151 protein-coding genes, 5 tRNA genes, 2 pseudogenes and 1 riboswitch (1 of these 159 running past the window's edge) are annotated in these 225,123 nt (G+C 72.1%); of the genes and pseudogenes, 84 read left to right on the forward strand and 74 right to left on the reverse strand.

Annotated elements, in window-relative coordinates; all coding sequences use genetic code 11:
• Window positions 1-217: the start of a MarR family transcriptional regulator gene (locus ABZ454_RS01810; RefSeq protein ID WP_356321006.1), read on the reverse strand. The gene continues 242 nt to the left of window position 1, outside the view; 217 of the gene's 459 nt are visible here — the first part of the coding sequence; its start codon is at window positions 215-217; its stop codon lies beyond the left edge, outside the window.
• 140 nt (window positions 218-357) lie between these two features.
• Here ABZ454_RS01810 and ABZ454_RS01815 point away from each other — a divergent pair, with 140 nt between their 5' ends.
• Together ABZ454_RS01815 and ABZ454_RS01820 are read left to right on the forward strand one after the other, a co-directional pair.
• Window positions 358-1,572 carry an MFS transporter gene (locus ABZ454_RS01815; protein ID WP_359535628.1) on the forward strand — a complete coding sequence of 405 codons (1,215 nt, stop codon included), beginning with the start codon at window positions 358-360 and terminating at the stop codon, window positions 1,570-1,572.
• A gap of 49 nt (window positions 1,573-1,621) precedes the next feature.
• Window positions 1,622-2,047 (forward strand): heme-binding protein, encoded by a 426-nt coding sequence (locus ABZ454_RS01820; RefSeq protein WP_356321002.1) that lies wholly within the window; start codon window positions 1,622-1,624, stop codon window positions 2,045-2,047.
• 193 nt (window positions 2,048-2,240) lie between these two features.
• Here ABZ454_RS01820 and ABZ454_RS01825 read toward each other — a convergent pair whose 3' ends face one another.
• The 6 genes from ABZ454_RS01825 to ABZ454_RS01850 all read right to left on the reverse strand — a co-directional run bounded on the left by ABZ454_RS01825 (window position 2,241) and on the right by ABZ454_RS01850 (window position 7,163).
• Window positions 2,241-3,149: a GNAT family N-acetyltransferase gene (locus tag ABZ454_RS01825; protein WP_359535629.1), complete on the reverse strand. Its 909-nt coding sequence runs from the start codon at window positions 3,147-3,149 to the stop codon at window positions 2,241-2,243.
• 5 nt (window positions 3,150-3,154) lie between these two features.
• Entirely contained in the window at window positions 3,155-3,682 is a 528-nt protein-coding gene (locus ABZ454_RS01830) for a DUF2269 domain-containing protein (protein WP_359535630.1), read from the reverse strand.
• A 263-nt stretch (window positions 3,683-3,945) separates the two neighbouring features.
• Window positions 3,946-4,425 carry an NUDIX hydrolase gene (locus ABZ454_RS01835; protein ID WP_359535631.1) on the reverse strand — a complete coding sequence of 160 codons (480 nt, stop codon included), beginning with the start codon at window positions 4,423-4,425 and terminating at the stop codon, window positions 3,946-3,948.
• 63 nt (window positions 4,426-4,488) lie between these two features.
• Window positions 4,489-5,385, reverse strand: a complete 897-nt coding sequence (locus tag ABZ454_RS01840; RefSeq protein ID WP_356320994.1) for a LysR family transcriptional regulator — start codon at window positions 5,383-5,385, stop codon at window positions 4,489-4,491.
• A gap of 201 nt (window positions 5,386-5,586) precedes the next feature.
• Window positions 5,587-6,717 carry a cystathionine gamma-lyase gene (locus ABZ454_RS01845; protein ID WP_359535632.1) on the reverse strand — a complete coding sequence of 377 codons (1,131 nt, stop codon included), beginning with the start codon at window positions 6,715-6,717 and terminating at the stop codon, window positions 5,587-5,589.
• Between the two features lie 68 nt (window positions 6,718-6,785).
• Complete coding sequence (locus ABZ454_RS01850) at window positions 6,786-7,163, reverse strand: phage holin family protein (protein ID WP_356320990.1); 378 nt, start codon at window positions 7,161-7,163, stop codon at window positions 6,786-6,788.
• A gap of 67 nt (window positions 7,164-7,230) precedes the next feature.
• Here ABZ454_RS01850 and ABZ454_RS01855 point away from each other — a divergent pair, with 67 nt between their 5' ends.
• From ABZ454_RS01855 to ABZ454_RS01870, 4 genes are all read left to right on the forward strand, one after another.
• Complete coding sequence (locus ABZ454_RS01855; RefSeq protein ID WP_359535633.1) at window positions 7,231-7,548, forward strand: cupin domain-containing protein; 318 nt, start codon at window positions 7,231-7,233, stop codon at window positions 7,546-7,548.
• A gap of 221 nt (window positions 7,549-7,769) precedes the next feature.
• A complete protein-coding gene (locus ABZ454_RS01860) occupies window positions 7,770-7,982 on the forward strand; it encodes a DUF5326 family protein (protein ID WP_356320986.1) in 213 nt (70 codons plus the stop codon).
• Between the two features lie 240 nt (window positions 7,983-8,222).
• Window positions 8,223-8,993: a helix-turn-helix domain-containing protein gene (locus ABZ454_RS01865; RefSeq protein WP_356320984.1), complete on the forward strand. Its 771-nt coding sequence runs from the start codon at window positions 8,223-8,225 to the stop codon at window positions 8,991-8,993.
• A gap of 101 nt (window positions 8,994-9,094) precedes the next feature.
• On the forward strand, window positions 9,095-9,532 hold the full coding sequence (locus ABZ454_RS01870) for an SsgA family sporulation/cell division regulator (protein WP_359535634.1): 438 nt from the start codon (window positions 9,095-9,097) through the stop codon (window positions 9,530-9,532).
• A gap of 80 nt (window positions 9,533-9,612) precedes the next feature.
• Here the strand turns inward: ABZ454_RS01870 and ABZ454_RS01875 are convergent, their stop codons facing one another.
• Window positions 9,613-10,938, reverse strand: coding sequence for a YibE/F family protein (locus ABZ454_RS01875; protein ID WP_359535635.1), 1,326 nt, complete (start codon window positions 10,936-10,938; stop codon window positions 9,613-9,615).
• Window positions 10,939-11,008: 70 nt separating this feature from the next.
• Window positions 11,009-11,142: riboswitch (TPP riboswitch) on the forward strand.
• Here ABZ454_RS01875 and thiC point away from each other — a divergent pair.
• A complete protein-coding gene (gene thiC / locus ABZ454_RS01880) occupies window positions 11,135-12,910 on the forward strand; it encodes a phosphomethylpyrimidine synthase ThiC (protein WP_356320980.1) in 1,776 nt (591 codons plus the stop codon). Its footprint overlaps the riboswitch before it by 8 nt.
• A 102-nt stretch (window positions 12,911-13,012) precedes the next feature.
• On the opposite strand, the gene ABZ454_RS01885 is transcribed toward thiC, so the two are convergent.
• The 3 genes from ABZ454_RS01885 to ABZ454_RS01895 all read right to left on the reverse strand — a co-directional run bounded on the left by ABZ454_RS01885 (window position 13,013) and on the right by ABZ454_RS01895 (window position 16,355).
• Entirely contained in the window at window positions 13,013-13,831 is an 819-nt protein-coding gene (locus ABZ454_RS01885) for a hypothetical protein (RefSeq protein ID WP_356320979.1), read from the reverse strand.
• A gap of 181 nt (window positions 13,832-14,012) precedes the next feature.
• A complete protein-coding gene (locus ABZ454_RS01890; RefSeq protein ID WP_359535636.1) occupies window positions 14,013-15,071 on the reverse strand; it encodes a metallophosphoesterase in 1,059 nt (352 codons plus the stop codon).
• Between the two features lie 174 nt (window positions 15,072-15,245).
• Window positions 15,246-16,355, reverse strand: coding sequence for a LacI family DNA-binding transcriptional regulator (locus tag ABZ454_RS01895; RefSeq protein ID WP_356320975.1), 1,110 nt, complete (start codon window positions 16,353-16,355; stop codon window positions 15,246-15,248).
• A gap of 370 nt (window positions 16,356-16,725) precedes the next feature.
• Here ABZ454_RS01895 and hisC point away from each other — a divergent pair, with 370 nt between their 5' ends.
• The 5 genes from hisC (at window position 16,726) to ABZ454_RS01920 (ending at window position 26,171) form a co-directional block, all read left to right on the forward strand.
• On the forward strand, window positions 16,726-17,805 hold the full coding sequence (gene hisC, locus ABZ454_RS01900) for a histidinol-phosphate transaminase (protein WP_356320973.1): 1,080 nt from the start codon (window positions 16,726-16,728) through the stop codon (window positions 17,803-17,805).
• A 371-nt stretch (window positions 17,806-18,176) separates the two neighbouring features.
• Window positions 18,177-19,685, forward strand: coding sequence for a cytochrome ubiquinol oxidase subunit I (locus ABZ454_RS01905; RefSeq protein WP_356320716.1), 1,509 nt, complete (start codon window positions 18,177-18,179; stop codon window positions 19,683-19,685).
• A 19-nt stretch (window positions 19,686-19,704) separates the two neighbouring features.
• Window positions 19,705-20,706, forward strand: coding sequence for a cytochrome d ubiquinol oxidase subunit II (gene cydB / locus ABZ454_RS01910; RefSeq protein ID WP_356320718.1), 1,002 nt, complete (start codon window positions 19,705-19,707; stop codon window positions 20,704-20,706).
• Window positions 20,707-20,752: 46 nt separating this feature from the next.
• Window positions 20,753-24,304 carry a thiol reductant ABC exporter subunit CydD gene (gene cydD / locus ABZ454_RS01915; RefSeq protein ID WP_359535637.1) on the forward strand — a complete coding sequence of 1,184 codons (3,552 nt, stop codon included), beginning with the start codon at window positions 20,753-20,755 and terminating at the stop codon, window positions 24,302-24,304.
• A gap of 61 nt (window positions 24,305-24,365) precedes the next feature.
• Entirely contained in the window at window positions 24,366-26,171 is a 1,806-nt protein-coding gene (locus ABZ454_RS01920) for a GAF domain-containing protein (protein WP_359535638.1), read from the forward strand.
• Window positions 26,172-26,261: 90 nt separating this feature from the next.
• Here the strand turns inward: ABZ454_RS01920 and ABZ454_RS01925 are convergent, their stop codons facing one another.
• Window positions 26,262-27,128, reverse strand: coding sequence for an HAD hydrolase family protein (locus tag ABZ454_RS01925; protein WP_359535639.1), 867 nt, complete (start codon window positions 27,126-27,128; stop codon window positions 26,262-26,264).
• 261 nt (window positions 27,129-27,389) lie between these two features.
• Here ABZ454_RS01925 and ABZ454_RS01930 point away from each other — a divergent pair, with 261 nt between their 5' ends.
• A complete protein-coding gene (locus ABZ454_RS01930) occupies window positions 27,390-28,352 on the forward strand; it encodes an LLM class flavin-dependent oxidoreductase (protein WP_359535640.1) in 963 nt (320 codons plus the stop codon).
• A gap of 55 nt (window positions 28,353-28,407) precedes the next feature.
• On the opposite strand, the gene ABZ454_RS01935 is transcribed toward ABZ454_RS01930, so the two are convergent.
• The 3 genes from ABZ454_RS01935 to ABZ454_RS01945 all read right to left on the reverse strand — a co-directional run bounded on the left by ABZ454_RS01935 (window position 28,408) and on the right by ABZ454_RS01945 (window position 31,852).
• The gene (locus ABZ454_RS01935) at window positions 28,408-28,950 is read right to left on the reverse strand and encodes an RNA 2'-phosphotransferase (protein ID WP_359535641.1); all 543 of its coding nucleotides are present in this window, start codon (window positions 28,948-28,950) and stop codon (window positions 28,408-28,410) included.
• A 170-nt stretch (window positions 28,951-29,120) separates the two neighbouring features.
• Window positions 29,121-30,083, reverse strand: coding sequence for a MerR family transcriptional regulator (locus ABZ454_RS01940; protein ID WP_359535642.1), 963 nt, complete (start codon window positions 30,081-30,083; stop codon window positions 29,121-29,123).
• Window positions 30,080-31,852, reverse strand: coding sequence for an SDR family oxidoreductase (locus tag ABZ454_RS01945; RefSeq protein WP_359535743.1), 1,773 nt, complete (start codon window positions 31,850-31,852; stop codon window positions 30,080-30,082). Before ABZ454_RS01945 ends, ABZ454_RS01940 begins: the two co-directional genes overlap by 4 nt.
• 245 nt (window positions 31,853-32,097) lie before the next feature.
• Between ABZ454_RS01945 and ABZ454_RS01950 the strand changes: the two genes are divergently transcribed.
• From ABZ454_RS01950 to ABZ454_RS01975, 6 genes are all read left to right on the forward strand, one after another.
• Window positions 32,098-33,132, forward strand: a complete 1,035-nt coding sequence (locus ABZ454_RS01950) for an ABC transporter ATP-binding protein (protein ID WP_359535643.1) — start codon at window positions 32,098-32,100, stop codon at window positions 33,130-33,132.
• Window positions 33,122-34,030 (forward strand): ABC transporter permease, encoded by a 909-nt coding sequence (locus tag ABZ454_RS01955; RefSeq protein WP_359535644.1) that lies wholly within the window; start codon window positions 33,122-33,124, stop codon window positions 34,028-34,030. Before ABZ454_RS01950 ends, ABZ454_RS01955 begins: the two co-directional genes overlap by 11 nt.
• A complete protein-coding gene (locus tag ABZ454_RS01960; protein ID WP_356320735.1) occupies window positions 34,027-34,938 on the forward strand; it encodes an ABC transporter ATP-binding protein in 912 nt (303 codons plus the stop codon). The genes ABZ454_RS01955 and ABZ454_RS01960 overlap by 4 nt, the downstream gene beginning before the upstream one ends.
• A gap of 28 nt (window positions 34,939-34,966) precedes the next feature.
• Window positions 34,967-35,686 (forward strand): ABC transporter permease, encoded by a 720-nt coding sequence (locus ABZ454_RS01965; RefSeq protein ID WP_356320737.1) that lies wholly within the window; start codon window positions 34,967-34,969, stop codon window positions 35,684-35,686.
• 285 nt (window positions 35,687-35,971) lie between these two features.
• A complete protein-coding gene (locus ABZ454_RS01970; protein ID WP_356320829.1) occupies window positions 35,972-36,667 on the forward strand; it encodes a hypothetical protein in 696 nt (231 codons plus the stop codon).
• Window positions 36,668-36,937: 270 nt separating this feature from the next.
• Window positions 36,938-37,025, forward strand: a tRNA-Ser gene (locus tag ABZ454_RS01975).
• Window positions 37,026-37,082: 57 nt separating this feature from the next.
• On the opposite strand, the gene ABZ454_RS01980 is transcribed toward ABZ454_RS01975, so the two are convergent.
• The 9 genes from ABZ454_RS01980 to ABZ454_RS02020 form a co-directional block, all read right to left on the reverse strand.
• Window positions 37,083-37,880: an HAD family hydrolase gene (locus ABZ454_RS01980; protein WP_359535645.1), complete on the reverse strand. Its 798-nt coding sequence runs from the start codon at window positions 37,878-37,880 to the stop codon at window positions 37,083-37,085.
• Window positions 37,877-39,166 (reverse strand): serine--tRNA ligase, encoded by a 1,290-nt coding sequence (gene serS / locus ABZ454_RS01985; protein WP_356320740.1) that lies wholly within the window; start codon window positions 39,164-39,166, stop codon window positions 37,877-37,879. Before serS ends, ABZ454_RS01980 begins: the two co-directional genes overlap by 4 nt.
• A 635-nt stretch (window positions 39,167-39,801) precedes the next feature.
• Window positions 39,802-40,737: a prephenate dehydratase gene (pheA, locus tag ABZ454_RS01990; protein ID WP_356320742.1), complete on the reverse strand. Its 936-nt coding sequence runs from the start codon at window positions 40,735-40,737 to the stop codon at window positions 39,802-39,804.
• 267 nt (window positions 40,738-41,004) lie between these two features.
• Complete coding sequence (gene efeB / locus ABZ454_RS01995) at window positions 41,005-42,240, reverse strand: iron uptake transporter deferrochelatase/peroxidase subunit (RefSeq protein ID WP_359535744.1); 1,236 nt, start codon at window positions 42,238-42,240, stop codon at window positions 41,005-41,007.
• Window positions 42,241-42,346: 106 nt separating this feature from the next.
• Complete coding sequence (locus ABZ454_RS02000; RefSeq protein ID WP_359535646.1) at window positions 42,347-44,290, reverse strand: copper resistance protein CopC; 1,944 nt, start codon at window positions 44,288-44,290, stop codon at window positions 42,347-42,349.
• A 14-nt stretch (window positions 44,291-44,304) separates the two neighbouring features.
• Window positions 44,305-44,754: a copper chaperone PCu(A)C gene (locus tag ABZ454_RS02005; protein ID WP_356320746.1), complete on the reverse strand. Its 450-nt coding sequence runs from the start codon at window positions 44,752-44,754 to the stop codon at window positions 44,305-44,307.
• A complete protein-coding gene (locus tag ABZ454_RS02010; RefSeq protein ID WP_359535647.1) occupies window positions 44,751-45,404 on the reverse strand; it encodes an SCO family protein in 654 nt (217 codons plus the stop codon). The genes ABZ454_RS02005 and ABZ454_RS02010 overlap by 4 nt, the downstream gene beginning before the upstream one ends.
• A 47-nt stretch (window positions 45,405-45,451) precedes the next feature.
• A complete protein-coding gene (locus tag ABZ454_RS02015; protein ID WP_359535648.1) occupies window positions 45,452-46,195 on the reverse strand; it encodes a YcnI family protein in 744 nt (247 codons plus the stop codon).
• Window positions 46,196-46,362: 167 nt separating this feature from the next.
• Complete coding sequence (locus tag ABZ454_RS02020; protein WP_359535649.1) at window positions 46,363-47,166, reverse strand: hypothetical protein; 804 nt, start codon at window positions 47,164-47,166, stop codon at window positions 46,363-46,365.
• Window positions 47,167-47,423: 257 nt separating this feature from the next.
• Here ABZ454_RS02020 and ABZ454_RS02025 point away from each other — a divergent pair, with 257 nt between their 5' ends.
• Complete coding sequence (locus ABZ454_RS02025) at window positions 47,424-48,011, forward strand: ATP-binding protein (RefSeq protein ID WP_359535745.1); 588 nt, start codon at window positions 47,424-47,426, stop codon at window positions 48,009-48,011.
• A gap of 28 nt (window positions 48,012-48,039) precedes the next feature.
• Here the strand turns inward: ABZ454_RS02025 and ABZ454_RS02030 are convergent, their stop codons facing one another.
• Together ABZ454_RS02030 and ABZ454_RS02035 are read right to left on the reverse strand one after the other, a co-directional pair.
• Entirely contained in the window at window positions 48,040-49,503 is a 1,464-nt protein-coding gene (locus ABZ454_RS02030) for an aminopeptidase P family protein (RefSeq protein ID WP_359535650.1), read from the reverse strand.
• Window positions 49,504-49,625: 122 nt separating this feature from the next.
• Window positions 49,626-51,113, reverse strand: a complete 1,488-nt coding sequence (locus ABZ454_RS02035; RefSeq protein WP_359535746.1) for a PP2C family protein-serine/threonine phosphatase — start codon at window positions 51,111-51,113, stop codon at window positions 49,626-49,628.
• A gap of 499 nt (window positions 51,114-51,612) precedes the next feature.
• Between ABZ454_RS02035 and ABZ454_RS02040 the strand changes: the two genes are divergently transcribed.
• The gene (locus tag ABZ454_RS02040) at window positions 51,613-52,335 is read left to right on the forward strand and encodes a bifunctional DNA primase/polymerase (RefSeq protein ID WP_359535651.1); all 723 of its coding nucleotides are present in this window, start codon (window positions 51,613-51,615) and stop codon (window positions 52,333-52,335) included.
• Between the two features lie 823 nt (window positions 52,336-53,158).
• On the opposite strand, the gene ABZ454_RS02045 is transcribed toward ABZ454_RS02040, so the two are convergent.
• The 3 genes from ABZ454_RS02045 to ABZ454_RS02055 form a co-directional block, all read right to left on the reverse strand.
• The gene (locus ABZ454_RS02045) at window positions 53,159-54,124 is read right to left on the reverse strand and encodes a DUF5926 family protein (protein ID WP_359535652.1); all 966 of its coding nucleotides are present in this window, start codon (window positions 54,122-54,124) and stop codon (window positions 53,159-53,161) included.
• A 459-nt stretch (window positions 54,125-54,583) separates the two neighbouring features.
• A complete protein-coding gene (locus tag ABZ454_RS02050) occupies window positions 54,584-55,237 on the reverse strand; it encodes an ATP-binding protein (RefSeq protein WP_359535747.1) in 654 nt (217 codons plus the stop codon).
• A gap of 261 nt (window positions 55,238-55,498) precedes the next feature.
• Window positions 55,499-56,350, reverse strand: coding sequence for a glycerophosphodiester phosphodiesterase (locus ABZ454_RS02055; protein WP_359535653.1), 852 nt, complete (start codon window positions 56,348-56,350; stop codon window positions 55,499-55,501).
• Between the two features lie 191 nt (window positions 56,351-56,541).
• Here ABZ454_RS02055 and ABZ454_RS02060 point away from each other — a divergent pair, with 191 nt between their 5' ends.
• The 3 genes and pseudogenes from ABZ454_RS02060 to ABZ454_RS02070 form a co-directional block, all read left to right on the forward strand.
• A complete protein-coding gene (locus tag ABZ454_RS02060; RefSeq protein WP_356320765.1) occupies window positions 56,542-58,020 on the forward strand; it encodes a trypsin-like peptidase domain-containing protein in 1,479 nt (492 codons plus the stop codon).
• Window positions 58,021-58,074: 54 nt separating this feature from the next.
• Window positions 58,075-58,161: transfer RNA gene (locus ABZ454_RS02065), tRNA-Ser, on the forward strand.
• A 220-nt stretch (window positions 58,162-58,381) separates the two neighbouring features.
• Window positions 58,382-58,845: pseudogene (locus ABZ454_RS02070) on the forward strand (tyrosine-type recombinase/integrase); the annotation flags it as partial.
• Between the two features lie 1,348 nt (window positions 58,846-60,193).
• On the opposite strand, the gene ABZ454_RS02075 reads toward ABZ454_RS02070, so the two are convergent.
• Window positions 60,194-61,072, reverse strand: coding sequence for a bifunctional DNA primase/polymerase (locus tag ABZ454_RS02075; protein WP_359535654.1), 879 nt, complete (start codon window positions 61,070-61,072; stop codon window positions 60,194-60,196).
• A gap of 311 nt (window positions 61,073-61,383) precedes the next feature.
• Between ABZ454_RS02075 and ABZ454_RS02080 the strand changes: the two genes are divergently transcribed.
• From ABZ454_RS02080 to ABZ454_RS02115, 8 genes are all read left to right on the forward strand, one after another.
• Window positions 61,384-61,695: a hypothetical protein gene (locus tag ABZ454_RS02080; protein WP_356320805.1), complete on the forward strand. Its 312-nt coding sequence runs from the start codon at window positions 61,384-61,386 to the stop codon at window positions 61,693-61,695.
• 216 nt (window positions 61,696-61,911) lie between these two features.
• Complete coding sequence (locus ABZ454_RS02085) at window positions 61,912-63,087, forward strand: acyl-CoA dehydrogenase family protein (protein ID WP_359535655.1); 1,176 nt, start codon at window positions 61,912-61,914, stop codon at window positions 63,085-63,087.
• Window positions 63,084-64,061 (forward strand): OB-fold domain-containing protein, encoded by a 978-nt coding sequence (locus tag ABZ454_RS02090; protein ID WP_359535656.1) that lies wholly within the window; start codon window positions 63,084-63,086, stop codon window positions 64,059-64,061. The genes ABZ454_RS02085 and ABZ454_RS02090 overlap by 4 nt, the downstream gene beginning before the upstream one ends.
• A 1-nt stretch (window position 64,062) precedes the next feature.
• Entirely contained in the window at window positions 64,063-65,097 is a 1,035-nt protein-coding gene (locus tag ABZ454_RS02095; protein WP_359535657.1) for an acyl-CoA dehydrogenase family protein, read from the forward strand.
• Entirely contained in the window at window positions 65,094-65,489 is a 396-nt protein-coding gene (locus ABZ454_RS02100; protein WP_359535658.1) for a MaoC family dehydratase, read from the forward strand. Before ABZ454_RS02095 ends, ABZ454_RS02100 begins: the two co-directional genes overlap by 4 nt.
• The gene (locus tag ABZ454_RS02105; protein ID WP_359535659.1) at window positions 65,486-66,652 is read left to right on the forward strand and encodes a lipid-transfer protein; all 1,167 of its coding nucleotides are present in this window, start codon (window positions 65,486-65,488) and stop codon (window positions 66,650-66,652) included. The genes ABZ454_RS02100 and ABZ454_RS02105 overlap by 4 nt, the downstream gene beginning before the upstream one ends.
• A gap of 514 nt (window positions 66,653-67,166) precedes the next feature.
• The gene (locus ABZ454_RS02110; RefSeq protein ID WP_359535748.1) at window positions 67,167-67,703 is read left to right on the forward strand and encodes a SigE family RNA polymerase sigma factor; all 537 of its coding nucleotides are present in this window, start codon (window positions 67,167-67,169) and stop codon (window positions 67,701-67,703) included.
• A gap of 174 nt (window positions 67,704-67,877) precedes the next feature.
• A complete protein-coding gene (locus ABZ454_RS02115; protein WP_359535660.1) occupies window positions 67,878-69,527 on the forward strand; it encodes a long-chain fatty acid--CoA ligase in 1,650 nt (549 codons plus the stop codon).
• A 200-nt stretch (window positions 69,528-69,727) separates the two neighbouring features.
• On the opposite strand, the gene ABZ454_RS02120 is transcribed toward ABZ454_RS02115, so the two are convergent.
• Together ABZ454_RS02120 and ABZ454_RS02125 are read right to left on the reverse strand one after the other, a co-directional pair.
• Complete coding sequence (locus ABZ454_RS02120) at window positions 69,728-74,011, reverse strand: PAS domain-containing protein (protein ID WP_359535661.1); 4,284 nt, start codon at window positions 74,009-74,011, stop codon at window positions 69,728-69,730.
• 212 nt (window positions 74,012-74,223) lie between these two features.
• Window positions 74,224-74,688, reverse strand: coding sequence for an SSI family serine proteinase inhibitor (locus tag ABZ454_RS02125; RefSeq protein ID WP_359535662.1), 465 nt, complete (start codon window positions 74,686-74,688; stop codon window positions 74,224-74,226).
• 223 nt (window positions 74,689-74,911) lie between these two features.
• Between ABZ454_RS02125 and ABZ454_RS02130 the strand changes: the two genes are divergently transcribed.
• A tRNA-Ser gene (locus ABZ454_RS02130) sits at window positions 74,912-75,002 on the forward strand.
• A gap of 229 nt (window positions 75,003-75,231) precedes the next feature.
• Window positions 75,232-75,304: transfer RNA gene (locus tag ABZ454_RS02135), tRNA-Arg, on the forward strand.
• 222 nt (window positions 75,305-75,526) lie between these two features.
• Here ABZ454_RS02135 and ABZ454_RS02140 read toward each other — a convergent pair.
• Window positions 75,527-78,043 carry a tetratricopeptide repeat protein gene (locus ABZ454_RS02140; protein ID WP_359535663.1) on the reverse strand — a complete coding sequence of 839 codons (2,517 nt, stop codon included), beginning with the start codon at window positions 78,041-78,043 and terminating at the stop codon, window positions 75,527-75,529.
• A 121-nt stretch (window positions 78,044-78,164) separates the two neighbouring features.
• Between ABZ454_RS02140 and ABZ454_RS02145 the strand changes: the two genes are divergently transcribed.
• From ABZ454_RS02145 to ABZ454_RS02165, 5 genes are all read left to right on the forward strand, one after another.
• The gene (locus ABZ454_RS02145; protein ID WP_359535664.1) at window positions 78,165-78,365 is read left to right on the forward strand and encodes a hypothetical protein; all 201 of its coding nucleotides are present in this window, start codon (window positions 78,165-78,167) and stop codon (window positions 78,363-78,365) included.
• A 218-nt stretch (window positions 78,366-78,583) separates the two neighbouring features.
• Window positions 78,584-78,904: a hypothetical protein gene (locus ABZ454_RS02150; protein ID WP_359535665.1), complete on the forward strand. Its 321-nt coding sequence runs from the start codon at window positions 78,584-78,586 to the stop codon at window positions 78,902-78,904.
• A gap of 147 nt (window positions 78,905-79,051) precedes the next feature.
• A complete protein-coding gene (locus ABZ454_RS02155; protein WP_359535666.1) occupies window positions 79,052-80,266 on the forward strand; it encodes a helix-turn-helix domain-containing protein in 1,215 nt (404 codons plus the stop codon).
• 122 nt (window positions 80,267-80,388) lie between these two features.
• Window positions 80,389-80,805: an ATP-binding protein gene (locus tag ABZ454_RS02160; RefSeq protein WP_359535667.1), complete on the forward strand. Its 417-nt coding sequence runs from the start codon at window positions 80,389-80,391 to the stop codon at window positions 80,803-80,805.
• Complete coding sequence (locus ABZ454_RS02165; RefSeq protein ID WP_359535668.1) at window positions 80,802-80,957, forward strand: hypothetical protein; 156 nt, start codon at window positions 80,802-80,804, stop codon at window positions 80,955-80,957. Before ABZ454_RS02160 ends, ABZ454_RS02165 begins: the two co-directional genes overlap by 4 nt.
• Before the next feature lie 146 nt (window positions 80,958-81,103).
• On the opposite strand, the gene ABZ454_RS02170 is transcribed toward ABZ454_RS02165, so the two are convergent.
• From ABZ454_RS02170 to ABZ454_RS02180, 3 genes are read right to left on the reverse strand one after another with little or no spacing between them, the layout of a single operon-like run.
• Window positions 81,104-81,865, reverse strand: coding sequence for an alpha/beta fold hydrolase (locus ABZ454_RS02170; RefSeq protein WP_359535669.1), 762 nt, complete (start codon window positions 81,863-81,865; stop codon window positions 81,104-81,106).
• A gap of 28 nt (window positions 81,866-81,893) precedes the next feature.
• Entirely contained in the window at window positions 81,894-82,091 is a 198-nt protein-coding gene (locus tag ABZ454_RS02175; protein ID WP_359535670.1) for an acyl-CoA carboxylase epsilon subunit, read from the reverse strand.
• Window positions 82,092-82,108: 17 nt separating this feature from the next.
• Entirely contained in the window at window positions 82,109-83,668 is a 1,560-nt protein-coding gene (locus ABZ454_RS02180; RefSeq protein WP_359535671.1) for an acyl-CoA carboxylase subunit beta, read from the reverse strand.
• 354 nt (window positions 83,669-84,022) lie between these two features.
• On the opposite strand from ABZ454_RS02180, the gene ABZ454_RS02185 reads away from it, so the two are divergent.
• The 9 genes from ABZ454_RS02185 to ABZ454_RS02225 all read left to right on the forward strand — a co-directional run bounded on the left by ABZ454_RS02185 (window position 84,023) and on the right by ABZ454_RS02225 (window position 141,977).
• Window positions 84,023-100,261 (forward strand): type I polyketide synthase, encoded by a 16,239-nt coding sequence (locus ABZ454_RS02185; RefSeq protein WP_359535672.1) that lies wholly within the window; start codon window positions 84,023-84,025, stop codon window positions 100,259-100,261.
• A 40-nt stretch (window positions 100,262-100,301) separates the two neighbouring features.
• Entirely contained in the window at window positions 100,302-110,663 is a 10,362-nt protein-coding gene (locus ABZ454_RS02190; protein ID WP_359535749.1) for an SDR family NAD(P)-dependent oxidoreductase, read from the forward strand.
• 241 nt (window positions 110,664-110,904) lie between these two features.
• Window positions 110,905-114,237, forward strand: a complete 3,333-nt coding sequence (locus ABZ454_RS02195; protein ID WP_356322760.1) for a beta-ketoacyl synthase N-terminal-like domain-containing protein — start codon at window positions 110,905-110,907, stop codon at window positions 114,235-114,237.
• 32 nt (window positions 114,238-114,269) lie between these two features.
• The gene (locus ABZ454_RS02200; RefSeq protein WP_359535673.1) at window positions 114,270-119,156 is read left to right on the forward strand and encodes a type I polyketide synthase; all 4,887 of its coding nucleotides are present in this window, start codon (window positions 114,270-114,272) and stop codon (window positions 119,154-119,156) included.
• Between the two features lie 100 nt (window positions 119,157-119,256).
• A complete protein-coding gene (locus ABZ454_RS02205; protein ID WP_359535674.1) occupies window positions 119,257-135,678 on the forward strand; it encodes a type I polyketide synthase in 16,422 nt (5,473 codons plus the stop codon).
• 44 nt (window positions 135,679-135,722) lie between these two features.
• Window positions 135,723-137,318 carry an AMP-binding protein gene (locus tag ABZ454_RS02210; RefSeq protein WP_359535675.1) on the forward strand — a complete coding sequence of 532 codons (1,596 nt, stop codon included), beginning with the start codon at window positions 135,723-135,725 and terminating at the stop codon, window positions 137,316-137,318.
• Window positions 137,319-137,493: 175 nt separating this feature from the next.
• Entirely contained in the window at window positions 137,494-139,122 is a 1,629-nt protein-coding gene (locus tag ABZ454_RS02215; RefSeq protein ID WP_356322756.1) for an MFS transporter, read from the forward strand.
• A gap of 225 nt (window positions 139,123-139,347) precedes the next feature.
• Window positions 139,348-140,730: a lysine 2,3-aminomutase gene (locus ABZ454_RS02220; RefSeq protein ID WP_359535676.1), complete on the forward strand. Its 1,383-nt coding sequence runs from the start codon at window positions 139,348-139,350 to the stop codon at window positions 140,728-140,730.
• Window positions 140,727-141,977, forward strand: a complete 1,251-nt coding sequence (locus tag ABZ454_RS02225) for an aminotransferase class I/II-fold pyridoxal phosphate-dependent enzyme (RefSeq protein WP_359535677.1) — start codon at window positions 140,727-140,729, stop codon at window positions 141,975-141,977. Before ABZ454_RS02220 ends, ABZ454_RS02225 begins: the two co-directional genes overlap by 4 nt.
• A 58-nt stretch (window positions 141,978-142,035) precedes the next feature.
• Here the strand turns inward: ABZ454_RS02225 and ABZ454_RS02230 are convergent, their stop codons facing one another.
• Window positions 142,036-142,305, reverse strand: coding sequence for a phosphopantetheine-binding protein (locus ABZ454_RS02230; protein WP_356322753.1), 270 nt, complete (start codon window positions 142,303-142,305; stop codon window positions 142,036-142,038).
• Between the two features lie 74 nt (window positions 142,306-142,379).
• On the opposite strand from ABZ454_RS02230, the gene ABZ454_RS02235 reads away from it, so the two are divergent.
• The gene (locus ABZ454_RS02235) at window positions 142,380-143,975 is read left to right on the forward strand and encodes an AMP-binding protein (RefSeq protein WP_359535678.1); all 1,596 of its coding nucleotides are present in this window, start codon (window positions 142,380-142,382) and stop codon (window positions 143,973-143,975) included.
• 119 nt (window positions 143,976-144,094) lie between these two features.
• On the forward strand, window positions 144,095-145,690 hold the full coding sequence (locus ABZ454_RS02240; RefSeq protein WP_359535679.1) for a PQQ-binding-like beta-propeller repeat protein: 1,596 nt from the start codon (window positions 144,095-144,097) through the stop codon (window positions 145,688-145,690).
• A 73-nt stretch (window positions 145,691-145,763) separates the two neighbouring features.
• Here ABZ454_RS02240 and ABZ454_RS02245 read toward each other — a convergent pair whose 3' ends face one another.
• Window positions 145,764-146,672, reverse strand: coding sequence for an ACP S-malonyltransferase (locus tag ABZ454_RS02245; RefSeq protein ID WP_359535680.1), 909 nt, complete (start codon window positions 146,670-146,672; stop codon window positions 145,764-145,766).
• Between the two features lie 211 nt (window positions 146,673-146,883).
• Here ABZ454_RS02245 and ABZ454_RS02250 point away from each other — a divergent pair, with 211 nt between their 5' ends.
• The 8 genes from ABZ454_RS02250 to ABZ454_RS02285 are packed head-to-tail and all read left to right on the forward strand — an operon-like array spanning window position 146,884 to window position 157,788.
• Window positions 146,884-148,698 (forward strand): fatty acyl-AMP ligase, encoded by a 1,815-nt coding sequence (locus ABZ454_RS02250; RefSeq protein WP_359535681.1) that lies wholly within the window; start codon window positions 146,884-146,886, stop codon window positions 148,696-148,698.
• On the forward strand, window positions 148,695-150,461 hold the full coding sequence (locus ABZ454_RS02255) for an acyl-CoA dehydrogenase (RefSeq protein WP_359535682.1): 1,767 nt from the start codon (window positions 148,695-148,697) through the stop codon (window positions 150,459-150,461). Before ABZ454_RS02250 ends, ABZ454_RS02255 begins: the two co-directional genes overlap by 4 nt.
• Before the next feature lie 16 nt (window positions 150,462-150,477).
• On the forward strand, window positions 150,478-150,798 hold the full coding sequence (locus ABZ454_RS02260) for an acyl carrier protein (RefSeq protein WP_359535683.1): 321 nt from the start codon (window positions 150,478-150,480) through the stop codon (window positions 150,796-150,798).
• Window positions 150,798-153,785 carry a beta-ketoacyl synthase N-terminal-like domain-containing protein gene (locus ABZ454_RS02265; RefSeq protein WP_359535684.1) on the forward strand — a complete coding sequence of 996 codons (2,988 nt, stop codon included), beginning with the start codon at window positions 150,798-150,800 and terminating at the stop codon, window positions 153,783-153,785. Before ABZ454_RS02260 ends, ABZ454_RS02265 begins: the two co-directional genes overlap by 1 nt.
• Entirely contained in the window at window positions 153,782-154,795 is a 1,014-nt protein-coding gene (locus ABZ454_RS02270) for a 3-oxoacyl-ACP synthase III family protein (protein ID WP_359535685.1), read from the forward strand. The genes ABZ454_RS02265 and ABZ454_RS02270 overlap by 4 nt, the downstream gene beginning before the upstream one ends.
• Window positions 154,796-154,802: 7 nt before the next feature.
• On the forward strand, window positions 154,803-156,695 hold the full coding sequence (locus ABZ454_RS02275; RefSeq protein WP_359535686.1) for an HAD-IIIC family phosphatase: 1,893 nt from the start codon (window positions 154,803-154,805) through the stop codon (window positions 156,693-156,695).
• Window positions 156,692-156,937, forward strand: coding sequence for a phosphopantetheine-binding protein (locus ABZ454_RS02280; RefSeq protein ID WP_359535687.1), 246 nt, complete (start codon window positions 156,692-156,694; stop codon window positions 156,935-156,937). Before ABZ454_RS02275 ends, ABZ454_RS02280 begins: the two co-directional genes overlap by 4 nt.
• Window positions 156,934-157,788 (forward strand): 4'-phosphopantetheinyl transferase superfamily protein, encoded by an 855-nt coding sequence (locus ABZ454_RS02285; RefSeq protein WP_359535688.1) that lies wholly within the window; start codon window positions 156,934-156,936, stop codon window positions 157,786-157,788. Before ABZ454_RS02280 ends, ABZ454_RS02285 begins: the two co-directional genes overlap by 4 nt.
• Before the next feature lie 17 nt (window positions 157,789-157,805).
• Here the strand turns inward: ABZ454_RS02285 and ABZ454_RS02290 are convergent, their stop codons facing one another.
• Entirely contained in the window at window positions 157,806-158,795 is a 990-nt protein-coding gene (locus ABZ454_RS02290) for a LuxR C-terminal-related transcriptional regulator (RefSeq protein WP_356319150.1), read from the reverse strand.
• Between the two features lie 443 nt (window positions 158,796-159,238).
• On the reverse strand, window positions 159,239-159,958 hold the full coding sequence (locus tag ABZ454_RS02295; protein WP_359535689.1) for a 4'-phosphopantetheinyl transferase superfamily protein: 720 nt from the start codon (window positions 159,956-159,958) through the stop codon (window positions 159,239-159,241).
• A gap of 309 nt (window positions 159,959-160,267) precedes the next feature.
• Between ABZ454_RS02295 and ABZ454_RS02300 the strand changes: the two genes are divergently transcribed.
• The 3 genes from ABZ454_RS02300 to ABZ454_RS02310 all read left to right on the forward strand — a co-directional run bounded on the left by ABZ454_RS02300 (window position 160,268) and on the right by ABZ454_RS02310 (window position 165,168).
• Window positions 160,268-161,095 carry a metallophosphoesterase gene (locus ABZ454_RS02300; RefSeq protein WP_359535690.1) on the forward strand — a complete coding sequence of 276 codons (828 nt, stop codon included), beginning with the start codon at window positions 160,268-160,270 and terminating at the stop codon, window positions 161,093-161,095.
• Between the two features lie 144 nt (window positions 161,096-161,239).
• A complete protein-coding gene (locus ABZ454_RS02305; protein WP_359535691.1) occupies window positions 161,240-163,957 on the forward strand; it encodes an AAA family ATPase in 2,718 nt (905 codons plus the stop codon).
• Window positions 163,958-164,190: 233 nt separating this feature from the next.
• The gene (locus tag ABZ454_RS02310) at window positions 164,191-165,168 is read left to right on the forward strand and encodes a polyprenyl synthetase family protein (protein ID WP_359535692.1); all 978 of its coding nucleotides are present in this window, start codon (window positions 164,191-164,193) and stop codon (window positions 165,166-165,168) included.
• Here ABZ454_RS02310 and ABZ454_RS02315 read toward each other — a convergent pair.
• The 4 genes from ABZ454_RS02315 to ABZ454_RS02330 are packed head-to-tail and all read right to left on the reverse strand — an operon-like array spanning window position 165,165 to window position 172,609.
• A complete protein-coding gene (locus ABZ454_RS02315) occupies window positions 165,165-166,853 on the reverse strand; it encodes an AMP-binding protein (RefSeq protein WP_359535693.1) in 1,689 nt (562 codons plus the stop codon). The genes ABZ454_RS02310 and ABZ454_RS02315 overlap by 4 nt on opposite strands.
• Complete coding sequence (locus tag ABZ454_RS02320) at window positions 166,844-169,087, reverse strand: LuxR C-terminal-related transcriptional regulator (protein ID WP_359535694.1); 2,244 nt, start codon at window positions 169,085-169,087, stop codon at window positions 166,844-166,846. The genes ABZ454_RS02315 and ABZ454_RS02320 overlap by 10 nt, the downstream gene beginning before the upstream one ends.
• A complete protein-coding gene (locus ABZ454_RS02325; RefSeq protein ID WP_359535695.1) occupies window positions 169,078-171,573 on the reverse strand; it encodes an AfsR/SARP family transcriptional regulator in 2,496 nt (831 codons plus the stop codon). The genes ABZ454_RS02320 and ABZ454_RS02325 overlap by 10 nt, the downstream gene beginning before the upstream one ends.
• 4 nt (window positions 171,574-171,577) lie before the next feature.
• Complete coding sequence (locus ABZ454_RS02330; protein ID WP_359535696.1) at window positions 171,578-172,609, reverse strand: AfsA-related hotdog domain-containing protein; 1,032 nt, start codon at window positions 172,607-172,609, stop codon at window positions 171,578-171,580.
• A 233-nt stretch (window positions 172,610-172,842) separates the two neighbouring features.
• Here ABZ454_RS02330 and ABZ454_RS02335 point away from each other — a divergent pair, with 233 nt between their 5' ends.
• A complete protein-coding gene (locus ABZ454_RS02335; protein ID WP_359535697.1) occupies window positions 172,843-174,189 on the forward strand; it encodes an MFS transporter in 1,347 nt (448 codons plus the stop codon).
• Between the two features lie 94 nt (window positions 174,190-174,283).
• Window positions 174,284-175,237, forward strand: a complete 954-nt coding sequence (locus ABZ454_RS02340; RefSeq protein WP_359535698.1) for an AIR synthase-related protein — start codon at window positions 174,284-174,286, stop codon at window positions 175,235-175,237.
• An 8-nt stretch (window positions 175,238-175,245) separates the two neighbouring features.
• Here ABZ454_RS02340 and ABZ454_RS02345 read toward each other — a convergent pair whose 3' ends face one another.
• The 3 genes from ABZ454_RS02345 to ABZ454_RS02355 all read right to left on the reverse strand — a co-directional run bounded on the left by ABZ454_RS02345 (window position 175,246) and on the right by ABZ454_RS02355 (window position 179,027).
• Window positions 175,246-176,466: an FAD-dependent oxidoreductase gene (locus ABZ454_RS02345; RefSeq protein ID WP_359535699.1), complete on the reverse strand. Its 1,221-nt coding sequence runs from the start codon at window positions 176,464-176,466 to the stop codon at window positions 175,246-175,248.
• Window positions 176,467-176,559: 93 nt separating this feature from the next.
• Window positions 176,560-177,504: an RNA polymerase sigma factor SigJ gene (sigJ, locus tag ABZ454_RS02350; protein WP_356319161.1), complete on the reverse strand. Its 945-nt coding sequence runs from the start codon at window positions 177,502-177,504 to the stop codon at window positions 176,560-176,562.
• 125 nt (window positions 177,505-177,629) lie between these two features.
• Window positions 177,630-179,027: an FAD-binding oxidoreductase gene (locus tag ABZ454_RS02355; RefSeq protein ID WP_359535700.1), complete on the reverse strand. Its 1,398-nt coding sequence runs from the start codon at window positions 179,025-179,027 to the stop codon at window positions 177,630-177,632.
• Window positions 179,028-179,170: 143 nt separating this feature from the next.
• Here ABZ454_RS02355 and ABZ454_RS02360 point away from each other — a divergent pair, with 143 nt between their 5' ends.
• From ABZ454_RS02360 to ABZ454_RS02385, 6 genes are all read left to right on the forward strand, one after another.
• A complete protein-coding gene (locus tag ABZ454_RS02360) occupies window positions 179,171-180,052 on the forward strand; it encodes a DUF2797 domain-containing protein (protein ID WP_359535701.1) in 882 nt (293 codons plus the stop codon).
• Between the two features lie 32 nt (window positions 180,053-180,084).
• Window positions 180,085-180,960, forward strand: a complete 876-nt coding sequence (locus ABZ454_RS02365) for an amidohydrolase family protein (RefSeq protein WP_359535702.1) — start codon at window positions 180,085-180,087, stop codon at window positions 180,958-180,960.
• 90 nt (window positions 180,961-181,050) lie between these two features.
• Window positions 181,051-181,791 carry a response regulator transcription factor gene (locus ABZ454_RS02370; RefSeq protein WP_356319165.1) on the forward strand — a complete coding sequence of 247 codons (741 nt, stop codon included), beginning with the start codon at window positions 181,051-181,053 and terminating at the stop codon, window positions 181,789-181,791.
• Window positions 181,784-183,379, forward strand: coding sequence for a HAMP domain-containing sensor histidine kinase (locus ABZ454_RS02375; RefSeq protein WP_359535703.1), 1,596 nt, complete (start codon window positions 181,784-181,786; stop codon window positions 183,377-183,379). Before ABZ454_RS02370 ends, ABZ454_RS02375 begins: the two co-directional genes overlap by 8 nt.
• Window positions 183,380-183,405: 26 nt before the next feature.
• Window positions 183,406-184,752 carry a bifunctional glycosyltransferase family 2/GtrA family protein gene (locus tag ABZ454_RS02380; protein ID WP_359535704.1) on the forward strand — a complete coding sequence of 449 codons (1,347 nt, stop codon included), beginning with the start codon at window positions 183,406-183,408 and terminating at the stop codon, window positions 184,750-184,752.
• Window positions 184,749-186,914, forward strand: a complete 2,166-nt coding sequence (locus ABZ454_RS02385; RefSeq protein WP_359535705.1) for a glycosyltransferase family 39 protein — start codon at window positions 184,749-184,751, stop codon at window positions 186,912-186,914. The genes ABZ454_RS02380 and ABZ454_RS02385 overlap by 4 nt, the downstream gene beginning before the upstream one ends.
• Window positions 186,915-187,089: 175 nt before the next feature.
• Here ABZ454_RS02385 and ABZ454_RS02390 read toward each other — a convergent pair whose 3' ends face one another.
• Window positions 187,090-187,953 (reverse strand): endonuclease/exonuclease/phosphatase family protein, encoded by an 864-nt coding sequence (locus ABZ454_RS02390; protein WP_359535706.1) that lies wholly within the window; start codon window positions 187,951-187,953, stop codon window positions 187,090-187,092.
• Window positions 187,954-188,118: 165 nt separating this feature from the next.
• Between ABZ454_RS02390 and ABZ454_RS02395 the strand changes: the two genes are divergently transcribed.
• Window positions 188,119-189,642, forward strand: coding sequence for an MFS transporter (locus ABZ454_RS02395; RefSeq protein WP_359535707.1), 1,524 nt, complete (start codon window positions 188,119-188,121; stop codon window positions 189,640-189,642).
• A 93-nt stretch (window positions 189,643-189,735) separates the two neighbouring features.
• Window positions 189,736-190,542 (forward strand): TetR/AcrR family transcriptional regulator, encoded by an 807-nt coding sequence (locus tag ABZ454_RS02400; protein WP_359535708.1) that lies wholly within the window; start codon window positions 189,736-189,738, stop codon window positions 190,540-190,542.
• A gap of 97 nt (window positions 190,543-190,639) precedes the next feature.
• Here ABZ454_RS02400 and ABZ454_RS02405 read toward each other — a convergent pair whose 3' ends face one another.
• From ABZ454_RS02405 to ABZ454_RS02425, 5 genes are all read right to left on the reverse strand, one after another.
• Window positions 190,640-191,560 carry an NAD(P)-dependent oxidoreductase gene (locus tag ABZ454_RS02405; protein ID WP_359535750.1) on the reverse strand — a complete coding sequence of 307 codons (921 nt, stop codon included), beginning with the start codon at window positions 191,558-191,560 and terminating at the stop codon, window positions 190,640-190,642.
• A 15-nt stretch (window positions 191,561-191,575) separates the two neighbouring features.
• Window positions 191,576-192,046 (reverse strand): PPOX class F420-dependent oxidoreductase, encoded by a 471-nt coding sequence (locus ABZ454_RS02410; protein WP_356319172.1) that lies wholly within the window; start codon window positions 192,044-192,046, stop codon window positions 191,576-191,578.
• A gap of 24 nt (window positions 192,047-192,070) precedes the next feature.
• Window positions 192,071-192,889, reverse strand: coding sequence for a YceI family protein (locus tag ABZ454_RS02415; protein WP_356319173.1), 819 nt, complete (start codon window positions 192,887-192,889; stop codon window positions 192,071-192,073).
• 201 nt (window positions 192,890-193,090) lie between these two features.
• The gene (locus ABZ454_RS02420) at window positions 193,091-195,568 is read right to left on the reverse strand and encodes an MFS transporter (RefSeq protein ID WP_359535709.1); all 2,478 of its coding nucleotides are present in this window, start codon (window positions 195,566-195,568) and stop codon (window positions 193,091-193,093) included.
• A 23-nt stretch (window positions 195,569-195,591) separates the two neighbouring features.
• The gene (locus ABZ454_RS02425; RefSeq protein WP_356319175.1) at window positions 195,592-196,113 is read right to left on the reverse strand and encodes a MarR family winged helix-turn-helix transcriptional regulator; all 522 of its coding nucleotides are present in this window, start codon (window positions 196,111-196,113) and stop codon (window positions 195,592-195,594) included.
• Window positions 196,114-196,626: 513 nt separating this feature from the next.
• Between ABZ454_RS02425 and ABZ454_RS02430 the strand changes: the two genes are divergently transcribed.
• Window positions 196,627-196,839 carry a hypothetical protein gene (locus ABZ454_RS02430; RefSeq protein ID WP_356319176.1) on the forward strand — a complete coding sequence of 71 codons (213 nt, stop codon included), beginning with the start codon at window positions 196,627-196,629 and terminating at the stop codon, window positions 196,837-196,839.
• 30 nt (window positions 196,840-196,869) lie between these two features.
• Here ABZ454_RS02430 and ABZ454_RS02435 read toward each other — a convergent pair whose 3' ends face one another.
• From ABZ454_RS02435 to ABZ454_RS02475, 9 genes are all read right to left on the reverse strand, one after another.
• Entirely contained in the window at window positions 196,870-197,748 is an 879-nt protein-coding gene (locus tag ABZ454_RS02435) for a hypothetical protein (protein ID WP_359535710.1), read from the reverse strand.
• 57 nt (window positions 197,749-197,805) lie between these two features.
• A complete protein-coding gene (locus ABZ454_RS02440) occupies window positions 197,806-198,672 on the reverse strand; it encodes an RNA polymerase sigma factor SigF (RefSeq protein ID WP_356319178.1) in 867 nt (288 codons plus the stop codon).
• Between the two features lie 234 nt (window positions 198,673-198,906).
• The gene (locus ABZ454_RS02445; RefSeq protein ID WP_359535711.1) at window positions 198,907-199,947 is read right to left on the reverse strand and encodes a SigB/SigF/SigG family RNA polymerase sigma factor; all 1,041 of its coding nucleotides are present in this window, start codon (window positions 199,945-199,947) and stop codon (window positions 198,907-198,909) included.
• A gap of 203 nt (window positions 199,948-200,150) precedes the next feature.
• Window positions 200,151-200,444, reverse strand: a complete 294-nt coding sequence (locus ABZ454_RS02450) for a Dabb family protein (protein ID WP_326737522.1) — start codon at window positions 200,442-200,444, stop codon at window positions 200,151-200,153.
• A gap of 10 nt (window positions 200,445-200,454) precedes the next feature.
• Entirely contained in the window at window positions 200,455-200,619 is a 165-nt protein-coding gene (locus ABZ454_RS02455; protein ID WP_164494166.1) for a hypothetical protein, read from the reverse strand.
• Window positions 200,620-201,167: 548 nt separating this feature from the next.
• Window positions 201,168-201,255 (reverse strand) — tRNA-Ser (locus tag ABZ454_RS02460).
• A 78-nt stretch (window positions 201,256-201,333) separates the two neighbouring features.
• Window positions 201,334-201,762, reverse strand: coding sequence for a tRNA adenosine(34) deaminase TadA (gene tadA, locus ABZ454_RS02465; RefSeq protein WP_359535751.1), 429 nt, complete (start codon window positions 201,760-201,762; stop codon window positions 201,334-201,336).
• 93 nt (window positions 201,763-201,855) lie between these two features.
• Window positions 201,856-202,407, reverse strand: a complete 552-nt coding sequence (locus ABZ454_RS02470; protein WP_359535712.1) for a hypothetical protein — start codon at window positions 202,405-202,407, stop codon at window positions 201,856-201,858.
• 247 nt (window positions 202,408-202,654) lie between these two features.
• Window positions 202,655-202,873, reverse strand: coding sequence for a hypothetical protein (locus ABZ454_RS02475; protein WP_359535713.1), 219 nt, complete (start codon window positions 202,871-202,873; stop codon window positions 202,655-202,657).
• Window positions 202,874-202,976: 103 nt separating this feature from the next.
• Here ABZ454_RS02475 and upp point away from each other — a divergent pair, with 103 nt between their 5' ends.
• Window positions 202,977-203,612, forward strand: coding sequence for a uracil phosphoribosyltransferase (upp, locus tag ABZ454_RS02480; RefSeq protein WP_356319183.1), 636 nt, complete (start codon window positions 202,977-202,979; stop codon window positions 203,610-203,612).
• Between the two features lie 85 nt (window positions 203,613-203,697).
• On the opposite strand, the gene ABZ454_RS02485 is transcribed toward upp, so the two are convergent.
• The 5 genes from ABZ454_RS02485 to ABZ454_RS02505 form a co-directional block, all read right to left on the reverse strand.
• Window positions 203,698-204,294 (reverse strand): LytR C-terminal domain-containing protein, encoded by a 597-nt coding sequence (locus tag ABZ454_RS02485; protein WP_356319224.1) that lies wholly within the window; start codon window positions 204,292-204,294, stop codon window positions 203,698-203,700.
• Between the two features lie 147 nt (window positions 204,295-204,441).
• Entirely contained in the window at window positions 204,442-204,738 is a 297-nt protein-coding gene (locus ABZ454_RS02490) for a type II toxin-antitoxin system VapB family antitoxin (protein WP_007446323.1), read from the reverse strand.
• A gap of 353 nt (window positions 204,739-205,091) precedes the next feature.
• Entirely contained in the window at window positions 205,092-205,712 is a 621-nt protein-coding gene (locus tag ABZ454_RS02495) for an HhH-GPD-type base excision DNA repair protein (protein WP_359535714.1), read from the reverse strand.
• A 179-nt stretch (window positions 205,713-205,891) separates the two neighbouring features.
• Window positions 205,892-207,139 (reverse strand): DUF6596 domain-containing protein, encoded by a 1,248-nt coding sequence (locus ABZ454_RS02500; RefSeq protein WP_359535715.1) that lies wholly within the window; start codon window positions 207,137-207,139, stop codon window positions 205,892-205,894.
• Window positions 207,136-207,549: a YciI family protein gene (locus tag ABZ454_RS02505; protein ID WP_356319186.1), complete on the reverse strand. Its 414-nt coding sequence runs from the start codon at window positions 207,547-207,549 to the stop codon at window positions 207,136-207,138. Before ABZ454_RS02505 ends, ABZ454_RS02500 begins: the two co-directional genes overlap by 4 nt.
• A 246-nt stretch (window positions 207,550-207,795) precedes the next feature.
• Between ABZ454_RS02505 and ABZ454_RS02510 the strand changes: the two are divergent.
• The 3 genes and pseudogenes from ABZ454_RS02510 to ABZ454_RS02520 all read left to right on the forward strand — a co-directional run.
• Window positions 207,796-207,933: pseudogene (locus ABZ454_RS02510) on the forward strand (response regulator); the annotation flags it as partial.
• A gap of 47 nt (window positions 207,934-207,980) precedes the next feature.
• Window positions 207,981-208,295 carry a hypothetical protein gene (locus tag ABZ454_RS02515; protein WP_359535716.1) on the forward strand — a complete coding sequence of 105 codons (315 nt, stop codon included), beginning with the start codon at window positions 207,981-207,983 and terminating at the stop codon, window positions 208,293-208,295.
• 131 nt (window positions 208,296-208,426) lie between these two features.
• On the forward strand, window positions 208,427-208,681 hold the full coding sequence (locus ABZ454_RS02520; protein ID WP_359535717.1) for a hypothetical protein: 255 nt from the start codon (window positions 208,427-208,429) through the stop codon (window positions 208,679-208,681).
• A 141-nt stretch (window positions 208,682-208,822) separates the two neighbouring features.
• On the opposite strand, the gene ABZ454_RS02525 is transcribed toward ABZ454_RS02520, so the two are convergent.
• The 5 genes from ABZ454_RS02525 to ABZ454_RS02545 all read right to left on the reverse strand — a co-directional run bounded on the left by ABZ454_RS02525 (window position 208,823) and on the right by ABZ454_RS02545 (window position 218,322).
• A complete protein-coding gene (locus ABZ454_RS02525) occupies window positions 208,823-209,248 on the reverse strand; it encodes a PIN domain-containing protein (RefSeq protein WP_359535718.1) in 426 nt (141 codons plus the stop codon).
• Window positions 209,245-209,523 carry a CopG family transcriptional regulator gene (locus ABZ454_RS02530; RefSeq protein WP_173314244.1) on the reverse strand — a complete coding sequence of 93 codons (279 nt, stop codon included), beginning with the start codon at window positions 209,521-209,523 and terminating at the stop codon, window positions 209,245-209,247. Before ABZ454_RS02530 ends, ABZ454_RS02525 begins: the two co-directional genes overlap by 4 nt.
• 67 nt (window positions 209,524-209,590) lie before the next feature.
• A complete protein-coding gene (locus ABZ454_RS02535; RefSeq protein ID WP_359535719.1) occupies window positions 209,591-210,496 on the reverse strand; it encodes a phosphorothioated DNA-binding restriction endonuclease in 906 nt (301 codons plus the stop codon).
• A gap of 94 nt (window positions 210,497-210,590) precedes the next feature.
• Window positions 210,591-212,801 carry a helicase-associated domain-containing protein gene (locus ABZ454_RS02540; protein ID WP_359535720.1) on the reverse strand — a complete coding sequence of 737 codons (2,211 nt, stop codon included), beginning with the start codon at window positions 212,799-212,801 and terminating at the stop codon, window positions 210,591-210,593.
• 700 nt (window positions 212,802-213,501) lie between these two features.
• Window positions 213,502-218,322, reverse strand: coding sequence for a hypothetical protein (locus ABZ454_RS02545; protein ID WP_359535721.1), 4,821 nt, complete (start codon window positions 218,320-218,322; stop codon window positions 213,502-213,504).
• Between the two features lie 187 nt (window positions 218,323-218,509).
• Here ABZ454_RS02545 and ABZ454_RS02550 point away from each other — a divergent pair, with 187 nt between their 5' ends.
• Window positions 218,510-219,046, forward strand: coding sequence for a hypothetical protein (locus ABZ454_RS02550; protein WP_359535722.1), 537 nt, complete (start codon window positions 218,510-218,512; stop codon window positions 219,044-219,046).
• 137 nt (window positions 219,047-219,183) lie between these two features.
• The gene (locus ABZ454_RS02555) at window positions 219,184-219,747 is read left to right on the forward strand and encodes an HD domain-containing protein (protein ID WP_359535723.1); all 564 of its coding nucleotides are present in this window, start codon (window positions 219,184-219,186) and stop codon (window positions 219,745-219,747) included.
• Here the strand turns inward: ABZ454_RS02555 and ABZ454_RS02560 are convergent.
• A complete protein-coding gene (locus ABZ454_RS02560) occupies window positions 219,735-220,202 on the reverse strand; it encodes an NUDIX domain-containing protein (RefSeq protein WP_209470000.1) in 468 nt (155 codons plus the stop codon). The two genes, ABZ454_RS02555 and ABZ454_RS02560, sit on opposite strands and share 13 nt — an antisense overlap.
• Window positions 220,189-220,962: an XRE family transcriptional regulator gene (locus ABZ454_RS02565; protein ID WP_359535724.1), complete on the reverse strand. Its 774-nt coding sequence runs from the start codon at window positions 220,960-220,962 to the stop codon at window positions 220,189-220,191. Before ABZ454_RS02565 ends, ABZ454_RS02560 begins: the two co-directional genes overlap by 14 nt.
• 97 nt (window positions 220,963-221,059) lie before the next feature.
• Between ABZ454_RS02565 and ABZ454_RS02570 the strand changes: the two genes are divergently transcribed.
• The 6 genes from ABZ454_RS02570 to ABZ454_RS02595 all read left to right on the forward strand — a co-directional run bounded on the left by ABZ454_RS02570 (window position 221,060) and on the right by ABZ454_RS02595 (window position 224,970).
• The gene (locus tag ABZ454_RS02570) at window positions 221,060-221,752 is read left to right on the forward strand and encodes a haloacid dehalogenase-like hydrolase (RefSeq protein WP_359535725.1); all 693 of its coding nucleotides are present in this window, start codon (window positions 221,060-221,062) and stop codon (window positions 221,750-221,752) included.
• A gap of 108 nt (window positions 221,753-221,860) precedes the next feature.
• Complete coding sequence (locus ABZ454_RS02575) at window positions 221,861-222,763, forward strand: radical SAM protein (protein ID WP_359535726.1); 903 nt, start codon at window positions 221,861-221,863, stop codon at window positions 222,761-222,763.
• Complete coding sequence (locus ABZ454_RS02580) at window positions 222,756-223,397, forward strand: hypothetical protein (protein ID WP_359535727.1); 642 nt, start codon at window positions 222,756-222,758, stop codon at window positions 223,395-223,397. Before ABZ454_RS02575 ends, ABZ454_RS02580 begins: the two co-directional genes overlap by 8 nt.
• Window positions 223,315-223,968 carry a class I SAM-dependent methyltransferase gene (locus tag ABZ454_RS02585; protein WP_359535728.1) on the forward strand — a complete coding sequence of 218 codons (654 nt, stop codon included), beginning with the start codon at window positions 223,315-223,317 and terminating at the stop codon, window positions 223,966-223,968. The genes ABZ454_RS02580 and ABZ454_RS02585 overlap by 83 nt, the downstream gene beginning before the upstream one ends.
• A gap of 20 nt (window positions 223,969-223,988) precedes the next feature.
• Complete coding sequence (locus ABZ454_RS02590) at window positions 223,989-224,582, forward strand: class IV adenylate cyclase (RefSeq protein WP_359535729.1); 594 nt, start codon at window positions 223,989-223,991, stop codon at window positions 224,580-224,582.
• Between the two features lie 16 nt (window positions 224,583-224,598).
• On the forward strand, window positions 224,599-224,970 hold the full coding sequence (locus ABZ454_RS02595) for a hypothetical protein (RefSeq protein WP_359535730.1): 372 nt from the start codon (window positions 224,599-224,601) through the stop codon (window positions 224,968-224,970).
• Window positions 224,971-225,123 lie beyond the last annotated feature (153 nt).

A 225,123-nucleotide genomic window follows, 5' to 3' on the forward strand; every position in this document is an offset into this window, starting at 1 on the left:
TGAGGACGACGGCGTCCGCCACCTGCTTCATCTGCAGATGGCCGCCGGTTCCGTTGTGCTGCCGGCTGAGGACGTCCAGCAGGGAGTACTCCCGGACACTGAGGCCGTGCCCGGTCTGCAGGGCTCGCTCGATATGGGCCTCGATCTTCCCGTGGAGCAGGGAGAGCGCGCACCAGCCCTGGGAAAGGGCGGTCAGTGCCGGGTCCGTCGCTGTCATGGGTCTCTCCTCCGTGCCGGAGTTGCTTGCGTCCAGGATAGGCGACGGACGCAATAGCCCGCGCTTGCAATTAACCCGCGTCTGCAATTATTGTGGACGCTCGTAAGGCGCAGACGCAATCTCCAGGGAAGGTGGAACCCATGCCGCTCGCGCTCCTCGCCCTCGCCATCGGGGCATTCGGTATCGGAACGACCGAGTTCGTGATCATGGGGTTGCTCCCCGAGGTGGCCGCGGACTTCCAGGTCTCGATCCCGACCGCAGGCTTCCTCGTCACCGGCTACGCGCTCGGCGTCGTCATCGGTGCCCCCCTGATGACCCTTCTCGGCACCAGGGTCAGCCGCAAGCGCATGCTGATGATCCTGATGGCCCTGTTCGTCATCGGTAACGTGGTCTCCGCGTCCGCCCCCGTCTTCGGAGTCATGCTCGCGGGCCGGGTGATCGCCTCCCTCGCCCACGGCGCCTTCTTCGGCATCGGGTCCGTGGTGGCCGCCGACCTGGTCGCCCCGCACAAGAAGGCCGGCGCGATCGCCATGATGTTCACCGGCCTCACCGTCGCCAACGTCGTCGGGGTGCCGCTGGGCACGTACATCGGTCAGAGCGTCGGCTGGCGGAGCACGTTCTTCGTCGTCGCCGCCCTGGGTGTCGTCGGGCTGCTCGGCGTGGCCAGGCTCGTACCCGACCAGCCCCGCCCCGAGGGTGTCCGGCTCCGTCACGAGCTCGCCGCCTTCCGCAACGTCCAGGTACTGCTCGCCATGGCGATGACCGTGCTGGGCTTCGGTGGGGTCTTCGCAGCGATCACGTACATCACGCCGATGATGACCGAGATCGCCGGCTACTCGGCCTCGTCCGTCACCTGGCTGCTGGTCCTCTTCGGCCTCGGCATGGTCGGCGGCAACCTGCTCGGCGGCAAGTTCGCCGACCGCCGTCTGATGCCCCTGCTGTACGTGTCGCTGGGCGGCCTCGCCGTGGTCCTGGCGCTGTTCACGCTCACCGCCCACGACAAGATCGCGGCAGCCGTCACCATCTTCCTGATCGGCGGCCTGGGCTTCGCGACCGTTCCCCCGCTGCAGAAGCGCGTGCTCGACCATGCGGCCGGAGCCCCGACCCTCGCCTCCGCGGTGAACATCGGCGCCTTCAACCTCGGCAACGCCCTGTCCGCGTGGCTCGGCGGCATCGTCATCGCGGCCGGCCTCGGTTACACCGCGCCCAACTGGGTCGGTGCGGTGCTCGCCGCCTCCGCCCTGGTGCTCGCCGTCGTCTCCAGCACCTTGGAACGCCGTACGGCCGCCCGGAGCCGCCTCGTGACCGCCCACACCCCGGAGCCGGCCGCCGCACCCGCGGCCGCCCGGCACTGACCACCCCGCATCCCCCACCCACGACCGCACCACAGCAAGGAGCATTCCCATGAGCACGCCCACCGCCGCCGTCGCCCCGCTGACCACCGAGGACGCGGAGGCGCTGATCGAGGCGGCCCGCACGGCCGCCGAGGCCGCAGGTGTCGCGGCCGCCGTCACCGTCCTGGACGCGGGAGGCCACCTGCTGGCGTTCCGTCGTGATGACCGGGCCGTCCTCATCGCCGGAGAGACCAGCACCCGCAAGGCGTACACAGCGCTTCAGCTCGACGCCCCCACAGCCGACCTCGTGGACGCGGTCCAGCCCGGCGGCCTGTTCCACACCCTGCCGACCGCGCTGGACCGGCCGCTTCTCTTCATCGCCGGCGGTGTCCCGGTCCACCGCGGTGGCCGGCTGATCGGAGCCCTCGGAGTCGGTGGCGGCGCCCCGGAGCAGGACCACGGGTTCGCGACCACCGCCGTGGCCGGCCTCGTCTGAGAAGACTCCCCCGACCCGACCCGACCCGACCCGACCCGACCTGACCCGACCCGACCTGACCCGACCTGACCCGACCTGACCCGACCCGGCCTGACCCGACCCGGCCTGACCCGACCCGGCGCGCGCAGGCAGCCCGTCGGGGCTCGGCTCCCATGGGCGGAGGATTCCCGTCGATGGGAGCCGAGAGGTGCCGTCAGCCCGTCGCGACACTCAGCGGGGCGAAGAGCCGAGTCCAGTCCTCCGGCTGTCGCCGACTCCCGAGGCGCATGACCGTGGTCGCTGATCCGGGCTCCAGGCCGCACGCCCCGAACCAGGCCAGCAGCTCTTCGTGACGGGCGTCGACGTCCACGCGCAGCGGCCGGTCCGTCGCCCCGGCGAGCGAGCGGACGAGCACTTTCGCCGTGGCCGTGTCCCGCGCGATCAGCGGTCCGACCACATGGCTTCCTTCGCTGGGCCACAGCGCGGCGTACCCGACGAGCGCGCCCCCGTCCTCCGCCACCCGCAGATGGTCGGCGAACGCGGGGAGACGGGCCAGGAGGTGCGTCCGGTCGACGCCGGAGGCCTCCGCGTCCAGGCGGAGCATGGCCGGCAGGTCCCCCGCCGTGGCAGGACGCACCGTCGGGCCCGCGTCGGCCGCCGAACCCGGATGACCGCCCGTTCCGTGGCCGTCCGGCTCCGCGGCCGACCGGAAACGCCCGCTCACCCGCTGGTTCCGGCCCACCGTCCGGAACCCGAGCTTCTCGTAGAGCGGGCGGCCCGCCGACGTCGCGTAGAGGCTGAGGGGAGTGCCCCCGGTCGAGTCGATCACCCGCTGCATCAGATGCCGAGCGACCCCCTGGCGGCTGTAGCGCCCGGCGACCAGGAGCATGCCGATGGCGGCCAGGTCCGCACCGTACGACGTCACCACGCAGGTCGCCATCAGGCCCTTGCCCTCGGGATCGTCTATGCCGTAGGCCGTCCCCGCGGTGAGGAGCAGTCCCCACCGGTGTTCATCACGCGGCCAGCCGCGGTCCTCGCTGAGATCGGCGCACGGGACCAGATCGTCCCGGGTGAGACGCCGTACGGGTAGGTCGGCGAGGGGGCGGGGCAATGAGCTGGGCATAGGAGTCAGGCTGTCCGACGCGGTGATCGCTCGTCCACCGCTTTAACGGATCTGGCCGAGACCCGCAGGCGTCGTTCGCGTCGGGTCGGTCCCCAGGGCTTCAGCACGGAGATCGCGGTGATGAAGACGTAGGTCGCGGTGGCCACCGACGGAGCGATGACGAGATCGATGCCGGCGGTCCCGCGTCCGGCGGCCTCGTCGATGCCGGGGCGCAACGAGAAGACCGACAGCCCCGTCGTGACCAGGGTGAGCCAGAACTTCGTCCAGACCCAGCGGTGGCGGGCCAGTCCCCACGGGGTGCGGAGTGACAGGATCAGGCCGCTGATCAGGGCGCCCAGCGCGACCGGGACGACGAGCCAGTCGCCGAAGACCTTCATGGCCCGGGTGGCGGATCGCGCGGTGACCGGATCGCCGGTCGCGTAGGCGGTGATGCCGAGCGTCAGCAGGCCGACGGTGAGACCGAGCCAGCTGACGGACACCGATACATGGGCGACGAGGAGACTTCTGCGGGCGCGGCGCTTGAGTTGTTTCACGTGAAACACGGTGCGGCGGGGCGCGCGACGGGGCATCTGCCGAGGGGAGTATCCCCGCGTACTGGCCTCGGCGTACGCGTGCCCGGGAACGGTTTCGTCGCAGAGGCCGCCCCTGCGCACCCGGCCCCGCCCCGGCGGGCAGCGAGCCGCCCCTGCGTAAACCCGGCCCCGTCCCGGCGGGCAGCGAGCCGCCCCTGCGTAAACCCGGCCCCGTCCCGGCGGGCAGCGAGCCGCGCCGTCGCGAGTCCGCACGACTCCGCGGATCAGCCCAGGTCGGGGGCGTGCATAGCCCGGACCCCCTCGATGTTGCCGTCCAGGTAGTGCCTCAGGGACAGCGGTACGAGGTGCACGGCGGCGATGCCGACCCGGCTGAAGGGCACCCGCACGACGTCGTACTCCCCACAGGGGTCGTCGATCTCGGGGCCGTGGCGCAGGGACAGGTCCATCGATTCGAGACGGCAGACGAAGAAGTGCTGGACCTTGACGCCCTTCACGCCTCCGCCCTCGATGTGTTCCACGGTGTCGACGAAACAGGGCACCACATCGGTGATCTTCGCGCCGAGCTCCTCGTCCAACTCGCGGTGCAGGGCGTCGACGACGGTCGCGTCCTCCAGCTCGACCCCGCCTCCGGGTGTGACCCAGTAGGGATCCACCCCCGGCTTGGTGCGCTTGATGAGGATCAGGTCGTCGCCGTCGAGCAGGACGGCTCGTGCGGTGCGCTTGACCACAGGACGTTCGGTCATGGCAAGAGAGTGGCCCGCGAAACCCCTTCTGAAACACCCGGCGGCTCCCGACACCTCCTGCGGTCACCAGTCGGCCGCGGCGCGCAGCAGCACCTCGTGTGCCCGTGCGAGATGCGGCAGTGCGAGCGTGCCGGTCCGCGCGGCCAGGAAGTACGTGCGCAGGGGCGGCACCGGCGGATCGAGGAGCGCCACCACCTCGCCCCGCTCCAGCGCGCCCTCGCACAGATACCGGGGCAGCACGGCGAGCCCCGCCCCCGCCGCCGTGCACTCCAGGACCGCCCGCAGATCAGGCGTGATGACGGCACCGGCGGCAGCGGGCCGGCTGTCGAAGACCGCCGCCCAGTAGCGGGAGACGAGGGGGAGGCTCTCGTGCACCTCCACCACCGGTAACTGCTCGAGGACCACCGGGCCGTTGCGCCGTAGCGTCCCCGGCCCCAGACGTCCGGCCCACCGGGGTGCCGCCACCAGGACGTGTTCCTCGTCGCAGAGCGGGACCGCGGTGAGCAGTCCGCCGCGCGGCCGGGCCGTCACGATGGCCAGGTCGTGGTGGCCGGCGGCCAGACCGTCGAGCGTCTCGTCGGTGTCGGCGGAGAACGAGCTGCGCAGTGCGAGCCCCTGGGCGATGAGCGGGGTGAGCGCGGGCAGGGCCCGCAGCGAGGTGAACTCCGGCGGTCCCGCCAGGTGCAGCGTCCGCACGCCCGACTCCTCGTCGAGCTCCGTCTCGGCGATCTCGATCAGTGCGTCGAGATGGGGAGCCGCCCGGTGCGCCAGCTCGTCGCCGATGGTGGTGGGTGTCACGCCGCGGGCCCGGCGGAGGAAGAGCGGGCGGCCCAGCTGTCGTTCCAGGGTGCGGATCTGCGAGGTGACGGCGGGCTGGGAGAGACCGAGAAGGGCTGCGGCGCGGGTGAACGAACCGGCGCGGTGCACGGTGACGAAGGTGCGCAGCAGAGCCAGGTCCATGTCCGTCCCCTCTCACCCGTACGAGTCGTCGGACCCGGACAACTATAAATATGTCGATAGGTCGCTGCCGCTACTGTGATTGGACACTGACGCAGAGTCAACTAGCCTTGTCGAGACGGTTCTTCGCACGGAGAAGGCGGAGATCCGGGACGGTCCGAGCCACGAGGGGGGAGGCTCGGACCGTCCGTACGGCGCGGACGCTCAGCTGCCGGTGACGGCCTCGGCCAGCGCGCGTTCCACGTCGGCCACCAGGTCCCTGGCGTTCTCCGCGCCGACCGAGAAGCGGATGAAGCCCTCCGGCACGGTGTCGCCACCCCAGCGGGCCCGGCGTTCGGCGGTGCTGCGCACGCCCCCGAAGCTGGTGGCGTCCTCGGCGAGACGCAGCGCGGCGAGGAAGCGCTCGGCCGTACCGCGGTCCGCCAGCACGAACGAGACGACGGAGCCGAAGCGCCGCATCTGCCGTACGGCGTTCGGATACGAGGGGTCGGTGGGCAGTCCGGGGTAACGCAGTCCGCTCACCTCCGGGTGCCCGGCGAGAGCCTCGGCGAGCGCGAGCGCGTTCGCGCACTGCCGTTCGACGCGCAGCTCAAGCGTGGCCAGGGAGCGGTGCGCGAGCCAGGCCTCCATGGGCCCGGGGATCGCGCCCACCACCTTGCGCCAGCGCCGCACCCCCGCCGCCAGCTCGGAATCCCGGCAGGTGACATGGCCGAGCAGGAGGTCACCGTGGCCGGTCATGCCCTTCGTGTCGCTGGCCACCGAGAAGTCGGCGCCGAGCTCCAGCGGACGCTGGCCGAGCGGGGTGGCGAGGGTGTTGTCGACGGCCACCAGCGTGCCGCCCGCGTGCGCCGCCTCGACGAGCCGACGCACGTCACAGACGTCGAGCCCGGGGTTGGACGGGGTCTCGATCCACAGGAGCTTGGCCCCCTCCAGGAGAGCCAGCTGGGCGTCGCCCCCGGTCGGGGCGGTGCGCACCTCGACGCCGTAGGCCTCCAGCTGCGCCCGTACCAGCGGAAGGGCCTGATAGCCGTCGTCGGGCAGCACGACGGCATCGCCGGTGCGCACCTGGGACAGCAGGACCGCCGAGACCGCCGCCATGCCGGAGGCGAAGACCGTGGTCTCGACGCTCTCGCCAGGCGCTTCGAGTTCGCCGATGGCCCGTTCCAGATGGGTCCAGGTCGGGTTGGTGTCACGGCCGTAGGTGTACGGACCGGTCGGCTCGCCGGACAGGTGGAAGTGCGCTGCGAAGACCGGGCCGGGGAGAGTGGGCTCGTACTGCTGCGGTTCCGGCAGACCCGCGCGTACTGCCCGGGTTCCGTCGCCCATGGTGCTCATTGACGTGTCCTCGCTTCTCTCCCCGGTCTGTCACCGGTCCTGCTGTCACTGTCGCAGGTGCCCGGGGCTCAGTCCTCGTCGGGCAGGACGACGTTCAGCGCCCAGGACACGATCGAAACGATCAGGCCACCGAGGACGGCGGTCCAGAAGCCGTCGACGTGGAAGCTCAGGTTCAGCACATCGGCCAGCCACGAGGTGAGCAGCAGCATCAAGGCGTTCACCACCAGGGTGATCAGCCCCAGGGTGAGGATGAAGAGCGGCAGTGTGAGCAGCTTCACCACCGGCTTGACCAGGAAGTTGACCAAGCCGAAGAGCAGCGCGACCAGTATCAGGGTCAGTGCCTTGCGGCCGGTGCTGCCGCCGGTGAGCGTGATGTCGTGGAGCAGCCAGATGGCCACGGCCAGCGCACCCGCGTTGGCGATCGTCTTGACTACGAAATTCTTCATGTGTCTGATCGTGGCAGACATGATCGGTGGCGGACACCGGCTGGACAGAGGTAAGGGACGGGCGGCCATGAAGGCATTCAGACTGGACGAACTGGAGGCGGAACGAGCCGCCAACGACGGCGCCTACCTCCAGTTCATCCGCGAACGGAACATGTCTGTCGGCCTCTACGCCCTGGACGCCGGTGAACACGACCCGCAGCAGCCGCACCGCCAGGACGAGGTCTACTTCGTCGTCAGCGGGCGCGCGTCGATCACCGTCGGCATGGAAACCACGCAGGTGGGCAGAGGAAGTGTCGTGTACGTACCTGCCGGCACCGCCCACAAGTTCCACCACATCACGGAAGACCTGCGCGTGATGGTGGTCTTCTCGCCGCCCGAGGGCTGAGCCGCGCCTCGCCGGGAGACGAACCCGCCGCGCCGACGGATGAGCCGCACCTCACCCATGGCTGAGCCGCACCTCATCGAGAGCTGAGCGGGCCGAGCCGCGCCTCGGGGATCCCTAGGGGATCGATCAGGGGAGTCCAAGGGCTGTGGAGGCCCCGCGGCCCACCCCCCGCCTCTAGCATCGAAGCAGGAACTCACAGAGACGAGGTAAGGACGATGGCCGTGCGGGAGATATTCGCGGGAATGCCCTGGTGGGTGAAGTGGATCGCGGTGCCCGTCATCGCGATCGTCGTGTTCGGCGGCCTGATCGCCAGCATCGTCGGCTTCGTGATCGGGCTGCTGTTCAAGGTCCTGCTCTGCGTGATCCTGATCGGCGGTCTCGTCTTCGTCGTACGCAAGTTCACGTCGTCCTCCTCCTCGCGAGGCGACTGGTAGGCGCGGGAACGCCTGGCCATTAGGCCAGCTGAGCTAAGCGGAAGACGAAACCACGCCCCGTCCGGATGCTCCCGATACAGTGGCAATCCGCCGCCGCCACCTGGGAAAACACCGTCAGTCGCCACCCTGACCAGTGGTTTGTACGGCATCCGGTCCTCTGGACCCCAGGCCTGCGGCAGATCTGTGGGGGCGGCCCCCACAGGCGGGCTGACCGCCCGTCACCATGCCTGGGGGTGACCGTTGACCGCGGCATCGAGTACCGCTGTTCCGACGCTGATCGGCTCGGTGCAGCGGGCACTGAGGCTGCTGGAGGCTGTGGGCACCCATCGCGACGGGGCGCCGGCCAAACAGCTGGCACGGGAGGCGGGACTTCCCCTCCCCACCGCCTACCACCTGCTGCGCACGCTCACCCATGAGGGATACCTGCGCAGGGAGAACGGTGTCTTCCTCTTCGGCGCCGCCGCGGAGCGGCTGGTGGGCGAGGGGGCGCTGCAGAATCGGCGCAGCAGAATGACCCAGTCCCTGGGGCGGTGGCGGGACATCATCGGCGCCCCGGTGTACTGCGCCGTCTATCGCGACGGTGAGATCGAACTCCTCGCGGTGGCGGACACCCCGGCGGCGCCGGCGGTGGAGGAGTGGGCGGCCTTCGGTGAGACGGGCCATGCCCACGCGATCGGCCAGTGCCTGTTGAGTCAGCTCGACGAGCAGGCCCGCGAGGACCACCTGGACCGGTATCCGGTGCGTCCGCTGACCTGCCACTCCGTGCGTGACCGGCCGGCACTCCTTGAGCGGCTGCGGTCGGTCGAGCCCTTGGAGCCTGTCGTCGAACGACAGGAGTACGCCCTCGGAACGGTCTGCGCGGCCATCCCGATCGCGGCCGGGTTCACGGCTGCCGCGATGGCCATTTCCGTTCCCCTCGACCAAGAAGAACGGTTGCTCCCCGCAGTCGAACGACTACGCGCTGAAGTGGCCAGCCTCTTGCGTTCGTTCGTGTTCTCTATCAGTATCTGAAAAATCACTCCTTGTGATCTGCTATCGCGTGCACCACGATGGCGTCAATAGGGCCATGGGGGATCATTCCTGGCCAGATTCATCTACTGCGGGGTTGAACGATGCGTGAGTCGGTTCAAGCTGAGGTCATGATGAGCTTCCTCGTCTCCGAGGAGCTCTCTTTCCGTATCCCGGTGGAGCTCCGGTACGAAGTGTGCGATCCGTACGCGATCCGGATGACCTTCCATCTGCCCGGTGACGCCCCCGTCACCTGGGCTTTCGGCCGTGAGCTGCTGCTCGACGGCCTCAACAGCCCCAGTGGTGACGGCGATGTACACATCGGGCCGACCGAACCGGAGGGGCTGTCCGACGTCCACATCCGGCTCCAGGTGGGGGCTGACCGTGCCCTGTTCAGGGCGGGCACGGCGCCTCTCGTGGCGTTCCTCGACCGGACGGACAAGCTCGTGCCGCTGGGGCAGGAGTGCACGCTCGGTGACTTCGAGGGCAATCTTGAAGATGCGCTGGGGCGGATTCTGGCCGAGGAACAGAACGCCGGCTGACGAAGCCCGTGTTCTTGGCCTGTATGCCGGTCGAACAGCACACCTGCCGAACGGGTGAATCGCTCTCCGTGACCGGGCACTCAGGACTTCGTCCGGCGACGGCGCCCCCTGCCGCTCCGTACGGGTTCCGGAGTTCCGGATTCGGCGGCGAGCCCGGCACGGTCGGCGGAGACGACCAGAGCCGCGAGCGCGGTGGTCACCGGAACCGAGGCGACCAGTCCGATCGAGCCGATCAGCGTGCGCACGATCTCCTCCGCCACCAGTTCGCTGTTGGCGACCGTCCCGATGCCGCTCTGGGCGATCGAGAACAGCAGCAGCAACGGAAGCGCGGCGCCCGCATAGGCGAGCACCAGGGTGTTGACCACCGAGGCGATGTGGTCGCGCCCGATCCTGATCCCTGCCCGGTAGAGCTTCTTCGCACTCATCGTCGGGTCCGCCTGATGCAGTTCCCAGACCGCAGAGGTCTGGGTGACCGTCACGTCGTCGAGCACCCCCAGGGAACCGATGATGACGCCGGCCAGCAGCAGCCCGCTCATGTCGATGTGCGGATACAGGCCGTGGATGAGGCCGGTGTTGTCGTCGGTGTTGCCGCTCAGACTCCCCCAGCCGATGAAGAGTGAGCCGAGCAGCCCGATCAGCAGCAGTGAGATCAGGGTGCCGATGACGGCGACCGAGGTGCGGGCCGTCAGTCCGTGGCAGATGTAGAGCGCGATCAGCATGATGGCGCCGGCCCCGACGACTGCGACGACCAGCGGGTTCGAGCCCTGCAGGATGGCCGGAAGGATGAACAGGGTCAGGACGGCGAACGACAGGGCGAGCGCCACCAGCGCCATGACCCCGCGCATTCTGCCCACGGCGACCACCACCAGCGCGAAGATCCCGGCCAGCAGCATCAGCGGGAGCTTCCGGTTCACGTCGGTCACGGAGTACTGGAGGTCATGGGGCGCGTCGGGGGCGTACGCGACGACCACTCCCTGTCCCTCCCGCAGTTGCCGGGGCGCGTCGGGCTGGACGACCTCGATGAACGTGCGGCCCTTGTCCTGTCCGCTCGTGACCTCGACCGTGGCCTTCTTGCAGAGAGGGGTGCCGCTGGTGCCGGCAGACGGTGAGGTCTCGCCGCTGACGGGCAGCTGGGAGGCGTTCACGTCCTTGCAGTCGATCGGGTCGATGTTCACCACCTCGCCCTGCTGGGTCTGCCGGTCGAAACCGACACCGGTGCGCTCGTGCGCCGGCGCACCACCGGGCCAGAGCACCACGAGCCCGACGACGACCGCGGCCGCGAACGGGATCAGCACTGCGGCGATCACCTTGCGCAGATGGCCGGAGACGGGTGCGGCGGGGCCGTGGCTGTGGGAGTGCGCGGGCTGATGGTCGTGCGGTCGGAGGTCGTTACGAGGGGACGTCACCGGCCGATCATCGCAAGAAGACGAGGGCCCTCTGTTCAGCCCGCCCACGGGGACGCTAGCGTGGTGGCACCTTTGCACACGCGGGAGCTCGGAGCACCGGGCTGAGAGGGCGCTGAACTCCGTACGTCCGTACGGGACGGGCTGCGCCGACCGCCGAACCTGTTACCGGGTAATGCCGGCGTAGGGAGTAGGTCTCATGACCACAGCGGACGCACGCACGCCTGCCTCGGACCAGAGCGACGAGGCCGGGAAGTCCATCGGCTGGCACAAGGGGTACGTCCAGGGCTCACGCCCGGACCTCCGGGTGCCGGTTCGTCAGGTGCACCTCACCAACGGCAAGGACGTGACGCTGTACGACACGTCGGGGCCGTACACCGATCCATCGGCCGAGACCGATGTCCGCCGGGGGCTGGCGCCTCTGCGGGAGAACTGGATCATCGCCCGCGGCGACACCGAGGAGTACACGGGACGGCCCGCACGCCCCGAGGACGACGGGCTCAAGCACACCTCACCGCGCGGGGGGCTGCGCAATCTGGACGCGGTGTTCCCCGGCCGGCCCCGCCAGCCGCGGCGCAGCCGGGACGGCCGACCCGTCACCCAGCTCGCGTACGCCCGCCGGGGCGAGGTCACCCCGGAGATGGAGTACGTCGCGATCCGGGAGAACGTCGGGCCGGAGGTGGTGCGCGAGGAGATCGCCGCGGGCAGGGCCGTGCTGCCGGCCAACGTCAACCACCCCGAGATCGAACCGATGATCATCGGTAAGCGGTTCCTGGTGAAGGTGAACGCCAACATCGGCAACTCCGCGGTCTCGTCCTCCATCGAGGAGGAGGTGGACAAGATGACCTGGGCGACCAAGTGGGGCGCCGACACGGTCATGGATCTGTCCACCGGCCGCAACATCCACACCACCCGTGAGTGGGTTCTTCGCAACTCCCCCGTGCCGATCGGCACCGTGCCGCTCTACCAGGCACTGGAGAAGGTCGACGGCAGGGCGGAGGAGCTGACCTGGGAGATCTACAAGGACACCGTCATCGAGCAGGCCGAACAGGGCGTCGACTACATGACGGTTCACGCCGGCGTGCGCCTGCCGTACGTACCGCTGACGGCCCGGCGCAAGACCGGCATCGTCTCCCGGGGCGGCTCGATCATGGCGGCGTGGTGCCTCGCGCACCACAAGGAGTCGTTCCTCTACGAGAACTTCGAGGAGCTCTGCGAGATCCTCGCCGCGTACGACGTGACGTACTCCCTCGGCGACGGGCTGCGGCCCGGGTCGATCGCGGACGCCAACGACGAGGCCCAGTTCGCGGAGCTGCGTACGCTCGGCGAACTGAACACGGTCGCCAAGCGGTTCGGGGTCCAGACCATGATCGAGGGCCCGGGCCACGTGCCGATGCACAAGATCAAGGAGAACATCGACCTCCAGCAGGAGATCTGCGAGGAGGCCCCGTTCTACACGCTCGGGCCGCTGACGACCGACGTGGCACCGGCGTACGACCACATCACCTCGGGCATCGGCGCCGCGATGATCGCCTGGTGGGGGACGGCGATGCTCTGCTACGTGACGCCCAAGGAGCACCTCGGCCTGCCGAACCGGGACGACGTGAAGACCGGAGTCATCACCTACAAGATCGCGGCCCACGCGGCGGACCTCGCGAAGGGGCACCCGGGGGCGCAGGAGTGGGACGACGCGCTGTCGGACGCCCGGTTCGAGTTCCGCTGGGAGGACCAGTTCAATCTGGCCCTGGACCCGGACACGGCCCGGGAGTTCCATGACGAGACGCTGCCGGCCGAGCCGGCGAAGACGGCGCACTTCTGTTCGATGTGCGGCCCGAAGTTCTGCTCGATGAAGATCTCCCAGGACATCCGGCGCGAGCACGGGGGTTCGCAGTCGGAGATCGAGGAGGGCATGGCGGAGAAGTCCAAGGAGTTCGCGGCGGCGGGCAACCGGGTCTATCTGCCGATCGCCGACTGAGCACGGCCGCAGGCGCGTCGGGGCGGAGAGCGACCTGGCCGCCTCCGGCCGTCCGGGACGCCTGGGGGGAGGCAGGCCGCCCCCCAGGCCGCCGCGGTCCGGTCAGTCCAGCTCGTGCTCCGGCCCGCCGAAGTCGGGGCTGGTGAAGTCCGGACTGGTGAACGTCGGGCGGGGTGCGGCGGCCGGACCGTCGTCCGGGCTGGAGAAGTCCGGCCGGCTGTAGCCGATCTTCGGGATGCGGTTGGCCGAACGGTGCGGCGTGCGCGCGGCCGGGGCGGCCCCGGGGTCGGCGAGCGCGTCCCGCAGGAACGGCAGGATGCCGCGTTCCAGCAGGGCGTGCCGCCAGGCCTCTCTGGCGCGGGCCACGTCCTCCGGCAGTTCCTCGCCCTGCTCCTCGGCGGCCACCGAGGTCGAGCCGTTGCGCAGAGCCGTGATGAGGAGGCCGACGGCGGCGACGAGGATGGCGGCCGCCATCGCCGCCGCGAAGAACCAGCCCACGCCGACCATGGTGCGCGCGAACGCCGGGGGCGGGTCGAGTGCCTTCAGGATGTAGCCGATGAGCAGGAAGATCACCGCGGCGGTGCCCGCCAGTACCGGCGCCAGGACGGTGATGACGACTCCGATGCCGGCGCCCGACTGCGGGGCGCCGTTCGTGCCGGTCTCCTGGTCGCCGTCCTCGTCGGCGGCCGCGGCGCGGATCTCCGCGCGGGCCTTCACGTAGTGCTCGTACTCGGTGGCGGCCGCGGCGGTGATCAGCGCGGTGGCCGCCATCGCCATGGTGCGCAGCTGCACCGGATTGAGCCGTTCACCGACAGCGGCCAGATCCGGTCGTTCATGGGCGTGACGCAGTGCGTCGTCGAGGATCCGCTCGTACTCGGGCCGGTCCTCGGTCAGCAGGTGCGGAGCGCTGTTCATGTGCATCCCCCGATGCTCCGTAGGGCCTGTGTGCCCGCGCGAACCGGGCAGTCAGGCGGAAACGGAGGAGAGCCTGCTACTGATACGCCGATGGTAGAGCGCCCACGGCACGGGGTGACAGGGGGTTTCCAGAAATAGGCCCAGTGGTCGGCGTGTACAGGTTGGGATGCGTCTTCCCCGAAGGACGTCAGTCATGCAGCGGGAGTTGGACGACCAGTAGCTTTCCGGCCATGGTCACTCCGCCGTCCATGGCGATGGCGAGCCCCTCCGCGTACACGTGCGGACCCTCCACCAGTGGCGTCGACCTCTCCTCGCCGTCCTCGGAGCCGACTTCGCCCAGAAGGTAGGGAATGGGGCTGTGACCATGGACGACGCGCCGTCCGCCGTAGGCCGCCATGAGCTCCTGGACCGCCTGGGGACCCGATTCGTCACGGAAGGCGAACCGCTTGGTCAGCTTGCGGAAGAGGTCCCAGCACTCGTCCGCGTCGTTGCGCGTGAGAATGGCGTGCACCGTGTCGTTGACGTCCTCGATTGTGGAGCCGTAATCGAGGTACGCCGTCGTGTCCGAGTGCATCAGGAGGTGCTCGTCCTCCTTGACGACGGCGTCGAGCCGGGACATCCACTGGAGGTGTACGTCCTGGAGCCGTTCCATGTCGCTCTTCTGGCCGCCGTTGAGCAGCCAGGCGGCCTGGAAGGTGGCCGTTCCCGCGCCGGAGTTGACGGGGGTGTCCCCGAACCGCTTGGCGCCGATGAGCAGCAGTTCGTGGTTGCCCATCAGGGCCTTGCAGTAACCGCCGGCGGCCGCGGCCTCGGCGGAGAGCCGCATCACGAGGTCGATGACGCCGATCCCGTCGGGCCCCCGGTCGGTGAAGTCGCCGAGGAACCAGAGTCGCGCGTTGCCCGCGGACCAGTTGCCCTCGGAGTCGATCAGGTCCTGTTCGGCGAGGGCGGCGAGAAGCTCGTCCAGGTAGCCGTGGACGTCACCGACGACGTACAGCGGTCCGAGACCCGGCTCCTGAGCGGGCCGCGCCTCGGGCACGGACCGTACCCGGACGGTGTCCTCGCGGCTGATCACGGGGAGGTCGCGCTCGGTGGGGGTGTACCCCTCCGGCGGCTCGCCCCCCGGGAAGGCGTTGCCCGGGTGCGGTGGGGCGGGCGGCGCAGGGGACTGCGCATAGGGCGGTACGCGGAAGTCGCGCAACGTCGCCGTCCGCACCACGGGTTCCTGACCGGCCCCCTGTGTCATCGACCCCTCCACCACCGTCGCGCCGCCGTACACCTGACGGGCCCTGCCTGGTCGGGGTGGTCCGCGGTGTCGTGCGCCCATCATAGGAATGAGGATCGTGCTCTGTGACGCACCAGGGGTGGTGAATCCGCGCGCACGCCAGGTTCATCGGTCGATTGGTCCCAAATGGCCTGATCAATCCCCTGCCGGGGACCGCGGCGGGCTGACCGTGGTGCGTGGCGGCCTGCGTTGCGAGGAGGTCCGGACGATGAGTTCCGTCGGTATGACCTGTTCCACCGGCCCGTCCTGGTCGACGCCTTCGATGGCGTCGATGAGGAGCTGGACGACCGCCGTACCGATGCGGCGCGGCTTGAGCGAGAGCGTGGTGATGGGCGGCTCGGTCGTCGCGTACACGGTGGACTCGCTGCAGCAGACCAGCAGCAGGTCCTCCGGGACGCGCAGACCGTACCGGCGGGCCGCCGCCAGCAGATCGGTGCCGTTGGGGTCGAAGAGGCCGTAGACGGCGTCCGGGCGGTCCGGACGGGCCAGCAGGCGGTCGGCCGCCACCGCGCCCGCACACGGGTCGTGGGCGGGGTACGACTCGTACACGGGATCCTGGCCGACGCGCTCGCACCAGTGGAGGTACGCGGTGGTGGACAGCCGGGTGTACGTGTCGGTGGTGGTGCCGGTGAGCAGTCCGATGCGGCGCGCTCCGGCGGCCGCGAGATGGTCGAGCAGGTCGAGGACGGCGGCCCGGTGGTCGTTGTCCACCCATGCGGTGACCGGGAGGGTCCCGGCCGGCCGTCCGTCGGAGACGACGGGCAGCCCCTGGCGTACGAGTTCGGTGACGACCGGGTCCTGGTCGGAGGGGTCGATCACGACGGTGCCGTCGAGCGCGACGTTCGACCAGACGTCGTGGCGTGAGGTGGCGGGGAGGATGACGAGGGCGTAGCCGCGGGCGAGCGCGGCGGAGGTGGCGGCTCTGGCCATCTCGGCGAAGTACGCGAATTCGGTGAAGGTGAAGGGTTCGTCCCCGTAGGTCGTCACGGTCAGGCCGATGAGGCCGGACTTGCCGGTACGGAGCGTGCGGGCCGCGGCGGAAGGGCGATAGCCCAGGCGCTCGGCGACCTCGCGGACATGGCGGCGGGTGGCGTCCGGGAGCCTGCCCTTGCCGTTGAGCGCGTCGGAGACGGTCGTGATGGAGACCCCGGCGGCGGCGGCCACGTCCCGGATCCCTGCTCGTCCCTGCCGGCCGCCGCGCCGGGTCTCCGTCCGGCTCACCTGGTGCTTCCCTGCTGCTGTCATGGCGAGCCGATAGTAGGGCTCGCGAGGGTACTTCGCCGGGTCGCATATGCACTCGTTGACAGGCACGTTTCTGCATGGTCAAACCATCCCAACCGCCTTGGTAAGCAAGGGGCTTGGTGGTGCAGGCCATCATGTGTCACGTATGGGATCGGATGGGCCTGCCGATAGGGGCATGTCTCGAAGAGGTCTCAACTCACCTCTTCGGGGGACGCGCGCCAGGGCGTGAGCCACCGGCGCGTGCCAGGAGGAGGAGCGCTCCCCCTCATTCCGGGCTCACCCGGCGAATCCGCGGTCCTGCCATTCGCAGCGGCGCCCAATCCTCATAAGGTGAGCAGTATTGATGTGTACAGACGGTCGAGGAGGACCTGCGGTGAGCGAGACGAGCCCCAAGCTGCGCGCCGAACTGGACGGCGTCCCCGCCTACGTGCCGGGCAAGCCCGCCGCGGCGGACGGACCGGCCGCGTTCAAGTTGTCCTCCAACGAGAATCCGTATCCGCCGCTGCCCGGCGTGATGGAGTCCGCGCTGGCCGCCGCCGCGCACTTCAACCGGTACCCGGACATGGCCTGCACCGCGCTGATGAACGAGCTGTCCGACCGCTTCGGTGTACCGCTCGCGCACCTGGCCACCGGCACCGGTTCGGTCGGCGTGGCCCAGCAGTTGCTGCAGGCCACCTCGGGCCCGGGTGACGAGGTCATCTACGCCTGGCGCTCGTTCGAGGCGTACCCGATCATCACGCAGGTCAGCGGGGCGACGTCGGTGAAGGTGCCGCTGACCGACGGTGAGGTGCACGATCTGGACGCGATGGCGGACGCGATCACCGACCGGACCCGGATGATCTTCGTCTGCAACCCGAACAACCCGACCGGCACCGTGGTGCGCCGGGCGGAGCTGGAGCGGTTCCTGGACCGGGTGCCGGGTGATGTGCTCGTGGTGCTCGACGAGGCGTACAAGGAGTTCATCCGCGACGTCGAGGTGCCCGACGGGATCGAGATCTACCGGGAGCGGCCCAACGTGGCGGTGCTGCGGACGTTCTCCAAGGCCTACGGTCTGGCCGGGCTGCGGGTCGGCTTCGCCGTCGCCCACGAGCCGGTGGCGGCCGCGCTGCGCAAGACGGCGGTGCCCTTCGGCGTCAGCCAGCTCGCCCAGGACGCGGCGGTGGCGTCGCTGCGGGCCGAGGACGAACTCCTGGGCCGGGTGGGCTCCCTGGTGTGCGAGCGCCAGCGGGTGCACGAGACGCTGGTGCGACAGGGCTGGACGGTGCCCGAGTCCCAGGCGAACTTCATCTGGCTCCGGCTGGGGGACCGCACGACCGACTTCGCGGCGGCCTGCGAGAAGGCCGGCGTGGTGGTCAGGCCGTTCGCCGGCGAGGGCGTGCGGGTCACGATCGGGGAGGACGAGGCGAACGACCTGTTCCTGAAGGTGACGGAGTCGTACCGCAAGGAGCTGTAGCGCCGGCCCGCCTCCCTCGCCCCTGCGGCGCGCGCCTCTGACCCGTAACCCTCGGCCCACGGCCCCGTATCTCGTTCGCGAGGTGCGGGGCCGTTCGCGTGGGCCTGTGGGGGCCGTCACATGGGGGGTGCGCCGGGCCCTGACGTGGGCGTTCGCGGGGGCGGGCGGGTGGCCGGGGGCGGCTGGCGCGGGGCGCGTGAGCGGTTCGCCCCTGGAGGGCACCCCCGGTCATACCTTCCGAAAGTACGTGCGCCATAATTTTGCTTGTGAATGTGAACGCGTTCACAAGCGTGTCCTGCTTTCTCCCATGATCAGTCGGATTTAAAGGACAAACGTCCGGCTCAGTGACGGCGACGTAAGGAGAAGACGACGTGGAGCTAGCTCTGGCGCCGGAGACCCTGGCGCGATGGCAGTTCGGAACGACTACCGTCTACCACTTCCTCTTCGTTCCCCTGACGATCTCTCTTGCCGCGCTCACCGCCGGCCTGCAGACCGCCTGGGTGCGGACCAACAAGGAGAAGTACCTCAGGGCCACCAAGTTCTGGGGCAAGCTCTTCCTGATCAACATCGCCATGGGCGTCGTCACGGGCATCGTCCAGGAGTTCCAGTTCGGGATGAACTGGTCCGACTACTCGCGGTTCGTCGGCGACATCTTCGGAGCCCCGCTCGCCTTCGAGGCGCTGATCGCGTTCTTCTTCGAGTCCACGTTCGTCGGCCTGTGGATCTTCGGCTGGGACAAGCTGCCGAAGAAGATCCACCTCGCCTGCATATGGATGGTCTCGATCGGCACCATCCTCTCCGCGTACTTCATCCTGGCCGCCAACTCCTGGATGCAGCACCCGGTCGGCTACCGCATCAACAAGGAACGCGGACGGGCCGAGCTCACCGACTTCTGGCACGTGCTGACGCAGAGCACCGCGCTCGCCCAGTTCTTCCACACCATCACGGCGGCCTTCCTGGTCGGCGGCGCGTTCATGGTCGGCATCGCCGCCTTCCACCTGGCGCGCAAGAAGCACATCCCGGTGATGCGCACCTCGCTGCGGCTGGGGCTGATCACCATCGTGATCTCGGGCCTCCTCACCGCCGTCAGCGGAGACCAGCTCGGCAAGGTGATGTTCAAGCAGCAGCCGATGAAGATGGCGGCGGCCGAGGCCCTGTGGGACGGAGAGAACTCCGCACCCTTCTCGATCTTCGCCTACGGGGACGTGAGCAAGGGGCACAACTCCGTCGAGATCTCGGTCCCCGGAGTGCTCTCCTTCCTCGCCGACGACGACTTCCGTTCGTACGTCCCCGGCATCAACGACATCAACAAGGCCGAGCAGGAGCGGTTCGGGCCCGGCGACTACCGGCCCAACATCCCCGTCGCCTTCTGGAGCTTCCGGTGGATGATCGGCTTCGGCATGGCGTCCTTCGGCCTCGGCATCCTCGGACTGTGGCTGACCAGGAAGAAGTTCATGCTGCCGCCGGGGATGCGCACCGGTGAGGACGAGGTGCCCCATCTGGTCCTGTTCAAGAACAAGGCGCTGAGCCCGAAGCTCGCCAGGTGCTACTGGATCGTCGCGCTGTGGACCCTGCTCTTCCCGCTGATCGCCAACTCCTGGGGCTGGATCTTCACCGAGATGGGCCGACAGCCCTGGGTCGTCTACGGAGTCCTGCAGACCCGTGACGCGGTCTCCCCCGGCGTCTCGCAGGCCGAGGTGCTCACCTCGATGATCCTGTTCACGCTGCTCTACGCGGTGCTCGCCGTCATCGAGGTCAGGCTCCTCGTGAAGTACGTCAAGGCCGGACCGCCGGAGCTCACCGACGCCGACCTCAACCCGCCCACCAGGATCGGCGGCGACCACGACGACGCCGACCGGCCCATGGCCTTCTCCTACTGAGAGCTCAGGGAGCCGAGAGATGGAACTCCACGACGTCTGGTTCGTGCTCATCGCCGTTCTCTGGACCGGCTACTTCTTCCTGGAGGGATTCGACTTCGGGATCGGTGTCCTGACCAAGCTGCTGGCGCGCGACCGTAAGGAGCGGCGGGTCCTGATCAATACGATCGGGCCCGTCTGGGACGGCAACGAGGTGTGGCTGCTCAGCGCCGGCGGAGCGACCTTCGCCGCGTTCCCCGAGTGGTACGCCACGCTGTTCTCCGGCTTCTACCTGCCGCTGCTGCTCATCCTGCTCTGCCTGATCGTCCGGGGCGTCGCCTTCGAGTACCGGGCCAAGCGGCCCGAGGCGAAGTGGCAGACCAACTGGGAGCACGCGATCTTCTGGACCTCGCTGATCCCGGCCCTGCTCTGGGGCGTGGCCTTCGGGAACATCGTCCGGGGCGTGAAGATCGACGCGGACATGGAGTACGTGGGCAACGTCTGGGACCTGCTCAATCCGTACGCGATCCTCGGCGGACTGGTCACGCTCTCCCTCTTCACCTTCCACGGCGCGGTGTTCGCCGGCCTCAAGACGGTCGGGGACATCCGGGCCCGGGCGCGCAAGCTGGCGCTGAAGCTGGGCGCGGTCACCGCGGTCCTCGCGCTGGGCTTCCTGGTCTGGACCCAGCTCGACCACGGAGACGGCTGGAGCCTGATCGCGATGCTCGTCGCCGTGGTGGCCCTGGTCGCGGCGATCGCGGCCATTGCGGCGGGGCGCGAGGGCTGGTCCTTCGCCTTCTCCGGGGTGACCATCGCGGCCGCGGTCGTCATGTTGTTCCTGACGCTCTTCCCGAACGTCATGCCGTCCTCGCTGAACGGCGCCTGGAGCCTCACGGTCACCAACGCCTCGTCCAGCCCGTACACGCTGAAGATCATGACCTGGTGTGCGGGGATCGCCACTCCCGTCGTACTCGTCTACCAGGGCTGGACGTACTGGGTGTTCCGCAAGCGGATCGGTACGCAGCACATCGCCGACGCGCACTGAACGCAGTGAGTGCCTTGACCGAGCCGAGCCCTGTGGGGTGTTTCACGTGAAACCGATCGATCCGCGTCTGCTCCGCCACGCTCGTGCCACCCGCTTCTTCCTGGTGGCGGTGGTGGTGCTCGGGCTGGCCGGAGCGGCGCTGGTCATCGCTCAGGCCATGCTGGTCGCCGAGGTGGTGGTGGGAGGCTTCGAGGACGGCCTCACCGGCACGGGCCTGCATACGCCGCTCCTCCTGCTCGCCGCGGTCGCACTCGGCCGGGCCCTGGTCTCCTGGCTCACCGAGCTGGCCGCCTACCGGGCCGGTGCGGCCGTCAAGTCCGAACTGCGCGGGCGCCTTCTCGCCCGGGCGGCGGAGCTGGGCCCGGACTGGCTGAGCGGGCAGCGCACCGGCTCCCTGGTGGCGCTCGCCACGCGGGGGATCGACGCGCTCGACGACTACTTCGCGCGCTACCTCCCGCAGCTCGGACTCGCGGTGGTGGTGCCGGTGGCCGTACTGGCCAGGGTCGTCACCGAGGACTGGATCTCGGCGGCGATCATCGTCGTCACGCTGCCGCTCATCCCGCTCTTCATGATTCTGATCGGCTGGGCCACCCAGTCGCGGATGGACCGGCAGTGGCGGCTGCTCTCCCGGCTCTCCGGGCACTTCCTCGACGTGGTCGCGGGCCTGCCGACGCTCAAGGTCTTCGGCCGGGCCAAGGCCCAGGCGGAGTCCATCCGCACCATCACCTCGCAGTACCGGCAGGCCACTCTGCGGACGCTGCGGATCGCCTTCCTGTCGTCCTTCGCCCTGGAGCTCCTGGCCACGCTGTCGGTGGCGCTCGTCGCCGTCACCATCGGCATGCGACTCGTGCACGGTGATCTCGACCTCTACACCGGTCTCGTGGTGCTGATCCTCGCGCCCGAGGCCTATCTGCCGATCCGGCAGGTAGGGGCGCAGTACCACGCGGCGGCCGAGGGACTCTCGGCCGCCGAGGAGATCTTCGCCGTCCTGGAGACCGAGCCGCGCACGGGCGGTACGCGGGAGGTTCCCGGCTCGCTGCGGCTGGAACTGGACGGAGTGACCGTCCGGCACGCCGGACGCACCGCCCCCTCGCTCGCGGCGGCCTCGCTGGTGGTGGACGAAGGGGAGACCGTCGCGCTGGTCGGCCCGAGCGGCGTCGGAAAGTCCACGCTGCTGAACGTGGTGCTGGGGTTCGTGGCACCCGACGAGGGCCGGGTACGGGTCGGCGGGACCGATCTGGCCGCCCTCTCCCCCGAGCGCTGGCGCGAGCGGATCGCCTGGGTGCCGCAGCACCCGCACCTCTTCGCGGGAACGATCGCGGAGAACGTCCGGCTGGCCAGGCCCGGGGCGGACGACAGCGCGGTGACGGCCGCGCTGCGCGAGGCCGGGGCGCACGACTTCGTGAGCGCGTTGCCGGACGGCGCCCGCACGCTCCTCGGCGAGGACGGCGCGGGGCTCTCCGCCGGACAGCGCCAGCGGCTCGCGCTCGCCCGGGCGTTCCTCGCCGACCGGCCGGTGCTGCTGCTCGACGAGCCGACCGCGAGCCTGGACGGGGAGACGGAGGCGGGCATCGTCGAGGCCGTGAGGCGACTGGCGGTCGGCCGGACCGTGCTGCTGGTCGTCCACCGCCCGGCGCTTCTGGCTGTCGCGGACCGGGTGGTGACACTGTCGCCGGCCGAGGCGGCTGCCGGGGCGGACGGGACGGCTGTCGGGGCGGACGGACAGGAGCGGGTGCCTGACGCGGTGTCGGGCGGTGCGCCCGGGGCGGAGCCGGCCGTAACGGCTGCGGCACCCCGTGAACCCGGGGTGCCGCGGGATACGGCGGCGTCGGCCGGGCACGTGCTCGCCCGGGTGAGGGAGACCGCCGGTGCGCAGCGCGGCAGGCTGCTGCTGGCTCTGCTGCTGGGAAGCCTCGCACTGGGCTCGTCCGTCGGCCTCATGGCCGTCTCCGGCTGGCTGATCTCGCGTGCTTCCGAACAGCCCCCTGTGCTCTACCTGATGGTGGCGGTGACGGCGACCCGCGCGTTCGGGCTCGGGCGGGCGGTGTTCCGCTACGCCGAGCGCCTCGTCTCGCACGACGCCGTGCTCCGGATGCTCGCGGAGCTCCGCGTCGGCGTCTACCGGAGCCTGGAGCGGATCGCGCCCGCGGGCCTGCGCAGGACCCGGCGCGGGGACCTGCTCTCACGACTCGTCGCCGATGTGGACGCCCTGCAGGACTACTGGCTGCGGTGGCTGCTGCCCGCCGCGACCGCGGTCGTCGTCGGTGCGGGAGCCGCCGGATTCACCTTCTGGCTGCTGCCGGAGGCGGGGCTCGTGCTGGCCGCCGGACTGTTGCTGGCCGGGGTCGGGGTCCCGCTCGTCAGCGGAGCCTGTGCCCGGCACGCGGAGCGCCGCCTGGCGCCCGCGCGGGCCGATCTGGCCACCCGGATCACCGACCTGCTCGGCGGGACCGCCGAACTCACCGTCGCGGGGGCGCTCCCGGCACGCCTGACCCGGACCCGGGAGGCCGACGGAGCACTGACCCGGATCGCCGCCCGGGCGGCGACCGCCACCGCGCTCGGCGGTGGTCTGAGCGCCCTGATCGCCGGCCTCACCGTGGTCGCGGCCGCCCTCGTCGCCCTTCCGGCTGTGGCCGAGGGCCGGCTGGCCGGGGTGGAACTCGCCGTCGTCGTCCTCACCCCGCTGGCCGCCTTCGAAGCCGTGACCGGTCTGCCGCTCGCCGTCCAGTACCGGCAGCGGGTCGAGCGGAGCGCGGAGCGGGTGTTCGAGGTGCTGGACGCACCGGTGCCGGTGCGGGAGCCGGCCGTCCCGGCCGAGGCTCCCGCGTCGCCCTTCCCGCTGGAGGTGCGCGGCCTGTCCGCCCGTTACGCGGGGGCCGGGCACGATGCGCTGGACTCCGTCGACCTCACGCTGGAGGCGGGCCGGCGCATCGCGGTGGTGGGCCCGTCCGGTTCCGGGAAGACCACGCTGGCCCAGGTCCTGCTCCGTTTCCTCGACGCCCGGTCGGGGACGTACCGGATCGGCGGGGTGGCAGCGTCCGCGCTGGACGGGGACACGGTCCGGCGGTTCGTCGGCCTGTGCGCCCAGGACGCCCACATCTTCGACAGTTCCATCCGGGAGAACCTGCGGCTGGCCCGTACCGGCGCGACGGAGGCGGAACTGCGCGACGCCCTCGGCAGGGCCCGGCTGCTCGACTGGGCGCAGGCGCTGCCGGACGGCCTGGACACCCTCGTCGGCGAGCACGGCGCCCGGCTCTCCGGCGGTCAGCGCCAGCGGCTCGCCCTGGCCCGGGCGCTGCTCGCGGACTTCCCGGTGCTGGTCCTGGACGAGCCGGCCGAGCACCTCGACCTGCCGACGGCCGACGCCCTGACCGGGGACCTGCTGGCGGCCACGGAGGGGCGGACGACGGTGCTGATCACCCACCGGCTCGAAGGACTGGACGCCGTCGACGAGGTGGTGGTGCTGGAGGCAGGCGCTGTCGTGCAGCGCGGCCCCTACGAGGCTCTCGCGTCGGTGGACGGCCCGCTGCGGCGGATGCTGGAGCGCGAACGGGAGACCGTGGCCGATCCGCGCGCGAGGGCGGGCACGCCCGCGTAGCGACCCGTACGGCCACCGGCCTCGACTTTCCCCTACAAAAGGGACTAACTACGCTCTGGGTATGCCAGAGCAGGATCCGAACCATCCGGAGCGTGCGAAGGACCGGCACCATCCGGAAGAACCGCTGAAGCGACAGGACTCCCTGAAGCCGACGGGCTCACCGAACCCGAGGGGGCCGACGGACTCGCTCGACGCCGCGACGGAGGCGACCCGCAGTCTGCAGGGCCTGTCCACCGAACTCACCGCACGCGTACCACGGCTGCTGGAGGCCATGCGGTCGGTGGGCACGGGCCTCGAACTCCACTCCACGCTCGACCGGATCTGCGAAACGGCGGCGCAGCTGGCCCACTCCCGCTACGCGGCCATCGGTGTCGTGGACGAGGAGGGCAAGGGCCTGTCCGACTTCGTCACGTACGGAGCCTCCGAGGCGGTGGCGCGCAGGATCGGGCGCCGGCCGGACGGGCACAGGGGCCTGCTCGGCGCACTCATCCACGACCCGCGCCCCCTGCGGCTGGCCGACCTGACCTCCGACCCGAGGTTCGCCGGCTTCCCGCCGGGCCACCCGCCCATGCGCACGTTTCTCGGGGTGCCCATCAAGGTCCAGGGCGAGATCTTCGGCAACCTCTATCTGGCGGAGAAGGCCGGCGGCGGCGAGTTCGACGACTACGACCTGCACATGGTCCGCGTGCTGGCCACCGAGGCCGGCATCGCCATCGGCAACGCGCGGCTGTACGAGGCGGCCAGGCAGCGCGAGCGGTGGATCGACGGCTCGGTGGCCGTGACCACCGCCCTGCTGTCGGGCGGGGACGCCGACGACGCGCTCTCCGTCGTCGCCGAACAGGCCCGCCGTCTCGCCGGCTCCGCGGCCGGCATCGTGCTGTTGCCCTCCGCGGACGGGGGGCTGGAGATCGTCGCCGTCTCCGCGGACGACCCGTCCGCCTCGCTCGGAGTGATCATTCCGGCGCACAGCCCGGTGATGGCCCGGCTGCTGAACGGCGAGGCGGTGTTCATCGACGACTCGGCCACCGACTCCCGCATGGTCACCAGGCTGGCGGACCGGTTCGGCCCCAGCATGATGCTCCCGCTCCACAGCGGGGGCCGGTTGCTCGGCGCGCTCGCCACACCGCGTGCCAAGGGCGGCCGGCCGTTCACGGAGACGGAGCGGACCCTCGCCGGCCAGTTCGCCTCGCAGGCGGCCCTGGCGCTCATGATGGCCGAGGCGCAGCGCGACCGGGAGCGGCTCGCGGTCTACGAGGACCGGGACCGCATCGCCCGTGACCTGCACGACCTGGTCATCCAGCGGCTGTTCGCCACCGGGATGCTGTTGGAGAGCGCGCAGCGCCGGTCGGACGTGCCGGAGGTGCAGAGCGGGGTGGGCAGGGCGGTGGACGAACTGGACGTGACCATCCAGGAGATCCGTACCGCGATCTTCGCTCTGCAACAGGAACCGGCCGAGGCGCCCTCCGGTCTGCGCACCCGTGTGCTGCGCGAGATCAACATGGCGGCCGTCCCGCTGGGCTTCAAACCGTCCCACCGCTTCCTCGGGCCGGTCGACTCCCTGGTCGGTGAGCTGACCGGCAAGAATCTGATCGCGGCTCTGCGGGAGGCGCTGTCCAACGCTTTCCGGCACGCCGGCGCGGCACGGATCGACGTGGTCGTCGACGCGACCGCCACCCTGCCCGACGGGCGGGACGCGGTGCGGCTCTCGGTCGCCGACGACGGGGTCGGCATCCCGGCCGGCGGGCGGCGCAGCGGGCTGCGGAACCTGGCCCGCCGGGCGGAAGCGCTCGGCGGAGCCAGTTGGTTCGGGCCCGGCATCGGTGAGGGAGGGGCCGGTACGACGGTGGTGTGGCAGGCGCCGCTCTGAGCGTCCGGCACCGGTGAGGGAGGGGCCGGTACGACGGTGCTGTGGCAGGCGCCGCTCTGAGCGTCCGGCACCGGGCGGGGAGCGGTGCTCTCAGTTCCCCACGCGGAGGCCGGCGCGTTCGGCGACGATCCGCTCGATGACGACCGCGACGCCGTCCTCGTTGTTGGTGACCGTCCGGCCGGAGGCGGCCGCCAGAGCGGCGGGGTGTGCGTTGCCCATCGCGTACGACGTGCCCGCCCAGCTCAGCATCTCCACGTCATTCGGCATGTCGCCGAAGGCGACGACCTCCGTGGACGAGATGCCGCGTTCGGCGCAGCAGAGCGCCAGCGTGCTGGCCTTGGAGACGCCGGGCCCGCTGACCTCCAGGAGGGCGGTGGGGCTGGACCGGGTGAACGACGCCCGGTCCCCGGCCACCTCGCGCGCCAGGGCGAGGAACGCGTCCGGGGCCAGTTCGCCGTGGTGGGCCAGGAGCTTCAGCACGGGAGCGCCGGCGCCCGGCGTCTCCTCGTGGAGCAGCTTCTCGGCGACGGCCACCGTGGCGCCCGGGTCCAGATGGAAGGGCGGGTAGGCCGGCTCGTAGTGGATGCCGGTGGCCAGTTCGACGGCGAACGACGTGCCGGGGGCGGCAGCGCGCAGCGTGTGTACGACGTCGAGGGCCGTCGACCGCTCCAGGGCCCGCACCTTCAGCAGCCTGCCGTCGGCGTGCAGGTCGGCTACGGCGGCGCCGTTGGCGCAGATCGCCAGGCCGTGGCCGTGCACGTGGTCGCTGACGACACCCATCCAGCGGGCGGGGCGGCCGGTGACGAAGAAGACCTCGATCCCGGCCTCCTCGGCAGCCGCGAGCGCCGCGACCGTGCGGTCCGAGACGGTCTTGTCGTCGCGCAGCAGGGTGCCGTCCAGGTCGGTGGCGATCAGCCGGGGAGCGGCAGGAACGGGCTGTTCGGTAGCTGAGGTCACCTGGCCATTGTCCCGTACGGGGGTGCACGGGCGTGCGCAGGGGCGCACATCTGAGTGGGCAAGCCCCTGAGCTGGGGAACATTCCTGTGGCATATGTCGGCGGTTTCCAGCCGACGCACGCCCAAGCCGACGACACCCGACGTCCGACGAAACCCGACGTCCGACGCCATCCGACGACACCCGAGGACGCACGGCGACCGCCCTGTCGGCCGGCTGGGCGGAAAAGGTGGGGCCGGCCGGACCACCCGTAAACTCTGGGCCATGAGCACCCCTCTGCGCCTCAGCACCGTCATCCTGCCCGTCCGCCGTTGGCACGAGGGTGGGCGGGCGCAGTGGGAGCGCGCCGAGGAGCTCGGCCTGCACGCCGCGTACACCTATGACCACCTGGCCTGGCGGGCTTTCCGCGACCAGCCGTGGTTCGGCGCCCTCCCCACCCTGACGGCGGCGGCCTGCGCCACCTCGCGTCTACGGCTGGGGACGCTCGTGACCTCGCCGAACTTCCGGCACCCGGTCACCCTGGCCAAGGAACTGATCTCGCTCGACGACATCTCGGGCGGCCGCGTCACGCTGGGCATCGGGGCCGGTGGCAACGGTTTCGACGCGACGACGCTCCTGCGGGGCGACGAGCAGCCGTGGACCCCGCGCGAGCGGGCGGACCGGTTCGGCGAATTCGTGCCGCTGCTGGACGGGCTGCTCCGCGAGCCGGCCGGCCTGACGTCCGAGGGTGAGTTCTACGCGGCGACCGAGGCGCGGAACGTGCCGGGCTGCGTGCAGCTGCCGCGGCTGCCGTTCGCCGTCGCCGCGACGGGGCCGCGGGGGCTCAGGCTGGCCGCACAGTACGGTCAGGCGTGGGTGACCACGGGGGATCCGAAGCTGTACGAGTCAGGCAGCGCGGCGGAATCGGTCGACGCCGTCCGTGCTCAGATGGCCGGACTGGGCAGGGCCTGTGCCGAGAGCGGCAGGGACGTGGCCGAGCTCGACAAGATCCTTCTGACCGGCTTCACGCCGGAGTTCAACCCGGACCCGACCGGGGGCCGGGGCGGTCCGTTCGCTTCCGTGGACGCGTTCGTGGACTTCGCGGGCAGCTATGCAGAGCTCGGATTCACCGAGATCGTGATCCACGCTCCGGTGCCCGACGGCAGCCCCGCGTTCCCCGCCGCGGTGCCGGACGAGAAGCGCTACGCACAGATCGTGACCGAGGGCCTGGCCCAGCTCGTGGGCTGAGCGCCGGCGGTGTGGCAGCGCCCTGCCGGGTAGGGCCGGCAGGGGGATCGCCGTGTCAGCCGGGCAGGCGCAGGAATTGCGGGGGTACGGCGGCGGTGAGCCAGACCCCGTTGGCGCTGACGTGGAAGACGTGTCCCGCCCGGTGCATGGCGCCCGCGTCCACGGAGAGGACGACGGGACGGCCGCGACGGGCCCCGACGCGGGTCGCCGTCTCACGATCGGGTGAGAGGTGGACGTGCGTCCGGTTCATCGGACGCAGCCCTTCACCGCGGATCGCGTCCAGGGACCTGCCCACGGTGCCGTGATAGAGGAAGGCGGGCGGTTCTGCCGGGGGGAGGTCCAGGTCCACGTCGACGGTGTGTCCCTGGCTCGCCCGGATGCGGTCGCCCTCGACGGCGAAGCGCTGCTTGTCGTTGGAGGCGACGACGTGGTCGAGCTCGGCGCGGGTGAGCGGAAAGTGGTGGCGGGTGAGGGCTCGCAACAACTCGTCGATCGCCACCCAGCCGTGGGCGTCCAGCGTGAGACCGATCCGTTCGGGCTGATGCCGGAGATGCTTCGAGAGGTATTTGGACACCTTGACGGTGCGTCTTTCGTCCATCCCGACAGCCTGCCCGTGGCACCCTCTCCCGCGCATCGGAATTTGGTGCGCCCGGGCTCAGCGGTCGTGTGCGTCCACATGTTTGATCCACAGCCAACTCATGTTATCCACAGGCTACTTGGCTGATCTGTGGATAAGTCGCCGCCCGTATGGACTATTTGAGCAAATGGCTAGGTAATGACGTGAGATGACGTGATGGCATTCAATGTCCGTGTCTGTACCTCGCGTTCGGCGGCAGCCGCGATGAAGGCCTCGACGTTGTCGCGCCCAACAAGGTTTTCCACAGCGCTGATCGTCCCGACCGGCAGCGTGACCGGCAGAGCGGTCGGCACCGGCACGTGCGGGGTCGGCCGGGAGGGGGGCGGCCCGTCGGCGGCCAGGTGCTGTGTCAGCTGGCGTGTGGCGAACGTCCGCATGGCCCGGGCCAGTTCGGCGTCCACCGTCTGCTGCGCCAGTGGGCGGAGCCGGCGGACCATCGACGCCGCACCGGCCGCGTCGGCGTCGGTCGGGGGGCGATGGCCGAGATAGCGGGCGAAGACATGCTCCGTCGTGAACTCCAGGAAGCGCGCGGCTATGCGCTCGACCTGTCCGCGAAGTTCCCGCAGGTGGCCGGAGATCGCGCTCAACGGGACGCCGGCCGCGTGCAACTCGGCGGCCACCGCGAGCTCTTGTGGGCTGGGAACCAGGAACTCGTCGTCCCGTCCCGGGATTCGTTCGAGTATGCCCAGCTCCACCGCCTCGGCGACCGCCTCGTCGTCGGGACGACCGCCGAACTTCGCTGCCAGCTCCGCGCGGGTGACGCGAGCGGCCCGCTCATCCGTCCACGGCCCGTGCACCTCGGCGACGAGCCCCAGCACCCCGCCGAGCCCGCGGCCGGTGTCCCAGGCCTCCAGCAACTCCTTGATGCTGGCCAGGGTGTAGCCCCGGCCGAGCAGGTCCGCTATCTGCCGAAGCCGGGCGAGATGGGCGTCCCGGTACACATTGGCCCGGCCCCGACGCTCCGGGGCCGGCAGCAGTCCGCGGTCCTGATAGGCGCGGATGGTGCGGACCGTGGCACCGCTGGCGTGCGCGAGGTCCTCGATCCGGTACTCGGCGGCCGCCCCGCCGGCCACCGGCGGTCCGGCGGCGTTCACAGCGGCGGCTTCAGCCGGGCGATCCCGCGCAGCGCTCCGGGACCCATCCGGGACAGGAACCGGGCGGCGTGGGACTCCGGCGTCACCGGAACGACGGCCTGGTTGCGCACGACCGCCCTGAGGACCGCCTGGGCGACCTTCTCCGGCGGATAGCCGCGCATCCCGTACAGCCTGCTCGTACGCGCTCTCAGCCGCTGTTCCTCCGCCGCGTCCGCCCCGGCGAAGCGCGCGGTCGAGGTGATGTTCGTGTTGACGATGCCGGGGCAGACCGCGCTGACCCCGATCGACTTCTCGGCGAGCTCGGCGCGCAGGCACTCGCTGAGCATCAGGACGGCGGCCTTCGTCGTGCTGTACGCGGGCATCGCACGGGACGGCTGATACGCCGCCGCTGAGGCCATGTTGACGATGTGGCCGCCCTGGCCGCGGTCGGCCATCTGCGAGCCGAAGAGCCGGCAGCCGTGGATGACGCCCCACAGGTTGACGTCGAGGACGCGTCTCCATTCGTCGGTGGTCGTCTCCAGGAACGAACCGGCGATGCCGATACCCGCGTTGTTCACCAGCACGTCGACGATGCCGTATGCGGCGGCGACCTTCTCGGCGAGCTTCTCCATGGCCTGCTCGTCGCTGACATCGACGGTCTCCGCCCAGGCGGACGGGGCGCCGGCCAGCCGGGCGAGTTCCGCCGTCCTGCTCGCCCCCTCCGCGTCCCGGTCCACAACCACCACGCGCGCGCCGGCCTCGGCGAACGCGAGGGCCGTGGCCCGCCCGATCCCGCCGGCCGCACCCGTCACCAGGACGAGCTGTCCGCCGAACCGGTCCGCGTAGGCCCCTTTCGGCGCGGTGTCCCGTACCGGAGCACCGCCGTGCGCCGCGGCCTCGTTGGCAGCGGCGAAGTCGCTGATCCAGGAGGCCAGTTGGTCCGGCCGGGTGCGCGGGACCCAGTGCTTGGCGGGCAACGAGCGCCGCGTCAACTGCGGGACCCAGGCCTCCAAGTCCTCGAAGAGCTGTTCCGAGAGGAAGGCGTCACCGGTCGGGGTGATCAGCTGGACCGGTACGTGCGCGAACGCGTCGGCACGCGGTCTGCGCAGCCGGGCGCGGACGTTGTCCCGGTAGAGCCAGGCGCCGTGCGCCGCGTCGTCGGGCAGGGACGGCGTCGGGTAGTCACCCGGAGGGACCTTCTCCAGCCGCTCCAGGATGCGCGGCCACCGTTTGCCGAGCGGGCCGCGCCAGGCGAGCTCCGGCAGCACCGGGGTGTGCAGCATGTACACGTACCAGGACTTGGCGCCCTGGCCGAGCAACTGGCCGACCCGGCGCGGGGTGGGCCGGGACATCCGCTGCTTGATCCAGTGCCCGAAGTGGTCCAGCGACGGGCCGGACATCGAGGTGAAGGAGGCGATCCGGCCCTCGGTGCGGCTGACCGTGGCGAACTCCCAGGCCTGCACCGAACCCCAGTCGTGCCCCACCACGTGCACCGGCCGGTCCGGGCTCACCGCGTCGGCGACGGCCAGGAAGTCGTCGGTGAGCTTCTCCAGCGTGAACCCGCCGCGCAGCGGTAGGGGCGCCGTCGACCTGCCGTGACCGCGTACGTCGTACAGCACGACGTGCCACTCCTCGGCGAGCCGCCCGGCGACCTGGGTCCAGACCTCCTTGCTGTCCGGATAGCCGTGCACCAGCACGATCGTCGGCCGCGCCGTGTCGCCCAGTTCGACGACGCACAGCTCGATGCCGCCCGTCGGCACCCGGCGCTCGCGCGCTCCCGGCAGATTCAGCAGACTCACGCCGCCACCCCCTCCGTAACCTGACACTGATGAATGTGACAATGTCCGGCGGCTCCGTCAAGAGGGGCTGCCGGGCCTGTGGACAACCTCGCGGCCGGCCGCCCGCCGGACACGCCGTGCCGTCTCGCGGTCCTCCTCCGTGGGGTCCCCCTACGGGTCCGTACATCTGGAGGTTGACGGAAATCCAGCCGTCAGGTCTGACGACCGGTGTGGTCCGCGCCACTACCGTCGATGACGTGACTGTCATTGCGACCGAAAGCCTGAGCAAGCGGTTCCCCCGGGTGACCGCGCTTGACCGGCTCTCCTTGGACATCGGCCCGGGTGTGACCGGGCTGGTGGGCGCCAACGGAGCCGGCAAGTCCACGTTGATCAAGATCCTGCTGGGTCTGTCCCCCGCGACCGAGGGCCGGGCCGCGGTGCTCGGGCTCGACGTGTCGACCAGCGGCGCCGCCATCCGGGAACGGGTGGGGTACATGCCCGAGCACGACTGCCTGCCGCCCGACGTCTCGGCCACCGAGTTCGTCGTCCACATGGCGCGGATGTCCGGACTGCCGCCGACCGCCGCCCGCGAACGCACCGCGGACACGCTGCGGCACGTCGGCCTGTACGAGGAGCGCTACCGGCCCATCGGCGGCTACTCGACCGGCATGAAGCAGCGGGTGAAGCTGGCCCAGGCGCTGGTCCACGACCCGCAGCTGGTCCTCCTCGACGAGCCGACCAACGGACTGGACCCGGTCGGCCGTGACGAGATGCTCGGTCTGATCCGGCGCATCCACACCGACTTCGGCATCTCGGTCCTCGTCACCTCGCACCTCCTGGGCGAGCTCGAACGCACCTGCGACCACGTCGTCGTCATCGACGGCGGATCGTTGCTGCGGTCCAGCTCCACCAGCGATTTCACCCAGACCACCACGACCCTCGCGGTCGAGGTCACCGACAGCGACGCCCACCCCGACGGGACCGACGCCCTGCGCAAGGCCCTCACCGCGGGGGGGATCACTCTGGTGGGGCTCGACGGGCTCGACGCCGAGGGCCTGCCCGGAGCGGGCCACATCCTGCTGATCGAGGCGACCGGCGAGGAGACGTACGACCTCGTCCGCGACAGCGTCGCCGGCCTCGGCCTCGGCCTCGTACGGATGGAACAGCGCCGCCACCACATCGCCGAGGTCTTCCGTACCGAAGAGGCACCGGCAGCGCACCCCGAGGCGCGGACCGCGCCCGTGGCCGCCGGGGCCGTACAGCAGAAGGGGAGCGGTCGCGATGAGCACTGAGACCGGCGCCGCGACCGGGAGCGAGACCTCCCGGATCCACAACATCGGCTACCGCGCCTACGACGGCCCGCGTCTCGGCCGCGCCTACGCCCGCCGCTCGCTCTACTCGCAGTCCCTGCGCGGTTCCTTCGGCCTCGGCCGCTCGGCCAAGTCCAAGGTGCTGCCCATGCTGCTGTTCGGCGTGATGTGCCTGGTCGCGGCGATCATCGTGGCGGTGGCCATCAACATCCCCAACTCTACGAAGCTGCCGATCGAGTACACCTCGTACGCGGTCTATCTCCAGGCGGTCATCGGACTGTTCCTGGCCTCCCAGGCACCGCAGTCGGTCTCCAGGGACCTCCGGTTCAAGAGCATCCCGCTCTACTTCTCCCGGCCGATCGAGCGGGGCGACTACGTCCTCGCGAAGTTCGCGGCCATGGTCTCCGCGCTCTTCATCCTCACCGGCGCGCCGCTCGTGATCCTGTACGTGGGCGCGCTGCTGGGGAAGTTCGACTTCGCCGACCAGACCAAGTGGTTCGCCCAGGGGATGGTCTCGGTGGCCCTGCTGTCCGTGCTCTTCGCCGGTCTCGGCCTCGTGATGGCCGCACTCACCCCCCGGCGCGGCTTCGGTGTCGCCGCGGTGATCGCCGTGCTGACGATCACGTACGGCGCGGTCAGCACGCTCCAGGGCATCGCCTGGTCCACCGGGTCCGGCGGCGCCGTGCCGTGGCTCGGGCTCTTCTCCCCGATCACGCTCATCGACGGTGTGCAGACCGCCTTCCTCGGAGCCACGTCCGCCTTCCCCGGAGGGGAAGGCCCTGGGGCCGGTGCCGGCGTGGTCTATCTGATCGTTGTTCTCGCGCTCGTCGCCGGCTCGTACGCCGTACTGATGCGCCGCTACCGGAGGGTCGGGCTGTGACCACCATCGAGATCGACCACACGTCCCGCTGGTTCGGAAACGTGGTCGCCGTCAACGACGTGAGCATGACCGTGGGCCCGGGGGTGACCGGTCTGCTCGGCCCCAACGGCGCCGGCAAGTCCACGCTGATCAACATGATGGCCGGATTCCTCGCCCCCTCGACGGGCACGGTCGCGCTCGACGGCAAGCCGATCTGGCGCAACGAGGCCGTGTACCGGCAGATCGGCATCGTGCCGGAGCGGGAGGGTATGTACGACTTCCTCACCGGCCGCGAGTTCGTGGTGGCCAACGCCGAACTGCACGGACTCGGCGATGCCGAGGCGGCCGCCGCGCTGAGCACGGTCCAGATGGAGTACGCCCAGGACCGCAAGATCTCCACGTACAGCAAGGGCATGCGCCAGCGCGTGAAGATGGCGTCCGCGCTGGTCCACGACCCGTCCGTGCTGCTGCTCGACGAGCCGTTCAACGGGATGGACCCGCGCCAGCGGATGCAGCTCATGGAACTGCTGCGACGGATGGGGGCGGAGGGCCGCACGGTTCTCTTCTCCTCCCACATCCTCGAAGAGGTCGAGCAGCTCGCCTCCCACATCGAGGTGATCGTGGCCGGGCGGCACGCCGCGTCCGGTGACTTCCGTAAGATCCGCCGGCTGATGACGGACCGGCCGCACCGCTATCTCGTGCGGTCCAGTGACGACCGCGCCCTCGCCGCCGCGCTCATCGCCGACCCGTCGACGGCCGGGATCGAGGTCGACCTCGGCGAGAACGCCCTGCGCATCCAGGCCGTCGACTTCGGCCGTTTCACCACGCTGCTGCCGAAGGTGGCACGTGAACAGGGCATTCGCCTTCTGACCGTTTCGCCGTCCGACGAGTCCCTCGAATCGGTCTTTTCCTATCTCGTAGCGGCCTGAGTAGTGGCCTGAAAGGAGCTGTGACGTCATGTACGACCCCACAGTCGCCCGGCTCACCTACCGGGCCCTGCTCGGCCGACGCCGGGCCGCCATCCTCTTCGTCCTGCCCGCGCTCCTGATCGTCATCGCGGTGGCGGTACGGATGTTCGCCGGGGCGGACGACCAGGTGGCCTCCGACGTGCTGGGCGGCTTCGCCATCGCCACCATGGTGCCGCTGATCGGTGTGATCGCCGGCACGGGAGCCATCGGCCCCGAGATCGACGACGGATCGATCGTCTACCTGCTGGCCAAGCCGGTGACGCGGCCGACGATCATCTTCACCAAGTTGATCGTGGCGATCGCGGTGACGATGGCCTTCTCGGCGGTGCCGACGCTGATCGCCGGTCTGATCCTCAACGGCAACGGTCAGCAGATCGCGGTGGCGTACACGATCGCGGCGCTGGTCGCCTCGATCGCGTACAGCGCGCTGTTCCTGTTGCTGGGCACGGTCAGCCGGCACGCGGTGGTCCTCGGACTCGTCTACGCGCTGGTGTGGGAGGCCCTCTTCGGCAGCCTGGTACCGGGTGCGCGCACGCTCAGCGTGCAGCAGTGGTCCTTGGCGCTGGCGGAGAAGGTCGGCGGGGGTGGTGCGATCACCTCCGATGTCGGACTGCCGCTCGCGACGGTGCTGCTGGCCGCGGTCACCGTGGTGGCGACCTGGTACGCCGGTCAGAAGCTGCGGACGCTGAAGCTCGCCGGCGAGGAGTGAGGAAGCGCTCCGCCGTCATGCGACAACCCCCGCCCACTGGACGGGGGTTGTCGCATTTCGTACGGTCACACGCGTAACTGTACGGTTATCGGTTCGTTGTCCACTCTGCGTGGAGGCAACTGGAATCTGTGGCGTCGTAGCTTTCGTGAAATACGCATAGCCGATGCGGCGGGGCATTACCCCGTCGGTCGGTCCTCGAGTGAGTGGCAACCGTGAGCGTCCTCCGCCCCTGAGGCCCGGGGAGAGGGCTGTCCGCTCCAGCTCTCACGATCGGAAGGCATGCTCATGCCCACGGAAGTCGCCTTGCTCGAATCACGCGCGTTGCGTGTCGAACAGATGGGGCGCGTCGACGCCCTGGACAAGGTGAAGAGCCTTGTCATGCTCCCGGACGGACTTCACGTCCGCACCGAGGACGTGGCGCGGTACTTCGAAGTATCCACAGGCGCTGTCAGGAGGCTGACCGACCGGCACCAGGATGAGCTCACGCAGAATGGGATGCGCGTGCTCCGAGGCTCTGACCTGCGAAGGTTCCATAGCGACATGCTGTCGCTATGGGGTGGTGAAGCCGCCGAAAGTTATCCACAGGCGGCGACTCAGCTCCGCCTCTACACCCGCCGAACCGTCCTCAACGTCGCGATGCTTCTTCGCGACAGCGACATCGCCCGCTGCGTCCGTACGTACCTCCTCGACGCCGAGCAGGACCTGCGTGCGGGATACGCCTCGCTCGAACACCGCGTCACCCGGGTCGAAAGCTGCCTCGCCGGCGTCGGCAGCGCCCTGCAGGAACTCGGGCCGGTCCTCAACCGGATGTCGCACCGCCTCGACAGCCTCGATCGCAGGATGGAGCTCACGCATCAGGTGGTCGGTGCCATGAGCGTGCGGCTGGGCGGTGTGTCCGACGACATCGTCCGGCTCGACGGGCGCATGGACGAGCTCGCGCGCAACCTGAAGGACCTGAGCCGCCGCAACAAGAACCGCTGACGAAGGCCTGGTGTCCGGTGCCGCCCGTAAATGAGTGGCACCGGACATCAGGGGCGCGGCACAGTAGCGGTACGGCACCCGCCGGGAACGGCACGAGCGGCACCACAGACCGGGAGAGGAGCGCGGCGATGACCGAGAGTCCGAGTCCGTCGAGCTCCCAGCAGGGCGTGTCCGAGCCGGCACCGGAGTAGTCAGCGACTGCTCCGCCGCGCCGCTCCGAGCACCACGCCCGGGCGGCCGTTCCCGCGCATCGCGCGCGGCCGCCCTCCCGGAGGATTGGCCGAGTGGTAAGGCAGCGGCTTGCTAAGCCGTCGTCGGGGCCGAAAACCCCGCGCGCGTTCGATCCGCGCATCCTCCGCCGCAGACCCGCAGACCCGCAGACCCGCAGACCCGCAGGCCCGCAGGCCCCTGACGTCTAGAGCAACTGCTCCAGCACCACGGCGATCCCGTCGTCCTCGTTCGACGCGGTGATCTCCTGGGCGACGGCCTTCAGATCCTCGTGCGCGTTGGCCATGGCCACGCCGTGACGTGCCCAGGCGAACATCGGGATGTCGTTCGGCATGTCACCGAAGGCGATGGTGTCGGCCGCCTTCACGCCCAGCCGACGCGCGGCCAACGAGAGGCCGGTGGCCTTGCTGAGCCCCAGCGGCAGGATCTCCACCACGCCCGGACCCGCCATGACCACGTCCACCAGATTGCCGACGGCCGCCCGCGCGGCCTTCGCCAGCTCGTCGTCGTCCAGGTCGGGGTGCTGTATGTAGACCTTGTTCAGCGGGGCGGACCACAACTCCGCCGGGTCCTGGAGGGGGATGGCCGGAAGCGGTCCCTCCTGGACGCGGTAGCCGGGGCCGACCAGCACCTCCCCGTCGAGCCCGTCGCGGCTCGCGGCCAGCGCCAGCGGTCCGACCTCGGCCTCGACCTTGGAGAGCGCGAGACCGGCCAGCTGCCGGTCCAGGGTCAGCGACGTCAGCAGCTTGTGCTCGCCCGCGTGGTAGACCTGCGCACCCTGGCCGCAGACCGCGAGGCCGTCATAGCCCAGGTCGTCCAGGATGTGCCGGGTCCACGGGACGGCGCGGCCGGTGACGATGATGTGCGCCGCACCGGCCGCGGTGACCGCGGCCAGCGCCTCGCGCGTGCGCCCGGAGACCGTGTCGTCGTCACGCAGCAGCGTGCCGTCGAGGTCGGTCGCCACGAGCTTGTACGGGAACGTCACTTGGCGACCGGCTCCAGCAGTTCGCGCCCGCCCAGGTACGGACGGAGCACCTCGGGCACCCGTACCGAACCGTCCGCGAGCTGGTGGTTCTCCAGGATGGCCACGATCGTGCGCGGTACGGCGCACAGCGTGCCGTTCAGCGTGGCCAGCGGCTGCAGGACCTTCTTGCCGTCGCGGTTGTCCCGCATCCGGACGGACAGCCGGCGTGCCTGGAAGCCGTCGCAGTTGGACGCGGAGGTCAGCTCGCGGTACTTGCCCTGGGTCGGGATCCACGCCTCGCAGTCGAACTTCCTGGAGGCCGAGGCGCCCAGGTCACCGGTGGCGACGTCGATCACCTGGAAGGGAAGCCCAAGGGCGGTGAGCCACTGCTTCTCCCAGTCCAGGAGCCGCTGGTGCTCGGCCTCGGCGTCCGCCGGGTCGACGTACGAGAACATCTCGACCTTGTCGAACTGGTGGACCCGGAAGATGCCACGGGTGTCCTTGCCGTACGTACCCGCCTCCCGGCGGAAGCACGGCGAGAAGCCCGCGTAGCGCAGGGGCAGCTTGTCCGCGTCGATGATCTCGTCCATGTGGTACGCGGCGAGGGGTACCTCGGAGGTGCCGACCAGGTAGTAGTCGTCCTTCTCCAGGTGGTAGACGTTCTCCGCGGCCTGGCCGAGGAAGCCGGTGCCCTCCATGGCGCGCGGGCGGACCAGCGCGGGGGTGAGCATCGGGATGAAGCCCGCTTCGGTGGCCTGCGCGATCGCCGCGTTGACGAGGGCGAGTTCCAGCAGCGCGCCGACGCCCGTCAGGTAGTAGAACCGCGACCCGGACACCTTGGCGCCGCGCTCCATGTCGATCGCGCCGAGCGCCTCGCCGAGCTCCAGGTGGTCCTTGGGCTCGAAGCCCTCGGCGCCGAAGTCGCGGATGGTGCCGTGCGTCTCGAGGACGACGAAGTCCTCCTCGCCGCCGACCGGCACATCCGTGTGGACGATGTTGCCGAGCCGCAGCAGCAGGCTCCTGGTTTCCTCGTCGGCCTCGTTCTGCGCCGCGTCGGCCGCCTTGACGTCGGCCTTGAGCTGCTCGGCCTTCTTCAGGAGGTCGGCGCGCTCCTCCGGGGAGGCCTTGGGGATGAGCTTGCCGAGCGACTTCTGCTCGGAACGGAGCTCGTCGAACCGGACCCCGGACGACCTGCGCCGTTCGTCGGCGGAGAGAAGAGCGTCGACGAGGGCGACGTCCTCTCCACGGGCGCGCTGGGAGGCGCGAACACGGTCGGGGTCCTCACGAAGCAGGCGAAGGTCAATCACCCCTCCAGGCTACCGGTGTCGGCTTCGGGAGTTCGAACCGATATGGCTAAGCGTGTCACTTTGCCCGAATTGCCGGTATTGGTAATGCTGGGGATGGAATCCGCGGGCGACGTGGGGTGGCGACGTCAGGAAAGATGCCCTATTCCCCTAAATGGGGCAGAAGGATGGTCCGCCTTGACGTACGGGCCTTGCGTGGAGGGGGAGTTGGTCGCCGCTTGTCCACAGGAATGTGCAGTCCGCCAAAGTTATCCACAGGCTGTGAGGAAGGTCTGTGGACGCGGAGGAGATCATTCCGAAAGCCGCATGCCGACTCGTGGATTCACTGCTCAAACCCCCTTCACACGCTCGTTCGGGTGGGAATTGCTCGCCCTAAAGAGTTGATCAATGGAATTGAGCTGACAACAGGCGACCCGACGCCCTGTGGACCGGTCTGAGCGGGGTGGGCAGATTTGTCGACCATGTCGCGTTGCGGTGTCGACTTGTCCCCAGGTCGGGGCATGTCCCTGTGGATAACTTTTCCTAGGTGGACCATCGGCTGATCACACCGGCCGTACGGGCAGGCGCCCTGCCTGAGGGCGGAGGATGACCGCCTGCCCCGGCCGGAGGCGGCCTGAGTCATGGTGCGGTCCGAGCCCTCAGGCCCGGCCGTCCTGATTCCGGGCCAGCCAGTCGGAGGCCTCGGTGAACGCCGCGTCCGACGTGCCCGCACGCAGGGGCCGCACCTCGGCCGGCGTCACACCGGCACGCGGATAGGAGCCGAGGAACCGCACCTTCGGGCAGATCCGCTTCAGCCCCATCAGCGCCTCGCCGACCCGGCGGTCGGAGATGTGCCCTTCGGCGTCCACCGCGAAGCAGTAGTTGCCGATCCCCTCACCCGTCGGCCGGGACTGGATCAGCATCAGGTTCACCCCGCGCACCATGAACTCCTGGAGCAGTTCGAGCAGTGCGCCGGGGTGGTCGTCCCCGAGCCAGATGACGACGGAGGTCTTGTCGGCCCCGGTCGGCGCCGCCGGCCGGGCCGGTCGGCCCACGAGCACGAAGCGGGTCTGGGCGTTCTCCGCGTCGTGGATCTCGGTCACCAGCGGTTCGAGCCCGTAGGTCGCCGCCGCGAACTCCCCGGCGAAGGCGGCGTCGTAGCGTCCCTCCTGCACGAGCCGGGCCCCGTCCGCGTTGGACGCCGCCGACTCCCAGACGGCCTCGGGGAGATGAGCCGCCATCCAGTTGCGCACCTGCGGCTGCGCGGCCGGGTGTGCGGTGACCGTCTTGACGTCGGACAGCGCCGTGCCGGGACGCACGAGCAGCGCGAAGGTGATGGAGAGCAGCACTTCGCGGTAGATCATCAGCGGTTCACCGCTGGTCAGCTGGTCGAGCGTGGTGGTGATGCCGCCCTCGACGGAGTTCTCGATCGGGACGAGCGCAGCGGCGGCCGTGCCGGCCCGCACCGCGTCCAGTGCCGCCGGCACCGAGACCATCGGGACGAGTTCGCGGGTGGCGGCTTCCGGGAGCGTACGGAGGGCGACCTCGGTGAAGGTGCCCTCGGGGCCGAGATAGGCGTAGCGCGTGGCGGACATACCGTCACCCTAGTGCGCCCGAGTGGTACGGCCCCCGGTCCCCGACCGCCTTCCCTCGGCGGTACAGCCCCGGTCCCGGCCGGCCTGCCCGGTCCCCGACCGCCTTCCCTCGGCGGTACAGCCCCGGTCCCGGCCGGCCTGCCCGGGCCGGTACAGCCCGCCCTCAGTCCCGACCGGCCTGCTCCGGCGGCTCAGGCCTTCGGGTCACCGACCGCCCCGGCGACGCACGCCTCCAGGAGCCGCTGAGTCGCCGACCGCCCCGGCGGCTCAGGCCTCCAGGAGCCGCTGCCCCACGTACTCCCCGTCCGCCGCCCCGCCCGGTACCGCGAACAGTCCGCTCGCCTCGTGGCGGAGGAACGGCGACAGGGCGTCGCCCCGGTCGAGCTTGCGCTGTACGGGGACGAAGCCGCGCAGCGGATCGGCCTGCCAGCAGATGAACAGCAGCCCGGCGTCCGGGGTGCCGTCCGAGGACATGCCGTCGTGGTACGAGAACGGGCGCCGCAGCATGGCGGCGCCGCCGTTGCGTTCCGGGGAGGAGATGCGGGCGTGCGCGTTGTCGGGGATCAGCAGCTTGCCGTCCGGCCCCGCCTTGTCGAGGTCCATCGCGGTCGTCTCGGTGCCGCCGCTGAGCGGGGCGCCGTCCGCCTTGCGACGGCCGATCACTCGCTCCTGCCGTTTCACCGGGAGCTTCTCCCAGTCGTCGAGCAGCATCCTGATCCGTCGGACGACCGCGTACGAGCCGCCCGCCAGCCAGTCGTACGCGGCGTCGTCGCCACGTGCCGCGACGAACACGCGCTGGTCGAAGTCGCTGTCGGCCGGCTGCGGGTTACCGGTGCCGTCGATCTGGCCCATGAGGTTGCGGGCGGTCATCGGCCTCGCGGTGGCGCCGGGGGTGCGGTTGAAGCCGTCCATCTGCCAGCGCACGGTGGCCGCCGCGGCGGCCTCCTTCTGTACGGCCCGCAGCGCGTGGAAGGCGACGAGCGCGTCGTCGGCGCCGATCTGCACCCAGAGGTCACCGTCGGACCGGCCGGCGTCGAGGTGATCGGCGGAGAAGGGTGGCAGCGGGTCGAGCCCGGGCGGACGGTGGCCGGTCAGGCCCGTCCGTTCGAAGAAGGTGGCGCCGAAGCCGAAGGTGACGGTCAGCGAGGACGGGCCGGCGTCCAGCGCGATGCCGGTGTCGTGCGCCGTGCCGCCGTTGAGGGGTTCACCGGCCATCAGCCGCTGGGCCGCGGCCGACCAGCGCCGCATCAGGGCCGCCGCCTCCTTGCGACCGGCCCCGGGAGCCAGGTCGAAAGCGACGAGGTGACCGCGGGCCTGAAGCGGAGTGGTGATCCCCGGTTGATGTTTCCCGTGAAACATCACCTCGGTGGAACCGACCGAGGTCAGCGCCGCAGGCGCGTCGTCCTGGGACGCGGCATAGCCGGTGGCGCCGCCGGCCGCCCCGAGGACGAGGCCGGTGGCGCCGGCCGCCCCCGCGGTGCCGAGCAGCCGCCGCCGGGAGATCGAGCCGGCCGCAGGTGCGCCGGCACCGCCGCCGGCCCGTTCGTTGCTGCCGCCCGGGTTGCCCGGGGCGCCTGTGCTGGTGGTGTTGTTTCCGCTCACGTCCTGCTCAGCCGATCTTCACGTTCTTGTCGACCGTGGTCTGGTCGATGTCCGAGGTCCGCACGGTGACCGCGACGTTCCAGTCGCCGGCGATCGGGATCTGGATTCCGGTGGAGGTCCAATGACCCTCGGTCAGCCGGACGGGGAGAGCGGGCAGGGGCCCGATGTCCTTGGACTTGAGAGTGAAGGCCAGCTTCACCTCGGGGACGTCCATGGCCTTCCCGTCGATGCCGTCGATCCAGAGGTGCACCACGTTGGCTCCGGTGTGCCCGGGGTCCAGGTCCATGCGGACCGTGCCCGCGCCGTTCTTGCCGCCGGTGTCGAAGGGCAGGGTGAGGGTGACGGGGCCGTCAGCCACCGGTGCGGCTGCCGGTGGCGTCGACCGCGCCGCCTCCTCCTCGGTACGGCCGGGCTCGGTCGAGGTCAGGATGGTGGTGACCGCCAGCAGCGCCACAGCGACCCCGACTTCGGCCAGCACCGAGCGGCGCAGGCCGGACCGGTCGGGGTCGGCGTCACGTATCCGCTTCCTCTCCAAGGTGGCCACGGCGGCTTGCTGGCGCGCGAGCTGGGCGGCTCGCGCGGGGTCCTCGGGGGCGGCGGCTTCCGTGTCGGCGCCCGCCGCGGCGTCGGTGCCGGGTGTGCCGCTCGCGGTGGGCGCCTGGGCGTCCCCTCCCGCCGCCAGCCGGGCCGTCCACCGGCGTGAGATCCCGGCGACCCCGACGAGGACGGCGACGAGCCCCACCTTCACGAGCAGCAGCTGTCCGTACCCGGTGCCGGTCAGCGCGGACCAGGAGCCGACCTGGCGCCAGGACTGGTAGATCCCGGTCGCGGTGAGCACGAGCACGCTGCCGAACGCGATCCGGGAGAAGCGCCGTACCGCGGCGGCGGTGATGTCAGGGGTGCGGTACAGCGCGGTCAGCAGCGCGGCGAGCCCGCCCAGCCAGGCCGCGACGGCCAGCAGGTGGAGGACGTCGACCGGCGTCGCGATGCCCGGCTGGATCCCGGTCGACGCGTGCTCGGCGAGGGCCCAGGTACCGGCGATCCCGGCGGCGACGACCGTGCCTCCGATGGCGAGCCCGAACGTGAGGTCCTTCTTCTCGCGTTCGTCCTCGCGCTTGGCGTACGCCCCGAACAGCACCGCGATGAACAGCGCACTGGCGCCGAGCAGCAGCAGCCGTGAGACGAGCGCGGCTCCGGGCTTGGTGTCCAGGACCGCCTTCAGGCCGTCGAGGTCGAAGGCGTCGCCGAGTTTCCCGGAACCGGTGTAGGGGCTGCGCAGCAACAGCATCACGAGCGTGGCGGCGGTCAGGGTCATCCAGCCGCGGACGACGAGGCGTTGGAGCGGTCGGGCGCCCGCCCCACGCTGCCAGCAGGCCAGCACGAACGCCGCGCCGCCCACGAGCACGATGAAGCCGGCGTACGCGGCGTAGCGGGCGATGCCGTAGAGCGTGCCGACCAGGCCGCCGCCCGCCTCGTCGTCAGGGAGGGCGACGGTGGTCTCGGAGGGCGCGCCGATGGAGAAGGTGAAGGCTCCGGAGACGGGATGGCTGTCGGCGGAGACGGCTTGCCAGGCGACGGTGTACGTACCGTCCGGCAGCCCGGTGTGCAGGGAGACGCCGTACTTCACGGTGGATCCGCTGTGCAGGTCGCGCGGGGCTTCCTCGGTGTCCGCGCGCTTCCCGGCGGGGTCCAGGACCCGGATGGATCCCTCGCCCATGGCGACCTGCTCGGAGAAGGTGAGCGTGACTGCCTGGGGCGCGGCGGCGACCACCGCCCCGTCCTGCGGATCGCTCCCGGTGAGCGCCGCGTGCGCCGACGCGGGGCCCGCGACGGCCAGCAGCAGACCGAACACCAGGCCGGTCAGAGCGGCGAGGAGTCCGGCGGCGGCGAGCGGCCGGCGCGGGGCGGATGCGGACCGGGAGGGCCCGGAGGGCGGGGCGGTGGCTGTCATGGCGGGTCAGTCCCTCACTGCTTCTTCGGGTTGTGGGTGGTCTCCTTCACGGGAAGGTCGACCTTGAGGGGGCCGGCCTTCTCGAAGTGCAGTTCCACGGACACGGTCTCGCCCTGCTTGGGCTGCTGCTTGAGCTTCATGAACATGATGTGGTTGCCACCGCGTTCCAGATCCAGCTCACCGCCCGCGGGTACGTCGAAGGACGAGACCATGCGCATGGCCTGGTTCTTCGTCTCGTGGATCGTGACGTCGTCCGAGAGCGGACTGGTGACCGAGGTGAGCCGGTCGGAGCCGCCGCCGTCGTTCCGTACGACGAGGAAGGCCGCCGCCATGTCGTTGACGGGCTGCGGCATGAACGCGCCCATGACCTTCAGCTCCGGTTCGCCGCCCGAGGACGAGCACCCCGCCAGCGTCAGACCCGTGGAGAGGGCCAGGACGCCGGCGAGGGTGGTTCGGCGGTTCACGGCGTCTCCCCCTTGACGATCTTGGGGAGGTCCTTGGTGTAGTCCTCGGGCGTGGTGTCCTCGCTGTACAGCACGTACCCCTGGTCGGTCTTCGGGGAGAAGGCGATGACCTGGGAGCCGTGCATCGAGACGACCGTGCCGTCCTTCTCCTTCTTCGGCGCGTCGATACCGATGCCGATCTGCCGGGCGCCCGCCTGGATGGCCGGGAAGTCTCCGGTGAGACCGATGAAGGAGGGGTCCTGGGACTTGAGCCAGCTGCCCAGCGAGGCCGGGGTGTCCCGCTCCGGGTCGGTGGTGACGAAGACGACCTGGAGCTTGTCCCGGTCGGCCTCGGGGAGGGACTTCTTGGCGATCGCGATGTTGCTCATGATGAGCGGGCAGACGTCGGGGCAGTTGGTGTAGCCGAAGTAGATGAGCGTCGGCTTGCCCTTGGTCTGCTCGCGCAGGTCGTACTTCTTGCCGTGGGTGTCGGTCAGGACGAGGTCCGGCTTGGTGAACGGCTGGTCGAGCACCGTCGCGGCCTGGGTCTTCGCCTCCACCGAGACGTCGGCGATGGGCTTCTTGCTGTCGTTGTCACTGCCGCCGCAGGCGGACAGGGTGAGCGTGGCCGCGGCGACGAGCGCCGCGGCCAGCACAGACTTCTTAACCATGGAGCACTGTTTCCTGAGGGTGGGTGGGGCGGGTGAGGCTGGGGTGATCAGGCGGTACGCCGACGGCCGGCCAGGACGCCGAAGGCGACGCCCGCGACCCCGATGACGATGCCGACGATGCCGAGCACACGGGCCGTGGTGTCACTGGAGGAGGAGGCCGAGGCCGTCGTCTGCTCGTCCTTCGCGTGGTCCGCCTCGGCGTTCTTGTCGGCGGAGTCCGAGCCGGAGGCGGCGGTGGCGCCGTGCGCATCGCCGGTGGCCGCGCTCAGCTTGAGGACCGGAGCGGGGCTCTCGGGCTCCTCCGCGCCGTCCTTCTGCTCCTCGATCCAGCGCACGACCTCCTTGTTGTCGTACGTCTGGACGGCCTTGAACACCAACTGGTCGGCGTCCTCGGGAAGCTGGCCGACCGAGAGCGGGAACTGCTGGAAACGGCCCGGCTCGATCTTGCTGCCGGCCGCGGTCCAGGTGACCTTGGAGACGGCCTCGTTGATCTTCTTGCCGTGCATGTCGAGCGGCTTGGCCAGCTTGCTCGTGGTGACCTTGATGTCCCAGCCGGGTACGGGCTGCGGCATGACCGACGCCAGCGGGTGGTCCGCCGGGAAGGTGACTTCGAGCTTGGTCGTCGAGGCGTTGTCGCGCTCGTTGGGGACCTTGAAGTTGATGACGGCGTAACCGCCCTTGGCGGCCTCGCCCTGCGGCTGGACGCTGACGTGGGCGGAGGCCGTACCGGCGAGGATCAGCACGGTGGACGCGGCGACGCCGCCGGCGAGGGCGATGCGGGAAACGTTCATGGCAGGGATCACTCCACAGATGCACGAAGGAAGGGTGCTCCGGCGCGCGGGTGCGCGACCGGATCGCGACACCTCTTCCCCACGAGTGGCGTGCGCACGACGACCCGTACCGGCACCGCGGGGGTGCGTGGCGGGGGTCGTGCGGGCATCGTGCGGAGGGCGTCGCGTCAGGCTGCGAGGGTGAATACGGGGGGCGGCCCGCGCCTGATCACCATGTGCTGCAAGGGATCGCCGGTGGCGGGGGACGGTGCGTCCACAGCCGTACGGGGGAGGCCCGGCCCGGTCGCCGGCCCGCCGGGCAGCCCGGCGCGCAGCGCGGCCACGAGGACGAGCGCGGCCCGCAAGGCCCGCAGCCGGGCGGCGGCCGCCACCTGCTGGGCGCCGTGGAGCGACAGCCGGGCGAGGCGGAACAGGGCGACCTCGCCGCGCCGCAGCAGCCAGCCGGCGGCCAGCGCGGCCAGCAGATGGCCCAGCACCATGGGGAGGTCCGGCAGCATCCCGGCAAGTCCGGCCACGCCCGAGGAGGGGGCGGCCGCCAGGTGCTGATGGGCCTGCTCGGTCACCGACGCGGGGTCGATGCCGGCGGTGGCGACGATGTGGTGGGCGTCGGCGGCGTTCAACTGCCCGGGCCCGGCGCCGCAGACGAGCTGCGCCGCGAACCGGATCAGCGCGTCCTCGTCGGCCGGGACCCGGGACGAGGCGGTGTGCGTCCCCACGCCGAAGAGCGTGTGCAGGACGATCTGTCCGCCGGCCAGGGCCGCGGCGATGGACGGCAGTGAGCGTTCGCGTCCGGCGAGGGGGGCCGCCACCGCGAGGATGCCGAGGAATCCGGCGAGCAGGGTCCACCCGGGGACGGTCGCACAGGCGGCCAGTGCGTGCCCGGCTGCGGACAACGCGACACAGACCGCGGCGAACACCGCGGCCCTCAGCAGCCGCATACCGGCTCCGGCGCGTCCCACAGACGTAGTCATGGCCGAGACATCATCCCACTGCGCCCCCTGCCTCCGTACGGCAGGTCCGGAAGGTCGTCTTCCGCCCGAAAGGGCGGGCGGGGGGCCGTTCGGACCGGTTACGGACGGGGCGGAACGGCTCCAGGGGCCGGGGGAGCACAGGTGTGGCGAGCGAGGATATCCGCCGAATGAGCGGTCTCACATCCCGCCTGTGCTTACGAACTGCCTCGGGCGGCAATACGTATCGGTATGTCGAGCCGCAGCCAGGAGGCTGGAGCATGAGCATGTGGTGGTCACTCCATTTGCGGCGCGAAGCTGCGAGCGTTCCGCTCGCCCGTAAGTTCCTGCTCGGCACGATGGAATCCGCGGGCGTGGATCCGGACGTCTCCTTCGACCTGTCGCTCGCCCTGAGCGAAGCCTGTGCGAACGCCGTGGAACACGGCGGGACCCACGAGGGCCGGGGCGATGCCACGGAGAGCTGGGACGCCTGGCAGGAGCCGTCCGGTGTTGCCTGCGGGCAGTACCGGGTCACCGCGTATCTGGACGGCGAGAAATGCCGTATCGAAGTCGCCGATTCCGGACCGGGGTTCCCCGCCAGGAGCGTACTTCGCACCGCCGCACATCAGAACGAATCGAAACAGCAGTACGGATCGAAGCAGCCGTACGAGTCGAGGCAGCAGCGCGAAGCCGGGCAGCGGTACGTCGAACACCCGCCGCTCACCGCTGAGGAAGGGCGGGGCCTGTGTCTGATCGAGCAGCTCGCCGATCACGTCCACTTCGGCAACCGGCCGGATCACGGCGGGGCGCTGGTGAGTTTCGACAAGGTCCTGAAATGGCGGGAGGGCGCCCTGCTCATGGTTTCCTGAGCAGGGCGCCCTCCGGCGCGGGGACGGGTCAGCCCTTGAGGCGGGCCATCCACGCCTCGACCTCGTCGGCCTGCCGCGGCAGCTTGTCCGAGAGGTTCCGGTTGCCGTCCTCGGTGACGAGGATGTCGTCCTCGATCCGGACGCCGATGCCGCGGTACTCCTCGGGAACGGTCAGGTCGTCGGCCTGGAAGTAGAGACCGGGCTCCACGGTGAGGCACACGCCGGGCTCCAGCGTGCCGTCGACGTACGCCTCGGTCCGCGCGGCGGCGCAGTCATGGACGTCCATGCCGAGCATGTGACCGGTGCCGTGCAGCGTCCAGCGGCGCTGCAGACCCAGCTCCAGGACCTTGTCCACGGACAGGTCGCCGAGCAGGCCCCACTCCACGAGCTTCTCGGTGAGCACGCGCTGCGCGGCATCGTGGAAGGCGCGGTAGTCGGCGCCGGGCTTCACCGCGGCGATGCCGGCTTCCTGCGCCTCGTACACCGCGTCGTAGATCTTCCGCTGCAGCGGAGTGAAGGTGCCGTTGATGGGAAGGGTGCGGGTCACGTCGGCGGTGTAGAGGTCGTTGGTCTCCACGCCGGCGTCGAGCAGCAGCAGTTCGCCCGAGCGCACCGCGCCGTCGTTGCGTACCCAGTGCAGGGTGGTGGCGTGCGGACCGGCGGCGCAGATCGAGCCGTAGCCGATGTCGTTGCCCTCGACGCGGGCGCGGAGGAAGAACGTTCCCTCGATGTAGCGCTCGCTCGTCGCCTCGGCCTTGTCGAGGACCTTCACCACGTCCTCGAAGCCGCGCGCGGTGATGTCGCAGGCCTTCTCCAGCTCGGCGATCTCGAAGGCGTCCTTGACCAGGCGCGCCTCGGAGAGGAAGACGCGCAGTTCCTCGTCGCGCTCCGCGGTGACCTTGTCGGCGAGGGCGGCCTCGATGCCGGCGTCGTGCCCGCGGACGTTACGGACCGGACCGGTGGCCTCGGTCAGCGCGGCGGGCAGCTCGCGGACGTCCTTGGCCGGGATGCCCAGGAGCTTCTCGGCCTCGGTCAGGGAGTGACGGCGGCCGACCCACAGCTCGCCCTGGCCGTCGAGCCAGAACTCGCCGTTCTCGCGGTCGGAGCGCGGCAGCAGGTAGACGGTCGCCTCGTGGCCGTCGTCCTTCGGCTCCAGGACGAGCACGCCGTCCTGGGTCTGGTCGCCGGTGAGGTACGCGTACTCGGTGGAGGCGCGGAAGGCGTACTCGGTGTCGTTGGAACGGGTCTTCAGCCGCCCGGCGGGGATGACCAGGCGCTCGCCCGGGAAGCGCGCCGACAGGGCGGCGCGGCGGTCGGCGGTGTGGCCGGCCTGGGCGATCGGCTCCAGGCCGTGCAGCTCGGTGTCCGCCCAACCGGACTTCATGCTCGCGGCGAGCTCATCGGAGACGCCCGGGTACAGGCCGTTCTTCCGCTGCTTGACCGGCTCGGTCTCTTCGGTCTCCGGGTTCTCCGGGGTGAGCTCCTCAGACACGACTTGTCTCTCCTTGATACGACACTGGACCCCCTCCATCGTACGGGCGTACGGAAGGGGGCCCAGGGCCGGAAGACCTCTTACACAGGGTGGCCCGCCGATCCCGGCGGGTGCGGGCCGGCTCAGTCGAAGCGCGCCGCGAGCAGGACCACGTCCTCCGTGTCGTCGCCCCGGTCGATCCCGTCGGGCAGCACGGTCCGCACCACGTGGTCGGCGACCGAGCCGGCGTCGTGGCGCAGCGCCTTCGGGACGCTCGCCGCCGCCGAGTGGAGCCGTGAGAACGCCCGGTCCATCGAGTCACCGGCCCGGTGCAGCAGACCGTCGGTGTACAGCAGGACCGTCTCGCCTGCCATCGGGAAGATCTCCACGCTCGGCGCCTCCCAGCAGGTCAGCATGTTCAGCGGGGCGGAGAGGGTGGTCTCGACGAACTCGGTGCGCCGGTCGCCGACGAGCAGCGGCGGGGTGTGCCCGGCACCGGCCAGCAGGATCTTGCGGCGGGCAGGCTCGCAGTAGGCGAAGAGCGCGGTCGCGGAACGCGCCGGCTCGGTCAGCCGCATCAGGAGTTCGAGGTCGGAGAGCACCGCGACCGGATCCTCGCCCTCCATCACCGCGTACGCCCGCAAGCCCGCTCGCAGCCGCCCCATGGCGGCCAGCGCGGTCGGCCCGGACCCGCCGACGGAGCCGACCGCGAGGCCCAGCGCGCCCTCCGGCAGCGCCAGGGCGTCGTACCAGTCGCTGCCGCTCTGCGGTGCGGCGTGATGGCGTACGGCCAGCTGGACGCCGGGGACGCGGGGCAGCCGGCTGGGCAGGAGCTCCTCGGTGATGGTGGCGACGTCGGTCCTGGCCCGCTCCAGTTCCAGCAGCCGGGCCAGGTGCTCGGCCGCGTACCCGGCGTACAGCCCGGCGAGATGGCGCTGGCGCTCCAGCGGCTCGGCGGGCTCGTCGTAGAGCCAGACCGCGGCGGCGAGCCGTCCGGTCCGTTCGGTGGTGATCGGCAGTGCGTAGCTGGCGGCGTAGCCGAGGCGGGCGGCGACCTCGCGCCTGCGGGGGTCCAGGCTGGTGTCGCCGAGCAGATCGGGGGTGGCCAGCGGCCCGTCGGCGTGCGGCAGACCTTCCAGGATGCGGCCGTAGGAGGTGGCGCTGCGCGGCACCGTCTCGATCTGGCCGAGTTCCGCGTGGGCCAGCCCGAGGCCGACGGTGCTGACGGGGCCGCGGAGGTCGGACGGTTCGAAGACGATCAGACCGCGACGGGCGCCGACCAGAGCGGCCCCGGCGTCGAGCAGCTCGTGCAGGGCGTCGTCGAGGGTGTTGGTCCTGGCAAGCCGTTCGGTGAGCTCGTGGAGCGTGGTGAGGTCGGAGACCCAGCCTGCCAGCCGGTCCTGGATGAAGGCGCCGGGGGCGGTCGGCACCTCGGAGAGAGGCCCGGCAGTGTGCGCCGAAACCGGAACTGTGGGATCGATTCCAGCCACTTTCGGCAGGTGTGGGGCGCTCATGGTCGCCGGCTTTCCGACTGTCTTGTTTCGTCGAATAGCATCGCAAACCCCCATGTCATTCTGCGCCGCTATCAGTGCATCCACATGTACACGCACAAGTAAGGCGATGTCCAGCATTGTCCCCACGGGATTTGTGGTGTCCAAGCGTCGTGCAACTTGGCCAAAAAATGCACCCGACGGTGGTCATTTGAGGTCGACTGGGTCTGCTCGACCGGGGGTTGCCCCCGGGTGAAGTCCCAGGGGGAGCGTCATTCCGGGCATGCTGGGTACGTAATCGGTAGATGGTCAGGGGCTGGTTCCGACCACTTCCGGAACCTGGCAGCGGGCCCGGGCGTCCTCACCTGTGACGGCCACGCCCCACCCCCGAGTGGCGAGGTCGTACGACGGACGGCAGGCGCGGCACGCGCTCTGCACCTCGACATGTTTTCGACTGGAACCGGCTCGATCGGCTCAGCACAGTTCACGCTCGGTACCGATGACCGACCCGTACCGCAGATGTCACGGGCATGTACACACAGTACGAGCATGTACACACAGTGAAGATCCGCACACGTGTTGTGACGCGCGCGTGGTGTGATGTGGACCCTCGGCGTTCAACGGAAAGGAACGAGCGCTCATGCGCGAGATCCTCGGAAGGCGACGCAGGCCCCGACTCGGCCGGAAGGGCGGGACCGCCCGGCTCGACGCGGCCCTGACCTGCGCCACCGCCTGGCAGTGGCCGGTGCTCCCGGGGGCGGGCCTCCAGGCGGCCGGCAGCCGGGGCGAACGCGGCCGTGGCTGCGCCTGCCCCGATCCCGAGTGCGCCGTGCCCGGCGCGCACCCCTTCGATCCCGGACTGCTCGCCGCGACCACCGACGCCCGGATGGTGCGCTGGTGGTGGACGAACCGGCCCACCGCGCCGGTTCTGCTGGCCACCGGCGGCCACGCGCCGTGCGCGCTGAGCCTGCCCGCGGTGGCCGGGGCCCGCGCACTGGCGGAGCTCGACCGGATGGGCATGCGGCTGGGCCCCGTCGTGGCGACGCCGACCCGGTGGGCGCTGCTGGTCGCCCCGTACACCCTCGAACGGCTCGGGGAACTGCTGCACGCCCAGGACTGGGTGCCCAGCTCGTTGCGGTTCCACGGCGAGGGCGGCTACCTCGTCCTCCCGCCGTCCGAGATCGGCACCGGCCAGGTGCGCTGGGAGCGGGCTCCACACACGCATTCCCGGCCGGGCCCCGGTGGCGGAGCGCCCGTCGCGGCGGTGGCATCGCCGTGGCTGCCGGATGTGGGGGCGGTTCTGGACGCGCTGGTCGAGGCGAGCAACAGCGCTCCGGACGGAGGAAGCCGGCTCGCGTACTGACCGACGGGCCGCCGGCCGGTGCCGGGCAGGCGAGGGCTCGGTGGAAGCCCGGCGGGGGGTGGGCGAAAGCTTGGCGAGGGCTCGGTGAACGCCCCGGGCGGGGGCTCGGCGAAAGCCCGGCGGGGGTGAAAGCCCGCGTCTTCTCGGAGGCTCTTCCCGGCCCGCCTCCATTACCGAGCGCTGTCGGATCCCGGGCGTATCACTTTCGGATGAGGCGATCATCCAAAGGATCGTTTCCGCGATTCCCCGGCTGCCGTGGCGAACGTGCAAAGTCTGCCGCTGCAAAGTCCGCCGGTGGCCGGGTTTCTGATGCTCCTTCCGAAAACCGTTCGATCTGTCGAGGAAGATCTCTTCGGAGCTGTTTCGCGGTGTAATCGGAAAGCGGGCCGGCCGGCGAGTTCTGTCCGATACCGAGCGGTCCGGCGGTGGTGCGGAGCTGTTGTCGACCCCGCTCCCCACCGGGCTTCCCGGGCTCTGGGCTGCCGCCGGGTCGCCGTGGCCGCCGTCTCAGGGCTGCCGGAAGGGCGACAGGGGCGGGGCGGGCAGGGGCGGGGAGTCAGGGGCGCGGCCGACGGTCTGTGCAGGGCCTGTGCGCGGTACGCGCGCCGCCCGGTGCGCTGCCGTGCGCCGTACGATGCGCCGTGCCCGGACATGAGGACGCCCGATCGCTGGCGACGGGGGATGCACCAGCGACCGGGCTTCTAGAACGGTAACAAGAGATCTGCCGTTCGCAAATTCGATCTCGTGTATTCGGACAGTGATTTACCTGTGGGTACGGGGAGTTGTGACCGGCGTCACCGTACGGTCCAGGTGGTGGTCACTGTCAGCTGAGCGTCACTTGGCGGTTGGTGAGCCCGCCACGCGCCCGACGCTCTTCGGCGGTGAGCGGCGCGTCCGACGCGAGCGCCGTGGCGAGCCGCTCCGCGAACGCGACGGCCGGCTTCTCGCACTCCTCGGCGCCCATCGCGCTCGGCAGGTCCCACACCGGCACCATCAGGCCGTGCGCGCGGAAGGAGCCGACCAGCCGGGTCCCTTCGCCGAGCGACGAGGCGCCGGCGGCGTGCAGCCGGGCGAGGGCGTCGAGGAGCCGCTCCTCGGGGTGCGGCATGACCCAGCGCAGGTGGTTCTTCTCCGGGGTCTCGCACCAGTAGGCGGCGTCCACCCCGGACAGCAGGACGGTGGGGATCGCCGCGTCGTTGGCGCGCTCCAGCGAAGCGGACACCTCGGCCGTGGCGTTCTCCGCGTCCGGCACCCAGAACTCGAAGCCCGGGTGCACGACGGGCGCGAACGGGGCGTCGGCGTCCAGGACGTCCTGGAGCCGCGGCCCTTCGGCCGGTACGCGCCGGGCGGCGACGGGCGAGCCGGGCTCGGCCTCGAGTGCGCGCTGGAGCGTGTCGGCGAGGTCGCGGCTCAGGTCGCCGGACGAGGTGTCGTTCTGCAGGGCGAGCAGGACCGAACCGTCGTCGCGGCGCAGCGCGGGCCATGCCATCGGGAGGACCGTCGCGAGCGTCACCGAAGGCACCCCCTCGGGCAGGCCGCCCTTCAGCGTCAGTTCGACCGTGGCGGCGGGCACCAGCTCGCGCAGCGCGACCCAGTCGCACTCACCGGCCAGCCCCTCGAAGGGGCGCTGGACCAGCTCGGCCACGGCCTGGGCTGCGGCGCGGCCGTGACAGGCCTTGTAACGGCGGCCCGAACCGCACGGGCAGGGCTCGCGAGCCCCGACCACCGGGATCTCGCCGTCGGTGAGCTGCTGCTTCGCGGCCTTGGTCTGAGGGCGCTTCTTCGCCATGGTGGGCTTTCTCCCGATTGCGACAGTGCGGTCTGGGCCGCGAGCCTAGCCGTCCGTGCGCCGTACGGGGGCACAGCGGGCCCGCTACCGGCGTACACGCCCCCGGCCGCGTCGCTCCGTCGAGCCCGCCGCCGGCCGGCACGGAGGGCGCGACGAGGCGTGGGGGCTGGACCGAGGCGGGGGCGGAAGGGGGCGCGGGGGCGGTAGACACCGGGGCCGGGGCCCCGGGCGTCGCGCTGTCCGAGGCCCGCGTTTCCCGCCCCGGCGCTGTCCGGGGCCCGCGATTCCCGGCCCCCGCGCTTGCTGGCCCGGCGCTCGTGGCCGGGCGCTGTCCGGGGCCCGCGATTCCCGGCCCCCGCGCTTCCTGGCCCGGCGCTCGTGGCCGGGCGCTCGTCGGGCTCCCGGGTGCGAGGCCGCCTCGCGGCATGCGGGCCGGCCCTCGCGGTGGGCAGGCCGGGGTCAGCCGGCGTCGTCGAACGCGTCGGCGAAATCCAGTCCGTCGAGGCTCGCCGCGCCGGTCACATCCGAGCCACCGCCCACCGGCCTCGTCGCCCCCGGGACCCGCCCGATGCCCCGTGGGCCGGGGCGCCCGTCGGGAGGGACGTGCCCTTCGTTGACCAGTACCCAGACCGTGACCTCGCCGGACGAGTCGTCCCGCACGCCCCACTCCTCGGCGAGGGCGCTGATGATGTTGAGCCCCCGACCCCCGCGAGCCGTCACCGACGGAGTGGCCGGAACCGGCCGGGTCGGGCCGCCTCCGTCCGTCACCTCGACGGTCAGCCCGCCCGTTCTGTCGACGCGCCAGGCGGCGCGTACGTCGCCGTCTCCCACTTCGTTGTGCCGGCCCAGCGGCCTGCCGTGCCGGCAGGCGTTGCTGAGCAGTTCGGAAAGGATCAATACAGCGTCGTCGACGACCGCGTCCGACACCCCGTGGCTGCGCAACTGCTCGCGCATCCGGTGCCGTGCCTGACCCACGCCCGCAGGGCCATGGGGAACGGCCATGCTCGACGACGTGGGCACTTCTTGTGCCACCACCAACGCCACCCCCGAGACCTCCTTTGCCCCACGCCACGGGTTGGATGCCCTCCTGGGCTGTACCGGAAACCGGCCAATGGCCTACCAATGACGCACTCGTGACGATCGAGTACGCCCCGAATGCGCCGGTGTACTCCCTGTAGCGAACATCGAGCGGACACGAGTAGACGTCGAGTGGGCATCGAGCGGACACCGAGCAGGCGTCGAGCGGCGCCGCACGGGCGCGGCCCTTCGCGCCGTCCCTCTGATCCGGCCCTCTGACCCCCGCCCTCCCACGGTGACCCGGCCCTCCCACGGTGACCCGGCCCTCCCGCGGTGCGAGGATCCGCCCCGTGGCCGCTAGGCGCGTCCGCGCCCCAGCTGGGCCAGAACCTGTTTCGGGCGATTCGTAATGATCGCCTCGACCCCGAGCCGGATGCAGAGCTCGACGTCCTCCGGCTCGTTGACCGTCCAGACGTGTGCCCGATGACCGGCGCGGTGCAGGCGGTCGATGTACCCCGGGTGGCTGCGCACGATCCGCATCCCCGGTCCCGCGATCCGGGCACCGGCCGGAAGCCGTCCGTCACGCAGCCGTGGGGAGACGAACTGCATCAGGTACACGGTGGGCAGCTCCGGAGCCGCGTCCTGGATGCGGTGCAGTGAGCGGGCCGAGAAGCTCATGATGCGGACCGGCGAGGGGGCGTCGGGCGGCGGCACGTCGAGGTCGAAGCGCTTCAGCAGGTGCAGCAGCCGCTCCTCGACCTGGCCCGCCCATCGCGTCGGGTGCTTGGTCTCGATGGCCAGCTGCAGCGGACGGCCGGCGGCTCGCGTCTCGACGACGAGTTCGAGGAGCCGTTCCAGGGTGAGTACGGAGGTGAGCTCGCCCGGCACCGGGTCCCAGTCCGGGGACTCCGCCTCCTCGCGGTCCTTCCACGAGCCGAAGTCGAGGGCCGCGAGCTCGTTGAGCTCCAGGGCGGAGACCGCGCCGCGACCGTTGGAGGTGCGGTTCACCCGGCGGTCGTGTACGCATACGAGGTGGCCGTCGGCCGTGAGCCGTACGTCGCACTCCAGTGCGTCGGCACCGTCCTCGATCGCCTTCCGGTACGCGGCCAGGGTGTGCTCGGGGGCGTCGTCGGACGCGCCCCGGTGCGCGATGACCTGGATGGGATGCTGGCTGGGGCGCTGCTGCCGTGCTGGGATCACCCACGTCATGGTGTCACCGGGAGGCCGCGGCTGCCCGCACCTTGTGGCGGGAGACCGTTTTGTCCGGTGTAAGGGCCCGTGCGCGGATGCACAGGTCCTGCTTACAGTGGCCTGACGTGTCGTGGGAAAAGCTGACTCCAGACACGTACACAGCGGATCTCTATGCCGAATCATGATGTGGAACCGAGGAGTAAAGAGCTGTGAGCACAGAGAACGAGGGCAACGAGGGCACCGCGGCCGAGGCCGCCCCGTCCGTTCCGTCCGCACCTCCCGTGCCGGCCGACGCTCCGCAGGGACTCCCCGAGAGCGCGCCCCCCGCCCCGCCGCACCCGGACCCGGCGGCCACACAGCAGCAGCCGGCCTCCCCCGCCCCGGACCCGGCGACCACGCCCATGGCCCCGGTCCCGTCGGCAGCTCCGCAGTACGCGCCCCCGCCCGCACCGCAGTCCGCGGCCGACGCCGGCTGGCCCCCGCCCCCGCCGGCGGTCCCGGCGTACGCCCACGGGGCCCAGGGCGGCGGCCCGGTGTGGGGCCCGCCCGGCCAGCTCCAGACGCCCGACAAGCCGCGCAGGAGGGGTGCGGGCGGCCTGGTGGCCGCGGTGGCCGTCGCGGCCCTCGTCGCGGGCGGAATCGGCGGAGCCCTCGGCTTCTGGGCCGCGGACAGCAACAACGGCTCCGAGTCGACCACCGTCAGCGCCTCGGGTACCCAGCAGGACCTCAAGCGTGACCCGGGCACGGTCGCGGGCGTCGCGGCCAAGGCGCTCCCCAGCGTGGTCACCATCGACGCCCAGGGCGGAGACGGCGAGGGCGGCACCGGCACCGGCTTCGTGTACGACAAGGAAGGCCACATCCTCACGAACAACCACGTGGTGGCCTCCGCGGCGGACAGCGGCCAGCTCACGGCGACGTTCTCCAACGGCAAGAAGTACGACGCCGAGGTGGTCGGCCGGGCCCAGGGCTACGACGTGGCCGTCCTGAAGCTCAAGAACCCGCCGCAGGGACTCACCCCGCTGCCGCTGGGCAACTCGGACCAGGTGGCGGTGGGCGATTCGACGATCGCGATCGGCGCCCCCTTCGGCCTGTCCAACACGGTCACCACGGGCATCATCAGCGCGAAGAACCGCCCGGTCGCGTCCGGCGACGGCTCCGGCGGCAGCAACTCGTACATGAGCGCGCTGCAGACCGACGCCTCGATCAACCCGGGCAACTCCGGCGGCCCGCTGCTGAGTGCCGGTGGCGCGGTCATCGGCATCAACTCGGCGATCCAGTCGACCGGAAGCACCGGTCAGAGCCAGGCCGGTTCCATCGGCCTCGGCTTCGCGATCCCGATCAACCAGGCGAAGAACGTCGCCCAGCAGCTGATCAAGACCGGCCAGCCGGTCTACCCGGTCATCGGCGCCACGGTGACGATGGACGAGAAGACCGGCGGCGCGGTCATCTCGGACCAGGGCGCGAGCGGCACGGAAGCGGTCACGAAGGACGGCCCCGCCGCCCGGGCCGGTCTCCGGGCGGGCGACGTCATCACGAAGTTCAACGACACCGTCATCGACAGCGGCCCGACCCTGATCGGCGAGATCTGGACCCACAAGCCGGGCGACAAGGTCTCGCTGACCTACAAGCGCGACGGCAAGACGTCGACGGTGGAAGTCACCCTGGGCGAGCGCAAGGGCGACAGCTGACCGGCTAGGCTGTCCTCCGCGTAGCAGCCGGTGTCTCACCGGCGGCTGACGCGAGGTGGGTTGCCCGAGCGGCCTAAGGGAACGGTCTTGAAAACCGTCGTCGCAGCGATGTGACCGTGGGTTCAAATCCCACACCCACCGCAGATGAACGGCCCCTGACCAGTGCGTATGGTCAGGGGCCGTTGTCATGCCCGTGCCCTGCCGGGCACCGCTGTTCCCCCTGGTTTCCCGGTCTATCGGGCACGGAAGGGGCACGCGGGGGGCACGGCTGGGCACCGCTTTTTGTGCCTGCTGGGGTCGGCCGGTCAGCGGCTGATCGGGATCTCGTAGACGATCTCGCAGTGCGCTGCGGGCTCGACAACGACGGTCGGACATCGACGTACTCGGCGGCCTGGTCGTCGTTGACGAGAACCTGGCGGAAGCGAACGGCACCCTCGTCTTCGACACTCCCAAGGCCCATCAGAAACGAGTCCTGCGGATCGGCCCCTCGCTCGCGTCGCGGATCGGCCGGCACCTGGAGACGCTGTCGGGTGGGGAGGAGGCTCTCCTCTTCGTCACGCCCGGTGGCAAGCCTCTGCGCTACAACCAGTGGCGAAAGGCGTACTTCGACCCTGCGGTGGCGGCGACCGGGCTCACCGACGTCACGCCGCACGACCTCCGCGCCTCGCACGGCACTTGGGTCGCCGACCGGTACGGCGTGATGACCGCCGCGCACTGGCTCGGGCATTCGACGCGAGCGTGACCACTCGGCACTACGCCCGGCCGGTCGCCGGTCGTGATGACCAGGTTGCTGCTGCTGCGGACGAGTGGCTTCACGAGGACTGAAAGCGAGCGGAAGGGGCGCCTCCATGGGGAGACACCCCTTCCCTTAGATCGTCCACCTCACCTCAGGTTTGGCGAACGAGTTGATCAGTACCGGGTCTTGATCCACAGTGCGATCAAACTTACGACGGTGGTTCCCGCACCGTAGGACGCCCCTCGGAGGACTTGCAGCGCGGCAATCCTGCGGTGCCGAGTGATCCAGCGCAGTCCTCGTCGCGCCGACTCGGTGGCATGGCTATACGGGACCTGCCTTGGCTGCCTATCATTCATGAGTCGTGATTTCTCCGTTCCCAGCTAGCGGATGAGGGAAGCACGCGCAGAGAGCCCCACCGACTTGTGGTTTGGACGCCCGAGGTCGATACAGGGGCTCTCTTTGCGTTCGCCACGCACGGCTTCGGCCTGCTGGGAGCCAACTAGTGTCCCCCGGCGGGTCGTTCGGCTGCGGCGTATGGAGAAGTAGACCGCTTTCTGCGGGCGGATACAAACCCTTCTGGAAAGTTTTTTTTGATTCCACGATATCGATCGCGCCACAACCATTGCTTCGCAGGCCAGGATGGCCTAGGGCCTTTCTTTGTGGTGGCGTCGCGCTGCTTCCGCCTGTCGATGCCCGTATGGATGTCGTGCACCTTCTGAATAATGTTTCAGTGTCCGAACGGCCCTGGTTATCAGGGTGATTCGAGCTCCATGCCTAAGGTTTGTAGGAACTTCGTCGATCTCGGCAGGCTGCGGCGTGCTGCCCCCTCGGCTGTCTGTCCGATGGGGTAGTGCCCGCCCGGAGCGCTAGCCAGTGACTCTCGCGCAGGGTGGGTGAACCGTGCCCGCGCGTTGGTTCGCGAACGGGATGCCAGTAACACTGGGCGATGGCGAGCTTCCGACTCTCCGGGGGTGTCGTTCCTGGGGCACGCAGCGGGCATGAGTTGACGATGACTCCGTTGGGGCGCTCTTTACTCGCCTGGACCTGCGGCGAAGTCCAGATGTCGCCCGACCGCCGAAAGGTCTTGAGAACCGTCGTGGCAGCGATGTGACCGTGGGTTCAAATCCCACACCCACCGCAGGCGAACGGCCCCCGACCAGGTGAATCGGTCGGGGGCCGTCGTGCTGCGCGCTGTCCGCGAGGCGCATCCGCGGTTGCGGGGGTGGGCACAGGGCTCCCCGGGTTTCCGGGTTCGCCTCGGGACCGTGCGCGTAAGACGGTGCGCGTAAGGCCGTGGCATCCACCCCCTCCCCAGCCTTGGCCGCACCCTCAGCCCACGACCACACATAGGGGATGGCCGCGGGTGAACGCGGATGGGCGTGCGTGCACGGACGCGGACGGGTGCGGAGGGGTGGGTGGCCGCCGGCGTGGCCGGTGTCAGTTCGGGGGCTCGCAGCGGGTGGTGGTGAGGCGGGAGGCTGAGGCGATCGTGGCTCGTGCCTCGGGTTCGGACAGGCCGGTGCGCACGGCGGCTCGGGTGAGGGCGTCGGCCAGTGCGTCGCCGAAGCCGTGTTCGTAGGCGCGGCAGGCCGCCCAGAAGAGCCGGGTGTTGCGCTGGCCTTCGGCCGCCGCGAGGACGAACTGGATGAGGCCGCGGCCCTGGTCCGGCCGGCCGTGGTGCCGGCGGGGACGGGCCGGGGGTGTCAGCAGGTGGAGGAGGGCGCTCGGGCAGGGCGCGGGCGGGAGGGTGCCGGTGCCGGGTACGAGGCGGTAGGTGCCGTGGGCGGTGACCGAGCCGGGGCCGACCAGGTAGCCGCCGGAGCCGCGGATGTCGATGCCGGGGGCCAGGCGGCCGGCCGAGTTCGGTACGGGCACGTCGGGCGGGCCGGACAGCCAGATGTGGCGGCCGCCGCTGGGGGTGAGCACGGTGACGGTCGGCGGGAGGGTGAACAGGTGCTGCAGGGCCAGCTGTCGCAGGGAAGCCACTGAGTCGGTCCGGCCGTCGGCGTCGATGTCGAGGTCGACGCCGATGAGGTGGTGCGGGGCGCATCCGCACGCGATGCCGTAGCCGGTGGCCCAGGGGGCGGCGGCGAAGAGGGCGCGTACGGCGGCGGGGTCGGTGGTGGCGTCGTGGACCCCGTGGCCGGGCCGGCCGCAGGCACCCCGGCAGCCGGTCGGGCGGGCCTCGCCGTGGTGTGGGGAGCGCAACGCGGGGAGCTTGGTGGCGGACAGCGGGATGACGGGGAGCCCGTGCTCGGCGGCGGAGAGCGCGTGGGCCAGGGCCAGGGTGGCATTTCGCCGGTCGGTGGTGGCCATGGTTCTATGTTCGTACTAACGTTCGAATAAGGGAAGGGGGCGGAGGAGGTCGTCGTCGGGGGTCCGGTGGGTGGCGGAACGCTTCTTCCCCCGTGGGGCGGCGGTTCTCTTGGCGATCGGGCTGACCTGGGAGTTTGTGGGCTCCAGGGGTTTATCCGCGCTTCCTCATGCTTGCGGGGGAATCGGATCGCATGGGCGGTTCGCCCGTGCGGTGCTGGGCAGCTTTGACCTCGCGACGTCGTGACGATCGCCGGGGCGGTCGGCCGGCCGGCCCGGGTTCAGCCTCACTTTCGGTCTCTGGAGGAATAGACATGGCAAGCATCCGTACCGCTCGCGCACTCGCCGCTGTTGCCGCTCTGCCCCTCGCCGTCGCCCTCTTCGGTGGTGTGGCCCAGGCCGACAGCGGCTCGTTCGCGAACGACGGATCCAACGCGGGAGTGGCCACGATCGCCGGCAGCGGGGTTGGCGGGGACAACTTCGGCAACTCGTCGACCGCGCAGCAGCAGGCCGTCGGCGAAGGGGCGTCGAACCACAGCAACTCCGCCCAGGTAAACGGCTCCGCGTTCACCTACATCGACCAGTCCACGCACAACGTGACGGTGAACTTCACCCCTCTCTGGTGAGCCGGTGCCTGTCGCGGCCCGGTCGGGGGGCCGGGCCGCGACCGGGGGATCGACGGCCTGCGTGGCGCCACCGCGGTGGCGGCGCGCAGGCCGTTCGCTTCCGGGAGTCGGGCGGAATCGAGGCGGGTCCGGTCGTCAGGTGCCTTGACAGCCGAACGGAATCTGACGGACAGTCAGAAATCTGATCCTCGTGTCCGTTTCCGGGAGGCAGTCGACGTGCATCTGGCCCCGACCGAGCGCCAGCGGGAGCTGCGCGCCGAACTCCGTGCCTATTTCGGTGAGGTGATGCCCGCAGGAGGTGAACGCACCGGCCTCGCCGCCCAGGACCCGGACGCGCAGCGGCGGCTGCTGCGCCGGATCGGCGCCGACGGGCTGCTCGGTCTCGGATGGCCCGTCGAGTACGGCGGGCAGGGCCGCGGCGCGGACGAACAGTTCGTGTTCTTCGACGAGGCCTACCGGGCCGGCGCCCCGGTCTCCATGGTCACCCTCAACACGGTCGGCCCCACGTTGATGAAGTACGGGACCGATGCGCAGAAGGAGTACTTCCTGCCGCGCATCCTGGCCGGCGAGCTCGTCTTCGCCATCGGCTACAGCGAGCCCGAGGCCGGCACCGACCTCGCCGCGCTGCGCACCAGGGCCGTACGCGACGGCGATTCCTGGGTCATCGACGGCCAGAAGATCTTCACCAGCAACGCGCAGCACGCGGACTGGATCTGGCTCGCCTGCCGTACGGACCCGGACGTGCCCAAGCACCGGGGCATCTCGATCGTCCTCGTCCCGACGGACGCGCCGGGTTTCTCCTGGACGCCCATCGAGACCGTCGGCGGGCTGACCACGACCGCCACGTACTACGACGGCGTGCGGGTGCCCGCGAGCGCGCTGGTGGGGGCGGAGAACGGCGGCTGGGGACTGATCACCAACCAGCTGAACCATGAACGGGTGGCGCTCGCCGCGATCGGCATGCAGGCCGAGGACTTCTACGACGCGGCGCTCGCCTTCGCCCGCACGCCCGACCCCGAGACGGGCGGTCGGCCGGCCGACGAGCCGTGGGTCCGCTCCCGGCTGGCCGAGGCGCACGCCCGGCTCGCGGCGACACGCCTGCTCAACTGGCGTCTGGTGGGGGCCGTGGGAGCGGGGGAGCTGGCTCCCGGCGACGCGAGCGGCGTGAAGTTCGCGGGGACCGAAAGCGCCGTCGAGGTGTACCGCATGTGCCAGGAGATCACCGGCGACGCCGGAACGGTGCGAGGCGGTTCGCCCGGCTCCTTCGGGGACGGGGAGCTGGAGCGGATGAACAGGGCGGCCCAGATCAACACCTTCGGCGGCGGGGTGAGCGAGGTGCAGCGGGAGATCGTCGCGACGATGCGGCTCGGCATGAAGAGGGGGAAGCGGTGACGGACGGGCAGGTCGTTCGGGACGAGCTGTACGAGCGCCTCAGGGCGTACGAGGGACGGCCGGCGGCCACCGCGGGCGTCGGCAAGGACCTGGTCAACGAGCCGATGATCAGGCACTGGTGCGAGGCCATGGGCGACGCGCACCCCGCCTACGGCGGACCCGGCGCCGTCGCCCCGCCGACGATGCTCCAGGCGTGGACGATGGGCGGGCTGTCGGGGCACACGGACCGCAGCGGCGCCTACGACGAGCTCTCCGGCCTGCTCGACCGGGCCGGATACACCTCCGTGGTCGCGACCGACTGCGAGCAGGAGTACCTGCGCCCCCTGCGGCCCGGGGACCGGATCACCTTCGACGCGGTGATCGAGGCGGTGTCGGAGCGCAAGACGACGAAGCTCGGGACGGGCTACTTCGTCACCACGCGCATGGACATCCGGGCGCGCGACGAACCCGCCGGGACACATCGCTTCCGGATCCTCAAGTACCGGCCCGCGAAGCCGAAGGGAACGGCGAGCACCTCTCCGGAGGGCCGCGACGCCGCGGTGGTGCGCGGTGCTGACCGGGCCCTGCGTTCGCGGCCCGTGATCAACCGGGACAACGCCGGATTCTGGGAGGGGGTCGCCGCCCACCGGCTGCTGATCCAGCGCTGCACGGCATGCGCCACGCCGCGCTTCCCCTGGCTGCCGGGGTGCAACGCCTGCGGCTCGGCCGAGTGGGACGCCGTCGAGGCGTCGGGGGAGGGCACCGTCTTCAGTCATGTCGTGATGCACCACCCGCCCTTCCCCGCGTTCAGCGAGGACGGTGAGGGCGGCCCGTACGCGGTGGCGCTGATCGAACTCGCGGAGGGCGTCCGGATGGTCAGCAACGTACTCGGCGTGCCCTGCGACAAGGTGCGGGTGGGCATGCCGGTGCGGCTGGAGTTCCTGAGGACGGACCCCGGGCTGGTGCTGCCGGTCTTCCGGGGGAGCGAGGGCTGACATGGACTTCACACCGAGCGAGGAACAGGCCGCGGCGCAGGGGCTCGCCGCCCGGATCTTCGGGGACCTGTCGACACACGACCGCCTGGCCGCGTCCGGCAGCGGAACGGACTCCGGGCTCTGGAAGGAACTCTGCGCGGCCGGACTGCCGGGCGCCGTCGAGGAGACCGGACTCCTCGGACTGGTGCTGCTGGCGGAGGAACAGGGCCGGACGACCGCGCAGGCGCCCTTCGTCGCGGGCTGCGTGTACGGGCTCCTCGCCGTCGCCGAGCACGGTACGGACGAGCAGCGCGGACGGCTGCTGCCGCCGCTCAGGGACGGTACGGCCGTGGTGGCGGGGGCGTTCCCGGCCCGCGCCACCGTGCGGGCGGACGCGGGCGGACGGCTGAGCGGCGACCACCCGCTGGTGCCGTGGCTGCGGGACGCCACCCACGTCCTGGTGGCCGCCGCGGACAGGACCCTGTGGATCGTACGGACCGCGGACCCCGGGGTGGTGACCGAACCCGTGGAGACCACGGCCCCGTGGTCGGCCGGGCGGCTCGAACTCGCCGGGGCGCCCGCGGAGCGGCTGGGTGGAGCGCGGGCGTACGAGGACGTGCTGGCCACGGCCCGGACGGCGTTCGCCGGAGTGCAGGCGGGCGTGTGCGCGGGGTCGCTGGCCCGGGCGGTCGCACACACCAACGCGCGCGAGCAGTTCGGGCGCCCCCTCTCGACGAACCAGGCGGTGCTGCTGCGGGCCGCCGACGCGTACATGGACACCGAGGCGATACGCGTCACGGCGTACGAAGCGGCATGGCGGCACGACGAAGGGCTGCCGTACGCGGAGCAGGCGCTGACCGCCGCGTGGTGGGCGTCCGAGGCCGGCAGACGGGTCGTCCACGCGGGCCAGCACCTGCACGGCGGCACGGGCGCCGACCTCGACCACCCCGTACACCGGCACTTCCTCTGGGGGCGTCAGCTCGACGCCCATCTCGGCGGTGGCGGCGCGTTACTGCAGGAACTCGGCGAACTGCTGGTGAAGGAGGGACCGGAGTGAAAGCCGGTGAGGAACTGGCGCCGCTGGAGATCGCGGTGACCCGCACACTGATCGTGGCGGGCGCCCTCGCCTCCCGCGACTACCAGGACGTGCACCACGACGCGGAGCTGGCGCGGGAGAAGGGGTCCCCGGACATCTTCATGAACATCCTGACGACGAACGGCCTGGTCGGGCGGTACGTCACCGACAACTTCGGGCCCTTTGCCGTGCTCAGGAGGGTCGCCATCAGGCTCGGCGCCCCCAACTACCCCGGCGACACGATGGTGCTGAGCGGCACGGTCACCGCGGTGGGGGACGACGGGACGGCCGAGGTGTCGGTCGTCGGTGTCAACGGCATCGGCAGGCACGTGACCGGCACGGTGACCGTCGGAGTCGCGGAGGGATCCGCATGAGCCTGCGCAGGGCCGACGCGCTCGGCGGAAAGGCGGCGGTGGCCGGGATCGGGGCGACCGAGTTCTCCAAGGACTCCGGCCGCAGCGAACTGAAGCTGGCCGTCGAGGCGGTGCACGCCGCGCTCGACGACGCGGGGCTCGCGCCCTCCGACGTCGACGGGCTGGTCACCTTCACCATGGACACCAGCCCCGAGATCACCGTCGCCCAGGCGGCCGGCATCGGCGAGCTCTCGTTCTTCTCGCGCATCCACTACGGCGGCGGCGCGGCCTGCGCCACCGTCCAGCAGGCGGCCCTCGCCGTCGCCTGCGGGGTGGCCGACGTCGTCGTCTGCTACCGGGCGTTCAACGAGCGTTCCGGACGCCGCTTCGGCTCCGGGGTGCGGCAGCGGGAACCCACGGCCGAGGGGGCCGCGCTCGGCTGGAACCTGCCCTTCGGACTGCTCACGCCCGCCTCCTGGGTGGCCATGGCGGCCCAGCGCTATCTGCACGCGTACGGGCTGACACCGGAGGCCTTCGGCCATGTCGCGGTCACCGGCCGGCGCCATGCCGCCGGCAACCCGGCGGCGTACTTCTACGGGAAGCCGATCACCCTCGCCGACCATGCCGCCTCCCGGTGGATCGTCGAGCCCCTGCGGCTGCTCGACTGCTGCCAGGAGACGGACGGCGGGCAGGCGATCGTCGTCACCAGCGCGGAACGGGCCCGGGACCTGCGGCAGCCGCCCGCGGTGATCGTCGCGGCGGCCCAGGGTGCGGGGCGGGCGCAGGAGCAGATGACGAGCTTCTACCGTGACGACCTGACGGGACTGCCGGAGACGGGCGTCGTCGCCCGCCAGCTGTGGCGCAACTCGGGCCTGGCCCCCGCCGACATCGACGTGGCGATCCTGTACGACCACTTCACCCCGTTCGTGCTGATGCAGCTGGAGGAGTTCGGCTTCTGCGGACCGGGTGAGGCCGCGGACTTCGTGGCCGACGACGTACTGCCCCTGAACACCCACGGCGGACAGCTGGGCGAGGCCTACCTGCACGGGATGAACGGCATCGCGGAGGCGGTCCGGCAGATCCGCGGGACGTCGGTGAACCAGATACCCGGAGCGGCCACCTCCCTGGTCACGGCCGGTACGGGGGTGCCGACCTCCGGCCTCGTGCTGGGCCGGGCGGGGTGAGCGGCCGGACCGAGGCGTGGCCGGGCGGGGTGAGTGGCCGGACCGAGGCGTGGCCGGGCGGGGTGAGCGGCCGGACCGAGGCGTGGCCGGGTCCGGGGGCAGGCGCGGGTCCGGGGACGAGAGGCGGGTCCGGGCGGCCCGGCCCGAGGCGGGTGACCTGCGGCCGGTGGCGCGCTCTCGGGGACGACCCTGAGTACCGGAGGACCTCCACCTCCACCTACAGGAGGTGGAGGTGGCACCAGCTCTACACCCTGAGGCGGACGCCGTTTCGGGACCTGGGGGCGATCCCCTCGGCGGCGCCCGCTCCTAGCGTGGAGCCATGACCACGCCAGTCTGCACGGACGCCTCCAGGGGAGCCGCTGCCACCATCCCGGACACGCAGCGCGGCCCGCACGCGCCGACGCGCCCCGGACGCCAGCCGCGCGGGCAGCACACCGCGCCCGCCGCGCATCCGCCGCGCGCCTCGCTCGCCCCGTACGCCGGGCCGCGCACCCTGCCCGCCCCGCGCACGCCGGTGCCCGCGCGATCGGCGTACGGTGCGCGCGCGCCGTACGTCCCCTACCCGTCGTTCACCTCGTTCGTGCAGGCCCGCGGGCCCGTGCTGCTGCGGGCCGCCCGCTCGCTCACCGCGAATCCCAGCGACGCCGAGGACCTGCTGCAGACCGCGCTGACCAAGACGTACGTCGCCTGGGAGCGCATCGAGGACCACCGGGCGCTCGACGGCTACGTCCGCAGGGCCCTGCTGAACACCCGCACCTCGCAGTGGCGCAAGCGCAAGGTCGACGAGTTCGCCTGCGACGAGCTGCCCGAGCAGGAGACCGTGCCCGGACCCGACCCGGCCGAGCAGCAGACGCTGCACGACGCGATGTGGCGCGCCGTGCTGAAGCTCCCCGACCGCCAGCGGGCCATGGTCGTCCTCCGCTACTACGAGGACCTCAGCGAGGCGCAGACCGCCGAGGTGCTCGGAGTGTCCGTCGGCACGGTCAAGAGCGCGGTGTCGCGGGCACTCGGCAAACTCCGCCAGGATCCGGAGCTGACCCCCGTCCGATGACCGGCCGGGGGCTGTTCACTCCGCCGGGCAGAACAGCGCCCTCGGGCCTGTCCGGCTGGTGTGAATTTGCCGGACGGCACCGATTCGCACCCCCGGGAGTAGTGACATACCGAGCGGTATGTGCGCAGAATCAGCGCAACCTTACTGCCGCGTAGCGCCCACCGGGAGGACGCCGTGCTCAGCACCATGCAGGACGTACCGCTGACTGTCACCCGCATCCTGACCCACGGGATGACCATCCACGGGAAGTCGCAGGTCACGACCTGGACCGGAGAGCCCGAGCCGCACCGGCGCAGCTTCGCCGAGATCGGCCGGCGGGCCACCCAGCTGGCCCACGCCCTGCACGACGAGCTCGGCATCGACGGCGACCAGCGCGTCGCCACCCTCATGTGGAACAACGCGGAACACGTGGAGGCGTACCTCGCCATCCCGTCGATGGGCGCCGTGCTGCACACACTCAACCTCCGGCTCCCGGCCGAGCAGCTGGTCTGGATCGTCAAGCACGCCGACGACAGGGCCGTCATCGTCAACGGCTCCCTGCTGCCGCTGCTCGCCCCGCTGCTCCCCCAGCTGACGTCGGTCGAGCACGTGGTCGTCGCGGGTCCCGGAGACCGCTCCGTCCTGGACGGCGCGGCGGTGCGGGTGCACGAGTACGAGGAGCTCATCGCCGGCCGCCCCACCGACTACGACTGGCCCGAGCTGGACGAACGCCAGGCCGCCGCCATGTGCTACACCTCCGGGACCACCGGGGACCCCAAGGGCGTCGTCTACTCCCACCGCTCGATCTACCTGCACTCCATGCAGGTCAACATGTCCGAGTCGATGGGCCTGACCGACAAGGACACCACCCTGGTGGTCGTCCCCCAGTTCCACGTCAACGCCTGGGGCCTGCCGCACGCGACGTTCATGTCCGGCGTCAACATGCTGATGCCGGACCGCTTCCTGCAGCCCGCCCCGCTCGCCGACATGATCGAGCGCGAGCGGCCGAGTCACGCCGCCGCCGTCCCCACCATCTGGCAGGGGCTGCTCGCCGAGGTCACCGCGAACCCGCGCGACCTCACCTCGATGGCCAACGTCACCATCGGCGGCGCCGCCTGTCCGCCCTCCCTCATGGCGGCGTACGACAAGCTCGGCGTGCGCCTCTGCCACGCCTGGGGCATGACGGAGACCTCGCCGCTCGGCACGATGGCCAACCCGCCCGCCGGGCTGACCGAGGAGCAGGAGTGGCCCTACCGCATCACCCAGGGCCGCTTCCCGGCCGGTGTCGAGGCGCGGCTGGTCGGCCCCGCCGGCGAACACCTGTCGTGGGACGGGGAGTCGGCCGGTGAGCTGGAGGTGCGCGGTGCGTGGATCGCCGGCGCGTACTACGGCGGCGCCGACGGTGAGGCGCTGCGGCCCGAGGACAAGTTCAGCGAGGACGGCTGGCTGAAGACCGGCGACGTCGGTGTCATCAGCCCCGACGGTTTCCTCACGCTCACGGACCGGGCCAAGGACGTCATCAAGTCCGGCGGTGAGTGGATCTCCAGCGTCGAGCTGGAAAACGCACTGATGGCGCACCCGGACGTCGCCGAGGCCGCGGTCGTGGCCGTTCCCGACGACAAGTGGGGCGAGCGCCCGCTCGCGACCGTCGTCCTCAAGGAGGGCGCCACCGCCGACTACGAGGCGCTGAAGGCCTTCCTCGCCGAGTCGGGCATCGCCAAGTGGCAGCTGCCGGAACGCTGGTCGGTCATCGCCTCCGTACCGAAGACGAGCGTCGGGAAGTTCGACAAGAAGGTCATCCGCAAGCAGTACGCGGCGGGCGAGCTGGACATCACCCAGCTCTGATCACCCCGCTACGGACCCAGGGCCCGTGGACATGACGAGGGCGGTACGGGAGCACTCCCGTACCGCCCTCGCCCGCGTGTTCCGCCGCCCGTTCGCGGTCCGCCCGCCGCCTGATCCCGGCCCGCTCGCGGGCCCGTTCGCGGTCCGCCTGCCGCGCGTGATCCTGGCTCGCTCGCGGTCCGTTCTTGGTCCGCTCGCGGTCAGTTCGTGCCGATCTTCGCGAGCAGGTCGACGATGCGGGACTGCACCTCGTCGCTCGTCGAGCGCTCGGCCAGGAAGAGGACCGTCTCGCCCGAGCTCAGCTTCGGCAGCTCCGACCGGTTCATGTCGGCCGAGGTGTAGACGACCAGCGGGGTGCGGTTCAGCTGGCCGTTGGCGCGCAGCCAGTCGACGATCCCGGCCCGGCGGCGGCGTACCTGCATCAGGTCCATCACCACCAGGTTCGGCCGCATCCGGGTCGCGAGCGAGACCGCCTCGCTGTCCGTCGCGGCGCAGGCGACCTGCATGCCGCGTCGCTCCAGCGTCTGCGTCAGCGCGAGCGAGATGTCCTCGTCCTCCTCGATCAGCAGGACGCGGGACGGGTGCTGCTCGCTGTCGCGCGGGGCGAGGGCCTTCAGGAGTACGGCCGGGTCGGCGCCGTACGCCGCGTCCCGTGAGGCCTGTCCCAGACCGGCGGTCACCAGGACCGGCACCTCGGCCGCCACCGCCGCCTGGCGCAGCGACTGCAGGGCCTTGCGGGTGATGGGGCCGGTCAGCGGGTCCACGAAGAGCGCGGCGGGGAACGCCGCGATCTGCGCGTCGACCTCCTCGCGCGAGTGCACGATCACCGGCCGGTAGCCGCGGTCGCTCAGCGCCTGCTGGGTGGAGACGTCGGGGGCCGGCCAGACCAGCAGCCGGCGCGGGTTGTCCAGCGGCTCCGGGGGCAGTTCGTCGTCGACGGGCTGCGGGGACGGCCGGTTGGCGACCTCGACGGCACCACCGGGCCCGTCCAGCGGCTCGGGGCCCTCGGCGGCGCCTTCGTCGGGTGCCCCTATGGCGTACGCGCGGCCCTCGGCCGCCGGAGCGGCGAGCAACTGCCCCGAACCCTGGCCCTGAACGGTGCCGCCGGGGCCGGCCGGGGGCGCGGGCTGCGGGGGCGTGGTGGCGGCCGGTGCGGGGGCCGCGGGTGGCAGGGCGGCGCGGTCGCCCTCGGGCGGGGCGGCGAGCTTGCGGCGCCGGCCGGCTCCGCCATTGCCGCCGAGCGTCTGGTTCTGCTGGTGGGCGATGTGCTGGGCGAACGGCACGCCCTGCCCCAGCGTCCGCACGCTGAACGCCCGCCCCTGCGTCGAGTCCGATGACTCGGGCATGGGCGCTTCGGCGGGCAGCGGCTGCCGCCGTGCGTCCGGGCCGGGCGAAAGCTTCCGCGGGCGGGTGCCGTCGTGGGCGGCCGGGCCCGCCGGGCCGGCCGTTCCCTCGGGGGCGGACCCGCGGGCGTCGCCGGCCGTGGACGTCCCGGTGGTGTGCGTGGTCCGGCCGGGTCCTGGCAGGCCGGGGCCACCGGCGGGCCCCTCCGGGGCGACAGGGCCCTGACCCGACGCGTCGTCCGTTCCCCAGCCGCCGGGCTGCGCGGGCGGCGACGGCTGATCGACCGGCCCGCCCTGCCTGGGCAGGGCGAACGGCGCGGCCTGCGCCTCCTGCTGGGGCGCGTCGGCGTGCCGGGCCCGGCGACGCCCGGTCGGGAGCGGGTGCGCCTGCGGCGGAGTGTGGTCGAGGTCCGGCGCGCCGGACACCGCGTCATGGCGCCCGGGCAGCGAGGCGTCCACCTCACCGGCTGCGGGCGGCGGCATCCGGTCGGCGTCGGCGGGCGGGAGCGCGAAGGGCACCCGCGGACCCGCCTCGGCCTGGGCGGCCCGGTCCTGAGCGGCCGACAGGGCGCGGCGGGCGCGGCGCCCGGCCGGATGCTGCGCCGGCGGCTGTGCCTGGCCGTGCGTCCGGGCGGCGTCGTCGAGGCCGGGGAGAGCCATGGCACCCGCGGACTCCGCCCCGGCGCCGGCGGCGGGAAGCGCCAGTTGGTTGTCACCGCCCCGGTGCGTCCGGCGCCGGCCCGCAGGTACCTGCCCCGGCGCGTCGGCCGGCACGCCCTGAGGCGGGACGGTCTGGCCCCGCTGGGGCCGGCCGCCGGCGCCCTGGGCGCCTTCGGCGGCCGTCACCACTGACCCCTCCGAGGGCGCGGACGCCGCTACGGTTCCCTGCGCGGGGACGGGGGCCGTCACGGGCCCCTCCGCCTGCGCGGATGCCGCGATCGCGGGCAGTGCGAGGGCCTGCCCCGGCCCCTGCTGCGCGGTGGCGGTCCGGGGGCCCGTCTCCGCCGGGCTGGGCCGGCCACGCCTGCGACCGGAGCCTTCGCCCTGCTGAGCCGGAATGAGTTCGTGCGGGGCCGCCGCCTCGGGCCTGGGCGCTTGGACGGCCTCGGGCGCGGGACCGCCCCCGGTGTCGCGGCGCGCACGCCGGCGCCCGGTCGGCTCGGCCGCCCCGCCGCCTGCCGGCGCGGGCTCGGCCGCACCGGGGCCGGGGCCTCCTGGGACCGCGGGCCCGATCGCACCAGGGCCTGGGGCGGTCGGCTCGGCCGCGCCGGGCTCGCCCGTACCGTCGGGGCCGTCCATCGGGCTGTCCAGGAACGCGTCAGTGGAGCCTCTGCGCGCCCGGCGCCCTCGCCTGCCGCCGTCCGGGAGCGCGACCTCGCCCGGGACCCCGGAATCAGCCGGGATTCCTGGGACCTCGGAGGCCTGCGGGACCACGGCCACCTCGGCGGCCATGGGCGGAACCGGTGGCATCACGGTCCCCGAACCCGCGCCCAGCGGGACTTCCAGCACGTACGCGCTGCCGCTCATCCCCGGCATCTCGTGCGTCTGGAGCACACCGCCGTGCGCCCGCACGATCCCGCGCACGATCGGCTCGTGCACCGGGTCTCCCCCGGCGAACGGCCCGCGCACCTCGATCCGTACGACGTCACCGCGCTGCGCCGCCGCGACGACGACCGTCGAGTCGACGTAGCCGCCGCCCGGCACCAGCCGGGCCTTGCCGGTCGAGTCGACCCCGGCGACGTCCGCGACCAGGTGCGCGAGCGCGGTCACCAGCCGTCCCGCGTCGACCTCGGCCTCGATCGGCGGGGCGTGCACGGCGAACTGGGCGCGGCCCGGACCGATCAGTTCGACCGCGGCGTCGATGCCGGCCGTGACCACGCCGTCGAGCAGCACGTTCGTCTTGACCAGCGCCTCGGAGCCGCCGTCCAGGCGCTGGTAGCTCAGCACGTTGTCGACGAGCGTCGTCATGCGCGCGTAGCCCGCGGCGAGGTGGTGCAGGATCTGGTTGGCCTCGGGCCACAGCTGGCCCGCGGGGTCGGCGGCGAGCGTGGACAGCTCGCCGCGCAGCTCCTGGAGCGGCCCGCGCAGCGACTCGCCGAGCACGGCGGTCAGCTGGGTGTGCCGGGCGGACAGGTCCGCCAGGCGCTCGGCCTGCTCCTCCAGCTCGGAGGCGTAGCGCTCGGTGCGGTCCGCCAGCTCGGCCGCGTGCTGTTCCACCAGTGCGGTGACCTCGGCGGTGTGCTGCTCGGTGAGCTCCGCGATCTCGGCGGAGTGGCTCGCGGTCAGCTCGGCGACCTCGGACCTGCGCCGCTCGTCGAGTTCCTCGTACGGCCGGCGGTCGGTGAACGTCATCACCGCACCGACCAGCTGGTCGCCGTCCCGCACGGGCGCCGTGGTCAGGTCGACCGGCACCTGCGCACCGCTCTTGGACCACAGGACCTGCCCGCGCACGCGGTGCTTGCGCCCCGACTTGAGGGTGTCGGCCAGCGGCGACTCCTCGTACGGGAACGGCTCGCCCTCGGCCCGTGAGTGCAGGATCAGCGGGTGCAGCTCCTGGCCGCCCAGGTCGCTGGCGCGGAAGCCCAGGATCTGCGCGGCGGCCGGGTTCACCAGGACGACCCGGCCGTCCGTGTCGGTGCCCACGACGCCCTCGGCCGCGGCACGCAGGATCATCTCGGTCTGCCGCTGGGACCGGGCCAGCTCGGCCTCGGTGTCGACGGTGCCCGACAGATCGCGCACGACGAGCATCAGCAACTCGTCACCCGTATAGCTGCCGCTGTACGAGTTCTGGGCGTCGGTGTACGCCGCCTGCCCGTCCTCCAGGCTGGCGCTCGTCACCTCGACGGGGTACGCGTTGCCGTCGGTCCGCCGCGCGATCATCCGCGTGGGCTTGGTACGGCCCCGCTCGTCCGCAGCCTCCGGCCTGCGCATCGATCCCGGGATCAGCTTGGAGTCGAACTCCGGCAGCAGATCGAGCAGTCCTCGGCCGACGAGCGCGGTGCCCGGCGTCTCGAACATTTCGAGGGCGATGGTGTTGGCGTTGACGACCGTACCGTTGCAGTTGACGAGCAGAAGCCCGTCCGGAAGGGCGTCGAGTATGGCTGCGAGGCGAGCAGCGCCTCGAGATGGCCTGCTGCTCACGACGACGCTTCCTCCCTGATTACTGCACCTTGCCGACAGCGGGCCCCATCTTGCCCCTCGGGCCTCAGGCTGTCACTGGAGGAGTCTAAAGGCTGGGGAGGGGCGAGGGGCGGCGGATGAGGGGGAGCTCTCACCAAGGTTCTGTGCATACGGTGTACGACTCCTGCCCCTCGTGTACGCCCCCGCCGCCCCGAAACGGGTACAGCCGCAGCTCACCGGACGTTCGGGAGCACCGGCCGCAGGCTGTTCCAGCGCCCGATCTCGCACCCGTTGGTCCGCTCGAACGTGGAGTCGATGGTTCGCCCCTGCCACGTTCCGGTGACCCGGGCGGTGGCTGCTCCGCCGAACTGCTGCGTGCACATCGCGGACCGGGACACCGGCTCGAACGGGTCCGCGCTCTCGCCCGCGAGCTGCGTCAGCCGGTCGCATGCCTGCTGCGCCGCCGGGTGGTTGCCGCCCGTCGGCTCGCACTCCAGCTCGTACGTACCGTCGGCTTCCGGGTTCCCCGTCCCCGAGACGGCCACGGTGAGATGCGTGGCCGCGTCGTCCATCTGCAGCAGGGACATCGGCAACGGCAACGGCAACGGAAGGGGACCGGCCGCGGCCGTCGCCGCCGGGGCGGCGGCGGACAGCGCGGCCAGCGACACGACGGCGGTGAGGGCAAGACGACGCATCATGCGGGCTCCTGAGTCATGCGTGCCGTCGGCACGGGCCGGCGGCGGACGGAAACGAAGGGCGGGTGCCCCGCCATCACTAACGCTCCGCACGCCACGGCGTTGCGCAACCGCAGACGCTTTGCCCTCTCGGCCGACTGCCTAGTACGGTAGGCAGCGATTGGTGACGCAACACTCAGCTGTGTCATCATCTGCACGCACCACCCGCGCTCGCGTGGGGTGTGCTGGAGGCGTCGCCTAGTCCGGTCTATGGCGCCGCACTGCTAATGCGGTTTGGGTCTTAAAACCCATCGAGGGTTCAAATCCCTCCGCCTCCGCTTGATCACCGAAGCCCCGCGCCACTGGCCGGGGCTTCGGTCGTTCCCGGGAGGGGACGAGGCGCCGGGGCGTGGGGAGAGGGCCGGGACGGGTCCGGCGGGGAAGGGCTCGTACCGGTGTTCTCGCAGCTCAGCAGTGGTGCGGCTAATGGATTTCGCGTCACGGCGCAGGTCATGTAATGTTGTTCTCGCAACGCCGACGGGGCAGAAAAAAGCCCGGGAAGCACAAGCACTCGTAGCTTAACGGATAGAGCATCTGACTACGGATCAGAAGGTTGCAGGTTCGAATCCTGCCGAGTGCACAGCAGGCCAGAGGCCCTCAGGAGAAATCCTGAGGGCCTCTCGCGTTGTCCGTACAGCAGCGAAGTGAGCAACCGCGTCGATCGCTGCCGGCCCTTGGTGGTCCCACCCGTCGCAGCGGAAAGCCGGCCGATCGCAGTACGCGCTTCCTCCTCGCGCGCCTCCGCTCCCGGTCACCCTCGGAAGGGGCCCGGGAGCGGATTCTGCGGCCACGCCGGGACGGGTCAGTTCCACGGGGAGCTCGGGGTCCCGTCCGCATCGAGACCGAACGGCCATCGGTCCGCGAGGGCCGACTCTGCGAATCCAGAGTCTGCGATCTCTCGGTGCAGAGTCTCAGCGCCCTCGGTATCGCCGAGGTCTTCCCGCATGCGAGCCAGATCCAGAACAGCATGTCTGTCCCCGGCGTCGATTGCACGCTTGTACAAGCCCTCGGCGCCTTCGACGTCCCCGGTCTCCACCCGGTACCGCGCGAGCATGGAAACGGCCACGAGCTCTCCAGCGTCCGCAGCGCGTTGATACTGGGCTTCGGCTTCCGGGTTGTCTCCGAACGCGCTCCGCACCGTGGCCAGGAGGACCATGCTGGTGGTGCTGCCGGCATCTGCGGCCAACTGGAACAGGGCTTCGGCGCCTTCGACGTCCCCGCCGCCCAGGCGCAACTGCCCGAGCTCCATCAGTGCGTCCGCGTCCCCGGTGTCGATGATCCGCTGCTGCAGCGCTTCGGCTTCCGCGTCGTCCGAGACCGCCATGCGCCGCTTCGCCAGAAACACGAGCCCGGCCGGGTCGCCGGAGTCGGCGGCACGTCGGTAGAGAACGTCGGATCCGTCGAGATCGGAAGTCTGTCCCTTTGCCTGCGCCAGTGTGACCCGTACGTCCAGCAGCCGGACAAGCAGTACCGGGTCGATGGCGTCCGCCGCCTGCTCATAAAGGACCTCGGCGCCTTCGACATCTCCGGCCTCCGCTCGCAGACGTGCCAGGTCCAGGAGCGCGGGGCTGTGACCGGCACCAACGGCTGCCTGATAGAGGTCTTCGGCCGCGTCGACGTCGCCGGCCTCTGCCCGTGCCTCAGCCAGTCGCTGCAGCGCCACAGTGCTGCCGGCGCCGGCGGCTCTCCGGTAGAGAGCAGTGGCTCCCTCGATGTCCCTCTCACCCTCTCGCCTCTTCGCAAGCTCCATCAGAGCATCGGGGTGTTCGGCCGCGGCTGCCTGTGCGAGGAATGCATCGGCGCCTTCGGCATCCCCGGCTCTCTTCCGCATTTCCGCCAGTTCCACGAGGGCGTTCGTGTCGCCGACGTCTGCGGCTCCACGGAAGAGGTGATGAGCCCATCGGAGACGCTGCCTTGAGCGCGCCGCCCTGGCGAGGTTGCTGAGATCGCCGGCCTGGTTCAGATGGGCCGAGGCGGACGCCCAGAAGGAAGCAGGCGGGCACAGCCGCTCTCGTTCACTACGACCGTGCTGTTCAAGGAAGTCGGCAAGCCGGAGTACGGGGGCTGCCCCGACGACGAAGACGTCGTCGGGTGCCCGACTCGTGGGAGGTTGACGACGGGGGCGGGTGGCAGTTCGGCGCAACGGGGCCTGTTTGCCGTGGACGGGGCGCGCCAGGTCAGCAAATGCGTCTTCGGCCCAGTCCTCGGTCAGCTGGTCGTAGTCGTGGTCGTCCAGGTAGTCCACAGCGGCATCGATGAGGAACTCCTGGGGAAGGTGAAGCCCCACGCCCAGACGCCGTGCGTCCATGGCCGCCGCCAGTAATGCCCTGACCGGTGGCGTGCCGTTCTCGTAGCGGCGCAGAAGCTCGGGAGCCCCTGCTAGGTCTTGGGCCACTCGTCCGTCGCCACCGGAACGTTCCAGGGCTCGGGCCAGGAGATCATCGGTTTCGGCCAGCGTGGATGCCGTGGCAAGGGCGTCGCGGTCGAACGCTTCGGCGACGGTGACGGTCCGACCGGCCAGCAGTTCCCGGACGCGGCTGTGTGGGTCGCTCTCGTTCGGGCGGGGGAGGGTCGTGTACTGCTTGGCGTATTCGGGCCAGAGGGTCCCGAGTACGAGGACCGGTCCCCGCGCGGGCTCGGTCAGCAGGCCGTGCACGGCTGCCGCGATCCGCTCGCCTGTCCGCGGGTCGCCCAGGTAGTGCTGAGCTTCGTTGAGCCAGACGACTGTCCGTTGACGCACGTGACGAAGATCCGCGAGGGCGGCGTGAGCTCTCGTGGGATCGAAGGGGTGCCACAGGTGCCAGCCGTCCGCCGCCAGGGGCTGGACGGCTTCCCAGCAGGCTCGTGTCTTACCTGTGGAGGAAGAGCCGATGAGGACCAGCATGCGGCTCTTGCCTTCGGCGGCGTCCCGCACGGCCTCCGCGAGAACGCGATCATGGGCCCGTGGAACGTAGCTGGACAATTCCATGCTCAGTGCGGGACCGGCGGGATGTACCTCCAAGTCGTGCGGGTGCCACACGCCGATCGGCCGGCCGGGGCCGGGGTTCTCACCATCCGCGTCCCTGGCCTCGCCGGCCGCGATCCGCCTCAGCGCCAGCAACTCGCCCACCGGAAGCCGCAGCGTTCGAGCGAGGGCCGCGACCGTAGCCGCCGACGGTACAGGGCCGTCGTTCTGGAAGGCCTCTTGCACGGTTGTCCGGCCGAGGTTCACCCCGGACGCCAGGTCCCTCTTGGTCAGACGGGAGCGGGCAAGGCCGTCGGTCAACCTGTTGCGCAGCCCGGAGAGCGCCGCAGCACGCTCTTCCTGCTTCTCGGCCACCTTCGCGGTCCTCCTTGGCTGACGTGTTCGCCGGTGTTCATCTTCATCCGGTCGGACCCCGGTGAACACGGATCCCGAGAACTTCGGGTCGTTGACATTCATCGGATACCTGGAGTGAGCCATGTCCCATGCCACTGCCGTTTCGTTCGCCGTCGTGCTGGTAGTCCTCGTCGCCCTGCTGGCGGCCGCCACCGCGGGGAAACTCGCCCGTCTCGACGGCGCCAGCTACCCGACCGCGTTGTGGAGGGCCGCGGCCACCTTCGCGGCGGTTCTCACTCTCGCCGCCGCTCTGACAGGCGCGCTCACGCAGGTGCTCTCCTGAGATCTGCCTTCTGGGTTCCAGTCCTTATCCGCACCTTCCGTGCGTCTGCGCTACCCGCTCGGAGTCGCCGGCGGTCCCTGACGGCGACGCCGGCACCGGGGTGCCGCACGTGACGGTGTCTCTTGCCGCCTCGCAGCCGGATTCAGGCGGCGGAGCCCCGGACTTGACCGGGGCTCCGCCGTCGTGCCAGGAAGATCGTGCCGGTACGCTCCCCGGCCATGACGACACCTCACGCGGACGCCCGGGCAGCCCCCTCCTCGAACGCGTTGCTGGGCGTCTCTTTGGCCTCGCTGGGCGTCTTCCTCGTCAGCTGGGCTCTGTGCTGGGTGAACGCGTACGTCATCCACGACGACCTGCCGAACGCTTGCGGGGACCTGCGCCGGCAGAGCTTTCCGCCGGAGGTGGCATGCGTGTCTGCGAGCGGCACGCTCACCGGTGCGAACGCAGGCTGGCTCGTGGCCCTGTTCTTCGCTTCGCTCGTGGTGTTCGTGTTGCTCATGAGTATGGTGCTGGCCCTCGCGGCCGTCCGCAGGAAGTGAGACATAGGGCGGGGGGCGCGTACGGCTCTTCTACGTCAGGGAGCAGAGGACAGTTCCACCGGAGCGGGTCGTGGCGCGCGGCTCGTGCCCGCTGCGGGGCGTCCTCATCGGCGCTCTCCGCGAGCGTCGCGGGCGTACCGTGGCAGCGTGGCAAATGATGACCTGGGACGGACTCTGCGCCGCTTGCGCCGTCTGGCCTCCCTGACACAAGAAGAGCTGGCCGGGCGGTCCGCTGTGTCCGTCGATGTGATCCGGCAGCTCGAACAGGGGCGGAAGCATTCGGCACGCCTCCCCACGCTGCACGCGCTGGCCAACGGGCTGGGCGTGGAGCTGACGACGCTTCTGGGTGACCCGCCCGCTGTGTCCTCAAAGGGTGAGAATGACGGACCGCGCTTCGTAGCCGTGCGACGCGCCATCATGCCGGCGCTCCGGGGACCGGAGCCGCAGCCGCCAGGGCCCGATTTCTCGCTGGAGCGTCTGCGTGAGCAGATCGCGGACGGCTGGACGCAGTACCACGCCGCCGAGTTCGACACGGTGATGAAGGCGCTGCCGGACTTGATCTCGGATGCGCGCGCGGCTACCGCCTCAGGTGACGAGGACGTCCGCCGGACCGGTTTCGCGGCCCTGGGCAAGGCACTTCAGCTTGCCGGGCACGTCGCCGTGCGGATGGGGAAGACGGACCTCGCTCTCATCAGCCTGGAGCGCGCGACGGACGCTGCGGGGCAGTCCTCCGATCCGCTGCTTCTGCCGATGATCGTCAACTCAGCGGCGTGGACCTATCAGCGGCAGGGGCGCCTGGACGACGCGTTGGGCATCGCGCTTCGTACCGCCGATGACATGGCGCACGAAGGCCGGACCGAGACGGCCGACGGCCTGAAGGTGTGGGGCGGGCTGATCATGAGTGCCGCCACGTCCGCCGCACGGAGCGGCGACTACGAGCGCGCAGCGGCGATGATGGGGGCGGCGGAGAAGGAAGCGGCCCGCGTCGCGAAGCTGCCCGACGGGGGGGACAACCGCATGGTCAGTGTCTTCAGCCCGTCGTCGGTCCGCATCGAACGTGTCCGGCTGGCGGTGCAGTACGGACATCCGGAAGACGCCCTGGCGTTGGCCAAGGGGATGCGGCTGAGCAAGGACACGCCGCAGTCCTGGCGGACATGGCTGCTGCTGGACGTAGCACGAGCTCATACGGACATCGGGGACGCGGCCGGAGCGGTGAAGACGTTGGAGTCCCTGCGTCGTGTGGCGCCGACGTGGATACAGCACCACACGCTGGCCGTGGCCATCGTGCGTGACCTCTGGGCGCTGCCCAACCACCCGCCCGGCCTCCGGTCGTTGGCGGAGTTCCTGGGGGTCGGCGAATAAGGCGGTGAAAGTGGGACGTTGCGCCCCTGTCAGCGTTCCCGGCATGTCGCTTACATGAGCGGAGAGCGCCCCGGCGGCCGTGCGACCGGCCCGGGGCTCGGCCGATCTGAGAGCAGACCGACATGCCGCAACCTACGACGCGGGCCCGTCCGACCGGGCACCCCGGCTACAGCCAGACATTGCCGCGCGAGCCGGAGAGCGCCTCCACCGCCCGGCGCCTCACGGACGCCGCCCTTTCCTGCTGGGGCCTGGACGAGCTGGCCGAGGACAGCGCCCTGATCGTGACCGAGCTGGTCGCCAACGCCGTGCAGCATGCCCGGCGGGATTTTCTCCGCGTCGTGGTGGAGCGCACCGACGCGCGGACGGTACGCGTGGCCGTCGCGGACTTCTCCCAGGCGTGGCCCGTGGAGCGCGAGGCAGGCGACGGTGACGAGGGCGGGCGAGGCCTGTTACTGGTGGCGGCACTGGCGGCCGACTGGGGCACGGACGAGCGCAGCTGGGGCAAGATCGTATGGGCGGACCTGGAGGGGCGCGGGTGAGCGCCGCAGAGGCCCCCGGTGGCAGCGCGGCCCGAGCCCACCTGTCGCAGTTGGTCGAGATGTTCGGTGCGGACGGGTGCCTGCGCATCAGGACGGACCCCGACCCCGACGCAGCCGGCGGCACCGAGCAGGAAGACGACGGGCAGACCTGACTGCCCGGCGGCGGGCGAATTCCCGGCCGGCGCACATCACCGAGCCGGGACTTCACCGTCCCACGGCTGCTCACGGAGCTTTGACCCGAGTCCCGTGGTGGCCGCCCGGAGGTTTCGAGCCAGCCCCCGCGCCTCGGCCCGACCCGCTACGCGACGCTTTCGCGGATCAGCTGGATCACCTCGGCCGCGTGGTCGTTCAGGTAGAAGTGGCCGCCGGGGTAGGTGTGGAAGGTGCAGGCGGACGTGGTGTGGGTGGTCCAGGCTGTGGCTTCCTCCTCGGTCACCTCGGGGTCCGTCGTGCCGTTCAGGACGACGATCGGGCAGGTCAGGGGCGGGCCCGGGAGGTAGCGGTAGGTTTCCGCGGCGCGGTAGTCGGCGCGGATGGCGGGGAGGACGGAGCGGAGCAGTTCCTCGTCGGCCAGGACAGCGGGGTCGGTGCCGCTCATGCGGCGGATCGTGGACAGGAGTTGCGCGTCCGGGGCCAGGTGGACGTGCTCGTTCTCGCGGGGGCGGGACGGGGCGCGGCGGCCCGAGGCGAAGAGGGTGACGGGGGTGATGCCGGCCGCTTCCAGGCGCAGCGTCACCTCGAAGCCCAGGGTCGCGCCCAGGCTGTGGCCGAACAGGGCGACGGGGCGGTCGCACCACGGCAGCATCTCGGCGGTGATCAGGTCGGCCAGGCGGCGTACGTCGTCCACGCACGGTTCGGCGCGGCGGTCCTGGCGGCCGGGGTACTGCACCGCCACCACGTCGGCGGCGGGGGACAGGGCGCGGGAGACCGGGAAGTAGTAGCTGGCCGAGCCGCCCGCGTGGGGGAGGCAGAACAGCCGCACGGGGGCCTGTTCGGCGGGGTGGAAGCGGCGCAGCCAGGGCGTGGCGGGGCGCGTCGTGGTGGTGGGTGTGCTGGTCATCGGGGAGCGGTGTCCTTACGCAGTCGGTTCACGGGGCGGTCCAGGTGCCCGGCGGGCGCCAGCCGCGTGCGGGTCCCCAGGCGGCTCGGGGGCGTGGGGAGGGGGGCTCGTCGGTGTGGTCCCGGCCCCGGGACGCGGAGAGCAGGACGAGGAGGAGGGCGGCGAGTTCCGTGGCGTCCGGGGTGCCGCGCTCGATCGTCAGGTGTGGCCCGTGCGGTTCGCTCATCGCGCGTGCTCCTCCTGTCAGAACGGTGGGTTGCCGTGTTTGCGTTCGGGCAGCGGCACGTGTTTGGCCCGCAGGACGTCCAGGGCGTCCACCAGGACCTGCCGGGTGGTGGCCGGGTCGATGACGTCGTCGACGAGGCCGCGCTCGGCGGCGTAGTACGGGTGCATCAGCTCCTGGCGGTACTGCTTGACGCGCTGGGCGCGCGCCGCCTCCGGGTCGTCCGCGGCGGCGATCTCGCGGCGGAAGACGACGTTGGCCGCGCCCTCCGCGCCCATCACCGCGATCTCGTTGGTGGGCCAGGCGAAGGACAGGTCCGCGCCGATGGAGCGGGAGTCCATGACGATGTACGCGCCGCCGTACGCCTTGCGCAGGATGACCTGGACCCGGGGGACGGTGGCCGCGCAGTACGCGTAGAGGAGCTTCGCGCCGTGCCGGATGACGCCGTCGTGCTCCTGGTCGCTGCCCGGCAGGAAGCCGGGGACGTCCACCAGGGTCACCAGCGGGATGCTGAAGGCGTCGCAGGTCTGCACGAACCGCGCCGCCTTCTCCGCCGCGTGGATGTCCAGGACGCCGGCGAGGGAGGCGGGCTGGTTGGCGACGATGCCCACCACGTGGCCGTCCAGCCGGGCCAGACCGCAGATGATGTTGGTCGCCCAGGTGGCGTGGACCTCGAACAGGTCGGAGTCGTCGACGATCTCCTCGATCACCGCCCGCATGTCGTACGAGCGGTTGGGGTCGGCCGGCACGAGCTGGGCCAGGGCGTCGGCGCGCCGGTCGGCCGGGTCCTCGCAGGGGACGGACGGCGGCAGTTCGCGGTTGTTGGACGGCAGCAGTGACAGCAGGTGGCGTACGTCCTGCAGGCACTCCTCCTCGGTGTCGTACAGGAACGCGCTCGCGCCGGAGACCGAGGAGTGCACCTGGGCGCCGCCGAGGTCGTTGTGGGTGATCTTCTCGCCGGTGACGGCCTGGACCACGTCGGGTCCGGTGATGTACATCTGCGAGATGTCCCGCACCATGAACACGTAGTCCGTCAGGGCGGGTGAGTACGTCGCCCCGCCGGCGCACGGTCCGAGCATCACGCTGATCTGCGGGATCACTCCGGACGCCGCGACGTTGCGACGGAAGATGCCGCCGTAGCCGGCGAGCGCGGTGACGCCCTCCTGGATGCGGGCTCCCGCGCCGTCGCTGAGCGACACGAGAGGGACCCCCGCCGCCAGGGCGAGGTCCATCACCTTGTGGATCTTCTGCGCGTGGGCCTCGCCGAGCGAGCCGCCGAATATCCGGAAGTCGTGGGCGTACACGAAGACCTTGCGGCCGTCCACCTTCCCCCAGCCGGTCACCACGCCGTCGGTGTGCGGCCTGCGGTCCTCCAGCCCGAACCCGGAGGCCCGGTGCCGTCGCAGCTGTTCGATCTCCCGGAACGTACCCGGGTCGAACAGCAGGTCCAGCCGCTCGCGCACGGTCAGCTTGCCCCGCGCGTGCTGCGCCTCGGTCGCGCTCGGCGAAGGGCCCAGCTCCACGGCCTCCTTGATCGCTTCTCGTTCGGCCACTCGGACACTGACATCGGCAACGGTCATGCTCCACCCGTCTCTTCGGCCATCGGGGCCGCCGATGGCGGCGCCCTGGGCAGTGCGTGCCATTGAAGGCGTCGGGGGCGGGTGCGGAGAACACCGACCACCCCCCTGACCACTTACCGGCCTTCCGGCACCCCGGCCCAGCAGGCATCTCGGGCCGGACAGGCGTGCGGCGGGGGTGGTGCGGCGGGGCCCGTGCGGGCGGTGGGCAGGGTCAACACCTGGGGGGATAGGGGTGTCGCCGCCCTTCGGAGCCGACCTAGCGTGCGGTCACCCCGTGGCTGGAATGACTCGGGGGATTCGATACGAGCTGGGAGCGTGCAGATGTCCGCGGGCTTCGATCCTGTCGCTGATGACTTGTCCGGCGCGGAGGTCCGCCCGGGGGCCCGCTCGGAGGTGCTTCCGGAGGAGAACCCCGGGGCCGCCCTGGCCGGCCGGCTGTCCGGGCTCCCGGGGAGCGAACAGGCCAGGCTCCTGGCCGATCTGGTCTGCGAACAGACCGCCGCGTGCCTGCGCAAGGTCCGGCCCGACACGGAACCGGTGATCGTCGCCCAAACCTCGTTCAGGGAACTCGGGCTGGATTCGATCGCCCTGGTCGACCTGCACGCACGGATCAACGCGGCGACCGGACTGGCCCTGCCCGTGACCGCCGCCTTCGACCACCCGAGCCCCGAGCTGCTGGCCGGCTGCGTCCGTGCGGAACTGCTCGGCGAGCCCGCCGGGACGGCCGCCGTGGACGAAGGCCGGGACGACGTCCCGGCCTTCGTGGACGAACCCATCGCGGTCGTCGGCATCAGCGGGCGCTTCCCCGGCGGCATCCGCTCGGCCGAGGACCTGTGGAAACTGGTCGACGGCGGCGGCAGCGCCGTCGGTCCCTTTCCGGACGACCGCGGCTGGGATCTCGACGCCCTGTTCGACGACGACCCCACCGTCCCCGGCACCTGCTACACGCGTACCGGTGGGTTCCTGCACGACGCCGCGGAGTTCGACGCCGAGTTCTTCGGGATCAGCCCGCGCGAGGCGCTGGCCATGGACCCGCAGCAGCGGCTGTTGCTGGAGACGGCCTGGGAGGCGCTGGAGCGCACCGGGATCGATCCGACCTCGCTGCGCGGCAGCCGTACCGGTGTGTTCATCGGCGCGGGACCTACCGAGTACGGGCCCCGCGTGCAGGACGCCCCCGAGAGCCTGACCGGGTACCTCGTCACGGGCGGCGCGCTGAGCGTCACCTCGGGCCGCGTCGCCTACGCGCTGGGCCTGGAGGGCCCGGCGCTCACCGTCGACACCGCCTGCTCCGGATCGCTGGTCTCCCTGCACCTGGCCGTCCAGTCGCTGCGCCGCGGCGAGTGCTCGATGGCGCTGGCGGGCGGCGTGACCGTACTCAGCACCCCCGGGCTGTTCACGGAGTTCAGCCGGCAGCGCGGGCTCGCCCCGGACGGTCGGATCAAGGCCTTCGCGGCGGGCGCCGACGGCACCTCCTTCGCCGAGGGTGTCGGGCTGCTCGTGGTGGAGCGGCTCTCCGACGCCCGGCGCAACGGGCACCAGGTGCTCGCCGTCGTCCGGGGCTCGGCCGTGAACCAGGACGGCGCGAGCAACGGGCTCACCGCCCCGAGCGGGACCGCGCAGCAGCGCGTCATCGCGCAGGCCCTCGCCGACGCCGGGATCTCCGCCCACGAGGTGGACGCCGTCGAGGCGCACGGCACCGGTACGACCCTGGGCGACCCGATCGAGGCACGGGCGCTGATCGCCACGTACGGCAAGGACCGTCCCGAGGACCGGCCGCTGTGGCTCGGCTCCGTGAAGTCCAACCTGGGGCACACCCAGGCCGCCGCGGGTGTGGCCGGCCTGATGAAGATGATCATGGCGATGCGCAACGGGGTGCTCCCGCGCACCCTGCACGTCGACGCCCCCAGCGGGAACGTCGACTGGTCGGCGGGGACCGTACGCCTGCTCACCGAGCCCGTGCCGTGGCCGGAGACGAAGGACCGTCCGCGCCGCGCGGGCGTCTCCGGCTTCGGCATCAGCGGCACCAACGCCCATGTGATCGTGGAGGAGCCGTCGGCCGACGACGACGCGGTCGTGGGGGAGCCGGCCGGCGATGACGCCGCCCCGGCGCTCGTGCCCGTCGGGGCCCGGTCCGACGAGGGGCTGCGGGCCCAGGCCGCGCGGCTGGCGCACTTCCTGGACGAGCAGGCAGACCTCTCCCCCGCGGACCTCGGCCACGCGCTCGGCACGGCCCGCGCCGCGCTCGAACACCGGGCCACCGTGGTCGCGGCCGACCGCGACGAACTGCTCGCCGGCCTGACCGCCCTCGCGGCGGGCGACAGCGTCCCCGGCACCCGGACGGGCACGCTGCCCGCCGGGCGGCTCGCCTTCCTCTTCACCGGTCAGGGCAGCCAGCGGCTTGCCATGGGGCGCCGGCTCCACGACGCCTACCCGGTCTTCGCGGACGCCCTCGCCGACGCGATCGGCTGGCTCGACCTCCAGCTCGACACCTCCGTGTGGGACGTCCTGTTCGCCGCGGAGGGGTCCGAGGAGGCCGCTCTGCTCGACGAGACCCGCTACGCGCAGACCGCGCTGTTCGCCGTCGAGGTGGCGCTCTTCCGTCTCGTCGAGTCCTGGGGCATCCGGCCCGACTTCGTGGCCGGCCACTCCATCGGCGAGATCGCGGCCGCGCACGTGGCCGGCGTACTGAACCTGGAGGACGCCGCCACCCTCGTCGCCGCCCGTGGCCGGCTGATGCAGGAACTCCCCGCCGGCGGCGCCATGGTCGCCGTACAGGCCACCGAGGAGGAGGTGCTCCCCCTCCTCGGCGCGCAGGTGGCCGTCGCCGCTCTCAACGGCCCCGATGCCCTGGTGCTCTCCGGTGAGGAACACGCCACCCTCGCACTCGCCGAGCGCTTCGCCGGGCAGGGACGCAAGACCAAGCGGCTCCAGGTCAGCCACGCCTTCCACTCGCCGCTCATGGAACCGATGCTGGAGGAGTTCCGGCGCGTCGCCGGCATCCTGACCTACTCCCCGCCCCGCATACCCGTCGTCTCCACCGTCACCGGACGCCTCGCGACCTCGCAGGAGCTCTGCTCGCCGGACTACTGGACCGGCCACGTCCGAAGCGCCGTCCGCTTCTCCGACGCCATGGACTGGCTCCTCGGCCAGGGCGGCGCCCGCACCTTCCTGGAACTGGGCCCCGACGGCGTCCTCAGCGCCCTCGGCCAGAACTGCCTGCCCGAGGAACGCGAGGCCGACACCGTCCTCGCCCCCTTGCTGCGCGCCGGCAAGGACGAGGTCCGTGAGGTGCTCGGCGCCGCCGGTCTCGCCCACGTGCGCGGCGCACGCCTCGACTGGCACGCCGTCCACGCCGGCCACCCCGCCCGCCGGGTCGATCTGCCCACCCACGCCTTCCGCCCCCGCCGCTACTGGCTCGACCCCCAGCAGTCCGCGGGCACCGGGCCCGGGCGGCTCGCCTCCCGGCACCCCGTCCTGAGCTCGGCCGTCGAGCTCGCGGGTGCGGGCACCACCGTGCTCTCGGGACGCCTGTCGCCGCGCACCCACCCCTGGGTGGCCGACCACACCATCGCCGGGGTCACCCTGCTGCCCGGCACCGCGTTCGTCGAACTCGCCCTGACCGCAGGGGCGGAGACCGGCTGCGGACTCGTCGAGGAGCTGACCCTTCACTCCCCGCTCGTGCTGCCCGAGTCGGGCGGAGCCGCCCTCCAGGTGGTCGTGGCCGCCGCCGACGCCTCGGGCCGCCGGGCCGTCGAGTGCTACGCGCGCCCGGACTCCGTGGAGGCGGCCGAGGACGAGTGGGTGCGCCATGCCACCGGCGTCCTGGCCCCCACCGCCCCGGATCCGGACACCACCGCCCTGGCCGGGCCGTGGCCGCCGGCCGGCTCCGTCCCGCTCGACGTCAGCACCCTGTACGCCGACATGGCCGACGAGGGCTACGGGTACGGGGCCGCCTTCCACGGGGTCCGCGCCGCCTGGCTGCTCGACGGCGAGGTCTTCGCCGAGGTCGCCCTCCCGGAGCCGGTGCGCGCCGGCGCCGAAGGCTTCGGCCTGCACCCCGCCCTGCTCGACGCCGCCCTGCACCCCGCCGATCACGCACTCGCCGAGGCAGGCAACCGGCCGGAGGGGACCTGGATCCCCTTCTCCTGGAACAAGGTCGCCCTGTACGCGGCCGGGGCGACCGCCGTGCGCGTACGGATCGTCGCCCGCGGCCGCGAGGAACTCGACGTCACGGTCGCCGACGCCGCCGGGGCCCCCGTGGCCCGCGTCGGATCGCTGCTGCTGCGTGCCGTCACCGCGGACCAGCTCGCCGCCGACCGTACCGACCCGCTGCTCGCCGTACGGTGGAACCCGGTCGAACTCCCCACCGCTGAGGCCGATTTCGCGGAGCTCGACGCGCTCACGGGCGAGGCGGCGCCGCCCGTCGTCGTGTACCGCACCCCGCTCACCCCCGAGGGCGATGTACCGGCCGCCGTCCGTGCCGTCACCGCCGACGCGCTGAGCGCCGTGCGGGACTGGCTCGCCGACGAGCGGTACGCCGGGTCCCGGCTCGCCGTGGTCACGCGCTCCGGCGCCGCCGTACCCGGCACCGACGTCGACCTCGCGCAGGCACCCGTCTGGGGAGTCGTACGGTCCGCGGAGGCGGAGAACCCGGGGCGCTTCGTCCTCGTCGACACCGACGAGGCCGGTGCGGCCCTCGTCGGCCGCGCCCTGGCCGCCTCTTCGGAACCCGAACTGGCCCTGCGCGGCACCGAGGCCTACGTACCCCGGCTGGCCGCCGTTCCGGCACCCGACGAGGAGCGCCCCGCGCCCTGGGACGGGACCGGCACCGTACTGCTGACCGGAGGCACCGGCGGGGTGGGCGCCGAACTCGCCCGCCACCTGGTCCGCGAACACGGCGTACGGCACCTGCTGCTCACCAGCCGGCGCGGAGCGGACGCCCCCGGCGCGCGCGAACTCCTCGCGGACCTCGCCGCGGCGGGCGCCGAGGTCACCGTCAGCGCCACCGACGCCGGCGACCGGGACGCCCTGGCCGCACTCCTCGCCGCCATCCCGTCCGCGCACCCGCTGCGGGCCGTGGTGCACGCGGCGGGCGTGATCGACGACGGCCTCGTGGGCGACCTGACCGCCGAGCGGCTCGACACCGTGCTGCGGCCCAAGGCGGACGCCGCCTGGCACCTGCACGAGCTGACGGCGGACCTCGACCTCACCGCCTTCGTCCTGTTCTCCTCCGCCTCGACCGTCCTCGACGGCGCCGGGCAGGGCAACTACGCCGCCGCCAACCTCTTCCTCGACGCCCTGGCCGCCCGCCGCGCGTCCGCCGGGCAGGTCGTCACCTCCCTCGCCTGGGGCCTGTGGGCCGGGGGCGGCGGCATGGGCGCGGGTCTCGACGCGGCCGCCCTCACCCGCATCGAGCGGCTCGGCCTGGACTCGCTGTCCTTCGCGGAGAACCTCGCCCAGCTGGACCGGGCCCTGGGCACGGACGAGCCGGCCGTGGTCCCCGTGCGCGTCAACCAGCGTGCGGTGCGGGCCCGTACGGACGGCACCCCCACCCTGCTGCGCGCCCTGGTGCGGCCCCGCACGGCCCGCGCCGCCGGGACAGGGGCGGCGACCGCCTCCGCCGGGGCGGCACCGCTCGCGGCACGCCTCGCCGGACTGGGCGCGGCCGAGCGCCTGGCCACCGTCCTGCGCCTGGTCCGCACCGAGGCCGCCGCGGTCCTCGGCTACCGGAGCGCCGAGGAGGTCACCGCCACCCGGGCGTTCATGGAGACGGGCTTCGACTCCCTCGCCGCGGTGGAACTGCGCAACCGGCTCGCCGCCGCGACCGGACTGCGCCTGAGCGCGACCCTGACCTTCGACTACCCCACGGCGACGGACCTGGCCGGACACCTCGTCACCAAGCTCGTCTCCTCGGCCGCGCCCAAAACCGCGGGCACGGCGGCCCCGGCCCCCGGGGCCCGTACGCGGGCCTCGGAGGACGACCCGATCGTCATCGTCTCCATGGCATGCCGCTACCCGGGCGGGGTGACCTCGCCTGAGGAGCTCTGGCAGCTCGTCGCCGACGGGTCCGACGCCATCGGCCCCTTCCCCACCGACCGGGGGTGGGCGGAGGACCTCTACGACCCGGAGATCGGCAAGCCCGGCAGGACCTACTCCACCGAGGGGGCGTTCCTGTACGACGCCGCCCAGTTCGACCCGGCGTTCTTCGGGATCAGCCCGCGCGAGGCGCAGGCCATGGACCCGCAGCAGCGACTGCTGCTGGAGGTCGCCTGGGAGACCTTCGAGCGTGCCGGGATCGACCCCCGGTCCATGAAGGGCAGTTCCACCGGGATCTTCGCCGGCGTGATGTACCACGACTGGGGGCTGCGGCTCGGCCCGCTCCCCGAGGACGTGGCCGGCTACCACGGCAACGGCAGCCTCGCCAGCGTGGTGTCCGGCCGGGTCGCGTACACACTGGGTCTGGAGGGCCCGGCGGTGAGCGTCGACACGGCGTGCTCGTCCTCGCTGGTGGCCCTGCACATGGCCGCCCAGGCCCTGCGGTCCGGGGAGTGCTCGCTGGCCCTCGCCGGTGGTGTCACGATCATGTCCACCCCCGACACCTTCCTCGACATGTCCCGCCAGCGTGGCCTGGCCGCGGACGGCCGCTGCAAGTCCTTCGGCGTCGGCGCGGACGGCACGGGCTGGGGCGAGGGCGCGGGCGTCCTGCTCCTGGAGCGGCTCTCCGACGCGCGTCGCCACGGGCACCGGGTACTGGCCGTGGTCCGGGGTTCGGCGCTCAACCAGGACGGCGCGAGCAACGGTCTGACGGCTCCGAACGGGCCGGCCCAGCAGCGCGTGATCCGCCAGGCGCTCGCCAACGCCGGGCTCTCGGCCGCCGAGGTCGATGTGGTGGAGGCGCACGGTACGGGGACCCGGCTCGGTGACCCGATCGAGGCCCAGGCGCTCCTGGAGACGTACGGACAGGAGCGGCCCGAGGGGCAGCCCCTGTGGCTGGGCTCGATCAAGTCCAACATGGGTCACACCCAGGCGGCGGCCGGGGTGGCGGGCATCATCAAGATGGTCATGGCGATGCGCCACGGCATCCTGCCCAGGACCCTGTACGCGGACACCCCTTCGGACCAGGTGGACTGGTCGGCGGGCGAGGTGGAACTGCTCACCGAGGCCCTGGAGTGGCAGCCGACGGGTCACCCGAGGCGCGCCGGCATCTCCTCGTTCGGGATCAGTGGGACGAACGCTCACGTGATCATCGAGCAGGCCCTTGAACCGGCCGCGGACGTGGCCGCTCCCGCCGCTCCCGTCGCACTCCCCGCTCTCCCGTGGCCCGTCTCCGGCGCCACCCCCGAGGCACTGCGCGCCCAGGCGGGCCTTCTCCGCCGGCGGCTCACGCAGCTGACCGACGAGGAACTGACACCCGCCGCCCACACCCTGGCCGCCGGCCGTGCGGCCCTGGAACACCGCGCCGTCGCCCTCGGCGCCGACCGGGCGGAACTCTCCGCCGCGTTGGAGCTGCTGGAGAGCGCGGAGGCGGTCCAGGACGCGAAGACGGCGTTCCTGTTCACGGGTCAGGGTGCGCAGCGGCTCGGTATGGGGCGTGAGTTGTATGAGGCGTTCCCGGTGTTTGCGGGGGCGTTCGACGCGGTGTGTGTGGAGGTGGACGCGCAGCTGGGGCGGTCGTTGCGTGAGGTGGTGTGGGGGGAGGACGCGGACGCGCTGAACGCGACCGCGATCGCTCAGCCTGCGTTGTTCGCGTTCGAGGTGGCGTTGTTCCGGTTGGTCGAGGCGTGGGGTGTCACGCCGGATGTGGTGGTGGGCCACTCGATCGGGGAGTTGGCCGCTGCCCATGTGGCGGGTGTGCTGTCACTCGCCGATGCGGCGCGGCTGGTCGTCGCCCGTGGCCGGTTGATGCAGGCGCTGCCTGCTGGCGGTGCGATGGTCGCCATTCAGACGACCGAGGCGGAAGTCCTGCCGTTGCTGACCGAGGGTGTGGGCATCGCTGCGGTCAACGGGCCGCAGTCGGTGGTGGTTTCGGGTACGGAGGCTGCGGCTCACGCCGTGGGCGAGCACTTTTCCGGTCTCGGTCGTAAGACCAGTCGGCTGGCTGTGTCGCATGCGTTCCACTCGGCGTTGATGGAGCCGATGTTGGACGAGTTCCGTTCCGTGGCGCAGGGGTTGGACTTTGCCGAGCCGCGCATTCCGGTGGTCTCCACCGTCACCGGGGAGTCGGGTGCGGATTGGCAGTCGTCGGAGTACTGGGTCGATCAGGTCCGTCGGCCGGTTCGTTTCGCCGATGCCGTCCGCAGCGCGGAGGGCATGGGCGCGCGTACGTTCGTGGAGATCGGCCCGGACGCGGTCCTGACCGCTCTCGGGGCCGGTTCTGCCGACGACTCCGCCACCTTCGTCCCCCTCCTGCGGCGTGACCGCGACGAGGCACGGGAGGTCCTGGCCGGGCTCGGAGCGGTCTGGGCGCGCGGGGCCGACGTCGACTGGGCTGCCGTGCTCGGTGGCACGGGTACTACGGTGCCCCTCGTCGATCTGCCCACGTACGCCTTCCAGCGCACCCGCTACTGGCTCGACGTCACCGCCAAGGCCGGTGATGTCGGATCGGCCGGACTCGATCCCGTCGACCACCCCGTGCTCAGCGCCGCCGTCCTGTCGCCGGAGTCCGGGTCCGTGGTGCTGACGGGCCGGCTCTCCACTGCCGCCCAGCCCTGGGTCGCCGACCACGGCGTGCACGGCGCGGTGCTGCTCCCCGGCACCGGGTTCGTCGAGTTCGCGGTCCGCCTCGGCGACCAGATCGGCTGCGACCTCCTGGAGGAGCTGACCCTGGAGGCCCCCCTCGTCCTGCCCGCGTCCGGCGGCGTGGACCTGCGCGTCGCCGCCGGGGCCCCGGAGGCCTCGGGCCGCCGTCCGCTGCACATCCACTCACGCGTCGACGGGGCCCCCGAGAACTCCTGGACCCGTCACGCCACCGGCTTCCTCGCCACCGGCGAGCCCGCGAAGGTGGCGGTGGACCTCACCCAGTGGCCGCCGCGCGGGGCCACCCCCGTGCGGGTCGAGGGCGCCTACGACCGGCTGCGTGAGCGCGGGTACGGCTACGGCCCGGCCTTCCAGGGCCTGACGGCGGCATGGCGGCGCGGCGACGAACTGTTCGCCGAGGTCGCCCTGCCGGAATCCGTGCGCGCAGAAGCCGCCGAGTACGGGCTGCACCCCGCGCTCCTGGACACCGCCATGCATGTGGACGTCCTCGTCGACCAGGAGGAGGGCGGCACCGAAGCGCTGCTGCCCTTCGCGTGGAGCGGGGTGTCCCTGCACGCGACCGGAGCCGCCGCGCTGCGGGTGTACGTACGCCGCATCCGGGGTGCGGAGGAGTCGGCGATGGTCGTCGCCGACGAGACCGGCAGCCCTGTGATGACCGTGTCCTCGCTGATCTGCCGCCCCGTCTCCGCCGAACAGCTGGCCCCGGCCGAGGGCCCCCTCTCCGATGCCCTGCACCACGTCGAGTGGGCTCCGCTCCCCGGGCCGTACGAGCCCCTCGCGTCCTCGGCCGTCGTGCTCGACGAGTACGGGCTCGCCATCCTCGACGATCCGTCGGCCGTCGTCCTCGCCTGCTGCCCCACCCCGGCGGGCTGGCCGACGCCCGAGGCCGCGCGCACGGTCACCTCGTACGTGCTCGGCCTGCTGCAGTCCTGGCTGACGGACGAGCGGTTCGACGCCGCCACCCTGCTGGTCGTCACACGGGGCGCGGTCGCCACCGACAAGGGCACCGCCCCCGACCTGACGCAGGCCCCCGTGTGGGGCATCGTCCGGGCGGCCCAGGCCGAGAACCCGGGCCGCATCGTCCTGCTCGACGCCGACCCCGACGACGACACCGATGCGGCGGGCCTCACGGCCGCCGCCGGTGCGGCCCTCGCCCAGGGCGAGCCGGAACTCGCCCTGCGCGACGGACGGTTCCTCGTACCGCGACTGGTCCGTACGGCCGTTCCGGAGGCCGACGCCCCCTGGAACGGCGACGACACCGTCCTGATCACCGGAGGTACGGGCGGCCTCGGCGCCCGCATCGCCCACCACCTCGTCGAACGGCACGGCGTACGCCACCTGCTGCTCACCAGCCGCAGGGGCCCCGACGCACCCGGCGCCGCCGGCCTCCGCGACCGGCTCGTCGCAGCCGGAGCCGCGGACGTCCGGATCGCCGCGTGTGACGTCGCCGACCGGGCCGCCCTGGCCGAGGTCCTCGACGGCATCCCGTCCGAGCACCCGCTCGGGGGAGTCGTCCACGCGGCCGGAGTCGTCGACCCCGGCCTGATCGGCGCCCTCACCCCCGAACGCCTCGACACCGTCATGCGGCCCAAGGCCGACGCGGCGTGGCACCTGCACGAGCTCACCGCCGGAATGGACCTGTCGGCGTTCGTGATGTTCTCCTCCGCGGGAGGCCTCGTCCTGCCCGCAGGACAGGGCAACTACGCGGCCGCCAACGTGTTCCTGGACGCCCTCGCCGCCCACCGGCGCTCCGCCGGGCTCGCGGCCACCTCCCTGGCGTACGGGCTGTGGGCCGTCAACACCGGACTCGGCGGCGAACTCACCGACGCCGACGTGGAGAAGATGAACCGGCTCGGCCTCCCGGCCCTGCCCGCCGCCCGTGGCATCGCCCTCTTCGACGAGGCCCTGCGCACCCGGCACGCCCTGCTCGCCCCTCTCCTCGTCGACCCGGCGGCCCTGCACGCCCGAGGCGCCGACGTCCCGCCGCTGCTGCGCGCCACCGCGGCCGCCGCCCGGCCCGCGCTCCGCCGCGCGGCGGCCGCCGCGCCCGTCGGTGACAGCCTGGCCCGCCGCCTGGCCGCACTCACCGCCGCCGAGCGCCGCCAGACCCTCCGCGACCTGGTCGCGGGCCAGGTCGCGGCCGTCCTCGGACACGAGTCCGGGGACACCGTCGGGATCGACCGCGCTTTCAAGGAACTCGGCTTCGACTCGCTGGCAGCGGTGGAACTGCGCAACGCGCTCAACTCCGTGACCGGCCTGCGGCTCCCCGTCACCCTCGTCTTCGACTACCCGAACACCCGGGCCGTGGCCGACTACCTCGGCACGGAACTCGGCGGTACGGAGGACGATGCCGCAGGCACGGCCACGGCGGCCGGCGCCGCTCCCACGGGCCTCGCGGACGACGAGCCCCTCGCGATCGTCGGCATCAGCTGCCGCTTCCCCGGCGGGGTCCGCTCCGCCGAGGACCTCTGGACACTCGTCGCGGAAGGCCGCGACGCCGTCGCCGGCTTCCCCGCCGACCGTGGCTGGGACACCGAGGGCATCTACGACCCGGAACCGGGCCTGCACGGCAAGACGTACGCCCGCGAGGGCGGGTTCCTGTACGACGCCGCCGAGTTCGACCCGGCGTTCTTCGGGATCAGCCCCCGCGAGGCCGTCGCCATGGACCCGCAGCAACGGCTCCTGCTCCAGTCGGCCTGGGAGGCGTTCGAGGACGCGGGCATCGACCCGACGGCGATGCGCGGCAGCCAGACCGGTGTCTACGCCGGCGTGATGTACCACGACTACGCCTCCCGCCTCCAGCACATCCCCGACGACGTCGCCGGCTACCTCGGCAACGGCACCGCGGCCTCGATCCTCACCGGCCGCGTCGCCTACACCCTGGGTCTGGAAGGGCCCGCGGTCAGCGTCGACACCGCCTGTTCCTCCTCCCTCGTGGCCCTCCACATGGCCTGCCAGGCCCTGCGGCGCGGCGAGGTCGGCATGGCACTCGCGGGCGGCGTCACCGTGATGTCGACCCCCGAGATCTACGTGGAGTTCGCCCAGCAGCGCGGGCTGTCCGCCGACGGCCGCTGCAAGGCCTTCGCGGCCGGTGCCGACGGCACGGGCTGGGCGGAAGGCGTCGGTCTGCTCCTCGTCGAGCGGCTCTCCGACGCGGAACGCCTCGGCCATGACGTGCTCGCCGTGATCCGCGGCTCCGCCATCAACCAGGACGGCGCGAGCAACGGGCTCACCGCCCCGAACGGCCCCTCGCAGCAGCGGGTCATCCACCGGGCCCTCGCCGCGAGCGGCCTCACGACGGCCGACGTGGACCTCGTGGAAGGGCACGGCACGGGCACCCGGCTCGGCGACCCGATCGAGGCCCAGGCCCTGCTGGCGACCTACGGGCAGGGGCGGCCCGCCGACGACCCGGTGTGGCTGGGCTCCATCAAGTCCAACATCGGCCACGCCCAGGCGGCGGCCGGCGTCAGCGGTGTCATCAAGGCCGTCATGGCGCTGCGCAACGGTCTGATGCCCCGCACCCTGCACGTGGACGAGCCCTCGCCCGAGGTGGACTGGGACGCCGGCAACGTGCGCCTGCTCACCGAGGCCCGGCCCTGGCCGCGCCGGGCGGACAGGCCGCGCCGCGCGACCGTCTCCTCCTTCGGGCTCAGCGGAACCAACGCCCACCTGATCGTCGAGGAAGCGCCGGTGACGGTGGAGCCGGCCGAGGAGTCACGGGTCCGGCCCGCGGCCGGCCGCCCGCTGCCCCTGGTGCTCTCCGGCTCGGACGCGGAGGCCCCCGCCCGCCAGGCCGCGGACCTCCGCGCCCGCCTGCTGGCCGAGCCGGAGCTGGACCTCCACGACATCGCGTACACCCTGGCCACCGGCCGGGCGACGCTGGAACACCGCGCCGTCCTCCTGGCGGCGGACACGCAGAGCGCGCTGCGGGAGCTGGGCGCCTTCGCCGAGGCCACTGACGGAGAAGGCGTGCGGGGCGTCGCCACGCCGAGGAAGACGGCGTTCCTGTTCACGGGTCAGGGGGCGCAGCGGCTGGGCATGGGGCGTGAGTTGTATGAGGCGTTCCCGGTGTTCGCGGGGGCGTTCGACGCGGTGTGTGTGGAGGTGGATGCGCATCTGGGTCGGTCGTTGCGGGAGGTGGTGTGGGGGGAGGACGCGGACGCGTTGAACGCGACGGCGATGGCTCAGCCTGCGTTGTTCGCGTTCGAGGTGGCGTTGTTCCGGTTGGTCGAGGCGTGGGGTGTGGCGCCTGATGTGGTGGTGGGGCACTCGATCGGTGAGCTGGCTGCCGCGCATGTGGCGGGTGTGTTGTCGCTGGGGGATGCGGCGCGGTTGGTGGTGGCGCGGGGTCGGTTGATGCAGGCGTTGCCGGTTGGTGGTGCGATGGTCGCGGTGCAGGCGACCGAGGCCGAAGTCCTGCCGTTGCTGACCGAGGGTGTGGGCATCGCTGCGGTCAACGGTCCGCAGTCGGTGGTGGTGTCGGGTACGGAGGCTGCGGCTCTCGCTGTGGGCGAGCACTTCTCCGGTCTCGGTCGTAAGACCAGTCGGCTGGCTGTGTCGCATGCGTTCCACTCGGCGTTGATGGAGCCGATGTTGGACGAGTTCCGTGCCGTGGCGCAGGGGTTGGACTTTGCCGAGCCGCGTATGCCGGTGGTCTCCACCGTCACGGGTGAACTGTCCTCGGACTGGCAGTCGCCGGAGTACTGGGTCGACCAGGTCCGCCGGCCCGTCCGTTTCGCCGATGCCGTCCACAGCGCGGAGGAATGGGGCGCGCGTACGTTCGTGGAGATCGGCCCGGACGCCGTACTCACCGCTCTCGGGGCCGGTTCTGCCGACGACTCCGCCACCTTCGTCCCCCTCCTGCGGCGTGACCGCGACGAGGCACGGGAGGCCCTGGCCGGGCTCGGAGCGGTCTGGGCGCGCGGGGCCGACGTCGACTGGGAGGCGTTCTACGCCGGTACCGGTGCGCGTCGCGTCGACCTGCCCACGTACCCCTTCCAGCGCACCCGCTACTGGCTCGATGCTCCTGCCGCCGTCGGCGACGCCGCCGGTCTCGGGCAGGTGCCCGCCGGTCACCCGTTGCTCAGCGCCGTCGTCGTCTCTCCGGAGACCGGGGCTCCGGTGCTCACCGGGCGGCTCTCCGTCGCCACGCACCCCTGGCTCGCCGATCACGCCGTGCACGGCAGCGTCCTGCTGCCCGGTACCGCGTACGTCGAGATGGCCCTCCGCGCCGGCCACGAGGCGGGCTGCGCCCGGCTGGAGGAGCTGACCCAGGAGACCCCGCTTCTGCTGCCGGCCAAGGCCGGTGTCGCCGTGCAGGTCACCGTGGGCGAGGCGGACGGGTCCGGGCGGCGTGACGTCGTCGTGTACTCACGGGCCGAGGATCTGGCCGCCGACGCCCCATGGACCCGCAACGCCCGTGGTGTCCTCGCCGCCGAGCCGGCGCCCGCCGTGCCCGACCTGGAGGCCTGGCCCCCGGCCGGTGCGCGGGCGGTGGACGTGAGCGGAATGTACGAGGACCTCGCCGGGCTCGGTTACGGGTACGGCCCCGTCTTCCAGGGCTTGACGGCTGCCTGGCGGCGCGGGGACGAACTCTTCGCCGAGATCAACCTGCCCGAGCACGCGCGCACCGACGCCGCCCTGTTCGCCCTGCACCCCGCCCTGCTCGACGCCGCACTGCACGCCGAGCGCATCTTCGACGGGGATCACGAGGAGCCCGTCCGGGCCTCCCTCCCCTTCGTCTGGAACGGTGTCACCCTCCACACCACCGGCTCGCCCGCCCTGCGGGTACGGCTGACCAAGCCGGGCCCCGACGCCGTCGCGCTGCGGATCACCGCGCCGACGGGGGAGCCCGTGGCCACGGTCGAGTCGCTGGTGGTGCGGGAGGTGTCCGCCGCGCACTTCGCGGGCGACGGCAACGGCCGGGAGGCGGCTCTGTTCCGTATCGACTGGCAGGCGCATCGTCCCGACACCGGCTCGGGGTCGGTGGGTTCGACCGACGACTGGCTGGTCGTCGGGGCCCCGCTGCCGGGCATCCGGTCGGTCTCCTCGTTCGCCGAGGCAGGCGCGGAGGCACGGGTACCGGGCACGGTTCTGCTGACCGCGCCCGACGTCTCCGACGTCTTCGGTACGGCGGGCGGTGTGCCGGAGCAGGTGCGTACGTCCGTCGGGCGGCTCCTCGACGGGCTCGGCCAGTGGCTGGCCGACGAGCGGTTCGCCGATGCGCGGCTGGTGCTCGTCACGCGGAACGCCGTGGTCGCGGGCGACGGGGACGCGGTGGACTGCGTACAGGCCCCGCTGTGGGGTGTCCTGCGCGCGGCACAGGCCGAGAACCCGGGCCGCTTCACCGTCGTCGACCTCGACGCGACCCCCGCGTCGGTGGCGGCTCTGCCCGCCGCCCTCGCCTCCGCCGAGACCGAGATCGCCGTCCGCCGGGGCCAGGTCCTGGTCCCCCGCTACGCGGCCACCACCGGGGACGGCGAGGCCCCGGTGTGGTCCCCGGACGGCACCGTGCTGATCACCGGGGGAACCGGCCTGCTGGGCGGGGTGCTCGCCCGTCACCTGGTCGCCGAGAAGGGCGTACGTCACCTCGTCCTCACGAGCCGACGGGGCCCGCAGGCCCCGGGTGCGGAGGAACTCCGGTCGGAACTCATGGCGTGCGGTGCCGAGTCGGTGCGGATCGTCGCCGTCGACGCGGCCGACCGTTACGCGCTCGCCGCGCTGCTCGACGAGATACCGGCCGGGCACCCGCTGACCGGGGTCGTGCACGCCGCCGGGGTCATGGACAACGCCCTGGTCGGCGCCGTCACCCAGGAACAGGTCGGCAAGGTGCTGCGGCCCAAGGTCGACGCGGCCTGGCACCTGCACGAGTTGACCAAGAACCTGAACCTGTCGGCGTTCGTCCTGTACTCCTCGGCCGGCGGCCAGATCCTCTCCGCCGGGCAGGCCACCTATGCGGCCGCCAACGTCTTCCTCGACGCCCTGGCCGCCGAACGCCGTGCCGCCGGACTCGTCGCGACCTCCCTGGCCTGGGGCCTGTGGGAGGGCACGGTCGGGGAAGGGCCGGAGCTCACCGACGCCGACATGCGCCGCATGGGCCGCTCCGGGGTACTGGAGCTGTCCTTCGCCGACGGGCTCGCGCTGTTCGACGCGGCGCTGGGGACGGAGGACGCCCTGCTCGCACCGGTCCGGCTCGACCGTGCCGCGCTGCGCGAGCGGGCCGACGAGATCCCGGCCCTGCTGCGGGGACTCGCCGGTCCGCCCGCCCGCAAGGCACCCAGGCCCGCCACGGTCCCGGCCGCGGGCGCCGGGGACACCGGCGGCTCCCTCGTACGCGCCAAGCTGGCCGGGCTGCGGCCCGGACCGGAGCAGACCCGCTACCTGGAGGAACTGGTGCGGGGCCACGCCGCCGCCGTGCTCGGGCACGGCGATCCGGGGGGTGTCGCGGCCGACCGGGGCTTCACGGAACTCGGTCTGGACTCCCTCGGCGCGATCGAACTGCGCAACCGGCTCCAGAAGGCGACCGGCCTGCGACTGCCCGCGACCCTGATGTTCGACTACCCCAACTCGGCCGCCCTGGCCGGATTCCTGCGGGAAGGCCTGGAGCCCGAACCGGCAGCACCCGCGGGCGGAGAGCCCCTGGACGACGAAGGCATCAGGCGAGCCCTGCTGTCGATCCCGGCCGCACGCCTGCGCGAGTCCGGCCTCCTCGACACCCTGCTCGGCCTGGCGCGGACCGACTCCGCCGAGGCCGCCGAAGCCCAGGGGCCGGCCATCGAGGAGATGGCCGTGGACGACCTCGTACGAGCCGCCATGGCCGGCGGCGAACTCAGCTGATCCCGACCTGGATGATGAGGATGACGTGAGCAGCACATCGATGGAACAGGTCGTCGCAGCACTCCGCAAGTCGCTCACGGACAATGAGCGACTGCGCGAGGAGAACGCGCGGCTCACCTCCGTGAACAACGACCCGATCGCGATCGTGGCCATGGCGTGCCGCTACCCCGGCGGGGCCGGCACGCCCGAGGACCTGTGGCGGCTGGTGGCCGGAGGCGTCGACGCGGTGTCCGGCTTCCCGGCCGACCGGGGCTGGGATCCGGGGGTGTACGACCCGGAGCCGGGGGTGCCGGGGAAGTCGTACGCCCGTGACGGGGCGTTCCTGTACGACGCGGCGGAGTTCGACCCGGGCTTCTTCGGGATCAGTCCGCGCGAGGCGCTGGCCATGGACCCGCAGCAACGGCTGTTGCTGGAGGTGTCCTGGGAGGCGATCGAGCGGGCCGGGGTCGACCCGACCACGCTCAAGGGCAGCCGCACCGGGGTGTACGCCGGCGTGATGTACCACGACTACGCCGACGGCAGCGCGGGCAGCTTCGTCTCCGGCCGGGTCGCCTACACGCTGGGCCTGGAGGGCCCGGCCGTCACCATCGACACGGCGTGCTCGTCGTCCCTGGTGGCCCTGCACACGGCGGCCCAGGCCCTGCGGTCCGGGGAATGCTCCCTCGCGCTCGCGGGCGGGGTCACGGTGATGTCGACTCCGGACATGCTGGTGTACTTCAGCGAGCAGCGGGGCCTGGCCCCGGACGGCCGCTGCAAACCGTTCGCCGCAGCGGCCGACGGCACGGGCTGGGGCGAGGGCGCGGGCGTCCTGCTCCTGGAGCGCCTCTCCGACGCGCGGCGCAACGGCCACCCGGTGCTCGCCCTCGTCAGCGGGTCGGCGGTCAACCAGGACGGTGCGTCGAGCGCGATGACCGTACCCAACGGGCCCGCCCAGCAGCGGGTGATCCGCCAGGCGCTCGCCGACGCGGGCCTGTCGGCGGCCGAGGTCGACGCGGTGGAGGCGCACGGTACGGGCACCCGGCTCGGCGACCCGATCGAGGCCCAGGCGCTGCTGGCCACCTACGGCCGGAACCGGCCCGAGGGACAGCCTCTGTGGCTGGGCTCGGTGAAGTCGAACTTCGGTCACACGCAGGCGGCGGCCGGGGTGGCGGGCCTCATCAAGATGGTCATGGCCATGCGGCACGGTGTGCTGCCGAAGTCCTTGCACGTGGACGCGCCTTCGGACCAGGTGGACTGGTCGGCGGGGGCGGTGGAGCTGCTCACCGAGTCCCGGGCGTGGCAACCGGCCGGCCGGCCGAGGCGTGCGGGCGTCTCCTCGTTCGGGCTGAGCGGGACGAACGCCCATGTGATCGTCGAGGAGGCACCCGCGGAAGCGGCGGAGACGGCTGCGCGCGCCGGGCTTCCTTCGGTTCCTTGGGTGGTGTCGGCGAAGACCGGCGAGGCACTGGCCGGTCAGGCGGAACGGCTCCTGGACGCGGCGGACGGCCAGGCGGCCGAGGACGTCGGATACTCCCTCGCCACCACGCGTACCGCCTTCACCCACCGGGCGGTGGTCGTCGGCGACCGGGCGGGCGCACTCGCTGCCCTCGCGGGCGGCGAGGAGCACCCCGGGCTGGTGCGGGGGGTCGTCACGCAGGGGAAGACGGCGTTCCTGTTCACGGGTCAGGGTGCGCAGCGGCTCGGTATGGGGCGTGAGTTGTATGAGGCGTTCCCGGTGTTCGCGGGGGCGTTCGACGCGGTGTGTGCGGAGGTGGATGCGCAGCTGGGTCGGTCGTTGCGTGAGGTGGTGTGGGGGGAGGACGCGGATGCGTTGAACGCGACGGCGATCGCTCAGCCTGCGTTGTTCGCGTTCGAGGTGGCGTTGTTCCGGTTGGTCGAGGCGTGGGGTGTGGCGCCGGATGTGGTGGTGGGGCACTCGATCGGTGAGTTGGCTGCCGCGCATGTGGCGGGTGTGCTGTCGCTGGGGGATGCGGCTCGGTTGGTGGTGGCGCGTGGCCGGTTGATGCAGGCGCTGCCGGTTGGTGGTGCGATGGTCGCGGTGCAGGCGACCGAGGCGGAAGTGCTGCCGTTGCTGACCGAGGGTGTGGGCATTGCTGCGGTCAACGGGCCGCAGTCGGTGGTGGTTTCGGGTACGGAGGCTGCGGCTCTCGCCGTGGGTGAGCACTTCGCAGCCGCCGGGCGGAAGACCAGTCGGCTGGCTGTGTCGCATGCGTTCCACTCGGCGTTGATGGAGCCGATGTTGGACGAGTTCCGTGCGGTGGCGGCGGAGTTGGTGTTCTCCGAGCCGCGTATGCCGGTGGTCTCCACGGTCACGGGTGTGGTGTCCGAGGATTGGCAGTCGCCGGAGTACTGGGTCGATCAGGTCCGCCGGCCGGTCCGTTTCGCCGATGCCGTCCACAGCGCGGAGGAGTGGGGTGCCCGTACGTTCGTGGAGATCGGTCCGGACGCGGTCCTGACTGCCCTCGGCGACGGCTCCGCCACGTTCGTTCCCCTGGTGCGCAGGAACCGTTCCGAGTCCGAGGCCCTGGTCGCCGCTGTCGGTCGGTTGTACGTGGACGGTGCCCGGGTGGACTGGGAGGCGTTCTACGCCGGTTCCGGTGCGCGTCGCGTCGAGCTCCCCACGTACCCCTTCCAGCGCACCCGCTACTGGCTCGACGCCGTCAGGCCGGGGAGCACCCCGCACGCGCACCCCCTGCTCAGCTCGGTGATCACCTTGGCCGACTCCGGTGGCGCGGTGCTCACCGGGCGGCTCGCCGTCGCCGCGCAGCCCTGGCTGGCCGACCATGTGGTGCTGGATGCGGTCCTCTTTCCCGGTGCGGGGTTCGTCGAGCTGGCGGTCCGGGCGGGTGACCACGTCGGCTGCGACGTCCTCGAAGAACTCGCGCTGCACGCGCCCCTCGTCCTTCCCGAGGACGGTGCCGTCGCCGTACAGGTCGTCGTCGGAGCTGCCGACGGAACGAACCGCCGCACGGTCGGCGTGTATGCGCGGGACGAGAGCGACCCCGGCCCCGACTGGACCCTGCACGCGGAAGGCGTGCTGGCCGAAGGGAGGGAGGAGCCCGCCTTCGGCCTGACCGCATGGCCCCCGCCGGGAGCGGTCCCCCTCCCGCTCGACGGTGCGTACGAGACCCTGCGCGAGCGGGGCCTCGCGTACGGCCCGGCCTTCCAGGGCCTCAGGGCCGCCTGGCGGCTCGACGGAGCCGTCTACGCGGAGATCGCCCTGGACGAGGACGTGCCGGCCGATGCGTACGGGCTCCACCCGGCGCTGCTGGACGCCTCGATGCACGCGGCGCTGGTGGAAGGCACCGAGGACCGCGACGACAGCACGGTCCTGCCGTTCGTGTGGAAGGACGTGCGGCTGTTCGCGGTCGGGACGTCCGCCGCCCGCGTCCGTGTGTCCCGCCCGACCCCGCAGAGCTTTTCGCTGGAGATCGCGGACGCCGCCGGTGCCCCGGTCGCTTCGGTCGGCGGTGTCGTCGGCCGGGCGATGGAGACGGCGCCCGGTGCCGGAGGCCCGGCCTCGGACCCGCTGTACCGGGTCGTATGGCAGCCGGTCGGCTCCGCCGCGCCGGAGGCGGGGGACTGGCTGCGGTGGGAGGACGTTCCCGCCGAAGGGCCGGTGCCGGGCACCGTCGTGCTGGAGTGTGCCCAGCCGGTGCCGGCGGAGCCGGACGTGCCGGCCGCCGCCCACTCGGTGGCCGAACGGGTCCTGGAGGTGCTCCAGCAGTGGCTGGCGGACCGGCGGTCCGCCACCTCGTCCCTGGTCGTCGTGACGCGCGACGCCGTGGCCGTGGCCGACGGCGACCCCGTCGACGTATGCCAGGCCCCGGTGTGGGGACTGGTGCGGGCCGCGCAGGCGGAGAACCCCGGGCGGTTCGTCCTCCTGGACACGGACGGCTCCGCGGATCTCGGACGCGTCGGGTTCGGGGAGGAGCCGGAGTCCGCGCTGCGCGACGGACGGATGCTGGCCCCCAGGCTGGCCCGGATCAGCGTCCCCGCCGGCCCCGAGCCGGTGTGGGACACGGCCGGGACCGTACTGATCACGGGCGGGACGGGAGGCCTGGGCGCGCTCGTGGCACGCCACCTGGTGGCCGCACACGGCGTACGGCACCTGTTGCTCGTCGGCCGACGTGGCGAGCAGGCTCCGGGGGCCCCGGAACTGCGGGCCGAACTGGCGGAGTCGGGCGCGAGCGTGACGCTCGCCGCGTGCGACGTGGCCGACCGCGACGCCATGGCCGCGCTGCTGGCCGGGGTGGACCCGGCCCACCCGCTGCGGGGCATCGTCCACGCGGCAGGTGTCCTCGATGACGCGATGGTCACCTCGCTCAGCGCCGAGCGCCTTCGCCGGGTCTTCGCGCCCAAGGCGGATGCCGCCTGGCACCTGCACGAGCTCACCCGCGGCCTCGACCTCACCGCGTTCGTCCTGTTCTCCTCCGTCGCGGGAACCCTCGGTTCGACGGGCCAGGCCAACTACGCCGCCGCGAACGCCTTCCTCGACGCACTCGCCGCCCATCGCCGGGCCGGTGGTCTGCCGGCGTCGTCCCTGGCCTTCGGCTTGTGGGACACCCCGGGAGGCATGGGGACCCAGCTCGGGACCGCCGAACTGGAACGCATGCGGCAGGCCGGCACCCCCGCGATCCCCGCCGACCAGGGGCTCGCACTCTTCGACGCCGCGCTGGGGTCGGGTGCGGCGGCCACGGTCCCCGTCCGCCTCGACCTCCAGGTCCTGCGCACGCACGCCGACGAGGTCCCCGCCCTGCTGCGCGGTCTAGTACGGACACCCGGCCGCCGTGCCGCCCGTGCCGCCTCCCCGGTCCTGCGCACCCGGCTCGCCGGCCTGGAGGGGACCGCCCGGGCCGACGCCGTCCTGGACCTGGTCCGTACGAAGATCGCGGCCGTACTCGGACACACCTCGGGTGACGCCATCGAACCAGGGCGGGCCTTCGACGAGTTGGGATTCGACTCCCTCACCGCCGTCGAACTCCGCAACCGGCTCGACGCCGAGACCGGCCTGCGCCTCCCGGCCACGCTGATCTTCGACCACCCCACCGCCGAGGCCGTCGCCGCGCATGTCCTGACACTCCTCGACGGCGCTGCGGACGCGGCCTCCGAGCCGGTACCGGCCGCCGCCGCCCGGACGGGCGGCGAGGACCCGATCGTGATCGTGGGCATGGCCTGCCGCTACCCGGGCGGCGTGACCACACCGGACGGCCTGTGGCGGCTGGTCGCGGACGGCGTCGACGCGATCGCCCCGCTGCCCGACGACCGGGGCTGGGATCCGGGGGTGTATGACCCGGAGCCGGGGGTGCCGGGGAAGTCGTACGCCCGTGACGGGGCGTTCCTGTACGACGCGGCGGACTTCGACCCGGCGTTCTTCGGGATCAGTCCGCGTGAGGCATTGACCATGGACCCGCAGCAGCGGTTGTTGCTGGAGGTGTCCTGGGAGGCGATCGAGCGGGCCGGGGTCGACCCGACCACGCTCAAGGGCAGCCGCACCGGTGTGTACGCCGGCGTGATGTACCACGACTACGCGGGCGGTACGGCCGGGAGCCTGGTCTCCGGCCGGGTCGCGTACACGCTGGGGTTGGAAGGGCCGGCCCTCACGGTCGACACGGCGTGCTCGTCCTCGCTGGTGGCGCTGCACACGGCCGCCCAGGCCCTGCGGTCCGGGGAATGCTCCCTCGCGCTCGCGGGCGGGGTCACGGTGATGGCGACCCCGGACATGCTCGTGTACTTCAGCGAGCAGCGCGGCCTCTCCCCGGACGGGCGCTGCAAGTCCTTCGGGGCCGGTGCGGACGGCACGGGCTGGGGCGAGGGCGCGGGCATGCTGCTCCTGGAGCGGCTGTCGGACGCGCGCCGCCACGGGCATCCGGTGCTGGCGGTGGTCCGGGGTTCGGCCCTGAACCAGGACGGCGCGAGCAACGGGCTCACCGCTCCGAACGGGCCCGCCCAGCAGCGCGTGATCCGCCAGGCGCTGGCCGACGCGGGCCTGTCGGCGGCCGAGGTCGACGCGGTGGAGGCGCACGGTACGGGAACCCGGCTCGGCGACCCGATCGAGGCACAGGCGCTGCTGGCGACCTACGGTCAGGGGCGTGCGGAGGACCGGCCGCTGTGGTTGGGCTCGATCAAGTCCAACATGGGTCACACGCAGGCGGCGGCGGGAGTCGCGGGCATCATCAAGATGGTGATGGCGATGCGCCACGGGGTGCTGCCGCCGACGCTGCACGCGGAGGAACGCTCGGACCAGGTGGACTGGGCCGCCGGTGACGTGGAACTGCTCACCGAGGCGAAGGAGTGGCGGGCGGACGACCGCCCGAGAAGAGCGGGGGTCTCCTCGTTCGGGCTGAGCGGCACGAACGCCCATGTGATCGTGGAAGAGGCCCCGGCGCAGGCGGAGGAGGCGGCTGATCGGGCCGGGCTTCCCGCCGTGCCGTGGGTGGTGTCGGCGAAGAGCGCGGAGGCGCTGGCCGGTCAGGCCAAGCAACTGCTGGCCGTGGCCGACGACCACCGGCCCGAGGACATCGGGTGCTCCCTGGTGTCGTCGAAGCCCGTGTTCGAGCACCGGGCGGTGGTTCTCCGTGACCGGGAGGACGCCCTTGCCGCTCTCGCGGGCGGCGAGGAGCACCCGGGGGTGGTGACCGGCCGGGTGAGCCGTGGTGGGAAGACGGCGTTCCTGTTCACGGGTCAGGGTGCGCAGCGGCTGGGAATGGGGCGTGGGTTGTATGAGGCGTTCCCGGTGTTCGCGGGGGCGTTCGACGCGGTGTGTGCGGAGGTGGATGCGCAGCTGGGGCGGTCGTTGCGTGAGGTGGTGTGGGGGGAGGACGCGGATGCGTTGAACGCGACGGCGATGGCTCAGCCTGCGTTGTTCGCGTTCGAGGTGGCGTTGTTCCGGTTGGTCGAGGCGTGGGGTGTGGCGCCGGATGTGGTGGTGGGGCACTCGATCGGGGAGTTGGCTGCCGCGCATGTGGCGGGTGTGTTGTCGCTGGCGGATGCGGCGCGGTTGGTCGTCGCCCGTGGCCGGTTGATGCAGGCGTTGCCGGCCGGTGGCGCGATGGTCGCCGTGCAGGCGACCGAGGCCGAAGTGCTGCCGCTGCTGACCGCTGATGTGGGGATCGCTGCGGTCAACGGACCGCAGTCGGTCGTGGTGTCGGGCACGGAGGCTGCTGTGCTCGCGGTCGGCGAGCACTTCGCAGCCGCCGGGCGGAAGACCAGCCGGCTGGCCGTTTCGCACGCGTTCCACTCGGCGCTCATGGAGCCGATGCTGGAGGAGTTCCGTGCTGTGGCTGAGGAGTTGGTCTTCTCCGAGCCGCGCATCCCGGTGGTCTCCACGGTCACGGGTGTGGTGTCCGAGGATTGGCAGTCGCCGGAGTACTGGGTCGATCAGGTCCGTCGGCCGGTCCGTTTCGCCGATGCCGTCCGCAGTGCCGAGGAGTGGGGTGCCCGTACGTTCGTGGAGATCGGTCCGGACGCGGTCCTGACCGCCCTCGGCGACGGCTCCGCCACGTTCGTTCCCCTGGTGCGCAGGAACCGTTCCGAGTCCGAGGCTCTGGTGGCAGCCGTGAGCCGGTTGTTCGTGGACGGTGTGCGCGTCGACTGGGAGGCGTTCTACGCCGGTTCCGGTGCGCGTCGCGTCGAGCTGCCCACGTACGCCTTCCAGCGCACCCGCTACTGGCTCGACGCGCCCGTGGTCGGGGCCGATGCCGCAGCGTCGGGGCAGATCGACCTCGATCACCCGGTGCTCCGGGCAGCCGTGGTCCTGCCCGACGACAGCGGGATCGTCCTCACGGGCCGGCTCTCCGCCGGTACGCACGGCTGGATCGTCGACCACGAGGTCCTCGGCAGCGTCCTGCTCCCCGGCACCGGGTTCGTGGAGCTGGCCGTCCGGGCGGGCGAGCAGCTCGGCTGCAGGTTGCTCGAAGAACTCACCCTGCAGGCCCCTCTGGTGCTGCAACCCCTCGGCGGCGTCGCCGTCCAGGTCGCGGTCGGTGCGGCGGACGACGCCGGGCGCCGGCCCGTGACGATCCACTCGCGCGCCGACGACCACCCGGATCTGCCGTGGACCCGCCACGCGGAAGGCGTACTGGCCCCGCCGGTGGAGGCGGACCGGGCGGAGGACCTCACCGACTGGCCACCGGCCGGGGCCGAGGAACTGACCGTCGCCGGCGCCTACCCGGACCTCGCGTCCGTCGGATACCACTACGGGCCGGTGTTCCAGGGCCTCACCGCGGCCTGGCGACTCGGTGACGTGCTCTACGCGGAAGTGCGCCTCCCGGAATCGGCCCACGACGACGCCGCCCGCTTCGGCCTCCACCCCGCCCTGCTGGACGCGGCGATGCATGTCGGGCTGCTCGATATACCGGGCCGCGCGGACGGTGGGCAGACGCTGTTGCCCTTCGCGTGGAACGGCGTCGCGCTGCACGCGGCCGGGGCCACGTCCCTCCGGGTGCGGATCACTCCCGTCGCCCAGCAGGACGGGCTCTCGCTGACCGTCGCCGACGAGCACGGCGCGCCCGTGCTGTCCGTGGAGTCGCTGCTCTCCCGGCCCGTGTGGGCCGACCGGCTCGGTACCGGGGCCGGCGAAGCGCTGCTCCGTGTGGACTGGCAGCCCGTGCCGCTGAGCGAGCAGGCGGCCGAGGTGCCCGCCCCGGTCGTTTTCGAGTGTGGGGCGCAGGACCTGGGCGGGGACGTACCGGGTGTGGTGCACGGCCTGGTGGGTGGTGTGTTGGGGGCGGTGCAGGAGTGGTTGTCGGCGGACCGGCCCGAGGGTGCGGTGCTGGCGGTGGTCACGCGGGGTGCGGTGGCTGTCGGTGAGGGTGATGCGGTGGATGTGCGGCAGGCTCCGGTGTGGGGTTTGGTGCGGGCTGCCCAGGCGGAGAATCCGGGTCGGTTCGTGTTGGTCGATACGGATGGTTCGGTGCCGTGGGAGCGGGTGGCCGGTCTGGGTGAGCCGGAGGTCGCGGTTCGCGGGGGTGCGGTGTGTGTTCCCCGGTTGGTCCGAGTCCCGGATGCGGATGCGGATGCGGATGCGGGTGAGGGTGCGGCTTCCGGTCCGGTGTGGGGTGGGGACGGGACTGTCCTGATCACGGGTGGCACGGGGGGTCTGGGTGCGCGGGTGGCCCGGCATCTGGTGGCTGTGCACGGGGTGCGGAGTCTGTTGTTGGTGGGGCGCCGGGGCGCTGATGCTCCGGGTGTTGCGGAGCTGGTGGCGGAGCTGTCGGGGCTGGGCGCTTCGGTGGCGGTGGCCGCGTGTGATGTGGCGGACCGGGAGGCTTTGGCCGGGGTGATCGGGTCGGTGGATCCGGCTCGTCCGTTGTCGGCTGTCGTTCATGGGGCGGGTGTCGCGGACAACGGTGTGGTCGGATCGCTGACGCCCGCGCGTATGGACGCGGTGCTGCGCCCGAAGGCGGACGCGGCGTGGCACCTTCACGAGCTGACGCGGGACCTGGACCTGTCGGCGTTCGTGATGTTCTCGTCTGCCGGTGGTCTGGTGCTGGCGGCGGGACAGGGCAACTACGCGGCGGCCAACGTGTTTCTGGACGCGTTGGCGGATCATCGTCGTGCCGAGGGCCTCCCGGCGTGCTCCATGGCCTTCGGTCTCTGGGCCGTCGACACCGGCATGGCAGCGCATCTCGCCGACGCCGACCTGGAGCGCATGCGCCGCGCCGGCACTCCCGCACTCTCCGAGGCGGAGGGCCTCGCCCTGTTCGACGCCGCACTGGCGTCGGGCCTGGCAGCCACCGTGCCGCTCCGGGTGGACGCGGGCGCGCTGCGCTCCCGTACCGACGAACTGCCCGCCCTGCTCCGGGCGATGGCTCCGAAGGCTCGCAAGCGGCCCGCGACGGGGGCGGCCAAGGGGGCCTCGCTCGCCGAGCGCATCGCCGGGCGGAGCGAGGAGGAACGGACCCGGATCATCCTGGACGTCGTACGGGACCATGCGGCTGCCGCACTCGGCCACTCCTCCGGTGAGGCGATCGAACCGGACCGTGCGTTCGGGGAGCTGGGCTTCGACTCGCTCGGCTCGGTGGAACTCCGCAACCAGCTCACGGCGGTCAGCGGAGTGCGGCTGCCCGCGACGCTGATCTTCGACTACCCGAGCGCGGCGGAGGTCGCCGCGTACATCGACGCCCGTCTGGTCCGCGCCGAACCCGTGTCCAGGGCAGAGGAGGACCTGAGGAGACTGGAAGCCCTGCTGACGGCCGAGGCTCCGCCGGCCGGGCCCGGGCGCACCCGACTCGTGGAGCGCCTGCGGGAGTTGGCGGGCCGGCTCGACGGCCCATCGGCCGATGTACCCGGCACCGCCGTACCGGAGATCCCGGATGCCGGACCCGACCTCGACGAGGTCACCGCGGACGAGCTGTTCGACATCCTCGACAACGAGCTCGGTACCCCCGCGACCCCCTGATACGCCGGCCCGCCCGATCGGGCGGAACCGGCCACTCGGCCGGGGTGCGTGACAGCTGTACCGCAGCCGTCACGCACCCCGGCCCTTCGCGTCTTTTCCCCTGCCCAGCCGTGCCCCCGGGGCAGGGGTGGGCTAAGGGTAGGCCGCCCCTCGGCGCTCTCAGTAGCGTTCGGATCCGATCAACGTTGGACGCCGCGTGAGTGAGTCGCCACGGATCGTCGACCAGAGGGAGTAGGTCTCGGTGAGCAACGAGGAGCGACTTCTCGAGTACCTGAAGCGGGCCACGACCGACCTGCGCGAGGTCCGTCGCCGGCTGGCGGAGGCCGAGCGCCGCCTCGGTGACGCGAACGGTTCCGGCGGCCGCCCCGGGCACCACGACGACCCGGTCGTCATCGTCGGGATGGGGTGCCGGTACCCGGGCGGGGTGACCTCGCCGGAGGAGTTGTGGCGCCTGGTCGCGGACGGGGTCGACGCGATCGGGGAGTTCCCGGCGGACCGTGGCTGGGACCCGGACGTGTACGACCCGGAGCCGGGTACGCCCGGCAGGACGTACGCACGCGAGGGCGGCTTCCTGTACGACGCCCCTGACTTCGATCCGGTGTTCTTCGGGATCAGCCCCAACGAGGCGTTGCTGACCGACCCGCAGCAGCGGTTGCTGCTGGAGGTGTCGTGGGAGGCGGTCGAGCGGGCCGGGATCGATCCGACGACGCTCAAGGGCTCGGCGACCGGTGTGTTCGCCGGCGTGATGTACCACGACTACGCGCTCGGCGTGGAGCCCGGAAGCACCACGGCGGGCAGTGTCGTCTCCGGCCGTGTCGCCTACACCCTCGGTCTTGAGGGCCCCGCCGTCAGCGTCGACACGGCGTGCTCGTCCTCGCTGGTGGCCCTGCACATGGCCGCCCAGGCCCTCCGGGCGGGCGAATGCTCCCTGGCCCTGGCCGGCGGAGTGACGGTGATGCCGAGCCCCGACATGTTCGTGTACTTCAGCACCCAACAGGGCCTCGCCTCCGACGGCCGCTCGAAGTCCTTCTCCGCGTCCGCCGACGGCGTCGCCTGCTCGGAGGGCGCGGGTGTCCTGCTCCTGGAGCGGCTGTCGGACGCGCGTCGCCACGGCCACCCGGTGCTGGCGGTGGTCCGGGGTTCGGCCCTCAACCAGGACGGCGCGAGCAACGGGCTCACCGCTCCGAACGGGCCGGCCCAGCAGCGCGTGATCCGGCGGGCGCTCGCGGACGCGGGCCTGTCGGCGGCCGAGGTCGACGCGGTGGAGGCCCACGGCACCGGCACGACCCTGGGCGACCCGATCGAGGCCCAGGCGCTCCTGGAGACGTACGGACAGGAGCGGCCCGAGGGGCAGCCCCTGTGGCTGGGCTCGATCAAGTCCAACATGGGCCACAGCCAGGCGGCGGCCGGGGTGGCGGGCATCATCAAGATGGTCATGGCGATGCGCCACGGCACTCTGCCGAAATCCCTGTACGCGGACACGCCCACGGACCAGGTGGACTGGTCGGCGGGCGAGGTGGAGCTGCTGGCCGAGTCGCGCGCCTGGGTGCCGAACGGCGCGGTACGACGGGCCGGTGTGTCCTCCTTCGGGATCAGTGGGACGAACGCCCACGTGATCGTCGAGGAGGCGCCGGCGGAGACGGGGAAGACGGCCGTGCGGGCCGGGCTTCCTTCGGTTCCCTGGGTGGTGTCGGCGAAGACTGAGCAGTCCCTCGGCGCTCAGGCCGCCCGCCTGCGGGAACGGGTCATGGGAGAGCCCGGGACCGATGCGGCGGACATCGGGCTCTCCCTGGCCACCACGCGTACGGCTTTCACCCATCGGGCGGTGGTCCTCGGCGACCGGCTGGACGCGCTCGCCGCTCTCGCGGGCGGCGAGGAGCACCCGGGGGTGGTGACCGGCCGGGCTCGTCGTGGTGGGAAGACGGCGTTCCTGTTCACCGGCCAGGGCGCGCAGCGGCTGGGCATGGGGCGTGAGTTGTACGAGGCGTACCCCGTGTTCGCGGAGGCGTTCGACGCGGTGTGCGCGGAGGTGGACGCGCAGCTGGGGCGGTCGTTGCGTGAGGTGGTGTGGGGTGAGGACGCGGACGCGTTGAACGCGACGGCGATGGCTCAGCCTGCTCTGTTCGCGTTCGAGGTGGCGTTGTTCCGGTTGGTCGAGGCGTGGGGTGTCACGCCGGATGTGGTGGTGGGGCACTCGATCGGTGAGTTGGCTGCCGCGCATGTGGCGGGTGTGTTGTCGCTGGCGGATGCGGCTCGGTTGGTCGTCGCCCGTGGCCGGTTGATGCAGGCGTTGCCGGCCGGTGGCGCGATGGTCGCCGTGCAGGCGACCGAGGCCGAAGTGCTGCCGCTGCTGACCGCTGATGTGGGGATCGCTGCGGTCAACGGGCCGCAGTCGGTCGTGGTGTCGGGCACGGAGGCTGCTGTGCTCGCGGTCGGCGAGCACTTCGCAGCCGCCGGGCGGAAGACCAGCCGGCTGGCCGTCTCGCACGCGTTCCACTCGGCGCTCATGGAGCCGATGCTGCAGGAGTTCCGTTCTGTGGCGGCGGAGTTGGCATTCTCCGAGCCGCACATCCCGGTGGTCTCCACGGTCACGGGTGAACTGTCCTCGGACTGGCAGTCGCCGGAGTACTGGGTCGACCAGGTCCGCCGGCCGGTCCGTTTCGCCGATGCTGTCCGCAGTGCCGAGGAGTGGGGCGCGCGTACGTTCGTGGAGATCGGCCCGGACGCCGTGCTCACCGCTCTCGGCGACGGCTCCGCCACGTTCGTTCCCCTGGTGCGCAGGAACCGCCCGGAGTCCGAGGCGCTCGTGGCAGCAGTGAGCCGCCTGTTCGTGGACGGGGTGCGCGTCGACTGGGAGGCGTTCTACGCCGGTTCCGGTGCGCGTCGCGTCGAGCTGCCCACGTACGCCTTCCAGCGCACCCGCTACTGGGTCGAAGGCAGCGGTTCCGCCGGGCCCGGCCCCAGGAGCCCGGTACCGGACCACGAAGTCCCCTCTGCCGAGGACTCCCGACGGGCCGCGGCGGATCTGCGGGCGGAGCTCGACGGGCTGGGGGCCGCCGAGAAGGGGCGGGTGCTGCTGGCACTCGTACGGACACATGTCGCGGCCGTCCTCGGGCACGCCTCCAGCGCCGTCGTCGAGTCGGACCTCGCCTTCCGGGACATGGGCTTCGACTCGCTGGCCGCCGTGGACCTGCGCAAGCGGCTCACCGCAGCCGCCGGATGCGATCTCCCCGCCACCCTGATCTTCGACTATCCGACCCCGCGCGCCGTCAGCGCCTATCTGGCGGAGTGCCTCGAATCCGAGACCGCGTCGCCGGCCGGTGACCCGGCGGGCGCCGCCCTGGCCGAGCTCGACCGGATCGAGGCCGTGCTCAGCGGATTCCCCACGGACGACGGGATCGCGGAGACGATCAGCGCCCGTGCGGACGCGATCACCACCCGGCTGGAAGCCCTCGTGCGCCGCTGGCGCGACGCGCACGGCGACCCGGCGACGACCGGGGAAGGACCCGACTTCGAAACGGTCACCGACGAGGAGCTGTTCGACGTGCTCGACAGCGAATTCGGCATCTCCTAGCCAGCGATCAGCTCTAGATTGGTTGAGGTTCGATGAGCAACGACGAGAAGCTCCGGGACTATCTCAAGCGCGCCACCTCCGAACTCCAGCGCACCCGCCGTCAGTTGGCGGAGGCCGAGGAGCGCGGCAGTGAGCCGGTCGCGATCGTGGCGATGGGGTGCCGTTACCCGGGTGGCATCACGTCGCCCGAGGACCTCTGGCAGCTGGTGGACTCCGGCCGGGACGCCGTCTCGCTCTTCCCGGACGGCCGGGGCTGGGACATCGAGAACCTGTACGACCCCGAGCCGTCGACGCCCGGCAAGACGTACTGCCGCGAGGGCGGCTTCCTGCACGACGCGGGCGGGTTCGACGCCGACTTCTTCAAGATCAGTCCGCGTGAGGCGCGGGACACCGACCCGCAGCAGCGGCTGCTGCTGGAGGTGTCCTGGGAAGTCGTCGAGCGGGCCGGGATCGACCCCACCTCGCTGAAGGGCAGCCGCACCGGGGTGTTCGCCGGTGTGGTCTACCACGACTACCCGGGCGGGGGCGGTACCGGCGGTCTGGCCAGTGTCGCGTCCGGGCGGGTGGCGTACACGCTGGGGCTCGAGGGCCCCGCCGTCACCGTGGACACGGCATGCTCCTCGTCCCTCGTCGCCCTCCACCTCGCCGTGCAGTCGGTACGGAGCGGCGAAAGCACGCTGGCTCTCGCGGGGGGTGTCACCGTCATGGCGAGCCCGGACTCCTTCGTCGGCTTCAGCCAGGACCGCGGCCTGGCACCGGACGGGCGCTGCAAATCCTTCGCGGAGGCGGCCGACGGCACCACCTGGTCCGAGGGCGCGGGCATGCTTCTCGTCGAGCGGCTCTCCGACGCGCGCCGCCACGGCCACCCCGTCCTCGCGGTCATCCGCGGCTCGGCGATGAACTCCGACGGCGCGTCGAACGGACTGACCGCGCCGAACGGTCCTTCGCAGCAGCGGGTCATCCAGCAGGCACTCGCCTCCGGCGGCCTGGCCCCCGACGATGTCGACGCCGTCGAGGCGCACGGCACCGGAACCACGCTCGGTGACCCCATCGAGGCGCAGGCCCTCATCGCCGCCTACGGCCGGGAACGGTCCGCGGACCAGCCGCTGTGGCTGGGGTCGTTCAAGTCGAACATCGGCCACGCGCAGGCCGCGGCGGGGGTCGGCGGCGTGATCAAGATGGTGCAGGCCATGCACGCCGGGGTCCTGCCGCGCACGCTGCACGTCGACGAGCCGAGCCGGCACGTCGACTGGAGCGCGGGCACCGTACGGCTGCTGACCGAGCCGGTCGCCTGGCCGGACCGGGGCCGTGCCAAGCGGGCCGGGGTGTCCTCGTTCGGCCTCAGCGGTACGAACGTCCACGTGATCGTGGAGGAAGCCCCGGACGCCCCGGCCGCGGCCGATGAGGGCACGCGCGGCGCCGACGACGGCGCCCCGCGGTTCGTGCCCGTCCTGATGTCCGCCCGCCGCCCCGAGGCACTGGCCGCTCAGGCCGGCCGGCTGGCCGACCACCTGGAAGCACACCCCGGCCAGGCACTCGCCGACACCGCCTGGTCGCTGGCCACCAGCCGGGCCGCCCTGGAGCACCGTGCGGTGATCGTCGCCGACGGGCGGGCCGCGGAGCGCGGGGAGCTCGTACGGTCCCTGCGCGCCCTCGCCGCCGGGTCCGCGACGGCCGGCGCCGTCACCGGGGAGGCCCGGCCCGATGCGCTGAGCGCCGTCCTGTTCACCGGCCAGGGAGCCCAGCGTCTGGGCGCGGGGCGCGCGCTGCACGCCGCGTACCCGGTGTTCGCCGACGCCTTCGACGAGGCCGTCGCGGCCCTCGACGCGCACCTCGACACCCCGCTGCGCGCGGTGCTGTGGGGCGAGGACCGTGCGCTGCTCGACGGTACGGCCCAAGCGCAGCCCGCCCTGTTCGCCTGCGAAGTCGCCCTGTACCGGCTCATCACGTCCTGGGGCGTCCGGCCCGACTTCCTCGCCGGGCACTCCGTCGGCGAGTTCGCCGCCGCCCACGTCGCCGGCGTGCTCACGCTGTCCGACGCCGCCCGTCTGGTCGCCGCCCGGGGCAGGCTGATGCAGGCGCTCCCGCAGGGCGGCGCGATGATCGCCGTCGAGGCGGCCGAGCACGAGGTGACGCCCCTGCTCACCCCGGCCACCGGCATCGCCGCGCTCAACGGGCCGAACTCGGTGATCATCTCGGGCGACGAGAGCGACGCCCTCGCCGTCGCCGCCCACTTCACCGGCCTGGGACGCCGGACCAAACGGCTCGCCGTGTCGCACGCCTTCCACTCGCCGCTGATGGAACCGATGCTCGACGAGTTCCGCAGCGTCGCCGAGAGCATCACCTACGGCACCGCCCGCACACCGATCGTTTCCACCGTCACCGGGGAACTCGCGGGCGACGACGAACTCGCCTGCGCCGACTACTGGGTACGCCACGTCCGGGCGAGCGTCCGGTTCGACGACGCGGTGCGCCTGCTCGCGGCCAAGGGGGTCCACACCTTCCTGGAGCTCGGCCCCGACGCCGCGCTCACCCCGCTCGGCCCCGACTGCCTGACCGGCCTGGACGACGGAACGGACCGGCCGGTGTTCACCGCCGTCCTGCGCCGCGACCGGGACGAGGAACGCGTCCTGGCCGAAGCCGTCGCGCTCGCCCACACGCGCGGCGTCCACGTCGACTGGGACGCCTGCCTCACGGCCACCGGCCACCGGCCCCACCGCGTGGACCTGCCCACCTACGCCTTCCAGCGCCGGACCTACTGGGCCGCCCAGCCCGACGCATCCACCGCCACCGCCCCGTCCGCCGCCGACCCCGCCGAGACCCGGTTCTGGGAGGCCGTGGAGCGCGAGGACACGGCAGGGCTCGCGGAACGGCTCGGGCTCGACCCCGCCGACCTGGGCCCCGTGCTGCCCGCGCTCACCAGCTGGCGGGCCGGCCGGCGGGAGGCCTCGGCGGTGGACGCGTTGCGCTACCGGATCTCCTGGGCCCCGGTCGCCGACCCCTCGGCGCCCGTCCCGCTCACCGGTCACTGGCTCGTCCTCCACACCGCCGGGCACCGCCCGCTCGCGGCCGCCCTCGCCGCCGCGCTCACCACCAGGGGAGCGACTCCCGTACTGGTGGAGACCGGAGGGGCGCAGGGCTCCCCGCTCCCCGAGGAGCTCAGTGCCCCGGCCGGGGTCCTGAGCCTGCTCGCCCTCGACAACGCCCCGCACCCCGCGCACCCCGCGCTCTCCCAGGGCCTGGTGGACACCGTCGCCCTGGTGCGGGACACGGCCGCCCGGCAGTGGACCGCGCCGGTGTGGTGCCTCACCCGTGGGGCGGTGGCCACGGACGACGCCGACGCGACGGCCCGCCCCGTGCGACCCGAGCAGACCGCCGTCTGGGGGCTGGGGGCGGCGCTCGCCCTGGAGGCCCCCGGCACCTGGGGCGGCCTCGTCGACCTCCCGGCCGGCGCCGACCCCGGCGAAGCGGTCCTGCTGCGGGTGTGCGACACCCTCTCCGGAGCCACCGGCGAGGACCAGATCGCCGTCCGCCCCGAAGGCGTCCACGCCCGCCGCCTGGTCCGCCCCGCGCAGCCCGACCCCGCCGGGCCGTGGCAGGCCCGCGGCACCGTCCTGGTCACCGGAGGCACCGGCGGGCTCGGCGCCCACGTCGCCCGGATGCTCGCCGCGGACGGGGCGGAGCACATCGTCCTCGTCGGCCGGCGCGGCCCCGAAGCGCCGGGAGCCGCCGAACTCCGCGACGAACTCTCCGCGATGGGCGCACGGGTCTCCGTCGAGGCCTGCGACATGGGCGACCGCGAAGCCGTCCGCGCGCTGCTCGCCCAACTGCCCGGCCTGACCGCGGTCTTCCACGCGGCGGGTCTGCCGCAGCGCATCGCCCCCCTCGGCGAACTGACGCTCGCGGAGCTGGCCGAGGTGGCCGAGGCCAAGGTGCTCGGCGCCCGCCATCTCGACGAGCTCCTCGGGGACACCCCGCTCGACGCGTTCGTGCTCTTCTCCTCCGGCGCCGCCGTCTGGGGCAGCGCCGGCCAGTCCGCCTACGGCAGTGCGAACGCCTACCTCGACGGCCTGGCCCACCACCGCCGCGCACGCGGCCTCGCCGCGACGTCCGTGGCGTGGGGCTCCTGGGACGGAGGCATGGTCGGCGCCGAACTCGCCGCCGTCATGCGCCGGATGGGCGCCCCCGCCATGTCGCCGGGCCTGGCTGTCGGGGCACTGCGCCGCATCCTGGCGGGCCGCACCTCGCACGCGGTCGTCGCCGACTTCGACTGGGAGCGCTTCGCCCCCACCTACGCCCTCGCCCGGCCGCGCCCGCTCCTCGACGCCCTGCCCGAAGTCCGCGCCGCCCTCGGCGCGGACGGTACGCAGGACGGCGGGGGCGCCGACCCCGGCCTCGCGGACCGGCTGGCCGCTCTGCCCCAGGCCGAACAGCGGTCCGTGCTGCTCGACCTGGTCCGCGCGCAGGTGGCCGCACTGCTCGGCTACGACGACCCGGCCGAGGTCGCGCCCGAGCGCGGGTTCACCGACCTCGGCTTCGACTCCGTCGCCGCCGTCGACCTGCGGACGAAACTCGTCGCCGCCACGGGCCGCCCCCTGCCCACCAGCATGATCTACGACCACCCCAGCCCCGGGGCGCTCGCGGCCCACCTGTGGTCCGAGCTCTGCCAGGGCGAGAGCCTGGGCGAACTCCCCGTACTGGCTCAGCTCGACCGGCTCGAAGAGGCCGCCGCGGCACTCGCCGCCGAAGACATCGAGGCCACCCGGATCACCGCCCGCCTGCAGAGCCTGCTGGCCCGGCTGACCGGAACCCTCGACGCGCAGACCGGAGCCGGCGCCCGGAAGGTGGGCGACCAGCTCGAAACCGCCTCCGCCGACGACGTCTTCGCGTTCATCGACAACGAACTCGGCCTCACCTGACCGACCGCGCGGCCAGTGCTGTGACGGCACCGGGCCCGCCTCGCACCTACGCGACCCGATTCGACCTCACGGCATGAACAAGGACTCGGTGGGACCCAACATGTCCAATGACGACGCACGGCTCCTCGACTACCTCAAGCGGGTCACGGCGGATCTGCACCAGACCCGGCGCAGGCTCCAGGAGGCCGAGAACCAGGACCACGAACCCATCGCCATCGTGGCGATGAGCTGCCGCTACCCGGGAGGCGTCAGCACCCCCGACGACCTGTGGCGGCTCGTGGCCGAGGGCCGGGACGCCATCACCACGTTCCCCACCGACCGTGGCTGGGACCTCGACGGGCTGCGCGGCGACGAGGCGGACCCCACCGGCGGGTCCGGCGGCAGTTACGTCGACGAGGGCGGCTTCGTCCGGGACGTCGCCGGATTCGACGCCGGCTTCTTCGGGATCAGCCCCAACGAGGCCCTCACCATGGACCCGCAGCAGCGACTGCTGCTGGAGGTGTCCTGGGAGGCGATCGAGCGGGCCGGCATCAACCCGGAGTCGCTGCGCGGCAAGCCCGTCGGTGTGTTCGCGGGCTCCGGAATCCAGGACTACGAGTACCTCATCGGGGCGGCCGGCGAGGTCGCCGAGGCCTACATGACCACCGCCAACGCGGCGGCCGTCATCTCCGGCCGGATCTCCTACACCCTGGGCCTCGAAGGCCCGGCCGTCACCGTCGACACGGCGTGCTCCTCCTCGCTCGTCTCCCTCCACCTCGCCGCCCAGGCCCTGCGGCAGCGGGAATGCTCACTGGCCCTCGCCGGCGGCGTCATGGTGATGTCCACCCCGTCCCCCTTCATCGCCTTCAGCCGGCAGCGGGGGCTCGCTCCCGACGGCCGCTGCAAGGCCTTCGCGGAGGCCGCGGACGGCACCGGCTGGTCCGAGGGCGCGGGCATGCTCGTCCTCGAACGCCTCGCGGACGCCCGGCGCAACGGTCACCCCGTGCTCGCCGTCGTGCGGGGCAGCGCCGTCAACCAGGACGGCGCCAGCAACGGTCTGACCGCGCCCAACGGCCGGGCGCAACAGCGGGTCATCCGCCAGGCCCTCGCCAACGCCCGGCTCTCCGCCGCACACGTCGACGTGGTCGAGGGACACGGCACCGGGACGACCCTGGGCGACCCGATCGAGGCGCAGGCGCTGCTGGCGACCTACGGGCAGGGACGCGAGGACGACCGGCCGCTGTGGCTGGGCTCCGTCAAGTCCAACATGGGTCACGCACAGGCCGCCGCCGGCGTCGGCAGCATCATCAAGATGGTCGAGGCGATACGCCACGGCGTGCTGCCGAAGACCCTCCACGTGGACGAACCGTCGAGCCACGTCGACTGGTCCGCCGGCCGGGTACGGCTGCTGACCGAGGCCCGGGAGTGGGAGCGCGCCGAGGACCGGCCGAGACGGGCCGGTGTCTCGGCCTTCGGCGTGAGCGGGACCAACGCCCACATCATCCTCGAAGAGGCCCCGTCGGAGTCGGCCGAGACCTCGGAGGAGCCGGACGAGGCCCCCGAGGCGCCCGCTGCCGTGGCGCCGCTGCCCGCCCACCTGCCCTGGCCGGTCTCCGGCCGCGACGCCGCGGCCCTCGCCGCCCAGGCGGTCCGGGTGCACGACCACGTCACGGCCGGGCCGGACCTGCGGGTCGCCGATCTGACGTACTCCCTGGCGACCGGACGTGCCGCACTCGAACACCGGGCCGTCGTCCTCGCGGACGACCGGGACGCGGCTCTGTCCGGTCTCACGGCACTGGCCGAGGGGCAGCCGCATCCGGGGCTGGTGCGGGGGATCGTCACGCAGGGCAGGACGGCGTTCCTGTTCACGGGTCAGGGTGCGCAGCGGCTGGGCATGGGGCGTGAGTTGTATGAGGCGTTCCCGGTGTTCGCGGGGGCGTTCGACGCGGTGTGTGTGGAGGTGGATGCGCATTTGGGTCGGTCGTTGCGTGAGGTGGTGTGGGGTGAGGATGCGGATGCGCTGAACGCGACGGCGATCGCTCAGCCTGCTCTGTTCGCGTTCGAGGTGGCGTTGTTCCGGTTGGTCGAGGCGTGGGGTGTGGCGCCGGATGTGGTGGTGGGGCACTCGATCGGTGAGTTGGCCGCCGCGCATGTGGCGGGTGTGCTGTCGCTGGCGGATGCGGCGCGGTTGGTGGTGGCGCGGGGTCGGTTGATGCAGGCGTTGCCGGCCGGTGGTGCGATGGTCGCCATTCAGGCGACCGAGGCGGAAGTCCTGCCGTTGCTGACCGAGGGTGTGGGCATTGCTGCGGTCAACGGTCCGCAGTCCGTGGTGGTGTCGGGTACGGAGGCTGCGGCTCACGCCGTGGGCGAGCACTTTTCCGGTCTCGGTCGTAAGACCAGTCGGCTGGCTGTGTCGCATGCGTTCCACTCGGCGTTGATGGAGCCGATGCTGGACGAGTTCCGAGCTGTGGCCCAGGGGTTGGACTTTGCCGAGCCGCGCATTCCGGTGGTCTCCACCGTCACCGGGGAGTCGGGTGCGGACTGGCAGTCGCCGGAGTACTGGGTCGATCAGGTCCGCCGGCCGGTTCGTTTCGCCGATGCCGTCCGCAGCGCCGAGGGCCTGGGTGCGCGTACGTTCGTGGAGATCGGCCCGGATGCCGTCCTGACCGCTCTCGGGGCCGGTTCCGCCGACGACTCCGCCACCTTCGTCCCGTTGCTGCGGCGTGACCGCGACGAGGCACGGGAGGTCCTGGCCGGGCTCGGAGCGGTTTGGGCGCGCGGGGCCGACGTCGACTGGGAGGCGTTCTACGCCGGTACCGGTGCGCGTCGCGTCGACCTGCCCACGTACCCCTTCCAGCGCACCCGCTACTGGGTCGAGGGCAGTAGCTCCGCCGGTGACCTCTCCGCCGCCGGCCTGGCCGCCGCCGGCCATCCGCTGCTCGGGGCCGTGGTCTCCCTCGCCGACTCCGGCGGGGTCGTCCTGACCGGCAGGGTTTCCGCTTCGGCCCAGCCGTGGCTGGCCGACCACGTCGTCGGCGGTTCCGTCGTCTTCCCCGGTACGGGCTTCGTCGAGCTGGCCGTCCGGGCCGGTGACCAGGTCGGCTGCGAGTGGGTCGACGAGCTGATGCTCCAGTCCCCCCTGGTCCTGCCCGCCCGGGGCGCCGTCGCCCTCCAGGTCGAGGTGGGCGCCGCCGACGCCTCCGGACGGCGCCCGGTCAGCATCCACTCCCGCCGCGACGACCAGCCCGACCAGCCCTGGACGCTGCACGCGGCCGGCGTCCTGGCGGCCACCACCGCGGACTCCGCCCCCTTCGACCTGTCCGCCTGGCCGCCCGCCGCTTCCACCCCGATCGACACGGACGGGGTGTACGAGGCGCTGGCCAGCGCCGGTCTCGCGTACGGGCCCTCCTTCCGCGGCCTGACCGGTGCCTGGCGGGTCGGCGCCGAGATCTTCGCCGAGGTCGAACTGCCGGACCCGGCCCGGCCCGGGGCCGCCGCCTTCGGGCTGCACCCGGTGCTGCTGGACGCTTCCCTGCACGGTTCCGTGTTCACGGACCTCTTCGCCGAGGCCACCGGCCCGGTCCTGCCGTTCGTCTGGACGGGGGTGCGGCTGCACGCCTCCGGCGCCGCGCGCCTGCGGGTCCGCATCGCCCCGGACGGTGCGGGAGCGATCGCGCTGTCCGTCGCCGACGAGACGGGCCGGCCCGTCCTGTCCGTCGACTCCCTCGTCATGCGCGAGGTCTCCGCCCAGCAACTGGCCGCCGCCCGCACGGTCGCCCACGAGTCGTTGTTCGCCCTGGACTGGGCCGAGATCCCCGCCGCGGGCCGGGGGACCCTCCCGGCCGACTGGTCCACGTTGCGCGCCGACGGGCCCGTGCCCGAGAGCGTCGTCCTGCGGTCCCGGCACGCCGGCCAGGACCCCGGGAGCGTCCGCGCCGCCACCGCGGAGGTACTCGCCGCACTCCAGCAGTGGCTGGCCGACGAGCGGTACGCGGCCTCGCGCCTGCTCATCGCGACCAGTGGGGCCGTGGCCCGCACGGGCGAGACCCAGGAGGACGTGTGCGACCTGGCCGGGGCGGCCGTCTGGGGCCTGGTGCGGTCCGCACAGGCGGAGCACCCGGGGCGGATCGTCCTCGCGGACCTCGACGACCTGGCCGGCGACCCGCAGGCCGCCGCCGCCCTGGCCACCGGTGAGTCCCAGACCCTCGTGCGCGGCACGACCGTGTACGGCGCACGCCTCACCCGGCTCAGGGACGACCCCGAGCAGAGCGTGCGTCCGGACTTCGGCACCGGCACCGTCCTGGTCACCGGGGCGACCGGCGCGCTCGGACAACTGGTGGCCCGGCAACTCGTCGAGGTCCACGGAGTGCGGAGCCTGCTCCTGGTCTCCCGACGCGGCGCGGACGCCCCCGGTGCGACGGAGTTCCGTGCCGAGCTCCAGGGCCTCGGGGCGGAGGCCACCGTCGTGGCCTGCGACGTCGCGGACCGCGACGCCCTGGCCACCCTCGTCACCGGCGTGCCCCTCACCGGCGTCGTCCACCTCGCCGGTGTCCTCGACGATGCGCTCATCACCTCGCTGACCCCGCAGAGCCTGGACACGGTGCTGCGCGCCAAGGCCGACGCCGCGCTCCACCTGCATGAACTGACCCGGGACCTGCCGCTGTCGGCCTTCGTGCTGTTCTCCTCGGCCACCGGTGTGCTGGGCGTCCCCGGGCAGGGCAACTACGGGGCGGCCAACGCGCTGCTCGACGCGCTCGCCACCCACCGGCGCGCCCAGGGTCTGCCCGCCCGGTCCTTTGCCTGGGGACTGTGGGCGAGCGGCATGTCCGGGGCCCTCACGGACGCCGACCTCCAGCGGATGAGCCGCACCGGGATCGGCGCCCTCACCTCCGCCTACGGCATGGAACTCTTCGACCGGGCGCTGACGGTCGACGCCCCCGTCGTCCTGCCGATCCGCCTGGACGTCGGCACCCTCGCGGAGGCCGGCGACGCGCTGCCGCCGCTCTTCCGGAAACTGGTGCCCGCGCGGACCCGGCGGGCCGCCGTGTCCGCGCCGGAGGCGGCCGGGGCCCTGCGGGGCCGGCTGGCCGGGCTGGGCCGGGACGAGCAGGAGAAGATCCTGCTCGACGTGGTGCGTACGCAGGTGGCGGTGGCCCTCGGCTACCCCGGGCCGGACGCGGTCGACGAGACCCGCGCCTTCAGCGAGCTCGGCTTCGACTCGCTGACGGCCGTCGAGTTCCGTAACGCGGTCAGCGCCGCGGCCGAGGTCCGGCTGCCCGCGACCCTGGCGTTCGACTACCCCAGCCCGCGCGCCCTGGCGCGGCACCTGCTCGACGAACTGGGCGACGCCCTGGACGGGTCGCGCCCGGTGCAGGCGGCGGTCGCGAACGGCTCCCCGGAGAGCGACCCGATCGTGATCGTCTCCATGGCCTGCCGCTACCCGGGCGGAGTACGCACCCCCGAGCAGCTGTGGCAGCTCGTCGCCGATCGCGTGGACGCGGTCACCGACTTCCCCGCCAACCGGGGCTGGGACCTGGACCGCATCTACGACCCGACCTCCGAGCGGCCCCACACCAGCTACGCGGACCAGGGCGGATTCCTGCACGACGCGGGCGAGTTCGACCCCGCGTTCTTCGGCATCAGCCCCAACGAGGCCGCGATCATGGACCCGCAGCAGTTCCTGCTGCTGGAGACGGCCTGGGAGGCCTTCGAGCGGGCCGGGATCGACCCGGAGACCCTCAGGGGCAGCATGACCGGCTACTACGCCGGGATGATGTACCACGACTACGCGGCCAACAACAGCACCGGAGCCATCGCCTCCGGCCGCGTCTCGTACGTGTTCGGACTCGAAGGTCCCGCCGTCACCGTCGACACGGCGTGCTCGTCCTCGCTGGTGGCCCTGCACATGGCCGCCCAGGCCCTGCGGGCGGGCGAGTGTTCGTTGGCCCTGGCCGGGGGGGTCGCCGTCATGGCGACTCCGGAGGTCTTCGTCGAGTTCAGCCGGCAGCGTGGCCTGGCCGCGGACGGCCGCTGCAAGTCCTTCGGCATCGGCGCGGACGGCACGGGCTGGGGCGAGGGCGCGGGCGTCCTGCTCCTGGAGCGGCTCTCCGACGCGCGTCGCCACGGCCACCCGGTGCTGGCGGTGGTCCGGGGTTCGGCCCTCAACCAGGACGGCGCGAGCAACGGGCTCACCGCTCCGAACGGGCCCGCCCAGCAGCGCGTGATCCGCCAGGCGCTCGCCAACGCGGGCCTGTCGGCCGCCGAGGTCGACGCGGTGGAGGCCCACGGCACCGGCACGACCCTCGGTGACCCGATCGAGGCGCAGGCCCTGCTGGCGACCTACGGACAGGACAGGCCCGAGGGACAGCCCCTGTGGCTGGGCTCGATCAAGTCCAACATGGGCCACACGCAGGCGGCGGCGGGAGTCGCGGGCATCATCAAGATGGTCATGGCGATGCGCCACGGCATCCTCCCGCCGTCGCTGCACGCGGAGGAACGCTCGGACCAGGTGGACTGGTCGGCGGGCGAGGTGGAACTGCTCACCGAGGCCCGGGAGTGGCAACCGACGGCCCACCCGCGGCGGGCCGGCATCTCCTCGTTCGGGATCAGTGGGACGAACGCCCACGTGATCGTGGAAGAGGCCCCCGCGGAGGCGGAGGAGACGGCTGAACGGGCCGAGCTCCCGACCGTGCCATGGGTGGTGTCGGCGAAGAGCGCAGGGGCATTGGCCGGTCAGGCGGAGCAGTTGCTGACCGTGGCCGACGACCACCGGCCCGAGGACATCGGGTGCTCCCTGGTGTCGTCGAAGCCCGTGTTCGAGCACCGGGCGGTGGTCCTGGGCGACCGGGCGGGCGCACTCGCTGCCCTCGCGGGCGGCGAGGAGCACCCCGGGCTGGTGCGGGGGGTCGCCACCCAGGGCAGGACGGCGTTCCTGTTCACGGGTCAGGGTGCGCAGCGGCTCGGTATGGGGCGTGGGTTGTATGAGGCGTTCCCGGTGTTCGCGGGGGCGTTCGACGCGGTGTGTGTGGAGGTGGATGCGCATCTGGGTCGGTCGTTGCGTGAGGTGGTGTGGGGTGAGGACGCGGAAGCGCTGAACGCGACCGCGATCACTCAGCCGGCCCTCTTCGCGTTCGAGGTGGCGTTGTTCCGGCTGGTCGAGGCGTGGGGTGTGGCCCCGGATGTGGTGGTGGGGCACTCGATCGGGGAGTTGGCTGCCGCGCATGTGGCGGGTGTGTTGTCGCTGGCGGATGCGGCTCGGTTGGTCGTCGCCCGTGGGCGGTTGATGCAGGCGCTGCCGGTTGGTGGTGCGATGGTCGCGGTGCAGGCGACCGAGGCGGAAGTGCTGCCGTTGCTGACCGAGAGTGTGGGCATCGCTGCCGTCAACGGTCCGCAGTCCGTGGTGGTTTCGGGTACGGAGGCTGCGGCTCTCGCTGTGGGCGAGCACTTCGCGGCAGCGGGTCGTAAGACCAGCCGACTGGCTGTCTCGCATGCGTTCCATTCAGCGCTCATGGAGCCGATGTTGCAGGGGTTCCGTGCGGTGGCTGCGGAGTTGGTGTTCTCCGAGCCGCGTATGCCGGTGGTCTCCACCGTCACCGGTGAACTGTCCTCGGACTGGCAGTCGCCGGAGTACTGGGTCGACCAGGTCCGCCGGCCCGTCCGTTTCGCCGATGCCGTCCGCAGCACTGAGGAGTGGGGTGCGCGTACGTTCGTGGAGATCGGTCCGGACGCGGTCCTGACCGCTCTCGGGGCCGGTTCCGTGGAGGGCTCCGCGTCCTTCGTCCCGTTGGTGCGCAGGAACCGCCCGGAGTCCGAGGCGCTCGTGGCCGCCGTGAGCCGCCTGTTCGTGGACGGGGTGCGCGTCGACTGGGAGGCGTTCTACGCCGGTTCCGGTGCGCGGCGGGTCGAGCTCCCCACGTACGCCTTCCAGCGCACGCGCTTCTGGGTGGGCACCGAGGAGTACCTCGCCAACTCCTGGATCGGCACCGGCGGCAGCAGCATGGCGACCGCCGGTCTGACCGATGCCGGTCATCCGCTGCTCGGTGCGGTGCTGCCGTCCCCCGACACCGATGTGGTCACCTTCACCGGCCGGCTCTCCGCCGCTACGCACGGCTGGATCGTCGACCACGATGTCCTCGGGAGCATCCTGCTGCCGGGCACCGGCTTCGTGGAGCTGGCGATCCGCGCCGGTGACCAGGTCGGCTGCGACGTGCTGGAGGAGCTGGCCCTGCAGGCGCCGCTCATCCTCCCCCCGCGCGGGGCGGTGACCGTGCAGATGGTCCTCGGCGCCGCCGATGCCTCCGCACGGCGCTCGGTGAGCGTCTACTCCCGCGCCGAGGACCGGCCGGATGTGCCGTGGACCCTGCACGCCGACGGCGTGCTCGCCTCCGGGACCGAGGCCGCCGGCTTCGACCTTTCCGTCTGGCCGCCCGCGGGCGCGGACGCACTGTCGTTGGACGGCGCGTACGAGGGACTGCGCGAGCGGGGCTTCGGATACGGGCCCACGTTCCAGGGCCTCAAGGCGGCGTGGCGCGAGAACGACGTGCTGTACGCGGAGGTCGCGCTCCCGGAACACGCCCACGCCGAGGCCGAGAAGTTCGGGATCCACCCCGCGCTCCTGGACGCCGCCATGCACGCGGCGCTGGTGAACGGAACCGGTGGGGACGAGACCGTGCTGCCCTTCGTCTGGCGGGACGTCACCCTGCACGCGGCGGGCGCCTCCGTCGTACGGGTACGCATCACGCAGCCGACCCCGGAGAGCCTGTCCTTGCAGGTCGCGGACGCCACCGGGGCCCCCGTTGCCACCGTGGGCGCGGTCGTCGGGCGGCCCGTCTCCACCGAGCAGCTCGCCACGAGCGGGAACGACTCCCTCTTCCGCATCGCCTGGAGCCGGCTGCCCGCCGCGCAGATCCGGACACCCGCCGAGGGGCCGGCCCCCGCCGTCTTCACCTGCGGGACGCGGGACGTGGCCGAGGACGTGCCGGGCGCCGTGCACGGTCTGGTGGGCCAGGCGCTGACGGCCGTGCAGGAGTGGCTGTCGGCGGACCGGCCCGAGGGTGCGGTGCTGGCGGTCGCCACGCGCGGCGCCGTGGCCGTGGCCGACGGTGAGCCGGTCGACGTGCGGCAGGCCCCGGTCTGGGGTCTGGTGCGGGCCGCGCAGGCGGAGAACCCGGGCCGGTTCGTACTGGTCGACTCCGACGGGTCCGTCCCCTGGGAGCGGGTGACCGCCCTGGGCGAACCGGAGTTGGTCGTCCGCGGGGGCGAGGTGTGGGTGCCGCGCCTGGTCCTCGCCGCGCCGGGTGACGAAGCCGCGCCGGTGTGGGACGCGGACGGGACCGTACTGGTCACGGGTGGTACGGGTGGCCTGGGTGCGCGGGTGGCCCGGCACCTGGTGGCCGAGCACGGCGTACGGGGTCTGCTGCTGGTCGGACGCAGAGGCGCCGATACGCCAGGGGTCTCGGAGCTGGTGGCCGAGCTGTCGGCCCTGGGCGCCTCGGTCGCCGTGGCCGCGTGCGACGTGGCGGACCGCGAGTCACTCGCCGCGGTGATCGCGTCCGTGGACCCGGACCGCCCGCTCTCCGGGGTCGTCCACGCGGCCGGCGTCGTCGACAACGGTGTGGTCGGTTCGCTGACGCCCGCGCGTATGGACGCGGTGCTGCGCCCGAAGGTGGATGCGGCCTGGCATCTGCATGAGCTGACGCGGGACCTGGACCTGTCGGCGTTCGTGATGTTCTCGTCTGCCGGTGGTCTGGTGCTGGCGGCGGGGCAGGGCAACTACGCGGCGGCCAACGTGTTCCTGGACGCGTTGGCGGCCCATCGTCGTGCCGAGGGGCTCCCCGCGTGCTCCATGGCCTTCGGCCTCTGGGGCGTCGACACCGGCATGACCAGCGTGGACATGCTGGACCTGGCCGCGGAGCGGATGGCGGCCCAGGGACTGCCCGCGCTGTCCGAGGCGGAGGGCCTCGCCCTGTTCAACGCCGCACTGGCGTCGGGCCTGGCGGCCACCGTTCCGCTCCGGATCGACACGAACATCCTGCGTGCCCGTGCCACCGCTCTTCCCGCCCTGCTGCGAGGTCTCGTACGGATACCCGTACGCCGCGGCGCGCGGTCCGCGGACGGTGGCGACGGGCTCCTCGCCCGGCTGGCGGGACTCGACGCCGAGGCACGCGCCGCCGCGCTCCTCGACCTCGTGCGGACCCAGGTGGCCGGCGTGCTCGGTCACGCCTCCGGCGAGGCGATCGAGCCGGAGCGGGCGTTCAGCGAACTGGGCTTCGACTCGCTCGCCGCCGTCGAGCTGCGCAACCGGCTCGGTGAGGCGACGGGCCTCCGGCTCCCCGCCACCCTGATCTTCGACTATCCGACCGCACACGCCGTCGCCGCCTTCATGGGTGAGGAGGTGGCCGGTTCGGACCGTGCCGCGCTCGTCCCCGCCCGCGCTCTGCCCGTCGGCGGCGGAGCGGACGGCGACGACGATCCGGTGGTGATCGTCGGGATGGGGTGCCGGTACCCGGGCGGGGTGACGACGCCCGAGGGGCTGTGGCGCCTGGTCGCGGACGGCGTCGATGCCATGGGTGGGTTCCCGGCGGACCGTGGCTGGGATCCGGAGGTGTACGACCCGGAGCCGGGTACGCCCGGCCGGACGTACGCCCGCGAGGGCGGCTTCCTCTACGACGCGGCCGACTTCGATCCGGTGTTCTTCGGGATCAGTCCCAACGAGGCCCTGATGATGGATCCCCAGCAGCGGTTGCTGCTGGAGGTGTCCTGGGAGGCGGTCGAGCGGGCCGGGATCGACCCGACGACGCTCAAGGGCTCGGCGACCGGCGTCTTCGCCGGCGTGATGTACCACGACTACGCACTCGGCGTGGAGGCCGCGGCCAGCAGCGGCGGCAGCCTCGTCTCCGGGCGCACCTCGTACACGCTGGGCCTCGAAGGGCCTTCCGTCACCGTCGACACGGCGTGCTCGTCCTCGCTGGTGGCCCTGCACATGGCCGCCCAGGCACTCCGGGCGGGCGAATGCTCGCTGGCCCTGGCCGGCGGGGTCGCCGTCATGGGCACCCCGGGCATGTTCATCGAGTTCAGCCGGCAGCGCGGGCTCGCCCCCGACGGCCGGTCCAAGTCCTTCGCGGCCTCGGCGGACGGCGTCGCCTGGGGAGAGGGCGCGGGCGTGCTGCTGCTGGAGCGGCTCTCCGACGCGCGCCGCAACGGGCACCCCGTGGTGGCCGTGCTCCGTGGCTCCGCGCTCAACCAGGACGGCGCCAGCAACGGGATGACGGCCCCGAACGGGCCCTCGCAGCAACGGGTCATCCGCCAGGCGCTCGCCAACGCGGGCCTGACGGCCGCCGAGGTCGACGCGGTGGAGGCCCACGGCACCGGCACGACCCTCGGCGACCCGATCGAGGCGCAGGCGCTGCTGGCCACCTACGGTCAGGGGCGCGCGGAGGACCGGCCGCTGTGGCTGGGCTCCATCAAGTCCAACATGGGCCACACGCAGGCGTCCTCGGGCGTCGCGGGGGTCATCAAGATGGTCATGGCCATGCGCCACGGCGTCCTGCCGAGGACCCTGCACGTGGACGCGCCCTCGGATCAGGTCGACTGGGCCGCCGGCAACGTCGCCCTGCTCACCGAGGACCGCGCGTGGGAGGCCCTGGAACGGCCGCGCCGCGCCGGCGTCTCCTCCTTCGGCATCAGCGGGACGAACGCCCACGTGATCCTTGAGGAAGCGCCCGGAGAGGATGCGGAGGAGGCGGGCGCCACCGGCGAACTGCCCGTCGTGCCCTGGGCGCTGTCCGCGAAGAGCCCGCAGGCGCTGGCGGCTCAGGCCGAACGGCTGGTGGAGCGGGTGCGGGAGCAGCCCGGGACCGACCCGGCCGGCCTCGGCCTCTCCCTGGTCTCGACACGCACCACCTTCGCCCACCGGGCCGTGGTGGTGGGCGCGCGGAACGAGGAGCTGCTCCGCGGCCTGACCGCGCTGGCCCAGGGGCGCAACGCCCCCGCGGTGGCGGTCGGCCAGGCTCGGCGCAGTGGGAAGACGGCGTTCCTGTTCACCGGCCAGGGCGCGCAGCGGCTGGGCATGGGGCGTGAGCTGTACGAGGCGTACCCCGTGTTCGCGGAGGCGTTCGACGCGGTGTGCGCGGAGGTGGACGCGCAGCTGGGTCGGTCGTTGCGTGAGGTGGTGTGGGGTGAGGACGCGGACGCGCTGAACGCGACCGCCATCGCTCAGCCTGCCCTCTTCGCGTTCGAGGTCGCGCTGTTCCGCCTCGTCGAGGCCTGGGGTGTCACGCCCGATGCGGTGGTCGGGCATTCCATCGGGGAGCTGGCCGCCGCCCATGTGGCGGGTGTGCTGTCGCTCACCGATGCGGCCCGGCTGGTCGTCGCCCGGGGCCGGTTGATGCAGGCGTTGCCGGCCGGGGGCGCGATGGTCGCCGTGCAGGCGACCGAGGCCGAGGTCCTGCCGCTGCTCGCCGGCGGAGTGTGCGTCGCCGCGGTCAACGGCCCCCAGGCCGTGGTGGTGTCGGGCCCGGAGGGGGCGGCCCTGGCTCTCGGCGAGCAGTTCGCCGCCGCCGGTCGCAAGACCAGCCGGCTGGCCGTCTCGCACGCGTTCCACTCGGCGCTCATGGAGCCGATGCTGGAGGAGTTCCGGGCCGTGGCGGCCGGGCTGTCGTACGCCGAGCCGCGTGTCCCCGCCGTCTCCACCGTCACCGGCGAACCGTCCTCGGACTGGGAGTCCCCGGAGTACTGGGTCGGCCAGGTGCGGGAGGCCGTGCGGTTCGTCGACGCGGTGGGCGCGCTGGAGCGGCAGGGAGTGACGCGGTTCCTGGAGATCGGCCCGGACGGGGTCCTGACCGGTCTCGCCCAGCAGATCCTCGACGCCGACGGGGCGGGCGACGCGGGCGCTGAAGGGGTTCTCGTGCCGGCCGTGCGCCGCAACCGCCCCGAGCCCGAGTCCCTGGTCTCGGCCGTGGGCCGGCTGCACGTGGACGGCGTACGGGTCGACTGGAAGGCGTTCTACGCCGGCACCGCTGCCCGGCGGGTCGACCTTCCCACGTATCCCTTCCAGCGCTCCCGCTACTGGGTCGACGCGGCCAAGCCGGCCACCGATGCCGTGGCCGTCGGCCAGGACGCCCTGGACCATCCGCTGCTCGCGGCCGCCGTGGCGTCCCCCGACTCCGATGCGGTCACCTTCACCACCAGGATCTCCCTGGACGCCCAGCCCTGGGTGGCCGATCACGCCGTGCACGGCAGCATCCTGCTCCCAGGCACCGGCTTCGTGGAGCTCGCCCTCCGGGCCGCCGACCACGTCGGCTGCGGTCTGCTGGAGGAACTGACCCTCTACGCACCCCTCGTCCTGCCCGAGCGGGGCGGAGTCGCGCTCCAGGTCGTGGTCGGCGAGCCCGACGCGCAGGCCCGGCGGGCCGTACGGGTGTACTCGCGCCCGGAGAGCGACCCCGACGAGCCGTGGACCCGGCACGCCGACGGCATGCTCGCCCCGGCCGGTGGTGCGGCGGCCGACGGGCTCACCGCCTGGCCGCCCGCCGGCGCCGAGGAGCTGGACGCCGACGGGCTGTACGACAGCCTTCAGGAACGCGGGTTCGGCTACGGCCCGGTGTTCCAGGGGCTGACCGCGGCCTGGCGGCACGGTGACGCGCTCTACGCCGAGATCGTGCTGCCCGAGCAGGCGCACCCGGACGCCGGGCGCTTCGGACTGCACCCGGCGCTCCTCGACGCCTCCCTGCACGCGCTCGGCTTCGGCGGTCTCGGCGCCGAGGAGGACGAGGGGCAGGCGCTGCTCCCCTTCTCCTGGGCGGGGGTCACCCTGCACGCCGCGTCCGCGACCGCGGTACGGGTCCGGCTCGCGCCGGTCGAGGGCCTGCGCAACGCGGTGCGCCTCGACCTCACCGACCCGGCCGGGGCCCCCGTGGCCTCGGTGGACGCGCTGCGACTGCGGCCGGTCGCCGTGGGGCAGCTCGCCGCCACCGGGTACCGGGACGCGCTGCTGGCCGTCGAGTGGCAGCCGGTCGGCGGTGGCAGCGGGCCGCGCGGGGACTGGGCGATCGCCGGCCCGGGGCTGGCGGCCGCCGGAATTCCGGTGGTTGCGGGGCTCGACGCGCTCGGGGCGGCGGGCGCCGCCGTTCCGGACCTGGTGCTGCTGCCCGTCCTGGCCGACGGGCCCGCCGCCGGTGGTGAGCACGAGGTCACGGCCGGGATGCGTACCGCCGTGGAGGGGGCGCTGGCCGCCGTACAGCGGTGGCTGGACGAGCCGAGGTTCGCGCAGGCGCGGCTGGTGCTGGTGACACGGGCCGCGGCGGCCGTCGCCGACGGCGACCCGGTCGATGTGCGACAGGCCCCGGTGTGGGGCCTGGTACGGGCCGCGCAGGCGGAGAACCCCGGCCGGTTCGTGCTGCTGGACCTGGAGGAGGGCGAGCCGTCGCCGCGCGCGCTCGCCTCCGCGCTCGCCTCGGACGAACCCGAACTCGCCGTACGCGGCGACAAGGTGCTCGCACCCCGGCTCGCCCGTTCCGCCGCGCCCGGCGGGGACTCCCCGTGGGACCCCGACGGAACCGTACTGATCACCGGAGGCACCGGAGGGCTGGGCGCGCTCGTCGCCCGCCACCTGGTGACCGAGCACGGCGTACGGCACCTGGTGCTCGCCGGCCGGCGCGGGCTCGGAGCGCCCCACGCGGCCGGTCTCCGCGACGAACTGGCCGGGCTCGGGGCACGGGTGGAGATCGCCGCCTGCGACGTCTCCGACCGGGCGGCCGTGGCCGGGCTCATCGAGGGCATCGACCCCGAGCACCCGCTGCGCGGGGTCGTCCACGCCGCCGGGGTCGCCCACAACGGTCTGGTCGGGGCGCTCACCCCCGAGCAGGTGGACCACGTGCTGCGGGCCAAGGCGGACGCCGCCTGGCATCTGCACGAGCTGACCGCCGGGCTCGACCTGTCCGTGTTCGCGCTGTTCTCCTCGGCCGGCGGCCTCGTCATGGCCGCGGGCCAGGGCAACTACGCCGCGGCCAACGTCTTCCTCGACGCGCTCGCCGCCCACCGCCGCTCGCGGGGACTGGCCGCCACGTCCATGGCCTTCGGGCTGTGGGCCACCGAGACCGGGCTCAGCCAGTGGCTCGGCGAGGCCGACCTCCAGCGGATGCGGCGCACCGGTACGCCGGCGCTGACCGAGGAGGAGGGCCTGTGGCTCTTCGACGCGGCGGTCGCCGCCGACGCCGCGGCGCTCGTTCCGCTCCGGGTCGACCTGGGCGCGCTGCGGGCCCGGACCGACGTGGTCCCGGCGCTGCTCCGGGGCCTGGCGCCCGCCGGGCGTCGCCGGGCCGGTGCGGCGGTCGCCGCCCGGGAGGCCGGAGGACTCGCCCAGAAGGTGCGCGGGCTGGACGAAGCGGGCCGGACACGGGTCGTGCTCGACGAGGTGCTCACCCACGCCGCCGAGGTCCTCGGGCACGCCGACGCCGGTGCGGTGGACGCCGAAGCGGGCTTCCTGGAGGCCGGATTCGACTCGCTGACCGCCGTCGAACTGCGCAACCGGCTGAACGCGGCCTCCGGGCTCGCCCTGCCGGCCATGGTGGTCTTCGACAGCAAGCACCCGCTCGACCTGGCCCGGCTGGTCGCCGGCCGGCTGGCCGCCCAGGGAGACGTGGGGCAGGCCGCGGCACCCGCCGCGGACGAGCGCCAGGCCGACGACACCCTGTACGGGCTGTTCCTCGACGCGATCATGTCGGGGAACCTCCAGCCCGGACTGGCCATGCTGCGGGCGGTCGCCGCACTGCGGCCCTCCTTCGCCACAGCGGCCGATCTGGCCGAGCTGCCCGAAGCGGTCTCGTACGGGGCCCGCGGCAAGCAGGACGCCGAAGGGCCGACGCCGCCCCGCCTGATCTGCCTCTCCACCCCGACCGTGGCGGGCGGCGTACACCAGCACGCCCGGCTCGCGGCCCGGCTCTCGATGCCGGTGTCCGGGATCCCCACCCCCGGGTTCGCACGCGGCGACGCGCTGCCGGAGTCCTTCGACGCGGCCGTGGACGTCCTCGCCGAGGCCGTCCTGCGCACTGCCGGCGGGGAGCCGTTCGTCCTCCTCGGCTTCTCCTCGGGCGGCCTGCTCGCCCACGCCACCGTGGCCCGGCTGGAGCGGGTGCACGGGGTGCGGCCGGCCGGGCTGGTCCTCCTGGACACGTACTACATGGGGAGGACGAACGACGCGATCTTCGACCAGATGGCCTTCGCGGTCCCGGACAAGGCGGCCACGCTGGGTTCCTTCAGCAGCGCCGAACTCTCCGCGATGGGCCGGTACGTGGAGCTGCTGCCGCAGTTCACGCAGGCGGACATCGAGGCGCCCGTGCTGTTCGTCCGGGCCGGGAGCCTCTTCGAGAGGGGCGAGGACGCCGGGATCGAGGCCGGCCACGGCTGGCAGGCCGACTGGGAGGGCGCGGAGACCGTGGCGACCGTCCCCGGCACGCATTTCACCATCGTCGAGCAGCACGTCGACACGACGGCCCCCGTCATCGACGGCTGGCTGAAGGACCTGAAGGAGCGGATCTCCTCGTGAGCACTGAACGACACGCACCCCGGACGAGCAGAGGAGGCGGGGCGATGAGCCCGGTCACGGAGCACCCGGCAGCGGTCGGCGCGCCGGCGGAGCGCATCCACGAGTTCATGCTGGCGGCGGCCCGGACCGCGCCGGACAGCCCGGCCGCCTGGGAGGCCGGAGACGACGGCGCCTCCCGGGTGCTGAGCTACCGCCAACTGGAGCGCAGGGCCCACGACTACGCGGTGACCCTGGACTCGCTCGGCCTCGACATCGGGGACCGGGTCATCCTGGAGTCGGACAACTCGGCGTCGGCCGTGGCCGCACTGCTCGCCTGCTCGATGCTCGGTCTCACCTTCATTCCGGTGAGCCCGGACGTCCCCACGCCCCGGCTGCTGGCGATCGCCGCCACCGCGGAGCCCGCCCTGCATCTGCGGACGGCGCGGGACGTCCGCGAAGGGGTGCCCGAGTCCATCGGCACGGCGCGCTTCGGCCCCGACGGGGTGGTCGTGGAGCGGGCCCCGGCTCCGCGTATCCGCCACCGGCGGGAACCGGTGTCCACCGACGCCGCGTACATGATCTTCACCTCCGGCACCACGGGCCGCCCCAAGGGGGTGGTCATGAGCCACCGCGGGGTCCTCTCCTTCTACCGGGGCATGCTGCGGCACTCCCTCGTCACCGCGCAGGACCGCCTGGCCACCACCTCGCCGCTCCAGTTCGACTTCGCGCTGCTGGACATCGGCCTGGCCCTCGGTTCGGGCGCCCAGCTCATCCCCGTACCGCGCGAACTGATGCACTGGCCGCGCCGGCTGCTGCGCTTCCTCGCCGACACCGGGGCCACCCAGGTCGACGGTGTCCCGTCCATCTGGCGGCCGCTGCTGCGCCACGAGCCGCAGGGACTGGCCGCGCTGGCCGGGCAGGTGCGCGGGGTGCTGTTCTCCGGAGAGGCCTTCCCGCTGCCCGAACTGCGCCAGCTCCAGGGCCTGCTGCCCCAGGTGCGGGTGGTGAACTGCTTCGGACCGACGGAGGCGATGGCGTTCTCCCTCACCGACGTGCCGAACCCGCTGCCCGAGGGCATCGACAAGCTGTCCATCGGATTCGCCTATCCCGGCGCGGAGATGCTGCTGATCGACGAGCGGGGCCGGCCCGTGGAGGAGCCGGGTGCGGTGGGCGAGATCCATCTGCGCGGACCGTCGCTCTTCACCGGGTACTGGGACGACCCCGAGGCCACCCGGGCCGCGCTCGTGCCCGATCCGCTCAACCCCAGGTCGGGGCAGCTCGTGTACAAGTCGAGCGACCTGGCGTACCGGGGGGAGAGCGGTGAGCTCTACTTCGTCGGACGCGCCGACCTCCAGGTCAAGATGCGCGGCAACCGGGTGGAGCTCGGCGAGATCGAGCGCCGGCTCCTGGAGTTCCCGGGTGTCGAGGCGGCCGCGGTCGTGGTGCGCCCACGGCCGGGTCAGGACCCGGAGCTGTACGCGTACGTCGTGCCCGCCCGCGACTTCGACGCGCTCCCCGTGGCGGTCAGCGCCTTCTGCAAGGAGACCCTGCCCGACTACATGGTGCCCCGGAAGGTCGAGCTCATCGCCGCCCTCCCGCTCACCCCCAACGGCAAGACCGACCGCAGGGCGCTCGCGGAGCTCGTCGCCGGGGAGAGCTGACCCCGGTCGGGCAGGTGTTCGGGGCCCGGGCCGCCCGCCCGGGCCCCGACCCCTGTCCCGACCCCTATTCAGGTCCCTGTTCCCACCCCTGTTCCGGTGCACGGAGGGTCCTGCCGTGCAGGTCTTTCCGTTCACTGGTACCTACGTCCCGACCCCACAGCATTGGACTGCTCCCATGACCAGCTCCCAGAGCGAGAACGGCACTTCCGGACCGGAGCCCAGAGCGGGCCGCAAGGAGTGGATCGCCCTCGGCGTCCTGCTCCTGCCCGTGCTGCTCGTCTCGATGGACCTGACCGTCCTCTACTTCGCGATCCCCTCCATCAGCGAGGACCTCAGGCCGTCCGGGAACCAGCAGCTGTGGATGATCGACATCTACGGATTCGTGCTGTCCGGGGTCCTGCTCACCATGGGCGCGCTCGGCGACCGCATCGGCCGCCGCCGGCTCCTGCTGATCGGCGCCGTGGTCTTCGGCGGCGGGTCCCTGCTCGCCGCCTATGCCTCCAGTCCCGAGATGGTGATCAGCGCCCGGGCGTTCCAGGGCCTCGGCGGCGCCACCCTGATGCCCTCCACGCTCGCCCTGATCCGCAACCTGTTCCGTGACCAGACCCAGCGTCGTACCGCCATCGCCGTCTGGTCCACCGGCATGGCCGCCGGCGCCGCGCTCGGCCCGGTGGTCAGCGGCGCCCTGCTGGCCGGCTTCTGGTGGGGCTCGGTCTTCCTCATCAACGTGCCCGTGATGCTGCTCCTGCTGGTCGCGGCGCCGTTCCTGCTGCCGGAGTTCAAGGACGCCGCGGCCGGGAAGTTCGACCTGGTCAGCGCCGCGCTCTCGCTCGCCGTGATCCTGCCGGTCGTCTACGGCTTCAAGAAGATCGCCGCCGACGGCTTCTCCGTCGTGAATGTCGTCGCCATCGTGGTCGGCCTGGCCCTGGTCCCGGTGTTCCTGCGCCGGCAGCGCACCAGCAGCGATCCGATGATCGACGTCTCGTTGTTCCGCAACAAGGCCTTCGGCGCCTCGGTGACCGTCAACATGCTGGCCTGCTTCACCCTGGTCGGATACTCGCTCTTCTCCACCCAGTACATGCAGTCGGTCCTCGGGATGAGCGCCCTGAAGTCCGCGCTGTGGACGCTCCCCGGCACCCTCGCGGTGGGCGCCGTCGTGCCGCTCGCCACCGTCCTCGTCCGCACCGTCCGGCCGGCCGTCATCATCGCGAGCGGGTTCGGCATCGCCACGGTCGCCCTGCTGATGCTCACCCAGGTACCGGAGAAGGACGGCCTGGTGCTGATCCTGATCGGCATCATCGCGCTCGCGGTCGGTCTCACCCCGGTCCTCACCCTGGTCACCGAACTCGTCGTCGGACAGGTGCCGCCGGAGCGTGCCGGCACCGCCTCCGCGCTGCTCCAGACCTGCCAGGAGCTCGGCGGCGCCCTCGGCGTCGCCGTCCTCGGCAGCATCGGCGCCGCCGCCTACCGCAACAGCGACGAGCTGGACGCCCCGGCCGGGGTGCCCGCCGACGCGCTGGACCAGGCGCGGGAGACCATCGGCGGTGCGCTGGCCGCCGCCGGAAAGCTGCCGGGCGACGCGTCCGCGGCTCTGGTCGACGCGGCCCGTGCGGCGTTCACCACCGAGGTGCACGTCGCGTCGGTGGCCGGTGCGGTGGTGATGGCCGGTGCGGCCGTGGTGGCCCTGATCGGACTGCGTTCCGTCCAGCACGACAACGCGCGCGCCGCCGATCCGGCGGCCCAGGCCGCCGCCGCGCCGGCCCCGAACGGCGCCGCACGGGAGTCCGGTACCGGTATCGCGTAACCCGCCCGCCCCGGCCCCGCCGGGCCCACGGACAGCCGCCCAGGAGCCGGACACCCGTCGCTCCCGGGCGGCTTCACCATGCCCGCGCCCGTGGAGGCACGGGGCCGTCGTAAGGGTAGGGCTGGGGTCGGTTCTGGGGTCCGATGGCCGATTCCCGTCCCTAGCATCGCATCGTGTTCGAGCACACGCTCGATCTGCCAGGCACCAGGCTGGAGGAATATCCGCATGTCCCTGCTGGCAACCGATTCGGCCGAGGCGGCACGGTTCCGCGCCTACGGACCACGGCAACTCGATGAGATCGCCGACCGCCACGGCCTGCCCGCCGACATACGGGAGACCGTCCGGCTCGTGTCGATGGTGCTGCCCTTCCGGGTCAACGAGTACGTCCTGTCGCAGCTCATCGACTGGGACCGCATCCCCGACGACCCGATGTTCCAACTCGTCTTCCCGCAGCGGGGGATGCTGACCGAACAGAACGAGCGGGACCTCGCCGACCTCTCCGCGGACCCCGCCGGCAAGGTCGCCCTGCGCGCCCTGGTCCAGCAGATACGGGGCCGGCTCAACCCGCACCCCTCCGGGCAGAAGGAGCTCAACGTCCCCACCCGGGCGGGCGTGGAGATCCCCGGTCTGCAGCACAAGTACCGCGAGACGGTCCTGTACTTCCCGAGCCAGGGCCAGACCTGCCACGCGTACTGCACCTACTGCTTCCGCTGGGCGCAGTTCGTCGGCGACACCGAGCTGCGCTTCGCCGCCCCCGACCCGCGCGGGCTCGTCTCCTACCTGGAGGCCCACCCCGACGCGGGCGACGTGCTCGTCACCGGCGGCGACCCGATGGTGATGACCACCGAGCGCCTGCGCAACCACCTGGAGCCGCTGCTCTCGCTGGAGAGCGTGCGGACCATCAGGATCGGTACGAAGTCCGTCGCGTACTGGCCGCAGCGCTACGTCACCGACCCCGACGCGGACGGCGTCCTGCGGCTGTTCGAGAAGGTCGTCGCCTCCGGGCGCAACCTCGCCGTGATGGCCCACTTCAGCCACCCCCGCGAGCTGGAGACGGACCTCGCGCGACGGGCGATCGCCCGCATCCGGTCGACCGGCGCCCTGGTCTACTGCCAGGCCCCGCTGATCGCCAAGGTCAACGACGACCCGGACGTCTGGAGCCGGATGTGGCGGGCCGAACTCGCGGCCGGCGCCGTGCCGTACTACATGTTCGTGGAGCGCGACACCGGCCCGCACGACTACTTCCGGGTGCCGCTCGCCCGCGCGGCGGAGATCTACCGGGACGCCTACAGCTCCCTGCCCGGCCTGGCCCGCACGGTCAGGGGCCCGGTGATGTCCGCCACCCCCGGCAAGGTGGCCGTGGACGGGATCATCGAGCGGGCCGAAGGCCGCTTCTTCCAGCTGCGCATGCTGCAGGCCCGCGACCCCTCGCTCGTCGGCCGGCCCTTCCTCGCGCACTACGACGCCGACGCCGCCTGGCTGGACGAGCTGCGGTTCGACCGCTCGGTCCCCGACGACATCGCCCGCGCGATCGCCGGACCGGCCTGGTCGGACGAGCCCGAACTCTTCGGGACGAGGGCCGCGGCGCCCGTGGGGAGCCAGGCATGAGCGACCTGCGGATGTCCCCGAACCTGGCGCTCAACCAACTGGTGGCGCAGCGGCAGGCAGCCGGTGAGCAGCTGATCCACCTGGGCTTCGGCGAGTCGAGGCTGCCCGCCTTCGGACCGCTCGTGGAGCGCCTCGCCGCGGGGGCGACCCGCAACGCCTACGGCCCCGTGGCCGGTTCACCGGGGGTGCGCGCCGCGGCCGCGGGCTACTTCGGCCGCCGCCGCCTCCCCACCGATCCGGAGCAGATCGTGGTCGCCCCGGGCAGCAAGCCGCTGCTCATGGCCGTCAATCTCGCGGTCCCGGGTGATGTGCTGCTGCCCCGTCCGGCGTGGAACACGTACGCGCCCCAGGCCCGGCTGGCCGGCAAGCATCCGATCGCCGTGCCGATCCCCGAGGAGTGCGGCGGGGTGCCGGACCCGGACGCGCTGCGGGAGTGCGTACGGGCGGCGCGGACGCTGGGGCACGACCCGCGCATCATGGTGCTGACCCTGCCGGACAACCCGACCGGCACCCTCGCCCCGCCCGCGATGATCCGCGCCCTGTGCGCGATCGCCGAGGAGGAGGGCCTGCTGATCGTCTCGGACGAGATCTACCGGGACGCCATGCACGACCCGGCCGCCGGCTACCTCAGCCCCGCCGAGGTGGCCCCCGGCATCACGGTGGTCGCCACCGGCCTCAGCAAGAGCCTCGCCGTGGGCGGCTGGCGCATCGGGGTGGCCCGCTTCCCCACGGGCCCGTGGGGCGAGTGGATCCGCAGCGGAGTGGTCTCCGTGGCCAGCGAGGTCTGGTCGACCCTGGCGGGACCGATGCAGGAGGTGGCCGAGTACGCCTTCAACGAGCCCGAGGAGATCCGGGACCGGCTGCGTGCCAGTGCGCGGCTGCACGGGGCCGTCGCCCGCGACGTCCACCGCATCGCCGTCGGCGCCGGAGCCCGCTGCCGGCCGCCCACCGGGGCCTTCTACGTCTACCCCGACTTCGAGCCGGTCCGCGAGGAGCTCGCCGAGTACGACGTCCACGACTCGGCGTCACTGGCGCGGCGGATGCTGGACCTGGGGATCGTGGTGCTGGCCGGACACCTGCTCGGCGACGAGCCGGGAGCCCTTCGGTTCAAGTGCGCCACCAGCATGCTGTACGGCGAGAACGCGGAGCAGCAGGAAAGGGCGCTGGCTGCCGAGGACCCGCTCGCGCTGCCCCATGTCCGGTCCGTTCTGGACCGGATCGAGGAGAGTTTTCAGCGGCTCCTGTAAAAGGAGCGGCCCGACGCGGATGTTGATTCCGTGTCGGGCCGGGCGAGGGTCCGCTTTTTCACGCGGCGGGTTCTGTCTTGTGCATCAGAGTATTCCAGAGGATGTCCGGGCTGGCGAAATTCTCCAGCTTCAGCGCGTCATCCAGGAAGCGCACGGAATAGGCGCCTTCCAGCGCTGCGAGCAGCTCGATCGTGCCCATGGAATCCAGCCCCAGTTCCTTGAGAGGGGAATGGTCGGCGAGCTTTTCGCCGGGCGGGAGATAGGGCAGGAACGGGCGGATGACGTCCTCGAAGGCTTCGTCCCAGGTGTGATTCGTGAGTTCTGGCATAAGGGAATGATGCGGGCGGCCGTCGTTGGCTGTCAATGTATCCCCGTGAATGTGCCGGGAAATGAGGAGCGGAAATGCAATCAAGGGTGCCAGAGGCGCTGCACGCACGTTTCCTGCGCGGACTGGAGAAATCGCCGCACGGGGTGGCGGTGCGTGTGGGCAAGGAGACCGTCGACTACACGCGGGCCCATGAGACGGCCCTGTCCTGGGCGGGCGCCCTCCTGGCCGCCCCCGGTGGCCCGCCGAAGGCCGTCGGCATCCTGGCCGGCCGCAGCCCCCTCGCCTACATCGCCATTCTGGCGAGCCTGTACGCGGGACTGCCCGCGGTCCCGGTCCCGGCCGACTTCCCGTCCGGCAAGATCGTCTCGATGCTCGGCTCGGCCGAGGTCTCCGCCCTGCTCGTGGACGAGGAGGGGGCCGCCCTGCTCGCCGGGGGACTGGGGGCGCGGCTCGGGAGCCTCCCGGTGCTGGCGCCCCACCTCGACGGCGACGGGGCGCGGGCCCTGGCCGGCGGCACCCGGCTGCTGCCGCTGGCGGCCGGCCCGGACACCGCGCTGCGGGCGCCCCGCTCCGCCGCCCCCGAGGACGTGGCGTACGTCCTGTTCACCTCGGGGTCCACCGGCCGCCCGAAGGGGGTCCGGCTCACCCACGGCAACATGGCGCACTACTTCGCCCTGATGGACGACTGGTACGACTTCACCGAGGCGGACGTCTTCTCCCAGGCCGCGAACCTCAACTGGGACTCGGCGGTCTCGGATTTGTGGTGTGCCTGGGCGGCCGGCGCCCCGCTCGTCTCCGTACCCCCGCACGCCTACCGCGACCTGCCCGGCTTCGTGGCCGAGCACGGCATCACCGTGTGGTTCTCGGCGCCGAGCGTGATCTCGCTGGCGCGCCGCACCGGCCGGCTGGCACCCGGCAGGATGCCCTCCCTGCGCTGGACGTTCTTCGGCGGGGAGGCCCTCCAGTTCGAGGACACCGACGCCTGGCAGCAGGCCGCGCCGGACTCGGCGGTGGTCAACGTCTACGGGCCGACCGAGATGACCATCACCACCCACCGTCACCGCTGGTCGCCCGAGGAGTCGACCAGGCTCGGCGTCAACGGGGTGGTCCCGCTCGGACTGCTCCACGACGGCCATGCGGAGCTGTTGCTCGACGAGCTCGGTGAACCCGCGGCCGACGAGGGGGAACTGTGGCTGTCCGGACCGCAGTTGTCGGCCGGCTACCTCGATCCGGAGGACGGCCGCGGCAAGTACCTGGAACAGGACGGGGTGCGCTGGTACCGCACGGGCGACCGGGTCCGGCGGCTCGCCGGCGGTGAACTCGTCTACCTGGGCCGCATGGACTCCCAGGTGCAGGTGCAGGGCTATCGCGTCGAACTCGCCGAGGTGGAACACGCGTTGCGCGCCGCCTCCCCGGTCGGCGGGGCCGTCGTGGTCGGCGTGCCGGTGGCCAACAGCACCGAACTCGTCGCCTTCTACCTCGGTGAGCAGCGCTCCCCGCAGGAGTTCCACCGCGACCTGGCCCCCGTGCTGCCGTCCCAGCTGATCCCGCGCCACTACCACCGGCTGGACGAGTTCCCCCTCAACACCAACAAGAAGACCGACCGGCTGGCGCTCACCGCCCTCGCCGCCGAACGGCACGGCACCCGTGTGCCGGTGCCCGTCCCATGAACCCGGCCGACGGACCGCGCCCCCTCGCCCGCCCCTTCCCCGGGTGGAGCGACGTGGCGCCGGCCCGGACAGCCCGCGTACCGCATCCGTCATTCACGTCCTCAGGAGGACAGTCAGCCATGTACACAAGACCCTGGGCCCTGCGGAAGACGGTCCGCAGGTTCACGCTGCTCGCCGTCATCGCGCTGGCGGCCACGCTGGGCACCGCTCCGGTCAACGCGTCCGCGCCCCGGCCCCAGTGGCCGACCGGCGGGCACGACCTGGGCAACAGCCGCTCCAACTCCCAGGAGCGGACGATCACCAAGAGCAACGCGAACCGGCTGAAGGCCAAGTGGACGTACGCCACCCACGGGGACGTGTCGGCGACACCGGCGGTGGTCGGCGGCGCCGTCTACTTCCCTGACTGGGGCGGCTACCTGCACAAGGTGGACGCCAGGACCGGCCGTCCGATCTGGTCGCACAAGGTGTCCGAGTACACCGGCGACGCGGATTCGGTGTCCCGGTCCAGCCCCACGGTCGTGGGCGGCAAGGTCTACATAGCCGACTGGACGAAGGCCGTCCTGATGTCGGTCGACGCGGCCACCGGCGACCTGGTGTGGGCCCGTGAGATCGACACCCAGTACAAGGCCGTCCTGACGCAGTCGCCGGTCGTGCACGACGGCGTGATCTACCAGGGCGTCTCCTCCCGTGAGTCCGAGGGAGCGCTCGACCCCGCGTACCCCTGCTGCACGTTCCGCGGCAGCGTGAACGCCATCTCCGCGGCCACCGGCAAGGTGCTGTGGCGCCAGTTCACGACCCCGGACAACGGGGGCGTGACCGGCGGCTACAGCGGCGTCGCCGTCTGGGGCACCCCGGCCCTGGACCCGTCGACGAACACGGTGTACTTCACCACCGGCAACAACTACACCGTTCCGAAGCCGGTCTCCGACTGCCAGACGGCCGGGGGCACCCCCGCCGAGTGCTACGCGCCCGACAACTACGTGGACACCGTGCTGGCGCTCGACATGACCACCGGCCGGATCAAGTGGAACACCGGCGCCAAGCGCTTCGACGCCTGGAACACCGGCTGCCTCCCCGGCTTCCCGCCCAACAACTGCCCGCCCAACCCCGGTTACGACTACGACTTCGGCGACGGCGCGCACCTGTTCACCGTCAAGGGCCCGGACGGCCGGCCCCGCAAGGTGATCGGCGCGGGTGAGAAGAGCGGCGAGTACTGGCTGATGGACGCGTCGACCGGAGAGGTGATCTGGAGTGCGGCGGCCGGCCCCGGCGGCCACGTCGGCGGCATCGAGTGGGGCACGGCCAACGACGACAAGCGGATCTACATCGCCGAGGCCAACTTCAACCGGCTGCCCTACCAGCTGGCCGACGGCACCACCACCACCCGCAGTTCGTTCGCCGCGCTCGACCCGCAGACCGGCAAGATCCTGTGGCAGGTCGCCGACCGTACGGACGGACTCGCCTGGGGAGCCCTGACCGCAGCGAACGGCGTCGTCTTCGGAGGCTCCACGAGCGGCCACATGTACGCGCTGGACGCGGCGACCGGCGCCTACCTGTGGGAGTTCACCGCGCCGTACTCCTCGAACGCGGGACCCGCGGTCGTCGACGGCACCGTCTACTGGGGCAACGGGTACGCCCGGTTCTCCGCCGGCGCCGGCACCACCGGCAGCAGCACCGAAGGCACCTTCTACGCCTTCACGGTGGACGGCCGGTAGCACCCGGACGGGGGCGGCCGGCGCCTTCCGGGCGCCGGCCGCCCCCGTCGTCGTGCGTGCGTTCCGGGAGGCGTCAGGCGGCCGCGGGCAGCCCGCGCCGTACCGGAAGCATCGCCGACCTGGGCGTCACCGGCACCACCTCGAAGGCGCGCGTGGTGCACGCGACCCGGGTGAACAGCCCGTCCGCGCCCGCCACGTGCAGCCGGCCGACCCCCGCCTCCTGGAGCGCGGAGACCACCGAGGGCCACCGCACCGTCCGGACGAAACCGTCCAGCAGCATGTCGCGCACCCCCGCCCCGGTGGTCACGACGCGGCCGTCCTGGTCCGCGACGACCGGCAGCCGCGGGTCGGACCAGGTGAGCCCGTCGAAGACCTCTTCGGCGACCCGGTCGCGCAGCCCGCCGAAGAGGTGCGAGTGCATGGGCGGCTTCATCGTGTACATCGCCATCCCGCCCAGCGACCTGATCCTGCGCTGGAGCCACTCCAGTACCGACTCGTGCACGGTCAGCATGGTGAAGTCATGGTCGACGACACACGAGATGTCGCTCCACTCGCCCCGCTCCTTGAGCTCCTGGCGCAGCTCCTCGATCCTGTCCTGCGGCACCCGGGCGATCGACTGCGTCACCAGGGCGGGGTGTTCCCGGGTGAAGTACTCCTCCATCACGTCGGCCAGCCGGGCGGTCATCGTCACGGCGTCGGCGAAGCCGAGCACCCCGGCGTGGACGGCGGCGGCGCGGGCGCCGAAGCTCGGCCCCGTCACCCAGGCCGGCTGCGGCTCAAGCCGCTCGCCGGCCCAGCGCGCCAGGGCGAGGCAGTTCACCACGAAGGAGATCTGCCCGTAGACGGAGTAGTCGCCCTCGGCCTCCCGGTAGCGGTCGGCCAGCCGGTATCCCAGGGTCTCGTCGGCGATCGCGTACAGCTCGCGCGCGTACGGGTTGACCAGCATGAATCGGGCGACCTCGGAGAAGGCCGTCGGCTGCATCCCGGGAAATACGATCGCCGTGCTCGGCGCGGCCCCGGTTTCGGTGTGAGTGTTCATGGACCGAGCCTCGCCCGTCGCCGGGGCCCGCGAGCACCCCTGTCGCCCCCTGACCGCAGGCCCGCGCAAGCGAACCTTAAGGGCGTTTGCGGAGGATCGGCGGGAACGAGGGCCGCACCATCCACGGGCCCGCAGATGCGAGGGGATGCCGCGGATGTCAGAGTCACGCTTCGCCACCTTCACCGAACTGCTCCGCGCCCGGACGGACGAACTCCCCGACGAGGACGTGCACATCTTCCTCCGCGACACCGCCGGCGGAGCCGTGGCCGAGCACCTCACCTACGGAGAGCTCGACCGGGAGGCGAGACGCATCGCGGTCTGCCTCCAGGAGTACGGGGCGGCCGGACAACCGGTGCTGCTCGCCTACTCCTCGACGGTGGAGTTCCTCAAGGCCTTCGCCGGCTGCCTGTACGCGGGAGCCGTCGCCGTCCCCGTGCCGCTGCCGGGCGAGGCCGGCCGCGACAAGCGGCTCAACCGCACCACGGCCGTCCTCAAGGACACCGGCGCCGAGGTGGTGCTCACGGAGACCTCCGCCGCGCCCGAGGTCGCGCTGTGGCTGGCCCGCAACTCCCGCTCCGGCGCCGTCTGCCAGGTCACCGACGTCCCCGGCATCGGCGACCCCGAGCAGTGGCGGCCCGTCGCCGCACGCCCCGACGACCTCGTCTTCCTCCAGTACACCTCCGGCTCGGTCTCCGAACCGCGCGGGGTGACGGTCTCGCACCGCAACCTCCTCGCCAACCAGGCCACGCTGCGGAAGCTGCTGAGGACCACCCGCGAGGACGTATTCGGGAGCTGGCTGCCCTACTTCCACGACATGGGTCTCGTCGCCCACCTTCTCCACCCCGTCTTCCTCGGCAGCCACAGCGTCCAGGTCACCCCGCTGTCCTTCGTCAAGCGGCCCCTGCGCTGGCTCCAGGCCATCGACGAGTACGGCGTCACCGTCGGCGGCGGCCCCAACTTCTGCTACGACCTGTGCGTCCACCGCGTCAAGGACGAGCAGATCGCCGCCCTCGACCTGTCCCGCTGGCGCCTCGCCCTCAACGGGGCCGAGCCGGTGCGCGCCGAGAGCCTCGACGCGTTCGCCGAGCGCTTCGCGCCCGCCGGGTTCCGCCCCGAGGCCTTCCGTCCCTGCTACGGACTGGCCGAGGCCACCCTGGTCGTCTCCGGCGGCGTCCCCGGCACGCCGTACGTGCGCAAGGCGTTCGACAGGACGGAGCTGGAGTACGACCGGGTCGCCGACGCCACCGGGACCCGGCCACGCCACCAGACCCTCGTCGGCTGCGGCGCCCCCGTGGACATGGAGGTGCGCATCGTCGACCCGCTGACCCACCACGAGATGCCGCCCGGCGCCGTCGGTGAGATCTGGCTGCGCGGCTACAGCATCGCGCGCGGCTACTGGCGGCGCCCCACCGAGACCGTACGGACCTTCCGCGCCAGCCTCAACGACGAGGAGAGCAACTTCCTGCGCACCGGCGACCTGGGCATGCTGGTGGACGGTGAGCTGTTCGTCACCGGGCGGCTCAAGGAAGTCATCATCATCAACGGCCGCAACGTGTACCCGCAGGACGTCGAATGGGCGGCGCGCACCGTCAGCCCCGCCCTGACCTTCGGCGCGGGCGCCGCGTTCTCCGTGGACGCCGGCCGCGAGCACCTCGTCCTCGTCCAGGAGGTGCGCGGGGTCGGCAGCACCGAGCTGAGGACGGTCGCCCAGAAGATACAGGCCCTGATCGGCCAGGAGTTCGAGATCCCGGCGGGCAACGTCCTGCTCGTGCGCCCCGGCGCCGTCCGCCGCACCAGCAGCGGCAAGGTCCAGCGCACCCTGATGCGCAAGCTCTTCCTCGACGGTGTGGTGCGCGGCGAGTACGAGGTGCTCACCCCCGACGTGTGGGCGCTCGCCCGCGCCGAGGACGTGCTGTTCGGAGGCGATCTGCTGCGGCCGGAGGGAGCCGACGGAGGAAGGCGGTGGTGACGACCCTGCCCGTCGAGCGGCCGGAGGCCACCGCGGGTGCCGCGCAGCGGCGCGAGAGCGCCGTGCGGGCCCGCGTCGCCGGCCTGGAGGCCCTGCTCGGCGACCCGTCGGACCCGGCCAACCCGGCCGGCTACACCGCGCTGCTCGAAGCCGACCGGGCGGCGGTCCCCTTCGCCGCGGGCGAGGCGCTGCTCGACGAGTTCGGGATCGTCGACGAGTACGTCCCGCGGTCACTCGGCGGCCGGCTCGACGCGATGGACACCCTGGTCAGGGTCATGCGCCCGGTCATGCGCCGGGACGTGGGCCTGGCCATCGGGCACGGGATGACCACCTTCATGGCCGCGTCCGACGTGTGGGCCGCGGGCAGTCCCCGGCAGCGGAACTGGCTGGCGGGGCTGTTGCGCAAGGGCGGCAGGGCGGCGATCGCCCAGCACGAGACCGCCCACAGCAACGACTACGTGCGCAGTCAGGTCACCGCCCGGCGGAGCCCCGGCGGCTATCTGATCAGTGGCGGAAAGCCGCTGGTGAACAACCTCGAACGGGCGGGTGCGCTCGTCCTGTTCTGCCGTACGGACCCGGCCCCCGGCAGCCGCAGCCACTCGGTGCTGCTGCTGGAGCCCGGGCAGCTGAGCGACGCCCGCGCGGCCGTCACCGCCCGCAGGACCCCTGTCGGGTTACGCGGCTGCCGCTTCGCCGGGGTGGAGTTCGACGACTGCCCGGTGCCCCGGAGCGCGCTGCTGGGCCCCGAGGGCAGCGGCATCGAGACCGCGCTGCGCTCCTTCCAGATCAGCCGGACGGTGATCGCCGCGACCGCCGTCGCCGCCCTCGACACCAGCCTGCGCACCGCCGTCCGCTTCGACCGGGAGCAGTCGGGCGGCTGGCAGGCACGCGGCACCGACGGCAGCCGTACCGGGGCAGCCCTCACCAACGCCTTCGTCGACCTGCTGCTCTACGACAGCCTGGCGGTGGTCGCCACCCGCGCCCTGCACCTGCTGCCCGCCGAGACCAGCGTCTACTCGTCGGCGCTGAAGTACTTGCTGCCCCGTGTGCTCACCGAGCCGATGTACGACCTGTCCATCGTGCTGGGCTCGGACTTCTACACCCGCGAGGGCACCCTCGGCATCTTCCAGAAGCACGTCAGGGACGTACCGGTGCTGAGCCTCGGCCACGCCGGGACCGTCGCCTGCCAGGCCACCGTCATCCCGCAGATGCCCCGGCTGGCCCGGGGCTCCTGGTTCGTCGAGGACGAGGCGCCCGCCGCGCTGTTCCGCCTCGACGGGGACCTGCCGCCGCTGCGCGGCGACCGGCTCGCCCTCGCCTGCGGACGGGACTCGCTGAGCGCCACGATGCTCGCCGTCGCCGCGGGCATCCACGGTCGCGGACCCGTGGAGCGCGCCCTGCGCACGCTCGCGGGCCTGCTCGTCGAGGAGTTCCGCGATGTCCGGGGCCGGGTGCTGAGGCTGGAGGCCGCCGGACCCGCCTCCCGCGCGCAGCCCGCGAGGTTCGCCCTCATGGACCGGTACACGCTGCTGCTGGCCGGGGCCGCCGTGCTCGGCGTGTGGGACCAGGGCCGCTACGGCTCCGACCCGTTCCTCGCCGACCCGTCGTGGGCGGCCGCCGCGCTGCACCGGATCTGCCGGCGGCTCGGCACACGCGTCGCCGCCCTCCCGCCGGAGTGCGAGACGCGGATCCGGCACGAGGTCCAGCTCCGCTTCTCCACCCGGACCAGCTACGACCTGTACTCGACCCCGATCCCGGGTTGACCGAAGGAGTCCCGCCATGACCAGTCCCACCGGCCGGCACGCCGTGGCCGCCGACACCGCGAAGTCCGAAGGCGTGTACGAGTGGCTGTCCGCCCGCGTCGCGCTCTACCTGCGGCGGTCGCCCGAGACCGTCGACCCCACCGTGCCGCTCGCCGAGTACGGCATGGACTCGGTGGCGGCGCTCAGCCTGTGCGGGGACCTGGAGGACGAGTTCGGCCTGGAGGTCGAGCCGACCCTGCTGTGGGACTACCCGACCGTCGCGAGCCTCGTCCGCCATCTGACGGCCGTACTGCCCGACGCGTCCGCCGGCCCGTTCCCGGCACGGGGCCGGCACTGATGGGCGACATCGCCGTCGTCGGGATCGACTGCGCGTTTCCCGGAGCGGCGGGCGTGCGGGCGTACTGGGACCTGCTGATGTCCGGCGGGGCCGGCATCGGCCCCGTTCCGCGCGGGCGCTGGGAGGCGCGGGACTTCCCCGCTGTCGGTGACAGCGGCGGTTTCGTCGACGACGTCGATGTCTTCGACAGCGACTTCTTCTCCGTCACCCCGCGCGAGGCGGCCGCGATGGACCCGCACCACAGGCTGCTGCTGCCCTGCGCCTGGCGGGCCCTGGAGGACTCCGGCCGCGCCCCGGGGGAACTCGCGGGCACCGAGACCGGGGTGTTCGTCGGCGTGATGGGCGGCGAGTGGGGCCGCCTCACCATGAGCGACCTCACCCGCGTCACCCCCCTGCTCGGCTCCGGCAGCAGCGCCGGAATGGCGGCCAACCGGATCTCGTACCACTTCGACTTCACCGGACCGAGCCTCGCCGTCGACACCGCGTGCTCGTCCTCGCTGGTCGCCGTCCACCTCGCGGCCAACTCCCTGCTCGCGCAGGAGTGCGACACCGCGCTGGCCGGCGGGGTCAACATCGTGCTGTCGCCCTCACTGGGCCTGGTCTACGGACAGCTCGGACTGGCGGCCGCCGACGGACGCTGCAAGCCGTTCAGCGCCGACGCGGACGGGATCGGCCGCAGCGACGGCGTCGGCCTGGTGGTGCTGCGCCGCCTGGAGGACGCGCTCGCCGACGGCCAGCGCGTCTACGCCGTGCTGCGCTCCAGCGCCGTCAGTCAGGACGGCCGCAGCAACGGGATGATCGCCCCCAACCGCTGGTCGCAGGAGCGCGTCCTGAGAGCGGCCTACCGGCGGGCCGGAGTCACCCCCGACCAGGTCGCCTTCGTGGAGGCCCACGGCACCGGAACGGTGCTCGGCGACGCCATCGAGTGCGCGGCCCTCGGGTCGGTGCACGGGGTCCCGCGCGACACCCCCTGCGCGATCGGCTCCGTCAAGGGCAACCTGGGCCACACCGAGGGGGCGGCCGGCATCGCCGGGTTCATCAAGACCGCCCTGGCCCTGCACCACCGCATCGTCCCCGCGAGCCTCTACGCCGACCGCGAGAACTCCCGGCTGCGGCTCGGCGAACGGGGCCTGCGGCTGCTGAAGTCCCCCACGCGGCTGCCGCGCGGTCAGAACACCGCGGGCGTCAGCAGCTTCGGCATGGGCGGTACGAACGTCCACGCCGTCCTCGGCAGCGCGCCCAGGTCCCCGAGGGCCACGCCCGGCCGGACCCGTGCGGCCACCGAGGCCGTCGGCGTGTTCACCGTCAGCGCCGACACCCCCGAGGCGCTGCGCCGCAACCTCGCCGCGCAGGCCGACGCGATCGCCGCCCGGCCGAAGGGCGGGGCGGCCGCCCTGTGCTGGAGCAGCAACCGGATCAAGACCGGTCTGCCGCACCGGTTCGCGGTCACCGCGCGCGACACCGGCGAGCTCGTGGCGCGGCTGCGCCGGGCGGTCACCCTGCGGACCCCCGTGTCACCCGACGCGGCGGTCACCACCGACCGCCCCTGGGGCCGGCCCGTGGTCGCGTTCCTGTTCACCGGCCAGGGCAGCGAGTTCCCCGGCATGACGGCGGGCCTCTACCGCGAGTCGCCGGCCTACCGCCGCCACCTCGACGAGGCCGACGAGGCGCTCGCGGCCCACCTCGGCGCCTCGGTACGGGATGTGATCCTCGGCGGCGAGGACCCGGCCCACCGGCCCGTGGCCGTCCAGCCGGCCCTGTTCGCCGTCGGCGTCGCCCTCGCCCGCACCCTGGCGAGCGTGGGCGTCACCCCGGCCGCCGTGCTCGGCCACAGCCTCGGCGAGTACGCCGCCGCCGTCACCGCGGGCGCCCTGGATCTGGACGAGGCCGCCCGCCTGGTGGTCCTGCGCGCACGGCTGACGGCCGGACTGCCGCCCGGTGCGGGCCTGCTCGCCGTCGCCGCCGGCGCCGGTGAGCTGGCGCCGGCCCTGGCGGGCGAGCCGGACGTGGTGGCCGCCGCGCTCAACGGTCCCGCGGACACGGTCCTGGCCGGCCCGCTGGACGCGCTGGCCCGGATCGCCGGGGAGCTCGCTGGGCTCGGGATACGCGCCGGCGAACTGCCGACGGCCCACGCCTTCCACTCGCCCCTGATGGCTCCCGTGGCCGCCGGGCTGCGCGCCGCCGACGTGCGGTGCGCGCGGCCCGCGCTGCCGGTGGCCTCGGCCCGGTTCGGCCGGATGCTGCGCGACGAACCCCTGGACGCCCGTTACTGGGCCGGCCAGATCGAGGAACCCGTGCTGTTCGACGACGCGCTGGCGGCGCTCGTACGCGACCTGGCCCCGACCCATCTGATCGAGATCGGACCGAAGCCCCAGCTCACCGGGATCGCCGTGCGCGGCGGGCGCGTGGGAGGTGCGGAGCTCCTGCATCCCGCGCCCGGGCCCGAGGCCACCGCCCGGGACCTGGCGGAGACGGCCGGCGCCCTGTACCGCTGCGGAGTGGACCCGCTCTGGGAGGAGCTGTACGTGCCGGAGGACCGGGGCGTCGAACCCCTCGCCCCGTACGTGTTCTCGTCCGCGCAGCGCTACTGGGACCGGCTGCCGGCACCCGCGCCCGCCGGCACCGCGCCTGCGGTATCGCAGCCGCCCGCCGGCACCGCGCCCACGGCGTCGCAGCCGCCCGTCGCGGAACGGCGGGCCGGCCCGGAGGCGGCCACCGGCGCGGACCCGGGCGACCCGGTGCTCCTCGCCGTGGTCGAGGCCGTCACGGAGGTCGGTGGGTACGCCCCGGAGCGCGTGGTGCGCGAGGCCCGGTTCCACGAGGACCTCGGCTTCGACTCGGTGATGATCATGCAGCTCAAGAACCGGGTGGAGGCCCGCCTTCCGCGCGTCGGAGAGGTCTCCGTGCAGCGCCTGCTGCCCGCACTGCGCTCGGTCGGCTCGCTCGCCGAGTTCCTCGACGGCGTCATCATGGCGAGGTCGGCATGAGCGCCGTCCACATCGCCGCGACCGGCACGGCGCTGCCCGGTGAGCCGGTGGACAACACCGTGCTCGGCGCGATGCTGGGCGTCGGCAAGGAGTGGATCGACCACTTCGTCGGCACCAGGACCCGGTACTTCGGCTGGGACCCGGTCACCGGGGAGGTCCGTGGCTCCCTCGCCGATCTGTGCGCCGAGGCCGGGGCCCGGGCGGTGCGGGCCTCGGGGCTCGACCCCGCCGACATCGAGTTCGTGGTGCTCGCGACCGCCACCCCCGACACGCTGCTGCCGACCACCGCGACCGAGGTCGCCGACCGGCTCGGCCTCGACCACCTGCCGGTCTACCAGATCCAGGCGGGCTGCTCCGGAGCCGTCCAGGCGCTCGACCTCGGACGGAGCCTCGTCCTCGGCGGCCGGCGGGCCGGCCTGATCATCGGCGGCGACGTCACGCACCGGTTCCTGTCGCCCCGCCGGGACGCCGCGAAGATCCCCACCGGGGAGCTCGTCAACTACGTCCTGTTCGGGGACGGGGCCGGGGCCGCCGTCCTCACCGACGAACCGGAGGGCGAGCGGGTCGCCGTACGGGCGGTGCTGAACTCCTGGACCGGCCGGGGGCGGCCGCCCGGCCAGCTCCTCGACTGGTACGGGACCACCGACCGTGACTCGGACCGGCCGATGCTCGCCGAGGACTACAAGGCGATCGAGGAGCAGGTGCCCCCGATCGCCGCGGAGATCCTCTGGGAGCTGCTCGGCGGCCTCGGCTGGAGCCTCGGTGACGTCGGTTTCCTGCTGCCGCCCCAGCTCTCCGAGCGGATGACCGCACGCATCGTGGAACGGCTGCCGGACAGCTCCGCGCGGGAGATCTCCTGTGTCGCCGACACCGGCAACACGGGCAACGCCCTGCCCTTCCTCCAACTGGACCGGCTGCTGCCCCGGTTGGCGGTGGGGGAGCGTGCGCTCGGCCTGTGCGTGGAGTCCAGCAGGTGGATCAGAGCCGGGTTCGCCCTGGAGAAGGTGTGAGGCACGGATGACCACGGCGATGGACCGGCTGCGGGAGATGCGCGGCCGAGGACTGCTGGAGAAGACGTACGACCGGGTCGCGGCGGTCCTCGCCCAGGAGGAACCGGGGGGCGGCCTGCCGGACGCCGCCGCGGCCGGCCGGCTGCTGGGCGGCATCGACGACGACGCCGTGCTCGCCCACCATCCGGCCGTCCCCGTCGTGACGGTGGCCGTGACCGGACAGTCCACGGTGGGCCACGTGCTCGACCCGCTCAGGGGCGAGCTGGCCCGCCACGGGATGCTCCTGCGCCCGGTCGTCGGCGAGCACGGCACCTATCTGCGCGACCTGACCGACCCGGCCGGGGAACTGCGAGCGGCCGGCCCCGACCTCACCCTGTGCCTGCTCGACGCCGAGACGCTCTTCTCCCAGGTGCCCGCGGTGTGGAGACCCGCGGACGTGGCGGCGGCGGCGGAGGAGGTGCTGGCCAGATGCGTCGCGATGGCCGGGGCGGCCCCGGGCACCCTGGTGCTCAACACGCTCCCGCTGCCCAGGAGTTACAGTCACCAACTCGTCGACCACCGCTCCCGTGCGCTGCTCGGCGCGGTGTGGCGGGAGTTCAACGCCCGGCTGCTGCGGCTCACGGAGCTCCCGTCCGCGCCGGTGGTGATCGACCTCGATCCCCTGGTCGCCGAGGGCGGGCCGGTCACCGACCCCCGCCTCGCCCGGTACGCCAAGGTGCAGCTCGGTGCGGAACTCCTCGCCGCGTACGCCCGCGAGGTCGGCCACCTGGCCCGGGCGCTGCGCGGCGCGACCCGCAAGTGCCTGGTGCTCGACCTGGACAACACCTTGTGGGACGGCGTGCTCGGCGAGGAGGGGCCCGACGGCATCGCCGCCGCGGGCACCCTGCGGGGGGAGGCCTTCGGGGCCTTCCAGAGATGCGTGCGGCAGCTCGGCTCCCAGGGTGTACTGCTCGCGGTGAGCAGCAAGAACGACCAGGAGCAGGTGGAGCGGGTGCTCGCCGGCCATCCCGATCTGGTGCTGCGCGCCCCGGACTTCGTGGCGGTCAACGCCAACTGGGAACCCAAGGACGCCAATCTCGCCGACATCGCCCGGCAGCTGGATCTGGGCACCGACGCGCTCGTTTTCGCCGACGACTCAGCCGCCGAGCGCGCGCAGGTGCTCCACGGGCTGCCCGAGGTGGCCGTCGTGCCGCTCGGCGAGGAGCCCGCGTCCCATGTGGCGCGCCTGCTCGCGGACGGCTGGTTCGACACGATGAGCCTGACCGAGGAGGACCGGGCCAGGACCGGTGAGTACCGGGCGCGCCGGCAGCGCCGTGATCTGCACGCCGGCTCGGGCTCGCACCAGGAGTTCCTGGAGGCCCTGGACATCCGCCTGGACGTCGGCCCGGCCCGGCCCCACGAGTTCGCCCGCATCTCCCAGCTGACCCTGCGGACCAACCAGTTCAACCTCACCGGGGGCGGCTACGCGGAGTCCGCGCTGGCCGCCCTGGCCGCCGACCCCGGGCGCCATCTGCTGCTGGCGGCCCGCAGCGCCGACCGGTTCGGCGACAACGGCCTGACCGGGGCGGTGCTCGTCACCGTGGCCGGGGGGACGTGGCACCTGGACAACCTGTGGCTCAGTTGCCGCGTCCTAGGACGTGGCATCGAACGGGCCTTCCTCGCCATACTGTTGAGTAGGGCCCGGCGCCTCGGAGTGAACGCCGTGGGCGCCCGCTACGTACCCACCGTGCGAAACCACCGGGCCCGGGACCTCTACCCGTCCTGCGGGTTCGTCGCCCGTGATCTCCCGGACCGGGAGGCGTACGGGGACGGGACTGCCGAGTTCCACCACGATCTGGCGGTGCTTCCGGACCTCCCCGGCCATGTATGTGTCACCGAGTCCGGAGGGCAGCCCGCATGAGCTCCGATGACCTGAGCGTCCTGGACGTCTTCCTGCGGACCGTGGGCGACGACCTCGGCCTCGACGTCGGCGGGCCCGCCGGGGCGGACACCGCTCTCGGCGACCTGCCCGGCTGGGATTCGCTGAACCTGCTCCGGTTGGTGGCCCTCCTGGAGGAGTCCGGCCATCGCGTGCCGGTGCACCGTCTGCTGGAGGCGCACAGCCTCCGGGACATTCACACCCTTGTGAAGGAGTACGGATGACCGTCCCGGGCAGTCTCACGCTCGGTTCACCCCTCGGCGAGCCCGTCGCGGTGGTTCCCGGAGGGGATTCGTGGGACAGGGTCAGGGAGGACCTCGCCACCCACGGGAGCGCGCTGGCCTACGCGTGGCTGAGGGACCTGGAGCCGGCGGTGCCGTCGGGGGAGGAACTGCGCGAACTGCTCGGGCGCGACTGGACGCGCTACCTCGACCTCACCCACGCCGATGTGCGGGACCAGTACGTCGCCTCGCGGTTGCTCCTCAAGCACGCGGCGGGCGCCGTGCTCGCCAGCGAACCGGCCGACCTGGAACTGGCGTACGGCCCGACGGGCCGCCCGTACCTGCGCGGCTGCGACCAGATCGACATCAGCCTCAGCCACACCCAGGACCTGGTGCTCGTCGGGCTGACCACGTGCGGGCTCATCGGGGTGGACGCCGAGCACGCCGACCGGGACATGTACGGCGGCGGGCTCGTCCGGCACATCTGTACGTCGTACGAGGCGGTCCTGCTGTCCGGGATGCCGGAGGAGGAGCGCAACGGTGCGCTGGTGCGGCTGTGGACGCTCAAGGAGTCCTACAGCAAGGCGATCGGGCAGGGCATGCAGTTCCGCTTCACCGAGTTCGGCTTCGGTCCGGACGGCCGCCCCGTCCGGGTGCAGCGGCCGGACGGCACGGCGGGCACCGGGGAGGAGTGGACCTTCCGCACGTTCTCCCTGCCGGGCGGTTACGTCGTCAGCGCCGCGGTGTACGACGCGGGGTTCGGCAAACTGCAGGACGCCCACGTCACGACGATGCTCGACCAGGACTGTATGGACGCGATCACCGAGGCCCTCGACGCGGAGACCGGTCCGTGAGGCGGGCGGCGCCGGGATCAGGGGGACGGGGGCGTGTCGCCGGAGAGCATCTCCTGGCGTGCGGCGTTGTACCCCGCCTGGAAGCGGCTGGTCGCCTCCAGCTGTTCGGTGATCTCCGCGATGTGGCGTCGGCACGTGCGGACGGACATGCCGAGCCGACGGGCGACCATCTCGTCCTTGTAGCCCTTGGTCATCAGCCGGATGATCGACCACTTCAGCTCGTCGGTGGAGGTGGGGGGCCGCTGGGACTCCACGACGTACGGGGACGCGCCTTCCCACAGGTACTCGAAGACGGAGTAGAGGAACGCCACCAGGGTGGGCTCGCGGACGACGGCGGCGCCCGGCGTGCTGCCCTCCTGCGCGGAACGCTCGGGGAGGAAGGCCACCTCCCGGTCGTAGATGATCAGTCTGTCGATGACTTCGTCGGCGGTACGGACCTCGGCCCCCTGCACCGTGACGTCGCGGACGTACGAACGGGTGGGCAGGTCGTTGCGGGCGGTGTGCTGGTAGATGGTCCTTATCCGGACCCCGCGGCCGAGGATGGACAGGGCGCTCTCCCGCGCGTCCGCGAGGATGTCCGCCCGGCGCGCGCCACCGGGCTGGACGGTGATCAGCTCGCGCTTGCAGGTCTGCCCGAGGTGGTCCAGCAGCGCCTGGATCCGGGAGGGGTCGCTGATGACGTCGAAGGCTTCCAGGTGATTGCGCAGCCTGCGTCCCTCGAAATACAGGGGGGTGAGCGACATCAGCTTGGCGCGGACGTCCGTCACCGCCTGCTGGAGGTCGCGGATCTGCCGCTCGGCGGGGCCCACGAGGGAGGCGGCCGCCGCGTCGGGCGCCACGGGGGTCAGCTGGTGCGAGTGGCCGGGTACGGACTGAAGGAGCCGGACCCCGGACAGCACGCTCTCGACCCGCGCGATCTCGTCGTGCGAGAGCGACAGTTGGCCGGCAATCCGCTCCCGGTCGAAGCGGCCGCACTCGACGGCGAGCCCGTATGCCGCAGCGCTCACGTCGTCCAGTTCGGTAAACCCCGAATCTGCGTACTCCCCTTGGAACACGCCAGCCCCCACTGTTCGGTGTAATTGCTGCCACGTAACTTTACGCCAACGTGGCCCTCTTGGCGTGAATGATCGCTATCCGAGACTCTATTCCCGTCACCCGGGGCCGCCAAAGGCGGAGATTTCGGGTGAAGGAGTTAGCGAAGGTAAGGCTCATTCGCCGACCGAGGGGAGTCGCAATGGCAAGGTATGGTAAAACATCACCGATTCGCTTGACTTTGTTGATGGCTATGCTTCTGGCCGTAATGGGGGGACAGTTCATGTCAGGCCTGGCGCTGCAGGGGACGTCCGCAGGATCCGGCGCGGGGGCGACGGCTGCGAACGGGCTCGTCACGGCGGGCGTGGACAGACCGAACGACGACCGCTGGGACTGACCGGGCCCGGCGGTCCAGGACTCAGACGATGCTCCCCGTGCGGCACAGGCGGGGAGCATCGCCGTGTGCCGGGGCGGCCGGTGTGCGGGCGGGCACCGCGATGGCGCTCAGCAGCACGCCGCCGCGGGCGGACCAGCGGCCGCTGAACGTGGTGGGCCCCGCCGGGGAGAGCCCCTCCGGCTTCGGGAGCAGCCGGGCGTGGAACGTCTCCTGGGCGGCGTCCACGCTCACCAGCGCGTCGGTGAAGTCCAGTTCCTGGCCGGTGAGCGGGAACCAGGTCTTGTAGACGGCCTCCTTGATGCTGAACAGCAGCCGGTCCCAGGCGACCTCCGGCGCCGACCACGCCAGTTCACGGGTCCTCCGCAATTCCTGCGGCAGCGCGATCGACTCCAGCACCCCGGCGGACAGCGGGGCGTTGGGCTCCGCGTCGATCCCCACCGCGAGGAAGTCGCGCGCACGGGCGAGTGCCACGCCCCGGAAACCGGCGCAGTGCGTCATGGACCCCACCACCGAGGGCTCCCACTGCGGGACACCCCGCCGTCCCGGCAGCACCGCGGCCGGCGCCACGCCCAGCGCCCCCATCGCGCGGCGGGCGCACCAGCGCACTGTGCCGAACTCCAGCCGGCGCTTCGGCACGGCGTCGCGGATCAGGGTCTCCTCCTCCGGGAAGAGGAACACGTCGGCCGGATCGGCGGTGGCCTCGGCGGTGGCGACGTTCGACGGCAGGAGCTCTGTGAGCACGGCGTTCCTTCAGGTCGGTGCGTCGGGTGGACGTCCTCCACGCTCGCGCCGCCGCTCCGCCCCGGCCAGCGAACAGGGCGCCGCCGGGCCGGACGGGCCCGCCGGACCCGGGTTCTCTCCCAGCTCGCTGTCATCCGCCCGGCGCCACCGGCCCCGCCCGGGAGCGGGCTGCCATGCCCCGTGGCCGGCCTTGCCATCTCCCTGTCATCCGGGCGGTGCGCGGGCGGCGCCCCCAACCCCAGGGGGCGGCAAGGGGTGTTCGCGGCCGGCCGGGCCGCCCAGCCTGGGTGAATGGCGCACGGAAACCTCATGGGCATCAGTGACCTCCATGTCGCATTCCCGGAGAACCGCCGGATCGTCGAGGAGCTCTATCCCGACAGTCCTGCCGACTGGATCGTCGTGGCCGGTGACGTGGGCGAGTCCCCCGATGATCTGCGGTGGGTGCTCGATTTGCTGACGCGGCGTTATGCCACCGTGGTCTGGGCTCCCGGAAACCATGATCTGTGGACTCTTCGCGAAGATCCCGTGACCCTGCGTGGAGACGCCCGCTACCGGCGATTGGTCGAAATCTGCCGTTCGTACGGCGCATACACCCCGGAGGACCCGTACCCCGTCTGGTCGGGGCCGGGCGGACCGCTGGTCGTGGCCCCCCTCTTCCTGCTGTACGACTACAGCTTCCGCACCCCCACCGCCGCCACCCGGGAGCAGGCGCTGGAACAGGCCTACGAGGCGGGAGTGGTGTGCACCGACGAGTTCATGCTGCACCCCGACCCCTACCCGTCCCGCGAGGCGTGGTGCCGGGCCCGGGTCGCCGCCACCGAAGCGCGCCTGGCGGCCTGCGATCCCGAACTGCGCACCGTGCTGGTCAACCACTTCCCGCTGGTCCGCACCCCCACCCGGATCCTGCGGCACCCCGAGTTCGCCCAGTGGTGCGGCACCGACCTCACCGCCGACTGGCACATCAGGTTCCGGGCCGCCGCGGTCGTCTACGGGCATCTCCACATCCCGCGCACCACCTGGTACGACGGTGTGCGGTTCGAGGAGGTCTCCGTCGGCTACCCCCGGGAACGACAGCACCAGGGCCGGTCCCGGGTCGCCCCGCGCCGCATCTTCCCGGCCGCCCCCGGGGATTGCTGACTGGCAGGTTCCGGCCACCGGGCGGAGGGGAAACAGGCCTCTAGAGTGGGACCGGACTGCTTTTCATGCGCTGCTCGATCGGTCCTGAATCCGATTCGCGTTCCCTTTTTTCGAGCAAACGAAAAGCGGGCACTGGGGGATCTCATGGTGTTGTTCCGTCGCGCGGAGGAACTCTCTCTTCTGGAAAAGCTGATCGAAGGCTGCGAAGAGGGGAATTCCGGATTAATTCTTGTCGAAAGTGCGGTCGGCTGCGGGAAGAGTGAGTTCCTCGAGACCGTGGCCGTGAACGCGGAGAAGCGCGGCGGCATCGTGCTGCGGGGCATGGGCGCCGCCGACGAACGGCGACACCCGCTGGGCGTGCTGCGCCAGCTGGCCGCCGACGCCCCGGCCGGAGCGCTGCCGGCCGTCCCGTCCTCACCCGGGGAGGCCGGCCGGATCGGGGCCATGCGGCAGTTCGCCTCGGCCGTCCGTGAGCTGAGCACCGTCGCACCGGTGGTGATCTGCGTGGACGACCTGCACCACGTCGACGAGCTGTCCAGCCGCTATCTGCTGCACCTCACGCGCGGCGCCCGGCAGGCCAAGGTGCTGCTGGTCCTCACCGAGTCCGTGCACGAGCACGGCGACGACCCGCTGCTGCGCACCGAACTGCTGCGGCTGCCCCACTTCGTACGCCTGCGGCTGGAACGCTTCACGCCCGAGGCGGTCCGGGCGATGCTGCCCGACCGCGGCGAGGCCGAGACCGCCCGGCTGCACCGGGCCAGCGGGGGCAACCCGCTGCTGCTGCGGGCCCTGCTCCAGGACCCCGGAGCCCTGCCCGGGGAGGCCTACACCCAGGCCGTACGCGCCTGCCTGCACCGCTGCGGAGCGGCCGGCACGGAGCTCACCGAGGCCATCGCCGTGCTCGGCCCCCTGGCGAGTGCCGCCCATGTCGCCCGGCTGGCCGGAGCCACCGAACCCGCCGCCGCCCGGGCCCTCGCCGCCCTCGAAGCCGCGGGCCTGCTCCCCGCCGGACGCGGGCAGGGCTTCTGCCACCCGGCCGCGCGGGCCGCCGTGCTGGAGGCAATGGAGCCGGAAGCCCGCCGCGCCCTGCACCGGGACGCCGCTCTGCTGGCCCGCGCCGCGGGAGCCCCCGACACGGCCGTCGCGGCCCAGCTCCTCGCCGCACGGCACACGGCGGAGGACTGGGCGCTGCCCGTCCTGTGCTCCGCGGCCGACCAGCACGCGGCCGACGCCGCCCTCGACCAGGCCACCGCCCTGCTGCGGCTCGCCCGGGAGACGTGCCCGGACGAGGCCCGCCGCACCGAGGTGAGCGTCCGGCTCAGCGTCGTCACCGGGCGCACCGACCCGGCCGCCGCCGAACACCATCTGACCGAACCCCTCGCCGCCCTCGCCGCCGGCCGGCTCGAGCCGCGCGCCCTCGGACCGCTTGCCCGGGTCCTGGCCGCGCAGGGCCGCATCGACGAGTCGACGGAGGTGCTGGAGCGGCTCGCGGCCGGTGAGGGCCGTCACCCCGGCGCCGCCGGCCGCAGACACGGGGACATCCCGGGCGACGACCCGCTCGACGGCCTGTCGGCGTTCCCCCGGTGGGGAGCCGTCGGCCGCGGCTGCGTCCCCGTCGAGCCCGGCGGGCATCCGGGGGGCCGGGCCGTGCGCGGAGCCATCCACCCGGCGGCCCTGTGGTCCCTGCCCGCGCAGGCCGAGGAGGGTGCCGCCGCACAGGCGGCCGAACTGTTCCTGCGCGGCGCGACACTGGCCGAGGGCACGGTGGAGCCCACCCTGCAGGCCCTGCGCACCCTGCTGTACCTGGACGGCGCCGAGCGGGCACGGCCCTGGTGCGAGGCGTTCGCCGACCAGGCGGCGGCACGCCGCGCCCCCGGCTGGCAGGCCGCCTTCGCCGGCCTTCTCGCGGAGGCCCGGCTGCGCCTGGGCGATCTCACCGGCGCCGTGAGCACGGCCGAGGCGGCCCTGCGCGCGGTACCGGCCCGGGGCGGCGGGGTGCAGCTGTGCGCCGTCACGGCGACCTTGGTCCGGGCGTTCACCGCCATGGGCCGTCCGGAGGCGGCGGCGGCCGTGCTGAGCAGGCCCGTCCCCGCCCAGCTGACGGGCAGCGTCCACGGACTGGCGTACCTGCGCGCCCGGGGCCACTACGCCCTGGCGACCAGCCGCTTCCACGCGGCCCTCGGCGACTTCCTCGACATCGGCCGCCACATGAAGCGCTGGGGGCTGGACCGCCCGCGGGTCCTGCCCTGGCGTGCGGACGCGGCGGAGGCGCTGATGCGGCTCGGCGAGACCCACCAGGCCGACCGCTTCCTGGCCGACCAGCTGACCACCCGCGACGCCGACGACCCCTGGGTGCGCGGCATGTCGCTGCGTCTGCGGGCGTCCCTGCGCGAGCCGAGGGAGCGGCAGATGATGCTCACCAAGGCCGTGGACGACCTGCACCGCTCCGGTGACCAGTACGAACTGGCGCGTGCCATGAGCGACTTCGGCCAGGTCCTGCGGGTCCTGGGCGAACCGGCCCGTGCGGCCATGGTCAACCGCAGGGCCTGGCACGTGGCGAAGGAGTGCGGCGCCGAGGCGCTGTGCGTGACGATCCTCCCCGGTCACACCGGCGAGGTCCCGGAGGCGGCCGCGGACGCCGGGGGGCCGCACGCCGACCTCGTGGCGAGTCTCAGCGAGTCGGAGAAGCGGGTCGCGCTGCTCGCCGTGCACGGTCATACCAACCGGGAGATCGCGCAGAAGCTGTACATCACGGTGAGCACGGTGGAGCAGCACCTCACCCGCGTCTACCGGAAGCTGGAGATCCCCGGCCGGCAGGCCCTCCCGGTCGATTTCCACCTGGGGGTCGCCGAGTTCATCTGAGGCCGGCCGACGGGCAGCGCCGGGGCGGGGCGTGGCAGGCACGGGACGGCGGGCGCCGGGCCGGATGGCAAGGTCATGGCAGGCCCCGCCCCGCCCCGCCCCGCCATGGCAGGCAACTGGTGCCCCGTATCCCCGCCGTTCCCGGGCCCTGACGCGCCGGCCCGGCGGGGTGGTTCACGCGCGACGGGTCCTGGAAGGTCGGTCCTGAGCCGTAGCCCACCAGGGAGGGCGCCATGACCACCACACCCACGCACGACCAGCATGGGAGCGCTCCGACGCCCGGCCGGGTGCGCGATGCCGTGCTCGACCGGGTCGAGGACCGGCTCGCCCGCCTGTTCGCCGACGAGGGACGCAGCCGCCGTACGTCCGATCCGCGCAGCGCCGTACTGGTGGCAGGGGTGGCCGAGCTGGTGCAGGCCGGCGCCGAACGGGCCCATCCGGTCATCTGCCTCACCGGGTACCTCGCGGCCGGCGGCGACCCGGCCGCCGACGACGTGGTGTCCGCGTCCGTCGCGCTCGAACTCCTCGACACCTGCCTGATGATCCGCGACGACGTGCGCACGAACGCGAGCCTGCGCCGCGGCATCCCCACCCTGCACATCAGCCACGCCGCCGAGCACGAGCGCAACGGCTGGAGCGGGGAGTCCCGCCGCTTCGGCGAGGGCACCGCGGTCCTCGCGGGTGATCTGGCCCTCGCGTACGGGGACCGCTTCGCGGCCCGGCTCCCGTACGCGGCATGGGAGTTGTGGGACGGACTGCGTACGGAACGGGCCGTCGGGGCGCACGCGGAAGCCGCCGCGGCGACCGAGTACCTCGACGACGCCTGGCCGGGTCAGTGCCTCGACGACTGCGGCAGCGGCTGCGGCGCGGGCTGGTACGGGCTGCGGCACGCCCTGCTGATCGGTGCCGCGCTCGCGGGCCGGGAAGACCTGCGCGAGACGTACGAGGCGTACGCGCGAGCCGTGCACGGGGCCTGGCGGATCCGCGGCTTCCTGCGCGGAGGACCGGGTTTCGACGGTGACGCCCAGTTCCTGCGGGACATCTTCTTCGACGCGCGGGCCCGTGCGGACGCCGAGGAGACGATCGCCGGACTGCTCGACCGGGCCGACAGCGCGGTGGCGGTCGCTCCCCTCAGCCCCGGCTGGCGCACGGAACTCCGCGCCTTCGCCCGCCGGGTGGCCGGCTGCGAACCAGGACACGACACCCCCTAAGGCGCCGGTCGTGGGCTGCCCGGGTGGAGGCGGAGCAGCCAGCTGCGCAGGGCGGCGCGGCGGAGCCGGCCGTGCTCGTCACGGGGCAGGGCTCCGACGATCTCCAGCCTGGTCGGCAAGAACGCCTCCGCGATCCCCAGCGCGGTGAGGTGCTCGCGCAGCTCGGCAGGTCCGGGCGGCCGGTCCCACGCGGTCGGCACCACCACCGCGCACGGCAGTTCCCCGTGCTCGGGATCGGTGTAGGCGACCACCGCGGCCTCCCCCACCCGCGGGTGGGTCACGAGGCCTTCCTCCACCTCCGCGACCGGCACCATGAAGATCGCGCCGGTCCGCGTCCCCGCCCGGGCCAGCACCCGGATACCGCCCCCGGGCGCGGCCGTCGCGAGGTCACCGGTGTCCAGCCAGCCGTCGCCGTCCTCCCAGGTCGACACCGGTGCCGAGGAGCCGTGCCGCCAGGTGGCCAGGGCCACGGAGGGGCCCCGGACCCGGAGCGGGGCGGCGGCCGAACCGTCCCGCGCGGACACCTCGAGACCGCGCAGCAGCCGGGCGCCCCCGGACGCCGACAGGGCGCCCATCCCCAGCTCCGGCGCCCCCCAGGCGGACAGGACCGGCACCCCGAACACCTCCCGCAACTCCGCCGCGAGCGGCTCCGGAGTGCTGGTGCGCCCGCCCGACAGCACCAGCCGCAGCCGTTCCAGCTCCCGCGGCCGGTGGCGCTGGGCGGTGAGCAGCTCCGCGAAGTAGGCCGGTTCCGCGTACACCTGGTCGACCCCGGCCTCCGCCATCAGGTCCAGACAGCGGCGGGGGTCCCAGACGTCCTGGTAGACGCCCGTCCCGCCGACCGCCAGCGGCCAGCACACGGAGTAGATCAACGAGGCCAGCGACGTCAGCGGCAGCGTGCTGAGGAACACCTCGCCGGGCCGCCGCCCCGGGCCGTCCGGATGGTCCTGGGCGGAGATGTTGGCGTACAGCGTGTCGGGGGAGTGCAGCACCGAGGTGTAGGAGTCGCGCAGCCCCATGACGCTGATCAGCACCGACGGCCGGTCGGCCTGCCCGGGGAGCGGTCCGGCGCGCCGGCCCGCCGCGGTCCTCTCGTGCGCGGTGCGCGCGAAGTACTCCGTGAAGTCGACCGCCCCGGTCGCCGCCGCGTCCCCCAGCACCACCCGATGGCGCAGCCACGGCAGCCCCGGGGCGAGGTCCGCGAGCGCCTCGGCGTGCGCGAAGCCCTCCCACGTGTCCGCCACCACGCACACCCGTGCGCGCGTCCCGTCCAGGATCCGCCGCAGCCCATGGGCCCGTACGGTCGGCAGTACGGGCACGGCGACCGCCCCGGCCCGCAGACAGGCCAGGGTGAGGGCCGTCGTCTCCCACCAGTTGGGCAGCTGGTAGGCCACCGGATCGCCCGGCGCCACCCCGAGCGAGGTCAGCGCGGCCGCGAACCGGTCTGTGTACAGGGCAAGCTGACCGTACGTCAGCACGTGCCGGCGCCGTCCCTCCGGGCGCAGCGCGCGCTCCGAGACGATGGCGGGGCGCTCCGGCGCGCCGGCCGCCGTGCGGTAGAGGTCGTCGAGGAAGGTCCCCGTCCGCCACCACCCGGCCGCCCGGAACCGGTCGGTGACGGCGGCGGGCGCGGTCAGCTCCATGATGCGGCGCTCCGCCGTGCCCGTGCCGTGGGTCAGGCCCACCGCCCCACCGCCCCGGCCACCTGCACCCGCGAGGTGCACCCCAGCCGCCGCATGACCTGGCGGACGTGATTGACCACGGTCCATTCCGAGATGCCGAGCCGGGCCGCGATATGGCGGTTGGTCAGCCCCTCCGACACCAGGAGCGCCACCTGCGCCTGGCGCGGCGTGAGCGACTGGGCCTCCGCGGCCGCCCCGGCCACCGGGCGGCGCGAGGGGGCGGGCGCCGACAGTGCCTCGGTCACCGCCGTGGCCGCGGACATCCGTACACCCTCCGCCCACGCGGTGGCGAAGTCCGGCCAGTCCAGCCGGGAGCCGAGTTCCGTACGGGCCTGTTCGGCCTTCGAGCGCCATTCCTGCGGGACCTCGGCACCGGTCCTGCGCCGCAGGACGTCCGCCGCCGCCAGCAGCCGCACCGCGCGCGGCCGCTGCGCGGGCTGGGTGCGGAGCAGCAGCAGGGCGAACTCCTCCAGGACGTCCGGCAGTTCGGTGCGCTCGTCGATGGCCTCGTAGAGCCGCAGGGCCTCCCGCACGGCCGCCTCGGCCCGCTCCGGCTCGTCGCCCTCCAGGGCCATCGCGGCCCCGGCTCTCAGGGCGCCGGCCAGTCCCCGCCCGTCCCGGATCCGGCGGAAGACCTCCTCGGCCCGCTCCAGTGTCTCCAGCGCCTTGCGGCGGTCGCCCTCGGCGTGCAGCGCACCGGCGAGCGAGACCGCCGCCTCGGCCGTGCCGCCGGTGACCCCCATCGCGGACAGCGCGCTGAACGCGGTCACCAGCACGCTCCGCGCCGCCGGTGCGTCACCGGACCTCAGCAGGGCCGCGCCCAGCCCCACCGAGGCGAGCGCGTTCTGCCGGCGGTCGCCCACGCTCTTGCCGAGCGCCAGCGCACGCCGGTGGCGGCGCACGGCCTCCTGCGGATCGCCCAGCGCCAGCGCGAACACCCCGGACAGGTCGGCCAGCCGCGCCCGCAGGGTCTCCGGGAGCTGCTGCCCCCTGCCCTCGGCCACGTGGTCGCACCACTCCAGGCCCTGGCGCAGCCGCCCCTGCGCCAGCCAGGGCAGCCGGCAGCCCAGCACCATCGCGGCGGCCGCCTCGCCGTCGCCCTGCTCGTGCAGCCGCCGCAGCGCCGCGAGCACGTTCGCGCTCTCGGCCGCCGACTCCCGCAGCAGCCGGTCCTGGCCGGTCCCCGCGAGCCCGGGCAGTGCGGCGGCAACCAGCCGGCGGTACCGCTCGGCGTGCGCGTCCAGCGCCGCGCCACCGCCGTCCGCCCCCGCCGGGCCGGTGCGCGCGTAGGACCGTACGGGTTCGGGCACGGCCAGGCGCAAATCGCCCCGCTCCTCACCCACCACGGTGAGCAGCCCGCGATCCATCAGCGGTTCGAGGCCCTCCTCCTCGGTGAGCCCCGCGGCGGCCAGGCCGAAGCCCGGTTCGTACACCGCGAGCCGCCCCAGCAGGGTGCGGGCCGAAGGGACCAGACCGCGACAGCTCCACTCGGCGAGCGCGGCGAGCGAGCGGTGCCGCCCGGGTGCGTTGACCGGTCCGCCCGCCAGGACGGTCGTACGGCCGCGCAGCCGGGCGGCCAGCAGGTGCGGGGGGAGCAACCGCAGGCGCTGCGCCGCGAGTTCGAGGGCGAGCGGCAGACCGCCGAGCAGGGTGCAGATCTCCGTGACGGCCGCGCTGTTCTCCAGGGTCAGCGCGAAGGACGGGTCGGCGTCCCGGGCCCGGCGGACGAACAGGGCCACGGAGGCCACGTCGTGGGGTTCGTCGCCCGTTCCGTCGCCGGGTACGGGCAGGGGGGCGACGGGCAGCAGCTGTTCGCCGTAGACGCCGAGCGGTTCCACGGCGGTGGCCAGCACCACCACGCGCGGGTCGGCGGCGAGGGCGACGGCGGTCTCGGCGGCGGCCTCGCGCGCCTCGTGGTCGCAGCCGTCGAGCAGCACCAGGATCCGCCCGCCGGCGTCCCCGCGAGCGGGCCGCGGGCCGTCGGCGAGCGCCCGGACGAGCGCCCGCATCGCGGCCCGTGCGGCCTCGCCCGGCGCCGCCGCGTCCAGCACCTCGACCCGCTCGAACTCGGCGCCGAGTCCCCGGACGGCCTCCTGGGCCAGCCGGGTCTTGCCCACGCCGGCCCGCCCGGTCAGCGTCAGCAGCCGCACCGGGTGCTGACGCAGCCGTTCCCGCAGCGCGGCGGACTCGTGCTCCCTGCCGACGAGTTCGGTGTCCGGGCCGAGCGCTACCGACATGGTTCTCCATGGGTCGGGGGCGGCCCGGCGAAGGGCCCGCCCCGATGGATCCGCCAGAGCCCGGGCCGTATCTCCACGGCCCCGAAACCCGCCCCGCCCCGTTCGGCGGCCGAGGCGGCGGCACCGGTGTCGAGCGCCCGCAGGGAGCGCCTGGCGTACATCTGGAGCCGGGGGTCGCCCAGTGTGCCCGCGAGGCGGAGGCACTCGCCGAACCAGACCCGGGCCGCCGCCGGGCCTTCCTGGGCCAGTGCCACCAGGGCCCGGGCCCGGCTCGCCTCGTAACGGCCCCGGGGGTGGCCGGGTGCGGACAGTGCGGCCAGGGCCGGTTCCAGCAGTTCGGCCGCCGCACCGGCCGCCCCGCCGTCCAGCAGCAGTTCGGCCAGGCCCACCAGCGCCCGGCCCGCCTCCTGCTGGTCGCCGGCTTCCCCGGCGGCCTCCAGGGCCTGGCCCAGCAGCACCTGAGCGTGCTCCGAGCGCCGGTAGCGCGAGGCGAGCTCCGCGAGCGCACGCAGCATCCGGGCCTGCGCGGAGCGGTCCACGCTCCGGCGGGCCGCGTCCAGGGCCAGGGCGTAGCAGGCCTCCTCGGCCTCCGCGTCCTCCTGCACGCGGCCGGCGAGCCCGTCCGTCAGCCGTACCGTGAGCTCCCACAGCCCGGCGTCGTACGCGGTGCGCGCCAGCCGGGCGAGGCCGGGGGCGTCGGGCTCCGACGCGCGCCGGGGCTCCGCCGCGTCCTGGGCGTACGCATGGCACACGCGGTGCGCGGCCGCGCGCACGGCCTCCGGGGCCTCGTCCAGGGCCAGTCGCTCCGCGGCCAGCAGCCGCAACAGCTCCGGGAGCCGCCAGCCGTCATGGTCCGCCTCCACCAGCCGGGCGTCGGCCAGCGCTTCGAGTGCGGTGAGCGCCCCCGCCCCGGTGAGGTCCAGCGCGACGGCGGCCTGCCGGGCGCCGAAGCGGCCCGGCGGCAGGAGGGACAGCAGGCGGAACTCCCTCTGCAGGCCCGCGGCGCAGGCCTCGTACGCCGTCATGAGCCGGGCCCGCACGTCCACGTCGCCGGTGCGCAGCGCGTCGAGCCGGCCGTCCTCCGCGCCCAGCCGGGCGGCGAGGGTGGCCGGGGTCCAGTGCGGCCGGGCGGCGAGCTGGGCGGCGGCGGCCCGTACGGCGAGCGGGAGCCACCCGCAGAGCTCGGCGACGGCGGTGACCGTGCCGGGCTCGACGCGGTCGCCGGCCCGGTCGTCGCCGTACCCCTCGAAGAGGCGGGCGAGCCGGTGCGACTCCTCGGGGCGCCAGGGCCCCAGGAGCACGGTGCGCAGGCCCGGAAGTCCGGCCGGTACGCGGCACGCGGTGAGCAGCACGACATGCCCCAGCGGCAGCAGGGGCCGTATCTGCGCCTCGGAGGTCACCCCGTCGACGACCAGCAGCGCGCGCCGGTCCCGGCCGGCCGCCCGGCCGGGCGGTCGGCCGCCGCCCGCCAGGTCCAGGAAGCGCACGCCGCCCGGGAAGGCGTCGGCCACCCGGTGCGCGGCCTCGACCGCCAGCGCCGTCTTGCCGGTGCCCGGCATGCCCGTCACGGCGACGAGGTCGCCGCCCGTCTCCGGTGCGCAGCGCAGCAGGCGTTCCAGCACGGCGAGTTCGTCCGCGCGGCCGGTGAACCAGGGGTCGGTGGCCGGCAGCGCGTCCTCGCCGTGGCGGGCGCCGCCGCCGGCCGGGAGGTGCTCGGCCGGGCCGGGCCGGGCCAGTTCGCGATCGCCCTCCAGGATGAGCCGCTGGAGCCGGCGGGACCTCGGGCCCGGTTCGATGCCGAGCTCCTCCACCAGGGTCTGGCGCAGCAGCGCGAACACGCGCAGCGCCTCCGCCTGCCGCCCGCACCGGTAGAGCGCCACCATCAGATGGGTGTGGAACTCCTCGCGCAGCGGGTACTCGGCCGCCAGTTCATGGAGTTCCGCGACGAGTTCGCGGTGCATCCCCAGGCGTAGTTCGGCCCTGACCCGTTCGTCGAGCGCCGTGGTGCGCGTCTCGGCCAGGCGGACCGCCGCGCCGTCCATCAGGGGCCCGTGCGCGATGTCCGACAGCAGGGGGCCGCGCCACAGGGCGAGGGCGCGCCGCTGGTGCTCGGCCGCGGTGGCGAAGTCCGCCTCGGACGACGCCTGGTGGCCGAGCCGGGACAGTTCCTCGAAGGCCGTGCTGTCGAGGTCCTCGGGCGCCACCCGCAGCAGGTAACCCGGGCGGCGGGTCACCAGTACCTCCCCGCCGTTCTGCGGATCGGCGTCGCGCAGCGACTTGCGCAGGTGGGACACGTACACCTGGAGCGTCGTCGTGGCGGTGCGCGGGGGAGCGTCCGGCCACAGTTCGTCGACGAGGCTGTCCACCGACACGACCTCGTTCGCGCGGACCAGCAGCGTCCCGAGGACGGCGCGCAGCTTGGCGGCCTGCGGCACGCCGCCGCTGACCTCCAGGGGGCCCAGAATACCGAAACGCACCGGGGCCATGCGCTCAGTAGTCCTGGACCACGGAGGTGCGGGCCTCGGCGACCGCCCACCGCTGCTGCGTCAGCGTCAGGGTGACCGGCACGGTCGGCCGCCCCTCGGCGTCCCGGTCCAGCGGACCGGCCACCGCCACACAGCGCAGCGGCAGATCGCGGGCCGCCTGCCCGCGGAAGTGCACCTGGCAGGCCCCGAGGGTGCTCCGGGCCGGCTCCAGCCCGTGGGCGCGGCCCGCGGTGAGCAGGGAGCTCTGGCGCAGTGCCTCCAGCAGATGCAGACCGGAGAACTGCCCGCCCGGGTCGTCGAACACGGGGCTGACCGGCTCGGACAGCACCCAGGTGCTGATCCGGCCGCGGGAGGCGTCGGTGGGCTCGCTGATCACGACGTTGCCCTCGGCGCGGCGGCTCACCTCATGGGCCTCGGCCGGGCGCGGGGGCGCGTCCGGCGCGTCGCCGAGCTCCGGCACGGCGCGCATGGCCTGCCGGGCGTGCGCCACGTGCTTGCGGTACAGCTTCGGCATGAGGAAGACCATCCCGGCCGAGCCGGTGGCGCACGAACGGCCGTCGATGCGCACGTCCAGATGGAAGTCGAGTCCGCGCGGCACCTCGGCGACCACGTTCGCGGGCCGTGCCCTGATCCGCGTCTCCATGAGCACGGGCCGGCTCTCGGCGGGGTCCGTGCGCCAGGCGGAGAGATCGGTGAGGTCCAGGGCGAACCGGTAGAAGAGCCCGGGCCGGTCCTCGGGCACGCCGAAGTAGCGGTGCCCGACGAGTTCGCCGACCTCGCGGACGGTTCCGGTCGCGATCTGGAGGTCGTGGAAGTGCCCCGGGCCGTCGTTGAAGAGGGGATGAGAGACGGGGGTCTCGCCGACGAGGGTGAAGTGCTCCTCGCCGGGACTGGGTGCGTCGAGGGCGTAGTAGGTCCGCGCGGACGGGCGGTGGATGAGGTGCTGTGCGAGCTCCGCGGAAACCTCCCGGGTCACCGCCGCTGTCGCACGTCCGTGGATGACGGGAGCCGAGGTCGTGCGGTTGTCGACTGTCATGTCCCTCTCCTTCTCTCGGCACATCGTGGAGCGCCCTGACAAGCCCCAGCCACCCGTCCCCGTTGGCCACAACGTGCATGGCAGGAAGGTGCGCCTCCCGCGGCCGGCGGTGAGCGGCCCCCTTCGTGGGCGGCCTTAAGCGGCATCCATGCGCGGGCGGCCACGGTTCGTCCGACAGCCCCGCCGAGGCACGTCCCCCGTCCTCGGCGGGGCTTTCGGGAGGAGACATCCTGATGGCCGTCACAGACACCGAAGGCGACCGTTCCGCCCCGCCCGGCCCGGCAGACGCCGCGGGGCCGACGCGCCGGCTGCGGCTCGGCTATGCCTCCGGGGCGCTCGTCACCGGCACGTTCACCACCCTGCCCGGGCTGTTGCTGCTCCCCTACCTCACGGACACCCTGGGCGTCGGCGCCGCGCTGGCCGGGGTGGTCGTCTTCGTGCCCAAGGCCTGGGACGCCGTGCTCAACCCGCTCGTCGGCCGCGCCAGCGACCGTACGAGGACCCGCTGGGGCTCCCGCCGCCCGTACGTCCTCGGGGGCGGGCTCGCCATGGCCCTGGCCTTCGCGCTGACCTTCTCGGGCCTGCTGTCCGGGTCCGCCGGCGCCTGGTTCACCGCGACCGGATACCTCCTCACCGCGACGGCCTTCGCCTTCTTCCAGGTGCCGTACGCCGCGATGCCCGCCGAGCTCGCCGACCGGGAGGAGGACCGGGTGCGGCTGGTCGCCGGCCGGGTCGCCGTGATCGGAGTCGCGGCGCTCGTCACCGGTGCACTCTCCCCGGTCCTCGTCGACGCGGGCGGGGGCGGACTCACCGGGCACCGCTGGGCCGGCCTGTTCGGCGCGACGGTCATCGCCGTCGGCGCGCTCTGGGTGTGCGCCGGAACGGCCCGTACGGCCGGCGGCGCGGCCGCGGTGCCCGCCGACGAGCCCACCCTGCGCGCGCAGTTCGCCGCCGCCCGCGCCGACCCGGCCTTCATGGCCCTGCTCCGCTGCGTGGTCCTCCAGTCCGTCGCCACCGGTGTGCTCCTGGCGGGCGCCCCGTACTTCGCCCGGCACGTCCTGCACGACTCCTCGGGGGTCGGGCCCCTGGTGGCCGCGTTCGTCGCCCCCAACCTCCTCACCATGCCCCTGTGGTCACGGCTGCGCGGCCCCCGCGGCTACGCCGTCGCCTCCGCGCTGTTCACCGCGGGCTGTCTGCTCTTCCTCGCGTCGCCGGTCCTGCCCGAGGGCGCGGTCCTGCTGAGCATGGCGCTGGCCGGCACCGGACACGCGGGCCAGCTCCTCTTCCTGTACGCGCTGCTGCCGGACTGCATCGCCCGCGACACCGCCCGGACCGGCCGCCACCGCGGCGGTGTCCTGGCCGGGGTGTTCACCACCGGAGAGGGCCTCGGCGTGGCCCTCGGCCCGTTCCTCTACGGCCTGGTCCTCCAGCTCTGCGGATACGTCTCCTCCGGCACCGGCCACGCCGCCGAGCAGACCACGACGGCCCGGATCGGCATACTGGCGGGCTTCGGAGCCCTCCCCGCCCTGGCCGCCGTCGCGGCCGCCCTCCTCCTGCGGGCGTACCACCGCCCCTACTGACCCCTCATCAGGGACGCCGCCGCGGACACGGGTATGCGGGACCCCGCCCCCACAGGATGATGAGAGCACGATCATGATGCGTGGGCATCGGGGGGTGGCTTTCGTGACGTACGCGGGGAGATGGGACACGTCCCAGGTCGGGTTCGGCCCGGAGACCCCCGAACTGATCGCCCGCACCCTCGGCCCGGACCCCGCCGTCGTGGTCCGCACCGGGACGTACGTCGTCGACCCGCCCTTCTTCGGCAACGGCGACATCGGAAGGGTCGCGGTCTGCGGCGCCGTCAACGAACTGGCGGCCACCGGCGCCGAGCCCCGCCACATCGCCCTCGGCATCGTGCTGGAGGCGGGTCTGCCGCTGGACCTGGTGCACCGGCTGACCGCGTCGGTGCGCGCCGCCGCGGCCGAGGCCCAGGTCACCGTCGCCGCCGTCGACACCAAGGTCGTCCGCGCGGGCGAGGCCGACCGGGTCTTCCTCACCGCGACCGCGTTCGGCGAACGCGCCGGGCCCCCGCTCGACCTGGACACCGTCCGTCCCGGCGACGCCATCGTCGTGACCGGCCCGCTGGGCAACCACGCCGCCCATCTGGTCTCCCTGCGGGACGGCCTCGGCTACGAACACCACGTGCCCAGCGACTGCGCCCCCCTCGGCGGCCTGCTGCGCACCGTCGTCGCCGACGTCCGCCACGCCCGCCCCGTGGTGGCCGGCGGGCTCGCGGAGGTCCTGCGGCTGTGTGCCGCCGGCCGGGGGCTGACCCTGCGCGTCGACGAGGCCGCGCTGCCGGTGCGTTACGAGACGCGGGTGGCCCTCGCCACCTGCGGCCTCGCCCCGCTGGATGCGGCCTGCGCGGGCTGTCTGTGCCTGTTCGTCCCGCCCGGACGCACCCGTGCGGTCCTGGCGGCCCTGCGCGCGCACCCTTACGGACGGCACGCCGCCGTCGTCGGTGAGGTCACCGCCGACCCCCTGGGTGACGTGGAGTTCGCGACCCCGGACGGCGCCCGGAGGGCCCGCACGCCCAGTGCGGGCCCTCTGCCCGAACGGCTCCTCTGAGCGGCCGGTCAGGCGCGTTCGGCGGCGGGGGCCGGTGCGCCGGCGACCGGTGCCGGCCGGGGCTCGCGCCGGACGACCGGGCGGCGCCTGGCCGGCATGCCGAGCGTCGGGTGGGCGACGCCCCAGGCCGCGCCCTTGCAGACCAACTCCTTGTACACGGCGGCCAGGCGCCCGGTCAGGGCGGCCCGGACGGCCCGGTCGTCGGCGGTCACGTACTGGATGAGCCCCTCCCTGCGGCCCAGCGAGACGCACTGGTTGAAGTAGCGGAGCGGGGTCTTCGGCGGCTTCGTCCCGGTCAGGCGTGCCGCGACGGCGTCGGCGGCCTGCCACGCGGTGGGGACGCCCGACGCGCACGACATCCTCAGCGGCTTGTCGCCCGGGCCCATGGCCAGGGCCGCGTCGCCGATGGCGTACACGTCGGGGTGGGAGACCGAGCGCATGGTGGCGTCGACCACGATCCGACCGGTGGCGGTGGTCTCCAGCGTGGTGGCCTGCGCGATCGGGTGGACGGCGAAGCCGGCCGTCCACACGGTGACCGCCGCCGGGAGGGTCGCGCCGTCGGCGGTGGTGACGTGGTCGGCCGCCACACCGGTGACGTCGCTGTGCTCGTGCACGGTGATGCCGAGCCCGTCGACGACCTTCCGCACGTGCCGGCGGCCCTTGGGCGAGAGCCAGTCGGCGAGTTCGCCGCGGACGGCGAGGGCGATGCCGAGGTCCGGGCGGGCCTCGGCGAACTCGGTCGCGGCCTCCAGGCCGGTGAGGCCGCCGCCCACGACGACCACGGACTGCCCGGCGTCCAGGGCGGCCAGGCGCTCGCGCAGCCGGAGGGCCCCGGGGCGGCCGGCGATCTCGTGGGCGTGCTCGTCGGCGCCGGGCACGCCCCGGCTGTTCCAGCCGCTGCCGAGGGCGTACACGAGGGTGTCGTACGCCAGTTCCTCGGCGCCGGCCTCACCCACGACGGCGACGGTCGCGCGGTCGGCGTCGACGCCGGTGACCTTCGCGTACTTCAGTGCGACGCCGGTGCCGGCGAACATCTCGCCGAAGGGCCTGGGGGCCAGCTCCTGGCCGGCCGCCAGCTGGTGCATCCGGACGCGCTCGACGAAGTCGGGTTCGGCGTTGACGAGCGTGATGGCGACGTCTTCGCGACGCAGCCGCTTGGCGAGGCGGCCGGCCGCGATGGCTCCCGAGTATCCGGCTCCGAGGACGATGACGCGGTGCTGCTGCTGCATTTCCCTGCTCCTGTCTCGCGCGGGTTCGTCCCTTGAACCGGGCAGCCCGCCGTTTCCTGACAGGTCGGCGGTGTGCGGCACGTCACATGCCGGTCAGAAGGCGCTGAACAGGGGTTCTCCGTGGTCGGACGCGGCCCACCGCCGGGTCGCGCGTTCGAGCTTGTCGGGGTTGACCTGGCTGCGGAACGCGGCGATGCCCTCGTCGGTGATCTCCGGGCACATGACACCGATGACCCGGCCGTCGACGACCGCCAGGACCGCGGGGGAGCCGTTGGCGTCCATGACGTACACGTCGGGGGAGCCGCCCGCGATGTCGCGCTTGGCCTTGCTGGGCTTGAACAGGCCGCGCACGAACTTTGCGACCGCGAGGGCGCCCTCGAACGCCTTGGCGCGGGCCGGGACCTTGCCGCCGCCGTCGCCGACCGCGACGGCGTCCGCGGTCAGCAGCCGCACGAGCGGCTCGGTACGGCCGCTGGTGGCGGCCGCGAGGAACTCGTCGACGATGCGCCGGGCGGCGGCCTCGTCGATCTCGGTGCGGGCCGTGCCGTCCGCGACGTGCTTCTTGGCGCGGTGGAAGATCTGCTGGGTGGCGGCCTCGGTGAGGTCGAGGATCTCGGCGATCTCGCGGTGCGGGTAGCCGAAGGCCTCCCGCAGGACGTACACCGCCCGCTCGTTGGGGGAGAGCCGCTCCATGAGGGTGAGGACCGCGAACGAGACGGAGTCGCGCTGCTCGGCGGTGTCGGCGGGGCCCAGCATCGGGTCCCCGGTGAGGAGCGGCTCGGGGAGCCACTGGCCCACGTAGGTCTCGCGCCGGGCGCGGGCCGAGGTGAGCTGGTTGAGGCACACGTTGGTGAGGACCTTCGTCAGCCAGGCCTCGAGGACCTCGATCCGGTCGACGTCGGCGGCCTGCCAGCGCAGGAAGGTGTCCTGCACGGCGTCCTCGGCCTCGCTCGCCGATCCGAGGAGGCGATAGGCGATGGCCTCCAGGCGGGGCCTGGCCGCCTCGAACCGGTCCACGTCCTGCACGGTCAGGGGCATGGCCCGGATCTTAACGCTCGCGGCGCCCGCCGGCCCGCAGGAGCGGGCACGGGCCCCGGAACCTGACGCGCGCGGCGCTCACCGGCAGCGGGGGAGCGGGCCCGGGCCCGGACGGTGCGGGTGCCTCACGCGGCAGCCGGGGTGATGTTCTGGTTGGCGCTGAAGAAGTTGTCGGGGTCGTAGGTGCGCTTGGCCGCGGCCAGGCGGTCGTACGTGCCGCGGTAGGTCGACCGGACGCGGTCCGGGGCCTCGGCCTCGCCGAGGAAGTTGACGTAGGCGCCGCCCATCGAGTGCGGGTGCAGTGCGGTCCAGTAGTCGACACACCACTGACGGATCCGCTCGGCGTTGGCGGGGTCGGGGTCGATGCCGGCGATGACGCCGGACCACGTGGCGTCCCGGTAGGCCCAGGCCGTCGCGTCCGGTGCGGTCCGGTGGGCCGCTCCGTCCACCGGGTACAGGTGCATCGTCGACAGGCCGGTGGGCAGCGCGCGGCCGTACTGCGCGTGCACCTCGATCGCCGCGTCCGAGATCGCGTCGAAGAAGTCACCGCGCCAGTACCACTGCAGGCCCTTGGGGAGCAGGCCGTCGAACATGGCCTGGAGAGCGGGGTACGGCATGGGGCTGGTGAAGTGGAAGGCGGGCGGCGCCGGGTCGCTGACCGGCGACAGCGCCTCCTCCAGCCGGCCGGCCGCCAGGTCGCCGGTGTGGCACCAGACGACGCCGCACATCTTCTGCCCGTGGATCTCCTCCGGGAACGGGGGCGCCGGCGGGACGGTCAGGAGGGCGAAGAAGCCGTACAGGTCGTCCGGCGAGGCGGGCAGGAAGTCCCGGTACCACCGCAGCACTTCGGCCGTGCGGTCGACCGGCCACAGGGTCACCGCGACCCCGACGGTGTCGACCGGGTGCAGCCGGTAGGTGAACGAGGTGACGACGCCGAAGTTGCCGCCGCCGCCCCGCAGCGCCCAGAAGAGGTCGGGGTGCTCCGTAGCGGACGCGGTGACGAAGGTGCCGTCGGCCAGGACGACGTCCGCGGCGAGCAGACTGTCGACGGTGAGGCCGTACGCGCGGGTCAGATAGCCGTGACCGCCGCCCAGCGTGAGGCCGCCCACGCCGGTGGTCGACATGATTCCGGCCGGTACGCCGAGACCGAAGGTGTGCGTGGCGTGGTCCAGATCGCCCAGCTGGCTGCCCCCGCCCACCTGCGCCGTCCGGGCCTCGGGGTCGACGCGCACCCAGCGCATCGGCGAGAGGTCGAGGGTCAGCCCGCCCTCGACCAGGCACAGGCCCGGACCGCTGTGGCCGCCGCCCCGTACGGCCAGGTCGAGCCCGGCGTCCTGGGCGAACGCGAGGGTGGCCCGCACGTCCGTCACGTCCGCGCACCGGGCGACGGCAGCGGGACGCCGGTCGATCATGGCGTTGTAGAGGCTGCGGCTGTCGTCGTAGTCCGTGTCCTCGGGCGTGATGACCGGCCCCCGCAAGGTCGCCCGCAGGCCGTCGAGAGCAGTGCCGTCGATGCTGGTCATGGTCGAACACCTCTGAGGGAAAATAGGGGGGCGTACCCGCCACCCCTCCAGTGTGACCCAGATCACATGAATGGGCGATGTGTGGAACCCTCGCGGGGTCGCGCGCGTACGCAGATCGGCGTCCAGGGCCCGGGAGTTCACGCATGGAGTGGCAGTGCACCGGTCTCCGGTGGCCGGAGGAGCGGGGCGGCCCCGTGCTCGGGTGGCGAAAGGGCGCGCGGACGCGGGGCAGCGCTCCGGCGTACGGCGCCGAGCTCGGGTTCCGGGCCGCGGGGGTGCGGACCTGCGTCGGGGCGCGGGGCAACGCCTGCCCGGTCGCGGCCCCGGTCCCGGAGCGGAGTACCGGCGCGCGGTGCGCGGAGTGCGGGCGGCTGGACCGGGCGCATTCGGTGGCCGCCGACACGATCCCCGACGATCCGCGGACGTACCGCGTGTACCTCGCCTGGTTCGGGGCCGGGATGGTGAAGGTCGGGATCACCGCCGAGGAACGGGGCGCGGCCCGGCTGCGCGAGCAGGGGGCGGTGGTCTTCAGCTGGCTGGGGCGGGGGCCGCTGATGGCGGCGCGGCGGGCCGAGGAGGTGCTGCGGGCCGCGCTCGGGGTGCCGGACCGGATCCCGTACGCGCGCAAGCGGGCGGTGCGCGCGGACCTGCCGGACCCGGCGGTGCGGGCCGCCGAGGTGGCGGAGCTGTACGGGCGGGCGGCGGCGCTCGAAGGGCGCGGCTGGCCCGAGGCGCTGGAGCGGCTGCCGTTCGAGGCGGTCGACCATGCGGGGATCTTCCGGCTCGGCGGGCCGGGCGGGGTGGTGCGGGCGGTGACCGGGCTGGTGGACGGGGGCGTGGTCGCCGGGCGGCTGGTCGCGGCGGCCGGACCGGATCTGCATCTGGACACGGGCGCGGACGGGGTCGTCGTCGTCGACACCCGGCTGATGACCGGCTGGGCGCTGACGGCGGCCGGGCCGGGGGCCGGGGTGAGCGTGCCGACCGTCGTGGTCGGGGGCGGCGCGTCGCAGGCCGGGCTGTTCTGAGATCGTCGGGAGCGATCGGGGAGGAGCGCCGTATGAGTGACGACCGCGACGACGTGGTGCGGTTCCGGGAGCGGCTCGGGCTGCCGGGGATCATCGACGTCCACACGCACTTCATGCCGGAGCGGGTGCTGCGCAAGGTCTGGGCGTACTTCGACTCGGCCGGGCCGCTGACCGGGATGGAGTGGCCGATCGCCTACCGGCACGACGAGGACGAGCGGCTCGCGCTGCTGCGTTCGTTCGGCGTGCTCCGGTTCACCTCGATGCTCTACCCGCACAAGGCGGGCATGGCGGCCTGGCTCAACGCGTGGGCGGCCGGCTTCGCCGGCCGGGTGCCCGACTGTCTGCACACCGCGACCTTCTTCCCGGAGGAAGGCGTCGAGAAGTACGTGGCCGAGGCCGTCGAGGCCGGGGCCCGGGTCTTCAAGGCGCACGTCCAGGTCGGGGCGTACGACCCGAACGACCCGCTGCTGGACCCGGTGTGGGGGCTGCTCGCGGAGGCCGGGGTGCCCGTGGTGACGCACTGCGGGTCCGGGCCCGCGCCCGGCCGGCACACCGGGCCGGAACCGGTCGGCCGGCTGCTCGCCCGGCACCCCCGGCTGCGGCTGGTCGTGGCGCACATGGGGATGCCGGAGTACACGGAGTTCCTGACGCTCGCCGAGACGTACCGGGAGGTGCGGCTCGACACGACGATGACGTTCACCGACTTCACCGAGGGCCTGGCCCCGTTCCCGGCGGCCGAACGCGGGCGGCTCGCGGCGCTCGGGGACCGGATCCTGCTGGGGACGGACTTCCCGAACATCCCGTATCCGTACGCCCACCAGCTGCACGCCCTGGAGCGGCTGGAGCTCGGGGACGACTGGCTGCGGGCGGTCTGCCACGACAACGCGAAGGCGCTGTTCGCCTGCTGAGGAGGCGGGCCCCACCCCCCGCGCCCCTTTCTCAGGGAATTCACAGAATCGGGAAAGAACTCTCTCAGGGGCGTCTCACAGGGTGGGGTCATGACGACGACGACCTCGCCCCAGGGGCGCACCGAACTGCTCAGGCCGGACCGCACCCCCGTCCGGGTGCTGGTCGTGGACGACGAGGCCCCGCTGGCCGAGCTGCTCTCCATGGCGCTGCGCTACGAGGGCTGGGAGGTCCGCAGCGCGGGGGACGGCGCCGGCGCCCTGCGTACGGCCCGGGACTTCCGGCCCGACGCGGTGGTCCTCGACGTGATGCTGCCCGACATGGACGGGCTCGCCGTGCTCGGCAGGCTGCGCCGGGAGTTCTCCGAGGTGCCCGTGCTGTTCCTGACCGCGCGGGACTCCGTGGAGGACCGGATCGCCGGGCTCACGGCAGGGGGCGACGACTACGTCACCAAGCCGTTCAGCCTGGAGGAGGTCGTCGCCCGGCTGCGCGGGCTGATCCGGCGGTCCGGCACGGCGGCGGTCCGCAGTGAGTCCACGCTCGTCGTCGGTGACCTGATGCTGGACGAGGACAGCCACGAGGTGGCCAGGGGCGGGGTGAACATCCACCTCACCGCGACCGAGTTCGAACTCCTGCGGTTCCTGATGCGCAATCCGCGCCGGGTGCTCAGCAAGGCGCAGATCCTGGACCGGGTCTGGAACTACGACTTCGGCGGACAGGCCAACGTCGTCGAGCTCTACATCTCGTACCTGCGCAAGAAGATCGACGCCGGCCGGACGCCGATGATCCACACCCGGCGTGGCGCGGGGTATCTCATCAAGCCCGGTGAGTAGCGGAGTGAAACGGCTGCGGAAGGGCCCGTGGACGCTGCGGACCAGGCTCGTCGTCTCCGCGGTGTCGCTGATCGCGGTCGTCGCGGCCGTGATCGGCACGGTCACCGCCATCGCCTTCCACACCTACATGTACGGGAAGCTGGACGGCCAGCTGCGCGACATCGCGGCGCGGGCCGACCGGATGCCGGGCGCGCCCGTTCCCGGAGGGCCCAAGGACAGGGAGCCGCTCGGCTTCATCGGGATGGGCGGCCAGCCGCTCAGGACGTTCGGTGCGCTCTCCATGGACGGTGACGTCACCGACTCGGCGGTCGCGAAGGCCGGCGGCTTCGACGCCACGGACACCACCGAACCGCTGACCGCTGCCCAGGTGAGCGCCCTGGAGGCGGCCGGGGTCCCCGCCGACGGCGAGGCGCACGACGTCGGACTGCCCGGACTCGGCGGCTACCGGGTGCGGGCCGCCGCCCCCGCGAGTGACGGCTCGACCGTCCTCGTGGGCATCCCCACCGCCGAGGTGAGCGGCGCCCTCACCACCCTGGTCCTCGTCGAGGTCTGCGTCACCGGGGCCGGGCTCATCGCCGCCGGGATCGCGGGCGCCGCCATGGTTGGCGTCGCCCTGCGGCCGCTGCGACGGGTGGCCGCCACCGCGACGCGCGTCTCCGAACTCCCCCTGCACAGCGGCGAGGTCGCCCTGCTCGAACGGGTCCGGGACGCCGAGGCCGACCCGCGTACCGAGGTCGGCCAGGTCGGCGCGGCCCTCAACCGGATGCTGGGCCACGTCGGCTCGGCCCTGGACGCGCGGCAGAAGAGCGAGATGCGGGTGCGCCAGTTCGTCGCCGACGCCAGCCACGAGCTGCGCACCCCGCTCGCCTCGATCCGCGGCTACGCCGAACTCACCCGGCGCGGCCGGGAGAACACCGGCCCCGACACCCGGCACGCGCTGGGGCGTATCGAGTCCGAGGCGCAGCGCATGACGGGCATGGTGGAGGACCTGCTGCTGCTCGCCCGGCTGGACGCGGGACGGCCGCTCTCGTACGAGAGCACCGATCTGTCGCCGCTCGTCGTGGACGCGGTGAGCGACGCCCGCGTCACGGCCAGGGCCTCCTCCGGGTCCGGCTCCGGGCCCGCCCATCACTGGCGGCTGGACCTTCCCGAGGCGCCCGCCACCGTCTGCGCCGACCCGACCAGGATCCAGCAGGTGCTGGTCAACCTGCTCGCCAACGCCCGTACGCACACCCCGCCCGGGACCACGGTCACGGTCCGGGTGCGCGCGGAGACGGGGCATCCCTGGGTGACCCTGGAGGTCCAGGACAACGGGCCGGGCATCCCCGCGGAGCTGCTGCCGCGGGTCTTCGAACGGTTCGCGCGGGGGGACGCCTCGCGCTCCCGGCACGCCGGCTCGACGGGGCTCGGACTCGCCATCGTGCAAGCCGTCGTGGCCGCGCACGGCGGGGTCGCCGAGGTGCGTTCGGTGCCGGGGGACACGGTGTTCGCCGTCCACCTGCCGGCGGACCGCGCGCGCCCGGGAGACCCGTACGGAAGCGTTCCCCCCTCCTCACAGCCGGACCACAGGCCCAGCACACGGGTGTGACAGCGCGGTTGACGAGTGTCGACCTCATGCGAACCGACACTCCTTGGAGCACCTTGCCGGCCCGGGACCACCTCCTGGCCGGCGCGGGCGATGCGGCCGGTGCCCCCGTACTCGATGTGGTGGTCCCCGTCTACAACGAGGAGAAGGATCTGGAGCCGTGCGTGCTGCGGCTGCACGACCATCTCGCACGGACCTTCCCCTACGCCTTCCGGATCACCGTCGCGGACAACGCGAGCACCGACCGGACCCCGGAGGTGGCACGGCGGCTGGCCCGCTCGCTGCCGGAGGTGCGCGCGTACCGGCTGGAGGAGAAGGGCCGCGGGCGGGCGCTGCGCACCGTCTGGTCGCACTCCGACGCCCCGGTCCTCGCCTACATGGACGTGGACCTGTCCACCGATCTGAACGCGCTGCTCCCGCTGGTCGCGCCGCTGATCTCCGGACACTCGGACCTGGCCATCGGCTCGCGGCTCGCGCGCACTTCGCGGGTGGTGCGGGGGACCAAGCGGGAGTTCATCTCGCGGGCCTACAACATCATCCTGCGCTCGTCGCTGTCCGCCCGGTTCAGCGACGCGCAGTGCGGGTTCAAGGCGATCCGGCGGGAGGTCGCGCAGCGGCTGCTGCCGATGGTCGAGGACACCGGGTGGTTCTTCGACACCGAGATGCTGGTGCTGGCCGAGCGGGCCGGGCTGCGCATCCACGAGGTGCCGGTCGACTGGGTCGACGACCCGGACTCGACGGTCCACATCGTGCGGACCGCCACCGAGGACCTCAAGGGCGTGTGGCGGGTGGGACGCGCGCTGGCCGTCGGCGCGCTGCCGCTGGACCGGCTGGCGCGGCCCTTCGGTGACGACCCGCGCGACCGCGGCATCGGCGGGGTGCCGGGCGGGCTGGCCCGGCAGCTGGTCGGCTTCTGCGTCGTGGGGGCCCTCTCGACGCTCTTCTACCTGGTCCTGTACTCGCTCTTCCGGCAGGGCGTCGGCCCCCAGATTGCCAACGGCGGCGCCCTGCTGGTGTCGGCCGTCGCCAACACGGCAGCGAACCGGAGGCTCACCTTCGGGGTACGCGGCCGGGGCGGCGCCGTCCGCCACCAGGCGCAGGGGCTCGTGGTCTTCGCCATCGGCCTCGTGCTGACCAGCGGCTCGCTGGCCGCGCTCGGGGCGGCGTCCGGCTCGCCCTCGCACGGCACCGAACTCGCCGTGCTGATCGCGGCCAATCTCGCGGCGACGGTGCTGCGGTTCCTGCTCTTCCGCGCCTGGGTCTTCCCGGACCGCGACCGGGGCGGTGACACGGCCCGCCCGGCGGATGCCCCGGCGCCCCGCCCGGCCGCCGCTCCGGCCGACGACACCCACCACGAACTGAGGAACGCCCGATGACCACGCTCCACCCCGACCGCCTCCCGGCCCCGCCGGACGCACCCCCGCCCGCCGGTCCCGCACACCCCGGCGCCTCACCGGCGCACCGCCTGTGGCGCGGCCGGCCCGAGGACCCCCGCTGGGCGCGCCCGGCCTTCCTCGGCATGCTGCTGGTCATCACGCTGGCCTACCTGTGGAACCTCAGCGCCTCCGGTTACGCCAACTCCTTCTACTCCGCGGCCGTGCAGGCCGGCAGCCAGAGCTGGAAGGCGTTCTTCTTCGGCTCGCTGGACTCGGCCAACGCCATCACGGTCGACAAGCCCCCGGCCACGCTCTGGCCGATGGCGCTGTCGGTGCGGATCCTCGGCCTGAGCTCCTGGGCGATCCTGGCCCCGCAGGTGCTGATGGGCGCGGCGACGGCCGGGGTGCTCTACGCCTCCGTACGCCGCCGGTTCAGCGCCGGTGCGGGCCTGATCACGATGGCGGTGTTCGCGCTCACGCCCGTCGCCGCGCTGATGTTCCGGTTCAACAACCCGGACGCGCTGCTCGCGCTGCTGATGACCGTCACCGTCTACTGCGTGCTGCGCGCGATGGAGAACGGCCGCACCACGTGGCTGGTGTGGGCGGGCGTCGCGGTGGGTCTGGCGTTCCTGTCCAAGACCCTGCAGGCGTTCCTGATCCTGCCTCCGCTGGCCGTGCTGTACGCGGTGTTCGCGCCGGTCTCCCTACGCAAGCGGTTCGGCCAGCTGGGCCTCGCGGCCCTGGCGATGGTCCTGGCCGGCGGCTGGTGGGTGGCGATCGTCGAACTGTGGCCCGCCTCCTCGCGGCCGTACATCGGCGGTTCGCAGAACAACTCGTTCCTGGAGCTGACCTTCGGTTACAACGGTCTCGGCCGGATCAACGGCGAGGAGACCGGTAGCGTCGGCGGCGGAGGCGGTCCGGGCGGCGGGTCCGGCGGTCAGTGGGGCGAGACCGGCATCGGCCGGATGTTCAACTCCGAGATCGGCAGCCAGATCTCCTGGCTGCTGCCCGCCGCGCTGATCCTGCTGGTCGCGGGCGTGTGGCTGACCTGGCGGGCAGGGGGGCACCTCCCAGGCATCAAGCGCTGGGGGAGTACCGACACGGCCCGGGCGGCCTTCCTCGCCTGGGGCAGCTCCCTGCTGATGACCGCTGCCGTGTTCAGCTTCATGGCCGGCATCTTCCACCAGTACTACACGGTGGCCCTGGCCCCCTACCTCGCGGCGCTGATCGGCATGGGCGCCACGGTGCTGTGGGAGGAGCGGTCCCGCTGGTGGGCCGGGGCCGCGCTCGGCGTCACGGTGGCCGTGACGGCGTACTGGGCGTACGTGCTGCTGGGGCGGACCCCGGACTACCAGCCGTGGCTGCGCCGGGCCGTGCTCGTCACCGGCATCGTCGGCGCGCTGGGCCTGCTGCTCGTGTCCCGGCTGGGCCGCCGGCCGGCGCTCGTCGCCGTGGGGCTGGGCCTCGCCGCGTCACTGGCCGGGCCGGCCGCGTACACCGTGAGCACGTTGAACACGGGGCACCAGGGCTCGATCGTCACCGCGGGCCCGTCCGCCGGCGGGATGGGCGGCCCCGGCGGGATGGGCGGCCGGGGCGGACCCGGTGGCGGCGGTATGCAGCCGCCCGGCCAGGGCAATCAGCGAGGCGGTGGCACGGGGCAGCCTCCGACCGGCACCATGCCCGGCCAGGGACAGGCCCAGGGCCGGCCGGGCAGCTCGCAGAACGGCCAGCTGCCCGGGGCGATGCCCGGCATGGGCGAGGGCTTCGGAGGCGGACGCGGCGGTGGCGGTATGGGCGGTCTGCTCAACGGGGCGTCCGTCGGCGCCGAGGCCAAGAAGCTCCTGGCGGAGGACGCCGACGACTACACCTGGGCCGCGGCGGCCATCGGCTCGCAGAACGCCGCCAGTTACCAGCTCTCCACCGGCGACCCCGTGATGGCGATCGGCGGCTTCAACGGGAGCGACCCGTCCCCGACGCTCTCCCGGTTCAAGGAGTACGTCGAGGACGGACGGATCCACTACTTCATCTCCGGCGGCCAGGGCGGCGGCATGGGCGGCAGCGGGGCCTCGGCACAGATCTCCTCGTGGGTGGAGGAGAACTTCAAGGAGGTCACGGCCGGCAGCGCGACCTTCTACGACCTGACCCAGCCGAAGAGCGGCTGACCGCCTGCGGCTAGTGCCGCGTCAGCCAAGGTTCGCCCCGTCGCGACGCCATGCACGCACTCTCGCCGCACCAGCCGAAAGCCCTAGTACGTCCAGTACGAGGACTTCCGGCCGGCACGCCGAGAGCACGCACCTGACGCCGCTCCTTCACGGGCAAACCTTGACTGACGCGGCACTAGCGGCGCAGCAACAGGTCCGCGACGACGGGGCGGTGGTCCGAGGCGAGCGTCTCGGCCACCGCCGCGTCGCGCACCCGCACGGTGCCCTTGGAGACCGCCACGTAGTCGATCCGCTGCACCGGATTCAGCGCCGGGTAGGTGAGGCCGCCGGGCTCGGCGTCGTCGAGCGTCTCCCACAGCGGGGCCAGTTCCGGCGCGGCCGGGCCCGCGTTGAAGTCGCCCAGCAGGATCTGGTGCACCGGCCGCCGCTCCGAGGTCTGGTCCTCGGCCATGATCCGGCGCGTGTCGGCCACCTGGGCGATGCGGACGGACGGGTCACCGCGGTAGTCGAGGTGCGTCGCGTACACGTGCACGGGCACCCCCTTCACCCGCAGCACCACCTCGCCGAAACCGGGCGCGGGCGCCGGGACCGGGTTCGGGTCCTGGGTGGAGAGCCGGGTGAGGGCGTGGTTCTCGGCGCTCACGATCCGGTACCGGGACAGCACCGCGACGCCGAACTCGCGCCTCGGGGCCCCCGGGGCCACCGGGTCCAGGCTGTAGATCGGGGCGAACGACACCCGCATGCCGAGCCGCTCGGCCAGTTCGGCCGCCAGGTCCCGCCCCTGGCTGCGGTCGCCCCAGTGGACGTCGACCTCCTGGAGCCCGATCACATCCGCGTCCAGCGAGCGGAGCTCGGCCACCTGCCGGTCGAGATCGAAGAGGTTGTCCATGCCGGCCCCCGCATGGATGTTGTACGTGGCCACGCGCAGGGGCACCAGCTGCCCCGGGCCGTGCCCCGCGGCTGCCGCGGGAGGCGCGAGTGCCGTCCCCAACAGGCCTGCGGCCAGCAGGACTTCCACCGTACGACGACGCAGTGACATACCACTCCAGTCCTTGTCGGATCAGCGATCGGCACCCTACGCCCTCGCCCGCGGGGAAATCGGTTGAACGCCGGGAAGCGCTAGCCATACGGTGTACAGGAAATTCCTCGTACACCGTATAAGACCTTGCCCGGCACCACCCCGACCGAACGCCTGGGAGTCCGTATGACGGCGACCTCCGCCGAGCCGAACCGCCTCGCGGCGCCGAGCCACCCGCAGCGCTGGCTGATCCTCGGTGTCATCTGCCTCGCCCAGCTCACCGTGCTGCTGGACAACACCGTCCTCAACGTCGCGATCCCCTCCCTCACCCGGGAGCTGGACGCCTCCACCGCCGATGTGCAGTGGATGATCAACGCCTACTCGCTGGTCCAGTCCGGGCTGCTGCTGACCGCGGGCAGCTCCGCCGACCGCTACGGCCGCAAGAAGATGCTGATCACAGGCCTCGCCCTGTTCGGCATCGGCTCGCTGGCGGCGGGGCTCGCCCAGTCGTCCGGCCAGCTCATCGCCGCACGGGCCGGCATGGGCATCGGCGGAGCGCTGCTGATGACCACGACCCTCGCCGTCGTCGTGCAGATCTTCGACGAGACGGAGCGGGTGAAGGCGATCGGCATCTGGTCGACCGTCAGCTCGCTCGGATTCGCCGTGGGACCGCTGATCGGCGGCGTGATGCTCGACCACTTCCGGTGGGGCGCGATCTTCCTGATCAACATCCCGGTCGCCGTGGTCGGCCTGGCGGCCGTGGCGCGGCTGGTCCCGGAGTCGAAGAACCCGGGCGGGGAGCGCCCCGACCTGCTGGGGGCGCTGCTCTCCACCGTCGGGATGGCCGCGGTCGTGTACGCGATCATCTCCGGCCCGGCACACGGCTGGGCCTCCGGCCGGGTGCTGCTGACGGCCTTCACCGGGGTCGCCGTCCTGACCGGCTTCGTGCTGTGGGAGCTGCACGTCCCCTCCCCGATGCTGGACATGCACTTCTTCCGGAACGAGCGGTTCATCGGCGCGGTGGCGGGCGCGATCCTGGTCGCGTTCGGCATGGGCGGCTCGCTCTTCCTCCTCACCCAGCAGCTCCAGTTCGTCCTCGGCTACGGACCGCTGGAAGCCGGACTGCGCACGGCCCCGCTGGCGCTGAGCGTCGTCGCCCTCAACCTCACCGGGCTCGGCGCACGGCTGGTGCCCAGGCTCGGCACGCCTGTCACCATCGCCTCCGGGATGGGGCTCCTCGCCGCGGGCCTGGCCGCGATCGCCCTGCTGGGCGGGAACGGATACGGCGGCATGCTGCTCGGTCTGGTCGTGATGGGCGCGGGCATCGCGCTCGCCATGCCCGCCATGGCCAACGCGATCATGAGTGCGATCCCGCCCGAGAAGGCCGGCGTCGGCGCCGGGGTCAACGGCACCCTCGCCGAGTGCGGGAACGGCCTCGGGGTCGCGGTGCTCGGTGCGGTCCTGAACTCCCGGTTCTCCGCACTCGTCCCGTCGGCCGTCGGCGCCGCCTCGCTGCCCGCCGCCCTCGCCTCCGCGAGCGGTGACGGGGAGGGGCAGCGGATCACGGACGCGTTCTCCTCGGGTCTGGAGACCAGCATGCTGGCGGGGGCGGCGGCCGTGCTGGCCGGCGGACTGCTGGCCGCGGTCCTGCTGCGCCGGGCGGAGCGAGGAGAATCGGCTCGGGCTGACCAGGCCGCGGCAGCGGCATAGCATCAGGCGGGACCTACCGGACCGTATTGCTCCGCTTCCGGGGCAGGTGGTACGCGTCCGGTGTGTCCCGCCGGCGAGACGAGGGAGTGCGCCATGGTGTCCGCGGCCGACCGCGCGAAGGACCCTGCCCGGACCAGCGTGTGGCTGAACCACCGGCCACCGTCGCGCGCCCGTAAGTCGGACCAGCCCGCGGGGCTCGACCGCGACAGGATCACCGCGGCGACGGTCCGGCTGCTGGACGCCGAGGGCCTCGCGAAGTTCTCCATGCGCCGGCTTGCCGCCGAGCTGAACGTCACGGCGATGTCCCTCTACTGGTACGTCGACACCAAGGACGACCTGCTGGAGCTGGCCCTCGACGCGGTCTACAGCGAGATCGACCCCCCGCGGGAGGAAGCGCCCTGGGAGGTCCGGCTGCGCGCGCTGGCGACCGCGTACCGGGAGCTGCTGGTGCGGCACGTCTGGGTCTCACCGCTCGTCGGGAAGTTCCTCAACATGGGCCCGCACGCGATGCTCATGTCCTACGCCATCCAGGACGTAATCCGCGCGACCGGTCTGCCGATGCGGCAGCAGACCGGAGCCCTCTCCGCGGTCTTCCAGTTCGTGTACGGATTCGGCACCGTCGAGGGCCAGTTCGCGCAGCGCAGCGCCGAGGCGGGGCTCACCCAGGACGAGTACTTCCAGCAGGCCATGTCAGCCATCCAGGACCAGCCGCAACTCGGCGACATCGTGGAGAGTTCGCAGGACCTCATCGCGGCGCGGGGCGCCGACACCGTCCAGGAGATGCACGAGCGGGACTTCGCCTTCGCGCTCGACCTGCTCATCGCGGGCATCGACGCGATGCGCGAGCGCGCCGGGCGGGAGGAGGGGGCGGGAGCCGCGGACGAGGCCGGCCGGCCGTGAGCGCGGGGGCGTTCCGTCCCCGGTCCGACGGCGGGCCCTTTGCGGCCCGAGGGCGCGTCAGGGACCCTGAGCCCGCCGGGGCGTTGCGGGCCCGCGGTCAGTAACCGCGGGCCGTGTCCACGGCCAGCGCGGGCCGCCGCCCCGCCGCCAGGTCTCGCAGACAGGCCGCGAAGTCCGTGACGACGTCGTCGTCCGCCGTGATCCCCGCGGAGTGCGAGGTGATCACCGTACGGGGCAGGCGCCAGCAGGGGTCGCCGGGCGCGGCGGGCTCCTCGGGCAGCACGTCGAGCACCGCCCGCCCCACCGATCCCGCGCGCAGCGCCGACTCCAGCGCCACCAGATCCACGGTCGCACCGCGCCCCACGTTCACGAAGGTCGCCCCGCCCATGGCCGCGAACCGGTCCGCCCCGAAGTACCCGGCCGTCGCCTCCGTCAGCGGGAGCGCGGCCACCACCCAGCGGGCCGCCACCGGTTCGTCCGCCGCGACCACCGCGTCGAAGCCCGGCGGGACGGCGCGCGGGGTGCGGGCCACGCCCACCGTCCGGATGCCGCACGACCGCAGAAGCCCGGCGACGGCCGAACCGATCCGGCCGGTGCCGTGCACCACGGCCGTCTGTCCGGCGACGAGTTCCGAGGGGATGCGGCGCCATTCCGCGCGGGCGTGCTGTGCGGCGAACTCCGGGACGGACTGGCACTCGGCCAGCACCCACGCCAGGACGTACTGCGCGATCCGCTCGCCCATCCGGCCCACCGTCCGGGTGAGCAGCGCCCCGGCGGGCCACGGCCCGGCGCCGAGCAGGGCGTCCGTACCGGCGTTCACGCTGTGGAACCACACCAGCCCGTCCCCGCGCAGCGCCTCGGGCAGCGCGGCCCCCACGTACACGAAGGGGCCGCCGTCCGCCGGGCCGCCGCGCTCCACCGGGCGCCCGGCGGCCCGCTCCAGGGCCTTCGCCGACGCGGAGCCGACCTCGGGCCCGGCCAGCAGCCGGGCCCGGGCGAGGAGTTCGGGCGGGGGCAGCGGGACGGCCACCGGTCAGCTGCCCGGGGCCAGGTGCGCGGGGAAGCCGCCGGTGGCGACCGGACCCCACCGCTCGGGGGTGATCCTGATGATCGACTTGCCCTGCTTCACCATCGCCGCCCGGTACTCGTCCCAGTCGGGGTGCTCCCCCGAGATGTTCCGGAAGTACTCGACGAGCGGCTCGACCGAGTCCGGTGAGTCGATCACCTCGGCCGATCCGTCGATCTGGACCCAGGGCCCGTTCCACTCGTCCGACAGGACGATCACGCTCACCCGCTCGTCGCGCTTGGCGTTGCGGGTCTTGGCGCGTTCGGGGTACGTCGAGACGACGATCCGGCCCGCGTCGTCGACGCCGCAGGTGAGCGGGGAGCCCTGGGGGCGGCCGTCGGACCGGGTGGTCAGCAGGATCGCCCGGTGCCGGGGCCGTACGAACGCCAGCAGGTCGTCCAGTTCCACAGCGGTGTTGGTCGCGATGTTCGATGCCATGGAACAGACCCTACGACCGTGCGGTCAGGCGGCCGGGAGGGAATCGCCCTGCACGGCCTGGATGTCGAGCTTCACCCGCAGCGTCGTGCCGATCGCCGAGATGCCCGCCTGGACCACCTGGTTGTAGTTCATGGCGAAGTCGTCGCGGCGCAGTTCGGCCGTGGCACGGAACGCCGCGCGGACGCCGCCCCACGGGTCGGGGCCGGTGCCCAGGTAGCTGAGGTCCAGGTCGACCGGACGTTCCACGCCGTGCAGCGACAGCTCGCCGTGCACGGTCCAGCGGTCGGGGCCGGTCGGAGTCAGTCCGCTGGAGCGGTAGGTGATGTCGGGGAACCGCTCGGTGTCGAGGAAGTCGGGCGAGCGCAGATGCTTGTCCCGCATGCCGTTGCCGGTGTCGATGCTCGCCGCGTTGATGACCGCGTCCACGCGGGAGAACTGGATGTCCTCGGCGATCTCGATGCGGCCGCTGAAATCGGTGAACCGGCCGTGCACGCTGGAGATCCCCAGGTGCTGAGCGACCGCGGCCACCGAGGAGTGCACCGGGTCCAGCGACCAGGCGCCCGGCGGCGGCAGCTCCACGCCGCCCTGGCGGGCCAGCACCACCGTGCCGGCCTCGACCCGGCCGCTCGCCGTGACGAGGGCGGTGGAGGCGGCGGGGGCGTACCCGACCGCCGTCACGATCACGGTGTACGCGCCGGCGGACAGAGTCGCGTCGGTGCGCACCGCCCCGTCCTCGTCGGCGGCGGCCCGCAGCACCTGCGTACCGGCCATGTCGGTGACCGTCACGACCGCGTGCTGGACGGCCCAGCCGTCCCGCGTGCGTACCTGTGCGCGAAGTCCCATCCCGTTTTCTCTCCTTGCTCAATGCCCCGCCCACTCGGGGAACGGGTCACTCAATGAGTCGGGCCCCGGGGCGGGGACGGCAGGCCGTCCCCTGCCTGCCGTCCCCACCGCCGGGGCCCATTTTCCGCCGGCCTGGACAGACTCTCCGCTCGAAGTGCCGTCCCGCCAGGGGTCTTACGTGTCCGGGTGTCCCCGGACCGGTTACTCGCCCGGGTGGGCGAGCTCGATGTCGTGGCCGTCGACCCCGCGACCGGCCACGGTCAGGGAGCCGGCCACCGGCGGGTAACCGGTCGCGATGACCGAGTACTCGCCCGCGTCCAGGTCGGCGAAGGCGTACGCCCCGTCGTCCCCGGTCGTCGAGGTGGCGATCACGTTGCCGGCCGCGTCGACCAGCGTGACGCGGGCGTCGGGCAGCGGGCGCCGGTCGGAGCCGGCCCGCACGACACCCCGCACCAGCGCACCGGACTCCAGCGCCGCGTCGACCCGGGTGACACCCTGGCCGCCGATCTCCACCGGCAGCGCCAGCGGACGGAAGCCGGCCGCGTTGACGGCGACGGTCACCGCACCGGGGACCAGCTCACCGAAGGTGAACTCGCCCGCCGCACCGGACTTGCCGGTGGCCAGCACGTCGCCGCGCACATCGGTCACGATGACCATGGCGCCCTCGACCGGCGCACCGTCCTCGGCGGCGCGCACGGCCCCGGCCAGGCCGCTGGTACCGGCGAGCAGGATGTCGTACGTGAGCGGCTCGTCGCCGACGACCACGGTGGACGCCTGCGGCTGGAAGCCGTCGGCCGAGGCGATCAGCACGTACGAACCGGCGCCCGGGGCGTCCAGGCCGTAGCTGCCGTCGGCCTGGGCGGCCGAGATGCCCAGCTGCCGGCCTCCCAGCGAGATCAGCGTGACGGCGGCCTGGGCGACGGGTGCGCCCTCGGCGCCGCGCACCACACCGCGTACGGCCGTGCCCTGCGCGGTCGCCACGGGGGCGGCCTTCGTGGTGTCGACCGGGATGATCCCGGCCGTCGCCTCGGAGGCGAGCGCGGGGGCGCCGGACGGGACCTCCGCGAGCTCCGCCGTCTCGGCGGCGGGGACGTCCTTAGCGGCGTTCGACTTGAGCGCGACCTCCTTGATGAAGATCGTGATCAGGAAGGCGACGAGCGCGGCCGGAGCGGCGTACAGGAAGACGTCACCGACACCGTGACCGTAGGCGGCCTCGACGACCGTACGGAAGGGCGGGGGCAGCTTGTCCAGGTCGGGGATGCCCCCGCCGCCGGTGCCGCCGTGGCCCAGGGCCGCGCCCTGCGGGCCGAGGTCCGCCAGGCCGTCCTTGACGTAGTGGGTGACGCGGTTCGCCATGACGGCGCCCAGTGCCGAGACACCGATGGCACCACCGAGGGAACGGAAGAAGGTGACGACGGAGCTGGCCGAGCCGAGGTCCGAGGGGTCGACCTGGTTCTGCGTGGCGAGCACGAGGTTCTGCATCATCATGCCGATGCCGAGACCCATCACGAACATGTAGATCGCGATGTGCCAGTACGTCGTGTCGTAGCGGATCGTGCCGAGCAGGCCGAGGCCTGCCGTGACCAGGAAGCCACCGCTGACCAGCCAGGCCTTCCAGCGGCCCGTCTTGGTGATGATCTGGCCCGAGATGGTGGAGGAGAGGAACAGACCCGTGATCATCGGGATCGTCATCACACCGGACATCGTCGGCGACTTGCCGCGTGCCAGCTGGAAGTACTGGCTGAAGAAGACCGTGCCGGCGAACATCGCGACACCGACGAACAGCGAGGCGAGCGAGGCGAGCGTGATGGTGCGGTTGCGGAACAGCCGCAGCGGGATGATCGGCTCGCTGGCCCGGGACTCGGTGAAGACGAAGAGCAGCGCGAGGATCACGGAACCCGCGAGCATCACGCCGGTCTGCCAGGACATCCAGTCGTACTTGTCGCCCGCGAAGGTCACCCAGAGCAGCAGCAGGGAGACGGCGGCGCTGATGAAGAAGGCGCCGGTCCAGTCGACCTTGACCTCGCGCTTGACGACCGGGAGCTTCAGGGTCTTCTGCAGCACGACCAGGGCGATGACCGCGAACGGCACGCCGACGTAGAAGCACCAGCGCCAGCCCATCCAGCTGGTGTCGGTGATGACACCGCCGAGCAGCGGGCCGCCGACGGTGGCGACGGCGAAGACCGCGCCGATGTAGCCGCTGTAGCGACCCCGCTCGCGCGGGGCGATCATCGCGGCCATCACGATCTGGGCGAGCGCGGAGAGACCGCCGACGCCGATGCCCTGCACCACGCGGCAGACGATCAGCATGCCGCTGCTGGTCGACAGACCGGCGACGACGGAGCCCGCGACGTAGATGACGAGCGCTATCTGGACCAGCAGCTTCTTGCTGAACAGGTCGGAGAGCTTGCCCCACAGGGGGGTGGTCGCCGTCATCGCCAGCAGCGAGGCCGTGACGACCCACGTGTAGGCGCTCTGGCCGCCGCCGAGGTCGGAGATGATCTCCGGCAGGGCGTTGGAGACGACGGTGGACGACAGGATCGCGACGAACATGCCGAGCAGCAGCCCGGCGAGTGCTTCCATGATCTGCCGGTGTGACATCGGCGCGCCGTCGGAGGAGTCGTGACCCCCGTGCTTGGCGTGGCCGCCCCGCACACCGGTTGGTGTGGTCGTAGCCATTTAAGTCCTTCTCTTTGCTTCTGTTACACGGGTGTACGGGTGTACGAGCCGTCGTTGCTGTCGGTGGGCCGGGAGCGGCAGTCGCCGCTGTGCTTTCCGGGGGCGCACCCGCCGGAACCGCGACAGGAGAAGCTGTCGCGCAGCCGGGCCAGCAACGTGTTGAGCTGTCCGACCTCGTCGTCGGACCATTCCTGGAGATTGTGGGCGAACATCTCGGTCGTCCGGCAGTTCAGCTCCTTGAGCACTCCCTCGCCCGCGGGCGTCAGCCGCAGGATGCGGGAGCGCTTGTCCGCCGGGTCCGGGGACCGCTCGATCCAGCCGCGTTCCGCCACATGAGCGACGTGTCGGCTGGTCACCGACATGTCGACGGCGAGGAGCTCGGCCAGTCTGCTGATCCGTATCTCGCCGTGCTGACTCAGCAGGGCCAGTACGGCCGCCGAGCCACCCGGGCATTCGGGGGGGAGGATGCGGGCCAGGCCCCGTTTCACGGCGCCGACCGCGCTGAGCTGCCGGGCCAGTTCTTCGTACTGACTCCGTGCGGCCACGGGACCCCCAGACATCTCACCGGTCATCTTGTTGCTTAGGGCAACCATAGAAGCCGTTGGTTGCTGCAGGCAAACGTAGAGGGGCTTGCAGAAGTAAAGGAACGCAAAAGCCTCCGTAGGGGGCGGGTCAAACCCGCAGCATGTGCGGGGTGCGAGGGTCTCGTGTGGCGTGCGCCACTGCGGGGACCGGGGAGGTGAGGGCTCGGGACCGGCTCCCGGGCCTTACCCCCCGACTTCGCGGCGTCGAGGCCGGGAGCGGTCGCCCTTCGCGCATATATACGGGAGCGGGTGAGCAGGGCGCCCGGACGACAACCCCAACTCGCCTCGCAGGAACCAGGGTTGATCGCGTGTGACGCGAACGGGCCGCCTGCGGCCGGGATGCGCGCCGTACGCGCGGTGCGGTGGGCCGCGCGCCGTCGGCACTTCTCCTTCACCGGTTCCCCGGTGATGGCCGCATGCCTTCACCGCCCCGGGGGTTGGGCCGTTGCGCCGAGTTCGCTAGGGTCCTGCGACATGGCACACAATCCCCACGCACCCCAGGGTCCCGAGGGCACCGGTGACCCGGCAGGCAACACCCAGATGTTCCGCGCCTTCGTCGACGAGGGCGAGCCGCAGCGCCGGCAGCAGCCCGCCGCCGTGTCGTCCGGACCGAGGACCGGGCTGATCGCCGCGGTCGTCGCGGTGATCGTCGTGCTCGGCGCGGTCGCCTGGCTCGCGCTCGGCTGACCGGCCCTCCGGCAGCTCTCCCGCCACCCGTCACTTCCAGACGGCGGTCACGTCCCGGGTCTCGACATGCATGCCCAGGGGCACCCGCCAGGCGTCCACACAGACGGTGTACGTCATCTTCCGCGCCGCTCCCGCGCCGATCGGCACGGGCAGCGGCGCTGTCGATTCCCGGGTCGCCCAGTCGACTCCCAGCCCGCCGATGATGTGGGTGGCGAAGGTGACGGTGCCCGATCGGGCGGGGGAGCCTCCCGTGTTACGGAACTCCACGGTCACCTTCTCGCACCACCGCTCGTCCGCCGCCGCGCGTACGGGGGCGGCGACCACCAGTACGGGGGCCCCGCCGGGAGCGGGGGAGCCGGGCGCGGACGGAGACGCGGGCCCGGTGGAGCCGCCCGTCGCTCCGGAACCGCCCGTCGTGCCCGAGCCACCTACGGATCCCGAGCCGCCCGTCGTGCCCGAGCCGCCTGCGGATCCCGAGCCGCCCGTCGTGCCGGCACCGCTCGGGGGTGGGCTGTTCGAAGTCGCGCCGGCCGATGAGCCCGAGCCCGGTACCGGGCCCCCGGAGGCACCCGGCCGCGCCGCGTCCCCTCCGGCGCCACCGGAAGCGCCCGTACCGCTATCCGCTCCGCCGGCCTCGGCGAAGGGACCGGAGGAGCGCCCCGGCGAGGGCGAGGCGCCCGACCGCCCTCCGTCCCCGGCCCCGTCCAGGGGGACCAGCGTGACCTTCCCCGAGGGCGCACCCGAGGGTGTCCGTCCTGGGCCCGCTCCCGCCGCGCCGACCGCCGTGTAGCCGTCGCCACCCGTCGGGCCGCCGCAGCCCGCCAGAGCGCCGCCCAGGCACAGCACGGCCGCCGAGGCGACGAGCGCGGTGCCCCGGCGGCCGGGCCAGCCACATGTCTGACGTCGCATCGCGACAGTGTGTCTGACGGGCCGTCAAATCGGAACCCCCGGGAGCGGGGCGCCGGGTCAGTCGGCGACGAGCCCTTCCCTGAGCTGGGCGAGCGTGCGGGTCAGCAGCCGGGACACGTGCATCTGCGAGATGCCGACCTCCTCGCCGATCTGCGACTGGGTCATGTTGGCGAAGAACCGCAGCATGATGATCTGGCGTTCACGGGGCGGCAGTTTGGCCAGCAGCGGCTTCAGGGACTCGCGGTACTCGACGCCCTCCAGCGCCGCGTCCTCGTAGCCCAGCCGGTCGGCCAGCGAGCCCTCGCCGCCGTCGTCCTCGGGGGACGGCGAGTCCAGCGAGGAGGCCGTGTAGGCGTTGCCGACGGCCAGACCGTCGACGACGTCCTCCTCGGAGACCCCGAGCGCCTTGGCCAGCTCCGGAACGGTCGGCGAGCGGTCGAGCTTCTGGGCGAGCTCGTCGCTGGTCTTGGTGAGGGCGAGCCGGAGCTCTTGGAGCCGGCGCGGCACCCGTACCGACCACGAGGTGTCGCGGAAGAAGCGCTTGATCTCGCCGACGACGGTGGGCATGGCGAACGTCGGGAACTCCACGCCGCGTTCGCAGTCGAACCGGTCGATCGCCTTGATCAGGCCGATCGTGCCGACCTGGACGATGTCCTCCATGGGTTCGTTGCGGCTGCGGAACCGCGCCGCGGCGTAACGCACCAGCGGCAGGTTGAGCTCGATGAGTGTGTCCCGCACATAGGCGCGCTCCGGAGTGTCCGTTCCTTCCGGCCCCGGTGCGGGGCCCAGCGCGGCGAGCCGCAGGAACAGGGAGCGGGACAGCGTACGGGTGTCGATGGCTTCCGACGAGCTGGTGAGCACAACGGGTGCGGGTGCGCTCTTGGTGAGCGTGAGCACCTTCGAGCTGCCCTGTTCTGCGGACATGCCACCCCCTTGAGGTCGCGGACGGTCGCGGTGGCCGCGACCATCGGAGGAACGCTGCCTCCACCTGAATACCGGAGGGGAGGCTGCGGCAAACGCGGTTTCCGCAGAATGTCACATGTCGGCAACACGCTGTAGTGACTTGTCGACAAGTCCAGGGGGAGTCTGCGCAGTTAACAAGGGGTGTGCGGCTTTTGGCCGCCGTGGAACGCCTCGGGGGTGGTCTACCCGTTCCGGTTACGCTTCGATCCTGTTTGCGGATCGAAGTCGGGCGAAACTTCGGGCCAGGAGCCTTGACACATGCATCTGGGAGACACCCAGTTCGGCGCTGATCTGGGACTGCGTCAGATTGCTGTAGTAGCGCAGCAGCAGGATCCGCTGTTCGCGTTCGGGCAGTTGTACGAGGAGATGGCGGACCAGGTCACGGTGCTCGACGCCGGCCAGGGCGGGGTCCTCGTAGCCGAGCCGGTCCAGCAGGCCGGGCAGGCCGTCGCCCTCCTGGGCGGCTTCGAGCGAGGTCGCGTGGTAGGAACGGCCCGCCTCGATGCAGGCCAGCACCTCGTCCTCGGAGATCTTCAGCCGTTCGGCGATCTCCGCGGTGGTGGGGGAGCGCCCGTGAGCGGTCGTCAGGTCCTCGGTGGCGCCGGAGACCTGGACCCACAGCTCGTGCAGCCGCCGCGGCACGTGGACGGTGCGCACGTTGTCCCGGAAGTACCGCTTGATCTCACCGACGACGGTCGGCATCGCGAAGGTGGGGAACTGGACCCCGCGCTCGGGGTCGAACCGGTCGATGGCGTTGATCAGGCCGATGGTGCCGACCTGGACCACGTCCTCCATCGGCTCGTTCCGGCTGCGGAACCGCGCGGCCGCGTACCGCACGAGGGGCAGGTTCGCCTCGATCAGCGCCGCGCGGACCCGGCCGTGCTCCGCGCTGCCGGGCTCCAGCCCCTGGAGCCGGCCGAACAGCACCTGGGTGAGCGCCCGGGTGTCGGCGCCCCGCGTCCTGGCGGGCGTGGCGGTGTCGTCGGGCGTCTCGGTCTCGATCGTCTGCGTCTCGGCCGTCTGCGGCGTGGGGGGAGCCTGAGGGCCCTGAGGAGCCTGCGGTGTCTGAGGAGCTTGCGGTGCCTGAGAGGCCTGCGGTGTCTGGGGCCGGGGTGACTGGGTTGGCCGGGACGCCTGCGATGACTGGATGGGTTGGGGCGTCTGGGACGCCGGGGACGTCTGCGCCGTAGGTGTCGCCCGGGCGGCCTGGACGGCCTGGACGGTCTGGGGAGGCATTTGAGGCGCTGTACTGGCCGGCACGGTGACGCCACCCCTTCGCGTTCAACTATGGTCAACTCGTCCGTCAAAAGCGGTCATAGCATCACAAGACATGTCCACTATGTGCAAGCACCCCATAGCGCCGTGTTGACCTTGAATCGGTTTAAACACAAAGAAAAGCCCCTCACCGTCATGGTGGGGGGCTCACAGGGCCGAAGGCGTCAGAACGGGTAGTCGGCGATCACCCAGGTGGCGAATTCTCGCCACTGCCCGGCAGCCGCCTGGTGGGCCGGATGCTCGATGTAGCTCTTCAGTGCGGCCTCGTCGGCGACCGCGGAATTGATGGCGAAGTCGTAGGCGATCGGCCGGTCGGTGATGTTCCAGGCGCACTCCCAGAACTCCAGCCCGGGCACCTTGTCCGCCAGCCCGCGGAAGGCCTCGGCGCCCGCGACGACGCGCGGGTCGTCCCGCTCGACGCCGTCGTTCAGCTTGAACAGGACCAGATGGCGGATCATGGGGGTACTCCTACTTCACCAGTTCGGACATGAAGTCGCCGACGCCCTGTGCGGCACTCGAAACGCCCTCGAACCCTACCTGGACGAGGTCCGCGGCCCGGGCGGGGGACGTGATGATCGTGTAGAGCACGAAGACGACTATCAAGTAGAGAGCGATCTTCTTCGCTTGCACCATCAGCCCCTGACTCCCCTTCGATCCCCTGTGCAGTCGGGCGAGTCTATCCGCACGTATGGCCGTATCGGCCTGTCGTTTCCGATCACTCGTGCGGTCTTTCAGGACCAAGGACCCGCCGATGCGGGCCCTTTGCCCGCCCGCGCGGCTTCTGCGGCGCGGCAGGATGGTGAACGAGCCCAGCGGATCCGGCAGGTATCCGAGGGGCGAGGAACGGGACCTCTCGTGGGGCCCACGTCGCGTCTCCCCCCGATCGCGGCGAGGGCCGGGAGGCCCGTTCTCATCGGGGGGAGCGGCTTGTCCCCCCGATGCCGCTCCCCCCGACCTGAAGCTCGCACGCGGCCCCGGGCCCGACCGTCGTCGGACCGGGGCCGCTGTCGTACCCGCCCGCACGCCTTCACGAGGAAGCGCCCCCGCGCCGTGCGGCACCCGTACGCCGGTGCGGCTCCCGTGGTGCCGACGCGGCTCCCGGGGGTCCGTGGAGCGGGCGGTGCGGCACAAGCAAGACACCCCCTCCGATCTGCGTTCCCGCAGTTCAAAGGGGGTGTATCTGGCGGTAGCGGAGGGATTTGAACCCTCGGTGAGTTTCCCCACACTCGCTTTCGAGGCGAGCTCCTTCGGCCGCTCGGACACGCTACCGAGAGAGAGCTTAGACCATCTCGGCCGTCCGTCGAAATCCGATTCCCCGCAAGGCCGCGGACGTGAGCGGAACGCAGGTCAGCGGTGGCGGAAGAAGGCCGTCAGCAGGGCCGCGCAGTCGGCCTCCAGGACACCCTGGATCACCTCGGGGCGGTGGTTGAGCCGGCGGTCCCGTACGACGTCCCAGAGGGAGCCGGCGGCTCCGGCCTTCTCGTCCCGGGCGCCGTAGACGACCCGGCCCACGCGGGACTGGACCAGGGCGCCCGCGCACATGGTGCACGGCTCCAGGGTGACCACGAGGGTGCACCCGGAAAGCCGCCACTCGCCGAGGACGGCGGCGGCCCGGCGCAGGGCGAGGACCTCGGCGTGCGCGGTCGGGTCGCCCGTCGCCTCGCGTTCGTTGTGGCCCGTGGCGAGCAGGGTGCCGTCCGGGGCCAGGACGACGGCGCCGACCGGCACATCGCCGGCCGCCGCCGCCCGGCCGGCCTCGTCCAGGGCGTGGCGCATGGGCGCCCGCCACGGGTCCCGTAGGGGATCGTGCACGGGGTACGACGCTGGGGACGGGTCGTGCGGGTGCGGTGCTTCGGTCACCCGCGGACCCTAACGGACGGTCTCCAGGACCTCGGCCGCCCCCAGCGCGTCCGCGATCTCGGCCAGGGCGTCCGTCCTCAGCATCAGCAGCTCCGCCTCGGCGAGCCCGAGGTCGGACAGCACCCCGGTGTCACCGAGCGGACCCGCCGGTACGGCGTCCGGGTCCGGCCCGTCGTCGTCCTCGAGGGCGGAAGGACCGACGGTTTCGGTGTCGCCGTCCTCCGTACCGTCGAGGCCGACGAGCTCTTCGAGGGCGGCGATCGAGTCCTCGGCCCCGGGTTCGCGGCCGAGCAGTTCATCGGTGAGCAGGATCTCCCCGTACGAGGAGCGGGCGGCGGCGGAGGCGTTGGAGACGTAGATCCGCGGGTCCTCCTCACCGTCCACCCGGACGACGCCGAACCAGGCGTCCTCCTGCTCGATGAAGACGAGGACCGTGTCCTCGTCCACCGAGGCCTCGCGGGCCAGATCCGTCAGATCCGACAGGGTCTCCACATCGTCGAGCTCCGTGTCGCTCGCTTCCCACCCGTCTTCGGTGCGCGCGAGCAGTGCGGCGAAGTACACCGTGACTCTCCCACTGGTCTGAGAGGCTCTCGTTCGGATCAGGCCGGATCAAGGAGCGGGGTCCGGTCCCAACGAAAGACCCTGGGTGTGTCGGTCCGGCGGGAGGCAGTCGGTGGTCCGGCTGCCCTGCGTCCCGCCCATCGAATCGTGGCAGAAACCACGGCTTCAGGAGAGCAGTTCGGCCGTTGCGTCGGCCATCAGTTCTGCCGGACGCCGCCACCTGGGGGTTCTTCCGCAGGCCGGACGGCTACCAGCGAAACGTCCGCATCCGCATGGCCTGGCGCATTCTGGCGGCTTTGACGCGGCGCGGCTGGACCCGGTCGCGGAGCGCCTTGGCCTCGTGAAGCTCGCGGAGGAACTGGGCGCGCCGCCTGCGGCGCTGCGCGTCGGTCTCCGGCGCGTCCTGCTCCTCCTGCGCGGCGTGCGGGCCCGGGCCGTCCCGCTCCTGCTCCGCCCCGTCCGGCATCGGCTCATCACCCCAAGGCTGGCTCCGTATGCCCCCACCTTCCCCCCGAACGTGCGGATGATGCCAGCGCACGGGTGCGGGAGGCGCGGCTACTGTGGGTGCCATGCGGATCCACGTCGTCGACCACCCTCTGGTCGCGCACAAACTCACCACCCTGCGCGACAAGCGCACCGATTCCCCGACCTTCCGGCGCCTCGCCGACGAGCTGGTCACCCTGCTCGCGTACGAGGCCACCCGCGATGTGCGCACCGAACAGGTCGACATCGAGACCCCGGTGACACCCACCACCGGCGTGAAGCTGTCGTACCCGCGGCCCCTGGTCGTGCCGATCCTGCGGGCCGGCCTCGGCATGCTCGACGGCATGGTGCGGCTGCTGCCGACCGCCGAGGTGGGCTTCCTGGGCATGATCCGCGACGAGGAGACGCTCCAGGCGTCCACGTACGCGACCCGTATGCCGGAGGACCTCTCGGGCCGCCAGGTGTACGTCCTGGACCCGATGCTCGCCACCGGCGGCACGCTGGTCGCGGCCATCCAGGAGCTGATCAAGCGCGGTGCGGACGACGTCACCGCGGTCGTGCTGCTCGCGGCGCCCGAGGGCGTCGAGGTGATGGAGCGCGAGCTGGCGGGGACGCCGGTGACCGTGGTGACCGCCTCGGTCGACGAGCGGCTCAACGACGACGGCTACATCGTGCCGGGCCTCGGGGACGCCGGGGACCGGATGTACGGCACCGTCGACTAGGAACCCGGGGACCGGAGGACGGCCGGGGTGCTCGTGGAGCGCCCCGGCCGTCCGTGTTCCGTGGTCCGCCCGCCCCGCGCGGTCCTCAGCAGGAGGACGGCGCCGGGGCCGGCTTCGTCAGGGCGGTCAGCGCGGTGGCGGCAGCCTGCGGCGGGCTGAACGCCTTGAACCGCGTACCGATGATCAGATCGACGTCCGCACCCTTACGGGCGTCGGTCTTCGTCGCCGCACCCGGCAACTGGGTGCCGAGTACCGGGAACGTGCCGTTGACCGCGGCCGGAGCGCCCAGCAGCAAGCCGGTGCCGGCGACCTTCTTGTCGTACGCGGCGGGGGCGTTGCCCACCTTGCCGATGGTGAAGCCGCGCTTCTTCAGCTCGTCGGCCGCCGCCTTGGCCAGTCCACCACGCGGGGTCGCGTTGTAGACGTTGACCGTGATCTTCGTGGGCTTCGGCAGGATCTTCGCGGGCGCGGACGGCTTGGCGGTCGGGCAGTCGGCCTTGCGGTCGGCAGCGCTTGCCTGCTTGTCGCCGCCCGTGAAGACGTCGATGAGCTGCAGCGTGCCCCATCCGGCCAGCCCGAGGGCGACCACGGAGGCGATGGACGCGAAGACCAGTCTGCTGCGGCGGCGGGGACGCCGCATGCGCGGGTACTTGTCACCCGTGATGCGGTACTTTCCGCCCATGCCGGGGGGAGTGAGCATGCTCATGGGCGCAGCGTAGTGCGACCTGCTGATGATGACTATTTGATGATCGGCGGATCGCACCCGTCCGAGTGCTAAAGCACCCGAACGAACCCCGCCGGGGTCGAACAGACCGCTCCCGCGTCCGTCTCAGCCCATGTCGAGCACGCGGGCGTGCAGCACCTGGCGCTGCTGGAGCGCGGCGCGGACCGCGCGGTGCAGACCGTCCTCCAGATAGAGGTCGCCCTGCCACTTCACGACGTGCGCGAAGAGGTCGCCGTAGAACGTGGAGTCCTCGGCGAGGAGCGTTTCGAGGTCCAGCTGGCCCTTGGTGGTCACGAGCTGGTCGAGGCGGACCGGGCGCGGCGCGACATCCGCCCACTGGCGGGTGCTTTCCCGGCCGTGGTCGGGATAAGGCTTCCCATTTCCGATGCGCTTGAAGATCACACGGAAAGCCTACCGGTCAAGAGCGTCCGGGCGCAGCCATGGACGGGGACTGCGCTGCCAGCCGAGGAGGCATATAGGCGTGCATTCCGGAATTCGGGTCCCGCTGTACGGACGCCGTGTGCGGGCTGCGGGCCGCGAGCGGGCGTACGAGGAGCCGAGCGCGGCACCGGACGCGTCGCGGCGGACCGCGCCGAAACGGTCGGCGGGGCCGGTCGGGAGAGGGAGACGGCGTCCGTGGCCGGGCGGACCGCACCCGGGTACAGCGGTGCGGCCCGCCGCGGACGACGGAACGCCGACGGCCCCGGCCCCGGCCCCGGCCCGGCCCCGGCCCCCGCCCCGGCCCCGGGGCGGGCTCACCTGCCCTTGGCAGCCGCCTTCTCCGCCTTGGCGGCCTGCTTGGCCTCCTGCTTGAAGGCACGGACCTCGGCGAGCGACTCGGGCCCGGTGATGTCGGCGACCGAGCGGTGCGAGCCCGCCTCCCCGTACGGCCCGGCCGCCTCCCGCCAGCCCGGCGGCCGGACACCGAACTGCTTGCCGAGCAGGGCGAGGAAGATCTGCGCCTTCTGGGTGCCGAACCCGGGCAGGGCGTTGAGCCGTTTCCGCAGGTCCGCCCCGGTGGTGGCCTCGGTCCACACCGCGCTCGCCTTACCGTCGTACTGCGCCACCAGGTACTGGCACAGCTGCTGCACCCGCTTGGCCATCGAGCCCGGGTAGCGGTGCAGAGCGGGCTTGGCGTTGAAGAGTTCGGTGAAGGCCTCAGGGTCGTACGCGGCGATCTCATGGGCGTCCAGGTCGTCGCCGCCCATCCGCTGCGCCAGCGCGTACGGGCCGGAGAACGCCCACTCCATCGGCACCTGCTGGTCCAGCAGCATGCCTACGAGGGCGGCGAGCGGGCTGCGCGCGAGAAGCTCGTCCGCCTCCGGCTGCTGAGCGATCCGGAGGGTGATGTTCTGGCCCTTGTTGCTGTTGGTCATGGAGCCGATGATTGCGATCCGGGGGTGCGACGGCCAGTGAAACCACCGCCGGTGCGGCTGTTTGCAGCCGTTTGCCGACGTTCCCGGCTGCTTTCCGCCCTCTTTTTCTCCTGCTTCGCGCTTCCGGTTGCCGCTTCGGGCCCGGGAACCCGGGAGCAGAGGGGGTGTACGGGGCCGCCTCAGCCGTCGAGGCGGTCCGCGCGGCTGTGCAGATAGCGGGCTTCCGGGAGGCTCAGGGTCCCGGAGGCGGCCGAGCGGTAGGCGGCCCGGGCGCCCTCCGTGTCACCGGCCCGTTCGAGCAGGTGGGCGCGGACGGCGTCCAGCCGGTGGTGGCCCGCCAGCCGGTCCGCGAGGGTGTCCACCTCGGCCAGCCCGGCCCGCGGCCCGTGGACCATGGCGACGGCGACGGCCCGGCTCAGTTCGGCCATCGGCTCGGGGGCGATCTGCACGAGGACGTCGTACAGCGCCAGGATCTGCGGCCAGTCGGTGTCCTCGGCGCGGGCCGCCTCGTCGTGCAGTGCCGCGATGGCCGCCTGCACCTGGTACGGGCCGGCCGGCCCCTCGCCCAGTGCCTCCTCGACCAGGGCGAGGCCCTCCGTGACGGCCGCCCGGTCCCAGCGGGCGCGGTCCTGCTCGTCGAGCGGGATCAGCTCGCCGTGCGGGCCGGTGCGCGCGGCGCTGCGGGCGTCGGTCAGCAGCATCAGCGCGAGCAGCCCCGTCACCGCACCGTCCCGGGGCAGCAGCCGGCGGACCGAGCGGGTCAGCCGGATCGCCTCCCGGGCGAGGCCCGCGCGGTGCAGAGAACGCCCCGAGGTCGCCGTGTAGCCCTCGTTGAAGATCAGGTAGAGCACCTGGAGCACGGCTGCGAGCCGTCCGTCCCGGTCGGCGGGGACCGGCTGGACGAAGGCGGCGCCCCGGATCTTCCGCTTCGCCCGGCTGATCCGCTGGGCCATGGTCGCCTCCGGCACCAGATGCGCCCGGGCGATCTCGGCCGTGGTCAGTCCGCCGACGGCCCGCAGGGTCAGGGCGACCTGCGCGGCCGGGGCCAGGTCCGGATGGCAGCACAGGAAGAGCAGGGTGAGGGTGTCGTCCTCGGACGGCGCCCGGCCGCCGCCCGGCACGGGCTCGTCGGGCGGCGGCGCGGTGAAGGCGTCCCGCGGTGTGAGCGCGGCCGCCGCCTCCTCACGGGCGCGCCGGGCGGCGTCGCCGCGGAGCCGGTCCACGAGCCGCCGGGAGGCCACCCTGATCAGCCAGCCGCGCGGATTGTCCGGCACCCCCTGTTGCGGCCACTGCCCGGCGGCGGCGATCAGGGCTTCCTGCACCGCGTCCTCGGCCGGGTCGAAGTGCCCGTACCGCCGCACGAGCGCGCCGAGGACCTGCGGGGCGTGCAGCCGCAGCAGGTCCTCGACCTCGGTCGTACGCCTCACACATCGCCTCCGCCGCCGTCGATGGGCCGGATGACCACCGGTCGGACGGGCGCACCGGCGGGCGCCGGACACCGGGTGACGCGCGCGGCGATCTCGGTGACCCGCTCCAGGCTCTCGCATTCGAGCACCCAGTACCCGGCGAGCAGTTCCTTCGTCTCCCCGTAAGGACCGTCGGTGATCACCGGCCGGCCGTCCTCGCCCGCGGTGACGCACCGGGTCTTCGCCGGTTCGACCAGACCCTGGGCGTCGATGAGCTCTCCGGTCTCGGCGAGATCGTCGTTGATCCCGCCCATGAACGCGAACATGGCCTGTACGTCCTTCTCGTTCCAGGCCGGATTGCCGGCGGTCCCCTTCCCGCGCATCGCTTCGTAATCGGCCTGCGAGCCCTGCACCATCACCAGGTACTTCATGGTTCCGCTCCCTCTGTCCTGTCTCCCTGGCGCCCCTCGTGGGGCGACTCTCACAGGGGACGTCGGAGCGGGGCAACGGTTCTCGACACCGCGCCGCGCGGTTTCCCGGTAATTTCCGAGAACTGCCGGAACGGCTCAGGGGAGGGGGCGCACGACGGTGACGGTCGCCGAGGGCGCCCGGGATCAGGGCGAAGGCGGAGGGAGCACGGTGGAGGCGGCCGGGACCGGGAACGGGACCGGACAGGCCGGTCGTCGCGGCCCGACCTCATCGTGCTCGACGTGATGATGCCGCACGTCGACGGACTCGACGTCTGCCGCGTCCTGCACGCCGAGTCGCAGGTGCCCATCCTGCTCCTCACCGCACGCAGCACCGAGGAGGACCTGCCGCAGGGCTCGCAGGGCTCGCAGGGCTCGCAGGGTTCGGGGACCGGGTGGCGAGCTTTCGTCTGCGCGTGCTCGGGGTGCTCCTGCTGGTGGCGATGGCCGCGACCGCGGCGACCGCGTGGCTCACGCTCCGGCAGGCCGACAGTCAGGTGCGGGAATCCGCCAAGGCAGGCCGCCAGGAGGTGTCCCGCATCCTCGACAGGCGGACGGCGTACGGCTACGCGCACGGCACCTGGGACGGCGTCGCTCCCACCGTGCGCTCCCTGTCGGCGGCCACGGGGCAGCGCATCCGCGTCACGACGGAGACGGACGTCCTCGTCGCCGACTCCGACGTGCTCGCCGGTGACCGCCGCATGAGGTGAGCGGTCAGCCGCCGGTACTGGCCGACGCCCGCCCCCAGCTCCTCGGGCGGCCCAGTCCCGCCACGATGCATGCCCTGGCCGGGCTGATGAAGGATTGCACAATGCCTCAGGCTCGTAGGTCGGCCCCAGCCATGCGCCCCACCGGCGTGGGGCAGAGGGCATGCGTCGGGTGCGCCACCGGTCGGGACATCACCGAATGGCAACGCATCGGGAGCGCGCTCGGCTCAGCAGAGCTGTCCCCGAAGAAGCGGCCGGACGCTGTGGACGCCCTGGTGGCCATCACAGCCGCCCGACACGGCAGTGCCGTGGTCTTCACCAGGGATCCGGCGGACCTCGCCGCCTATCTGAAGGCACTCGCCCAGGACGTGCACGTGGTGCAGATCTGAGCACCGGTCAGCAGTTGGTCAACGCCGAAGGGGCCGCCAGGAGGAGGCAGTCCGTGCGTGCGTCGCCTGCCCCTCGTGCCCAGCGCGCACCCGCGCCTTCGCGGGCCTTGATGGCAATACAGAACTGAGACCGGAGGCCGGTCATGCCTTCTTGACGACGATCGACTCCGGAACCAACCTCTCCAGGTCGTCCACATCCGAGGTGAAGACGGTGACCTGCCCCTTCTGCCGGCGCGCGATGACGGCGAGTATCGCGTCGATCGCGTACTTGTGGCCGTGCAGATCGGCATCCGCCAGCAGGCGGCGGGCCTGGCGGGCCTCGTCCTTCCCGATGTCAGCGACTTCGAGCCGGGAGAGTACCCAGTCCCAGCGCTGCTCGGTGGTTCTGCCGTCGTACGCCTCGACCAGCGTCATCGGAGACGTGACCACCTCGGCTTCACCCCGGGCTGCGAGGTCGAGCCACGCGATCATCTTCCGGTCGCCGCGTACGGCCAGGGACAGGGCTTCGCAGTCGAGTACGAAGACGCGTAGCGGCCGCTGCCCGGGTTCGCCGGACCGCTTCCTCACGCGGCTTCTCCGGCGCCGTGCGTTCCGGTGGCGCGTCGGCGCTCATGCTCGGCGTCGAGGCCCTCCAACTCCTCGAACGCTGTGGTGCGCTCTTCCTCGGTGAGAGGACCGTGTTCCTCCTGCAGCCAGTCCGACAGCTCCCGCAGCCGGTCCCGGTCGCGCTTGAAGCGCAGCGCCTCGGCGACATACGCCGACATCCCCCGTTCTGCCGCCTCCGCACGGATCTCGTCCAGGAGATCCTCGGGAATCGTCACCGTTACCTTCTTCGTTGCCATACAAGCGACCATACTCTTGGTATCACTCTCCTTACCAGTGCAATTCTCGTGACCGCCAGGTCGGCGGTCAGACGGTCGTGGCGGGACGTGGGCTGCCGTAGAAGACCTGGCTGGTGTGCCAGGAACGGTGGGCGGCGGCGATGGGGCGGACGCCCGGCTGGGGGCCGATGAGCGGACGGCCGGCGAGCGTGATGACGTGCTCGCGGGCGGCGGTGCTGTGGCCGACGAAGCTCTGCGAGACCAGGATGCGGTGGCCCTGGCCATGGCCTTCGCCGAGACCGAGTACGCCTTTGTCGAACAGCTTGTGGTGGAGCGAGCACAGGCACAGCCCGTTCTCGACGTCGTCCGGTCCGTCGAACGCCCACCAGCGCACATGGGCGGCCTCAAGCCCGACCGGCACCGCGCCGATCCTGCCGTCGTACCCGCAGAAGGCGCACTGGTACTCGTACGCCGTCAGGACCATCTCCCGCATCCGCCGGTCCCGCTGCCTGCGCGCGGCCGAGAGCAGTGCGGTCTCGGCCTCCTCCAGCTCCAGGCCGACGGCTTCGCACAGCTCGCCGTGGAGGGAGGGCGGGAAGTTCAGATCGAGCAGCACCCGTGTCATCCGGCCGAGAAGAGACGGCTCCCGCCGCAGTGCCGCCCTTAGCTCCGGCGTCAGCCGCCCAGCGGCGCCGGATGCGCGCAGTTCCCTGACCCCGGTCCCGGGGCTGCCCGGCCCGCGCTCGGTGCGCACCTCCCACACGCCGTCACTCACCAAGTGATGGAAGGGATAGGCGGGCGTCGTCCGGTTACCAGGACCGTATTCGGCGAGCAGTCCCCGCAGGTCCTCCTCCACGGCGCTGTACCGCAGCTCGTCATCGGCGTCCTGCTGGAACCGGCTGAGCGCGTACAGGAACAGTAACGGCTTGTGCGGAGCCCGCGTCCCGCTCCTCGTCCACTGCCTCAACTGTGCGGTGCGCTCGACCCAGTCCATGGTCGGCGATCGTAGTGGCGGCTCGTCGCAGCGCTTGGTCGTGGGGCATCGCCGCAGTGGCCTGCCGAACACCGAGCCACGACGCGGATCCCGGCTACCCGGGCATGACGCCGTGGATGCGGGAGAGGGTGAAGACCCGTTCGTCGTCGCGCAGGTGGCACCACGCATACAAGTAGGGCGGGTCGAGCACGAGCTCGCTGAGGGTACGTACGGTCCGGTTGCCCGAGGCGGCGACGTACTCGACCGTGATGGCTGTGCCGGCGTCGATGGCATGGGCGAGCTGGCGGACATCGCTGTACGCCAGGTTCTTCGCGCATCCGGCGACGATCTCCTCGGTGTCCGTGCCGTAGGGGACCCCGGTGCCGGACGGGTCGGGAGCCGGAAGTATCGGCGGGGCGGCCCGCAGCCTGGCGGCCAGCGTGCTCAGGCCGACTGTCACCGGAGTCACCGTCGGTACGGAACGCCGCCGCTGGCCTGGGAGTGGGGGCGGGACCGGTGCGGCGGCACGTCGGCGCCTGGTCTTTTCGACGCGTGCGGTTCCGTCGGCCCTCTCGGCAACGGGGGCGTAGCCGGCGGCCCGGAGCGTGGCGAGGGTCTTGTCGAGTGGGGTCCGGCTGACCAGCACGGTCGGTGCCAGCAAGCGCAGGCCGAGGGCGGCGAGCTTTCTGTGCGTGACGAGTTCGGCGAGGAGAGCGGGTTCTTCGCCGTGGATCACACAGGCAGCGGGGGTGATGCGCACACGGCCGTGAGTGCGTGCGGAGTCGTTGATCAGGTACGACAGCGACTGGGGGAGGGCGCCGACCGCGACGGCGCTCAGGTCTGCCGCGATGGCATCCGCCGTGCGGCCCGTGTCCAGGGCACGGCGAACGGTTGTGGGGCTGAACCGCCACACCGATGCCGTGCCACCGACTTCCTTGTCAGCGACGGTGTCCAGTAGTGCGGCGAGGCGGGCGGACGGTGTGCCGGTGACGACGGCGGTGAGGTCCGCGCCGAAACGGGCTGCCCTGGTGGCCGTCGGCAGCAGCCGCTCACAGGCGGCGGCCAGCGCTTCGGCGTCGTCGGTCCGCAGAGCGGCACCGATGGGGGACAGGGCGCCGCGGGCGACGACCCCGAGCAGTTCCGCTTCCCGGATCGCGGTGGCGAAAGGCGTGGTGTCCTGGGGGAGCTGCTCGGCGAGCGGGCGATGCCAGGCGACCAGCGGCCCCAGTTCCGCGGGGCTGTGCACTCCCCGGTCCGCCGGGAGCTGCGCCGCGGCGGCGAGGAGCCCCTCCCGGGCCTGTAGACAGCCGCCGCAGGGCGGTGTTCCGGCGAGCGCGGGCAGCGCCTTGCCGTCCTCGCCGCGCGCCTGCGTCGGAGTCAGAGGAAGCGTCCGCCAGGCGTGGAGAAGCGCGGTGAGCTGCTCCGCCGGTTCTCGTTCCGCCCAGGTGTCGTATCCGTCCGTTGCCGCGACCTGGTCGCCGTCCCGGGCCAGCAGCCCGGCGTCGTACGCCGTCTCCAGAACAAGGCGTACGACGATGCCGTCGCACTGTGCCGCCTTGCTGATCCGGGACAACTCACGTGCTCCGACCCCGCCGGACTTCAGCAGGACCGGCGGAGCCGCGGAGCACGTCGCCAGAACCGACGCGGCATGTGCAGCGAACGCCGTGGCGGCGGCCGCCGCCTCCCGGTCCACTTCCGCCGAGGTGACGGACACCGTCCGCACGACGGGCGGGACGGGCTCGAAGGGGGCGCGCCAGCCGGCTCCGCGCAGTGCGAGCGCCACCTCGGCGGGCATGCGTGTGGATCCGTACCCGGAGTGCCGGTCCTGGACCAGCAGTCCCCGCTCCAGCGCCCATCGCACATTCGGCTCGGAGTCGGCCGGCGGGGTCCTGAACATGAGGAAATGCGCCTGTGATTGAGCCTGTTCACCCCGGTGAGAGGCTCGCCGCTCAAGCAGATTCCGGGTGGACGAAGGTGCCGAAGCGATCACCGCGGCCACCCGCTCCGGATCGCTGTGGTGTTCCAGGAGGGCCGTCAGCCGATGCTTCTTGGTGGTGCCGGGTGACGGGATGCCCAGGGCCACCAGCATGCGGCGCAGTTCCTCGGAGGTCGTGTCCGCCAGTAGCCGGGTGAGCGGGGCGTCCAGCCCCAGCGGCGAGTCCCACGCCTGCGGCAACGGCGCCGCCATGCGCAGCAGCCCTTCGCCGTCCGGCCAGACGAGTGCGCGGTCGGCCAGCGCCTCCAAGGCCGCGCCCAGCCGGCGAGCGCTCTCCGTTCCGGTCACATCCACCAGATCGGCCAGGGCGGCACATGGAACGGGCCCCAATGCCGCCAGTGTCTCGGCTACCTGCAGGTGTGGCAGCGCGAGTCCGGTCAACACCGGGGCCACCGACGCCGGGCGCTGAAGGCGGTCCGCGAGTTCGCCGAACGATCGTGGTTCCGGCGGGGACACGGCATCCGGGCGAGCTGCCAGGACCCGCTCAAGCCGGTCGACTTCCAGATCACTCAGCCACGCGGCCAGAGTTGATCCACTGGGCTTGCCGATGGGGACACCTCACAAAGACGAGTGCCGGTGGTCTCCGACCGGAATCGGTCCTGCACAGACCCAGAATGGCGGATCGCGGGGGACGCTTGCGTCTGAGTCGGCAGAAACCCGCTTCTGAGTGAAGGAGCTGTTCTGTGACTCGGTCCGGCGACGGCAGGTCGGCGGAATGAAATGTCTCTCATGTCGGAAGTAAATGAGACTAGAACTAAGATCATCAACGTCGAAGGCCCCCGCAGCAAGCTGCGGGGGCCTTCGACGTATTGCCCGGTGAGAGCAATGGCGGAGGATACGAGATTCGAACTCGTGAGGGGTTGCCCCCAACACGCTTTCCAAATGTTCGCCTGGGGGTTCGGCAGGGGCCGGAGGCGTCCTGACCTGGGGTGCAGTACATCGGGGTTTGCGTTCTGGACCATGCTGGACGGCCGTGAATGAGACCAAAATTGAGACCCGCAGAGAACCGCGCTCTACCTGTAACGCGAAGCTAGGGTAGATCCACGTCGAACCCTTGTTTGGTCGGGGTAGTCCCAAAGCCGAGGGCCTCCACGGCGAGCTTGAGCTTTCCTCTCCCCTTCTCTCTACGGAACTGGTTGTAAGCGTCGATCCCAAAGAGGGTCTGCAGCGCCTGACCCAACTCAAGCGACGTCAGGTGGCGTTCTTCCCCGCGTGCCCGTTTCAGCAGGTCGAGAATGGCACTTTGGAAGTCCTCGGGTTTGCCACGACCACGCTGGCGGGCGGCGAGAGACCGCAACACTGCGGGATCTACCCGATAGGGCAAAGGAGCGGGCGGAGTAGGCGCAGCAGGCTCGGCCTCCGAACTGTCCAGCCGAGATTCGGACTCCGACTCGGGAGTCGGCGCCATGTTCGCGGGCGCAGGGACCGAGAGGACGAAGGGACTCGACGTGCCCAACGAGGTGGATGCCTTGGGCTGCTCCGCGTTGATCAGCGCATCAGGCGTCTCGCCGGGATACGTGGGTTCCCAGGCGCGCAGTCCCTCGTAACTGAATCCTAGGTAGAACTCCACGGACTCGTTGACGCCACTTGTCTGCCGGAACCGGTTCCGGGGAGTGAAGAAGGCGGACAACTGACCGCCGGTGATCCTCAGCCGCCCGGACTGGGGACTCTTGATCTCCTCAATGATCCCGCTGACGCGTACCAGCTCGTGCGGGTGACTCCAGAAGGCGGACAACCCGTGCCGCTGCCGGCCCATTTCGCTAAAGTGCACCAACGGATGCTGGCGTGCGTTGACGCCGAGCCACTCGAAGCTCCACTGCCTGCGGTGCTGCCGGCTTAAGCGCTTGCATTCCTCCAGGTAATAGCGAATGCGCTCTTCATCCTGCGCGTCACCGCGCCGCCAGATGAGGAAGTGCATGATGTAGAGGTAGTAGTTCGCGTCGAGACTGTTGCGTTCGGAGGCGAACCACGCGAGCCGCTCAAGGGCGTGGGTTTCGGAGTACTCGGGGAGCCTGCGGTAGGACTGGAACCACAACCGCAGGTCGGCGTCGGCGGCCCGGCCGCTGATGACTGCCCCTTCGGTCATTTCGGAGACGGTCCGCGTGTGCTCCTCACTCATCTGCGACCAGTCCCGCCCGGCCTTCGCGTACAGGGTCCGGGCGATAGCCAGGTCCACCTCGGGGTGGTCGCTGCGGCGACGCAACTCCTGCCACTGCTCTACCAGCCGCTCAACGTCTCCGTAGAGCGCGGTCAGCCGCTGATCGAGCTTTCGGTAGTACTGGCCCTCGGCGTTGATGTTGCGGAGGCTGTCGAGTAGTTCCTCGGCCCGCCCGATCTGTTCGGTCACCCATAGGGCTGTGGGGTCGTCGCTTTCCATGAACTCCGCGAGGCTCTCCTCGCCCGAGGCTTGCCGGAGGCGTTCCACGACGGTCGCGATGAGCTGGATGGGGGTGGACCAGGTGTAGTCAGTATTTTTGTACTTGCCGGCGTCGGTGAAGGCTTCCATCGCACGGTCGAATAGCGACTCGACGGACCCGAGCAGCTGTTCTGGCGTCGGGCGTTCGGCCTCGCGGAGCATCTGGTTTAGCTTGTTCTCGATCCAGAACCGACGGACCATCCCCAGGGTATGGAGATGGGTGGCGTCTCGCCCGTGGGACTTCTCCACGGCCTTGAGGACGAAGCTCTCAGCCCGTTGGAAGTCCGCCTTTACCTTGTAGATGTCGTAGCGGCCCCGGTGGTTCCAGAAGTGCGCGTTGTTCGGGCACTGGGTGGTGAGCACCTCGAACACCTCCGCGCCGGCCTCCACCGACATAGCCTCGATGAGCTCTGAGAAGTTGTCTGGCTTTCCGTTCGTGGACGAATTGGTGCGCCTGATGAACAGCTCGCTCAACAGGTGCTCGGTGGTCCAGTTCTCGGCACCGAGCAGGGCGGTCGTCTTCCTGATGAAGTCCACCGAGATGTTGCCGAGGCCGTACTGCTCGCCGTCTACCTCGCCCATCAGGACGTGCTCCGCGATGAGGGGGTGCAGCAGCCTTAGCGCACCGCGCTCCGTCACGACCAGGTGACGAAGGTCCGGCCCGAGGAGCTCGCTCAGCTCGGCATCGGTCAGAGGTGAGTAGAGCGGGCGTTCGCGTCCCAGCCAGGTCTCGACCATAACGATCGGCAGGCCGAGTTCCTGGCCGTAGCGGGTGAGCAGTGCCAGATGGCGGGCGAGTTCTCTCTGCGCCCGGGTGAGCCTGGCGAAATGGTTGTGGACATACGAGGCAATGCCTTCGAACTGCTCCTCGTACACACACAGGCCGAAGAAGAATGGCGAGAGCTTCTGCGCGGGCACGACATCGGTGGCTCCCTCGGCCAGGCCATCCAGGAGCCGACGTGCCCGATCCGTGTCCGCGCGCTTCTTGAAGGCTTTGAGGAAGCGTTCGCGTTCCGGGCCGTCAAGCGGGTCGAGCAGTCTATGCCCGGTCGCGCTGTCACCCGTGTTCGTACGGTTCACCCATAGCAGCACGGCCCGGGTGTTCCTCTGTGCCAGGGAGTGGAACAGTTCATCGAGATCGTAGTCCGGAAGTATCGCCGACTCCGCGACCACGAGCGCGGGATGTCCGGTCTCCTGGTAGATCTCGTCGATGCGATCGGCCGTGGTCTCTGAGTAGTTGCGTAGTAGCACGGTCGGGTAGGTGCGGTGCAGGTTCCAGGCCACGCGACGGGACAACGTGGTGCCGCCGGCTCCCGGGGAATGACGGAGACGGACGGTGGCAAGCTGGTGGTCGCTGAGACGCTGGGTGATTTCCTTCCATAGGTTGGGGAAGGCGTCCCGCTGGATGTCGACAGGTACTTCCAGTTCCTGCCACGTGGGCGGTCGGCCGCGCCAAAACTCGTCCGTCAGCTGTTGGGCGGATTCACCGCCGGACAGGATCTCGGAGTGCAGTACCTCCAAGTCGACCGAAAGCCGGTGCAAGTCAGCCCAGTTGAGCGTCCAGCGTTGGCCGGTCAGGCTGGGCAACGAAGGCGCCGAGACGCCCCCGCCCGGCGGCAGCGACTCGGCGACGACGGTGAGGAACGCGTCGATGTCGATCCCGTTGATGGCGGGGGCCTGCGCCAGGTCGAGGCGTTCGGCAATGCCGTCGTACTTCTCGTCGATGTAGTCGATCACACGGTCGAGTTCCTGGTCACGCTGCCTGGAGCGCAGGACCAAGACGGCCGCGGACTGGTGCGGGGTACCGGCGTGGGTCTCGTCGACCAACTGCCTTGTTCGCTGCAGGTAGCCGCGTCGGCGCCACTGGTCGTCGGAGTCAGTAGTCGGCTCGTCGTGGGTCGTCCAGCCGTTCGCCATTAGCCAGTTCGTCGCGTTGTCAGGCGGGACCGGCCAGCGGTTGCTACCGAAGACACTGACGTGCCGCCGTTCCGCGAGGTCCGGCAAGACAACACTGGACAGGCCGTTGCCATCGCTATTCGGATCGAGGTCGATCACCGTCGCCCAGCCGCAGTGCGCGAGCGCGGCCAGTTCAGGTCTGGCAGCCACGCAGTCGGCGACGAGAAAGAGGTCCATCGCCCCGTGAGCCTGCCGGAACGGTTTCCAGCGACGCAGGGCTTCCTGCGCGGTGACCGGGGTGGCACTAGCGCTGGTGGCCAGACCGACGGTGTCGATCCGGTCCTCTTTCACAACGTTGACCCACACCTCTGGGTGACGTTCGCGCAGGAGAAGGCGGGCTGCCCAGCCCGCACTGGCCAGGGCGGCGCGACGCTGGGACATGTCGTCGAGCGGCTTCGCGGCCCAGTTGAGACCGGCGGCGATCCGGGCCATAAGCATCTGCTGCCGCCAGACGTCCACCCGCTTCTGCTCGCGGGCGGTCAGTACGCTCTCAGTCTCGCTGCGGATTCGACGCAGCAGGTTGACGAGCCCAGAGTCGTTGAAGTCCAGCTCGACGGGGACGGTCAGGCCCTCGTCGTCAAGCCTGGCGAGCAGGGGGAGCACCCGGCCACTGGTGGACGCGCCCAGCCCGAATAGCAGCGCGGACAGCTCCAGGTACGCGTGGTCGTACAGGAGCGGTGTGGGCGTGTCCCAGTGGATGTCGATCAGCCAGTACGTGAGCTCCCTGGTCAGGCGGGAACCCTGGACCAGGACATTGCGCAAGTGCAGGTCGCCGTGGGTCGGACCGCGGAAACACGCCAGGTCGTGATTGGACATGCCTAGGTCAAGGTCGAGCAGGACGAGAGGATTTGGCAGGAGCTCGCCTTCGTGGCGGAAGACGCGGCCTGTCCCATGGAGTTGGTCGAACACTTCGCGGACGCGGGCGCCGCGCTGATCGTCCGGGAAGTCGCGGCCAAGCCATTCACGCAGCACTGTCCCAATGGTGCCCTGGTAGTTCGGCGGCCCCGCGACGGCAAGTTGGGCGCTCAGCAGGTCTCGTGAGGCCCGGGCAAGGATTTCCTCGCGGTCCTCAGCATCGACATGGTCGGCCGAGCGCAGCCGGGCGAGGCTGAACCCTGCGATGTCGTAGACATCGATGCTAGTGCCGGGTCCCTGGAGCGACTGAACCAGTTGCGGGACGCGTGTGTGACCGAACTTGCCGAGGCTCGTGGTGAACGAGTTGTGTGCCTTGGCCTGGGGCCGTCCGGTGGAGAATCCGGCCTTTAGGATGTACTGGCCGTCCAGGACGCCGTCAGTGTCGCTGCCCGATGTGTGACCGATGTCGCACAGCATCACCCGGGCATCGGTGTAACCGCCCGCGAGCGACTTCACGATCTCCACGGAGCTGGTGCTCGGTAAGTGATTCCGCAGCAGTGCCAGTCCAGATTCCAACAAGTCGCGGCCGGGTCCCCCGTCGCTCTTCGCCGAGTCGCGGTTCATGCCCGAAGGCTACAGTTGTGGACCACGAAGCAGACCGAAATTTGCAGTATCGGTTGCAGCGGGCGCTCCCAGAGGAATGTCCCCTCACTACCCTCTCTGTGCGAGGCGTTGTGGCGTCGGACCGGGATAGCGGGGGCGAGACGTCGGGTAGGTCCTAAATGAGTGGCTACGGCATAGGGAGTCGTTGGTGGGGGCACTAATCGCTGCGGTCATCGGTGTGTGCGGGACGCTCTGCGCGACGTGGCTGACCCAGCGCAGTGGAGAGCGGGCGCTGGTCGCGGAGCGACGGAACACCGAGCGGCTGCGTCAGCTTGAGGAGAACGCGCGTAGCAAGGAGCGTGCCTTGGACCTGCGTCGTGCGAACTACATAGCCCTGAACCAGGCCGCGCGCCGCTACTTCGGTGCGCTCAGCGACGAACTTCACCGGCTGCCGTCCCACCGGACTGTGCCGGATGCGCAGCCCGCCGAGCTGGACGAGGTGCGCGTCCAATACCGGTCTTGTTACGCGGAGGCGCAGATGGTCGTGCCCGACACCGCTCTAAACGTCGCCTCGGCCGTTAACCGCGAGCTGAATCAGGCGTATGGGATGCTCAAGCGCCTACAGGGCCCCACGCCGCGGGATCAGGACGGCCCACAGCAGATCCGAGCCCATCTGGATGCCGCCCGTAAGCTCCTGCACGACCTGCGTCAGGAAATGCGCCTCGACCTCGGAATCACGCACTGAGCAATGCTCAACACCTTCAAGCGATCACTCGGGAAGGCATGCCCTACTCCCGAGATGGCATGGAGGCGGCGGAGCGGAGGGCCGGGCATCTGTGGGGCTGAGACTGTGTCGGTCTGTGCCTGGGCAAGTACCAGTCCATGAGCGGAGAAATGGCGAAGTGGGCGTGTTCGGTGGCCGAGGAGGAGCTGCGTGAGTCCCTTCCTCGTCGATGGATGCACTCGCAAGGGGTCGCGCGGCGCGCGGCCCAACTGGCTGAACTCCTGGGGGCCGACGCGGACCTGCTGGCTTCTGCCGCCGTGCTTCACGACGTGGGCTACGCACCGCGGCTGGCAGCGACAGGCTTTCATCCGCTTGATGGTGCCCGGTTTCTCCGTGATGAGCATGCTGCGGATGAGCCGCTGGTGCGGTTGGTGGCGAACCACTCGTTCGCATTGCTGGAGGCTGAGGAGCGCGGGCTGCGGGGCGATCTTGAAGCCGAATTTCCGCCGTTCGACGACCACCGGCTCGTGGATGCCTTGGTGTATTGCGACATGACGACGACGCCTGACGGGAAGGGCACGTCTGTCGAGGATCGGCTGGAGGAGATCACGGAGCGCTACGGTGCAGACAGCCTGGTGGGGCGGTTCATCCGTCGCGCATCGCCGGACATCCTCGCGGCCGTGAGCCGGGTGGAGGCGGCCTTGGCGGCTCAGCCCAGGTAGGGGTAGGTGCCGGCCAGGTAGTCGCCGATCTGCTGCCGCATGCTCGGGTGAATGTCGTACTGGTCCAGGTCGCTCGGCTGGACGTAGCGGACGCCGTCGGCCTCGTCGTTGATTGTGGGCTCCCCACCCACTGGTCGGCCGATGTAGGTGTTCTCGTACTGCTGGCGGATCTCGCCGTCGGTGTAGGCCACGATGTGGTTCGGGTTCGTGTAGACCCCTAGGAAGCCCGTGACCTCGGCAATGATTCCGGTCTCTTCCAGGCATTCACGCACGGCGCACTGGGCCGCAGTCTCGCCGATGTCCTGGGCTCCTCCGGGCAGGGCCCATTGGCCAGTGTCCCGGCGGCGCTGAAGCAGTATGGCGCCGTTGTCGTCGACGACAAGGAGGTTGTTGGCGGGAATGAGCGTGTTCGCCTTGGGGGCCTTGGGGTCGTTGTAGTACTCAGTCCTGCCCATGCGGCGAGGGCCCCTCCTGGTCTGGTGTCCAGGGCCGTGCGGTGGCCCAGACAGCTTCGAAACTCTGAGCGTAGTTGTCGAACCAGCCTGCTGTGTCTGCTCTGCGGAGATGGAGGAGGGGGTTGGCGCTGGCCGGCTGGCCCCAGACGTGCGGGTTGATCAGAAGATCATCGTCGTAGCGGAACATGGAGGTGTAGAGCGTGGTGTCGTGCAGCCTCACCTCACAGCCAGCCTCGGACAACAAGGGCCGGTAGTAGGTCAGGGAGGCACGGATCTTGGCGGCGAGCGTGTCGCCGATTCCCTCTTCGCGGCCCCGGATCGCTGCGGCCCGGCCCTTCGAGTCGCCGAAGCAGAGCCGCACTCGCACCCCGGTTGATGCGCGTTCGGCGAGCATCTTGGCGACGTGCGGGTTGGACTGGGCGAAGAAGGTGCCGGAGAAGACGAGGACGCTGATCTGCTCCTGGGCGCCCTTGAGCAGCGACAGCCATGTGTCTCGCGGGACGCTCGCTCGGTTCTGGTAGGTCCCGACCAGCTCCTGCCCTGAACCTGCGAGTTGCTGCGGCGTGCTCGGCGCCGGTGCGGGCCAGAGGAACAGTTCCTCGACCCGTAAGTGCCTGGCGACGCGAAAGCGGTGGCGAGGATGGGGAACGCGCCCGCCGAGCCACCGGCCAACGGTCTTGGGGTCCACCTCGCAGACTTCGGCGAGTGATTCAGGTGGGATGCCGCGCTGGGCGAGCACGGAGTGCAATCGCTCGTTCACAGGCGCCATACAAGCCGAGACGGTCAGGAGCGGCAAGGACGTTTCGGGACGTTCCCCAGAAGGAAGGGGCCATGACCGGTGTATTTACGCTGGATGCATGGAGCTCATCGTCCTGTGGGACATCGACCACACCCTGATCGAGAACGCCGGGGTCAGCAAGGAGATCTACGCCGCCGCCTTCACGGACCTGGCGGGAGCGGCGCCCGCGGGGCCGGCGCGGACGGAAGGGCGTACGGACCGGCTGATCATGCGCGACATGTTCGAGCGGAACGGCCTGGCCGAGCCGGACTGGGCAGCGGTCGAGAAGGCGCTTGCCGAGGAGGGGGAGGCGCGTCTCCAGGACCTCAGCCGCCGGGGGACAGCCCTGCCCGGTGTGCGAGAAGTCCTGAAGGAGGTTTTCGTACGCAGCAGTTGGGTGTCGTCGGTGCTCACCGGCAATATCGCGGACAACGCCCGCGTGAAGGTCGCGGCCTTCGGCCTTGATCCCCTTCTCGACCTGGCAGTTGGCGCTTACGGGGCCGATGCCCTCCAACGCCCCGACCTGGTCGCTGTCGCCCGCGAGCGTGCCCAGCGGCTGCGGGGCGCCCCGGATGGCGTGCCCGTCGTGCTCGTCGGAGACACTCCGAGGGACGTGGAGGCCGCACTCGTCACGGGTTCCGAGATCATCGCGGTCGCCTCCGGCGTCCACAGCACCGAAGAGCTGGAAGCCGCCGGTGCCCGTACGGTCCTGCCCGATCTGACGGACACCGGCCGTGTACTCGGGATTCTGGAGGCGCTCTCCGCACGCTGAAAACGTCCCAGGACGTCCTCGGAGCGTCCCGATACGCGGTGACGAGGTCCGTACCTGTCCCGCCAATATCAGGTCTCCCACCAGGCAAGCGCCTCGAAGGAGACCCTCGTGATCAGCGAAGTCACCGGGATCCGCAGGATCCGGATGCTGTACCTGCAGCTGCTCTACCGCTGCAACTTCGAATGCCTGCACTGCTTCCACGGCAAACGGCTCCAGCACGCCGACGCCTTCACCACGGACGAGGCGGCCAACCTCCTCACGCTGATGCGCGACGAGTACGGCACCGAGGCTGTCACCCTGCTGGGCGGCGAGCCGTTCGTCTACCGAGACCTCGCCCAGGTCGTCCGGTACGCCAAGCGGGACCTGGGCATGCAGGTCGAGATCTGCACCAACGGCTACCGGATCGAGCGCCGGCTGACCGAGATCGCCCCCGACCTGGACCTGCTCCGGGTGTCGCTGGAGGGCATCGGTACGACCAACGACAAGATCCGGAAGTTCGGAAGCTACCGCAGCGCCCTGAGCGCCCTCGAAATCGCCCAGCAGCTCGGCGTCCGCGCTGGCGCGACCATGACGGTCACCTCACGCAACATCGACGAGGTCCTGTCGCTCGCCCGCACACTGCAGCACTACGGGGTGGAGCAGCTGAAACTCCACTGCCTCCGGCCGGTCGGCAACGCAGCCGATCACCCCGAGCTCCTCGTCAACGGCGGCACGGCCTACACCCGCCTCCGGGAGCGCCTGGCCTCGGCCAAGCTGGACATCGAGGTGATCCTCGACGAGGACCTGTCCGAGCTCGGTGCGCCGGACGCCTGCCTCCCCGCCGGGGGCCCTGTGGAGATCGAGCGGATCGAAGCCGACCCGCGCGGCGCGCTCACCATGTCCTGCAAGGCCGTCGGCAAGGACTCGCACGCCTTCTGGTACGACAAGCTCACCGACCACATCGACCACCGGCCCTCCGCCACCGACGAACTCACCCTGGCGGTGCCGGACGTGGTGTACGGACGTGTCTGACCCGGCATCGTTCGAGAGCGTCGAAGGGCTCCGCGGCACCGGCAAATCGACGCTCGCCCCCATGCTCGCGGCCGCCCGTGGCGCGGTACTGGTCCCGACCGTGCCACCCGCCTACCAGGTACTGCGGCAGGAGGTCGACCGGCTGGGAAACGTAGAGGCGCGCATGTGCTTCTACCTCTCGGCCCTGTTCACCGCCACCGATCAGATCCAGCGGTACCTGTCCGCCGGCATCCCGGTCGTCGTCGAAAGCTACTTCGCACGCTGTCTGGCCAACCACCGCGCTTTCGGAGCCAACCTCTCCGTGTCCCTGCCGCCGGGCATCCCGCGTCCCGTCACCTACTACCTCGTCTGTGCGGAGGACGAGCGTCAGCGCCGACTCGCCAGGCGAGACAAGCCTGTCTCGCGTTGGGACGCCCTTGCCGAGATCACCGCAGACAAGATCACCGACGCCTACGCCTCGTTCCCGATGCACCGCGTGAACACCACCGGCCTCACCCCCGACGAGGTACTCCGAGCCGTCCTGAGCACCCACCCGCAAGGAGAGCAAGCCAGTGCAGACACCCAGCATGTGGCGGCACACCCTCACCTTCTTCCCTCAGTTCCTCGCCGCGCTGAAGGAGCGTACGGAGCCTGACTCCACCGTGACGGTCATCGGCGCGAGCGACGGCAGACTCGTCGTACCCCTGGCCGCGGCCGGCTACCGGGTCGTCGCTATCGAGCGCGACCCGCTCGCCCTCCACGGCGGCGAGGTCCAACTCCCGGGTGGCAGAACCGGTCACGCGATGGGAATGATCGAGCGGATGAAGCAGGAAGGGCTTCACGACCGTGTCCAGGTCGTGGAGGAGGACTTCCTCGCCTCCGAACCCGTCACCGCCCCCTGTGATGCCGTCTGGACGAGCTGCTCGTGGCATTACAGTGCCAACCACCACCGGCCGTTGGGCGAGTTCGTCGACCGCATGCAGCGCCTGGTCCGGCCCGGCGGTCTGTTCGGCGCGGAGTTCATGATGCCCCTCACGCAACGCCACCACGTGCTGGAGCACTACACATCCCCTGAGAAGCTGCGGCGTTACTTCATCGGGGACTGGGACGTCCTGCTCACACTGCGGACCAACGAGTTCACCGAGCAGGCGCACGTCGGACAGCTGCAGGACCACAACCACCGCATGGGCCTTCTCCTCGCAGCCCGCGCGTCCACCCCCTCCTAGAGCTACGGAAAGAAGGACATATGAAGCACGAGTACGAGGCCAAGTTCCTCGCCGTCGACGTCGCCGGCCTCCAGGCCAAACTGACGGCGCTCGGAGCCGTCCAGGCGTTTGAGCGCACCCTCCTCACCCGGAAGATCTTCGAGAACGACGCACTCGAAGGCGGTGCCTGGGTCCGCCTGAGGGACGAGGCCACCCGCTCCACGCTCACGCTGAAGCAGGTCACCGACTCCACGACGATCGACGGCACCACCGAGATCGAGACCGAGGTGTCCGACCTGCACGCCATGGCCGAGATCCTCCGCACCATCGGCCTGCGCGAAGTCCGCTACCAGGAGAACTACCGCGAGGAGTGGCGCCTGGGCGAAGTCGCCTTCGACTTCGACACCTGGCCGGACCTCCCCACCTTCGTCGAGATCGAGGGACCCGACGAGGCATCGGTCCGCCAGGCAGCCGCCCTGCTCGACCTCGACTACTCCGAGGCACGATTCGGCAGCGTCGACGAGATCTACAAGAGCGAGGCCGGCAGGGACATCCTGGCCGAGCCCACGCTCCTCTTCGCCGACGCCGACGCCGACAAGCAGGCTTCGGCCAGGGCAGCTGTCCCGAGCGAGTGATCTTGGGGACCGAGCTGTGTTGATAGAACTGGCCGTGACGCCTCGGGTCATACCCGGCATCGCCGAGTTCGCCCGCGGCGGTCTGCCTGCCGCAGCAGACACCGACGACGGCAATACGTGGACTGACGGCATCTGCTGGCTCTACTGCGGCCAGCGATGGACCCGTGTTCTATGGATCGGCCCGGTGACTGTGGCGGGTGCCCAGGCAGCGATGTTCGCCTGCGGCCCGTGCATCCGCGTCTTGCAGGAGCAGGTCTGGCAGTCCCTCCTCCTTCACGACGAACCGACTCGCCCGCCACCTGTGAGCACGGCTTCTGCAACCGAGCAGCCTGAGGGGCGCCGCGTTGGAAAGCATCGCGCGCGGGGCGGCATGTTCCGTCGGGAGTGAGGCCGAGAACGGACAGTGGGCGCATCAGCGGCTGGGCCGGTCACCACGCGTGGTGACCGGCCCCCCCCCGGATAAAAAGGCGCAAAAAAAAAAGGGAGCGCGACGGGTAGGGGAATAGTGTTAAGGGGGTTTGGTTAATGAAAGTGGGGGGCG

This window comes from Streptomyces sp. NPDC005803, assembly GCF_040630435.1.
GTDB lineage: Bacteria > Actinomycetota > Actinomycetes > Streptomycetales > Streptomycetaceae > Streptomyces.

Bases quoted from the DNA above. Each gene is read 5' to 3' on its own strand.
- ABZ454_RS01815 (WP_359535628.1), top strand. From the start codon at position 358: ATGCCGCTCGCGCTCCTCGCCCTCGCCATCGGGGCATTCGGTATCGGA.
- ABZ454_RS01820 (WP_356321002.1), top strand. From the start codon at position 1,622: ATGAGCACGCCCACCGCCGCCGTCGCCCCGCTGACCACCGAGGACGCG.
- ABZ454_RS01825 (WP_359535629.1), bottom strand. From the start codon at position 3,149: ATGCCCAGCTCATTGCCCCGCCCCCTCGCCGACCTACCCGTACGGCGT.
- ABZ454_RS01835 (WP_359535631.1), bottom strand. From the start codon at position 4,425: ATGACCGAACGTCCTGTGGTCAAGCGCACCGCACGAGCCGTCCTGCTC.
- ABZ454_RS01840 (WP_356320994.1), bottom strand. From the start codon at position 5,385: ATGGACCTGGCTCTGCTGCGCACCTTCGTCACCGTGCACCGCGCCGGT.
- ABZ454_RS01845 (WP_359535632.1), bottom strand. From the start codon at position 6,717: ATGAGCACCATGGGCGACGGAACCCGGGCAGTACGCGCGGGTCTGCCG.
- ABZ454_RS01850 (WP_356320990.1), bottom strand. From the start codon at position 7,163: ATGAAGAATTTCGTAGTCAAGACGATCGCCAACGCGGGTGCGCTGGCC.
- ABZ454_RS01855 (WP_359535633.1), top strand. From the start codon at position 7,231: ATGAAGGCATTCAGACTGGACGAACTGGAGGCGGAACGAGCCGCCAAC.
- ABZ454_RS01870 (WP_359535634.1), top strand. From the start codon at position 9,095: ATGCGTGAGTCGGTTCAAGCTGAGGTCATGATGAGCTTCCTCGTCTCC.
- thiC (WP_356320980.1), top strand. From the start codon at position 11,135: ATGACCACAGCGGACGCACGCACGCCTGCCTCGGACCAGAGCGACGAG.
- ABZ454_RS01885 (WP_356320979.1), bottom strand. From the start codon at position 13,831: ATGCACATGAACAGCGCTCCGCACCTGCTGACCGAGGACCGGCCCGAG.
- ABZ454_RS01890 (WP_359535636.1), bottom strand. From the start codon at position 15,071: ATGACACAGGGGGCCGGTCAGGAACCCGTGGTGCGGACGGCGACGTTG.
- ABZ454_RS01895 (WP_356320975.1), bottom strand. From the start codon at position 16,355: ATGACAGCAGCAGGGAAGCACCAGGTGAGCCGGACGGAGACCCGGCGC.
- cydB (WP_356320718.1), top strand. From the start codon at position 19,705: ATGGAACTCCACGACGTCTGGTTCGTGCTCATCGCCGTTCTCTGGACC.
- ABZ454_RS01920 (WP_359535638.1), top strand. From the start codon at position 24,366: ATGCCAGAGCAGGATCCGAACCATCCGGAGCGTGCGAAGGACCGGCAC.
- ABZ454_RS01930 (WP_359535640.1), top strand. From the start codon at position 27,390: ATGAGCACCCCTCTGCGCCTCAGCACCGTCATCCTGCCCGTCCGCCGT.
- ABZ454_RS01935 (WP_359535641.1), bottom strand. From the start codon at position 28,950: ATGGACGAAAGACGCACCGTCAAGGTGTCCAAATACCTCTCGAAGCAT.
- ABZ454_RS01955 (WP_359535644.1), top strand. From the start codon at position 33,122: ATGAGCACTGAGACCGGCGCCGCGACCGGGAGCGAGACCTCCCGGATC.
- ABZ454_RS01965 (WP_356320737.1), top strand. From the start codon at position 34,967: ATGTACGACCCCACAGTCGCCCGGCTCACCTACCGGGCCCTGCTCGGC.
- ABZ454_RS01970 (WP_356320829.1), top strand. From the start codon at position 35,972: ATGCCCACGGAAGTCGCCTTGCTCGAATCACGCGCGTTGCGTGTCGAA.
- pheA (WP_356320742.1), bottom strand. From the start codon at position 40,737: ATGTCCGCCACGCGCTACGCCTATCTCGGCCCCGAGGGCACCTTCACC.
- ABZ454_RS02000 (WP_359535646.1), bottom strand. From the start codon at position 44,290: ATGACAGCCACCGCCCCGCCCTCCGGGCCCTCCCGGTCCGCATCCGCC.
- ABZ454_RS02010 (WP_359535647.1), bottom strand. From the start codon at position 45,404: ATGGTTAAGAAGTCTGTGCTGGCCGCGGCGCTCGTCGCCGCGGCCACG.
- ABZ454_RS02015 (WP_359535648.1), bottom strand. From the start codon at position 46,195: ATGAACGTTTCCCGCATCGCCCTCGCCGGCGGCGTCGCCGCGTCCACC.
- ABZ454_RS02020 (WP_359535649.1), bottom strand. From the start codon at position 47,166: ATGACTACGTCTGTGGGACGCGCCGGAGCCGGTATGCGGCTGCTGAGG.
- ABZ454_RS02025 (WP_359535745.1), top strand. From the start codon at position 47,424: ATGAGCATGTGGTGGTCACTCCATTTGCGGCGCGAAGCTGCGAGCGTT.
- ABZ454_RS02035 (WP_359535746.1), bottom strand. From the start codon at position 51,113: ATGCTGGACATCGCCTTACTTGTGCGTGTACATGTGGATGCACTGATA.
- ABZ454_RS02040 (WP_359535651.1), top strand. From the start codon at position 51,613: ATGCGCGAGATCCTCGGAAGGCGACGCAGGCCCCGACTCGGCCGGAAG.
- ABZ454_RS02045 (WP_359535652.1), bottom strand. From the start codon at position 54,124: ATGGCGAAGAAGCGCCCTCAGACCAAGGCCGCGAAGCAGCAGCTCACC.
- ABZ454_RS02055 (WP_359535653.1), bottom strand. From the start codon at position 56,350: ATGACGTGGGTGATCCCAGCACGGCAGCAGCGCCCCAGCCAGCATCCC.
- ABZ454_RS02075 (WP_359535654.1), bottom strand. From the start codon at position 61,072: ATGGCCACCACCGACCGGCGAAATGCCACCCTGGCCCTGGCCCACGCG.
- ABZ454_RS02080 (WP_356320805.1), top strand. From the start codon at position 61,384: ATGGCAAGCATCCGTACCGCTCGCGCACTCGCCGCTGTTGCCGCTCTG.
- ABZ454_RS02095 (WP_359535657.1), top strand. From the start codon at position 64,063: ATGGACTTCACACCGAGCGAGGAACAGGCCGCGGCGCAGGGGCTCGCC.
- ABZ454_RS02105 (WP_359535659.1), top strand. From the start codon at position 65,486: ATGAGCCTGCGCAGGGCCGACGCGCTCGGCGGAAAGGCGGCGGTGGCC.
- ABZ454_RS02125 (WP_359535662.1), bottom strand. From the start codon at position 74,688: ATGATGCGTCGTCTTGCCCTCACCGCCGTCGTGTCGCTGGCCGCGCTG.
- ABZ454_RS02145 (WP_359535664.1), top strand. From the start codon at position 78,165: ATGTCCCATGCCACTGCCGTTTCGTTCGCCGTCGTGCTGGTAGTCCTC.
- ABZ454_RS02150 (WP_359535665.1), top strand. From the start codon at position 78,584: ATGACGACACCTCACGCGGACGCCCGGGCAGCCCCCTCCTCGAACGCG.
- ABZ454_RS02160 (WP_359535667.1), top strand. From the start codon at position 80,389: ATGCCGCAACCTACGACGCGGGCCCGTCCGACCGGGCACCCCGGCTAC.
- ABZ454_RS02170 (WP_359535669.1), bottom strand. From the start codon at position 81,865: ATGACCAGCACACCCACCACCACGACGCGCCCCGCCACGCCCTGGCTG.
- ABZ454_RS02175 (WP_359535670.1), bottom strand. From the start codon at position 82,091: ATGAGCGAACCGCACGGGCCACACCTGACGATCGAGCGCGGCACCCCG.
- ABZ454_RS02180 (WP_359535671.1), bottom strand. From the start codon at position 83,668: ATGACCGTTGCCGATGTCAGTGTCCGAGTGGCCGAACGAGAAGCGATC.
- ABZ454_RS02190 (WP_359535749.1), top strand. From the start codon at position 100,302: ATGGAACAGGTCGTCGCAGCACTCCGCAAGTCGCTCACGGACAATGAG.
- ABZ454_RS02200 (WP_359535673.1), top strand. From the start codon at position 114,270: ATGAGCAACGACGAGAAGCTCCGGGACTATCTCAAGCGCGCCACCTCC.
- ABZ454_RS02205 (WP_359535674.1), top strand. From the start codon at position 119,257: ATGTCCAATGACGACGCACGGCTCCTCGACTACCTCAAGCGGGTCACG.
- ABZ454_RS02210 (WP_359535675.1), top strand. From the start codon at position 135,723: ATGAGCCCGGTCACGGAGCACCCGGCAGCGGTCGGCGCGCCGGCGGAG.
- ABZ454_RS02215 (WP_356322756.1), top strand. From the start codon at position 137,494: ATGACCAGCTCCCAGAGCGAGAACGGCACTTCCGGACCGGAGCCCAGA.
- ABZ454_RS02220 (WP_359535676.1), top strand. From the start codon at position 139,348: ATGTCCCTGCTGGCAACCGATTCGGCCGAGGCGGCACGGTTCCGCGCC.
- ABZ454_RS02225 (WP_359535677.1), top strand. From the start codon at position 140,727: ATGAGCGACCTGCGGATGTCCCCGAACCTGGCGCTCAACCAACTGGTG.
- ABZ454_RS02230 (WP_356322753.1), bottom strand. From the start codon at position 142,305: ATGCCAGAACTCACGAATCACACCTGGGACGAAGCCTTCGAGGACGTC.
- ABZ454_RS02235 (WP_359535678.1), top strand. From the start codon at position 142,380: ATGCAATCAAGGGTGCCAGAGGCGCTGCACGCACGTTTCCTGCGCGGA.
- ABZ454_RS02240 (WP_359535679.1), top strand. From the start codon at position 144,095: ATGTACACAAGACCCTGGGCCCTGCGGAAGACGGTCCGCAGGTTCACG.
- ABZ454_RS02245 (WP_359535680.1), bottom strand. From the start codon at position 146,672: ATGCAGCCGACGGCCTTCTCCGAGGTCGCCCGATTCATGCTGGTCAAC.
- ABZ454_RS02250 (WP_359535681.1), top strand. From the start codon at position 146,884: ATGTCAGAGTCACGCTTCGCCACCTTCACCGAACTGCTCCGCGCCCGG.
- ABZ454_RS02260 (WP_359535683.1), top strand. From the start codon at position 150,478: ATGACCAGTCCCACCGGCCGGCACGCCGTGGCCGCCGACACCGCGAAG.
- ABZ454_RS02265 (WP_359535684.1), top strand. From the start codon at position 150,798: ATGGGCGACATCGCCGTCGTCGGGATCGACTGCGCGTTTCCCGGAGCG.
- ABZ454_RS02270 (WP_359535685.1), top strand. From the start codon at position 153,782: ATGAGCGCCGTCCACATCGCCGCGACCGGCACGGCGCTGCCCGGTGAG.
- ABZ454_RS02275 (WP_359535686.1), top strand. From the start codon at position 154,803: ATGACCACGGCGATGGACCGGCTGCGGGAGATGCGCGGCCGAGGACTG.
- ABZ454_RS02280 (WP_359535687.1), top strand. From the start codon at position 156,692: ATGAGCTCCGATGACCTGAGCGTCCTGGACGTCTTCCTGCGGACCGTG.
- ABZ454_RS02285 (WP_359535688.1), top strand. From the start codon at position 156,934: ATGACCGTCCCGGGCAGTCTCACGCTCGGTTCACCCCTCGGCGAGCCC.
- ABZ454_RS02300 (WP_359535690.1), top strand. From the start codon at position 160,268: ATGGGCATCAGTGACCTCCATGTCGCATTCCCGGAGAACCGCCGGATC.
- ABZ454_RS02305 (WP_359535691.1), top strand. From the start codon at position 161,240: ATGGTGTTGTTCCGTCGCGCGGAGGAACTCTCTCTTCTGGAAAAGCTG.
- ABZ454_RS02310 (WP_359535692.1), top strand. From the start codon at position 164,191: ATGACCACCACACCCACGCACGACCAGCATGGGAGCGCTCCGACGCCC.
- ABZ454_RS02320 (WP_359535694.1), bottom strand. From the start codon at position 169,087: ATGTCGGTAGCGCTCGGCCCGGACACCGAACTCGTCGGCAGGGAGCAC.
- ABZ454_RS02325 (WP_359535695.1), bottom strand. From the start codon at position 171,573: ATGGCCCCGGTGCGTTTCGGTATTCTGGGCCCCCTGGAGGTCAGCGGC.
- ABZ454_RS02330 (WP_359535696.1), bottom strand. From the start codon at position 172,609: ATGACAGTCGACAACCGCACGACCTCGGCTCCCGTCATCCACGGACGT.
- ABZ454_RS02335 (WP_359535697.1), top strand. From the start codon at position 172,843: ATGGCCGTCACAGACACCGAAGGCGACCGTTCCGCCCCGCCCGGCCCG.
- ABZ454_RS02345 (WP_359535699.1), bottom strand. From the start codon at position 176,466: ATGCAGCAGCAGCACCGCGTCATCGTCCTCGGAGCCGGATACTCGGGA.
- sigJ (WP_356319161.1), bottom strand. From the start codon at position 177,504: ATGCCCCTGACCGTGCAGGACGTGGACCGGTTCGAGGCGGCCAGGCCC.
- ABZ454_RS02355 (WP_359535700.1), bottom strand. From the start codon at position 179,027: ATGACCAGCATCGACGGCACTGCTCTCGACGGCCTGCGGGCGACCTTG.
- ABZ454_RS02360 (WP_359535701.1), top strand. From the start codon at position 179,171: ATGGAGTGGCAGTGCACCGGTCTCCGGTGGCCGGAGGAGCGGGGCGGC.
- ABZ454_RS02365 (WP_359535702.1), top strand. From the start codon at position 180,085: ATGAGTGACGACCGCGACGACGTGGTGCGGTTCCGGGAGCGGCTCGGG.
- ABZ454_RS02370 (WP_356319165.1), top strand. From the start codon at position 181,051: ATGACGACGACGACCTCGCCCCAGGGGCGCACCGAACTGCTCAGGCCG.
- ABZ454_RS02380 (WP_359535704.1), top strand. From the start codon at position 183,406: ATGCGAACCGACACTCCTTGGAGCACCTTGCCGGCCCGGGACCACCTC.
- ABZ454_RS02385 (WP_359535705.1), top strand. From the start codon at position 184,749: ATGACCACGCTCCACCCCGACCGCCTCCCGGCCCCGCCGGACGCACCC.
- ABZ454_RS02390 (WP_359535706.1), bottom strand. From the start codon at position 187,953: ATGTCACTGCGTCGTCGTACGGTGGAAGTCCTGCTGGCCGCAGGCCTG.
- ABZ454_RS02395 (WP_359535707.1), top strand. From the start codon at position 188,119: ATGACGGCGACCTCCGCCGAGCCGAACCGCCTCGCGGCGCCGAGCCAC.
- ABZ454_RS02400 (WP_359535708.1), top strand. From the start codon at position 189,736: ATGGTGTCCGCGGCCGACCGCGCGAAGGACCCTGCCCGGACCAGCGTG.
- ABZ454_RS02410 (WP_356319172.1), bottom strand. From the start codon at position 192,046: ATGGCATCGAACATCGCGACCAACACCGCTGTGGAACTGGACGACCTG.
- ABZ454_RS02415 (WP_356319173.1), bottom strand. From the start codon at position 192,889: ATGGGACTTCGCGCACAGGTACGCACGCGGGACGGCTGGGCCGTCCAG.
- ABZ454_RS02420 (WP_359535709.1), bottom strand. From the start codon at position 195,568: ATGGCTACGACCACACCAACCGGTGTGCGGGGCGGCCACGCCAAGCAC.
- ABZ454_RS02430 (WP_356319176.1), top strand. From the start codon at position 196,627: ATGGCACACAATCCCCACGCACCCCAGGGTCCCGAGGGCACCGGTGAC.
- ABZ454_RS02435 (WP_359535710.1), bottom strand. From the start codon at position 197,748: ATGCGACGTCAGACATGTGGCTGGCCCGGCCGCCGGGGCACCGCGCTC.
- ABZ454_RS02440 (WP_356319178.1), bottom strand. From the start codon at position 198,672: ATGTCCGCAGAACAGGGCAGCTCGAAGGTGCTCACGCTCACCAAGAGC.
- ABZ454_RS02445 (WP_359535711.1), bottom strand. From the start codon at position 199,947: ATGCCTCCCCAGACCGTCCAGGCCGTCCAGGCCGCCCGGGCGACACCT.
- ABZ454_RS02450 (WP_326737522.1), bottom strand. From the start codon at position 200,444: ATGATCCGCCATCTGGTCCTGTTCAAGCTGAACGACGGCGTCGAGCGG.
- ABZ454_RS02455 (WP_164494166.1), bottom strand. From the start codon at position 200,619: ATGGTGCAAGCGAAGAAGATCGCTCTCTACTTGATAGTCGTCTTCGTG.
- tadA (WP_359535751.1), bottom strand. From the start codon at position 201,762: ATGCGCCACGCCCTGGACGAGGCCGGCCGGGCGGCGGCGGCCGGCGAT.
- ABZ454_RS02475 (WP_359535713.1), bottom strand. From the start codon at position 202,873: ATGCCGGACGGGGCGGAGCAGGAGCGGGACGGCCCGGGCCCGCACGCC.
- upp (WP_356319183.1), top strand. From the start codon at position 202,977: ATGCGGATCCACGTCGTCGACCACCCTCTGGTCGCGCACAAACTCACC.
- ABZ454_RS02485 (WP_356319224.1), bottom strand. From the start codon at position 204,294: ATGGGCGGAAAGTACCGCATCACGGGTGACAAGTACCCGCGCATGCGG.
- ABZ454_RS02495 (WP_359535714.1), bottom strand. From the start codon at position 205,712: ATGACCAACAGCAACAAGGGCCAGAACATCACCCTCCGGATCGCTCAG.
- ABZ454_RS02505 (WP_356319186.1), bottom strand. From the start codon at position 207,549: ATGAAGTACCTGGTGATGGTGCAGGGCTCGCAGGCCGATTACGAAGCG.
- ABZ454_RS02520 (WP_359535717.1), top strand. From the start codon at position 208,427: ATGCGCCCCACCGGCGTGGGGCAGAGGGCATGCGTCGGGTGCGCCACC.
- ABZ454_RS02530 (WP_173314244.1), bottom strand. From the start codon at position 209,523: ATGGCAACGAAGAAGGTAACGGTGACGATTCCCGAGGATCTCCTGGAC.
- ABZ454_RS02535 (WP_359535719.1), bottom strand. From the start codon at position 210,496: ATGGACTGGGTCGAGCGCACCGCACAGTTGAGGCAGTGGACGAGGAGC.
- ABZ454_RS02545 (WP_359535721.1), bottom strand. From the start codon at position 218,322: ATGAACCGCGACTCGGCGAAGAGCGACGGGGGACCCGGCCGCGACTTG.
- ABZ454_RS02555 (WP_359535723.1), top strand. From the start codon at position 219,184: ATGAGCGGAGAAATGGCGAAGTGGGCGTGTTCGGTGGCCGAGGAGGAG.
- ABZ454_RS02560 (WP_209470000.1), bottom strand. From the start codon at position 220,202: ATGGGCAGGACTGAGTACTACAACGACCCCAAGGCCCCCAAGGCGAAC.
- ABZ454_RS02570 (WP_359535725.1), top strand. From the start codon at position 221,060: ATGGAGCTCATCGTCCTGTGGGACATCGACCACACCCTGATCGAGAAC.
- ABZ454_RS02590 (WP_359535729.1), top strand. From the start codon at position 223,989: ATGAAGCACGAGTACGAGGCCAAGTTCCTCGCCGTCGACGTCGCCGGC.